This is a genomic window from Paenibacillus sp. J2R1T-4, assembly GCF_059692235.1.
In genome coordinates, this window is record NZ_JCAUBA010000002.1 from 346,028 (window position 1) to 576,713 (window position 230,686).

Below are 230,686 nucleotides of genomic sequence, written 5' to 3' on the forward strand. Positions count from 1 at the left end.
AAAGAGGGTACAGGAAGTTCATCCCCATCCCCATCCGCAGCACCTAGCTCTTCCGCAACGGCAGCACCGGAGAAACCGATTGAGATTTCATGGATTGCCGCCTACATCCCGGGCACCGATACACTGGCTCAGAAGTATGTGGAGAAGAGATTTAATATGAAGATCAAGCCCATTGGGATTGACCGTTCCAACTGGGAGCAGCAAATTAACATTAAGCTTGCCGCTAACGAGAAGCCGGACTTCTTCGGGAACCTGGATTCAAGAATGGACAATTTCCACAATTGGGTTAAACAAGGAATAGTCGGCGAAATCCCGGTTGAAACGATCCGCAAGTTTGCACCCAAGTACTCCAAAATGATTGACGATGCAGATAAAACGAATTGGGATGTACCCGTAGTAGATGGTAAAAACTATGGAATTCCTAAAATCTATGCGGAGGGTGATTCTCCGTTTATACCGGCCTATAACGAAGCATGGCTCAAAAAGATTGGCTACAGCGCTCCTCCGAAGACAATTGCTGAACTCGAGGACGTGCTAACCAAGTTCCGCAACGATGATCCCGACGGCAATGGCAAGAAAGACACTTATGGGATCACTGCTCGCGGAAAAGACACATTAGGCAGCAACCAGATTTTTAATACCGTGTTCGCTTCACATGGGATTACACCTTCCGGTTGGGTATTGCAAGCCAACGGCAAGGTTCAATACGGTCTTGTTACGGAACAAGCTCGTGCTGCACTTAAGCTGTTGAACAAATGGTATAAAGCAGGCATCATCGATCCGGAATTCGTTACGGATGACTGGAACGCTTATCGTGCTAAGTTTGTAGGCGGCAAGGTAGGGATGCTGGACCAAGCCCTCTGGTATCATGACCACAGCAGCGGCCAAGTTGGACAAGATGCAATAAAAGCTAACATGAAATTTGTTGTCGGCAAACCGGTCGTAGGTCCGGCTGGCAAAATGATGGGAATAGCTCAAGGCTTCAAGCAAGTGCCATTCGCCATAGGTGCTGATGCTTCGAAAGATCCAAAGAAAGTCGAAGCTATCTTGAAAATGTTGGAAACTCTAGCGACCGATGAAGAAGCCTATATGTTGACTTCTTACGGGGAAAAGGGCGTTCACTATGATATTTCCGACGGCGGTATTGTACCAAAGCCTGATTTTACCGATCCTATTAAAGCGACTTCCGCATTGGGTATCAATTTCTTCAGCCCGACTAAGAGTAACAATCTGTTGATGCTGAAGAATGAATATCCAGCTGAAAAGGTAGCCTTCCGTACCCAAGTCAATGATAAAGGCATCACTGCCATTTCTGATGCTTTGCAGACGAAAATTTTACCTAGCTGGGATGCCAACAAAGATGCATTGCTCAAAATGGCGAAGGAATACGAGCTTAAATTTATTCTTGGCGAAGTAGATACAGATAAAGGATTTGATAACTTCGTTGCAGAAATGAACAAAGTAGGTTTGGAGAAAGCAACAGCAGAGGCAAACGAAATCTACGCTAAAATCAAGAAATAAGCATATGTAATAATATCCCGGCCCTGTTAGATGACGATTGGTGAATATGCCAATCGTCAGAAGACACGGCTGTCCATCAAGCGGCTAACGTCGACTGATGGACAGCTTTTTGCTTTTCCAGTAATGATTGGCATGATGTGGGATGTTCCAAATCTAGGAGAAGAGAGGAACTGGATCATGAAGAACACACCGTTTAATATGGCCGAATCGATATTCGAGCTGTTCACGGATCCTAAGCTGAGCGGGCTTCCGCAATGGCGGATCGAACCCGGGACAGCCCATGGGCTCAAAGTACATCAAAGGTGGGTGCTTGTGCAGTTCGAATGGACCTCCAAACCACAGCAAGGACCCGCATTGCGGATGACACGGGATTTCCAAGTCGATTGCTCCGCATATGACCATCTCATGATTTCACTTGTCGCTCCGGAAGGAGCGCTTCTGCGGATGGAAATCATGACGGATAAGGGAATGGTGGGGTATGAATCGGAACCGTTCGGTTCACTGAAGCGGGAATGCTACGTACCGCTCGAAGGTGCTGCTGAGGTACGTTCGGTTACGTTGGAAGTTTGGCCCCAAGGTGAGGGGCTTGGCGTGGGATGGTTCAATTGGATAGGTCTTCATGAGTCAGGGACGATCGACCGATATCAAGCACAGTGGAAGCGATTCGACGATCGATGGGAGGAATATTTGCAGCCTGAAAGCTTCGAACCTACTTTCGAACCGGCTTATGGGTTAGTTGTGAACAGCGGGGAATTGGAGCAATTGCGGAATAAGCATACAGCATGGATTAAGGAACATGACACAAGTCCGTTTCTCCAGCTTGCGGAAGATGCGCGCAAGCTTATTCCAGAGCAGATGATCGGGGAGTTCGTGAATTTCTGGAACGATACACGTTATTGCCGGGATCGCGACTATGGCAAATTGCTGCTCACACATGGACCGAATGCGGCCGCAGCTGCACTTCTGATGAAGGACAAGAACCTGCTCCGATTGGCTGCACGTTATGCCATTTCGATTACGATGTGCGATCATTGGGATAGCGGCTTCATCTGTTTTTTTCCGGGAAGCTCGTTTGAGCATCGCTCCTTTGTACAGTCCCTGTGTATGTTGGAGACGGCGGCGATTCTCGATATGGCAGGTGAAATGTTCACGGAATATGGTAAGGAAGTCATCCTGCGCAAAATCTCAGAGCATGGACAAGGCAACGCCAATTACATTACATGGAAGCATGAATATATATTTCATTGCAATCAGATGGCTTGGTTCAGCCCGGGACGATTGCTAGGCTATTCAGTGCTGGAACAGAGCATGCCACGGGTAAAGCCGTATACAGAGCTTGCTATGAAAGACTTGATTGAGAGTATGGAGCATACGATCCTGCCGGATGGCGGTTTTCTTGAAGGGCCTATGTATTTCACCTGGACCGCACGTCAATGTGCGCTCTCTCTGTATTATTATGGTCGTCAGCGGGGAATCGACTATGCTTCAGTTTTGCCTGAATCTTTGCAAAGAACGGCATCATTTGTGGAAGCACTTGTATCCACTTCGGATGATATGTTAATGATTCTGATCTGTGATGCCATATACATCAACCAGGAGTCGATTGCATACCTCGCTGCAATGATGCCGGATAGTCAATGGGTAAGTGTATTCCGCAAATCGCTAAAGCTGGCTGGTGGAATCCCGGACACACTGCCTGCATACTTGCTCGAATCATCTATTCCGCAACATGGACCAGAGCTGCTTCCTTTTCTTTCACTTCCGAATATGGGACTCCTGTCTTCCGTCAGGCGGCATGAGGGAGAGTTGGTCAAAATCCTCATCATGGGCAATCAGGCTGGTGCTGACCATACGCATGAAGACAAGGGCCATTTCGTGCTGGAATTTGCCGGAGAAACAGTGGCGATGGAGATTGGAAGTTGTGACTACAGCCATCCCATGGCGGAAGTACTCAAACACAGTCAACGACACAATATGCTTGTTCCTGTCGGGATGAAGGAGCGTCCACGGCCAACCAATCCGATCATGGTCGATGTCAAACCGCACGGGAGTGGCGACGAAACATCATTTCACGCGGAGATCGATGTAAGCCCGGGATGGGAGCTCTACTACCGTTCTTGGCTGCGCAAATGGGATTCACCGGCTCCGGATGAGATAACGATCACAGACAACTATGAGTTAATACAAGGAACGGGTGTTGAATTCTACTGGACGACCCCGCTGCCAGTTGAACTGGAAGGGGATTCTGTAGTGTTACTCGGCAAACGCGGGATTACCCGGATTACTGTACCGCCGAACTGTACTGTGCGGATAGATTCACTGCCCTTGCTAGGTGATGACTATAAGACCTTCCTTGAGCAACGCAAGGAAATGCTTTGCGGCAATACGCCGTTTAGCAACACGCAGACAAGAATTGCCTTTTGTCACGAGGGTATGCAGGGGACGCTGAGTGTCCGTATAAAGCTGGAATGCAAGTAAGCTGATATCCAAAGCAGCATTGTCGATTCAGCAACATGATGCCTTATTGAAGGCTTATCCTAGGAGGAAGAGCATGACTAACCATATTTACTATGTAGCAGAGTACGGAAGGGATACGAATGACGGTTTGCAGCCGGAACGACCGTGGCAGACGATCGGACATGCTGCAGCAGCGATGCTTGCTGGTGATCGCTGCATAGTAAGCGGTGGTACATACCGCGAGACAGTGGTTCCTGCAGCTTCAGGACGTGAAGGTGCGCCCATTCGCTTCGAGGCGAAAGCTGGAGAGCGGGTTGTCATCAGCGGTTGTGATCCAGTTGTAGGCTGGACACAACGGGAAAAGGGCATCTATGAGGCGCCTATGGATTGGAGTTTACACGGGGATTGCGGCAATATCGTGTTCATTGACGGCGCACTCAGTCATGAGGCAATGTGGCCTCGAATAACGGACCGTCTTGACCGTTCCCAATATGCAGTGGTCGACTCCTGCACCAATGAAATGCCCACATACACGATTTATGATGCTGATTTGCTTGCCTTTCCGGATGGACATTGGACCGGAGCTGTGGTTGCCTGTGTGAATGGCGCGGGTTATTTTATTTCGACTGCGCGAGTGACCGACTTCCGCAAGGGTACACTTTATTTCGACGGTTGGGTCAGCTCGGCTCCTCATTACTGGACGGCACCAGGGGATATTTATTTCATAACCCGTTCACCGCAAGCGGTTGCTATTAATGAGGGTTGGTATGTCGATGCGGTTAAGGGTCGAATGACAGTACGACTACCGGGCGGTGCCGACCCATCCGGCAGCGAGATTGAAGCCAAGCGGCGCGATTATGCTTTTGATCTGCGCGGCTGCTCCTACATCGAGATTGTCGGTTTCGAAATCCGTGCAAGCTCGATCACTACAGAGAATGCTTCCTTCTGCAGCATAGATGGTGTGCGAATACATGGCATAGACCGTTATTTTGGTGATCGTCAATCGATATATGGAAGAACTAAGGGTGTCGAGATTGCGGGAAGCGATAATAAGATTGCAAACAGTGAGATCGGATACTTTGAAGGCATCGGCGTGAATTTATCAGGGGAACGGAATCGAGTCGTCAATTGCCATATTCACGACGGCAATATGGAGGCATCCTACGCCAGTCTTGTATGGGCGAATGGTTCTCAGCATTTGATCAGCCGTTGTACGATTACCAGGGCAGCACGTACTTGTGTCTCTGGGGTGTTCGCTCGCTCAGTTATCGAGTATTGCGATGTTTCTCATGCTAATTGTTTGACTAAGGATTCAGGCATCATTTATTTGTTCAATCATGATTTTGATAATACCGATATTCATCACAATTGGCTGCACGATAACGAGTCGCCGCATCTTAGCTTCGGCTTTTATATGGACGCCTGGACAAGCGGAGTGAACCTGTTCCGCAATGTCGTCTGGAATATCCCGCATCATGGGCTCCATCTGAACCGGCCACTCCAGCGAACCCTTATTTACAACAATACTTTTCTTCGCAGCGGTGATGCGGATTCGGCAGTATTTCTATTGGATGATATGTATGGAACCCATATGATCAACAATATTTTCTCCGAAGGAACACTTGTGAAATGGGGGGAAGACTGCGTTGTGTCTCACAATCTCTTCGGGATAGATGGCGGGTTTGTTGATGCCGATAATCGAGATTTCCGACTGCGCGAAGATTCGCAAGCTTTCTCGGCCGGGAGGAGAATTGCAGGTGTTACAGCTTCTGATGGCAAGACACCTGATCTTGGTGCTTACGAGACTGATGAACCTTATTGGATTCCTGGGCATGATTTCAGCCAAACAAGACATACAGAACTTGTCTATTCAACGCTGAGCAGTAAGAGCGCAATTGGTAATGGCGGGTTTGAGTCCAATCAATGGGAGCCTTGGCAGGTCGCAGCAGGTACACCTAAGATCGCTTATGAATGCGCATGGGATTTCAGTCGGGATGGCTATCCTTCAGTGATTCGCAGTAATAAATACGCGGCGATGCTAGCTCCAGGTGAACGGATCGAGCAAAAGGTTACGGGTATTGTGCCGAACGCTGCCTATGAATTATGGGGCGGTATCAAGTTAGATGGGGAGTACCGCAGCGCAGAACAATTCGATGATATTCATACGGCTGGAGTTCTGGATACTTCACCGGATGGCAGTTATGCGATCTATCGTGATTTACGTTATGTAGGCCAGCTTGTGAACGGTGATTGGTTGAAATTCGCGGAAGTCGATTTCGGAAGTCCAGGCAAATATGATCATATTACACTTGGAATGACCAAAATATTCGGTTCCATCTCAGTGGAAGTGTTTCTGGACAGCCTGGAAGGAGAAAGGATAGCCGTTATCAGTCAGCAGATGGATTACGACTCTGTGTGGCGATACTTTTCTTCACCGATTCGAGTTGTGTCAGGAGTACACGACCTTTACTTCAAGGTTACGGGACCGGGTCGTTTGTTATTAAGCGGTTTCAAATTGTATCATACGAATTTCTTTGGTAAGGGCGCTAAAGTGGAAGTCCACGGTGCAAACGGGTTGATCACCGATCGTTCTGTATTCCGACTCAATTGGGAAGCGAAGATGGTCAAACTTCCATTCATCACCGGACCAGATGAAACGGAGCTAGTTGTAACATTTGAAAATGTAAGTCGATACTACATTTATCTCGACGATATCGGGTTATGGCAGCCTGAGCCTGGACAATAAAAATTAATATAACGAAGTGGAGAATAATGAAATAGATTTCCATATCGATCTCGCTTACTCTGAAGGTAGAACTAGTAAATGAAGAGAGGGTGATTGTAATGGCACAAATCAAAGGCATGGTTCACAGCTTTACAGACGAACACATGCTAGTCCTAGCAGACAATAACCAGTGGTACAATTTTCCTATTCCCGAAGTTAGACCAGCAATTAGTAAACGGGTAATTGTACAACCTCAAGATGGAGCACAGCCAACGTATGCTTATGATGTAAAGTCGGTTGATTCTGTATCCGATATCGCCCATTCGATGTATAGGTATGATCACATCGCTACGGATCGTTTGGCGACTGCACAAGATTTGAACGATTATCGGATCAAGCAATTTTGGGAGCAAGGGTACCTGGTTGTAGATCAAATATTGTCCGAAGCAGAAGTTGCAGCCGCCAATGAAGCCGTAACCGATATTATTCAGGGACGAATTGTAGGTCCTCGCTTGCAGTTTATGAAGAAGGAAACGGAATTGCATACACCTGAAGACAGGGATCGAGCGATGCGCAAGCTGCATAGATTCGTCGATCATGCGCCTGCGCTTTATCATGCTTGCTTTCATGATAATGTGCAAAGTATACTCGAACGGATTTTCGGGGAAAAAGCACAGTTCTTGGAAGATCAAGCGATACTAAAACCCCCTTCCACAGAAGCAGGCGGCGAAAAGCCATGGCATCAAGATATGGCCTACGGAAACCTTTCTCAAACGAAAATGGTGTGCGGAGTCTGGATCGCCTTGGATGAAGCAGGGCTAGACAATGGTTGTATGCATGTTATTCCTCGCTCTCATATGGATGGGCCCGTTCCGCACTATGCGATTCGGGATTGGCAGCTGTGTGATACCAACGTAGATGTGGAACGGGATGTAGCCGTTACGCTGAAGCCGGGAGGCGCGCTCTTTTTTGCAGGTCTGCTGCATCATGGGACGCCGCCCAATTTTTCCAGTAAACGTCGAAGAGCGCTCCAGTTTCACTATTCACCCGAGTCGTCCAGAAAGATGACTCCACAGGAGTTCAAAATGATGTTTACCAACGAAATGACCAATGCAGAATGCTGAGGATGGAGTGAGTGGGCAATGGGAGCTTTGAAAGTAGGCATTATAGGACAAGGAAGAAGCGGACACGACATTCACGCCAAAACACTGAAGGGCTTGCCTGAGCTATTCCAAATTGTTGCCGTCTCCGATCATGAGGAGTCCTATCGCAAGCGTGCTGAAGAGGAGTTTGGCTGTGATGCATATGAGGATTACAAACATCTGTTTCACCGAAAAGAACTGGATCTGATCGTGAATGCATCACCGAGTCACTTGCATGTCCCCTTAACGCTGGAATGTCTGGAAAATGGGTTTCATGTGTTATGCGAGAAGCCGTTAGCCCGCACAGCTGAAGAAGTGGACACTTTAATAGCAGCGTCTGTAAAAGCCGGCAAGCGATTGACTATATTTCAACAATCCCGTTACTCGCCAGCATTTCAAAAAATTATGGAGGTCATTGACTCCGGTGTGCTTGGGCGCATTGTTCAGGCGAGCATTTCGTTTAACGGTTTTGCACGGCGATGGGATTGGCAAACCCTCCAAGCTAACAATGGCGGCAATCTGCTGAATACAGGACCGCATCCGCTCGATCAAGCGCTTCAGCTTTTTGGGACGGAAACGATGCCGAATATTACCTGCTTCATGGACCGTGTGAATACTTTCGGGGATGCGGAGGATTATGTGAAACTGATTATGCACAAGAAGGATCACCCCTTGCTTGATCTGGAAATCACTTCTTGTGACGCTTATCCTACCGCTACGTATCGCATTCAAGCGCAATATGGAGGGATCAGCGGCAACGGAAACAAATTGAATTGGAAATATTTCCAACCAGAGCAAGCACCAGAACAACAATTAATCCGCACCCCCTTGAAACACGCCGATGGATCTCCTGCATACGGCTCAGAAACTTTGCCCTGGATAGAAGATCAATGGGAGCTGCCAGAAACCCAGAAAGACACACTCTCCTATGTATGCAATACGTTCTACGGGAAATTATATGCAGCAATCGTAAATGGAGAGCCGCTTGATATTACGCCGCAACATGTAAAACAACAAATTGCAGTCATTGAAGAATGCCATAGACAAAATCCATTATCAAGGTTGTAAAGAACTCCAAACACGAGGAGCTTTCCTAATGAACGAAATAAAGCTTGGTTTGATCAGCTTGGATACTTCGCATGTCATTGCTTTTTCACAATTATTAAATCAGAAGGATCATCCCTATCACGTTCCCGGCGCTAAGGTAGTCGTGGGTTATCCCGGGGGCTCTTCCGATATGCACTCGAGCTACTCCCGTGTGGAAGGATATACGAATGATTTGCGTGATCGTTTTGGCGTGACCATCGTAGATTCACCTGAGGCGGTAGCCGAGCAATGCGACGCGATTCTGCTGGAGTCGGTAGATGGGCGCGCGCATCTGGAGCTGTTCCGAGCAATTGCCCCTTACGGCAAGCCAGTATTTGTCGACAAGCCCTTCGCGACGACTTTGGCGGACGCTCAAGCGATTGTTCAGTTGGCCCAGCAGAATAATGTGCCCTTGATGAGCAGTTCTTCCTTAAGGTATGCAGCAGGATTAACAGAGGTATTGGGTAGTGCGAGAGAAGAAGATGGCGCGATTATAGGTGTGGATTGTTTCGGTCCGACTCCGCTTGAGGTAGTTATGCCGGGGTTGTTCACTTACGGCATTCATTCAGTCGAGATGCTCTATACCGTAATGGGACCGGGATGCGTTGAAGTAAGCACGCGTTCGAATGCAGATTACGATCTGGTTGTCGGTATATGGCAGGATGGTCGAATAGGGACTGTACGCGGTAATCGTAAAGGAAACTTCCGTTTCGGCGCCTTGATTCATCGTGAGAAAATCACTCAATTCGCGGATGTGAGCGCACATCCCAAGCCGTTCTATGCAGGCTTGTTGGAACAAGTGATGACGATGTTTCAGACTGGTATCGCGCCGATTGATATAGAAGAGTCTTTGGAGCTGATCCGATTCATCGAAGCGTCAAACGAAAGCGCACGGACTGGGCAATCCGTAAAATTATAGACATGATCCTCTCTTACAGAATTGAAGATTTATGATAGTATAACCTCACTCGCTAGCGAATGGGGTTATATGTGTTTATCGAAAAAGGCTTTTTCTAAAACAAGAGAACGCATGTCCCTTATCATGCCAAGGGAAGGAAATAGGCTGAGTTAAGGGGATCCCAGCTACCTTATTTCTTCAGAAAACTCGGAATCAGACTAATTTTTATCAATAAGGGCTCTTGATTCCCTTATTATTGATCAAATGAGAATGTGATCGAGAATAAGGGAAATTTGTTCCCTTATGGGTTGGGATTCTAAGTATCTGTACGAAATTGAAGAACGTTATTCAAATGAATTCCAGAAGAATGGTTTGAAAAATGTAACTCTATTGAAGGTATTAAAATGATATATTGAAAAGAATGCAACAATTTATAAATCAAGCATACACATCAATTGAGGTGGTGTAGCTATGTTTGATTTCCAGAAATGGAGCAAAGAATTATCGGTATCTGAGGATACCAAAGAGTTACTAAAAGAGCTAATTAATCGTAGAGAAAAAGAGCAACAACTGAAATTTAGACTTATTTTATTGTCGATCATCAATGCAGTCATTATTATAGTTATTCTTTTTTGGATGTTTCGAATGAATGCGGCTGCTAATTTTAACGTTTTTAACATCATTGAGTATATAGGCTCCAGCCGAGCATCCCTGGTCTTTATACTATTAGCCGTTAGCTTATTTATCTTTTCAAGTTCAGTCTCCAAAGAGCACAAGAAACATAAAGACAAATATGACAGTCTCAGGGAGGAAGCAGCGCGAAGACTTTCCGCATCTTGGAAGATTAATGAGGATTCTAAACTTAAGGATGCTATATCGGAAAAGCTTAAGACTGAGAAAGATATTAATATCAGGTATAATAAATAATTTGCAGCTGCAATGGACACGAATACTTCGTTTCCATTTTTTGTTTTTTATAGTACATTTGTGATATTAAGATATCCAGGACGGAGGACGGAAGGAATTGATTTCACAAGCTTTGATTATACAAGACGGGAAAGTATTAATGGTAAGACAATATGTGCAACGAGGGGATCTTGTTTGGAATTTCCCAGGTGGCGGGATTGAGAGCAATGAAACTCCAGAACAAGCCTGTGTCAGAGAGATCAAAGAAGAGACGGGTTATGACATTCGGATCGATAAGCTTTTATATAGTCACGGTAACAAATATACATTCATTGCTCAGATTATTGGCGGAGAATTGTTTCTGGATAAGACCCAGGAATACAACGAGGATCTTATTGAGGTAGCTTGGGTTGAGCTTAATGATGAGACTAGATTCGATACATATACCAAACCTATTATCAACATGCACTTGAAGGAAAGCTCAAATAGGTCTTGAGAATAGGATTTGGATCAAATCGATGGGGTGGAGGTTATAGGAGTGAAAATCCATGAAACTCAAGGTGAACGTTCCCATACAAGTGATGAACGAGAGACAATTGTACCAGAGATAGAGCAGATTCAACGAATTGAAGGCGGCGGACCACCCCGTAAAGTGATCATGAATCATTTGCCTCTTCCCATAAGGATCTTTGCCTATTTCGTAATTTCTTCCGTTGTTGTTATGGCTGTCTTCGGGATCATTATGAGTATTGTGGATTGATTCTATTAATAAGGAGCCCAATATGTACGAACTCGATCGTGAACAATTCTCAATTGTGTTACCGTTGCTTGAGCCAATCCATAATAAAGCCGTCTATGCGCTATCGGTAATGGATCACATCCAAAGAGGCCGTATATATGTAAATAATATATCAGAACCAACAGCTGCGTTTATTACAAGCTCTGGAGGATTCTATTGTTTGACTGGAACGGTACAGGATCGAAAGTTTAATGATTTTATTATTGACTATATGAATATGCCATCCAACCAAAATCATTTTTATGCACTCGGAATCTTTTCGGATGAGTGGGAGAAGGTAATAGATAATCGTCCGATTAAGAATGCAAACAAGATATTGCGCTCCTATTTTCGTTTTAATCAAGACCGATTTCTCAGTGAACACAGCCATACATCTATAGGCCTGGATCCCCAGTTCAAACAACAAAGCTTGAATTCGACCCTTTCAAAGCTCTATAGAGAGGATTTCTACCCCTATTATCAAATGGTTTGGGACTCAGACGCTCATTTTTGCACACATGGCATTGGACATTTCATTACAAGAGAAGAAGGTATTCTAAGCGTTTGTACCTCGCCCTATATTAGCAAGAAATATGCTGAGATTGACATCATCACAATAGAGAACTACAAACGTATGGGCCTTGCTACGGCAGCAGGTGTTGAGTAAGCAGCTTACACCAAACTGGTGTTGTCACTCCGATAATATGGAATCTAATCAATTAGCCAGCAAGTTGGGGTTTGATAAAGTGAATGAACACCCGATGTACTGGTATCATGATTGAAATTATTCTTACAGTGGTCTGTCAACAACAACCAAACGGAGGCTTTGTATGTTTTTTCTTCAAATGTCGGGTTATCCCGGTGCAGGAAAGTCGACTCTAGCCAGAGCAATCGGCAATCGAACAGGTGCGATTGTGATTGATCATGACATTGTGAAAACAGCTTTGTTAGAATCTATGGAGTCGAACTTAGACCCCAAAGCAACTGGCAAAATTTCATATCATATCGAATGGTCCTTAATTGATTTTCTACTCTCCCAAGGGCACTCCGTAATATTTGATAGTCCATGTTTCTATACGGAAATGGTTGAAAAGGGAACGAATCTGGCTCAAAAGTATAAAGTCCAGTATAAATACGTGGAATGTTACGTCAAGGATATGGAGGAGATAAATAAGAGATTGAAACAGCGCAACAGGATGATAAGTCAGATCCAACAGGTACATTCCGAGGAAGCTTTCAAATTTCAAATCGAGAATAACAAACGACCCACACATGTTAAGACACTTATTGTTGATTCTTCACAACCCATGGAAAGTTACATTACAAAAGTTATGGATTATATGATGACCGTCGATTAATAGGAGGTTTGTTATGTTCGAGATCATATTCGTCGCCCTAATAACAATTGGAATTATTAGAATTGATACTCATTTGATAAGAATGAGAGAAAATGATGAGAGAATCATATCCAGATTGGATACTATTATTAAAAAATCAGATCAAGTGAACAACGATAGCCGACAATCTTAGCGCGGGAAGCGACATAGAGAATAGCACATTATAAATTTGAGGTCCTTTACCAATCGGTATTGGACTTTTTAGTGTATGCTTTACCCATTGACCTTGACGTAAGGTTAAGGTGTATTTTGAATGAAACCAACTAGGAGGCGATCGATACATGTCCAATCATGATCAGATTTATAAGAATCAAGCAGAGAAATATGAGCAACTTATCAGCAAGCAGCCTGACTTGTCAGAGGTAATAAGAGGGATAAGACCTTTTCGAGGTCTGGATGTAGCGGATCTTGGAGCTGGATCTGGGAGACTGGCAGCAAAGTTCGTGAAGGAAGTCAATTCTTTGATTTGTACAGACCGTTCTGAGGCTATGCTTCATGTTCTTGGGCAGAAGCTACAGCAGGAGCATCCACAACTACATAATTGGTCCACGGCCGTATGTGATCACAGGGACTTGCATCCGATAGCAGATCATTCCATAGACCTGGTTGTGTCAGGCTGGAGTATATGTTATTTGACTAATACTGACGTGTCCGATTGGCAAGACAACCTTGCTGTTATCCTTTCGGAAGTTAAACGGATAGTAAGAGATGACGGCACAATTATTATTATCGAGACACTAGGGACAGGCACAACAGAGCCGAATCCGCCCACTTACCTGACTCCATATTATCGGGCACTTGAAGAAGTGTATGGCTTCTCTCACCAATGGATGCGTACAGACTATACCTTCCAAAGCATAGAGGAAGCGCAAGAGTTAACCCGATTCTTTTTCGGAGAGCAGATGGCTCGACAGGTTATGACAAATAAATGGACTAAGCTGCCGGAATGTGCAGGAATTTGGTGGAAGCAAATGTAATAATATAAGGGGGCTATATTTACATTTGTAGAAGAGGGGATTTGGATGGCAGAAGAGATTGTTATTAATGATTATAATGAAAGATGGCCATCTGATTTTCTGAATGAGCTGCGCAGCATGATGGAACTATTGGATATGAGCAAAGTTGTAGACATTCAACACTTTGGGAGCACCTCGATACCTGGTCTTGCAGCCAAACCGATTCTTGATATTCTTGTAGGGTTCCGGACGTTTGCAGAAGCACATCAGAGCTTATCGGTATTAGATCTACTGAACTATTCCTACATCGAATCTTTAAGCGTACCGGGAGGGCGGTTATTTCATCAAAAAAACCCTAGAACCCATCATGTTCATTTTGTGGAATATGGGACGGAGCATTGGAATAATCCAATCCTGTTTCGCAACTATATGAGGCTGCATCCGAAAGATCAACAGGCATATATAGCTTTGAAGAAGAAGAACTCCGAGCAATTCAGGAATGACCGCAACGGGTACACGCAAGCGAAGACTGATTTTGTAACAGGTATTGTCCAAAAAGCCAGGGATGCGGATATGCGAGGGTAACCAATTTTGTTCTCTACTGCGATTCTACTGGTCCTGTTGTCTGGACTCCTTCATTCGATCTGGAACCTGTTCACCAAGAACAGTATCCATAAGAGCGTATTTCTGTGGTACTGCCAATGGGCAGCCATCATCATATTCTTTCCGTTCACACTCGTTGAGATCAACACAATGGATTCGGTACCTGCTATCGGATGGATGTGGTTGTTGGCGAGTATGATCTTACATGGTGTGTATGTATGGCTGCTTGCAAAGGCATATACGATTGGCGATCTGTCGCAAGTGTACCCGATTATGCGAGGAACGAGTCCATTGCTTGTACCCGTCTTCGCAGTCGTTTTCTTGAACGAGCAGCTGCAGATGTTAGGATGGATCGGGGTTCTATGTATTGTAACGGGTATTTTGTTGGTAGGGAATTTCACGGCTAAGAGGCAATGGAATTTGCAGAATCAAGCGGTCATTGTTGCTTCCTTAGTTGGTCTTATGATAACAGGCTACACAGTAGTCGATAAAGTAGCTTTGGAGTATTTTCCGCCTGTAACGCTGAATGAAGCAACCAATATCGGTAACTTAATGGCATTAACTTATATTGCGATCAAGTCTAAGGCTATTCGTCAGGAGTGGCGTGTGAATTGGCCAACGATTATTCTCGGGGGCATTCTCGCACCAGGGGGCTATATCATTTTTCTAAAAGCTCTGGAGCTGATGCCCGTCTCCCATATCGCCCCAATGCGTGAGATCGGTACTGTATTCGGTACACTTTTTGGGGTATTCATCCTTCGAGAGCCCCAAGCGCGAAGCCGGATTGTTGCATCAATCTTGATTACGCTGGGTATTCTTACGCTTGCATGGGGAGGTTAATCGTGGATAAGCTACAGGATACACTAGAGGAGATCAATACGAGGTTGAAGAAGAATTCGGATTAGGAAGCTATCTAACAGGAGTGAGAATTATAATGGCAGCAGTCGATGTTACCTACAAAATATATACGATGTGCATGATCCAGGACGGGACGAAGGTGCTCTTAATCAATCGGCCGGACAAACGAGGCTTTCCAGGATATATTGCACCTGGCGGGAAGGTGGATTTCCCGGAAAGCATTGTCGCCGGAGCGATACGTGAAGTAAGTGAAGAGACGGGGTTAATCGTGAAGGATATCGTCTACAAAGGAATGGAAGAATTTTGCGAGCCGAATACTGGCGTCAGGCAGATGGTCTTCAATTACTTGGCTACTTCCTTTGAAGGTGATCTGCTCCGGGAGCCTCCGGAAGGTGAGTTACTCTGGGTGGATAGAGAGGAGGCTCTTGCACTGCCGATGCAGGATTGGTTCAGACGGCGATTCCCCAAGTTCTTCGAACCGGGAACCTTCGAATGGAGCTATGTTTGGGACGAGAAAAAGAACGAGACCTTGCATAAGACGATTATGAATTACGCTTTATAATTTGAGGCCTGGCAACCATCCTCCTTAGCCGCCTTCTTTGTTCCGGATCGTTCGAATGATTTTCTCCAGACCTTCCACATACTGTTCGAGCATTTTCGTCCCAAGCTGCGTTGAGCTGCATATGGTTTTGGGCCGTTTCCCTGCAAAAGTTTTGGTGACTTGGATGTAACCGGCTTCCTCGAGCACTCGAATATGATTGCCGAGGTTTCCTTCGGTCAACTGAAGTTCACTGCGCAGAAAACCAAAGTCACATTCTCCATGTACCGTCAGCAAACTCATTATCCCTAGCCGGGCTTTCGCATGTATGGTTTCATCAATGGCATCCAGAATATTATCACCCATATTTTCTCCTGCGCAGCTGCAGTAACACACCTGTAAGGATAACACTGCCTCCACCTAACAGACCTAGCAAGAGGAATTGATAGTCAAGAAAGAACAATCGAGTCCCGATAGCCAATACAATAAACCATATTCCAAGAATGACCGGTCCCTTACCAACTAACGCCCCCAAAGATACATAAGCAATCCCAATCAGAGCACACCAGAACACAGAAAGGTACTCTTCTCTGACAATGTCTGCAGCCATCATAAAGCCCCCCGACAACAAGGTTACGGCAAAAGGAAGCCAGAACATCCAACCGTATGAGCCTCCTTCTTGTGAGGAAGGCTGCTTGGGTAACCTGGCACCAACAATGGAAGTGAGTATGCTTGCAACGATCGTCCCGCATGACCAGAACCAGATCGGCCACAACGTTGTATTGAACTGCATACCGATGTAACCCAGGGTCATATAGGTTCCCCAAATGTATAAGAAAGGGGGAGAATGATCCAATTTTTGTTGATTCCGGGCGATTAACTGTTTGATAAAAGCAATATCCTGTAAAGCTTGTTGAGGTTCCTTGTTCAACTAGTCCACTCCTATAATTGAATTAGTGCTCCCAGCGGAAGAATCGAATAGCCAATATGTTGAAAATAAGGGCGCAACCAGCCAAGAACGCGAATTCAAAGCCTAATTCAGAAAGCGGTACCCCTTGCCACACACTCTGAGCAATATGGACAAAATGGGTCATCGGCAACCAGTCGCTAATAACCTGCATGAACCTTGGCATGATCTCAAGAGGCATGGCAATACCAGAAAGAAATATCGTTGGAAAGAACACGACCATAGCCAATCCGGAAGCGGCACCTGCTGTTTTGGTCAGACCGGATAAGGCAAAGCCGAGACCAAAGAACACGAGACAACCGAACAATATACATCCAAGCAAAGTAAGCAGGGAGATGGCAGAGATCGAAATATCCCATACTATTTTGGCTAATACAATGATTTCGAGCGCTCCCATGAGAACTAACACGACTCCTTGCACGGAATGTGAAGCAAGCACGGCGGATGCGCGAAGCGGGGTGACTCGGAATCTTCGCAATATCCCATTCTCTCTCAATGTGAGCATATTGATATTCAATGTAAATACAGATACAGATATGACGTTAAGAACACAAAGAGCAGGCACATAAGATTCAATATATCGAGTTCCTTCAATCACGCCAGGTTGATTACCGAACATAGAACCGAATATGAGCAGCATCAGGAGTGGATAAATAAGAACCCAGAACAAGGTCAGCCAATCACGCAAATACAAGCGCAAATCAAAAACCATTAACTTCAGAAAAGCTTTCATGATTGAGGCAACCTCCCTTGCATAGTCAGCTGGTTGAATACATCCGTCATAGATGCATCTTCCAACCTAAGCTCGCTTACGATCCAATCGTCCTTGGCAGCAAGCTGGAATAAATCTCGGAGAGTCAGATCCGTATTAGAGGAATATAGCTTGGTCCAATCACCATCCATCTCAATATCCTCCATATGAGATAGATTAGCTAAAGCTTCTTTGGTTGCCTGCACATTTGTCTTGAACCAGATGCGTTTCTTGCTGCCTAATTGAGATATAAGCTTGCGAGGTGTATCAAGGGCAACGAGTCGTCCTTTGTCGATAATAGCTACTCGATCGCACAACGTCTCAGCTTCCTCCATATAGTGGGTCGTTACGATGATCGTTCGCCCTTCATTCCTTAACTTGAGAATCAGTTCCCACATTTCTTTGCGCGCATTAGGGTCAAGGCCCATACTTGGTTCATCTAGAAAAAGGATATCAGGATCGTTGATTAAGGCAAGTGCCAGAGAGACCCGCTGCTTCCAACCGCCTGACAACGATTTGAAGGTTACATTTAACTTGTCATCTAGCCCTAGCAGTCGGGATGTAAGGTTCATATCAATGGTGCGGTCATAAAAGGATGCAAATAAGTCTAATATTTCTTTTACTTTGGCTTTTCCCGGGATGGAAGTCGATTGAAGCAGAACACCGATACGTTGTTTGATTGCTTCCTTGTGCTTGCGGATGTCCATACCTAGCAGCAATGCTTCTCCGCTGTCTGCAGTTCTCAAGCCTTCGATAATCTCAATTAATGTAGTTTTACCTGCTCCATTAGGTCCAACGATTCCGAATATTTCCCCTTTTTTCACCTGCAAGGAAATGTCGTCAAGCGCCAATAGGGGACCGTAAAGTTTGCGGACTTTATCAAGCTGAATAGCAGTCATTTCTTTATCAACCTCCAAGATAAGAGAGGAGTTCATTTTACTCACTCTGTTTTACAGAGTAATCTGCAATAGAGAATAAGTCAAGATATTTTATGGAAAATGTTAGTGTAGATCCCGGCAGACAAATCATTCCCCGCCTTTCAAAGACTTCAGAATAAAAAAATGGTTGAGCAGCGTGCTATGCCTGCTGAACCATTTTTTTAGGTGGATCAGTTATATGTCTGATTGGGGAATTCGTGTACGAGCTTCCGGAATTGTTCTGGCGTCGTGCCGACTTGTTTCTTGAATACGCGGCTAAAATGCGAAGGATGCTTAAACCCAACTTGATAGCATACATCGGTTACGGAGTTCCGGTTACCGCGATAAAACATCATTTTGGCTTGATCGACCCGTCTTTTGTACAAGTATTCGAATAGGGTCAGTCCCGTTACTTCCCGAAAAACTTTCATTAAATGAAATCGACTCATGTGCAGATCCGAAGCCATCTGATCCAATCCTAGGTCCTCCATATACTTTTCTTCGATATAATCAATGACCCCCTGAACATACTGTTCCCAACCGAACAAGGAATTGTGAGTCGATGCCATTGCCCCGCGGCACTGTTCAGAAATAAGCAGCAACAAATCGTAAAATGCCGAAAGCAGTCGGTAGTGATGTAAAGGATCATCGGAATAGTAGTACCGGTTGATCCGCTCTAAGATACATTCGCACTCCGCCTTTGTCGCCTGATCCAATCGAATGTGATGGTTTCGCAACGTTTCGAACGGCTTCAGAGGGTTGCAGGCCAGGAGGTTGTGTCCGAACACTTGTACCAAGTAAGGGTCAAACGAAAACATCGTTCGCACATACCTCGATGATCGGTCTACCTTCGGACAATGCGGGGTCAAGCCGTTCATAATAATCAAATCCCCCGGTTGCAAAGGAATCGTTCGATCCCCAAGCATATAATCGCAATGCCCGCTATTAAAATAATAGATTTCATACTGTGAATGGGAATGAACGAGAACATTGCCTGCAAGCAATTTGTCCCATTTGTAGTAAAAATGGTCGAACAATCGATTTGAATGCGATTTCATGCTTCGATCCCACCCTGCCTGAACGTTTTGGAAAGCACTTCTCTTATTATACAATAGAATTTTTACACAAGAGCGGGTTACTTCCGTTCGCAAAACACTCACAGTCATTTCAATTGCATAAAGCCCCACCAAGAGTCATGCTCCCGCAAAGAGCCAGTGCTATAATTTAATCGATGTTGATATTTAAATAGGAGGGGAACATCTTGAACAGTAAAGGGTGGATTGGAGCTTTAGTCATTGCTATTATGTTAACGTTTTCAGGTTGCGGAGGTGGGGGAGGAGAAGTTGTAAATAATGAAGGAACAGGCAATGGGGAAGTGAAAAGCAGTCCGGTTGATCTGGCTAAACAAGCGGCCGAGGAAAAGGTCAATCTTGTGATTGGTTCAACCAGTGGGGCTACGATTGAGCAATTTATGAAGAGCTTCGGTAACAAAATCAACGAAAAGTTTCCGAATTACACAATAACCTACGAGCCAGGATCCTTCAAGTCATACATCGAGTCGGGCCAGTCCTACGATATTTTTATCAGTTCGGTCGGATTGACCCCTGCTTCCATACTCACCTACAACATGCAAAGCGACATAAGCGATTTAATTAAAAAATACAATTACAACCTATCCCGCCTTGAGCCTTCTACAATCGAGATTCAAAAGCAGTTGGCGAATGGCGGTATTTACGGACTTCCGGTCTATACCACGTCTGCAGCTTTATTCTACAACAAGGATCTGTTCGATCGCTTCGGGGTCGCTTATCCGAAGGAAGGTCTGACTTGGGACGAACTATACGATTTGGCGAAAAAAATGACACGCACCGACAGCGGTCAGTCCTATCGGGGCTTAACGATGGCATTCCAACACTTGATGTTCCTAAACCAACTATCGGCGCCCCATCTTGATCCGAAAACAAATAAGGCGATGTTCCTGGAAAACAACTTTGTTACAGCATTCGAAAACATGGCTCGGTTTTATCGTATCCCCGGGAACGGGCTGCCTGGAAATAAATTTCTCTTGGCTACTCAGCAAGATCCGTTCTACAAGGAAAAGAATGTGGCGATGCTGCTTTCCTTAAGCGCTGTGGGCGCAAACTTCGGGGATATGAACTGGGATATGGTCCAATTTCCACACTTCAAGGACAAACCAGATAGCGGCCCGCAATCTTATCCCAACTACTTCTACATTACGAACACAAGCAAGCATCGGGATGCGGCGTTCCAGGTACTAACCTATATGACATCCGATGAATTTCAGGAATGGCAAGGAAAAACAGGAACCCCGTCAATATTAAAGGATCAAAGCAAGATCAGTTCCAGTTTCGGGAGCGAAGAGCCATTGTATAAAGGGAAAAATATCAAGTCGATGCTTCCTGCGAAATTCGCTGACCCGACGATGAAGACGTTATATCAAGCAATAGCAGATCAGGAACTAACAGTCGCCATCGGAGCTTATAGCACCGGTCAGGATATGAATACGATTTTACGCGAAGCTGCCGATCGTACCGACAAAGCGATTGCGGCCAGGCAAGGGAAGTAAAAACGAATCCACATGCAGGAGGGACAAAGATGGAATCGGAACATAAGGATGGTTTGCTTTCGAGAAGACAGATGCTGGTTGCACTAGGGGTTACCGGGGCTGCGGCAGCCTCGACCGGACTTTTGGGATTTGGGCCGACGACCACGGTTGCGAAGAGCGTGTATGGGCTATCTGACAATAACGATAATCAAGGGAAGGGCATCCGCCATCAGGTGGATGCTATGTCGGAAAGTGCCGTTCAATCCATCTCGATTGCGGAATTGAGGATCGTGACTGGTTCGACGCACGCCTCAGCATATGTAATCATCGATCCAGGGCAGGAGGGACTGTTCTGCTTCGATCCGACCGATACCGGATCATTGGATAATACGGGAACGATCCTTGTTACCGCCTCCGGTTCCAGATTCAAGCGTGCGTTCGAAGGGGCTGTGAATCCAGCATGGTTCGGAGCAAAAGGCGACGGGGTAAGTGACGACACGGCAGCGTTACAAGCAGCTATCGACGCTGCAGCTGTCATGCGAGGCGCGGTGTTTATACCTGCGGGTACATACAACATGAACACCCGGAACACGTTCGCTGCTCCCGGGAGCATGACCTTCGGCTATGCACTGCGGGTTCCCGGCAATGTGACGATCACCGGAACAACCGGTACCCTGCTCACCCAGGCCATCACATATGACAACCGCCGGGTGTTGTTTTACATCGCGGGTTCCAATATCACCATCCGTAATCTGACGATCGAGAACACCTACGCAATTGCTCCAGGGGGGAATCTGTCCAGCATTGAATTCGGTGCGGGAGACGGATTCGACGCTGCTCTGTCGGAACCAATCGAAGATGTATTAATCGAGGATATTACCGTCCATCGCTCCTGGCATCCGGTGAAATTCCATTTCACTGACGCGACCGGAGCAACCGCGCGCAATATTCTGGTTCGGGGAATCCGTTCGTATCACGATCCGATTTCCAAGAGCAGCGGCGGCATCAACTTTCGCTCCACCCCCAACGGTCGTATAACCAGGGTGACAATCGATGCCTGTCAGATCCACAATCCGATAACTTCGGCGGGCATCGGACTTTACGGTGTACACGAGGCAACCGTAACAGGCTGCCTGTCCACCGGCTCGGGTCCGAACGCTGCGGGCATACAACTGGAAAACGGTGCCAGATCGATTGCAATTGCAGGCAACACGTGCACAAACAACAGTAACGGCATATGGGTGGACGATTCCGTCGATGTCACGATTTCCGGCAACATCGTGGTCGGCACGGGCAATGTCAAAGGGATTCGCGTTACTAATCAAGGTTACGCCGATGAGCCGGACAAGATCACAACTGGAATCGTAATCTCGGGAAATAGCTTGCGCAACTGCAGGATCGTCGCCGAGCCGTTCGGCGCCTCGCCAGCAGGAGGCTTCGGCAGCTTGTCCGTAACAGGCAACGTCATTACCGCAGATGGCTCAATCATAACGACTGCCATCCATACATTCAAAGTGCCTCGGTTGAACGTTGTCGGCAACACCGTCATTGGCGCCGGATCCTATTCGCTCTACTTCTCCACAAACCCGGACGACATGCTGATCGTGTCGATGAACATGACAGCCAAGGCGATGAATGAAAACTCGGTCGGGATCAAAATCACCGGCACGGCATCCAAGATCAACCTGGTCGGAAATACATTCTCGAACGGTATCGACACATTAGGCGGGTATGGCGGTGCATGGGTTGCGAATACCGGCATATCCGGCCCGATCCACTGGCATCTCGGCGGCACCCGGATGATTACGGGTACGGGCTCGCCCGAATCGGTCCAAAACGCGCCCCCAGGGTCGATTTACCTTCGAACTGACGGCAGCGGAGCCTCCGCATTCTTCGTCAAGGAGAGTGGTACGGGTTCGACCGGTTGGGTCGGGAAATAGATTTGTAGGTTGTACGGGGAGAATCCCGGCGACGCTGCCCCAACCCTCCAAGCGGTTGGGGTTTTTGTTTGTATGGGCGTGCCGGGATGTGCAATATCTATGATGGTGTGTGTTAATGTGGATTTCAGGAAAGGGGGTCGCATGGGCAACCAAACTTATTTTCATTTTGATCATCTTTACATGCCGCATCCACGTATATTTGATTCCATCATGCTCTACCAAATTGGCGATTTGAGCTGCAGACCCGGACACATGGTAAGAGAGCATCAGCAGTGTTGCTATGAGATCAGCTATATCGTCTCCGGTAAAGGTCGCTATATTATCAATCGGGAGAGCTACAATGTACAAGAAGGGGACATCATCCTCAATGCCCCCGGCGAGTTACATGCATGCGTTGCGGATGAGATCCATCCATTCCGTTATTTTTATGTGGGGTTTGACTTGGTAGATCACGGCTTGGAGGAGAGCCCGCTCACCATAATCCGCAATCTGTTCAATCATTCCCTTAAACCGGTTCTGCCGGATAAGGTTGGAATCGAAACTCCTTTTATTCGAATCTTTAGTGAAATTATCCATTTGAATGACTTTTCTACTTTTATGATTGAAACTTATCTTCGCCAACTTCTTGTTCTTGCTTATCGCAATTATTACGAGAGTTGGGAGGACAGCTACGCTCCATCTGCAGGGATCGATGCCACCAAGCAACTCGTATATGAGATGATTAACTATATGGATACCAATCTTTCTCAAATTAATGAGCTTACCTGCATAGCCGATCAATTTCATTACAGCTATTCCTACTTGTCTCATGTGTTCTCGAAGGCAATGGGGATTACGATTAAGGAGTACTACAACAACAAACGATTTGAACACGCAATTGACATGCTAAAGCAAGGTAAGGTTACTGTAACGCAGATAGCGGAAGAGCTCAAATATCAGTCGATTCATACATTCAGCAGAGCCTTCCGTAAAAGATTCGGTTTGTCGCCTACCGAGTATCAGCAGATCACAATGATCGCAAAAAATGCACAAGCAGATAACAAAAATGGTTAAATCTCCAGACCCGAAGCACTGGTATGCTAGATCTCGAAATAGGACTTCGGGAGGTTGAGATTCATTGAGAAAAATTAAGGTTGCAGTAATCGGATGTGGGCAAATAGCCAGTTCGCAGCATATTAAGGCTTACGTGGCCCATCCATGGGCAGAAATCAAATATCTGGTAGATATCCGAAAAGAACGCGCAGACGAATTAGCCGACCGATATGGAGTGGCGCATACGGAAACGGATTTCAGAAACATACTTGAAGACGAGGAAGTGGAAGCCGTATCGATTTGCACGCCAAATCACACACATGCACCGATTTCTATAGCTTGTTTGAACGCGGGCAAACATGTTCTATGCGAAAAGCCGGCAGCACTAAATATGGATGAGGCTATACAGATGAAGGAGGCAGCAGACCGCAATGGAAAAATACTGAATATAGGGGTCGTGAATCGCTACAATACGGCAGTCAACAAAATCAAGGAAATGATCGATCATGGTGAGCTTGGCAGATTGTATCATATTTATTGCTCTTTTCGATCCCACCGTTCGATCCCCGGATTGGGCGGACCGTTTACAACTAAATCGAAATCGGGGGGCGGTGTTTTAATCGATTGGGGGGTGCACTTACTCGATCTCATCCTGTATTGCTTAGGGGATCCCAAGATACTTACCGTGTCTGGCGCTACACATGGCGAGATGGCCAAAGAAATGAAGGAGTACGCTTACATAAATATGTGGGCAGGTCCGCCTGTTTATGAGGGAATATATGATGTGGAAGATTTCGTGACGGGGTTGATACGCACATCAGGCCCGACAATCAGCTTTAATGGGGCATGGGCGCAAAATATCGGAGAGTCTGCCATGTATATAGAATTTCTCGGGGACAAGGCTGGAGTTAAGCTGCAATATGGCGGAGAATTTAAAATTTATTCTGCTCAAAACGGGACATTATTTGAAACCCAACCTTCCTTTTCAAAAGAAGATATGTTTAGCAGCGAAGTGGATGCTTTTCTCCAATCTGCCGTGCATCACGTCCATAATAGAAGCAATATTGACCAGGTGCTGAATACGTCCTTGCTATTAGACGCGATCTATAAGTCTGCCGAATCGGGGGTCGAGGTAGTGCTATGAAAAAAATCGGGTTCATTGATCTATACCTGGATGAGTGGCACGCCAACAATTACCCGGACTGGATCAGAAGCAATGCGATGAAGCATGGTCGTGACTGCGAATTGGCCTATGCATGGGCTGAGACAAATCGCGATGGAGGGATGGATACGTCTGCCTGGTGCGATCGGTATCAGGTCCAGAAGTTGGCTTCCATTGAGGAGCTTGTCGAGAAATCCGACTATCTTGTAATACTGGCTCCGGATCACCCGGAGCATCATGAACGGTTGGCGCGCATTCCGCTTATGTCAGGAAAGCCGGTTTATGTGGACAAAACATTTTCGTCGGACCTTTCTTCGGGGATTCGAATGTTTGAGTTAGCCAAGAGGCATAACACTCCCATGTTTTCCAGCTCAGCTCTGAGGTTCGCCCAAGAACTGGCAGGTTTTCTGGATAATCCAGAGAAAAAAGACGAAATCGAGTTCGTTGCCACAACCGGTTCAGGATCTTTCGATCATTATTCGGTACATCAATTTGAAATGATCGTATCCATCATGGGTCCAAGAGTGCAGAAAGTTAAGAGTTTGTCCTCTACTCACGGCCGGCTGCTTGTACTGGAATATGCAGATGGCAGGCAAGCCTCGATGCTGCAGCTGCAAAAGTTGCCCTTTCAAGTCTCTTTGCAGCATATAGACGGACAAAATGTGTTTATCCCTACATGCACCGATATTTTCCCGCGCCTAATAGAAAATATTTTGGATTTTTTTGAAAGCGGTCGGCCGATGGTCCCCCAAGAAGAAACATTGGGGATCTTGGCAATCATTGAAGCAGGCCGCCAAGCCATAAGTCAGCGTGACACATGGATAAAGGTGGATCGAGACTGAAGTGAGGCTAGGGGATCATTTCCCCTAGCCTCACTTTAGTTTTCTGCGTATTTTCTTTTGATCTACAATGGTTTTTGGTGTCTAACCTACCCCTAAGGTGAATTAAGGTATCTTTTGTATTGTAATAAGGAAATCAACGTGATAGAATATGTTGAATTATAAGCATGATATCATACCATATACTTACTGACTAGTCAATATAACTATTGGAGCGAAACAATATGGAGAGCCTGCCATGCAAGGGGTGCAGAGGATTATGCTGTGGTCCTGTCCCAGTTACGGAGAAAGAACTGAAAGACATCAAAAAGAAAGTAAAATCGATGCCGCAAAAATATCGCATGACGTTGGAAAGCCAACCGAGATTTGCAGGAACCTGCATTTTCTTTGATCAAGATAATGACAAGTGCGGGATACATAACGCTAGGCCGGCAGTCTGTCGGGCATTCGGACATTTCAGCAATCTAGTCTGCTTCCGCCAACCAGAGGCAGCAGTATCGGGCGAATGGCAAACTAAGGAGAAACCCGTGGGAATCTTGTCTGTGAACTATACGTGGAGAGACTTCCGATGAGCTTCGTGAAATGGATTTTACTTGGAAGTGTTGTAGGTATTGTATCCGGTTCCGCATCTGCATTTTTCCTGGTTAGCCTAGACTATGTGACCCACATGAGATTAGAAAACCCTTGGTTGTTGTTTTTGTTGCCAGTAGGAGGATCGGTCGTTAGCTATCTTTACTGGAAGTTCGGTCTGAACAGCTCCAAAGGGAATAATCTAATCCTCGAGCAAATCAATGGAGGTCAAGAGAGAATCCCGCTTCGAATGGCACCGCTTGTGTTGCTAGGAACCTTGGTAACTCACTTATTCGGAGGGTCTGCTGGCAGAGAAGGAACAGCCGTCCAAATGGGAGGCAGCTTATCTGAATGGCTAGGCAGATTGGTTCGTTTGCATACGCTGGATCGACGGATTTTACTTATATGCGGTATAAGCGGTGGTTTCGGTTCGGTGTTCGGGACACCGCTTGCAGGTGCTGTGTTCGGTCTTGAGGTGTTATCCCGTGGGCGAATTCGTCATGAAGCGTTGTTACCTGCCTTTGTATCCAGCCTAACAGGTCATCTCATAGTTACTTCATTCTGGGGCGTTTCTCATTTGCAGTATCAGATCGGGTTGGTTCCTGCAATCACTTGGCTGGTTGTATTGAAAGTGGTATTGGCTGCTATCCTATTTGGTTGGACAAGTGTTCTCTTTAGTTTATTCACTCACCAACTCAAAGAGGTATATAACCGACTGTTTGGTAATCCCATGGTAAGAAGTGCCGTTGGAGGAGTGATCATCATCAGTCTAGTCTACTTACTCGGTACTCGGGAATATCTTGGACTCGGGATTAATCTGATTCAAGATGCGTTTAACGAAGTGATGTCACCACTCGCATTCTTGTGGAAAATAGTGTTCACCTCGCTTACATTAGGTGCTGGATTCCAAGGCGGGGAAGTAACTCCGCTTTTTGCAATCGGAGCTGCATTAGGGAGCGCATTAGCTGGTTATTTGCATCTCCATGCAGCTTTTCTGGCAGCGTTAGGTCTAATTGGGGTGTTCTGCGGGGCGACCAAAACCCCTATTGCTTGTTTTCTGCTTGGTATAGAGTTATTCGGTTCGGAAGCCGCCATCTATATGTTTATGGTCTGCGTAATTAGTTATCTGGTTTCCGGTCAGAGAGGGATCTATACTTCACAACGATTGGAGCGAGCAAATGAATAACTGTGAATATGGCTCATAGAAGTGAAGGTCATGCGAAAGGCTGCCAAAGATAATTATCTTCTGGCAGCCTTTATCACTTACCCTTTTCTCAGATACTCAACCCACTGGTCATACAATTGTTTCTCTGAGCGATTGAAGCATTTGCGATAATCAGAGGGGCTCCTGACCAATAGATTCAATGTATCCCAACTATATTCATTTACTACAAATTCAACGAATAAGTAGGAGAATTGGAACCCTTGCCGGGATACATAATCCCAATCATCGTTATCTAATTGTTTCAAGGTAGGCACTTCGATATGGCCATCGGAATCACAACTAATGCTCTTGATGTATTCCATTGGCATTTGTCTCGATAGGAACGCTCCAATGCCTTGCTGTAACCATTGCGGAGTCAATGGATTCATATCACGCACTGACCACATGGCGAACAAATGAACCGTTGATTTGAGAATCGATTGGTACGTATGCTCTGGTCCAGGATTAAGAGGAGATACGATCTGAATACGGTTCCCTTCGAAAGTACCCATGAACCAATCGGGAGCATCCGCCTCTCCTACGGCTTGATGAAAAGTTGTAAGATCGGGATATATTTCTATAATTATTTTGTGCGTTGGATGGTGGTTTAACTTGGAGGCTATTCGCTCAACGTTACTTTCTAGTTCTTGGATCAAGTCCTTAAACGCAATATCGATCCCGTCTGTATGATCATCTGAACTGCTTTTATTCTCGAGAGAGAATCGGTCGTAAATTGTCATAATAGTAATGTCACCCCATTCTTTAAGTTCTTTTCTGAGTTTTTCTAGTGCCCGATACAATCTGTTCTTGACCGTGCTTTCACGCATGCCGATAACGTTGGACACTTCAAGAAAGGTACAATCCGCGTAAAAGCGTAAGGTTATAATTTGCTGATCTAACTCGCTAAGCTTCTTTAAGGCTTCTCCGATATCAAGTCGAATCTCAATGGAATTGGCATAATCCAAAGAAACAAACTGCGATTTCAACTCTGAAACATCGCATAGAGCTTCTTTGCTGCGAGATATTCTACGGTATTCATTTTTGACCGTATTTTGAGCGATTCGGAAAATCCAAGTAAAGAAGCTCGATTGCCCCTTGAATGTGTGAAGGTTTTCTAGCGCTTTTAGAAAAATTTGTTGGGTTACATCATCCGCGGTCGAAGGATTTCCTTTTAGCGAGACGTACCTGTGGATTCTTGGACGATATTGATCGTAGGTAACTGCAAAACGTTGATGGGTATCCCGTTTATCCGGATAAACGGGAATTGTTTTGTCGTGAGCTCGTGACACGGTAAGAACCTCCTTTTGTTACAAATAATTAGACACCGCATCGATGTAAAAAGCCACAACAAATAAACAATAGATATAAAAATATTCCACCTACTTTTTGGGATAAAGTTGAATTATATTTAGCCAGGATAAATCCACATTTTTAAGTGAGGGAAAATAGATGTTACATACCAAATTGATACTGATTGATGGGATTCCGGGCTCCGGGAAATCCACCACTGGTAAGATGTTAGCAGATAAGTTAGACAGTCTCCGTATTCCTAATCGATTCTACCATGAGCTGGAAGAGAACCATCCGTTACGGATCTACGATAAGCAGTTTACTTCTTTTACTATTGAAGAAGAGGCAGAGTGGTTCGCAGCGAAGGTAAAAATGTTGTTTGGAAATTTAGTGCAAGACCTCTTGGAGAAAGAGGAAATCACGATCATGGAAAGCTATGTCTTTCAAGATACACTGGGATTTGCTTATTTTTTGGGTATGCCTCATGAAAGGATCCTGGAATTATCAGAGTCGATCCAAACCATTCTACATCCATTAAACCCTGTTCTTATTTATTATTATCAGCTTGATGTAGAACAGAATTGGAGACATATCTGTGAGATACGAGGGCCGAAGTTTGCCCATGATCGATGCGGGTTGTTCACGGATGAGGATTTTGTAAAGGCAGGTCAAGACTGGACTGCGAATCAAGACTTTATGATGAGAATGATTCAGAGCTGGGACATCCGGAAGCTAATCATCAGGAACAAGGATTATTGCTGGGATGAATATAATCAAACCATATTGAATTTCTTGCAAATTGAAGGCTGAGCGTTATTACAAAAGACAGTAAAAGATTGGAAAGTGTGAGTTTCGTCGTGGATATCATGCAGCGATAGAATAATCCAATTGGAATGAGTGGCTTAAGAAGGGATATTATGGGATTTGTTGAAATATAAAGAGTAGATAATGGTTACAAAGAAAAACTTATTCCACCGAGGTGTTTCCATGAGAGCTGTCACGATTCTATCCAGGCTGGGAGAAACAAAAGGGTACCGAAACGAAGAGCTCGCCTATTTCGATTTATTCGATCCTGGAGCGGAGAGAGAAGTTAGACATTTCATTCTATTACAATGCAATATTAAGCTCATTTACGAACCATGGGGGAAGCTAGTCAACGAGTGGTATGCGGATCTGATTGCGATCGAATATGTAGATGAAGACACGATCAAGTTAACCGATTTATATCTGGATCTGATCATCGAGGGGAACGGACCGACCTATAGAACACTCGATTTTGATGATCTTGCAGAGGCTTTGATTAAGCAGGAGGTTACTGCTGCAGAGATCGAACAACCGTTGAAGAACCTGCAAAAGTTCCTTGATAACCATTTGCACAAAGGAAAGGACTTTCCTCCATCCGTGATGAGGGAGTATTTGTGAGTGAATTGCAGAACCGCCATTAAGTCCGATATTATTCTAATACAAGACCTTCTAAAGAGGTCTTTTTGTTTGTCGAACGCACGAATGGATGAAGAAAAAGTACTGGACTCAGGTCTAGGATATGGATAATCCCGAAGCAGGAGGACTATAACTTGGCGCATATGTTATTATTAGGCCAAGAGTAATAATCAGGAAATATTAAAAGGAGATGTGTTATGAAGATTAGAATGATTTTTGGAGCAGTCCTCATGTTTCTTGGGGTCTACCTGTTCTTGAACCAAGGAGATACTTTTGAACCGGGTTCTATATTCGCTTATTTTTGGCCAAGCTTGTTCGTCATCCCTATGGGGTTGTTCTTTCACTGGTTGTACTTTTATATGCTTGGCCGAAAGGGAGTTGGGGTGTTAATTCCTGGAGGTATTCTCTTCATCTCTGGTGTCGTATGCCAAATCGCTATGCTCTTCGGAAGTTGGAATTACATGTGGCCTGGATTCATTATGGCGGTTGCAGTCGGACTGTTTGAATTTTATTGGTTCGGTGGTCGCAACAAATGGTTACTAATCCCGATTAACATCTTGGTCGTACTTTCCATTTTGTTCTTCCTGGTGTTCTCCACAGGAGCATTGCTTAACCAGATGACCGGTCAACCTATTCTTGCAATCGCGATTCTATTGGCAGGGGCATTCATGCTGCTTGGGCCGAAGAGGAGAGTATGAATGGTATTGAGCTAGAGTAGTACAGCATCAGATAATAGCACAAACAAAAGGGCTGCCGGAAGCGGCAGTTGACAAAGTGAGGCTAGGGGATCATTTCCCCTAGCCTCACTTCGTATTATCCGGAAAAAAATCAATTCACAATTAACCATAATTTTAATGAATAAAACATGTACCATCCCCTGAGGACTGTCAATAATAGAGAGAAATCAGGGAGGTGGTGTTCGGTGAGTATCTTTAATCGCATTCTCCTGCTGCTTTTTGCATTGCTCGTTCCGGTGCTGCTAATGAACAGCTACTCCAACCAGGTGAGTGAGAGTGTGTTGGATGAGCAAATTCAATCGACGAACTACAATCAATTGTCCTATTTTTTAAGCTTGATCGATTCCTCCGTAAACCGGCTTAAATTAAATTCGATCGTGCTCAGCAATGATCCTAGCGTGAAAGAATTCGCGTCGATCCCTTTTTTCCGTGAACCGTTGGAAAACCAAAAAATACGATCCCTGCTCCAGGATAAAATCAACTTGCAGGCGCTCTCTTACGATTGGACAAATCATATTTCGATCTACTCCGTTACCACAAAGGAAGCCGTCTCGACTGATCCGCAGCGGACGTACGACGAGTCCTATTTGCGCGGGAATGTTTCTGCTAATTGGGTATACAAGCATGGCTCCCCTTACAAATCGGGGTTCTATTCCTATGTGACCGGCCCCTTCACGACTGACGCCGTACTGGAGAATGCCAATTTAATTGTAGAAGTGAGCTTATCGGAAGAAAAAATTAAAAATATGCTGGATGAGTTTAAGTCTAGCGGCAGGGGAGATCCGTTCCTGTATTCGGACAACGATGGTTTCATCGGTAATCAAAGTGCGAACAAACCCCTCATCCTTGAGGTGATCCGTTCGATTCAAGAGCGGGCGCCCCATTCCCCGCCCACGTTTACACTAAATATGGGAGGGAAGGGATACTTGGTAAACACGATCCAATCAAAAACGATAGGCTGGTATTTAATCGACTATGTTTCCCTGCAGGACGTGCTTGCCCCAATCAATAAGAGCCGCAACCTGTTTCATGCAGGCTTGGCCATCCTGTTAATCATGGGCTTCATTACTTCTTACGGGCTTTATCGTCAAGTGCAAAAACCAATTCGCTCTTTAATATCCGCTGTCAAACGGCTAAAGGCAGGGGATTATTCTTTTCGCTTGAAAACGCTGCCGAAAAATGAGTTCGCTTTTTTGTTTATCCAATTCAATGAGATGGCGGCGACGACCCAAGAGTTGATGGAAAAAGTGGTTGTGGAAAAACTGCACACCCGCGAGGCGGTTCTGAAACAGCTGCAGTCGCAGATCGATCCGCATTTCCTGTACAACTGTCTCGGCTTTATTGCTAATATGACGAAGCTCCACAACGAGGAAGCGGTTTTGGCGATGGCCTACAACCTATCGGATTATTACCGGTATACAACCCGGCTTGAGAAGAAAGTCACCACACTCAGGGAAGAAATCAAGCTGGTCACGCATTATTTGGAAATCCAGAACCTGCGTATGAACCTCATTCGGTACGAAATTCGTATCCCTGATGCAATGCTGGACATGCAGGTGCCGCTGCTTATTTTACAGCCGATTGTTGAAAACTCGATTATCCATGGCATTCAAAAGAAAATCGGTGCGGGAACCGTCCGGATTACCGGAAAATACGAAGAGCATAACACCGTAATAATGGTGGATGACGACGGCCCGGGTACGGACGAGAATCAGCGGCAGCGGCTCAGGCATAAAATTCGGGAAGCGCTTGACGATGAGGTAGGGTGCGGGATGTGGAACGTTCATAAACGGTTGACTTATTTTTGCTCGGAGGGTGCCGGCCTAGCATTTGAGCCTTCTCCGCTTGGCGGTCTGAAAACCGTCCTTAGTTTCGGGGATTATTCCCTGCAAATGGAGCGTGATGACAATGAACGTGCTATTGGTTGATGATGAAGTCCATTGGCTGGAAGGATTATCGGAAACGATTCCATGGGAAAGCATTGGGATCGAACATGTTTATAAGGCGCAAAACGGAATTGAAGCATTGAGCCTGCTAGGGCTTTATCCGATCGACATCGTGTTGACGGATGTGCTGATGCCGGAAATGACGGGCATTCAGCTGATCGAGCAGATCCGTAAAACTTGGGGACGGATAAAGTGCATCATCCTATCTGGATACGCGGAGTTTGATTACGCGCAAAAGGCTTTAGCCCACAACGTTACGGACTATTTGCTCAAGCCGGTGCGGGATGAAGCGTTGATGGAAGCGGTCACAAGGGCCGTAATGCAGTTGAAGGAAGAGTGGGAGCAGATCGCTTCGACGGAAAAGGCATTTGCAGCCTTGCGTGAAAATTTGCCATTCCTGAAAGGAAATCTCCTGGAAGGACTGCTAACCGGACGACCGATGTTGAAGCCCGAATGGGAGCGGAAAAACGAGAGCTATGACCTCTCCATCGATTTTGGATCGGTCTTTTGCATGATGATGGTTCGACTGGAGGGGAGTTTTATCCAATTGGACGAAACCGGTCTAAGCCTCTCAGAATATGCCCTTTTTAATATCGCGGATGAAATTTTCGCCCGGCATTTTACCCTATGGTATTGCCGTGACAAATATGGATTCCTTGTGTTTGTAGCAGCGCCCCGCTCTACAGAATCACGGTCGAGCCAGGGCAGGCAGCTGCTCGAGCAGTGTGCCGTGCGGCTACAGCGTATGATTAACGTTTTTCTGAAGGGTACGGTTTCCATCTTGCTCTCGGATTGGGGTACGTTTCCCGATCATCTGGCCTCGCATTATCACGCCGTGCTGAATTCGTTCCGGCAGCGAGTCGGGAAAGATCAGGAGGCGTTTCTAGGGGTTGCGAACGATACGGTTTTATCTAAGGTTAAAAGGATGGTGCGTTTGTATGAGCCGCCGCGACTTGTACATTTACTGGAGGCCGGACGTTGGACGGAATTGCAGGAAAAGCTGGAAACTATGTTCGATGAATTGAACGAGTCCTTTTCGGATTCACAGGAGCATGTTCAGGAGGCCGGCTATGAAATTGTCGGGGCATTTTACTATTTGGCCCACAAAAACGGGCTGCGATTGTCGGAATGGATTGGGAACGATTACGAAAAGCTGACGAACGGGACTTTATTTCGATCCATTAGAGAGCTTCAACAGTGGACAAACCAAGTAATCGACAAAATGAAGGGCGAGATCGAACAAGAAATGATGCACACCCGATCCGATATCATACAAAAACTGCACCGTTATATCGAGGCTCATCTGGCCGATGATCTATCGCTGCAAGCAATGGCCGACCATGTCTTTTTGCATCCGACACATTTGTCTAAACTGTACAAGTCCGAGACTGGAGAAATGTTGAGCAGCTATCTATACCGATACCGGATGGAGAAAGCGGCTCATATGTTGAGCGGAACTGATGAGAAAATATACCGGATCGGGGGAAGTATCGGCTATCCGGGGGCTGCTTATTTCATTAAAGTGTTCAAAAAATATTTCGGGCTGACGCCTCAAGAGTATCGGGACGCAAAGACACTAACAAAGTGACATGAAGCCAACACTTTTCTATATCTACCTGAATTCCGGTCGTTTATAGTAAGGGACGAATCCATCTATCAAACTTGTATTGGGAGGGGTAAAGACATGAAAAAAACGTTTTGGAAACCGCTTTCCGTCGTTGTGGCTTCCTTGTTGACGGTCTCGGTGGCCGCATGCAGCTCGGATAAACCGCAACCGTCTCCGTCCGGATCAAATGCACCTGTTGCGACCGACAGCATGGGGGAAGTGTTCAAAAAGGGGAAATACGATCCGCCGATCACGATGACGACGATCAAAGAGGTGTGCAGCTGCTGGAAATTCAAAGAGGGCGAGACGATCGAAGACAACGTACATACACGAATGATTAAGGAGAAGCTTGGCATCGATATCAAATTTGCCTGGACGACGCCGAACACGAACAACGCTTTCAACAACAAGCTTCGGCTTTCTTTGTCCGCAAACGAGGAATTGCCCGATGTCGTTATCCTGCGGGACACCGCAGTGGCTAATTTACTGATCGACACCGGGAAATTCATGCCTGTTGACGAGCTGTTCGACAAATATGCGACCAAAGTGTATAAGGATGCGGTGAACGCCGATCAAGCCGTTTGGTACCCTTATATGCGCGACGGCAAGAAGTATGGGCTTCCAATCTATGATTATTCGTTGAATACGGAGAATGTTCTTTGGATCCGCCAAGACTGGATGGACAAATTCAACCTTCAGGCGCCCAAAACGATTGAGGAATTGGAAAACATTATGCGAGTGTTCAAAACCAAAGATCCGGACGGAAACGGCAAAGACGACACGATCCCGCTCTCGCTCGGACTTAAGCAAAATTTCAACTCTGCAGCGTTCGCATTCGGCTGGTATGGCTCCATTATTAACCAATGGAATAAAAACTCGGGAAATGCGCTTGAATACGGTTCGATCCACCCTGGCGCCAAGCAGGGTTTGGCTAAGCTGAAGGATTGGATGAGCAAAGGCTATATCTCGAACGAGGTCGGTACGCTGGATGAGACCAAGGCTGCGGAAATGTTCATCGCCGGAAAAGCGGGCATCGTCGTCGGTCCTCACTATTATCCGGACTATCCGTTGCGCGACATTTACAAAAATGTGAAGGACGCGAAATTCAAAGCGTACCAGTTCCCTAAAGGTCCTGACGGCAAGATCGGAATTCGGGGCGTTCAGAAAATCGACAACGGCGTTATTCTGATCAATAAAAACAACAAACATCCTGAGTCCATTCTTTTATACTACAACTACTTTTTCGACAACTACGCCGATCCGAAACCAGGCAGCGAGTATGAATATGGACTTGCCAAAGGATACGACTGGGATGTGTTCGACGGAAAGCCGAAGTCGCATGGAACCGCGCAAGGCGGAACCAACGTCTGGCCCTACACGATCACCTATACCGGCGCCCGCATACCGAACCTGATGACCAATGCGTTGATCAAGCTTTCCAAGGGCGAGACGCCTTCTACACCGTACGAAAAAACCACATTAGAAACGCGCACTAAGGAAGAAATGGACGCAACTGTCATCGTCAAAGAAAGCAAGGATAAGGGCTATATTCACGATCAAGCCTTTACAGGTGCTCCGACCAAAACGATGGAGTCCAAGTGGGATCTGTTGTCCCAGATGGAGCTCGAAACATATAACAAAATTGTGCTCGACAAACTGCCGCTCGATGCGTTCGATAATTATGTCCAGCAGTGGAAATCGTCAGGCGGAGATAAAATTACCGAGGAAGTCAATCAGTGGTATAAAGCGCTGAAAAAGTAGGCAGCAGCCAAATGCGGGTATGGAACAGCTTGAAGAACGAGCGTTCCATATCCGGCATTATCTTCGGAGGAGTGAGCGCATGCATTATCAGACAGAGACCGCCGAGCCGGCATTAATGAAGCGTAAGGCTTTTAAATTGGCGAAAAGCTGGCCGCTGCATCTCATGCTGTTGCCTGCTGTCATCCTGACGTTCGTATTTCATTACGTGCCGATGGCTGGTCTCATTATTGCCTTTCAGGATTTTAAGCCGTATTTGGGGTTTTCGAAGTCTCCATGGGTAGGACTGGAACATTTCCGGTTTATGTTCGAGTATCCCGATTCGAAGCGCGTCATCTGGAATACGTTTTTCATCTCCTCTCTAAAAATCGTCTTTCACCTTGTGGTGCCGTTTTTGTTCGCGCTTTTGTTGAACGAAATTCGTAAGTCGGCTTTCAAGAGATTTGTACAAACGTTTGTCTATTTGCCCCATTTTCTTTCCTGGGTTGTCCTTGGAGGCATTTTGCTCGATATGCTGTCACCGCAGGGCGGACTTATTAACCGGGTCTTGACTCTGGTAGGGCTGAATCCGGTGTTCTTTTTGGGAGATGAGAACTGGTTTCTATTCACCGTGATAACAAGCGATATATGGAAGGAATTCGGTTTTTCCACCATCGTCTTTCTCGCCTCCCTGGCGGGAATCAACCCCTCGCTGTACGAAGCGGCGGAAGTGGATGGGGCAAACCGCTGGCAGCAAACTATGAATGTAACGATACCGGCACTTTTACCAATCACCATTGTGGTCGGCACACTGTCGCTCGGCAATATCCTCAATGCGGGATTCGATCAAATTTTCAACCTGTATAACCCGCTCGTGTATAACAAGGGAGACATCATTGATACGTTTGTGTACCGAATGGGGATCATCAGCGGTAAAATGAGCTTTGCAACCGTTATCGGCCTGTTCAAATCCGTAATTGGATTCGGCCTGATCGTATTGGCCTATCGGCTTGCTTACAAATTTGCCAATTATCGAATCTTTTAGCTTGGGGGGTGGTAACTTTGTATTATAAATCAGCTTCTTACAGGGTATTTGCCCTGATCAATCATATTTTGTTGGCACTTTTGTCTATTCTTTGTGTGACGCCGCTCGTCCATATTCTGGCCGTTTCGCTTAGCGGTAAAGCGGCAGCCAGCGCTAATCTGGTCGGCCTTTGGCCCGTCGATTTCACTCTGGAAGCGTACGGTAAATCGCTAACAAATCCTTTTTTTCTAGATTCGTTGTGGATTGCCGTTAAGAGAACGGCGCTCGGTACCGTGATCGGAATGGCGGTTGTCATGCTTGCTGCTTACCCGCTCTCCAAGAACGAAACTCACTTAAAAAGCGGCAGCATTTACAAGTGGTATTTTGTTTTTACAATGCTTTTCAACGGCGGAATGATTGCCAATTATATATTAATCCTGAAACTGGGATTGATGAACTCGCTTTGGGCGCTCATTTTACCGGGAGCTGTTTCAGTATGGAACATGATCCTGCTGCTTAATTTCTTTCGTACCGTCCCGAAGGAATTGGAGGAGGCTTGTTTAATTGATGGAGGGGGGCATTTCAGGACGCTGATTTACATCTATTTACCCATTTCATTGCCAGCTGTTGCGACATTGTCTTTATTCACGATGGTGAGCCATTGGAACGCCTGGTTTGACGGTCTGTTATACATGACCAAATTTGAAAACTATCCGTTAGCCACATTTCTTCAGACCGTTATCGTCCAACAGGATTTCGACAAGATGAATGTCAACAAGGAGGATCTGGAGAACATTTCGCAAAGAACGGTGAAAGCCGCCCAAATATTTATAGGCGCTGTTCCGATTCTGCTCGTCTATCCGTTTTTGCAAAAGTTTTTTATCAAGGGGATCGTGCTGGGCGCTGTGAAAGAATAGGGTAATGAGGGGGAGCCAATGGGGATAAAAGTCAGACTTGGCATCGTCGGTTGCGGGATGATCGCCCAGCACCATATGAAGCACGCGATGGAATCCAGGCACATTCAAGTATGTGCGGTTGCTGACATCCGGGAAGAAGCGGCACGTTCAACCGCGGAAAAATTCGGTGTTCAAAAGGTATACACAGATCCTAATGACCTCTTCGCAGATCCCGAAATCGAAGGAGTCGTTCTTGCCCTTCAAACGAAGTACCGAACAGAGCTGGCTTTGAAGGCGTTCGCTCAAGGGAAACATGTTCTATTGGAAAAACCGGCAGGCATGAATGCGGACGAGGTGCTCCGTATGATCGAGGCTAGAGGCGAATTGATTGCCGGCTGCTGCTCTTCCCGATTCCGGTTTTTTCAATCGGCTCAAGCCGCCGCTCATTTTGTCAGCACCGGCGCACTCGGGGACATTCGGGTGATCCGCAGCCGCAACATCGCTCCGGCTGCTCCGCCGAAGTCTCCACCGCTTGCTTGGCAGTATAGCAAAATGGTGAATGGCGGCGGTGTACTGGCAGATTGGGGTGTGTATGATTTGGATTATATTCTAGGGATCACGGGATGGTTGCTTAAGCCGGAATCGGTGTTCGGCCGTACATGGAACGTCACCCCGCAGTTTGAATCATACATTGCGCCTGAATCCGATGCCGAAACTCACGTAGTTGCTATGATCGGATGTGCCGGCGGCACGGTCATCAACTTCGAACGGGGAGCCTTTATTCCGGGGAACCGTGAACACGCGTGGCAAATTGTTGGTACGAAAGGAACCCTTGATTTGTATTTGCTTCCCTCGGATCAAAAAGAAATCATTTTCCACGAAGCTTCTTCTGAGAAAGGTGTCGTTCGACATACGATATGGAAGGGCGCCGATACCTGGTCTGCCGTTCATGCCGGCCCCATATCGGATTTCGCCGATTCGATTCGGAATCATCGGGAGCCAAGCACGAATCTCGAAAATTCCTTGACGATCCAGATGATCATCGACTCTATATACAAGTCGTCTGAGACGGGCACAATGTCCTTAATTAGTTGAGAAACGGAGGCAGAAACAATGAACATCGTCGGATATAGCTCGAATCTGTATGTATGGGAGCAACGGTATAAGGCTGACGGCCGGGAGTCATCAATTGAAACGATTATTCGGGATTGTGCCGAGGCTGGACTTGATGCAGTGGAAGTCGCACCGAGACCCGAAACTGTCGCCTTAATTCGGGAGAACGGTTTATACATATCCGGTACTTATTTGGGGCTTGCTCTGCATGAACCGTACGAAGCTCTTCCGATAGAGGGAACCGTCTTATCCGCAGCAAATGGATTAGCCGCAAACGGAGGTTCCGACTTGATCCTAAACGCGAACCCTAAGGGAGAGTGGACTAAACCCCGGCAGAAGACGGAAGAGGAACTCAAACGGCAGGGAGACAATTTGTCACGGATTGCCCGACTCGTACAGCCGCTCGGTTTAAAAGTTTCTATGCATAATCATGCCGCCGCTTCTTTATTGGCAGAGGGGGACCTGCGCTCTGTCGTAGACTATGCCGATCCGTCAGTAGGGCTTTGTGTTGATACGGGTTGGGCGCATACGGCCGGGCACGATCCCATTGATTGGGTGCTTAGATACCCGGAACGAATAACCGCCCTTCATCTAAGAAATCAGATCGGTTCTACGCCTACTGAGGATTTGCTCGAAGGTGAAATTGACATCAACAAACTGATTCGTATTTTGAATGATATCCAATACTGTGGTTGGATGGGCTTGGAGTTATGGCATCCGCAACAGACGAACCCGCAGCGATCAATGATTGAAGACGTAAAGCGGTCGATCCAGTATTTGAAAAGCCTCGTTCAATGAAATAATCCATACTTAGAATCAAAAAAGACTACAGTCACCCCTAACCAAATAACTGCAAATAAAGGTGGATGGATAACATCCATTTTTTTTGTGATTTTATTACAGAAAAAGGAAATCAGAACTTATCGGAGAATACATTACCAAACTCTAAGTAAGGAGATAACCGAATGCAAACAATTACGATCCTGATGGATGAGTGCGGCCAAGAAGAGAAGGACCTGCATAATGAATTTGCTCGACTACACCCTCAAGTGAATATACATTTCGAATATGTGAATGAAGTGCGTAAAAACATGATCTTAATGGACAAATATAAATCTGGAATACTGCCGGATATTATTCAACTAGGGAGCTCCAACATTCCATATTTGACTGATAAGGGACTTTTACTGGATTTGACGCCTTGGCTTAAAAGAGAAAATGAGCTGCAAAAATGCAAATTCGATAAGGTCAGTTTGGAGCTATTCAAGTGGAACGGTATTCAGACAGGAATTCCTGCTTCAACAACAACAAAAGGTATTTTTTATAACAAAAGCTGGTTTGACAAAGCCAATATACCATACCCGAACAATGATTGGACTTGGGAAGATTTTTTACAGAGCGCGATTCACATCCATCATAGCAATGTAGTAGGTGAGGATATGTATGGAGCCAACCTCTCCTTTCACTATGAATATCTGGAACCGCTGCTCGTGAATAATGGGGCAAGATTATTCTCTCCTGACGGAACAAAAGCGAGCGGTTACATCAACAGCGAAGAAGCGATTGAAGCTATACAAGGGGGTGTCGATCTCGTTCGGGTTCATAAAGTATCACGGCCAACCCTTAGTTATTTTGACACAAGGCCATTCTCACGAAGAAAGACAGGGATGACTTTGGAGTTTTATCTTACCTTGTTCGAGCTTGAACCCCTTTTGCAAGATGAACTTGGAGTAGTAGGTCTCCCTAGTTTCGGTTCCAAACCTAAGGTGGCTTGTCCTTTTGTCAATGGATTCGGAATATCTTCCACTTGTGGAAATCCAGAAACGGCCTGGGAGCTTATATGGTCGCTCTGCAGTAATGATAATGCATATACAAGAATGGTTCCTTTAGGGGGAACTCCTTCTCTTATTGCGTTGCTTGAAGATAAGAAATATTACGTGGAACCTAATAGGAAAGCGATCCTTCGAGAGCTGCAGTATGCCAAACAGATTCATTATCCAAATGATCCTGTTGGTAACCAGATAACTTGGGTACAACCTATTATTAATCCTGCTATTGAAAAAATACTAGTTCATGGTGCTGACACGAGAGAAACTTTGAATTGTCTAGCCATTGAGTTAGATTTAGCGTTGGAGGAAAGATGGGAAAAGTTTCGTTGAAGTTGGATGGAAGGATATCAATAATCTAATCTAATCTAATTAAAAGGAATGATTTTTATTGAAGTTCTCAAATTTCCAGTTTCTTAAGCTTTCTTACCCAAATCTGTATAAATTAGCTTTTCGTGCTGAGGATTTGATTCTAGATGATCCGTTTGCTGCTATGGTGAATATGAAGCAAGTAACGAGTGAGTTGATCCGGATCCTAACCGATCGCAATGGACTTGTCATCTATCACCAACACAATGATGGCCTATTACATTCCTTGTGGCAGAACAAAATGATAGACGAAGATATGTATAAAGTATTAAGGGAGATCGAGCTGTTTGATACACGGGAAAGTGAGCTTATTATGGATCTTGTCAGAATTAAAACTTTATTTCATAGATTCCATGATTTCACGGTCTGGTTCTACCAGACCTACGTGGATAGCAACTTTATTCCATCTCCTTTTGTTATTCATAGAGCAGGGCGGGATGAGAGCCTGCTGCCTCTAGATTATGTTATCAAGAATTATGAGGGCGAGAGATATGAAGGTCAGATTATGCGTGGTCTGAAGCACGGACAAGGGATCTATACATGGCGGGACGGAACCTTATATGAGGGACAGTGGCATCAAGATCAAGAGCACGGATATGGCAAGAAGTGCTTTGCGAATGGGGATCGCTATGAAGGTTATTGGGATCATGGAGTATTTTGCGGTCATGGAACTTACACTTGGTTAGACGGAGCCCATTATGTGGGGCAATGGCAGGACAGCTTTGAGCACGGATATGGAACGAAGATCTCGTCAGACGGCACAGAACGGAAAGGTTTGTGGAGTTACGGGGAGTTTGTATACACCACGGAGCTACTCCAGTAGGGTCAGTCCTCAGTCGTGGGAGTGAGTTGCCAAAAAAATGGAAGGGCCTGGTCATCACACCTCCAGTCCTTCCATCCAATTACCTTATGAACCAACATCCGTGAAACCAAGCTCCTTCGAGATATTCAGCGCCGTATTCTTAACTTCCTCACCAATCTTCATGAACTTGACAGCAGGCATATCCTTGCTTAATGCGGTAATACTCATGGATGCGACAATATTCCCCGAACTATCTCGAATAGGAGCGCCAATACAGCGTACACCTTCTTCGAACTCTTCATCCTCTAGCGAGAACCCATGCTCACGCACAAACTTGATATCCTCGAGAAACTGCTCGGGCGTACGGATACTCTTCAATGTCGGGCTGTTCATATGATCTGGTTCTAAGCTCAGGATCTCCTCATCGGTCATATCCGCAGCAAGGGCTTTGCCTACGCTGGACTGGTACAAAGGCTGGGCCTGGCCAACTGATGTAGCGAATCGGACGAATCCCGCACCTTCCACTTTGTCGCAGTAGACAGGCCGATTATTGATCAATACGGCCAAATGAGCCGTATAGGGTGAGTCTGCAACAAGCAGTTGCAGATGAGGTTTTGCGACCTGAACCAAGTCCATGGAATTCAGGTACCGATTGCCCCAACGCAATACACCAGAACCTAGTCTGTACTTGCCATCCGGAGATTTGGAGATGATCTGATATTGCTCGAGTGTATTCAGAATGACGAATGTTGTGGTCTTAGGAAGCTTCAGACGTGCGTGCAAATCACCGATTGTCAGATCCTCTTCCGACAGGGCATTCAGGATGAGAATCGATTTCTCTAATGCCGGAACGGAGTAATCTTTGGTTCCTTGGGCCATTACAGCTCACCTGCATTTGCAAGATGACCGCCATCTACAACTAGGGTTGTCCCTGTAATATAAGAGGCTTCATCTGATGCCAAGAATAAGAATGCATTTGCCGTTTCCTCAATTGTTCCTAACCGGCGCATAGGTGTTCGGCTCGTGAGATCAATCGGTTTATCTTCTTTTTGCTTCAATTCTCTATCCAGCGGCGTGTCAATGAAGCCTGGAGCAACCGCGTTCACACGGATCCCATATTGAGCCAGATCGACGGCCATCGATTGCGTTAATAGCACGACTCCACCTTTGGAAGCATTATAGTGGGCTAACATAGAGCTGCCGGAGAGACCGTTTTTTGATGCCATATTCACAATGGAGCCTTGAATGTTATTCTGAATCATTTGCTTGCTAGTCCACTGACTGAGCAGGAACATTGCGTTCAGATTGACGTTCATAATGTCCAACCAGCGCTGATAGGGGATGTCAACGAATGTCTCGCGAACAGCAATGCCGGCATTGTTAATAAGGATATCCAATCCTCCAAGGGTGTCCCATGCTAATTTCGCTGTACGCAGCACTTGATCGGAATCAGCCAGATCGCATACAGCAGCATGAACTTGAACCGAGTGTCCAGCAGGAAGCGACTGAGCAATACTCTCCAGCTGTTCTACCGTTGCCGTTAATTGCTCTTCACGCAGATCGATCAGGAAAACACTTGCTCCTTCTCGAAGGAAACGAGCAGCGATTCCAAGACCTATTCCTCTGGCGCCTCCAGTTATCAACACTCTCTTGTTGTGCAACCTCATTATGGGTTCCTCCCTTGGCGGTTCTTCGTAAAATCAGGAAATGAAACAGGCTTGCCGTTAGCTGCTACAGATTGCATAGATAAAGGGAAGATAGAGCTCCAAGCCACAGCATCATAGACATCGATGGCGGGAGAGCGTTGTTCCTGAATGGAACGGACGAATTCATCAATGACGAAGAAGTCTCCGCCGCCATGACCAGCTTGCTCCGCCTCAGTCATCCAACGTCTCCACAGAGGATGCTCATATTCCTCCTTGTATGTCCATAAGGATTCCCATTCTGCTTTCTTTTCACCTGGTAAGTCGGTTGAGAAGCCGGGTGAGCGACCTTCTATCCAGATCATTGGATCTTCATGTTCGTGACGGGCCGCGATATAAGCTCCTCTAGTTCCTTGTAATCCATACTGCGTCATATTATGAGGACGGCTAGATACCCAATCTACACGCAGAGAGATGACAATTCCATTCTTCGTGCGAATCGTAGTGATAGAGGAATCGCCTTGCTGCCAATAATTCGAGCTAGCACCTGGGTGGGTGTCGCCGAAATGGTCTCTATAATATTTAGGCATACTCCCAGTGCGGGTCGTATAAGTGCTCATGTAATCCAGCTCATCACCTCGATTAAGACCAACCCATTGCGCAATAGGACCGAGAGAATGTGTAGGATAGTTCATTCCATTTCCTTCGAGCTGAAGCTTCCCGCGCCATGTCAATTCACCATTCTCGTAATGGGTCAACTTCCGACAATCGTGCAAATAGGCGCCTTCGGCATAAGTAAGCTCACCAAAAACACCATGCTGCACCATATTCTCAATCATTTTATTAGGCCGCATATAACAATAATTTTCTGCCAACATATACGTCAAACCAGTCTGCTCTACAGCCTCAACCAATTCCCAAGCATCCTCTAAAGTATGAGCGGCGATAACCTCGCTTAGCACGTGTTTCCCGGCACGAAGTGCTTGTATGGCTTGTCTTGCATGTATCATAAGAGGTGTTGCCAACAAGACAGCATCAATATCAGGATCCGCCAACAATGCTTGATAATCGGTAAAAGTTCTAACTTCTGGATAAGCTTCTTTCCAATTGTTCAACATAACCTCGTTTAATTCGCAGACTGCAACTAATGTGATGGATCCGGATAGAGCGGATAAGGCGTGCTTGAAAGCGGCACCGCGTCTTCCTCCAACTACAGCTAACCTTATCGATTTCTGTGAAGTCGTCATCTCAACTCTCCTCACTAACGTTTCAATATATGGAATACCATTTATAAAAATACTTTACAATCCATCGTGTGATGATGTCAAACAGTTTTTGAGCTTGATCTGTGTTTTCTCTTTAATAAATTAAATGTGTAATAAACGAACCATTTTGTATAAAAATAAACTGTTGACGGATAAAAAATGCATTCATATAATTATAGTATAAATATTGTGAATTGAATTCAACATATTGAACTCGATAATCCCAATTCAGGAGGAACAACAACTATGTCAAGAAATCTAGAGCTTCACGAAGAATCCAAGAAATACACACCAGGCGGTGTGCATACATCGATCCGTAACATTGATCCATTCCCGGTCTTTACCAAAGGTGAAGGTGCATACGTATATGATGCTGACGGTAAGAAATATATTGACTATCAAGCTGCATTTGGTCCGTTCATTCTAGGTCATAATCATGCTTATGTGAATGGAAAAGTAATTGAAGCCCTCAGCCGTACAGACCTATACGGTGTTGGTTGTACGGATCTGGAAGTTGAATGTGCAAGGAAGATCGTTACTCACGTGCCTTCAGCGGATCAAGTGTTATTCTGTAACTCAGGTTCGGAAGCAACCTATCACGCCATCAGACTTTCCCGCGCCGTAACAGGACGGACGAAGCTGATCAAGTTCCAAGGCTGCTATCATGGCTGGCATGACTACGTAGCACGCAACATGTTAAGCGCTTGGGATATGATTGGTAAGCGTGACCCTGGATCAGCAGGTATGATGGATGAAGCGATTGACAGTACATTAGTATGTACGTTTAATGATCTGGATAATGTGGAGCAAACATTAAAGGAGAACAGTGGGCAGGTTGCGGCATTAATAGTCGAGCCGATTCCTCACAATATTGGCTGTATCATGCCACAGCCAGGTTTCTTGCAAGGGCTTCGCGATCTTTGTGATGCTAATGGCGTTATTCTTATCTTTGACGAAGTTATTACAGGATTCCGCCATGATATCGGTGGATACCAGAAGGTCGCAGGTGTTACACCAGATTTGACTACGATGGGAAAAGCAATGGCCAACGGCTTCCCGATTGCAGCTATTGCCGGTAAACGTGAATATATGCAGCGGTTCAATACCCAACCAGGCGGAGATGTTTGGTTCGCTGGAACTTATAATGGGCATGCTGTTGGAACAGCCGCATCGATTGCAACATTGGAAATGATGGAGAATGAGCCGGTTCATGAGCATGTATTCCGTTTAGGGGAGAAAATGCGTACAGGAATCCGCGAAATCCATGATCGTCTGGGTATAGACGCGATTGTTGCTGGGTTCGGTTCCGTGTGGACGACTTATTTCATGAATTTTGAGCCTAAGAACTATACAGACCTTCAACATAATAATGCGGAGCTATATGTGAAATATCGCAAAAAGCTGATTGAAAAAGGGATCTTCAAGATGCCGATGAACATCAAGCGGAACCATATCAGCTACAGCCATACGGATGTTGAGATCGATACAACCTTGGACATTATTGAAACCGTCTTGAAGGAACTTGCATAATCTGGATAGATAATAGCCAAACAGCCTGACTCGTCGTGCGCGCGAGCAGGCTGTTTTGTATTTATGCGACATGCGACTTCACAATGGAATATGAGGTCTATCACAAGACTCTAAATATGGATTATAATGGATACACGAAGATTCGATATTAGTTAAAGTAGAAGGAGTTCATGTTATGGAGAAACCAAAAGATTTACGTACAGCAGTAACCACTGGGTCAACGCGTAAAGATAAACCTTATGTACAAGAGCAATACAAGACTTCCAATAATCTCGATATCCGAATTCAACTGCATGAGCTATACAGCACGAACCCTAAAGATTGGCACCATTGGGTATTTGAACAGATGGATTTCCAAACCCATGATCGGATCCTGGAGTTGGGCTGTGGGAACGGTACACTCTGGAAGAAGAACACAATTGGACCCGATTGGACAATCATCTTAACTGATTTATCCGAAGGTATGCTCGAGAGCGCTAAGTCCAATCTTGCGAATCATCCTAATATTCAGTTTGAGATTCAAGACATTCAAGCTCTATCCTTTGCGAACGACTCGTTTGATAAAGTAGTTGCAAATCATATGTTATATCATGTTCCGGATCGAGAGAGAGCGTTTCAAGAGATTAAGAGGATTTTGAAGCCAGACGGCGTTCTATATGCAGCAACCAATGGAAAGAAACATATGCGGGAGATGTATGAGTGGGTTGAGGAATTCGATGCAACCATCCCGTTCCGCAATAAAACGCGTCTATTCGAGTTTAGACTTGATGGAGGGCATGAGCAATTAGAGCCTCATTTCACTTCTATAGATACAATCTACTTTGAAAGTAATTTGCGAATATCCAATCCGCAACATTTACTAGAGTATATTTGTTCAGTGGAGCCCGCAGTGGCAACATTTTTCACGGAATCTAGAAAAAATGCCTTTATTGCTTTTCTAGAATCCAAAAAAGACAAAGAAGGCTATCTCCCGGTCACCAAAGAGACAGGACTATTTATTTGCAGAAAGTAGGTATGGACCATGATCTTCGTGAATGCAAGAGCTATCGTAGAACGGACAGTAGATGGACGAACGGAAATCGTAATCCAAATAAGGAATAAACCCGATGAGCCTCTTAAGATTGAGCTTCCCGGTGGGAAAATTGAACCGTTCGAACCTTTACATACTGCATTAGCAAGAGAAGTAATGGAAGAAACAGGACTTTGCGTAACGGAGATTGAAGGTGCGAATACACGGATCGATACTGTGGGGATAAACCCGGATTTTGAAGTGGAATGTATTCGTCCGTATGCAGCCTATCAGACCATCCATGGACCCATTGATTCCGTAGGCTACTACTTCCGATGCAAGGCGGAGGGCGAGTTATTAGCGAAAGGTGATGAGACCGAAGCTATCAGATGGGTGGGTCTAGAGGAGTTAAGGGCTATGTTCACAAGTGTTCCCCTGCAGTTCTCTAACGTGGATCGTGCAGGTATTAAGTTTTATTTGTCGGAGAGGTGATATTCAGTGAGGATGAGTGCATTAGAAGCGGCTCAGAGGTTCGTAGATACCGAGTTTCCTGGGTGTGAGGTTGCTTTCTTGGCAGGAAGCGCATCAAGAGGAACCGATACACCTACATCTGACTTGGATATTGTCATCATAGATACTAACATCGCAATCCAATACCGTGAGAGCTTCGAACAATTCGGATGGAGGATAGAGACCCTCATTCATAACGATGAATCTTATATCGAACAATTCGAGAAAGATCGTCAGAGGGGGAGGCCGACTCTAGCAACGATGATCCAAGAGGGATTGCTTCTGAGGGACAATGGAACATCAGATGAATACAGAAAAGCTGCACAACAATGTATATTGCATGGCCCACCGTCTTTGACCAGTGAATATATTAGAGCATCCAGGTATTTCATCTTTGACGCGTTGGATGACTTCATGGACAGCTGCAATGATCACGAATCATTAATGACATTAAATGAATGTTCGGTAAGGGTGGCAGATTTCATCCTCAGGTTGAACGGTCAATGGTCTGGAGCTGGAAAAACACTAACCCGAGCCCTTTATAACTATGATCATGCGATTGCCCAACGATTCTTCGAAGCTATGGAAGCTTACTATACGGCTCGGCACAAGAAGCCCTTTATTCAGTTCGTTCATGATGTTTATGCTCCATTAGGCGGCCAGTTATTCGCTGGTTTCTCCATGGGTAAGCCACAATCCGAGTCACAGATCAGTTAATATATATTAATGGAGGAAGCGCAGTGGACAACCCGCTTACACTAACTGGATTACAGGACTACATCCGGAATTTCGATCATAGGCCTGCTAACAAGCATACGTATTTTTTGAAGTTAGTTGAGGAAATGGGGGAACTGTCGGAAACGATTCGCAAAGACGCCCGATTGAAGGATACAGGGCAAATCAAAGGAACGATCGAAGAAGAACTGGTAGATGTTCTGTACTATGTGATTACATTAGCCAACGTGTATGAAATCAATCTCGAGGAGAGCTTCAAGCTGAAGGATGATTTGAATAAAATAAAGTGGGGAAGATAAACCAATGACTTGGCATAGGCATCTTGGCGTGTATGGGATTTTGTATAAAGATAAGAAGCTCCTGGTTGTGAATAAGACATCGGGCCCATATAGGAATCGGTATGATCTACCGGGCGGGGGTATAGAACCTCAAGAAACGATCGTCCATGCTTTGCACCGGGAATTCGAGGAAGAAGTTGGAATAGCCATACAAGTGATTCAACTTGCCGGAGTTGGCGAATATGTTGTACCTTCCCCGGTTAGAGAGCACTCCCATACGCAGCATATTGCTCTGATCCATGAAGTAAGCAGCACCTTAGTGAGTTCAATAAGTAGAATCAAGCGAGCTAGCGATGATGCATCTGGAGCGGAATGGGTAAGCCTGGCAGAGCTTAACGAGGGGAACTCATCCCCGCTTGCGATGTCTGCCAAGCAATACCTCCTGAATGACCCTGCCTCTTTTGATTCTAAGATTCTTAACGATTGGGTAGTTAAGCTTTAATCCAGATAACGTGTGAGCGTCGCTTGGTAAGCAGCCTTAGGACGCAGGCCGACCAATTTCTCAACGGGCTGTCCATCCTTAAATACAATGACCGTGGGAACACCCATAATGCCGAACTCGGATGCAATTCCTGGATAATCATCGACGTTCACTTTCAGGATACCCAAGTCTCGGGATGAGAACTCTTCATCGAGTTGCGCCAGAATCGGTAGCAGACCTTTGCAAGGAGCGCAGTAGGGACTAGTAAAGTCTACCAGTGTCACCGCACTTGCTTCCACCTTGGAAGCAAATTGTTGTTCTGTAATAGATTCAATTGCCATTATTCATACCTCCATTGATCGTTTGTTTTCAGCTTGAATGAACTGTATACGTTCTTCCAGATTGGACTTAATCATTTGCAGTTGTTGGAGTTGCTTGTCGATCTCGGCAAGCTTACTCTTATAGACAGGAAGCACCTGCTGACAAAATTGTTCTTTGTTCACGAGTACACAATGAAGAAATCCAGCAATCTCTTCAGATGATAATCCAAGACGAATGTAGAATTGTATCGTGTTCACTTGTTCAACGGCAAGAGCGGAGTATGTTCTGTATCCGTTCGGCTGCCGAATGGAGCTCAACAGTCCTTGCTGCTCATAATAACGCAAAGAACGGACACTGACTCCGGTCTGCTCTGCAAGCTCACCAATTCGCATGGATAAGCTTTCGCCTCCTTCTAACGGGTAATAATAGTATTGTAAACCATGACACTAATGTCAGGGTCAAGTTTTAAATTATTCATGATTTTTTAGGCCTGCGGGACGTATGCTCCCTCAGGTTTTTTTCTGTATAAGTAACTTGTAACCGCTACCATCATTTTTATCACTCCTTCATCATTTTTATGGTTTTCGTTAAAACGGTGAAGCTCTTAGAATTACGGCGATTTTCAACCCCATATAGATTCGATATTGTTAGGGCATAAGGGAGTGGGAGCTCACACATATGAACAATTTCAAACAACCAAGATTTCGATTAAACCAGGGTCCTTTTGAGATCGAGCAAGATGAAGGTTGGGCAACAATAGCTGTAACTACCCCTACTGATAAACAAATTAGAAATGTTGGAGTAGGCATGATCGGCTACACTTGGGAGGAAAATGGTCCTTCCGTAAGAGCAAGAAAATCAGAGGAGACGCTTGAGCAGCATGTAGAAAAATTAGCTTCTCTACCGTTTGCAGATCTCCTGTACATTCGCTGTGATTGGAGAGATGTACAGAGCAGTCCAGGTAAGCTGGACCTTCATCCGATCTGGAAGCTCACTTTAGATGCAGCGAAGCAATATGGTCTGCGAGTTGCTTTCAGGGTGCAACTGTCGAATGAATCGTTCCAACCTAACCAGGTGGCATTGCCTGATTATTTGCAACAATCTATCCCGCTCATCACGATTGGTAAGACAACAACAGGAAGAGTAATGCGGGAACCGATGTATCACCATCCAGCCTTCATGAAAGCGTTTCAAGAGTTGAATGTGCTGCTTGCAGAGCAATTCAATAATGAGCACACCGAATTTATGGACCTCATGATGTATGGTTACTGGGGTGAAGGTCACACCGGAAGTCTGCCTCACCCATTTCCAAGCAGTTATGAAGCAGAACGAGTGTTTACAGAAATGGCACACATCCAGATGGATATATGGAATCGTGTTCCTCTTGCTGTCAACACACAGCCGGACATTAGCAAAGTGGGCAATAAGGTTGTACAACGATTGTGCTTGGATCAAGGCTGTTGGTTACGTACAGATAGCATCATAGTTGAGGAACCGATCCAGATCGAAATGCTGAACAATCGACCTCCGAGCGCGGCGGCGATCATAGAAGATGGGTATTATCGCCACTATGATGTATCACACATACCTGTAGATGAGGCTGGAATCAATGCAATGGAAAGCGCTATGCTGCATGCATTAGATGTTGGCGCTAATTATTGGTCCCTGTGGACGGAAGCAGATCACCTCGCTCATTATAACGAGAAATATCCAGAAGGAATTCGCACTTTGCAGCGTCGGATGGGATATCGATTAAGACCAGCTTGGGTCTGGCAACGGAAGCGCTATGGGACAGATGAGCTAATTATTGGACTTGCCAACGACGGTGTAGCAGCGGTACCTGGTACAATCTGGATTCATCTGGAAAGTATTGACGGATCCTTTCATACAAGCGGTTACTTGGATGAGGGACAACCATACGGAGGAAAAGTCAGACAAGCTGCATTCGTGCTTCCTCTCGGGTTTGATAGTCAGAGTCTCAACCTTCGGGCAGAAATAGAGACTAAACCTGGAGTGAGACATCCGCTCAACTGGGCATGTGCACAATATGTAAATGCTGACCGTTCTATTACGATCCAACTGAAAAATCATTCGGACAATGGTTGGAGAAAAGGAGTGTAATAGCCAACATGGATCAATCAAATGGAACTTCAACAACGCTAGCATCATCTCCTATCCCGCATGTCCCGCGTAAAACCAAGAAGCTGAAGGACAGACTGTGGAAGGAACGCTATTTATTTCTTCTTCTTTTTCCAGGCTTGCTTTACTTTATCGTTTACCGTTACGTGCCCATGCTGGGAAATATTATCGCCTTCCAGAATTACAGCCCATTTCTAGGATTCTTTGATAGTGAATGGATTGGGTTTAAGCATTTCAAGACCATTTTCAGCGACCAGGAAGTTATACGGGTGTTATGGAATACGATCTATTTATCCTTCTTACAGATCGTGTTTGCCTTTCCCATCCCAATCGTTCTGGCTATCATGCTGAACGAAGTCAGGAATGAGCGTTACAAGCGTATTGTTCAATCTATTTTGTATTTACCTCATTTCTTGTCTTGGGTTGTAGTTATTGGAATTGTCACCATCTTCCTTAAAACAGAGGGGATTGTTAACAAGATTTTTTCGCCTCTTTTTGGAATGGAGCCTATCTCATTCCTTCAGGAGCCCGGATGGTTCATGCCGCTGATCGTTCTGGAGGTCATCTGGAAAGAGGCTGGATGGGGGACGATTATTTTCCTGGCAGCTCTATCAGGCATCAGTCCAAGCTTGTATGAAGCGGCTGTAGTGGACGGAGCGAATCGTTGGCGCCAGATCTGGCACATTACGCTTCCGGCATTACGCAGTACCATTGTCATACTATTCATTCTCCGTCTAGGCAGCGTGCTGGATTCCGGCTTCGAACAAATTTTCCTGATGCTGAATCCATTTACGATGAAAGTGGGGAATGTATTGGACACTTTTGTGTATTTCAAGGGCATCCAGCAAGCAGATTTCAGCTTCGGAACAGCAGTTGGGTTGTTCAAAAGTGTAGTCGGTCTGGTACTTATCCTGGCTGCTAATAAGATGGCTAAGAAATTCGGAGAAGATGGCGTTTTCTAATCAAAAGGCAGGTGACAAACTATGTATAATCAGAAATCATTATCCGAGCGATTGGCAGAGTTCGTAAACATTGTAATTCTTGGTCTATTAGCTCTAATCATGCTCTTTCCTTTCTACTACATTTTCGCTGTATCCTTTACCTCTTATGAAGAATACGCAATGAAAGAATTGATTCTTTGGCCCGAGAGATGGGTATCGGATGCATACTCTTACATTCTGGCATCCAAAGAATTTATCCATTCAATAGGGGTAACCATCTATATAACGGTAGTAGGGAGCCTGGTCAATTTAGTTTTGACTGCAACGATGGCCTATGCTATAACTCGTAACATATGGGGACAAAAAGTGTATTTGTTCCTTGTCCTTTTCACCTTCATTTTCAGTGCTGGAATGATCCCGACTTATTTGATCGTCAAAGCGACAGGTTTAATCAACAGCTATTGGGCACTTATTATTCCTGGTGCGATCAACTCTTTTAACTTAATTGTAATCCGGCAGTTCTTCTTGAACATTCCAAGTGAACTGAACGAGGCAGCCTTAATTGACGGCGCGAATGATCTACAAACGTTTACACGAATTGTCGTGCCATTATCCAAGCCAGCATTCGCAGCCTTCGGATTGTTCTATGCAGTAGGGCACTGGAATACTTACTTCGCAGCCATTTTATATTTAAACGACCCGTCTAAATGGACGGTGCAGGTTATTCTGCGACAAATTGTTATTCTCAACGACACGACGAATTCACTTGCATCTGCAGCACGAGATGCTGCAAGACAAGCGCATATGCCCCCTGGTGAGACGATCGGAATGGCGGCAATCCTGTTAGCTACCTTGCCAATCCTAATCGTATATCCATTTCTGCAAAAGCATTTTGCGAAAGGGGTGATGCTGGGTTCCGTAAAAGGGTGATCGTGTCAGCATAAATTAAGACAATCAACTAGTAAGGGTGTCAATGAGCAAGTGAACAACCACTTTAGGGAGGGTTCATACAAATGAAAAAGGTATTGGCAGTAGGCCTGGTTGTCAGTTTGGCTACAAGCTTAGCCGCATGTTCTTCGGGTACTAAAACTCCGGAACCAGGAAGTTCCAGCAGCTCACCAGCACCAGCACCAACAAACAGCTTGGCCAAGAAAATTACGATCACCGGTATGGAGGGAACTTGGCGTTCTCCAGTTCCGGCAGCTGATGGGGAAGGTCTTAAGAAGATTAACGAGAAGTTCAACATTGAGTATAAGCCGCAGTTCGTACCTTACGATGAGTACGCAACGAAATTGCCTGTAGTTATGGCTGCTGGAGACTTGACGGATGTGATCGGCATGGAATCTGCAGATGCTAATTTCGTCAAGTGGGCGAAGCAAGGCGCCTTCCTCCCGCTGAATGATTATATTAACAAGTATCCAACTTTGAAGGCGGTTCCCAAGAGTGTGTGGGATGCTGTAACCATTGACGGAAAAATATATGCAATTCCACAATTTTTCCCTGCCAAATACGGCAAAAAGCCTTTGATCCGTAAAGATTGGCTCGACAATCTCGGTCTGAAAATGCCAACCAATTACGATGAGCTCAAAAATGTAGCTATCGCCTTCACAAAGAACGATCCAGACAAGAACGGCAAAGCCGATACTTATGGAATCGGGCTGGCTAAGCAAATCGTATACGGAACCCATATGGGCGCAGGTTGGGATTCAGCTTGGTATAATAAGAACGAGCAAGGACAATTGATCCCGGGTGTAATTTCCGAAGGATTCAAGCAGCAAACCCAGCTGTTGGCGGATCTTTATAAAGAGGGAGCTATTCATAAGGACTGGGCAGTATCGAAGACAGCAGATATCCGCAAAGATTTCTTCGCTGGCAAATACGGTATCTGGTATGAGCAGCCTTACGACATCTCGGAAACACGCTTCAAGACGATGAAAGAATCAATGCCTGGTGCGGAAATCGCCATTATCCCGCCCTTCAAGCAATCTGATGGCCAACAAGGCTTCATGGCACTCTCAGGCTTCTATACGATTACTGCCATCAATGCTAAAACAAAGGGTGACGAGGATAAAATTAATCGCATCCTGCAAATGCAAGACTACTTCCGCACCTTCATCCCTGTGAATCAACGCAATCCGCAAAATAAGGAATTTGATTGGCAAAATGGTGGAGATGGCAAAGGCTACAGTATGGTTAACGGAATTGCTGTTCAAAGCACAGAAATTCCTGATAGCCGCCCTAATAGTTATATGTACGCTCCATACTGGGCTCCGAATGATGAAGCAACAGAACCGGGCAATGTATTGGCCAATCCGTTCGCCAAAAGCTTCGGTACCAACGCAGTAGAGATGTTGAAGAATACGAAGTTTTATATTGATCCTGTCAATCGGATTCATTCTGAAGTTCTATCTGCAAAAGGCTCTGAGTTGAACCTGCTTGCTCAAGAATGGCAAACGAAGATGATCGTTGGTCAGGAGCCGATATCTAACTGGAATAAGATGGTTGATGAGTACATGAAAAAAGGCGGCAAAGAAATGATCGACGATGTAAACAAAATATTACAATCGACGGGCATTAAAGGTGAATGGAAGTAATTGCTTGAAATTGATGAAGGGGGAGCCTGCTCCTCCTTCTTTATTTCCATAACGGAGGGAGAATGACAAATGAACTTGAAATGTTCGGAATTTGAGAGAAGGGCGCATGCCGGAAGAGAATTGGGTTATATTGAGGATTATCCGGAGCGAATGGATTACCGCAGCAATCCTTTCCTCCAGTATTTGGATCAAAGAAGCGATGAACATCTTGTAGCGAGGAAGAGAGCGGTAAAAGCCGTTGTTTCATCCGATGAAGCGCTAGCATATCGAAATCGAGTGAAGGATGCTTTCAAACATTGTGTCGGTCCGCTTCCGGAATGCCCGGCCGGTGTGATGGAAGTGACAGGGACGCTCGATAAAGGGGACTACTTGATCGATATTGTTCGTATCGAGTGTTTGCCTGGAGTGTTTATTTCGGCGAATTTCTATTATCCCAAAGATATAAAGGCACCGGGACCTGCCGTCTTGTTCCCATGCGGACATGCGGCAGAAGGTAAAGCAAGCCCAATGTATGTTTCATTTGGCGTAGAGGCAGCTAAGAATGGGTTCTGTGTATTGATCTATGATCCAATTGGTCAAGGGGAACGCAAGGTTCGCAGCACTAGCGGAGAATGGCTGGATGCCGTGTCAGCGCATTGCCAGGTCGACCGCCAGTTGAGTGTTATCGGGGAGCACCTTGCTTCTTATATGATTGCGGAAAGCTGCCGTGCAGTTGATTATCTCATAAGCCGAGAAGAAGTGGATTCTGCTCGCATCGCAGTATCTGGGAATTCGGGCGGTGGGATGATGGCTGCTTATATGGGAGCTTATGATGATCGAATTAATGCTGTAGCTCCATCCTGCTATATTACAGAGCTACGTGCACTTTTACAGCGAATTCTAGCTCAAGATGCAGAGCAATGTACCCCTGGTTTCATGGCGGAAGGACTAGACCTTAGTGACTTGATAACGGCGGCTGCACCAAAACCATATATGGTCGGCGGCGCATTGTTCGATTTCTTTCCCATCGAAGGATTACGCAATTCAATGGTCGAAGCCAAGCGCCTTTATCGTCTTCTTGGTTCGGGAGATCAAATTCATACGTATATTGCTCCCAAAGGACATGGGATGTGGGTAGATACCCGTATGGAAGTGTTGCAATTCTTAGGCCGCGCTTTTAATGTACCCTTTACTGGCAATGATTCTGTCGATTATGAAGATTTACCGACCGAGAAGGAGTTAAGTGGAACGGGGATGCTGGGAGATATACAGCTCTATATTGCATCGCGAATGAATACAGTACATGGTTCCACAGCTAGAGATATTCCGGACGGAACAGAAGCTGTTGTGCGAGAGCGGTTGATTGAGGTATTGAAGATAAAATTAAAAAATAATGAGGACTTCCCAAAATTGATCGATAAGCGATTCTTGGACTGCCAGCACCAAGACTATGAAACGACTGCACTTGTTATTGAAACAGAGCCTGGTATGAAGATTGACTGCCGTCTGATTGATAAGAAGGATGCCGATTCTTCAACCTTATGCATTGTAGTAGGTTCGATTGATGACATTCACTCCTCCTCATATCTTGCAGATGCAACGTATTCCTCGTTATTATTCGTTCAGCCGAGAGGGATCGGAGGAGGCGCGATGCATCCGCGGAGCACGTTTGGGATATTTGACGCAGAGACCTCCTCCGTTTATTATGCAAGACTGCTAGGGGAATCCTTGCAAGGGATGAGAGTGTTGGATGTGGTAGCCGTAATCCAACTATTTCAGCTGCAAACCAAATATAAGTCGGTGCAGATCACGCTTGCCGGCAAGGAAGAGCATGCGTTGACAGCGTTGTATTCTGCTATCGTGGCACGTATTCACGATATTGATTTGGAAGGGGTGTTGGACACTTTCCGTAAGTTTCCACAGGAATCCAGTGACAGCTGGGGTCACGGAATATTTGCGACCGGATTAGGTTTCCATTTGGATGTAGATGATCTTCTTGCCCATTTCTTACCTGAGCGTTCCAAGATCCGCAGTGTACTAGATTTACATAAGAAGGAAATGAAAGTGAATGGGGTGCTTCAGAATGGTTAATTATCACACAACTATTCTTGAGGGGGTCCATGAGACAATTGGACATACACCTATGGTTAGATTAAGCCGATTAACCAAAGATCTGGATGGTGAAATATTTGCAAAGCTGGAATTCCTCAATCCAGGCTTCAGTAAGAAGGATCGCATCGCCCTTCAGATCGTAGAAGAAGGGGAACTTGACGGAACGCTTGCGCCTGGTCAGACTGTAATTGAGCTGACGAGCGGCAATACAGGTACTGGTCTAGCGATCGTATGCGCAGTGAAAGGTTATCCGTTCATCGCAGTAATGTCCAAAGGCAACTCCATGGAACGTGCAAGAATGATGCGGGCATTAGGGGCGGAGGTAGTATTGGTTGAGCAAGCACCGGGTTCGATTCCGGGGCAAGTGTCTGGAGACGATTTGGCGTTAGTTGAGCGGGAGACAGATCGTCTGGTTCTTGAACGAAATGCATTTCGCGCTAATCAATTCCATCATCTAGGGAACCTACATGCGCACTTCCATACCGCTGAGGAAATCTGGGAGCAGACGAGTGGCAACTTCGATGTGTTTCTTGATTTTGCAGGAAGCGGAGGGACCTTCGCCGGGTGTGCCAAACTATTGAAGGAATTGAATCCTTCCATTCGCTGTTACTTGGTCGAACCGGAGGGGGCCTCCATAATGGGCAGTGGACGTGTAACACAGCCTAATCATCGTTTGCAAGGGGGCGGATACAGTATGGAGCTGCCTCTGGTCGATAGAGAACGTATAACCGACTTTTTGACTGTTACCGATGAAGAGGCGATCATAGCTTGCCGCAGACTCGCCCGAGAAGAGGGGATATTCTCAGGATTTTCGTCCGGAGCGAATGTAGCTACCGCGCTTCGATTGCTGCAAGATCGAGAGAAGGGTGCCCGTATTGTATTGACGATTAATGATTCGGGACTGAAGTATCTTAGTACGGATCTTTATGAATAACGCTTGATTATGAATGGACAAGAAGCCTTCCCGCTTATGCAGCTCGTGGGAAGGCTTCTTGAGTTAAAGCAGTTCATTTTTACGGAACTCACTCGGTGTGAAACCTGTGAATTTTTTGAACATTCGATTGAAGGAGTTAATATTCTGATACCCAACGTATTGAGCTGCATCCTGAATCCGGATATTAGGCTGCAGCAGCAGTTTCTTGGCTTTGTTGATTCGTACCGAATTGACATAATCCACGAAGTAATTGCCTGTCTTCTCTTTGAAATAGGTAGATAGATAACTTCGTGAGATATTCAGCTTATCAGCGACAGCATCAAGCGTTATATCTTTATCATAATGCTCCTCCAAGTACTCGTAGACGAAATGGATAATATGATCCCGTTTGTCCTTGTTCTCCCGGACCATCTGTGCAGAGGTTTGAATCATGGAAGCAAGAAGAGTATCCAATTGCTCGAAGGTATGGCATTTCTGTAGTGCATTCAAAGTATCACGAATAAAGTTATGATCCATATTTCGCTGTTGCAGGTTCTTCATGGTTCTATGTGTAATTGATTCGGCGAACTTCAGGACACTGACGGCTCGTTCATTCCGCTTCTTCATCCGCCCAAGCACCCGTCTCACTAATTGCAGGACGACCGTATCATTGCCGCTGTACAAGTTCGCGTCCAATTCTTCTTCTTGCGCTTGTGACAAGCGAATTTCTTCATCCTGCTGTTCGCCCTCCGCGATGATCTGAGTTTCCTCATCGAACTTCCTGAGCTTAAGACGTTCCAGTCCAAGCTGATAAGCTTCGTTCCAATCCTCGGTACCGCCTGCAGCCGTTATGGTCAGGAAGCAATAATCTTTCTCGGCCTCAAGCACGTGATGGATCTGCTCCAAGGTGTTCCAGATATTCGGGTCGATCATGTCAGTGAAAACAATCGATAAGATCTGATCATTCTCCATCTGGAAGGTCAAGGAGTCCAAGTACGTCTCGCTCACAATGCGATTCACATATTCGCGAATAAAGGAGGTCGCTCGTTCCTCCTGAACCTCCAATCGATGAAGCATCGTTTTGTAGTTAACTTGGAAAAGAAGAAGAACAAAGGGACGATCGGACGGAATCCAGCTCGTGTTATCTCCATTCTGATGTCTTATTTTTTTGAGCACATTCGAATAGGCGTAATATCGCAGCAATGACTCTTTTTCTGACATGTCTTGATGGATATCCCGGCTAGTTTTCAAGATATCGCTTATCTTCGCATGAATGATGTTGAATTCTTTAATCCCGCTCTCCCAAGGCAGTGGCGTGTTCCATTTCTGGATCGCATCAATAATGCGCTTAACAGGTGTGTTCAATCGGACACTAAGCAGCAAGGAAGCAATGATACTTATCGCTATCGTTAGAATAAGCAGTAACAGGAATGAGAAGTTCCACTTCACTTGGCTTGAGATTGTAGTATCAGGAACCATGTTGATATAAGTGAAGCCGCTTGGGCCTTTCATATAGAAGTAATAGACACTATCTTGGAACACATATCCCGACTTCTCCTCGAATCTGGGTAAAGAGACTTGCTTGGACTGGGAAGAAGTATACATCTGCTGATTGCGTTCATTCAAAATATAGAAATTGTCAGTAATCGAGTGGTGCATCTCTTTATAGATCAGGTCAGCATTTGCCAAAGCGATTAAATAAAAATTCGGCAGCTGTTCGTTCTTGACGACAATCGGAATCAAAGTCCGCTCACCCGTTCGCCCTTTCGCATCCTGCTCAGCGAAGGAGGAGGCCGGAAGCACTCGGAATTTGTAAGGTTCGGTGTATTGGTCTTCCCAGAAGGAGGCGGTGTATTCATGACTGCTGTAATAGCGGTTGAACATAGTATGGACGTCAGCCCCGCGGCTCCTTTCGAGAGCAAATCCGTTGTCCTTGTACATGAGCATTAAATTTTCCAAATATAATAATCGGTTCGATAGGAACAGCTGAAGCTTCTGCATAGTTGAAACCGCATTCACATAGTCAATCGATGCCCCCTGCACCTTCTGTAATTCTGGTTCCAGTGAAAAAGTGAGAACCGAACCCTGAATCATAGCAATCAGGTTCTCGTAGTTATCTGTTGTATTTTGTAGATTTAGTGTGTTGTATTTAATGATCTCTTCTTTGATACTCCCCCTATAGAACACTACGGAAAATAAAATGAATGAAACCAATAGAGCAATGATGATCAGAAAACTGACTAATAGTCTTATGAATAGAGAAGATGTCTTTTCTTTTATACCGAATCTGGACAACATTCTCGGCGGGGACTTCTCTTCCGTCATTTTCTCACCTGCCCTAGGGAATTTACCGATAAGGCTACATTATATCATACAAACTATTCCTGAATAATCCCATTAAGTTATGATCAATGCAGACAATTTCTTTCTGAAATGATCCCAGTCGCTGCCTTTGGGTGACCATGTAATCGAGTGGGTGCGATCTGTTTCATGGAGCGCTCGAGGCACAGCAGCATTCACAAGTTGATCAACCTGTTCACGATTCCCTCTAGAGGAAGCTAACCACATATACTCATAATCTTGTATGCCTCTGCGTAAGTTCTTCATGCGAATTGAGCTGATCGGAGCCTGGATGCCTCGGTCTTGTTCCCTGTAGTAAGGATCATGGCCTGGATAAAAGAGAATGCCGTCACCGTTCCCCCAATGAACACCGGATTCTCCATAAAACTCATCTTCCGGATTGTTATTTACATACATGAATGTTACAGGATAACTGAACACATTCTGGTTCGTCCGTCCGCGAGGACCCTGATGATTATGACGCCAATGTGTCCCATGCCAGACAAAGTATAAGTCCAGCTTGTGTTTCCACTTCACCCAGCTATTCACTCTTAGATCTACCGCTTCTCCTTCAAGAATAACAGAGCCATGAGAAGGTCTGTATCCGTTGTAGAACCAGATAGGCTGCCCATTCTGATCTGCCGCTAACTTCTCTGCAGGTTGAAGATGAGAGGTGCACCATATGTCTATACAATGCTCAATTTCCTTTGCATAGGTGCGTGTTGTCATAATGGGCAGCTTGCATCCAGGGCCTGCCGAGCTTTTGATCGCGGTACTCTTCTCCTTGATCCAATCGAATTTGTCAGGACGGGGTTCATCAATCAAGTAGAGGAAGTAGCTGCCTTTCCAACCCGACTGCTCTTGGAGCTGTTGGAACCATGATACCCACTTATCGGCTTCAACTTGCATAGAAGAAGGGGACTCTCTCAGAACAGGAGATCCATACATTCCAATGGGAAATATTTGCTCGCCCACACCTTGTCCAGGCCCTTCATAACCGTTCTCCGGCAGGAAGAAGGAGCCGTTCAGATAAGGTTTGTAGCCGTCTAAGGCTTCTTGATCATAAGCTTGATTGTGGACATCAGCGCCGACAAGATCGAAGCGATGTCTATGAGCCATCTTGCGCAAAGCATCATTGGAATTGTCTAATGCAGGAAAGTAGAGGCTGATGTCACTTGCATATACCATCGTTTGGGTATGATTCTCATGGGGTAATGCAAAGTCGAATAAATCCAATTCCACTGGAATAACACGCTCTTCAACTCCTCCATCCCAGCGTACCGTAATAGCACCGGAATAGGTCCCTGAGCTAAGAGTGCTATCATCAGGGATATAAATGTCGATCCAGAAGCCTTGATTCCTGTTCGACAACACTTGAACGGGCTGCCCCCCGAATCCTTGTTTGGCATTATGCGGGATCAATGCATCAGGAATCCATCCAGATCGCTCCAGGGGAGGAGCACTTGCTGCATAGAACCATTGCGGCGGAGTGCTGAGCTCCGGCGGGACATATAAGTAGTGCTCCGTGAATACTTCGATCCGACGCCCTACATAATCATTCGGATCTCCAGGATGATCTTGTTGATTACGTATGTATGCGCCTTCATTATTAACATGCGTTAAAGCCGACATCTCGACAGTTAAATCCTGGATATCTTGACTGCCTGTTTGTACAATGAGTTGAAAGGCGACAATTTCGTTCCGCGCTCCGAAAAGCTTGACACAACAACCGTCCCACACACTATTCGAGTTGCGATTCGGGTTGGTTAGATCATCTCGTTGAACTTTCTCCCCGTCGTTTACTGCCCATATTTGAACGGAATCGTTAATCATGAATATCTCCTTTAATTCAATAGTCTCTTTCATTAAACCATTATTGCGTAAAAGCGGATATCATCATATTTTTAACTGTTTCACTCATTGTTAGATTTCCATAAATCCCGCTATAACCGTAAAAACCGATTCTTTTCGCGGACGCTGCCATTTAATATAGTAATGTATATTGGGGTCAATTGCTGTTTAGAGAGGAGAAATCATATGATACGTCAACTAAAAGAGGACGAAATCAACCAATTTATGGACATGACTCAGGTTGCTTTTGCAGTGACCTTTACGGAAGAGGACATACAATTACGCAGCAGCCGGGTAATCCCTGAGCAAGTCTGGGGTTACTATATGGATGATCAATTGTCAGCCAGAGTGGAGATTATCCCATTCGAAATTGCACTTCAGGGTGTGATATATAAGATGGGTGGGATCGCCAGTGTTGCCACTTACCCGGAGCTTCGCCGGAATGGGATGGTGGGCAAGCTGATGGATCACAGTCTGGCGGTCATGAAGCAGAATGGACAGACGGTATCCATGCTTAATCCTTTTGCCTTTGGGTTCTACCGCAAATATGGATGGGAGTGGTTCTGCGATCTGACTAGTTACTCCATAGATAAAGCCAATCTTCCAAGAATTTATGATACAGTGGGCAAAGTCCGGCGTGGAGGAGCTCAAGATTATGCTGCGGTTAGAGAGCTGTATGCCATATTCGCCAAACGATACAACGGTATGATCCTGAGGACAGAGGAATGGTGGCAGTCTTCAGTATTTAAGCGCAAGCTAGGTCAATTAGCTGTTTATAGGAATGACGCAGGGGAGCCGCGCGGGTATATTTTGTATCAGATTAGGAACAAACGGTTCCATATCCAAGAATGGATTGCACTGGACGCCGAGAGCCGCAAAGGATTATGGCAATATATCGTGAACCATGATTCTATCGTGGATGGGGTTGATTTCAGCGGCCCTATGAATGATGCATTTGCTTTATGGATTGCTGAGCCGGGTAAAGTTAAGAGAGAATTGTATCCCTGGTTCATGTTTCGTATCGTAGATATTAAGCCTTTCTTAGAGCAATATGCTTTTTTATATAGGCCACTAGGCACTTCACTGACTTTGAATATTAAGGATGAGCATGCACCTTGGAATGAAGGCATATGGAGGCTTCAATGGCTGGATGAAGGCAAGGCGGCAGTGGAAAAGTTAGATCTGGAGCTGACTTCACAGCTGAACATCTCCACAGTGTCATGTGAATGTGATATCCAGACCTTGTCAGCGCTAATGTGCGGCTTCAAACGTCCACAAGCTATGTACGACCTCGGTAGACTTCATGGGGATCTGGAAGCGGTCCATTTATTGGAACAGATTATTCCTAGCCGAGACACTTATTTACTGGATATGTTCTAACATTTACTATTCAACCTGCCATCCTTCTTGGTAAAATAGCTGTATTCGTAAAACAAATAGGGGGATGGGTATGTCAGACAACACGGTACGGATGGCTATTATCGGCATAAATGGATTTGGAGCTAATCATCTCAAGCAAGCACTAGCCTTGGAGGATGCGGGTTATGTGAAGTTGGAAGCGGTAACAGATCTTCGGATTAGCGAAGAGACTGCCGCGACATTGAGCAGTAGAGGTACTCGGATGTATGACGATTATAATGCGATGTTAGCGGCTGAGAAGCAAGCGCAGTTAGTGATCGTATGCACCCCGATTCATCTGCATGCATCGATGGGGGTTGCAGTGATGGAAGCCGGCTTCGACCTTCTTTTGGAGAAACCAACCGCCTCCGTTATCGAAGATGCAGATTGGCTAATCAAGACGATGGAGCGTACCGGCAAACGATGCACCGTCAACTTCAACACATTGTCCGTACGCAGCCGAGATGTTCTCACAGATTGGATCGTTGAAGGGAAGATCGGAGAGATAACAGCGGTAAAAGGAATCGGGCTGTGGAAACGCACAGACGGTTATTACAACCGGACACCTTGGGCAGGCAAGCTGACCATGAATGGTAACCTCGTTCTTGATGGGACGATTATGAATCCGTTCTCGCATCTGCTTAACATGTTAATGTGCACAGCTGCATTGCCGGGCATATCCAAGTCGAATGGTAACATCCCGATCCGAGTTCGAGGTGAGCTTTATAGCGCCAACGAGATCGAGGGTGAAGATACCTCCTGTATTTGCATTGAGATGAGCGACGGACCACCTGTGTTCTTCTATGCAACCTTATGCGCGAGTCAACCAATGGAGCGCCCAAAAATGGTTATCCAGGGGACGAAAGGTTCCATTGAGTGTGACTATACATATGGCATGACTCTGAAGTCAGGGAGTGAGGAGCTTCATTTCGAGGACAATGAGACATGGCCTTTCAAAGGCCATCTGATGGACTTCATTCGTGTCTTGAACGGGGAGCAGGAAGAGCTGCTAGGTTATTTGCCTACCACGCGGCCTTTCCTGATGGCTGCTAACGGGGCATTCGCATCGGCCGGACGAGTAGTCTCCGTTCCGGTTGACTATACAGTTAAAGAACATCTTGAGGATGGCCAAATCTCGACCTGCATACCGAATATTGCTGAAATTCTCACTGCAGCGTTTAACAGCGGTAAGCTGTTATCGGAGAGCGGCATCCCGTGGGCTCAACCAACGAAAGAGGTTGAAATGAACGGATTCGACTCCTTCGAAGCAACTGCTGTACAATGGGGACTACTTACCAACAAAAAGGGTTAGAAAAACATGTCATAAAGTTGACATGTTGAACAGGCAGACCTCCATAAGTATAACTATCCCGGCGTGCAAACGTTTCAATGCGAGGTAGGTGGAGGAGCTTGGATCAGCGCCCTTGGTTGCTTAGTTATCCCAAGGAAGTGAAACATCAGCAAGAGATACCGATTATCCCCATTACACATTATTTGAAAGAAGCGGCGGACCGATATCCTTATCATTCAGCAATCTCATTCTTTGGCGGAACGATTCGTTATAAGGAGCTGCTGGAATTAGCGTCTCGGTTCGCGCATTCCCTTCAACGGCTTGGTGTTAGGAAAGGGGATCGGGTAGCACTCATGCTGCCGAATATTCCCCAGTATGTAATCTGCTACTATGGCGCGCAATTTCTGGGCGCAGTAGTCGTACAGACGAATCCCTTGTATGTAGAGCGTGAATTAATTAATCACCTTAACGATTCACAAGCAGACACGATTGTTTGTTTGGACCTGCTGTATCCGCGCATTCGTTCCATTCGTGAGAAAGTGAATCTGAAACGAATTGTGGTCACTGGAATTCCGGATTATTTGCCCTATCCTAAGAAATGGTTGTACCCCATTGCCCAGAAACGCAAGGGGATTAATCCCGTTCAGATTGATGAACACAAAGAACAAATCTTTGTGCTCAAGAAATTGTTAAGTAAAGCTCCATCAGACCCCTTGGAAGAACTGGGGGTGAACCCAGTTGAGGATGTAGCTGTTCTTCAATATACCGGTGGAACCACAGGAACAGCTAAAGGCGTTATGTTGACCCATCACAATTTGGTGGCTAACATTGAGCAGTGCCGATCCTGGATGTACCGCGCGACCCCCGGTCAAGAAACGATGCTTGCGGTTGTTCCTTTGTTCCATGTATACGGGATGACGGTCTGTATGAATTTCTGTATGGCGTTAGGCGGCAAGATGGTCCTTATTCCTCGATTCGACATTCTGACTTTACTCAAAACTATTCATTCCGAGAAACCTACCTTATTCCCAGGCGCTCCCACAATGTATATTGCACTCAACAACCACCCTCTGACTTCTACCAAATACAGTTTATCTTCCATTCGTTGTTGTATAAGCGGCTCTGCTCCCTTGCCCTCAGAAGTTCAGAATAAATTCGAAGCCCTATCAGGAGGCCGACTAGTTGAAGGATATGGATTGTCGGAATGTTCTCCAGTAGCACATGTTAACCCTATTTGGGAGAAAGGAAAATCAGGCAGTATAGGGCTTCCGTGGCCTAACACGGACTGCCGAATTATAGACACCGACACGGGAGACGAGATGCCTGTTGGAGAAGTGGGAGAGCTTGAGATCAGCGGTCCACAAGTGATGAAAGGGTACTGGAACCGACCCGAAGAGACAGCGAAAGTCTTGAACAACGGATGGTTGCGTACTGGGGACATGGGGTATATGGATGCTGACGGATACTTCTATATCGTGGATCGGAAGAAAGATATGATAATTGCAGGAGGCTATAAAATATTCCCCCGTGAGGTAGAGGATGTTCTGTTCGAGCATCCCTCTGTGTTAGAGGCTTCCGTGATCGGGATACCGGATGATTACCGCGGGGAATCCGTAAAGGCCTATATTATCCTTAAAGATGGGCAAAGCGTGTCGGAGCAGGAATTGGATCAGTATTGCCGCAGTAAGCTAGCCTCTTACAAGGTTCCGCGGGTGTACGAGTTCAGAACGGAGCTTCCAAAAAGTATGATCGGGAAAGTCATACGTCGTGTTCTGAAGGAGGAGCATATTAGCAACAACAACAAGTGAAGCAAGTATCTGTTGGCGTAGTCACCCGCCTTTTCTTCGATAAAAGGTAGGGGCTACGCCTTCTATTCGCCGAAAAGCACGGCTGAACGCATGAATGCTGTCAAATCCAAGCTCTTCTGCAATTTGTGTAATGGGAGCGGAGGTGAATTGGATCAGCTCCTTTGCTTTTTCAATACGAAGTAGCAAATGATATTTCACTGGGGTGACACCGAATGCTGTTCGAAAAAACCGGGTCAGCGACGAAGCACTCATCCGGCTGCTGAGCGCCATTTCATCTAGTGACACTGTTCTGTTCAAGTGTCTAGTTAAATATAGCTTAAGCAGTATGAATGTTTCCCAATTCGTTACCCAATCGGGATTTTGCTGTCGGTACCATTCTCTGAGCAAGAGAGTCCACAAGGAGAGAAAGGTGCTCTTGACTTTGATTTCATAGAAGGGGAGCTTATGTTGCATCTCATGAATGAGCTCGAATAATATCGTCTCCATAGGGAGCGGATTGCGGAAGCGGAAATGATTAGGCAACTTGAATGGCGGCTCCGAGCACAGATCGGGACGAAACCAACCTTGTTCAGCATCCGTTATATCTTTCATTGGATTGAAGGATATTTTCACTTCATGACTGTTCTCTTGCTCAATCAGATCAAAGTGAACATGCGGCTGACGTAGAGGGACAGCGCCAAAGGACCGAATGGAATGAGATTGCCCAGGCTTGAATAGAAAAAAGTCACCCGCAATTCCGTGATACCGCTGCGATTCCGTTTTAACGATGATTTCTCCGCATTTTACATACAACAGCTCGTAATCGAAAATGACCCGCTCCTGGAGCTCCCAGTTCGGCTCCGCTTGATGGTCTATGGCCCTGCGTATAAAAGGAGAGAGTTGTGAAATATTCATCCAGCATCCCTTTTCAAAATGAAGTTACTATCATTGTAAATGGAAATTTCGGTTAAATATACATCTGTTATTGCTAAATCCATGGATAAGACTCCTTGTTACAATACTAGCATAATTGATGGTGAAGGAGAGAATCGTATGCATAGTATGCTAGGCGGGATTTATAAGTTGAAGAATGGGATCCGGACGAAACGAATATCCAGTTACTGTAAACAAGGCAGCAATAATGACCGCATCAAGATCGATGCAGGTGAAACTGCAGACATTGGAGTCATTAGCGGGGCAGGGATTATTAAACATATTTGGTTCACTTTCGATTCTTCAGATTCATTCATTCGTCGAAATGCCGTAATTCGTATGTACTGGGACGGTGAAGATGAGCCTAGTGTGGAAAGTCCTCTTGGTGATTTTTTCGGACAAGGGTGGGGGGAAGCCTATAACTTTGCTGCACTGCCGCTAGCCTCTGCTCCCAAGGAAGGAAGGTCGCTGAATTGTTACTTTCCTATGCCGTTCGGGGATGGGGCCAGAATCACGATTGAGAATCAATCTGTGGAATCAATAGGATCCTTTTATTTCTATATCGATTACGAGGAACATGACTCCATCGCGGCCGATGCGGGAAGATTCCATGCTTGGTGGAATCGGGAGCTCACGGATGTTCATCCGGAAGAAGGTGAGACGGAGTGGGGGTTAGTAGCCGCGTCAGGTAATAACCGCTCTACCAGCAACAATTATCTAATAGCAGACATAGTTGGCAAAGGTCAATTCGTCGGACTCAACTATTACGTTGATAGCCCAGGACCGATGTGGTACGGGGAAGGCGACGACATGTGGTTGATCGATGGGGAATCGTGGCCAGGTTCGCTTCATGGAACCGGAACCGAAGATCTGTTCAATAGCTCATGGAGTCCAAATGAAATTTACCAGCATCCATACTTTGGTTATGCTCGAATTCCAGACAAGCTGGGATTTATGGGCAGAACTCACTGTTATCGCTATTTCTTAGAGGATCCAATCTACTTCAACACCTCTCTCCAAACTAGTATTGAGCACGGACACAACAATAATTTGACACTGGATCTGTCAACGGTTGCCTACTGGTACCAGTCGGAGCCGCACAAGCCATTCCCTAAGCTTCCGGCGGCTGATGAGAGAAAGAACATGCCCGAGATCGGCATGAATGATGTGCATATATGGCGTCACGAATACCGAAAGTCGCTTGGTGGCTCAAGCAAAATTTGGGGGCATGAGTGGAGACAGAAGTAAGATGAACGGGCAAATCGATCAGGGACGTGAGGAAAAAAGCGGAGCGAAATCCGCTTTTTTTCGATTTAATAAAAAATGTAAGATTAATGTATCTGAGCGTATCGAAAGGATGATAAGATAGGAAATGTAAGCCATTTAACACCGCGATAACAAAGGCGAAGTACAATGGAAGCAATGCTTGTTATGGAAGTATATTTGACCACGAACATTAGGAGGATTGCCTATGAATGACCGTAAGAAGATCCGAGCTTGGCTCATGTATGACTGGGCGAACTCCGCTTTCGCTACCACCATGATGGCGGCTGTACTACCGATATTTTATAGTGATGTAGCGGCCTCGACCTTGAATGATCCTCAGCTTGCAACCTCCTATTGGGGGTTTACCCAGACGATCGCGATGTTAATTGTTGCTTTATTAGCGCCGATTCTGGGTGCTATTGCAGATGAGTCTGGCTCCAAAATGATATTTTTGCGAATCTCAACTTATACGGGAGTGTTGGCTTCAGCCGCATTCGTGTTGGTCGGCAACGGGGATTATATACTGGCCTCTATATTCTTCATACTCGGATCGATTGGGTTCTCTGGTGGAAACGCTTTCTATGATTCCCTGTTGCCCGATCTGGTTGAGTCTAAGCGTAGAGACCATATTTCCTCAAAGGGGTACATGTTCGGTTACATTGGCGGCGGAGTACTTCTGGTGTTGAATCTGGTCATGATCGAGAAACATCAGATGTTTGGTATCGAAAAGATAACCGGGACTTATTTATCGTTTGTATCTGTAGCGATATGGTGGTTCATTTTCTCACTGCCGATCTTCCGCAATATTAAGAATCAAGGAAGCTTGAAAGGAAACAGCATAGGCTACTATACTACGATAGGCTTTCGGCGAGTGGCTAACACGTTCAAGAAGATTCTTATGTATCCAGAGCTTGTAAAGTTCCTGATTGCTTTCTGGCTGTTCAATGACGGGATAAGCACGATCATCACAATGGCAACGGTATATGGCAAAGAAATCGGAATAGATACCGCAGCGCTCATAACAGCATTAGTCATAACTCAGTTCGTTGGAATTCCGTGTACATTCCTCTTCGGCAAAATTGCCGATCGATTAGGTTCCAAAGCGTCCTTATACATCTCGCTTAGTATTTATGTGGTTATTGTTGCACTTGGTTATTTCATGACAACGGCCGCTCATTTCTACGCTTTGGCGATCATGGTAGGTTTAGTGCAAGGGGGGAGTCAATCGATTGCGCGATCGATATTCAGCAGATTGATTCCAGCTGGAAGGTCAGCGGAGTTCTTCGGGTTCTTGACAGTATCCAGTAAATTTTCTTCCATCTTGGGCCCGTTTGTATTCTCAGTAGTTGGACTCGCAATGGGATCCAGCCGATTCGGGATCTTATCCTTGATCTTATTCTTCCTCGGAGGAATCTATATGCTGACAAGAGTCAACTTGAACAAAGGGGAAACAGAGGCGAAGCAACTGCAGATCTAACGCCGCCTACTCCTATCATAGATTACAAATAACAACAGCCGCCCGGGAGGACGGCTGCTTTTTATATCTGATTAATCGTAAACCGACCGAACATAGTGAATTTCTAGCCCGCTGTCGCAGGGCTTCCCTGTTTCATAAGAGATATTGCCTATCGCAAGCACGAGTTCTTTCCGCGCTTGATCACGCGCAACCTCATCGATAGCGGTAATATAGCCCACAGCGGCTTGCATTGCGGGTCGACCATCTTCCAACGCCAGGTCCCACATATCCCAAATGCTCTCCGTATAGGTTTCTTCCGGGACTGCCGGATGATGCCATACATTGCGATCCTCGTTCAGAATATCGAAGTTTGGCACGTTTCTTTCAGAGACTAGCTTGCGAATATAACCCCCTGTCAACAGCCGCTTCCATCCAAATGGGTCGTGGAACAGCTTCTGAGCACGGAGCATATCTCGGTAAGCATCCTGCCAATCTTGCTCCGTTATGCCTGCCGTCAGCTCCGGGTAATAGGTACCCGTTACTTGGACAAGCAGCTTCGCTACCGAATCTGGTAGCTTTTGACCAGCATCGAGTTGTTTCCATACTGGAGTTTTCCAAGTTTCCAGCCCGAGCTTGCGTCTTACTACAACGGTATCCAACCCAATCTCGAAACGTTGATGATCCCATTTCCGGAAGCCGGATTTGAAGAACACATAAGGGTGCATGTTGCGATCGAGAATATGATGCGTAAGAAACCCAAGCACATACAGAACAGCTGGATCCGTCAGAGGCTTCCCGCTTACTAGGCGAATGAAATCGAGCAGTACCGGACCGCACTGTCTACTGTGCATGGCACTCCCAATTGCAGGCATGCCTCGGCTGGATTGCCAAGGAAGGAAGTGATGATAGAACAACAAATCCGGTCCTTGACATCCCATACGGAACAAATTCCTAAGAATTGTGTTATCCGCAATTTTCTTCGAACTTGGTATTACCGTGTCCAGCAATTGTTCGCCAAATAGATAATGAGTCCATATATTAGGCATTTGTATCGGAGAGTGGTACGAGCTTTAATGCATTTCCGGAATAGATCTTGGACAATACATCTTCAGGCAGGCTGAGACTATTCAGTACTTCTTGATGAACATTATCAAAATAATCACGAGCATACAGAATACGGTCCTGGAATTCCAGGATGAAATCCTTGGCATGCTCAGGATCCCGCTTGAACGCGTTAGCCCCTGAACCTGCGGAAATATCGCAATATAAATTCGGGTATTTGCGAAGCATCTCGGTAACTTTACCACCTGGCTCAACTTTTCCAGTAGGGTAGGCGACTTTATCGAATTGATCATCACCGGAAATATGTGCCCAGAAGCCTGGGGCATGGCCTAAAAAGATGGTCTCGGGACATGCGGCAACGGCACGTTCGAATGCGCCTATTCCACCGCCGTACCACCAATTCGGTCTAGGATAGCGGCTTGGATTCTCGAATTCATAATCAATATGGACAATAACCGGAAGTCCTTTCTCTCCGCAGAATCGGAATAGTCGAATAGCATCCGGATTGTCATACATCATACGCAGCTTGATTTCACCATAAATCCTGACACCATAAAGATCAATGGCGTGCGATAATTTATCGATGGCGTCAGGACGTCTAGGGTCCGGAGCATAACCAAGGATGAACTTATCCGGATATTTCAAGGCATAAGCAACGCAACGCTCGAAAGAAATGGGTCCGTTTGGACCGTGGTCTGGGACACTTTTGTTATACACCGGGTTGTACTCATCTTTAGGGCATTCCCAGCTAATTAACCATGTTTTGTCAATATTGTACTTGGCCATGTTCTCAAGAAAGCGCTCTGCGTTATAACCATACCAATCCGGGTGGTTGTGCGCGTCGATAATCAAAGTGATCCTCTCCCATCATTCATCTATATCGATCTAATTGTACAAGTTGAATACAGGTTAGGGCAACAACTTCTTTTTGAAAAAACAATAGAAATTCCGCAAGACTAATGGCACAATAGTACCGTTAGACTATTAATAGATCGATAGAAGAAAGGGTTGTATCCTAACATGGCCTTATTACATTGTCACTTTCATTCCGCTGCGCTTGGTGTAATGGCATCTATGAATGTGATTCTCCCCGATCCAATAGCGGGTCAAGCTCCGAATCGGGCAATCCCGACCTTAACGCTTTTGCATGGCCTATCTGACGATCATTCCGCATGGGTTAGAAGAACATCCATTGAACGTTACGTTTCAGGGATGAACATGGCTGTTATTATGCCTGCAGTTAATCGCAGCTTTTATTCCAATATGAAATATGGCGGGGATTATTGGACGTTCATAAGTGAAGAATTGCCGGCAGCAGCACGATCCTACTTTCATCTGTCTGATCGACGTGAAGATAACTTCGTGGCCGGTCTTTCTATGGGCGGCTATGGAGCCTTCAAGCTGGTGCTTCGCCATCCGGATCGGTATGCGGCAGCAGCCAGCTTGTCTGGGGCGCTGAATCTAGTTGCGAGACAGAGTCATTTTGAGAAGGATTTCAATAATATTTTTGGGGAAAATGCGGATTTGAATGACAGTGAACATGATCTGTTCCACTTGGCAAATGAGTTAGCTGCTTCCAATAGACCCCAACCGTTGTTCTATCAAGCATGCGGTACAGAGGATTACTTATATGAGGACAATCAACATTTTCTTGGACATGCACGTAAGCTTGGGTTGGACTTGGTGTATGAAGAAGAGAGCGGGACTCATAATTGGAGCTATTGGGATCACAAAATTCAGCGTGTTCTACAGTGGCTGCCGATTGCCCAAAAATAAGTGGGTATAAATGTAATCTACAATGAAAAACTAGGAATGCATAGTAGAAACCTGCTCTGTTAGGATCTAACGAGGCAGGTTTCTTCATTTGCTAGCTACTGTATCCCGTCTTCATCTGCTTCGTCTAGATCGTCTTTTTGATTGGAGTAAGACGCTTCACCTAAAGATTGTTGCATTTCAGCTGAGAACTCGCTTCTGAACTGGTTAATAGGGGAAAGCTGCTCACTCGTTATTCCATCGTTATCAGGTTTGTTATATTTACCGTTCATTCTTATTCACCTCCTTGATTCTTATATCGTTTACCAATAACTTGATGAAACATACACTGCTCTTGTCCGTATATCTGTTATGAACTGTTCAATTCTTAGGAAAGAGTGAAATATGCAATGGCCATCCAGATTATCACCGACAGCAGCTGCGATCTCAGAAAGGATCTTTTACAAGAATGGAACATCAAGGTCGTGCCACTTGCCGTTCATTTTGATGAAGTGCCTATGAGTCCAGACACCACACCACAACAATTTTATGAGCGAATGCGCTCCAATCGATCCTTACCCAAAACAGCTAGTCCATCACCGCATGATTTCTATCGAGCTGTTATGGAGTCGGATCCAGGATCAGATATTTTAATCATCACCCTTTCCACACCATTAAGCAGCACATATAATCATGCAGTAGCGGGCCGTCAGATGCTGATCGAAGAGGGCTTTTCCAGAAATATAGCTGTGATTGACTCCAAGACAGCCTCGATGGGGTTAGGCTTGATTGTTTATAAAGCAGCACTTGCGGCTCGGAACGGAATGGACTTTGAGATGCTTGAAGCTTCAGTTCGAACATGGGCGCAAGAGACGCAAACTTACTTCTTCCTGGATACGCTTGAGAATGTGATCAAGGGGGGACGGCTCGATCGGGTTAGAGGAGCGGTAGCTTCATTGCTCAATATCAAGTTATTGATGAAGGCTAATGAAGAGGGAGGCCTTGAGATTCTTGAGAAGGTGAGGGGCTCCAAAGCTGCAATCCAGCGCATTTTCGAAAAAGTGGTAGAAGAAGCCAAGGATAGCAAAGGGCGAATTCTGGCAATTGCACATAGTAATTGTGAGCAAAAAGCATCTGAACTGGTCGAACGCATACGTCAAGCCGCTTCCTTCGACGATTACATAATGTCGGATATGGGGCCGGTTATCGGCACTTATGCAGGTGAAGGCGGAATTATGGTCGCATTCTGAACATGAAGGAGATTATGTCTATGTCAACCCCTCTACAGCCTGAGCTGAATCGTGAATATATGCTTCATTTATTGGAACGTCTCCTACAAACACCTAGTCCGAGCGGATATTGTATGGACATAATGAACCTAGTTGAAGCGGAGGCGCTTCAGCTAGGTCTTCAAATCGAACGCACACCAAAGGGGAATGGTATTATTACCTTAATCGGCAATCAGCCTGCGCATTATTCCGGCTCCATTGGGATATCTGCACATGTGGATACGCTTGGGGCGATGGTTCGTTCAATCAAGTCGAACGGTATGATTCGATTCACCCCCATCGGGGGTTATGCGATGCATACCGTGGAAGGGGAATACTGTCTGATCCACACTCGCCAAGGTGGTAAGTTCGAAGGAACCGTATTATCGACCAAACCTTCTGTTCATGTGTATCCAGACGCCCGAGATTGGAAGCGGGAAGAAGCGAATATGGAGATCCGCATTGATGAGTCTGTAACATCCAAAGCGGACGTTGAGAAGTTAGGGATCAGCGTGGGTGATTTCATATCTTGGGACCCGCGTACACGCCTTCTTCCGAATGGATGGATCAAATCACGGCATCTCGATGATAAGGCAAGCGTAGCTGCGCTATTCGGATTGTTGGAGTGGATGAAACGAGAGGGGAAAAGTCCTCAGCGTACGGTGAAGCTTATATTCTCAACCTACGAAGAGGTAGGTCACGGCTCGTCCTATATTCCCCCTGATATCACGGAGATGATTGCGGTTGATATGGGAGCGCTGGGCGATGATTTATCCGCGACGGAGAAGGATGTATCAATCTGCGCCAAGGATTCCTCCGGACCGTATGATTATACGATGACAAGCAGACTCATCGAGTTAGCTAAACGGGAGAGCATCCCATTTGCGATTGATATTTACCCGCAATATAGCTCAGATGCTACAGCTGCCTTAAGGGGAGGGAGCAACATTTGTGCTGCATTAATTGGCCCGGGTGTACATGCCTCTCACGGGATGGAACGGACCCACGCCGACGCAGTTGTGAACACAGCAGCACTGCTCGCTGCTTATATTATGGAACAATGAACACTTATAAGAGCGAGTGTTAAATTTTCGAGGTGGGAGGAAGTGTTCCACCTCGTTTGTGTTTGTAATGTATTAAGTCGAAGGATGGGAAATCTGTTATCTGCAAAACAGGCTTCGCACATTTGCTCTAGAGCGGAAAATCCGCGCTACAGCACTCAAAACGCTGCTTGGTGTTGCTCTAAAGCGGAAAATCCGCGCTACAGCACACAAAACGCTGCTTGGCGTTGCTCTAAAGCGGAAAATCCGCTCTAATTTCAAGCGTTCGATTTCAAATATTACTTAACGAGTTTTCGAATCTCGTCCAATAGTAAATCAACCGTTTCTGGCAATGTCTCTGGGGAAAATCCTTTGTCCAATTATTTTTGGTTCCGTCTACTAAACTGCATCGATTACCTACGCCTGAATTTACCTTTTAGTCTATTTTCGTACCCATTTGTCCTATTCACGGATCAAATTTCATCTCGTATATATATTGGATCCATAGTATAATGAAATTGTATTATGAAACATGGTTTCATCTTGTGAAACTTATTGGTGATAATACAACTCTTATTAAGGAGAGTGGATCACAATGGAAAGTAAAGAAAGGTTCACGAACAGAGTCGATACATATGTGAAGTACCGGCCCAGCTACCCAGTTGAGGCGATTAATTATTTGTACGAAACGATCGGGTTTGATGCTAACTCAGAAATTGCTGACATTGGTGCGGGTACTGGTATTTTCTCAAGATTGTTACTGGAGAGAGGAAGTCAGGTCATTGCAGTTGAACCGAATCAAGCTATGCGCGAGGCAGCGCAGAAAGCGCTAGGAGACCTGCATAATTTCCGCATCGTAACAGGATCCGCTGAGTCGACTGGATTGTCTGATCATTCTGTTGATTTTATCGTCTGTGCGCAAGCCTTTCATTGGTTCCAGCGTGATGAAGCACAGGCAGAATTTCGAAGAATACTGAAACAGCAAGGGAAATGCGCGTTAATATGGAATTCGCGGTTAACGGAAGGCAGCCCATTCCTAGTTGGATATGAACAATTGTTGCATACATATGGAATCGATTATACAGCGGTGAATCACCGGAATATTTCCGAAGAGTCGCTTGTTCCATTCTTCAAAGACGGCGGACTGCGTGCAGCGAGATTCACGAACCGGCAGGAGTTTGATTTTGAAGGTTTAAGCGGACGGATGTTATCCTCCTCCTATTGCCCAATGCCAGGACATCCGAACTACGAGCCCATGATGACTGCACTGAGGGAACTTTTTGACCGCAATGAGAAGGATGGGACGATCTACATCGACTATGAAACAGAAGTGTTCTGGGGAGAAGTTTAGTTGGCTATAAGTGGAATGGTAATTGAATAATCCGAAAATGTCGGGACAGTTACTCCAAAGGGTGCTGTCCCTTATTGTATAATTCCAAGGAAGACGATTCTTCAAATAAATTGGACACAAAGTGTGACAGGATGCAGGGATATTATGGGATTTATTGAACTTATAGAAAGGGTGCTAAATGGTTGATATATACTCGAATTTCCTCAACAAGAGAAAGTAAAAACCCACCCGAAGATTGGAAGCCGAAGGTGGGTTTTTGATTCCTGAATGACTTTGAAGGGAATTTACCATCCAAGCCAATTGTATGGACCGAGTGTTAGCGCACTTGGTCTTTATTGATAATATGATAACATACTATGATAGTTGCTTCAAATGATTAAATCGATAACCATTTATAGCCAGGAGAACAATAAATGAAAAGAATAATGATAATTGGGTCTGGGGGTTCTGGGAAATCAACTTTCTCAAGTAAACTCTCTGAGGGCATAGGATTGCCTCTGTACCATTTGGATGCGTATTATTGGAAGCCTGGATGGACTGCAACTCCTAATCACGAATGGGATGAATTTCAAAGAGTGCTCATTCAAAAGGATGAATGGATTATTGATGGAAATTATAGTAGAACATTAGATATTAGAATCTCGAGAGCGGATACCATTATTTTCTTTGATTTACCTCCTTGGATTACTACTTTTAGAGTCATCAAACGAAGAATTAAATACCATGGAAGAACAAGGCCTGATTTGAACGAAGGATGTCCCGAGCAATTAGATTGGGAATTCATTAAATGGGTATGGAATTTCAGAAAACATAAAAGACCAGGAATATTAGCAAAACTAGAAAAGTATGAAAAAGAAAAGAACATAATCATCCTTAAAACACCAAGGGAAGTAACAAAACTATTAGATAAATTAGTAAAATCAAGAAGTCAATAACTCATAATAACTATAAAACTAAAAGGATGGATATCTAATGGAAACTAATGAGAAAAATAAAGTACAACTTAGGAATTTTTCTTCAATCTTGTTTGTGTCAGACCGGAAGAAATCTATAGATTACTATAAAGACCTAGGGTTTTGGTGTGATTTTGGAATGGGGTTTGTTGAACGTCAAGGTTTAACGATGATTTTACATGAAACAAATAATAAAGATAAAATCACACCCAATTATCCAGCCCATGGGGAAAGTGCCCTTGATATTTTTGTAATGGTTAGTGGAGTCGAAGAACTGTATCAGGAATTCATTATTAAAAATGCAAAAATACATTATGAACTAAGAACAAACAGTTATAACATGAGAGAATTCGCCATTATGGATCTCGATGGATATACCATTGGGTTTGGAGAATCCCTTTTATAATCTGCTTCAGGAGAATTGATTTCTCGATCAGAATAAAGGGAGAGACACAAATCCGACTAAGAAAATGTCATAAAAAAGCTCTCTACCTGATAAAAAGATAGAGAGCTGGGCGCAATTAAAATCTAGCAACAAATACTTCAAGATCCGCAGGGACGCTTTTTGTAGTTAACAAGTCTCCATCTGCATTCCTTATCCTTAATACATAAGATACTGTTGTTAACGTATTAATAGTAGGGAATCGGGCTACTCCGAAATCGTCGAAATTTGCTGTTGTAGTAACGCCGCCTCTTGTTAGGTTGGCAGTCCACCCAGTTGTGTCGCGAGGTATGTTGTTTAAATTCGTCGCGATTACATGAAATCTTTCAAGTGTCTGTCTGATTCTTATTCTCTTTCTCTTTTTTAAGGCAGATGCCCTCAACTTTCTAAGCAGTAGGGCTCTTTTAATCATGAGAGCTTTCTTATTTGTAATTCTCAATTGCTTTCACCACTTTCTTATAGGATACATTAGTAGATGTATTATGCGCGTTGCCTGAAACCAACTACTACCTATTCTCTTAGAAAATGAGGTAAATATCCTAGATTTATAGATTCGTACCCACTTAGTCAGCGGCGCATACCACGTAATGGAGAGTGATCTGTAAGCAGAATACTTAAGTCCCTGTCCTGTCACAAGGTGGGGGCTATTTTTACGATGACTTGAACTCGATACGGTAGTTTTCTTGATTCGAGTTCTCTTCCCTTTCGTGATTCCCCGTTTTCTCCGCACGAAGAAAGATCCATACTCCCATCAATAAGAGAACAGCTGCACCGATCTGCACAGGACTCACTTTCTCACTTAGCAATAATGCAGCCAATAGGCTTGCACCAACAGGTTCCCCTAAAACAGACATCGAAATGGTAGAAGCCTTCATATACCGAAGCAGCCAATTAAATAACATATGTCCGAACACGGTTGGAACTATCGCGAGCAATAGGAAGAGCTGCCAATCACTTTTAGAATACCCAATGAACGAATAACCAAGGATCAAATTATAGATAGCTAAAACGATAGCAGCAGAGGCAAATACGGAGAAGCTATATACAAATGAAGAGATGCGTGATCGCAAACGCTGCCCTAGCAGCATATGTACAGCAACCGCAAGTGCACTAAGAATCGATAAGGCATCTCCTTGCAGAGCTTCGGAAGATAGTGAGAAATCCCCCCAGCTGATTAATAGTGTTCCAAGCATGGCCAGTGAAATTCCAATAAAACCGCCACGGCTTAATTTTTCATTATAGATGAGGAAGGCTCCAACCAGAACAAAGATTGGCTCTAACGTTAATAGTACAGTTGAACTAGCGACAGTCGTATATAGCAAGGAACCCATCCACATCAGGAAATGAAGGCCAAGAAAGAAGCCGGAAGCTGCTAACAGCCACCAATCCTTTAACTTGATTCGGCGGATTTCCGGCAAGTAGCGGAAGAGAAACGGGAGCATAAGTAAGTTTGTCAGCAATAGGCGATACATGGCTGAGATCGCGACCGGAGCATCGACCCATTTCACAAAAATAGCAGAGAACGAAATCGAAATCATTCCGATTATCAGAAGACCGACGGTTAGGGTTCGGGGAAGTGTAGTTGTATGATGCTGAATTAACATTGCTAGAGAACCTCAACTTTTCCTTTTCTAGGTGCGTGTTCTAATGTCTGCTAAGAGCAAACCTATTTCATTATACGGATCAATGGATGGAATGAATAGTTGAAAAAAATACCGCAATCCCGATTAAGCAATCAGTTTGCGGTAGCGTATGGATAGTTTAGGTGTTTATTGGAGCTTATTGAGCGGTTGCTTGCTGGAATTCTTCCCGTATTCTCGTAATGGTTGCTGGATTGGATGCAGCTTCTAACGCAGTTGTTGCTAATGTCTTGGCGCCCAGAATCATTCCTTGCATGGCTCGGTTTTCCATGGCCAAGTCACGGAACTGCTTAGTATGCAGCAAATGCCTTTCATCGATAATCTGCACATAAGGGTGGATGGCTGGGCATCGACGGGAAACGTTCCCCAGATCAAGTGACCCATTATCAACACCAGTATGAATATCCTCAGGTGCGACTCCAAGCTCCATCAAGTTGTTAGTAAAAATAGCAGAAAGGGTCTCATTCGTAATTAATTCATCATAAGAATATTCATAATTCGAGGTTTGCAGCGTACAGCCTGTAGCTAACGCAGCACCTTCCGCGCATCGCAACACTTTCTGCACAACCTCATTGGTGTGAGATCGATTGGCAGAACGGATATAGAAGTCAGCGGAAGTGTAGTCCGGAATAATATTTGGGGCCTTGCCGCCTTCTTTAATTACCCCATGTATCCGTACATGCTTGGCAAGCTGCTGTCTCAATGCATTAATACTGTTGAAGAGCTGCAGCATTGCATCCAGGGCATTGACGCCTTCATGCGGACTTGCAGCGGCATGAGCGGGCTTGCCAAAATATTCAAATCGAATGGCGTCCATCGCCAAAGAATTACCTGACTTTTCGTGACGGTAGTAGGGATGGGCCATTAGAGCAAAATCCACGTCGTCGAATAATCCGGCATTCGCCATTGGGACTTTGGCGCCTTTGGTTTCTTCTGCTGGGGTGCCGTATACACGGATCTCACCGCCAAGCTCATCAATGACAGCTTTTAATCCAACGGCTGCAAGCATGCTCATGGTGCAGATCAGATGATGCCCGCAAGCGTGACCGAGTTCTGGAAGCGCATCATATTCCAAAGAAAAGCAATAGTTGGACCTGGTTTGACAGAGGTGTAGGTACCAATAAAGGAAGTTGGGATATCCAGGATGCCTGTTTGAACATTAAACCCCTGTATACGAAGCTCATCTGTCAGTCTCGCGAATGCTAGAAATTCTTCATGACCTAATTCAGGATTAGCACCAATATATTGTGAGATCGCTACAAATTGATCGGCTTGATTGTTAATGTGGTTAATAATTAATTGTTTTTTGTCGATTATGGACATGGAATGCACTCCTCGCCTTTAGGGTATACGATTCTGCTCCTTCATTGTATACCATATAAGCACGATGAGCTACTTGTCCTTATGACAGATGAATTAATATTGAAAACTATAATGCCAATTAACGGCTTCGTGAATAAACTATAGAAGGTCTTCCAAAAGGAGGTTGTAACATATGAAAAAACAAGAGTTACTATATGTAGCAATCGGAGATTCGTTGACTGCGGGTCACGGGGCTCCTTTTGAATACAGCTTCGTTAGTAGGTATCGGGCACTCGCCGAGCAAACCCTGGGTAAGAAGGTTACCTTACATCATTCAGGTAAAAGCGGAGCCACCGCAGGTGACACTCTAATAACGGTTAGGCAGGATGAAACTTTGCGTACCTTACTACAGAAAGCAGATTTGATTACGATTACAGCAGGCGGCAATGATCTGATTCAAGCTGCCAAATCGTACTATTTTGAACGGGATTCGAATATTCTCAAGTCGGCATTGGTACAGTATGGGACTCATATGCGTCAACTCGTAGACGAGATTCGAAGGCTGAAGCTGAACAAACGCCGACTCTATGCGATCCGAATGATTGGAATCTACAATCCGATGCCAGAATTCCATGAAGCTGTGTTCTGGGTCAAACGATTCAATGCACATCTCGAACGCCTGGAAAAAGGTGCCTTCCGTACGGTGAGCATTTATGATGTGTTCGATGGACACGAACAAGAGCTTCTAGCGGATGATCATTTTCATCCGAACTCAGAAGGTTATCGACTGATTGCGGAGCAGACACATAAGTTAGGTTATGGCACGCTTCAACAATGACGTCTCAATAGTCACAACTTTTGTTATTTTTTAACTAGCAAGCCAGTTAACTTAGGCACTACCTCAAATAAATCCCCGACAATCCCGTAGTCCGCCACTTGGAATATAGGAGCTTCCCGATCTTTATTAATAGCGATGATCATTTTGGACGAACTCATACCTGCCAGATGTTGTATAGCACCGCTTATTCCGCATGCAATGTAGACATCGGGAGTAACGACTTTACCGGTTTGACCTATTTGTAGAGCATAATCACAATAACCGGCATCGCATGCCCCTCTAGAAGCTCCAACTGCTCCATTTAGTGCAGCAGCCAACTCCTCAAGCGGAATGAACCCGTCAACACTCTTCACACCGCGACCGCCCGAGACGATGACAGCAGCCTCGGATAAGTCTGTATTTCCAATCTTTTTCTGTGCAACATGAACGACTCGGCTCCGAGGAGAAGCTGCCGGGACATAAGGGACAAGCTCCGCTTGAAGAGCAGGCGGCTGTTCAAGAGGCTGCTCGGCAGGCAAATTGTTCGGTCGAATGGTCACCACTCCGCGGCTGGTTGCAAAGGCTCTCCATTCAAATGCTTTCCCAGCATAAATAGGACGGAGAAATTGAGGTTCTCCCTCACTCTTATCAATTGCCACAATATCAGAGATTTGACCGGCTTGAAGATGTTCAGCAATAACAGGAGCAACTTCTCGGCCAAGCGAGGTATGACCGAACCAGACATAATCGGGCAGGCATAAGTCTACAACGGATATCAATGCATGTGCAAAGCTCTCGGCCGTTGGATGCTTTAACTCTTCATGCACCATAACCATAACACGGTGTGCACCATATTCCATTAGCTGTGTGACTGCCCGATCGATCTCCTTTTGGGAATCATTGGAGCCTGTAAGGATTGCAATGACTTCTGAAGAACACTGATTGGCGGCACTTAACGCCTCAAGAGTAATTTTACGTAATAATCCGTCTCTGAGCTCAGCTACAACCAATGAACGTTTTCCCATGTTTGCACCTCATTCCAATAGTTATTCGAATTTGACCTGCTTCTTAATAACAGCGGCCAGCTGCTGAATCTGACCATCGAGATCTCCCTGCAGGATCACTCCGTCTTTTCTTGCCGGCGGAAGGGTTATTTCTTTAACAAGTGTTGCAGCAGTCTGCTGCGTGGAATCGATGCCTAGATCATCTGCTGTGTACAGATGGAAGGGCTTTTTTTTCGCTTTCATAATACCTGGCAAGGATGGGTAACGCGGCTCGTTTAACCCTTGTTGAGCGGTGAATAGAGCAGGGAGCTGCACCTCTACGGTTTCCGTTGTGCCTTCTACGTCCCGTTCTGCTCTTGCGGTTCCAGTAACATCCGAGCTAACCGTTAGCTTCGTAATTGCTGAAATATGAGGGATTCCTAGTCTCGCAGCTACTCGAATCGCAACTTGGCCAGAGCCCTGATCTACGGAGAAGAGTCCTCCTAGAATAAGATCTGGCGATAGTCGGAGCAGGTAAGCGCTTATGAGACGGCTTATTACAGCTTCGTCATATATGCCAGAAGGCGGTTCAATTCGCACCGCTTCGTCAGCCCCCATCGCAAGAGCTGTTCGTAATGCTTCTGCACAACGTTCAGAACCGACTGAGACAACAGTGATTTTTCCTCCGTGTATGTCGCGTAGTCGTATAGCTTCTTCAACCGCATACTCGTCATACGGATTCACAATGAACTTGACACCATCAACTTCAATTTCACCTTGCACAAGCTTGATTTTCTCCTCTGTATCGAATGTTTGCTTTATCAGAACAGCAATATTCATCCTGATTCTCCTTTCAGATAGGTCTCACTTGGGCTTAATATTAATGGCATTAACTTTCGATTCCTCTGAGAAAAAAAAGCACAGTACCTTCAACTTGCGAGGTCAGTGAGTAAGAACGGTCTGACACTAACCAAGTAGTAACAACCTCATCAAGCGCTCCGAAAAGAAGATGCCGGGTAAGCTTGATGTCCAGGTCTGCTCGGAATTGCTTCTGCTCAACACCTTGTTGCAGTACATGTTCAATCAATCGGATGTAAGGCTTCACGGCATGACCAATTGCTTTGCGCAGCTCAAGATTGCTTTGACGCAATTCAATTTGTGTAACCTTGGCAAGATCACGATCCCGCTCAAGCTCCGAGAAATGAAGTTGGCAAATCGTGCGGATCGCATCTCGAGGGTGGTCGGACTGCATGACATTCAACCTGAATTTATCGACCAGCTCTCCAAGCTTCCATTGGAACAAGCCGACCAATATGTCCTCTTTGCTTTTAAAATACAAATAAATCGTGCCGTCAGCTACACCCGCTGCCTTGGCAATGCGTGACACTTGGGCACGGTGGAATCCGAACTCGGCGAATACTTTGAGAGCGGCTTCCAGAATGAGCTCGGATTTGTCCTTGATTTTTCCTGTCATGGGACCACCCTTACGCTTCATAAATTTGAACTAACTGAATGAATCCTCATTCAGCAGAGGATGTTTTATTTGTATGAACCGAATTACGGGAATAGATCAGTTGACAGGCTGGTCGTTCCTAAAAGAGAAAAGCAGGCTTGGATTATCGTTGCTACGAACGAAAGGAGAAAGGAGGTCGATCCATGTATGGGCAGTGGCTGAACGGTCTATTGTTTCTTGTTGTGACAGCTGCTGGATTAACCTTGTTCTATAAGGCTGTGTATCATCGGATCGTATACATGAAGCTGGGACGCACAGAAGCAGCTATCGGGATGAATCGAGAGGAGGGGCAGAAGGAAGGGCCTGGAGCCGCAAAAACGAAGTGGTCTTGGCGATCGGGAGACAATCGTGCATGGATCAGCCAAGTATTTGGCCATCGCAAGCTGCTTCATGATCTGCGCAGCGGCCTTATGCATTTGCTAATCTTTTATGGATTTATTCTTTTACAAGTAGGCGCTGTAGATGTGATCTGGAAAGGATTATCCGGATCGGCTCTGCCTCTTCCTCTTCCTTGGTACCCCTGGTTCCTGCTCAGTCAAGAAATAACAGTCGTCACCGTATTATTAGCAGTTGTTTATGCGGCCTACAGGCGTTATATAGAAAAGCTGAAGCGGCTGAAAAGAGATTGGAAACCGAGTCTTGTTCTTTACTTCATAGGCGGATTGATGCTCTCGGTCATACTCACATCTGGCTTCGATCGACTGTTGCACAATGAAGCGTGGAGTGCAAATGCCCCAGTTGCATCAAGCATAGCCTCGTTATTCGGAGGATTACCCGAGTTATGGGTTTCTGTCTTGTACTATTCGTGTTGGTGGCTGCATTTGGTAATTCTGCTTGGTTTTCTCGTGTACATCCCGCAATCGAAGCATTTTCATCTGCTTACAGCACCTGTGAACTTATGGTTAAAGCGGGATGTAAAGGGTGGACAGCTTCATGCTATCGATCTTGAGGCTGAAGATGCGGAATCATTCGGCGTAGGGCGAGTCGAGGATTTCTCGCGGGGACAATTGCTTGACTTATACGCTTGCGTGGAGTGCGGAAGATGCACGAACGTGTGCCCTGCAGCATCAACAGGCAAGTTATTATCTCCCATGCACTTGATTGTGAAGCTGCGCGATCACTTGACAGAGAAAGGGACTGCTATCACATCCAGATCCCCTTGGATGCCGAGCTTTGCTTTTGCTGGAGCTAATAACAAAGGAATTCCTGCAAATCATCGGTTTACGAATGTTGAGACAGAAAGCCATACAATAGGTTTTCATTCCTTAGATATCGGCCCTACAATGCTCCGCCAACAAATAGGCTGGAAGCAGCAAGCTGATTCCGATGTACTCGAAGCTAATCTGGTCGGGGATGTCATCTCGGAAGAGGAGCTATGGGCTTGCACAACTTGCCGCAGCTGTGAAGAGCATTGTCCCGTTGGGAACTTCCATGTGGATAAAATCGTAGATATGCGCCGCCATCTAGTCTTAATGGAAGGAAACATGCCGGCAGACGGTCAAAGAGCTATGCAGAATATTGAGCGGCAAGGTAATCCATGGGGGTTGAACCGACAGGATCGTTCCAAATGGCATGAGGCTCTGAATGAGGAGGAGCGGCTGCCTACTGTTCGTGAGAATCCGAATTTTGACTATTTGCTGTTTGTAGGCTCTATGGGCTCCTACGATCGGCGCACTCAGAAAGTAATGCGGTCGTTGGTACGTTTGATGAAACAAGCAGGGGTCAACGCCGCAATTCTAGGCAATGAAGAGAAAAATTCCGGAGATACGCCTAGACGGATGGGGAATGAAATGCTGTTCCAACAATTGTGCGCAGAGAATATTGCAACCTTTCATAAGTACCATGTAAAACGAATCGTTACCGCATGCCCCCATACCTATAACATTATGAAGAACGAGTATCCGGACTTCGGGTTCTCTGCTGAGATTATCCATCATACCGAACTGCTGGAGCAACTTCTTCAACAGGGTCGATTAGTCCCGAAATTTTCAGTTTCTGAACGGGTTACGTATCACGATTCCTGTTATCTAGGCAGATACAATGGGACTTACAACGCACCAAGAGCTATATTACAAGCTATTCCAGGCATGGAAACAGCAGAAATGGCATTATCACGTGAGCATGGCTTGTGCTGCGGGGCAGGAGGTGGCCAAATGTGGATGGAGAGTGACACAGGATCAAGAGTGAATGTCGCTCGCACACAACAAGCTTTGGCAGTTAATCCGACTGTGATTAGCAGTGCATGCCCCTATTGTCTAACGATGATGGAGGACGGTACTAAGCAATTGGATGCCGATGAACGGGTGAAGACGAAGGACGTGGCGGAACTATTGGCAGATTCCGTATTTGGAATTCAATAAACACTTAGAGGCACGTCAGACACATAACATACAGGTTACTTCGGATCGAAAGAGGTGCTCCATGAACAACATCAACAAAGTGGCGGTCATCGGTTCTGGTGTTATGGGTGCCGGGATTGCGGCCCATATGGCCAATGCAGGCTTGACTTGTCTCCTGCTCGACATACCGCCTAGTCAGCTTACGGCCAAGGAAGAAGCCTCCCAGCTTACGCTTGCACATCCGGCAGTTCGCAATCGGTTGGCCATGGATTCGATAGCCAGGATGAGAAAAACGAACCCCGCTCCCCTATATGAGGAACGATTCGCTGAACGGATTACGGCTGGTAATCTGGAAGATGATCTGGCGAAGCTCTCAGAGGTCGATTGGATTATTGAAGCGGTTGTGGAGCGATTGAACGTGAAGCAGAGCCTGATGGCCCGTATTGAGAGTGTGTGGAAGCCCGGCATTATTGTTAGTACCAATACGTCAGGTATTTCTATTGAAGCGATTGCGGAGAATTGCAGTGAATCGTTCCGTCAGCATTTCATGGGAACTCATTTCTTCAACCCGCCTCGTTATATGCCGCTCTTAGAGGTGATCCCAGGAAGTATAACTTCTGCCGACTTGTTGACGGGTATGATGCTTTTTGCAGAACGGATCTTGGGAAAAGGGGTAGTGGTTGCCAAGGATACGCCAAATTTCATTGCTAATCGAATAGGGACTTACGGGCTGTTGGTGACGGTGGATGAGATGGAGAGAGGCGGTTACTCGGTTGAAGAAGTGGATGCAGTAACAGGTCCGGCACTGGGCAGGCCGAAGAGTGCAACGTTCCGAACTCTAGATCTGGTCGGGTTGGATACATTCCTTCACGTAGCTGACAATGTGTTCCAAAGGACCAATTCAGAAGCAGAAAAAGCAGCGTTCCGTACTCCCGCCTTATTGAGCGAGATGGTGACACGGGGCTGGCTTGGAGAAAAGGCAGGACTAGGATTTTATCGGAAAACAGTCGGACCAAAAGGTAAACAAATTGTATCATTAAATCCTGCGACCATGGAGTATAATGACTCTCCTGCTGTCAAAATTACTTCGGCAACACTTGAAGCAGCTAAGTCGGCCAAGGGTGCCGCTGCCAAAACCAGGGCCTTATTAAACGGAAAGGATCGCTATTCGCTACTTGCCTGGAACATCATGAAACACGTCTGGATATATGGGGCTGAGAAGCTTGGGGAAATTGCGGATACCATACCGGATATCGATAACGCTATGAAATGGGGTTTTAACTGGGATCTGGGACCGTTTGAAGCATGGGATGCGGCAGGCCTGCCAGCGACAATCGTCAGAATGGAGCAAGAGGGATTGACAGTTCCCGCGTGGGTCAAAGAGTGGGTAAAAGCAGGGAATACGAGCTTTTATAAGAAGACGGAAGGGAGCATCATGCATGCGCATCCTTTGAACATTGCGGATGAACCTCCTAATTATAAAGAGCTTCCTTTAGATCCAGTTCGGATTTCATTGCGAACGTTAAAAGAGCTTAACCGTGTGGTGCTGACGAATCCTGGAGCTAGCCTGCTTGATCTGGGAGACGGTGTAGCTTGCCTTGAATTCCACTCCCCTAATCAGGCGATTGGTGCTGATATTCTGAATATGATCGTACTGAGCGCAGAAGAAGTTGCGCGCAACTACCGGGGATTGGTCATTGCCAATGAGGGTCGCAACTTTTGTGTAGGCGCTAATCTGATGCTGCTTCTTATGGAAGCGCAGGATGAAGCCTGGGATGAAGTGGATCGTATCATCAGAATGTTCCAGAACGCCATGATGAAGCTTAAGCGATTGGATAGGCCGGTTGTGGCCGCTCCTCATCGCATGACTCTAGGCGGCGGAGTCGAAGCTTGCTTGCCTGCAGATCGTGTATGCGCCTCGGCTGAAACTTATTACGGACTCGTTGAAGTAGGGGTAGGATTGATTCCAGCAGGAGGCGGCTGCAAAGAATTGGCGCTAAGGGCAAGTGAAGCATGGTACGCTTGGAATGCGCCAGAGTTGGATATTCAACCGCTAGTGAATAAAGCGTTCGAGACTATTGGGATGGCCAAAGTTTCCGGCAGCGCGTACGAGGCTATACGACTTGGGCTTATGAGGCCAACAGATCAGATAGTGATGCAACCCGCTCGGCAAATCCATGAAGCCAAACAAACCGTGCTTCGTATGGACGCGGAAGGTTACAGGAAGTCAGCCATCGAGCCAATGATTCGTGTCGCGGGTGCAGCTGGCAAAGCGGTCATGCAGCTTGGAGCATATTCCCTCCGTCAAAGTCGATTCATCAGTGAGCATGATTACAAAATAGCGAGCAAGCTTGCCCATGTGCTTGCAGGCGGGAATGTACCGGCAGGTACTTTAGTAAGTGAGCAATACATGTTGGATCTTGAACGGGAAGCATTCTTAAGCTTGTGCGGCGAGCAGAAAACTCAGCAAAGAATGCAGCATATGTTGTCAACCGGTAAGCCGCTTCGTAATTAACACACTGGCCAATGGAATCAGTAGCAAGTTGAAGGTGAGGTGGATGGGATTGACTACTCATGCCAATGAAGCTGTTATCGTATCGGTAGCCAGAACAGCGGTGGGCCGAGGGAGGAAAGGAGCTCTTGCCGAAACACGCGCAGAGGATCTTGGACGTACAGTCCTGCAGGCTGTTATTGAACGTGCTAAAGGCTTCTCTGCAGCAGAGTTAGATGATGTAGTAATTGGTTGTGCGATGCCAGAGGGCGAGCAAGGGCTGAACTTCGCCCGCATTATGTCCTTGTATGCGGGATATCCAGTTACGGTTCCCGCGTTAACGGTGAATCGGTTCTGCTCGTCGGGGCTGCAAGCCATTGCTCAGGCTGCGGAAAGAATTATGCTAGGCTTTGCATCGTCCATAGTTGCAGGCGGCGTAGAAAGCATGAGCCATGTTCCGATGACTGGCTTCAAGCTATCCCCGCATCCAGCGATAGTCGAGGAGATGCCAACAATATATATCGGGATGGGACATACCGCGGAACATGTGGCCAAACGCTATGGGATCAGCAGGGAGGATCAGGATCGTTTCGCTCTGGCTTCACACCGAAAAGCGGCTGTTGCTATCCGCGAGGGTCGATTCCTGGAGGAGATTGTACCGGTAAAGACCAGCCAAATCCATATCCGCTCTGATGGCAGTCTTGAGCAGAGGCATTCTGTTTTTCAGGTGGATGAGTGTGTTCGGGAAGACACGTCGATGGAAGCATTGGGGAGGCTGACACCCTCATTCATGGAGAACGGCACGGTTACCGCCGGCAACTCATCTCCAGTAAGTGATGGGGCGGCTGCTGTGTTAGTGATGAGTCGGGCGGAAGCCGAGCGTCGCGAGCTTAAGCCTCTGGCGGCGTTTCGCACGTTTGCGTTAGCGGGAGTGGAACCAGAGGTCATGGGCATCGGACCGATCGAAGCGATTCCGCGTGCGATCAAGATGGCTGGCTTGAAGATGGAAGATATCGATCTATTCGAGATTAATGAAGCGTTTGCCTCACAATGTGCAGCCATTATTAAAGAGCTTGGCCTTCCAGAGGATCGCGTAAATGTGAATGGTGGAGCGATTGCTCTTGGTCATCCTCTTGGATGCACAGGAACTAAGCTCAGTATCTCGCTTATCCAGGAATTGCGCCGCAGAGGCGGAGGTTATGGAGTAGTTTCTATGTGTATTGGCGGAGGAATGGGGGCTGCCGGCGTATTTGAAGTGTATCCATAGAAGTGAAATGGATGGCATACATTGGACGATGAAGAGCAACAAGAAGGAGGGGCAACAGGCATGTCTGGACACATCGTTGGAGGAAGCTTTGTCATCATGGATGCTGCTGTGAATTCCATTATGACTCCTGAGGATTTGACCGAAGAACAGAGAATGATCGGAGAGACGACAGCCGAGTTCGTGGACGGTGAGGTTCTGCCTCATGACGAGCAGCTGGAAAAGCTTGATTATGAGCTCACGGTTAAGCTATTGAGAAAAGCAGGGGAACTAGGGCTTCTGGGTGCCGATGTGCCAGAAGCTTTTGGAGGGCTTGGTCTCGATAAGGTGAGCTCGACTGTCATCACGGAGAAGCTGTCCAAAGCCTCATCCTTCTCGCTCTCTGTCGGCGCCCATGTAGGGATTGGCACATTGCCGATCGTATTCTTCGGGACACGCGGCCAGAAGGAAAAGTATTTGCCGGATTTGGCTGCTGGGGCCAAGATTGCAGCCTATTGTCTGACCGAGCCTTCATCAGGCTCTGATGCATTGGGAGCGAAGACAACCGCGCGTCTTTCAACTGACGGGGCTCACTATATTCTGAATGGAGCCAAACAGTATATTACAAACGCAGGATTTGCAGATATATTCATTATCTATGCCAAGATAGACGGCAAGCACTTCAGCGCATTCATTGTGGAACGTACGCTTGCGGGAGTAAGCTTTGGACCAGAAGAGAAAAAAATGGGGATCAAGGGCTCATCCACAAGACCTGTAATACTGGATAACGTCCATGTCCCTGTTGATCAATTGCTTGGTGAAGCCGGAAAAGGACATATCATCGCATTTAACATCCTGAACATTGGTCGATTTAAGCTTGGCGCGGGGTGTCTGGGGGGAGCTAAAGAAGCGCTTGCCCTCAGTGTTCAATATGCGAACCAACGTACACAATTCGGTCAGCCGATCTCATCCTTCCCGTTGATCGCCAAGAAAATTGCAGACATAAATATCGTTACTTATGTATTGGAAAGCATGGTGTATCGGACATCAGGCTTAATAGATACCATTTTGCAGCATATAGACCATTCAAGTGATCAAGCTGGTGCGGAATCAGCCAAAGGAATTGCGGAGTATGCGCTGGAATGCTCGATCATCAAAGTATTCGGAACAGAGGCGCTGGATTTCGCAGCTGACGAAGGCGTTCAGATCCATGGAGGTTACGGATACATCCAGGAATACAAAATCGAAAGGATTTACCGGGACTCACGCATCAATCGAATATTTGAAGGGACGAATGAGATTAACCGGCTGCTCATACCTGGCACTTTGCTTAAGAAAGCGTTGAAGGGGGAACTGCCATTGATGGAGCATGCAGAGGCACTTCAAGGGCAATTGATCTCTTTTGTGCCTAAGCAAGACTTCGAAGGCGAGCTGGAAAAGGAAGCCTATTTGATCGATAACGCGAAAAAGATTTTCCTTATGATAGGCGGGGCAGCCGTGCAGAAATACGGTACTCATCTGGAGAAAGAGCAGGAGATTCTCGCTTTGCTAGCTGATATGATGATTCAGATTTATGCTATGGAAAGTGTGTGGTTGCGTACCAAAAAAGGGCTGGCAAGCCGAGGTGCGAGTAAATCGGAGTTGGGCGTCCAGATGACTCGTGTATTCGTTCAAGAAGCTTTTGCACACATTGCAGGATGGGCAGAAACTGCGATTGCTACTATGCAAACCGGCGATCTACAGCGAATTCAGTTATCCATCTTGAAGAAACTGACCCGCAGCACGCCAGATAATACGATCCACTTGAAGCGAGGTATCGCATCCCGTGTAATCACAACAGAGAGTTATACCGTTGTATGAGCTATTCTGAGGAGCAACTTCATACAGCGCTTCCAACCGGATACATGGAAAAATTACTCGAATCGGCTAAAGGGACATTCTGGGAGCTGCTTGGCTGTAAGCTGGAAAGGGTGGAGAAAGGACGAATCACGGTTACAATGGAGGCTCAAGATCAACATTTGAATATAATAGGCATCTTACATGGAGGTGTACACGCTTCACTTCTTGATAATACAATGGGGCTTGCTGCTATGTTCACTAGGCCGAACGAGAAGATGGTGACCACCAATCTGAACATGCATTACTTATCCCCGCTCGAGAAAGGAATAATTACAGTTACAGGTATTGTGGTCCATCAATCACGAAGAATTATTACGACACAAGGAGAAATTCACGATTCAGCAGGCCGGCTTGGTTCGTGGAGCAGCGCATCGTATAGGTTTTTGTAACAATATTCACCCATACAGTCTTGCATAAGATAGCGATTACCCTTTTGGACCAGGGGGTTATCGCTATTTTTTCATTGAAGGGATAGGATAGGAGTGGTAAAATGGAGTTGCATTATATAGAACGTAGTTTCATCAGATGAAATTAACGCAAAAGGAGGATTTGTATGACATTTACATTCTCTGGGATCGATCATGTTCAATTGGCCGCACCTGAAGGCTGCGAAACGGAAGCGAGAATTTTTTTTGGCGGGATACTCGGCTGGAGTGAGATTGAGAAGCCAGAAAGCCTTAAGAAGCGCGGAGGTTGTTGGTTTCAATGCGGAATTCATCAGTTACATATTGGCGTGCAGAACGATTTCGTGCCTGCAACCAAAGCACACCCTGCATTTCACGTAGCCAATATTGGCGCTTTGCGAGCCCATTTGTTACAGAACAGTGTACAAATCTTGGATGATGATGCGAGGAGAGATGAGGGAGTAGAGCGATTTTACTTAAATGATCCATTCGGTAATCGATTAGAGTTCCTAGAATGGGACGTGGAATAATAGAAGTCCCCGAATAACTATACGAACCCAAATCAAAACTACTCTTAGGGGAGAGTAGTTTTTTGACGTTCAACTATACCTCGATGTGTAAAGAAATACAAGTAGTCATTTTTGATTTATTGAGCATTTTTGATTGTTTAACTTATGATTTCCTTGACTCGTCCGACTTGCCCGTCCGTAAGACGCACCTTGATCCCATGAGGATGGGTCGCTGAGTTAGTGAGCAGGTCCTTTACAATGCCGCGTGTTAACTTTCCTGTGCGCTGGTCCTGCTTCAAAACAATATTCACTTGTGTGCCAGGGACGATCTGACTTCGAGTTTGTCCATTCATGCTGTTCTCTCCCTAGTTTGTCGAATTTTAGCAGTTAATATCCCATTGAACATTTTGATCGATTATAGGTTTGAAGTCAACCAATATCAAAAATAAGGATAGCAATTCGTGAATTGCTGTTATATAATAATAACATAAAAAATTAACTGTATTAATACAATGTCATGTATTTCCTTATCCCCGCAATTACCGAAGGAGGACGTTTATGTTAATTCCTGCAAAAGAGTTCTTCGAGAATCTCCCTACCAAGCAATGCACCAAATGCGGTTCTGCTATGGAGGAACAGACGGAATGCTATGAAACACTTTGTTCAGACTGTCAGGATAATACTTTATATCAAGTGTTTACCTTTCACCCGAGTGCTCCCTAAGGAGCACTTTTTTTCGTTGCAACGTTTCCGATGGTTATGTTAGGATTTATATAAATACATGTAAGCATACAGGTACTTGTTTTGAGGTAGGGATTTTTATACGGAAGGGAGAAGACAGAGAAGGCAGACAAACAACAAGGCTCCCGTTACAAGGAATATAGAGACCATTTAAAGACAACTTGAGAGCTATTGTATTACTTGTATTAGTCTAGGTTTTTGAATTATGATGTTAATAGTGTTTTTTATGAAAACGCTTTAGCTGTCTTTTTCATTCCATCAACAAAAACGTATAGTACGTGAGATATGAAAGCGTTTTTTGGAGGAAATCTATCAAGGCAGAAACATTCTACAATTGGAGGAGTGCAACAGATGCTTAACACTGTCGCCGCAGAGACAACAACCAAATCGAAGACTCCCCCGCGCAGAGACAAGGTTTCGTTATGGAAACAATTTTTGCGTTACAGGTGGTTGTACTTGATGATGGTGCCGGGAGTACTGTATTACATCGTATTCCATTACGTCCCTATGGGCGGGCTCATGATCGCGTTCAAAAAGTACAACTTGGTAAAAGGGATATGGGGAAGTGACTGGGCAGGATTCGACAATTTCCGCACCGTCTTCTCATCACCTGACTTTCCAAAGTTAATTCGGAACACATTAGTTATTAGTGTGTACAGAATCTTGTTCAATATGTTGCCTGACGTACTACTGGCACTTATTCTGAACGAAATTCGTGTCAAATGGTTTAAGAAAGCAGTACAAACAGTTACTTATGGTCCTTATTTCTTATCTTGGATTATCGTTTACGGTCTAACGTTCTCCTTCTTGGCACCGGATGCTGGTTTGATCAGCACATGGTGGCGCGACGCAACAGGCGAGACTTTGAACCTGTTGACCGACAAGGATTGGTTCAGACCCATAATTATCTTGACTGATATATGGAAGAGTACAGGGTTCGGAGCTATTATTTATTTGGCTGCGCTGGCTACCATTAATCAGGAGTTGTACGAGGCGGCCGTCGTGGACGGGGCCGGCAGATGGCGACAAATATGGCATATTACACTTCCGGGAATCCGAGAAGTATTCGTCCTTCTGATTATCCTGCGTATCGGACACATTCTTGATGCCGGATTCGATCAGATCTATATCTTCTTAAATGCGCGTGTATACGAGGTCGGGGATATTATCGACACCTGGGTATTCCGACGAGGAATCGAGCAGTTAGACTTCAGTGTCGCTGCAGCGGTTGGATTCTTCAAGTCAGTCATTGGCTTCATACTCGTTATATCTGCAAACAAGATAGCCAAAAAACTCGGTGGCTCCGGAATATGGTAGGGAGGTAAACCATGTCATTCTTACTGCAAAAGACTAAATCAGACCGCATCGTCGACTTTTTTCTATATGCATCAATGGTGTTATTCGGTCTAGCGACATTGTTCCCGCTATATTACGTAGTGATCATGTCCATAACACCAATCACAGAAGTATTAAGAAACGGCGGCTTCGTAATTCTTCCAGAAACAATTACAATGGAAGCGTATAAGTTTATTTTCTCAAGTGATCGTGTACCGCAAGCATTGTGGATTACAATTCAAGTTACGGTTTACGGAACATTCCTGAACCTACTTGTTACCATGTTACTTGCTTATCCGCTCTCGAAGAAAGCTTTGCCTGGCCGTAACATCGTATTAATGGGTATCGTATTTACGATGTTGTTCTCTGGCGGACTTATCCCGTTATACTTGGTTGTAAGATCGGTTGGATTATTGAACTCGATCTGGGCGCTTATTATTCCAGGACTTGTGTCTTCATTTAATATGCTTATTATGAAAACTTATTTCGAGAACTTGCCTGCTGAGATTGAGGAAGCTGCTAAGGTTGATGGTTGCAGCGATCTACAGACACTCTATAAGATCGTATTGCCTCTTTCCTTGCCTATGGTAGCAACACTTGGTTTGTTCTACGGTGTTGGTCACTGGAACGCATACTTCGGAGGGATTATGTATTTGACAGACAAATCCATGATGCCGATTCAAGTTGTTCTGCGGAACATGATCGTATCACCGAGTGTCAGTCAGGAACTAGGAGTTACTTCACAGGAACTACAGCAATTACCACCGGAAACAGTTAAGATGGCGACCGTTGTTGTAGCGATCTTGCCAATCTTGGCCGTGTATCCGTTCCTGCAAAAGTATTTCGTAAAAGGAATGCTGATCGGTTCTGTAAAAGGTTAATTGCTTATATGAGGTCAATAAGGAGGAGCAAATGCTCCTCCTTTCATTGTATTAATAGAGAGAAGAGCGCTTGTCGCTCTTCTCTCTTTCTATTTGTAAAAATATTTTCTTGATAGAAAACAAAATCGATGTTACGATCACTTTAGAAATGATGCGAATGATGTCACATAGGCTTCTGCTTATGAGGTTTTTCATCAACACTAATACTTGAGGAGGCATTGTAATGACAACGATTGAGCAACTGGACACACCGTCCGTATTGATCGACTTGGACATCTTGGATCGTAATTTGCGAACGACTGCTGAGCTGGCGAGGCAAGCAGGCGTAAAGCTTCGTCCCCATACGAAGACACATAAATCCATATGGATTGCGAAGGAGCAGCTGCGTTATGGTGCATGCGGCATAACCGTTGCCAAGCTTGGCGAGGCCGAAGTAATGGCGGACGGAGGGATCGAAGATATTCTGATCGCCTATCCAATCGTGGGGCAGGCGAAGCTTGACCGACTACAGCGCGTAATGGACAAAGCAAGGATAACGGTTAGTACAGATAATGTGGATGTCGCCCGCGGATTATCGCAGTTCGGGACCCAAATCGGCCAACGTGTATCCATCTATATCGATGTTAACACAGGCTTGAAACGTTGCGGTAAAGAGCCTGGTGCTGAGACCGTAGAGCTCGTCAAACGTATGGCCGACTTGCCTGGCATTCATCTTAAGGGTTTAATGACTCATTCTGGTCACGCTTACGGAAAGACGAGCAGAACGGAACTCCTTCAGGTTGCTCGCCATGAGGCAGAAAGTCTTGCTATGACAAAACAACTGTTAGAGCAAGAGGGAATTCTTATTGATGAGATCAGTGTAGGTTCAACACCTACCTCGAAGTTTATTGGCGAGTTAGGTGGAATTGGCATTACTGAGATGCGTCCAGGCGCTTATGTGTACGGTGATATAAGCCAATATGTGATTGGGTTAATTGACGAGTCTGATTTTGCTATGCAGATCAAAACTACGGTTGTAAGTAAGCCGAGAGAAGGCACTATTATCGTAGATGCAGGCTCCAAGACCCTTACTACAGATGTTAATCCGCTGCGTAAAGGGTACGGTCTGTTACGCGGGATGGAATCTGCAGTCATTGACCGTTTAAGTGAAGAACATGGATCGATAGCTGTACCTGAGGGCACAGAGGTTGAGATTGGGCAAGCCTTATATATCGTACCGAATCACTGCTGTACGGTGTCCAACTTGCATGACCAGTTAGTAGGAGTTCGAGGCGGCGTGGTCGAGAAGTACATACAGGTAGACGCACGCGGTAAAGTGCAATAATTGAATAGGACTAAGGATCGATGAAGAAACACTAAACCAAGAAAGGTTGTTGTACTCATGTCAACTCGAATTCACAGCACAGAAGCCCCACAATTCCCATTACCCTTCTCTCAAGGAATCCGAGCTGGAGATTTCGTCTACATATCCGGCCAAGTGGGAGTAGACCCCGTAACAAGAGAAGTAGTAGGTGATACGGTGGAAGAACAAACGATCCAATGCTTGCGCAATATTGAGACGATCCTTGCAGCAGATGGTCTGACATTGGATCACGTAATCAAGATTACATCCTTTGTTACGAATCTGAGTGATTTTCCGGCTTACAACAAAGCATACGAAACCGTGTTCACAGCACCTTATCCTACTCGCTCGAGTGTCCAAGTTGGGATTGGCAGTTACTTAATCGAAATCGAAGCTATTGCCTATGTAAAATCCAAACGGGGCGAAGCCTAATTTGCGGAGGTTCAAATGACTAGTAACTCTTTATCAGCACGTATTCGAGAATGGACGGACAAGAATGAGCAAGCAGCCATCCAATTAGCCCAGCAGCTTGTTCAGATTCCTAGTGAAAACAATCCACCTACAGGGAACGAAGCTCATGTGCAAGCTTTTTATGCGGCTTACCTAGCTGATATGGGAGCAGAGATTACTTCCTATGATCTCAATGATGTGGAAGGTCTCACGGAGCACGAAGCTTATATGAGCGGGCGTAACTATGAAGGCAGACCAAATGTATATGGTAACTTCGTCGGACAAGGAGGAGGTCGTTCCATCGTATTCTCTGGTCATGCGGATACTGTGTACAAAGGTACGGATCCGTGGACATACGCACCTTTTTCAGGAGAAGTTGTGGATGGTAAGCTGTATGGACGCGGTTCCTATGACATGAAAGGCGGAATGGCTGCTGCCATCATCGCTGTCCGTTGTTTGCAAGAGATAGGTGTAACGCTTAATGGAAATGTTTTTATTGAAAGTGTAGTAGATGAAGAACACGGTGGAGCGAACGGAACGCTTGCTGGCCGACTTCATGGACCGCATGCGGATATGGCGATTATTCCAGAGCCGACTAACCTGAACATCAATCCTGCTCATGTTGGCGGTGGATTGTTCAAAGCGAAGTTTAAAGGTAAGGGCGGCATCGCATTTAATGGGGAAAAGCTAGTAAGCGCTCTTGAGGCTATGGTTGCCTTCGCTAACCTGCTTCGCAAATTCAAAGTGTATTATAACGAGAAATTCCCGAACACCAAATGGTGGAGTATATCGGGCAGACCTTTAGAAGTATTGCTGCAGACTATGTTGGCTGGAGATACAAATAGACTGTATCAAGAGAAGGTGCCTTCAACCGGCGAGATGAATTTCTGGATCGAAGGCTACCCGGGTATGACTGGTGAGCAGATCTTATCGATCTTATGGGCGTTTATCGATGAGAACCTGGACGAATATCCAGAATTGGCGATTTGTCGTCCTGAGATCATTCCTACTATTCGTTATTTACTTGGCAGTGAGATGGGAGAAAGTGATTCCGTCAAGGAATTCCTTAACGTCGTTAATGAAACAGGACATTCCGCCCTCGGGCGTGATCCAGGTCCGCAGCAAGGTACTCCTTTTGCGTGTGACGGCTTTATGTTCAATGTCTATAGTTCGACTCCAGCCCTTGTCCTCGGACCTGCAGGAGAAAATGCACATGCTGCCGATGAGTATATAGATCTTGCCAGCTACTTCGAGCTCATTCGATGGTACTCGGAAATTATCGCTAACTGGTGCGGAATTGCAGAAGATCGAGGAGCAGCGGGAGGGAGCGTCTAGATGAGCAGTAGACTTAAGTCTAATGACAAGTCCCTGACAATAGCGGTAGCCGGATGTATTCATGAAACGAATACCTTTGCCCCGGGTAAGACCGGGCTCCAACCCTTCTCCTACGAATGGATTCAGGGTGAACGAGCATATCTGGACCGGTATACAGGTACTCGAACTTCAATGGGCGGTGTGATTGATGGCGCTCGAGAAGCAGGTCTTCAGTTAATACCTGGATTCTACACGCAGGCTACTCCAAGCGGGACAGTGACAGATGATGCATTCGAGACAATAGCTGCGGGAATTGCGAATTCCATTGATCTGAACGCAGATGGAGCGGTGATCATTCTTCATGGCGCGATGGTCAGTGAATCGGAATGGGATGCTGAAGGGGCCATCGTACGCCGTGTGCGCGAGCGTGTGGGCGACAAGATGCCGATTGCGGTTACGCTTGATCTGCATGCCAACGTAACGCAAGAGTTCGTCGATCTCTCGGATATCATAGTCGGTTATGATACCTATCCGCATGTAGACGTGTATGATCGCGCTGTGGAAGCTGTTCACCTGTTGCATCGAGTGATTACCCGGCAGGTGAAGCCTGTTCGTGTGTTCCTCCACACGGGTTTGTTAGTGGCACCGCAGGGGATGCTGACAGATTCGGGTCCATTCAAACGCGTAATGGACCTTGCTTTTGAATGGGAGGAGAACCCGACCATTCTGAACGTAACGGTCATCGGAGGCTTCCCGTTCAGTGACGTCCCGGACGCCGGGATGTCGTTCATCGTCACCGCAGACGATGACCTTGCTCTTGCTGAACGATGCGCGCATGAGCTCGCGTCGTTCGCTTGGTCTATTCGCGACGAATTCGCGGTGCAACTAGTTGCACCGGCGGATGCCGTCGCGCTCGCGGTGCGGCAGCAGGAAGGGCCCGTCATCCTGGTGGAAGGCTCCGACAACGTCGGAGGCGGCTCACCCGCGGATGGCACGCACATGCTGCCTCACTTGCTCGAGGCGAGCAAGTCGAGCCTCATCGTGCTCTGCGACGCCGAGGCCGTTCGGCAGGCGGCCACCGCCGGCATCGGCGGCACACTGCGCTGCGCCGTCGGCGGCAAAGCGGATAACTGGCACGGTAATCCCGTGCCCATCGAAGGCCGCGTCCGCACTTTGTTCGACGGCGATTATACGCACGTGGGCCGCTACATGACCGGCCAACGCGCGAAGATGGGCTTGACCGCCGTCGTGGAGGCCGGTCCCGTAACGATCGTGCTCACCGAGAAAAGGGTCGCACCATGGGACCCCGGTCATGTGCTGTCGGTCGGCCTCCAGCCGCAAGCGTTCCACATGATCGTGGTCAAGTCCGCGATCGCTTGGAAGACCGCATTTGGCGATATCGCGAAGCTCGCCATCGATGTTGATACACCTGGCTGCTGCGGCGCTAATCTGCACTTATTTCCTTACCAACACCTGAAACGTCCTCTGTATCCGTTGGATCCGAAGGACGCCATTCATCTTCCACATACCCAGGAGGGATAACACATGAGAACTTATACAGGCTCCAAAGAAAGATTGCAAAAGTCCAAACAAGTATTAGCAGGCGGAGTAGCGAGCACGCTGCGCGGCTCCATGAAGCCTACACCGTTATACGCAGAATCCGCATCAGGAGTTATGGTTCGTGACGTGGACGGCAATGAATATATTGATTATATGCTTGCCTATGGTCCATCTCTGCTGGGCCATGCCAACCCTGAGCTTACGGAGCGTATTCACAGCGCCCTGCAACGCGGGTACACATACGGACTTCAGCACGATGGCGAAATCGAGTTAGCAACAAAGCTCGTTTCCGTACTTCCTTGCGCAGATAAAGTAGTGCTTAGCGGTTCCGGTACGGAAGCTGTCATGCTGGCGCTTCGCTTGTCCCGAGCTTACACAGGTATGAGCAAGGTCGTTCGTTTTCACGGCCATTATCACGGTTGGTCGGATTCGATTTTCACTTCATTCCCTAGCCCGGACATGATGCAAAAAGCTACGGATAGCGGGAACAGCTTAACACCTCCTGGAACTAAAGGGATGAGCGAGAACAGCTTGTCTGATGTGATTCTGCTGCCTTGGAACGATTTCGAAGCCTTGCAAACTACGTTAGAGAAGCACGGGAACGATATTGCCGCCGTCATCTCTGAGCCAGTAATGTGCAATTCAGGGTGTATCATGCCGCTTCCAGGTTATCTGGAAACCATGCGGGAGTTAACAGAAAAACATAACATCGTCCTTATACTGGATGAAGTCATCACGGGATTCCGCCTGGGAATAAGCGGTGCTCACGGACGTTTCGGGATTAAACCTGATCTTGTAACGGTCGGGAAAGCATTGGGCGGCGGAATTGCTATTAGCGGTGTTGCCGGTCGTAAAGAAATACTGGCCTTGATCGATACCGAACAAGTAAGTCACCTGGGTACATTGAACGGGAATACTGTGTCCACTGCTGCAGCGCTTGCGATCATTGAAATCTTGCAACGCAACAATGGGGCGGTATATGCTAAAATGGAAGGACAAGCCGAAGCACTAGCTTCTTCCATACGAGAGCTGTTCACCAAACACGGATTCCGTGGTGTAGTGAATCAGATCGGTCCAGTATTCCATATGATGTTCATCGATCGGGATGAAGTGTCCCACTTCGACGAGTTCCAAGAACGCAACGCAGGTTTATATGCCAAGTTCGCCGAGCTTATGTTAGATGAAGGTGTCCTCGTCCGTCCGAACGGATTGTGGTACTTGTCTACTGTCCATGAACAGAATCATATCGATGCGACGATTACGGCAATCGATCATGTGTTCTCCAAGCTTAAGGAGGCTTAATCATGAGACTGCAGGGTAAAGTTGCTCTTATTACTGGCGGTTCACACGGAATCGGTCAAGGTGTCGCCATTCAATATGCTCGAGAAGGGGCAAAGGTTGCGATATGCGGACGCGGTCAAGCCGCACTGGACGAAACCGTTCAGCTGTTAACAGCTCAAGGCGGCACAGCTAAGGCCTACACGGTTGATGTATGCAACAAACAACAAGTGGATGGTATGGTAGCGAGTCTGCTTGAGGAGTGGGGTTCGATCGATATCCTGGTCAACAATGCTGGTATTTGTGATCCAGCACCTTTCCTGGAGATTACGGAGGAGTCATGGGATCGTCATATGGAGATTAACCTGAAGGGGACGTTCCTTGTTAGTCAGGGTGTTGTTCGCTCCATGGTAGACCAAGGTATTCAAGGTTCGATTATCCATATGTCCAGTGTGAATGGGATGGCGGCTGAGGCGGATCAAGTGCACTACAATTCTACCAAGGGTGCCATGATCAGCATGGGCATGTCGATGGCATTGGAGCTTGCTCCGCTTGGCATTCGAGTGAATGCATTATGTCCTGGCTTCATCGAGACTCGTCTGACCAAACCTATGATTCAGAATGCTCCGGTTATCTCGCAGTATCTGAAGACCATTCCGATGAACCGCGTCGGTCAACCGGAAGAAATTGCTACCGCTGCTGTATTCCTGGCATCTGATGATTCCAAATACATGACAGGGCAGACGTTAGTAGTGGATGGCGGGCAATTAATTAAGCTCTCCTGACCAAAGCAAGTCCGAAAGTTCGTTTACACAGAAGGGATCAGGTTAATGATGAAAGATGATTTTGAGGATCAAGCAACGGACCGTCCGAGTGCTACGGTGAAATCGGCCGACCGTGTCCTGGATATATTCGAGCTGTTCGCCGAAGAACAAGACACCCTTAGTCTGATGGATATCTCCCGCAAACTTGGCATGCCGACCTCCAGTGCATATAAGCTGCTTCAGAACTTGCTGAATCGAGGCTACTTGGAAACTGACAAGCACGGAAAGACCTTCCGCTTAGGTTACAAGCTGTTCGAGATCGGCAGTAAAGTATCGTTAAACCGAGACTATGCCACTGAATTTCAGCATGTTGCCCAAAGAATCATTAATGACATTAATGAATCTGTTTTTCTTTCTATTCGCAATGGTGACAAAGTGCTTTATATTGCCGAGAAACAGAGCACGCATCCCGTTCGTTTCGTGTCCCATCTCGGGATGCAGCTGCCGCTGCATGCTACGGCAATGGGGAAAGTATTATTAAGCGGGATGAGTGATGAGGAAGTAATCCATCTGTATCCCGATGGTGAGCTAGGCAGGCTTACAGAGCAAACCTTATCCCATCTGGATGAATTGTTGCAGCAGTTGAGCGAGATTCGACTGAACGGGATTGCTTTCAGCAGCGGCGAATCGGTGCAAGGGATCCAATGTGTTGCCGCTCCAATATCAAATGCTTCTGGTGATATCGTAGCATCGATGAGTGTATCGATTCCTTTATCAAGAGTCGATGAGGACTCCTGGCAGCGAGTTGTGGAGGCGGTAAGACAAGGAGCGCGCGAGCTTAGCGTGCAACGATTTTTCCAAAAACAATAAATGCTAACGCCAATCCTGAGAGTACTAAGTACTCTCAGGATTTCGCGCTGAATTAACGCACAATTGGGAGGGTACAGAATGATTATTGATATGCACACACATATATGGGGCGATCGTTATGATCAACACTCCTATGACTTACTTAAGAACTGTGAACGTTATGGAATCGATAAAGTATTCGTCTCCGGTATTGCTGCTCAGTACTCTTCTGAAGAAGCAGTGAAGGGACATAATGCTGATATTGCGCGATTCATGAAAGAGAATCCTGATGTGGCAGAGGGGTATGTCTACATCAATCCTCTTCACGCCAATGCAGTAGATGTATTAAGCCATGGGGTGGAAACATACGGGATGATCGGCATGAAGTTATGGATTGCTACCTATTGCAACCATCCGTCCGTGTTTCCGCTAGTTGAGAAATGTATCGAATATGATATCCCGATCTTGCTGCATGCTTTTCACAAAGCGGTGGGTCAATATCCGGATGAATCGATTGGCACCCATGTCGCCGACCTGGCAAGACGTTATCCGCAAGCCAAGCTCATCATGGCGCATCTCGGCGGCAATAACTACCATGGAATCAAGGCTATTCGTGATTGTCCGAATGTGTGGACTGACATTTCCGGTTCGTTATACCGTCGGGATGAAGTCGATTATGCCGTAAGACAGCTAGGTGCACACCGGGTGTTATTCGGTTCAGACATGCCGGGCTGCTCCTATATTACCAACTACGCTCAAGTACTGGAAGCGAATCTGACACCGATTGAACGCAATCAGATTCTAGCCCAGAACACGATCGATTTGTTCCGATTGAAGGTCTCAGCTTAATTACTGCAGTCTATTTTGTATGTAATATTGCTCTGTCACTAGACAGAGCTTTTTCTTCGCCTTATAATGAAAATGATTATCAATATCGGTCTGATAATGAATAACATTATATTAAGGGTGAACCGAGCATGAATGCAGGAAGTGTTGATCTCCATATACTCGAGCATAAGTTCAATGTGGTCTTAACGAAACGCGAGCAGCCTGTATTCTCTGTTCGAGGTGAAGATCTTTTACACTCTGAGACCATACTCGAGCTGCTGCAAACTTATAAACCTTTGATCAAGGCCGATGAAACGACAGCACCGGCAGCTTATTTCTGCGGTTTTTTAAGTATGTTAGGGCTGGCTTTGCAATATTCTGTTTCGATTTGGAACAGAAGCTTCGATGTCACGTTATCTAACCTTACAATCCAGTTGTACACGGACAGGAAGACCGGCTATTCTCGCTTTGCTTTTGTGATCCACCCATGGTCGGAAGAGGCTGCTCCATCGGATTGTGCAGCAAGAGATGAATGGCGCGAACGGATACTATCTTCCTACTATGAGAAGACGGCTCGCCCTATCATAGAGTGCGCTTCGCAGGTCTCTGGGCTTGATGCAGGACAACTATGGGGTCAATTCCCAACCCGAATGAATTATTTCTTGGAGGTATTTCACCAAGAAATCGAGGAATCTATAGCTGGTTCACCGGAAAGCTCTGCTGCTATCTCGGTCGGGAAGAATAGGTTATTCGATGATTATGACTGCTTGTGCAGTCTGAGTGGATTGATCTTCGGCCGGACTAAAAACCCGCTTGATGTAAAGATTCGTTACATAGAGGATTCCCGCAACCCAGACAAACAAGTGAAGATGAAGAATGCCTGCTGCCTATACTATAAGACGGGGGAAGGGCAATATTGTTACACTTGTCCCCGATTGAATGAATCTGATCGTGAGGCAATAAGAGCCAAATATCGAGCACTTGATCCCGTTTAGACTTATTCTTTTTGCAACTTGCATTGACGGTTTTGTGCTGGAAGAGTATGATGATACAGTTGTAATGCAATAATTTCATATTGTGGAAATAGGTGTTCTAGCTTATGGCTAGAGCTTAAAAGGGAAGTTCGGTGAAATACCGATGCGGTCCCGCCACTGTAACAGAGTAGTCTCAGCCACCATGCCACTGATCGATTCGATTGGGAAGGCAAGCTGACGATGATGATTCTGGAGCCAGGAGACCTGCCTATTTGAACAACACTGCTTTACCTACGGGAGATAGGGAGGTGTTAGATGACCGGTGCTTATTTGAGTTGTCTCAAAACATGACGGACGTCTTTACCTTGTATTTGTTACGAGGTGGAGATGTCTTTTTTTGTTGGTTTCTTATCAGAAAATTGGAACTGGGAGGAAAATGATCATGAAAAGCAGCAATATGGGTTACCCGAGAATCGGCGCAAACCGGGAATGGAAGAAGTCGCTTGAGTTGTTCTGGCAAGGGAAGCTGACGGAGGCGGAGTTCTCGCAACAAATGGAGACCATCCGTCTTCGTAATTTGCAGGTACAGGTGAGCAAAGGAATCGAGATCATACCTGTGAATGATTTCAGTTTGTACGATCATATGCTGGATATGTCCACTATGTTCGGTCTAGTCCCCAAACGCTTCTCGTATGAGGGCGGAGTAGTTCCAGTCTCCACCTATTATGAAATGGCGAGGGGGAATCAACAGGCAACCGCCTGCGAAATGACCAAATGGTTCAATACGAATTATCACTATATCGTACCTGAGCTTCAAGATGCAGTGCCTGTTCTGGTTGAGAATCGTCCCTTGACTGCTTACCGCGAGGCGAAGGAGAAGCTGAATATCGAAGGTAAGCCGGTGTTCGTCGGACCCTACACATTCGTTAAGCTTTCCAAAGGCTACCCTGCAAGCCAACTCGCCTCTATACTTGAGACTTTCGTCCCTCTTTACATTCAGATTGTACAGGAGCTACAGCAGGAAGGGGTGCAATGGGTTCAAATCGACGAGCCGAGCTTAGTGACGGATGTCTCGGATTCTGACATGAGGCTGGTTGCCTCGATCTATGAACAATTGAAGCAAGCTGCACCAAAGCTGAAGATATGGGTTCAAACTTATTTCGAGTCTGTTGAACATTATGTACAACTAGTGGCATTTCCTGTAGATGCGATCGGACTGGATTTCGTTCATGGACAGGGAGCTAATCTTAGCAGCTTGGAGGCTTATGGCTTTCCAACAAATAAAGTGTTGGCAGTCGGATTGGTCGATGGGCGTAATATTTGGAGCTCTGATTACGATGCCAAACTTACGATTCTAGAGCGGATTTGCCAAGTCGTTCCGCATGAGCGGCTTGTGCTCCAGCCTTCCTGCAGCTTGCTGCATGCTCCTGTCAGCGCGGAAGGGGAGAGTAAACTGGATCCGGTATTGCGCCAAGCACTCTCATTTGCCAATGAGAAGCTCGATGAAGTGAGAGATTTGACTCAAGCAATCAACGAGGATTATGGAGCTATCGAAAGGCAAATGAAACGCAATAGAACAGCCATTCTGGACCTTAACCAATCTTCATCACGTAATGTGGCAGCTGTGCAACAAGCAATCAAGCAGCTGCAAGCTGAGAAAGAGTTGCATTCCGGCCGTAACTGTGTTTTTGCAGAGCGCCGTCTTGTCCAAGAGAAGAAGTGGCAGCTTCCATTCCTGCCCACGACAACGATTGGCAGCTTTCCGCAGTCCGCTGAGGTTAGACAAGCACGGCTGAAGTTCCGAAAAGGAGATTCATCGAAGGTGCAGTATGATGCTTTTGTACGGGAGCAGATCAAGACCTGGATTGAGCTGCAAGAGCAAATCGGGTTGGATGTTCTGGTGCATGGCGAGTTCGAACGGACCGATATGGTTGAGTTTTTCGGTGAGAAGCTGCCCGGATTTGCTTTTACCCAGAATGGTTGGGTACAGTCCTATGGCTCCCGCTGTGTGAAGCCTCCCGTCATCTATGGGGATATACATTTTGATGAACCGATGACCGTAGAGGAAACCGTCTATGCACAATCGTTGACTTCCAAGCCTGTAAAAGGAATGCTGACGGGTCCGATTACGATTCTGAACTGGTCCTTCGTTCGGGATGATATTACTCGTGAACAAGTTGCTTTTCAGATCGCCCTGGCTTTGCGCAAGGAGGTAGAAGCTCTGGAATGCGCAGGTATTGAGATGATTCAAGTGGATGAGCCCGCCCTGCGCGAAGGGTTGCCGCTTAGAAGAGACGATTGGGCTGCTTACTTGGAATGGTCTGTTCTTGCTTTCAGGATCTCGACAGCGTCCGTAAAGGATACGACCCAAATTCACACCCATATGTGCTATTGTGAGTTTCATGACATTATTGATTCTATCCAAGCTTTGGATGCCGATGTCATTTCTATTGAAACGTCCCGCAGCCACGGCGAGTTGATTCACAGCTTCGAAGACCATACTTACACGAAAGGCATCGGGCTTGGCGTTTATGATATTCATAGCCCGAGGGTTCCTTCAGTGGATGAGATGGTGAATATGATAGAGCGGGCACTGAAGGTGCTCGATCCTTCGTTATTCTGGATTAATCCGGATTGCGGATTGAAGACACGTGGGATTGCCGAAACCGTGGAATCCTTGACTCAAATGGTGAAGGCCACGCAGAAAGTAAGAGAATTGCGGAAGGTAGATTAATTATCTTATATAATTATGATTGCTATTTCTAGTGAAAAGAGCACCCCTAAAGGTGCTTTTTTTCATTCTTGTACATATATATGATAGCAAAATAGGTGCATTTGGAAAGGAGAAACGGTGCATGATCGTCGTGTTTCTCGTACTCATGTTGATTATGCTTGCTTGTTTTGGCCTGATCATGTGGCTGCTCTTTCTAGGAATTCAAAAGGATACGATTGATCTGGATTTTCAGACCATCTGGCAAGACGTGAAGGTAACTCGAAAAGACATGGAATTCGAATAGGTCTAGTACGGGGAAAGATCGCTAAGGAGGAGTAAATGCCATGCTGCATATTGTTGTGTGTGTCAAGCAAGTGCCAGATAGCCGGGAGATTCGGATTGATCCTAAGAATAACACGTTGATCCGGCAAGGTGTACCTAGCATCGTGAACTTCTATGACATGCATGGGTTGGAGGAAGCGCTTCGCATCAAGGACGAGCAGGATGCACGTGTTACTGTGGTAACGATGGGGCCGCCGCCCGCAGAAAAAGGCTTGAAGGAATGTATCTCGCTTGGTGCTGATGAGGCTGTACTTGTTACGGATCGCGGGTTCGCAGGAGCCGATACGCTTGCAACCTCTTATGTTGTGGCGGAAACCATTCGTAAGGTAGAGGAACGTTGGGGACCCGTCGACATGGTGTTCTGCGGCAAGCAGACTTTGGATGGAGATACCGGCCAGGTAGGCCCAGGTGTTGCCTGCAGACTGGATCTGGAGCAGCTTACATATGTGAATAAAGTGGTGACTGTCAATGAGGATACGAGGCGGGTAACTGTGCAACGTCATTTGGAGGATGGACTAGAAGTTGTAGAAACCTCGATGCCCGTATTAATCACTGCGTTGAAAGAATTGAACAAAGTGCGAAGAGCTTCCTTGCCAGGTATGATTCGCGCTGCCCGATATAAGCCTATCGTCTGGACAACAGCGGATTTCCCGCATCTGGATAAAGCTAAGATTGGCTTGAAGGGCTCACCTACGATTGTAGCCAAAACATGGGTTCCCGAAGTTAAATCGGTTAAGTCAATAAGCATTGAAGGGGAGACGGTCCAAGAGAAAGCGGAGAAGCTGATCAGTCAGCTGTGGGGAACACCTCTTGCGGAGAGGTTAGGATGGAATTCGAATGCGTCTGCTGCTACTGTGTCCAATGTGTCCAATCAGAATGTTCAATGAAGCTGGGAGTGAATAAAAATGTCTACAGAACGTACAGATGATCAGATGCCGGATTGGTCCGCTTATCGCGGAGTGTTGATTGTTGTTGAGCAACGGGATGGACAAGCAAAGTCGGTATCATGGCAGCTGCTTGGCGAAGGCCGCAAGCTGGCCAATAAGTTGGAGGTACCTCTATTAGCTCTTGTAATGGGCAGCGAAGTTGAGCATCTGGCACGGGAAGCTGCCTATTATGGCGCGGACAAGGTGTTCCTATGTGATGATCCTGTGTTAAAGATTTACCGCACGCGTCCGTATAGCCGAGTCGTGCTTAAGTTAATTGACGAGGAAAAGCCTGAGATCGTGCTTTTCGGCGCTACAGCAACAGGAAGGGACCTGGCTGGAGCGATCGGCACCCATCTTCCTACCGGGCTTACAGCTGACACAACGGAACTGGATGTTGAACCCCATCCATCCCGATTGCTGCTAGCCAGTCGTCCTGCCTTCTCTGAAAAGATGATGGCCACAATTCTATGTAAGCAATATCGGCCGCAGATGGCTACTGCACGAGCTGGAGTATTCGAATCCCTGCCTCGTGATGTGACGCGTGAAGCGAATATTGTACCGCTAGAATGCGAGCTCCAGGAAGCAGATATCGCGGCACAAGTACTGGATTTTATCGAGGAGACGGGCCGCGTCAATCTGGAGGAAGCAGAAGTGATCGTTGCAGGGGGGCGAGGGCTCGGAGGTCCAGAACCCTTCGCCATGCTGAAGGCGTTAGCTGATGCGCTAGGCGGTTCGGTAGGAGCTTCACGTGCAGCTGTAGATGCGGGTTGGATCAAGCATGAGCATCAAGTAGGTCAGACCGGTTCTACAGTCAGACCCAAGTTATATTTCGCAATCGGGATATCTGGGGCCGTCCAGCATACAGTAGGTATGAGTAACTCTGACATTGTAGTTGCAATTAATCGGGACGCAGAAGCACCGATCTTCCAGTTTGCACATTACGGAATTGTTGGTGATTTGTTTCAGATTGTTCCAGCCATAACAGAAGAAGTACGCAAACGCAGAGGTGTGTTCGGGCCTGTTAGTGAATCGATGCCTTCCAAAACCGGATAGAAGGGAGTGAAACCGAGAATGAATGAGAAATTCGATTGCATTGTTGTAGGCGCCGGACCTGCGGGAGCTGCTGCTGCTCTTACAATGGCGAGGGCAGGCCTTTCTGTTGTGCTGTTGGAGCGAGGAGAATTTCCCGGTGCCAAAAACTTGTTCGGCGGCGTATTATATCGCAAGCAGATCGAGGAGCTGGTGCCAGAGTTTTGGAAGGAGCGCAATGCGCCGGTAGAGCGGCATATTGTGGAACAACGTCTGTGGATGATGGGCAAGGAATCGATGGTTACAGTTGGTCATCGCAACGAAGCCTTTAAGGAACCCTATAACTGCTTCACAGGTCTGCGAGTGAAATTCGACCCGTGGTTCGCTGACAAAGCCGTACAGGCCGGTGCTCTGCCGATCTATGAGACAGTAGCAACGGAAGTTCTCCGCGAAGGGGATCGTGTTGTCGGTGTGCGAACCGATCGGGAGCACGGCGACCTGTATGCTGATGTCGTGCTAATTGCTGACGGAGTGAACTCTTTGCTCGGCAAGGCGATGGGCATACACCGGGAGTGGAAGCCGGATGAAGTGTCACTCGCCGTGAAGGAGATTATCTCGCTGCCCAAGGAAAAGATCGAAGATCGTTTCGGTCTCGAGGGGGACGAAGGCGTGACGATTGAATTCATGGGAGAGACTTCACTTGGAATGGCGGGCATGGGCTTCCTGTATACGAACAAGGATACGATCTCGCTCGGTGTTGGTGTCATGGTCAATCATCTGCGAGATAAGAGAGTGAAGCCGTATGCTTTGCTGGACGCTGTGAAGCAGCATCCCATGATCCGTAAGCTGATCCAGGGCGGCGAGATGAAGGAATACTCTGGTCATCTGATTCCTGAGGGCGGCTACAACTCCATTCCTCCATTGTCCGGCAACGGGTGGTGTGTAGCAGGCGATGCGGCGCAGCTGGTCAACTTCGTGCACCGGGAAGGGACGAACCTGGCCATGACATCAGGTCGGTTAGCGGGTGAAGCGATTGTCGAAGCCAAGCAAGCCGGGGAAGATTGCTCTGCCGCATCACTGAGGCGGTATGATAATAAGATCCGGGCATCGTTTGTGCATAAAGATCTGCAGAAATACAAGGGCATGCATGAACTTCTGAAGCATGAAGATCCCGAATTGTTGTTCGACAAACTCCCTCGGGCACTGAATGCAGCGGCTTTTCAGTTCCTTTCCGTCGATGGAATATCCAAGGCTGAGAAGCAGCGCACAGGAATGCGTATGATCAAAGATGCAGCAGGGGGAACCATGAATCTGCTGAAGCTCGGATATAAAGGATGGAGGGCGATGAACGGATGAGCCAGTGCGGTGTTTCCGACAGGCTGTTTACGATCCGCTACAAATGTGACGACAAGTCCCATCTTATTATTAAGGAAGCGGACACTTGCGTGAAATGTACAACGAAGGATTGCAACTACTTTTGCCCGTCTGATGTGTACGAATGGGAAAAGAAGCAGAAGATTACTACGGTTGCTTTTGAGAACTGTATCGAATGCGGGACTTGCCGAATCGCATGCCCTTCGGACAATATCGATTGGGTGTATCCAAAAGGCGGATACGGGATTACGTATAAATATGGTTAATCGAGAAGGAGCCCGGCGTCCATGACGCTGGGCTTTCTTTTCATAGCAACACCAACCCGATAGTGCAAAAACTTCGACCATAAGGGTAAATCCTTTTGCTGAACATTCTACTAAGATAAAGGTAGAAACAAATTAGCAATTAGAGGGAGAAGGAGAACAGTTAATGGACAAAATTCGCATGGGGATTATCGGTTGCGGAGGTATGGCAGGGTCGCATTTCAAAGGATATGAGGCATTGATGGAGCAGATGGAAGTGACGGCTGTATGTGATATCGTCCCTGAACGGGCGCAAAGCGCAGCAGAGCAGCTCGGTATTACTAAAGCGGTAACGGATTATCGTGACCTGTTGGATGATGTAGATGCTGTATTAATCGTGCTTCCGCATGACTTGCATTTTGAAGTGGGGATGGCTTGTCTCAAAGCGGGTAAACATGTCTTGATGGAAAAGCCGCTGGCTAACTCAGAACAAGAAGTAATCGAATTGATCAAGACTTCCGAAGAGGTTGGCAAAATATTGATGACGGCTTACCCGGTCCGCTTCTGGCCGCTCGTCTTGAAGATGAAAGAACTGATCGATACCCAAGAATACGGTGAAATCTTCCAGTTATCGATATGGACGGAACAGCTCACCAAGTATCAAGAAGGACATTGGGGCTTATCTGCGAAGAGTTTGGGAGGCGGTCAATTCTTCAGCCATGGCTGTCACTACATTGATATCATGATGTGGATTCTGGGCCGTCCGGTATGGGGCACCCATATGGGAACGAACCGCGGTACGCCTTGGATGGAAAAGGAAGGGACAAGCAACGTCTCTCTGGAATTCGAGAACGGCGCTCTCGGTTATCACTTCGGAACATGGGGTGCGCGCGGAACACGTCTAGGCTATAGCATCCACGCGCATTGTACCAAAGGAATGCTGGAAGCTCATATCAGTTCAGGGAAGCTCTACGCGCATACGGAAATGGTTCCGGAGAAGTCCAACTTGGATACGCGTTCGACGACTGAAGTGTTGATGGAAGTTCCTCTTGACGGGAAGAACACGCATTATGAAATCCAGCATTTCCTGGATTGCATTCGAACCGGTTCTGTTCCGCTAACAGATGGCCCTTCGAGTTTGCAAGGTCTTAGAGTGATCTGGCGTTTGTACGAAGCAGAGAAAAACCGGGTGGTTGCAGATCTGAGTGGTCTGGGCCTCGAGGATGATTGGAAAGCCGTCATTCCTGGAATTAGTTAATGGTATTAATGAAAAGCCCGACGTCATCAGGACGTTGGGCTTTTGTCTTGCAGGGCCTCCGCCTCCGAAGCCCACTGTTTAAGCTTTTGATCTGAGGGCAGCAATATGGCTAACAGTCCAACGAGTGGCAGAAAAGCAACTGATTTCATGACAAACTCGAGGCTGGTTGAATCTGCCAACGCTCCAAGAGCTGCAGCGCCAAGGCCGCCCGCCCCAAACGCAAGCCCGTAGAAGAGACCGGACACGGTTCCAATATTGCCTGGCAGCAGTTCTTGCGCATAAACCACATTAACCGATCCGCTAGACATAATCGTGAACCCGATTATGACGCTGAAGACGATGCTGGTAGAGAGATTTACATAAGGCAGCAGGAAGGCGAATGGCATTGCGCCTAGAATCGAGAACCAGATTACATTCCGACGTCCCCATCGATCCGCAAGAGGCCCGCCGAAAAATGTTCCAACCGCTCCCGCAGCAAGAAAAGCAAACACACATAATTGCGCTGACTGTACAGACAATTGAAATCGTTCGATCAGATAAAAGTGAAAGAAACTGCTAATCCCAGCCAGATAGGCCATTTTGGACGTAAGAATCAGCATAAGTATGGAGATCGCCGTTGCAACCTTACCGCGATTCGCAACAGGCATGCTTCCTGCGTTTTTCTTTTTTATTTTGATCGTGCGAGACGGAAGGATTCCGCTATACCAACGAGCCGTGTATATTTGGATCGCGATGGCTGCCACTGCTAAGATGGAGAACCATAATATACCATCCTGTCCGAACGGCACGAATATAAGTGCGGTCATGACGGGTGCAAGTGCTTGCCCCGCATTTCCCCCTACCTGGAAGATTCCTTGCGCAAGACCTCTTCTGGTACCTGCAGCCAAATAAGCTACTTTGGCTGATTCTGGATGAAAGACTGAAGATCCAATCCCAATCAACACTACTGAGATCAGCATGGTCCAGAACCCTGTTGCAAAGGCGAGTCCAAGCACACCGAAAAGAGTAGCTACGACACCGAGTGGAAGCAGGTAAGGCTGCGGCCTTCTATCACTGTACACCCCGATAGCGGGCTGCAGCACAGATGCCGTCACATTCAGGGCAAGCGCAATCAAGCCAAGCTGTGTATAGGATAATGATAATGAATCTTTAATAATCGGGAAGATGGCCGTTACGACTGACTGAATCGTATCATTCAACAAATGAACAATACTGACTGCGAACAAAATACTGAAAACGGTACTATTCTGCTTAAGTGCGGAGGAAGGGCTTGGGGTTTCCGTGTTTTTCATACTCATTCAGACTTTCCTCCTAAGATTTCACCTGAAGCGACAAATACTAGTCTTTCTTCTATTAAAGGTGTAAATTGCAGCTCATCATATTTCGGGTAAGCTGATGATACTATGATTCTAATGAAATGGAAAGGGTAATGATTAGCTGGTGCTGATCGTGCTGTTCGCGATGGGCTATAACCGATTATTCAGACAGTTAACTTGAAGCTTTTTTTGGGTTGACTTCCTCCTCGGGTCGGTGGTATGCTTGTAAAAATTTACCCGTGATACTGAAGCAAATGCACACTGGAACGCATTTGCTTCACAAATGATGGAGGAGGAAATGAAGTGGCTTATTATTATTTGGAACCATCCCGAACGTTCAGTGAGTTTCTGCTGTTGCCGAACTTGACGACAAAGGAATGTAATCCAGCCAATGTGAGTTTGAAAACTCCGATTACGAAGTTCAAGAAAGGTGAGCAAGCTGACATTTCACTCAATATTCCTTTCTCTTCGGCCGTTATGCAATCGGTCTCGGATGATAATATGGCTGTTGCGCTTGCCCGCTGCGGAGGGATATCGTTTATTTTTGGTTCACAATCGGTAACGGATCAAGCTGCAATGGTACGTAAGGTAAAAGGATACAAGGCAGGCTTCGTTGTGAGCCGCTCTAATCTTACTCCACAGCATACGCTTAAGGATGTATTGGAGTTAAAGGAAAGAACGGGACATGCTACTGTAGCGATCACGGACGATGGAACTCCAAAGGGTAAGCTGCTCGGAATCGTAACTAGCCGTGATTACAGAATCAGCAGAGATTCAATGGACAAGCAAGTGAAGGATTTCATGACTCCATTCTCCGCGCTCAAATATGGGAAGTCAGGCATCACGCTATCGGAAGCTAATGATCTGATCTGGGAGCATAAGCTGAATTGTTTACCGATTGTAGATAACAATTATAACCTGGATTACCTCGTGTTCCGGAAAGACTATGATGCCCACAAAGAGAATCCGCTAGAGCTGCTCGACAGTAATAAAAGCTATATCGTTGGAGCAGGCATTAATACTAAGGATTACAAAGAGAGAGTAGCCGCTCTGGTAGCTGCCGGTGTAGATATTCTAGTCATTGATTCATCTGACGGTTATACCGAATGGCAGCGTGAAACGGTTCAATATGTAAAAGAAAATTTCGACGTCAAGATCGGGGCAGGAAACGTAGTTGACCGTGAAGGCTTCCTCTATCTCGTGGAATCTGGTGCTGATTTCGTTAAAGTCGGGATCGGTGGAGGTTCAATTTGCATTACCCGGGAACAGAAAGGGATCGGTCGCGGACAAGCTTCTGCTGTAATCGAAGTGGCTGCAGCGAGAGATGAATACTATCAGAAGACAGGCGTCTATATCCCGATTTGCTCGGATGGCGGGATTGTGCATGATTACCATATGACCCTTGCCCTTGCTATGGGTGCTGATTTCATCATGCTAGGCCGATATTTCGCACGCTTCGATGAAAGCCCTACTAAGAAGTTGAAAGTCGGGAACAATTTCGTGAAGGAATATTGGGGAGAAGGCTCTAACCGCGCGCGCAACTGGGAGCGTTATGACACAGGCGGCAAGCATGGTCTTGTATTTGAAGAAGGGGTAGATTCCTATGTTCCTTATGCAGGCAGCCTTCGAGAAAATATGGATAAAACCATTATCAAGATCAAATCCACACTCTGTAATTGCGGGGCGACTACAATAGAAGAGCTGCAGTCCAAAGCAAGAATAACCCTTGTATCGGCAACCAGTCTTGTTGAAGGCGGCGCGCATGACGTAATTCTTAAAGAAAGCAGTTTATCCGAGGGTTAAAATGGCCAAAGCAGATAATATGCTTTCCGTGTTATGGCTGCTTAAGTCAGGCAAGCGGAAGACAGCCAAGGAGCTAGCCGAAGCTCTGGAGATGAACATAAGAACGGTTTATCGGTACGTGGATGCCTTATGTGCGAGCGGGGTTCCCATAATATCGGATTCCGGCCATAACGGCGGCTACAGCTTGCTCAATACGTTCAAAGAAGCTCCATTAATCTTCGATGCAGGCGAGCAGAAGGCGCTCATTCATGCTGCTCTATTCGCTCAAGAAGCAGGGTACCCCTTCGGAGAAGATCTGGACCGCGCCGTTTCCAAGCTTAAGATGTACACGAACGAAGATCAATTGGATGCTATTAATCGCCACACTAGAGGCTTCGATGTTATTCATGTCCCGGCAGACGATCATATGGTTGCCTTATTGCAAGAGTTGGAGCAATCCGTAGCAGAAGGGCATACTCTCTCTATGGACTATCAGAAGGGGTATGAGACCAAATCGCAAGTCAGGGACATTGATCCCTACGGACTCGTGTACTGGAAGGGTAAATGGTATATAGTAGCCTACTGTCATCTTCGCACAGAGATTCGCAGTTTTCGGGTGGATCGCATCCATCGTCTAACCCGGAAGGAAGCTAACTTCCAACATCCAGAAGAGTTCTCGGCACGTGACTTTTTCCTCAAATTCCTGCTCCCGGATATTAGCGATAAGGAGCAGTTAATATCGGTTAGAATCAGAGGCAAGCTTCATGCCATTCAAGATTTGTGCAATCACTGGTTTTTTGCTCATGTCTTAGTGGAGCGCACGGATGAAGAAGTTCATCTGAATTTGGATCGACATGCTTTTGAGACCGTCATTCCTCATTTTCTACTCTCATATGGCAGGTCTATTCAGATACTAGAGCCGTTGTCATTAAAGGAACGAGTGGCCGCAATAGCCTCTGACATCATGAAGCACCATGAAGCATAAGAAAACCAAAAGGTACTCCCGCCTGATTATAGTGGGAGTACCTTCTTTTTATTGTGTGACAAATAAAGTTAGGCCAAGCTGTGAGTTGGAAGCAAGTAGAACAAAACCGCTATGAAGTGTGACGCCGTTCCGCCCAATACAAAGGTATGCCAAATCGCATGATGATAGGGAATGCGGCGCCATATATAGAACACAGTGCCGACCGTATACAACATGCCCCCAAAGACAAGCCAGAACAGGCCGCCGGAAGGTAAAATTAAGTATAATGGTTTGATCGCTATCACAATCAGCCAACCCATGGCAATGTAGAATAAGGTGGATAGGACGATGAATCGATCGACGAAGAAGGCCTTGAAGGCGATTCCGAATACAGCCAAACCCCAGACGATTCCGAATAGAGTCCATCCTAATGGACCACGGAGTGTCACCAGAAGGAATGGAGTATATGTGCCGGCAATAAGCAAATAAATCGCGGAGTGGTCCAAAATCTCAAATATCTTCTTAGCCCTCCAATGCTGTGGGAAGCTGTGCAGAAGAGTGGAAAATGTATATAGGAGCACCATCGTGATGCCGAACACCGTAAAGCTGACAATGTGCCATACATCTCCGAATAGGCTGGAATAGACGATTAGAAGCACCAGGGCTGCAATGCTTAGCACAGCGCCGATGCCATGGCTGATGGCGTTCGCGATTTCTTCGCGCAAGGAGTAGGTCATAAATTGTGTGCCTCCATTCAAGCTTTTTTTGAAGCGGACAAGTGTTGAAGTATATCCACATACTACCGCATTTGGCTGCGGTTCGCCACTATCCAACACCTATTTACTGTGATACAGTAAATGAACTTGTCTCTTTAAGCAGAAGAATGAAATACGGATAACAATGGATGGTTAGACAGAAAGCAGGGATTGCACGTGTGGAATAACCGAAATATATGGATCATTATGTCAGGTGAATTTATTGCGGGTTTAGGATTATGGTTAGGAATCATTGGAAACCTGGAGTTTCTCCAGACACATGTTGAGTCGGACTTTATGAAATCGGTGATTCTATTCACTGGTCTGTTCGTCGGAGTAATACTCGGGCCTTATGCGGGCAAATTAGTCGATCAGTCGTGCAAAAAGAAAGTATTGAACATATCAGGATTAGTTCGAATGGTCGGAGTATGCTTCATGTTTATAGCTTTGTGGACCGACTCTGTGATGTGGATGATAGGATATAGTATTGTGATAGTGGGTGCTTCGGCTTTTTATTTCCCTGCTCTTAATTCACTGCTGCCTACACTCGTGGAAGACAAACATCTCATGCAAGCTAACGGGATTCATATGAACATACAGACGATTTCCCGGATTATCGGGACAGCATTAGGCGGATTGATGTTAGTGTACACGTCGCTTAGTGTAATGTACGAGGCATCGATGATTGCATATTTCATCTTGTTCTTATTCACCTTGCAGCTAAAAGTGGAAAAGAGAACCGTCGAGGGAAATCAGAAGTCAGCAGACCATAAGAAGAAATCTTCAAGCTTCAAAGAAGTGATTCCAGTCATTCAGCAATCTCCCGCTGTTGTGATGGCTTTGTTTCTAACATTAGTGCCTACATTTTTTATCGGCAGCTTTAATTTAATGGTGTTAAAGATCAGTGAGCTTCAAGATGATACCGCGATCAAAGGGTTGTTGTATACTGCGGAGGGTGTGAGCTTTATGCTCGGAGCATTTCTGATTAAGCGAATCTCTCGTGGGAGAAACTTGATTACCTTGCTATTAGTGTTCGCATCAGCTGCTGCTGCAGCTCAGATGGCCTTATATTTCGCAGATTACAAGATTGCTTCCATATTGACGTTCGCTTTGTTCGGATGGGCAGCCGGTTCGTTCTACCCAATGACCGCTACCCTGTTCCAGAAAAGTATTCCGGCATCGTTTCATGGGCGCTTCTTCTCGTTCCGCGGGATGATGGATCGTATTCTATTCCAGATTGTGCTTCTGGGAACCGGCTTTATGCTTGATATGATCGGGTTCAAATGGATGGTGCTGAGCTTCGGGGTATTATCGATCGGGCTTGTTATGTTTTTTGTTATGAAGCAAATCAAGAGCCCGTTATCATTCAGTGATGCAGAGGGCAGGGGATAACTCCGTCCTCTGCTGGTTCAAAAGCAGGCAGGAAGGTTAATGGGTAACGTATCCTAAACCTACTCCAAGGAGGAATTACCATGTCAGAACACAATCACGTAATTGATAAAGACGGCGATGTTGCAACGAATAAGGTGGATCAAGCAATTTCTAATATGGATTCCGGAAAGAGAGACCAAATCCTGCGGGATTTTGAAGCATTTAAGGGTTATTTGGGAAAACGCATTGAGCTTGCAGAGAATCTTGGATTGAATGAAGAGCAGCTAGCTGTCATAGCGGAGAGGGTAGCCGGTTACCTGGCGTCCCACGAAGATCCTCGCAACCGTGAAGAGATGCTCCTACAGGAGCTTTGGAAGGTTGGGGACAAGGAGCAGCAGCACATGCTTGCACATATGCTCGTTCGTCTGGCGCAATCGGCACATTAATAATTAAATGATTTGACTATTGATCCGCGCTTGGCGCGGATTTTTTGCGTTCCTCGCCGATCCTTAGGCAAAAAGAACCATATTTCTTTGTCGAAGGTAAACAGGAGCGGATTAGCCTCTCTGAACATGGGAATAGGCCAGGCAACATTTAGGTGGGTGATAAACGAACAACAACAGGGTGCCATCAGGCACCCTGTTGTTGTTAATAGCGGTCATTCAGCCAAGAACCAACCGATCGTCGGACAGTTTATTTCCGCTGATTTTCTCAAATTCTCCGAGAAGCTGCACTACAGTTAAATCTTTCTTCCGCTCTTGTTCGACATCGATCAGGACTCGGCCTTTATCCATCATGAGCAGACGGGTGCCCAGCCGGATGGCTTGCTCCATGTTATGGGTGACCATCAGCGTCGTCAGCTTCATTTCGCGGACAAGCTGTTCCGTCAAACTGGTGATCAGCTCAGCTCGTGCAGGGTCCAAAGCGGCGGTATGCTCGTCAAGAAGCAGGATATCCGGTTTGGTGAAAGTGGCCATCAACAAGCTGAGCGCTTGCCTTTCACCGCCGGAAAGGAGGCCTACCTTGGCCCCAAGCCGATCCTCGAGTCCCAAGCCGAGACGCTTGATCTGTTCGCGGAACATGGAACGTTTGCCGGACGTAACCCCAAACCGAAGACCGCGTGATTTGCCGCGCATATAGGCCATTGCCAGATTCTCCTCAATGGACATATGGGGAGCCGTGCCGGCCATCGGATCTTGGAAGACGCGTCCGATCCAACGGCTGCGCTTGTACTCAGGGAGATGATGGATAACGTTACCTTCAATGCGAACCTCGCCATAATCCGGTTTGGTGACGCCGGAAATTATATTCATCAGCGTGGATTTGCCTGCACCATTACTTCCGATCACCGTGACGAAATCGCCGGCTTTCAGCTTCAAGTTAATCCCGTTCAGAGCGACTTTCTCGTCGGGAGTGCCCGGATTGAACAACTTCGATATTTTTGAAAGTTCAAGCATTATCGGTCACCCCCGGTAGTGTTATCGTTCTGCGTGCCGGCAAAGTGAGTGGAACGTTTTTTCGCCAAGTTTTTTTGCCTCCATGTGCGTTGAACGGAAGGAAGCACAAGAGCGATAATTACGATAATAGCGGTGATCAGCTTTAAGTCGGAAGCATCCAACCACTCGACCTGCAGCGCGATTGCGATCACGATACGGTAGATGATGGAGCCGAGAAGAACAGCTAACGTCGCACGGAAGACGGTAGCGGCTCCGAATATTGCTTCACCTATGATGACGGAAGCCAAGCCAATTACGATCATCCCGATCCCCATTGAGATATCCGCGAAGCCAGACTGTTGAGTGATCAAGGCTCCGGATAATGCTACCAGGCCGTTAGACAAGCTGAGCCCCAAAATCGTCGTATTGTCTGTATTCGCGCCCAGACTGCGGATCATTCGGGAATTGTCGCCGGTCGCTCGGAGCGCCATACCCATGTCGGTATGCAGAAAACCATCAATCAGCAGCTTGACAACGATCACCAGAATGGGCATAAGAACGAGCGGATGGACGACAGTGAACATCGTATCCATACCGAGCAAGGAGACATTCGGTTTGCCCATAATCCTCATATTGACGGAATAAAGGGCGATCATCATCAATATTCCGGACAGCAATCCGTTGATTTTTCCTTTGGTATGCAAGAGCCCCGTGCATACTCCCGCGATTAGACCGCCGCCTAAAGCAGCCAAGCAAGCAAGCCAAGGGGACGCCCCATTGGAAATGAGAATCGCGGCGATCGCTCCACCAGTCGCAAAGCTGCCGTCCACAGTCAAATCCGGGAAATCCAAAATCCGAAAAGTGATGTACACGCCCAGAGCCATTAAAGCATAGAGCAATCCTAGCTCAATCGATCCGGGTAACGAGTCAATCAATGACTCCATCATGAGATGTGCCTCCTTCTTAATGTAAAAGGGGTGGACATTAGGCTTTTGTCCACCGCTTAAAATGGCATCTATTGAATAATGTTATTGTTCTGGTCCTTGACTGCACTCTTCATTGCGTCGGTAACTTCGATTCCCTGAGCTTTGGCCGCTTTCAAATTCAAGATAACATCGAGCTTATCAGGCACGGTTACTTTCATATCGGCTGGTTTCTTGCCGTTTTTCAGAATGTCCGCTGCCATTTGTCCGACTTGGTATCCGTGGTCGTAATATTTGAATCCAACAGTGGCAAACGCGCCTTTTTCGACGGTATCGCGGTCGCTTGCGAAGAAAGGAATCTTCTTGTCGTTCGCGACTTTCAAGATCGTATCCACGCCGCTAACGACTGTATTGTCCAACGTAATGTATATCGCATCAACACGGCCGGCGAGCGATTCGGCTGCCTGCTTGACCTCGGACGTATTAGTAACAGGCGCTTTGATTAGCTCGATGCCATGTTTGGTAAGTGCCTTTTTAGCATGATCAGTCATTACGACAGCGTTGGATTCTCCTTCATTAATGACGACACCGACTTTTTTAACCTTCGGGAAATTTTTGGCTACAAAGTCCATCAGACTGATGATGGCTTCTGGGTTCGTATCGGATGCCCCGGTGACGTTGCCGCCCGGTTTGTCCATATTGCTAACGATTTTGGCGCCCAGCGGATCTGTAACGGCTGCGAACAAGACCGGCGTATTCTTAACCTGTTGAACGACTGCCTGAGCGGAAGGGGTGGCGATTCCGATGACCAAGTCGTTTTTCCCTGAGGCGATTTTCTGGGCAATGGACAGGTTATTGGCAGAATCAGCTTGAGCGTTATTGTAATCTACTTTTAAGTTGCCGCCTTCGGTTAGGCCTGCATCTTTGAGCGCAGCCAAAATGCCGTTACGGGTCGCATCCAAAGAAGGATGTTCCACGTATTGGGATATCGCGAGTTGATACGTCTTTTTGTCAGTATTCCCGCCTCCGGATGTAGCATCCTTCGGTTTCTCGCCACAACCTGAAGCTGTAGCTAAAAGTGCAGCAGTAAGAACAAAGAGCCCTAATTTCTTTTTCATAGTCAAAAATCCCTCCAGTAGATTGATAGCAGTGACTGGTGCTTTTATGTATGAAAGCGGTAAAGTAAAAGCACACAGACGAATAAGACATGTCAGTACAGACATTATTCTATACTATATGGCAACTTTCAACCCGTCAAAGGTAATGATTTCTATAAAATATCGTAGCCGATGGGATTTAGTTATTATGGTATGATCAATAAAAGGGAACTTGAATCCAATCAACAATCAGAGTTGGGGTGCGCTCGGTGGGTTATGTATTGCTATTGTTAGCTACGCTTTCCTGGAGTTTTGTCGGTATTTTGGTCAAAGCAGCATCGACGATGCTCGACAGCACTACCATTACTTTTGCCCGATTTTCAATCGGCGTAGTTTTTCTGGGACTTTTTTTGATTGCTAAAGGAAAAGGGATTAAGCTGCAGTTCCGCATGAAATGGATTTGGCTGGGAGCGCTCGGGAAAGCCTTGAATTACTTTTTCGAAAATATGGGATTGTCCATCGGCTATTCTTACGGGTATATCCTGGTAACTCCAGTTTCAACCGTTGCGCTGCTGCTCGTTTCTGTTTTTCTATTCAAAGAGAAGATAACGACCCGTGGAAGGATCGCAGCGGTGATGTGTGTGATCGGGGTGTTTGTTATTAGTTGGAACGGGATGCCGATCAAGCAAATTTTTGGAGGGAATTCTTTAACGACATTGCTCTTCGTCATTTCCGGGATCGGGGCTACTTTTCACGTGCTGAGCCAAAAAATCCTTGTCAAGGATATGGACGCAGGGAATATGAATTTTTCGGTCTTTTTCTGGGCCTCCTTAGTGATGCTGCTGCCGCTACCATGGCAATTCGATTTCAAGGGAAGCGTCAGTGTGACGGCCGTAGGTGCATTAGTTCTGCTAGGACTCATTACGGGGATCAGCTTTTATTGGTTCTCGCAAGCTTTAGCCAAAGTGCCGTTCCCAGTGGCCGTTATTGTCAGCAATACGTCTGTGCTGTTCGCCATTTTATGGAGCTTTTTGTTCTATCGGGATCCAATTACCTTGTATATCATTTGTGGAGCCGCTCTGTTTACTGCCGGACTGGTAGTTTTGAACCTCCCTGTGAGACAATCGAAACGGAAGGACGAGAAATTGAACCCGCTGAAGGGATAAAGATCACGGGAATTCCAGTTCATTTAAAGAAATATCCCGGAGCCGTCTTTCTTGGCTCCGGGATATTTTTTATACCTTAAAGCTTATAATTCGCCCGCCAATGTGACGATTTCTTCATCACTTGTCTCTACGAGCGGGGATATGGGTCCCTCATAGTGGATCCACAGCTCATGCAGCGCGCGTGTGCAGCCCACGTACAGCAGCTTGCCGTCCTGCGCATTCGCGCCATAACGGGTCTCATCGACATCGGTGAGAATCACCGCGTCGAACTCGAGACCCTTGGCGAGATACACAGGCAGGACGGACACGCCGCCGGCATAGCGGCGCTGCGAGGCGTCGATCAGCGTCGCCTCAACGCCGGCGCGGCCGAGCTCGCGATGCAGCGCCGCGCATTCACGCTCGGTGCGGCCGATGACTGCAACCGTGCTCGCGCCTCCGGCGCGGCTCTTCGCGATCGCGGCGGCGATGGCCTCGACGCGCCGCGCTGCAACCGCTGGCAGCAGCTTGACCTTGTCGCCGCTGCGGAACACCGGGATGGCCGGCACGGCCGAGGGGACGCTGCGCGTCAGCACTACATTCGCGAAGCGGATGATCTCCATGGTCGATCGGTAGCTTCGCTCCAGCTGATGGAAGGCGGTCGAGCCTTCCGGAAACAAACCCAACATCTCGCTCCAGTCGAGAATGCCCTGGTAGGCATGAATCCCTTGGGACAGGTCGCCCAAGATGGTGAAGGACCCACTCTTCACGTGGCGATTCAATAACGCCACCTGAAAAGGAGAGAAGTCTTGCGCCTCATCGATCACGATATGGTCGAACATTCGCTCACTATCGATGCCGAAGAAGCGGTCATGGATATGCAGGAGCGGTGCCAAGTCCTCTGGCTGTACTTCCCGTTTAGCTAAACCGCGTAACGATGGGGCTGCAACAGCAGGCGGAAGGGGTGACGGCATAGCTCCTTCGGATGTGCCTCTTACGCCAAGCTTGCCTGATAACCACTCCGCATAAAAGGCGAATGGAGTATGGCTCGGCCAGCTCTTCATATAAGTGCGCAGCTTCGCGGAAGCTTTGCTCTTGTAATCCTTCCTGCGCCCAGGATCGCGAACCAGATCGAGCTCCATCTCGACCCACCGTTTGATCCGTGCATGTACACGTTCCTTGCGCTTATACACGGGATAATGCTTGTATTCGTCGCGGTACCAACTTTCGATCGTCTTTGCACTTAACTTAGCCATCTCCCACGGATGGAAATCTTCGTTAGGAAAAAAGGTCGACTCGTATCGATCCAGTGCTTCATCGAGGATGCTCATGAATCCGATCCAGCCCTTCCAACGTCCAGGAGCATATTCATCAATCTCGGGACGATCCGCTCCTGATGCGAACCAGTGATTGTAGCGATCTGCTGGATTCGCCAGCTTCAGCTTTTCATCCAGCACATCGAATGTCCAATCTGCGAAAGTAGTCTGTTGAATACTGCCGACTCCAAGCTCTGGCAGCACGGAAGAGATGTAGTCAAGGAACATCTGGTTGGGGGCGAAGATGATCATTCGTTCCGCTTTGACTGTATCTCGATACTGGTACAGCAAGTAGGCTAGTCGATGCAAGGCGACTGTAGTTTTGCCGCTTCCCGCTACTCCTTGGATGACCATGGCGGTATTTCTCGCTGATCGAATAATCCGATCCTGTTCAGCTTGAATGGTGGATACGATGTCCCGCAGCTTATTGTCTTTGTTCTCGCCCAACCGGTACAGTAAAAATTCATCGTTCACAGACAGTTGATCACTGCCGCGCATATAAGTATCGACTACCCGCTGCAAGATCTGTTTGCGAACAACCAGATTTCGTTTGAGATAGACGAGCCCGTCAATTAATCCGTCAGGTGAATCATAGGCAGCCTTTTCTTCACCGCCATTGAAGGAATAGAACAAGCTGGCTACAGGAGCACGCCAATCGATAATAAGCGGTTGACTCGTATCCGTGTTCTCTACACCGAACTTGCCGATGTACAAGGGTGCGCTGGAAGCGGTTCCGCTCTCTTGAAAGTCCAGTCGGCCGAAATACGGCTCGGCTGTTGCCTGACTCATTTGCCTTCGTGCTTGCTCCCGTATGGAATCCAGCGCTTGTTCGGTGTAATCCTGTCCGTAGTAACGCGGAATGCTCTGCAATTCCTTTAATTTTGCGTCGATCCATCCAGAGGTGTGTTCCAGCTTCTTCAACTCTTCTTCAAAAGCGTTCTGCAGCTCGGTTTCCACGTTCCCATTCACCATCCATTCTGATTAACAATCCGCATTGAAAAGAGTATAATTATACCACTTACATATATTTCTATCAAGTGTTAGTGCCTAGATTTTTATCGTTGTTTTTGACTTGTATTTTTGCCTAAGGTAAGCTTTTCCTAATAACATACGGATGCTATACTATTGGAATAACGAATGGAGGGATATGAGCTATGAGTTCCTTATACGAGATTAACGTAAATGCTGCAAATGGAGAAACTATGACATTAGCGCCTTACAAGGGTGAAGTTTTACTTATTGTAAATGTTGCATCCAAGTGTGGATTGACACCGCAGTACGCTGGTCTTGAAGAACTTTACCAAAAGTACAAAGACCGCGGACTCCGCATCCTTGGCTTCCCATCCAATGATTTTGCCGGTCAGGAGCCAGGAACAATGGAAGAAATTCAACAATTTTGTTCGGTGAACTACGGGGTAACGTTCGATTTGTTTCAGAAGCTTCATGCGATTGGCGATGAGCGTCATCCGCTTTACACGTGGCTTACTACTAAGTCGGATCAGCCAGACACAGAAGTGACCTGGAATTTCGAGAAATTCCTTATTGATCGTGATGGCAATTTGATTGAGCGATTCAGTCCAAAGATCGTTCCGGATGATGAAGCATTAGTTGGCGCTATTGAACAAGCACTATAACACTTTATAAACGTAAGGGGAAATGAAGACAATGAAACTGGGAGTTAGTTCGTACAGCCTTGTTGGCGCGATGAGAAATAAAGAAATGGACATTCTTGGCGCGATTGAGTGGATTGCCGAGCATGGCGGAGAGCATATCGAGATTGTTCCATTCGAGTTCTCCTTAATCGATAATCCGGAGTTAATTCCAGCTATTCGTGAAAAAGCCGCTTCTGTGGGTATTGAGATCAGTAATTATGCAATTGGAGCGAACTTCATTACAGATACGCGTGAGCAATTCGAAGCTGAGCTAGCAAGAGTGAAGAAACACGTGGATATAGCCAACGAGCTTGGTGCCAAAAGAATGCGCCATGACATCGCCTTCCGTCCGATACCGGAAACCACTACCTCTTACTTCGAGCAGGACTTCCCGATCATGGTAGAAGCGTGCGGGCTGATTGCAGACTATGCAGCCCAATATGGGATTATTACGAGCATTGAGAATCATGGTTTTTATGTGCAAGCAAGCGAGAGAGTCCTTCGCCTCATCCATGCGGTGGACAGAGCTAACTTCCGAACTACTATGGATGTAGGTAATTTCTTGTGTGTGGATGAGGATTCCGTATCAGCGGTTAAGAAAAGTATTGCCCAAGCTTCTTTGGTTCATTTCAAAGATTTCTATATCCGCCCGTCCTATCGTAATCCTGGGGAAGGTTGGTTCCAGTCCTCCGGGGGAAATTATTTGCGCGGAGCAGTTGTAGGTCAAGGCGATATCGATGTGCCGGAAGTGATCCGAATTGTAAAAGCGTCCGGTTATGATGGTTATTTGTCTCTTGAGTTCGAAGGGAAAGAAGAATGCAAATGGGCGGTTCAAGCTGGCCTGAGCAACATCAAGCGCTTGTGGGCTGAAGCGTGACAGCATCAACAAGGAACACGGATATGAACCATACTTTATTATCGATTGCGAGCTTACTGCCTTCCTTCACCAAATCCGAGAGAAGAGTAGCTGATGTTGTCCTGCAGGACGCTGAAGCTGCTGTATATTCCTCGATTACGGATCTGGCGGAGAAGGCGAATGTAGGAGAAACATCAGTTATAAGATTTTGCCGGAAGCTCGGGTTCCAGGGCTACCAGGAATTCAAGCTATCAGTAGCACAGCAATTATCCAGTCCTGCGGAACAAATGGTCGGGGAGATCGAAGAGAGTGACAGTCTCTCGGCGATTATGCACAAAAGGACGGCACAGAATGCCCAAACGATCCAGAATAGCAGTTCTCTGCTAAGTGAGCATTCCCTTCAAGCAGCGATCAATTTGTTCCTGCAAGCCAGAACGATCACTTTTCTAGGAGTGGGGTCATCTGGATTAACCGCCTTAGATGCCAAGTACCGGTTTTTCCGATTGGGGCTTCAAGTCAATGCGGAGACAGATACCCACACGATGCGAATGATTGCTTCCCTTGCCGGGACAGGCGACGTGTTTATGGGTATTTCCACATCCGGCAGCACTAAGGATCTGGTAGATGCTTTCCGAATTGCTAAGGGGAATGGCGCGAGTACGATCTGTCTAACCGGACATGCTCGTTCACCAATTACGCAGTTCTCTGACACGGTCCTGCTGACAGCATCCAAGGAAACACCGTTACAAGGCGGTTCATTCGCGGCCAAGCTGGCACAAATTCATGCTCTGGATCTCATCACCACGATTCTGGCGCTTCAGTCCAAGGATGTTGCTTACGATGCCCTTGAAAAGACAGCCAAATCAGTGTTGGACAAGCTTTATTAGGTACGATGGCGGCGCCAGTATCTCGAATCTTCCTAGCCGGAATAAGGACTGCACGCAGCTGCTAGCAGTCGCCTTGTCCGGCTATTAGTCTTCGTGATTTTGTGCTGCAATATGGTATAATGGCACAAGGACAGGCAAAGGGGATATGGATGGATGATCATTGTAAGGAATTTAACCAAACAATTGGTTGACGGTACAGAAATATTGTCCAGAGTCAGCTTTCAAGCAGATAAAGGAGAACTGATTGCGCTTGTTGGAGGCAGCGGAAGCGGTAAGACGACACTCCTGAAGTGCATAGCGCTGCGCGACAAATGGACAGAAGGACAACTTATATATGACGGCAAAGACCTAACAACCCCGAAGTGGACAGACAGTATCAGATTACGCAAGGAATGGGTATATCTGGACGAGAAACCCACAATGAATAAGAATTTAACGGCATTAAGAGTTGTTCTCGGCGGAAGATTTTTTCATACCCCGATCTGGCGTAAGCTTACGGCAACCGTGTCAACTGATGAGCATATTCTAGGGATGGATTACCTGGAGAAGGTAGGCTTGCTGGACAAAGCGCATGAGAAGGTCGGCAAGTTAAGCGGCGGTGAGGTGCAGCGAGTAGCCATTGCCAGGGCTTTGGTTCAGGGGGCAAAGGTCATAATGGCAGATGAACCGATCAAAGGGTTAGACCCCAAATCGGCAGACCGTGTAATGGAGGATTTCAAGGCCTTATGTAAGAAAACCGAGCTTGTCGCCATTTGCAGTATGCAAAATTTGGACTTAGCGGAACGTTATGCAACCCGAATTTGGGGGCTCTCGAATGGCAGAATAGTGCTCGACATTCCCGCCAGACGATTAACGCAATACGAGAAGAACCTTATTTTTTCATCCTAAACACAGGAAGGAACTAAGCTCTCATGAATTTACTACTTGAGAATAAATCCGTGCTCGTGACCGCTTCCAGCAAAGGCTTGGGTCTTGCTACGGCATTAGAATATGCGAGAGAAGGCGCGCGAGTAACGATTGCCAGCAGAAGTCTTGAGCATCTGGAAGAAGCCTATGAGGCGATCAAGCAAGAGACAGGACAAAATGCGAATCGTGTCCAGTTAGATTTATCAAGCCCTTCGGATATTGCAGCCGCTGTTCGATCAGCTGCAGAAGCTGGTGGAGGATTAGATGTTCTGGTAACGAATGCAGGAGGACCTCCTGGAGGCTCCTTTACAGATTTTGACGACGCTGCATGGACGGCTGCCTTTCAGAGCAATCTAATGAGTGTCATTCGCTTAACCCGTGAAGCGCTTCCTTACTTCAAAGCCAGACATGGCGGTAGAATCGTGAATTTGACATCGATCTCGATCAAGCAACCCATCCAGGATCTCATCTTATCCAACGTATTTCGTGCTGGGGTTTATGCGCTAACCAAGAGCCTTGCAACTGAATTCGGCAAAGATCACATTCTCGTGAATACAGTAGCGCCAGGCCGCATCTTCACAGATCGCATTCGTCAATTGGATGAAAGAGCAGCCCAAGTCAGACAGATCAGCCCAGAAGAAGTGGAGAGCGGGTTCATCTCTCAGATTCCATTAGGACGTTATGGTACTCCTGAAGAATTCGCCAAAGCGGTTGTTTTCTTAGGCTCTTTTGCAAATACATATGTTACAGGACAAGCTGTTCTTGTTGATGGTGGCATGATTAAGTCTTTGTAGAAAATACCTCATCTCTGCAGTTGCAATAGGATTCGATCCGCAGTATAATGACGTATGTGAATGACTGATATTCGAAATTGGTCAATCGGTCAGTTGATTGATCGGATATTTTGTCAGGCAGATCGTCGTTATCACAGCGGATTAAAGGAGGTGAGTCATATGGCTGTGGATCGTAAAGCATGTATCGTAGAGGCGGCGGAGAAGTCGTTTACTTTGTTCGGGTACAAAGCAACTACGATGGATCAGGTCGCCAAGATTGCTAATGTGGGCAAAGGAACCATTTATACTTTTTTCACGAATAAAGAAGAACTCTTCGATGAAATCATGCGTAAGCTTATTGCTGAGATGAAGCTGCTTGCTGAACGGGTGTTACAGCCAGAGCAGCCGTTCTTCGAGAATTTGCAGGCGGCACTATATGCGCTGCTCGATTTCCGTCGGACCCATGAGCTTACTATTAAGCTCACCCATGAGGTTCGAGATATGGGGACCCCGCAAGCTCAAGAAGGAATTCAGCAGATTGAGTCAGCCGTACTTGCTTTCATTACCCGAAAGGTGCAAGAAGCAGTCGACAAAGGTGAGATACGATCATGTGACCCGGAGATTACCGGTTTCGTCATGCTGAAGCTGTATGTGGCCTTTATATATGAATGGGAGAAGAACCATCAACCACTGAGCAAAGAAGAGATTGCTAAGCTGTTTCGATTATATTTACTCGATGGGCTTTCAGTAAAATCATGATTGGGCCCTTTTTTTTGCAACAGTATGACCGAATGAACATTATAGTCAATATGTACTGGAGGTACACAACAGATGAATTCTAAACGTAAAAGTTCTTTAAGGAATGAATGGAGCTCATTATTTCGCAATCGTAAGCTGCTGATCTCGGTATCAGCGGTGGCTCTTATCCCTTTGTTATACAGCTCTTTGTTTCTATGGGCATTCTGGGATCCGTATGATAAACTCGACACTTTGCCGGTAGCGATTGTTAACCTCGACCAAGGAGCGACAATGGAGGGCAAAGAGTTTCATGTAGGGGACGAGTTCGTCCAGAAGATTAAAGAGACAGATGGATTTGACTGGCGATTCGTCGATCAACAAGAAGCTATGGACGGATTGCGTAACAATCGTTATTACATCGGTCTAGAAATTCCAGAAGATTTCTCACAGAAAGCAACTGATGTTCTTAATGAACAGCCTGTTGCTGCGATGTTTCACTTTTATCCCAATGAAAGCTATAACTTTCTATCGTCCCAGATTGGTAAGACGGCCGTAGATCGTATGAAAGTCGAAATTTCTCAACAATTAACAAAAACTTATACCCAAACGATATTCACTACATTCAATAAGCTTTCGGATGGTTTAGTCCAGGCAGCAGATGGAGCTAAGAAATTATCTGAGGGCAGCATAACGGTTAATGATGGGTTAGTCCAAGTAAATTCGAATTTAGGTAAGCTCATGGAGGGCACACTCCCGATTCGGAATGGCATTATTGATCTGAATCATGGAGCTCAACAGCTCAACAATGGATTGAACCAACTGCAGATTTCAAGTGGACAATTGGCAGGGGGGTTAACTGAGCTTAGTTCCGCATACAAACAGCTAATACAGGGCTCTTCACAAGCCGACGCTAGTATTACTCAGCTGAATACTGGGCTAACCGCTGCTGAAAAGGCAACGAATGAGTTAAAACAGGGAGCAGACGGATTATCAGTTGGATTGGAGAAATGGGCAGCCGCTCATCCAGACTTGGCGAAAGACGAATCGTTACAGCAATTAATTGGAGCAAGTAAGCAGGTGGCCAGCGGGACAGATTTACTTGCTGCCAGCAGTAAACAGCTTGCAGATGGTTCATCTCAATTATCTGTTGGAAGCAAGACGCTAGCTCAGGGGATGACGACATTTGGCGAGAAGTTGGATCAAGCTCAAGCAGGCGGCACTGCCCTTGCTGCAGGAACCCAATCAGCAGTAAGCGGAGGAGCCGGGTTACTGAACGGGCTTTCTCAGTTGTCAGGAGGAGCGGACCAGCTAGCTGAGGGAACGAAACAGTTGAAGGATGGAACAGACCGGCTCACTGCAGGCTCCTCCCAGATTGTTAATGGCACTAATGAACTGTCGAGCAAGCTGCAGGAAGCTTCAACACAGACCAGTGAAGTTCACACAACCGACGCAACTTACAATAAAATTGCTAATCCTGTACAAGTTGAGGAAGATGTAATCTCTCCAGTTCCTAACTATGGTACTGGCTTTGCACCTTATTTCATCTCATTAGGACTATTCGTGGGGTCCTTATTACTAACGATTGTGTTACCATTGAAGGAAACTTCTTTAATGCCTAGATCCGGTTTCAGCTGGTTTATGGGTAAATGGGGAATGATGTTATCCATTGGTGTCATACAGGCTGTTATTGTGGATATTGTTCTGTTATTCGGTCTTGGCATTGAAGTACAGAGCATCCCATACTTCATGTTGTTCAGTGTGTTGGTTAGTTGGACCTTCATGACACTTGTGCAGTTCTTGGTTACAGCATTCGGAGACCCAGGTCGATTCATTGCCATCATTATCTTGATCCTGCAATTGACAACATCGGCTGGAACATTCCCGTTGGAATTAATCCCTGCACCGCTGCAAGTATTCAATGCATGGCTGCCGATGTCCTACACGGTATCAGGATACAAAGCCGTTATTTCTAGCGGAGACTTCTCTTATCTTGGCCAAAACGCACTTATCCTAGGTGCTTTTACAGTAGGAGCAAGCCTATTGACTTTAACGTACTTTATTGTGAATTTCCGCAAAAAGGATCATTCTGAACAGAACGATCCAACACCAGCAGTAACAATCTAATAACTCCGACAAAAGGCAGCCATTTCTCTGTTACGAGGAAGGTTGCCTTTGTTGATATTGACACAGCCCATGATACAAAAGTACAATCACTACGTATGCAACCCATTCCTTGGGAATCTTTCAAATAGAGAGGATGTTTGTTAGAAATGAAATTAACTAATAAAATAGGTGTTATCGTAGATAGCTTTGGTATAGGAGTTAGAGCCGGGCTGTTGAAAGCGAAAGAAGTAGGAGCAGAAGGTGTACAGATCTATGCGGTAAGCGGAGAGATGGACCCAGCAAACTTATCACCCGCTCAGCGTCGTGAATTGAAATCCTACATAGACTCCCTTGGTCTTGAAATCTCTGCTTTATGCGGTGACTTAGGTGGACATGGCTTCCAAGATGTCGGAGCAAATCCTGCGAAGATTGAGAAATCCAAGCGTATACTGGATCTGGCCAAGGAGTTAGGAACGAATATTGTTACTACACATATCGGGATTGTGCCGGATGATAAGAATGGCGCCACATACGCAGCTATGCAGCAATCCTGCGAAGAGCTTAGCCAATATGCCAGCAGCATGGGCGGATTTTTTGCAATCGAGACAGGTCCTGAGACGGCTGATCATCTTAAAGGATTCCTCGATACACTTAGCAGCAAAGGCGTTTCCGTTAACTTCGACCCAGCCAACATGGTAATGGTAACAGGCGATGATCCGGTACGCGGACTTCATATATTGAAAGATTACATTGTACACACCCACGTGAAGGATGGCATCCGTTATAAAGAAGTAGATCCTCGCGAGGTGTATGGTTCTTTGGGCTATGAGCCGATGGATCATGGTAAAATTGCGAAGATGGTCAGCTCTGGAGAGATCTTCCGTGAAGTTCCCCTTGGCGAAGGTAAAGTAGATTTCAAAGCTTATTTTCAAGCAATCCAAGACATCGGCTACACAGGTTATTTGACGATCGAACGTGAAGTTGGCGATCAACCTGAAGTTGATATTCGTAAAGCCGTAGATTTCATCAAGATGTATCGATAATACCGAAAATTCCACTTTCCTGTTCAGTTGCCATAAATTGCGGCATGAATTATTGAATAGATGCATGCTACAATGAACAGGCACCAAACAAACTAGGCCGAAGCTAATAAGCACGGGGGAACCAACTTTGGGGTGAAGCCGCATCAAAGCGGCCGGGTTAACTCTTTGATCCGAATCCGACAGCTAACCTCGCAGGCCGAAAGGGAGAGTGGATCGTTTTGAAGAAAATGAACAAACAGATTCTAGCAGGAGTACTTGCACTTAGCGTAATCGGAGGCACATTCGGAGCAGGTGCAGCGTCAGCAGCGCCACTAACCGAATTGCCTAACAATAGCAACAACGTTAAGGTTTACTACAGCGTGCAACAAGGTAACTTGGCGGATTTACTGAATGGTAAATTTGACTTTTCGAAGCTGCAACAATGCTTCCCAGGCTTACAGCTGCAATTGCCAACTGGAACGCCTGAGCCGAAACCTGTAGCTCCAACGCCTGTAACACCAGCGCCAGTAACTCCAACGCCGACACCAGCACCGGTAGCTCCAACTCCGGCGCCAGTTAAGCCAACGCCTGTAACACCAACTCCTACACCGGTAAAACCTGCACCAGTTAAGCCAGCACCTGTTCAACCTACACAGCCTGACCAATCAACTGGAACAGAGAGCTCCTATGCCAATCAAGTGATTTCACTTGTGAATCAAGAGCGTGCCAAAGCAGGACTGAAGCCAGTAACCAGTGATGCTGAATTGACTCGGATGGCGTTAGACAAAGCCAAAGATATGTACAACAATAACTATTTTGATCATACTTCACCAACTTTTGGTTCACCGTTTGATATGATGAAATCTTATAATATCTCTTACCGTTATGCTGGTGAGAACATTGCTAAAGGTCAACGCAACCCTCAAGAAGTAATGACAGCCTGGATGAACAGCCCCGGACATCGTCAAAATATTTTGAGCCCGAACTTCACGAAGATCGGTGTTGCTTACTACAACGGCGAATGGGTACAAGAATTTACAGGATAGGATAATCCATTTTAGTTAGAACCGCTGACTTTTGTCTGCGGTTTTTTTTTATAGAATTTATTAGTTTTTGGGATTAATGAAACGTTGAACAGAAAAGAGCAGGAAGATGGAGCGGAAAAGCGTTAGCGGTCGCCTTTGCACTTGAATTCTCACCACTTAAAATAATTCATCAGAATTCAAATGCAACAGCGATTGGAGCCCATCTTCCTGCTCTCCTACGCGCAAAACTGAATTCAGCCGCAAAGGAGCACTATAATTGTCAACAAAAAACACCGCCTATCCATTCGGATAAGCGGTGTTCCTTTAACTTTCCATTATACAATCGCATTCTCGCCCGTTAATTGAAATACTTGTTGGGCACAATATTCGATAATGTCGCTGCGGCGAACGATACCGATAAAGCGGTCCATGTCATCAACAACAGGAACGAAATTCTGCAGCTTGGCTTTGGAGATCAAATCACTCATGTTCGCATTAATGTGAACCGGCATATTATGGACTCGCATTGGAATTTCAGATAGTTGTACACGATGAGCGTTGTCGAATGACACGTCTTCGTTATTCTTTAGGAACCAAAGTAAATCTCCTTCAGTAATCGTGCCTACATACTTGCCTTCTTCACTAAGAATGGGAACGGCTGTGTAACGGTGATATTCCATCCGCTCCAAAGCCTGACGAAGTGTTGATTGAGTAGTTAAACAAATCACTTCAAGTTTGGGGACTAGAAAAAAAGCAATATTCATGTAACAATCTCCTTCTCCATGATTCTTTCTCTATATGACAAACTCCATATCCATAAAGACCACACATCTCTTACCCATTATACCGTGTTTTGAAGCATTGCGTTAATTTTTTATATGGAAAATCAGTGAATATGGAACAATATGGATCTGAAAACAACACATTGCATCAACAACACAAGGGAACAATACAAATGAGGTGAATATTATGTCGCGAAGACGAAACCGTTCGAATCGACTGGATGCTTTCAAAGTTGAGGTTATGAAAGAGCAAGGATATGCGGTTGATCCTAATCATCCTGATCAGGTTAAATATGAGGTAGCCAAGTCACTTGGTGTACCGCTTACCCAGGGTGATAACGGTCATCTTACAACAGAATCTGTTGGGAAAGTCGGAGGGCAAATTGGCGGTGCTATGGTCAGAGAAATGGTGCGCATGGCGCAAGAACAGTTAGCCAAAAACCCAAAGCAGAAGTAAGCATCTCGCAGCTTTGAGCGTTTCTATCAAGAAACGCTCAAAGCAGTTGGATGGCGAAAGTGTTATATTTTGGCCGATCTCATAGCTAAAATGTCATACATCCCCTCTTAAAATATACTAAGATGAAGTTGTAAATGGCAGCAGCCATAACTTTATCAGACTGTAAAGGGTCGAGAGGAGAATTGTATGAACAAGCTTGCTATTCATGGCGGGGCACCCGTTCGGACTACTGGATATGCGGATTGGCCGATATATGATGAGCTGGAGCTTAACTTGCTTAAGGAAGTTCTGGAATCAGGCAAATGGGGAGGAGCCGGGGGAAGTGCCAAACCTAATTATCAACCTAAGCTACCTTTGATGGAGAAGCAATTCGCCGCTCTGCAGAACACACAATATGCCGTTAGTGTTGTGAATGGAACTGTTGCGATAACGGTTGCGCTTCAGGCAGCAGGGGTGAAATCCGGTGATGAAGTTATTATCCCGCCCTATACATTTATAGCCACTGCTACAGCATGTCTAGCCTATGGAGTCATTCCAGTGTTTGCCGATATTGAGGAAGATACTTTATTAATTGACCCGGAGAAAGTAGAAGCTCTGATAACGCCTAAGACAAAAGCAATCATCGCTGTCCATATTGCAGGGGCACCTGCTAACATGACACGCTTGACTGAAATAGCCACAAAGCACGGCATCGCATTGATTGAGGATGCTGCGCAAGCGGTAGGTGCCAGTTGGGAAGGTAAAGGGGTTGGCGGGATTGGGGATATCGGGACATTCAGCCTTCAATCCAGCAAAAACCTGAACTCAGGCGAAGGCGGTATCATTACAACGAACAAGCAACAATTGTGGGAAAATGCATGGTCCATCTGCAATGTTGGCCGTATTCCGAATGGCGGCTGGTATCAGCATGAGAAGATGGGGCAAAACTACCGCATGTCAGAATTCCAAGCAGCCATCGTAATTGCTCAGATGACACGTCTCGAGGAGCAGATGAAGAAGCGCGAGAACAATGCTGCTCGTCTGAATGAGCTTCTTGGCCAAATCGAAGGAATCAAATTAATCAAGCAAGATCCGCGCATTACACGTCATGCCTATCATTTATATATGTTTAAGCTCGATACCGAAGTTACGTCTCGCATTAATAAGGATGAATTCATCAAACGTATTCAAGCCGAGGGTGTACCTGTTGCATCTGGCTATGTGCCGCTCAATAAGAATGTAGCTGTATTAGATGCGACTGAAGCATGGACTGGTACACGGACAACATATGATTGTCCGGTTTGTGAGCGGTTATGTGAGAAGGAAGCACTGTGGTTGACGCAAAATGTATTATTATCAGACGATCAAGCTATGGTTGATATTGCAGCAGCTGTTCAAAAAGTAATTCGTTCATTCTAAAAAATAGGGGTAACTTATAAAGGATTCCATCCTTTTCGGCTAAAGCCGGGAGGATGGAATCCTTTTTGGTATCGAATTGACTTACAACTCTAACACTTGCTGCCAGATGCCGGAATCAACTGGGATGCCATGCTTCAAATTATAGTTGCGGGTACTAAGAGCAGATTCACCAGGATAGCGGATGCTGCCATTCTCGTCCGTAGGAACACTGTTATGCAGGTCATCCAGAATTTCTTCCAATCGTTGAGCTAGTACCCCTTGCTCCGGTAGTCGCCCATAATCAAAAGCGATGAATATTTGAGAAAGGGCATATTCCCCATCCAGCTTCCCGACGTCATAAGTGGACGAGCCTCCTGATAGAAGGACGGCAACCAGATCGAGCATCAAGGAAAGTCCGGAGCCTTTCCAATACCCAATCGGGAGTGGACGGCGGGACTTTGTGATTGCGGCCGGATCTCTAGACAATCGGCCTTCTTCATCGTACCCGCCGTCGAATGGAAGCTGCTCTCCATTCAATGAATATGTATTCAATTTGCCATAAGAATACTGGGACATCGCTATATCAAGTACGATCGGTCCTTGCTCTCTTGGAACAGCGAGGACGAGGGGATTGTTGCCAATCTTACTGTCCTTTGCCCCCCACGCAGGCATATTAGGCATTGTATTCGTCCAGCAGATCCCGATACAACCCGCTTCTGCTGCTTGCCATCCATACGAACCAGCGCGCAGCCAATGATTCGTATTGCGCAGAGCGACAACGCCAACTCCATGCTGCTTGGCTAATGAAATGGCGCGGTCCATGGAGAAGGCTGCATTGAGATTGCCGGGTCCCAATCTGCCATCCCAGCGTTCAATGGCTCCTAATTCGTCCGTTCGAACAGGCTCTGCATGAATATCAATTATCCCTTTATTGACATTGCTAATAAATGCAGGAAAGCGGTTCAAGCCATGAGAATACACTCCGTCACAGCTCGTCTGGGTGAATAATTGGGAGCAGAGCTCCGCACGTGCTTCTGTGAAGCCATGATTAAGGAGGATCCGTTTTAACTGGGCTTTCATTTCATCAAAAGGAATTCTGAGCATGGAACGATTCACTCCTTCTATAGTTATGTCAGTTATTCAGCCACTTGGTCTCTAAATAGTATAACGGAATTTTATGCGCTAAGTAAGAGTTGCAGAAGGGTTGCAACTAGCAATCTTCCCTTTTTGCTAGGGAGGTGATACAATACAAGAACCTTTTTGACTATATTATATAAATATTGAAAGCGTTTGCTAGCAAAGACGGAAAGGAACGATTGGATTGAGACGATTAAGAGCTGGGGTTGCAGTGGCTGTAGTTACAGCATGCTCGATGGGATTGCTTACCGCTTGTTCATTCTCTTCAATATGGACAAAGGATCAGCAGAAACCGAATGCTTCCAAAGATCATGTTACGTTTGTGATCAATAGTCTTGGGATTGGGTTCCCAGATGGGCTTGATGAGAATAACAATCCCTATCTCCAATATATGGAATCCAACACCAATACAGATATTAATATCATTCTTCCGCCGTCTGATGGATATAGAGAGAAGTTGAACGTGATTATGTCCTCAGGCAACAAGCCGGATATGATTAGTGTATTCGACGATGTCTGGATAGCGAATTACGTGAACCAGAATGCATTAATGCCGCTTGATGACATCATTGACAAGTTCGGACCCGATCTGAAAGCTAGAATTCCGAAGGAAGCTTGGGACAAAGTTACATTCAACGGCAAAATATATGCTATCCCCAGCCTCAATGAGGTGAAGGGTATCGAGCTCATGTATGCGCGCAAGGATTGGTTAGATCGACTCGGCTTGAAACCGCCGAAGACATTGGATGAGTATTATAAGGTCATAAAAGCATTCAAAGAACAAGACCCGGACGGGAATGGTAAGAATGATACGATCGGACTCCTCATGACGGAATACTTGGGTAGATCCGCTCCATTCTTCGGAGCGTTCGGTGTGCAATTGAACCAATGGACGACAAGAGACGGGCAAATGGTTAACTCGAACATCCTGCCTGAGACGAAGGAGGCGCTCGGCTTTCTATCCAGGCTTTATAAGGAAGGCCTGTTGGATCAGGAATTTCCGCTTAACAAGATCCGCAATCTGGACGAGAAAGTATCAACCGGGAAGGTAGGATTATTTTCTGCAGCTTGGTATGATACCCGAGGTCCCATCGAGACGAACAAAAAGCTGGATCCTAAAGCAGAGTGGATCCCTCTAGAATATCCGGTAGGGCCAAGAGGCGAAAAAGGAGTTTATAATACAGATCTTGTCCGTCATTATGAGGTAATTCCGATAGAAAGCAAGAACGCGGAAGCCGTGATTCGAGTGTTGAATTTCATCGCTGGTGACGGCTACAGTAATCTGAAGCTAGGCTTCGAGAATCAAATATGGTCGCGTCAGAACGGAAAAATGGTGACCAATTTTGCGGAGCATAACAAGCATTTGTATAGAGGAATTTACTTATCACTGGTTGATGTCGGTCAACCGGATCTTGTCAAGGCCAGACTAGACTCGCTAGGTGAGCATTTTCATCTATATGACAATTTACAGTTAATAGAAAATAATTTAATTAAGAACGAGTTTTATGGGATGCCTACCCCGGCGATGGAGAGGTACAAGTCGAAGCTATCGTTACTTCAGGAAGTTTTCACAAAAATTATTATCGGGGTCTCTAAATTGGACGAATTCGATACCTACGCAGAGAGGTGGAAGCAAGAGGGCGGTGACGAAATCACAAAAGAAGTAAATGCTTGGTACCGTAACAGTAAATAAAAGTATGCTTAGAAGACGTATTACAGCTAAGAATAAATTTCTGAAATTACTAATCATTCGCGATTGTGTAAGGAAGTGAGTTATGATGACGCGTTTAATCCAGTGGACGTACCGGCAGTATACGCAAAAGATTCAGTTGAGACTTACTTTGTACTTTCTATTCATACTGCTGCCACTTGTGGCAATCAGTCTTTTCTCCAATGTCAAGTCAAGAGAAGTATTGCTGGAGCAAACCGCTGATCGAACAAAAGCCGCGCTCAATTCATCCATGGATTATATGGATCTGACCCTTCAGAATGTGGAAGAAATATCAACCTTAGTTGCAACGGATACGAACGTCCTACGGCTGTCGGATCAGATCGGCCCTACACTGACACCGCAAGCGGTTGTCAACTTCATGGATATATTGAAGCATTTCACAAACGTTACATCTATCAATCACATGGTCTCCCAAATATCGATTTATCATTCCCGGACGCAGATGATTGTATCTTCAGTAAATGGCACGAAACATGTTCAAGATCCACAACAACAGCAGTGGTTGCGTCAAGTTGCTCAGAAAAGCGGAACCGGAATCAGTTACATGCTGCCTGAGGATACGACGGGTCTGGATAAGCTGACGGTTGGCAATATTCTTGGGACGGACAGCATTTCTTTGGTGCGTACATTGGATCTCAACAATATCGATCGGCAGCCTGATCTGTTGATCGTAACGATCGATAAGAACAAGCTGCTTAATCTGATCCGTTCGTTGTTACCTTCTCCGCAAGCTCAAATCTACTTGTACACGAACAATCAGAAGCTGGTTACAGGAACCGGCAGCGGGGATCCGAATCCGCTAAATGTACATGAGAACGATCCCGATGTATTCTCAGTCAAGAGCGATTCCCGCTATTACAAATGGTCACTCGTCATGCTCCAGCCTATGAAGGAGTTGTATGAAGGGACCGATCCGCTCAGGCTATATACGTATTTAATTATCGGAATTAGCGTATTGTTGGCTTTCTGGATATCATGGGCTGTATATAGCGGGATCGCGTCGCCAGTGCAAAAGCTATATCACGGGATGCGAGGGGTCGGCAGCGGTAAGTTCAATATTCAACTCGAGAACGAACGGAAGGATGAATTCGGCTATTTGACCAAAGCATTTAACCAGATGGTTCAGAATCAGAAGGACTTGATCGAGAATTTCTATGAGCAGCGGCTTCGTCTGACGGATACAGAGCTCAAGTTTCTTCAGTCTCAGATCAACCCGCATTTCTTGTATAACACACTCGATTCGATATATTGGGCTGCCAAAAATTATGAAGCAGATGAAATCAGTGAAATGGTGCTTCATTTGTCGAAGTTTTTCCGGCTTAGCCTGAATAAAGGCAGAGATACATTCACAGTTCAGGAAACTGTAGAGCACTTGCACTATTATATACGAGTACAGCAGCTTCGGTTTCTGGACAAGTTCTCTGTCCTATACGAGGTGCAGGAGGAAAGTAAATCGGTTCCTATCTTGAAGTTATTGTTACAACCCCTTGTTGAGAATGCCATTCTGCATGGACTGGAGCATAAGCCTAAGGGTGGAGTACTGAAAGTATCCAGCAGGATTGAGGGCGAATATTTATTGCTTACGGTCGAGGATAACGGAGAAGGTATTCCGACTGAGCGTCTTGCTTATATTCAAGAGCAGTTAAGTAAAATATCCGAGGATGAGGAGCTGGAACTCTCATTCGCAAGCGAGTCGGTACAAGATTTGTACGCACTTCGCAATGTATTGTCGCGTATCAAGATGCTGTACGGGCCTCAAGCGAGTCTAACCGTAATCAGCAAGGAAGGAAGCGGCACCGTATCGATGGTATCATTGCCTCTGGAGCGTTGCCAAGCACAGCTTAACTTGTACAACAAGAAATGGCCTGTATTACAATTCGGAGAGGAGACTTGAGCATGAATCTGCTTATCGTAGAGGACGAGCTTCGCTTATGTAACAGTTTGGTTAACAATTTTGCTTGGGAATCATACGGGATTGAAGTAATTGGAATGGCCCATAACGGGCTTCAGGCGATCGAGCTTATAGAACGTCGTAAGCCAGATATAGTGATTCTCGACATTCAGATGCCGGGTATGGATGGACTGACCTTAGCTCGTCATATTCAGGGATTGAACACGCTGACTAAGATGATCATTCTGAGCGGTCATGATAATTTCAGTTACGCCCAGACTGCTATGGAGCTCGGAGTTGTGAAATATTTACTGAAACCTGCGGGAGATGAAGAGATTCTAGAATCGGTCCTAGAAGCTGCCAAGCAGCTCCGGGAGGAACTCGAGCGTAGACACAATCAAGCAGAGCTGCAGCAGAAGTGGATGCAACATCTTCCTCACTTGCAGAACAATTTCTTCTTGAACTGGGTATCCGGCAAATACGAGACATGGGAAGTGTTAGAACGCAGTCTGGACGTTCAGATCAGCCTGAATGCGGATACCCGGTTCGCTCTAGCCGTTGTGGACATGGACCCTCTTCCCGAGCAGGAAAAGAGATTTACTTCTCAGGATGCTTCTCTTTTGCAATTCTCCTTGAATAGTATTTCACGTGAGATGCTGCTCGATTGTTGGATCTGCTCCGACCCGATCGGACATACGATAGTACTGTTTCCCATGCAGTCGGATAAGAATGCAAATGAGCATCTATTGGTCGTGAATACGGAGATTGCTCGATTATTATCCAATGTCAAAGCTTGTCTGAAGCTAACAGCCAGTGCCGGGATCGGCGGAGGCTGTGGAAGTATAGACGATGTTCCGCTTCTATACTCGCAAGCTTGCAGTGCACTGCAAAGCCGTATTCTCTACGGTAGAGATATTGCTATTCCTTATCGTGAAACCCCTGGGCGGACACCGGTACTAGCCGTCGAGCCGAACTTGGAGAAGTCGCTGGAGATTGCCCTTCAAACCGGTGACGAACCAAAAGCATTGGAAACTGTTGAGCTGCTCTGGAAGCATGGGATGAGTAGGGCAGAATCCATCGAAGATGTTCATGAGAATGTCCTGTATTGGAGCAGCCTGCTCATTCGTACGATCCAGAAGCAAGGATGGATCATCAAAGAGTTGGTCGGTGATGACTACACCTACTTACAGAATCACAAGCTGCTTACCGGCAAAGAGCAAATCTATGACTGGCTGCTTCGTATTGTTCGCAGTGTAATTGCTTATGTGCACAAACAACGCAGTACAACAAGCCACCAGATGGTGAAGTCGATTCTTAGTATTGTGGAGAATGAGATGGATCAGGAAATTACCCTTCATACGGTCGCGGATCGTCTATATCTGAATTCCTCTTACCTTAGCCGGCTATTCAAGCAAGAAACAGGCAAATCATTCTCGAATTATGTATTGGAGCGGAAGATGGAGCGTGCCAAGGCGGCGCTTGTTGACGGCGCCAAAATCAGTGAAGCCGCCAGCATGGTCGGCTATCATGACGGGAGTTATTTCACTCGTGTATTCCGCAAGTTCTGGGGAGTGACTCCAGGGGAGATTCGTTCGACCGTGTAGGGACGTTTGGATAATGGCATGAGTACAGTTCAATCATCTAGGACCTCTGGAATAATCACTTCCAGAGGTTTTTTCTATGCCTGAAAAGGGTGTTAATCAAGAGACCCTATGAAACAGTATTCAAAGTACCAAAACTGGTCATCAATGTCCGATACAAATTAATCTTCTATTTGCTACACTTGTTCCATTGAATCTCCTTCCGGTACGAAGACAGCGCTTCCAGCAATTTTCAATCGGAATAGATGATTATACAGATGAGGGGGAGAGTTGTATGAAGCCAGACGTATCTCATCCGACGACAGCATCCAGACGTTCATCGTCTAAGCGGCTGTGGGTGGATATTCGCAAAGATTGGGATTTATATTTGGCTTTGGTGCCCGGCATTGCGTTTTTGCTTTTATTCAAATATACGCCAATGTATGGGATCATTATTGCGTTTAAGGACTTCAACATTTTTGATGGGATGGCAGCTAGCGAGTGGGTGGGGTTGAAGCATTTTGAGAAACTGTTCTCATCGGAAAGCTTCTTGAATGTGTTTCAGAATACTTTAATTATCTCGTTGTACAAAATTGTATTTCTATTCCCGCTTCCTATTATCGTAGCCATCTTACTGAATGAATTGAAAAACATGGCATTCAAGAAGGGCATCCAGACGGTCATTTATTTACCGCATTTCCTGTCCTGGGTTATCGTAAGCGGATTGTTCATTGACATGCTGTCCATTAATGGAGGAATCGTCAACCGAATCCTCATAGGTCTTGGCGGTGAACCGATACGCTTTTTCCTTGACAGTGACATTTTCCGCTCCGTCTTGATTTTTACAGCGGGTTGGAAAGAGGTAGGCTGGAGCACAATCGTATATTTGGCGGCTCTCACGAGCATTGATCCTCAACTATACGAAGCAGCCAAAATCGATGGTGCGAATCGCTGGAAGCAAACTTTACACATAACGCTTCCGGGACTTATTCCCATCATCCTGCTCATGTTTATTCTCCGGCTCGGTAATATTCTGGAAGCTGGTACTGAGCAAATTCTCGTTATGTACAATCCTGGCGTCTATAACGTTGCCGATGTTATTGGAACGTACGTTTACCGGATTGGGCTGGGTAACCAGGATTACAGCTTCTCTACTGCAGTCGGATTGTTCGATTCCGTCATCGCGTTCTTCCTGATTCTTTCGGGTAACGCCTTAAGCCGGAAATATCTGCAACGGGGAATATGGTGACATACAAGAGAGGGGGACTCCGCGAATGAAAATTGCTGATGCTGCTGCGGTCCGAAGAGGATCTTCCAACACCATTAAAATATCTTTAGGTGAAAAATTGTTCTCTGTTTTCAATTATGTGTTTTTTATTTTGCTCGGTCTAACGACTATATTCCCGTTTTTGAATTTGATCGCGAAATCGCTTAGCGGCGAGGAGGCCGTCGTATCAGGGAAAGTGACACTGCTTCCAGTAGATCTTCAGTTCGGAACATATCGTTATGTAATCGAAAATTCGATGTTTTTGAACGCATTCAAAGTTTCTGTAACCGTTACGATTGTGGGCACGGCACTTGCGTTGCTCATGACAACATTAGCTGCTTACCCGCTCTCCAAGCCAAGACTTCGTGGACGTAAATGGTTTATTCTGATGTACATTTTCACCATGCTGTTCAGCGGAGGGTTGATTCCGACTTACTTGCTTATGCAGAATCTTCATTTGCTCAACACACTGCCTGTTCTTTTCCTGCCGGCTATGGTGAGTGTGTACAACATGCTGATCATAAAGAGCTATTTTGAAAGCTTACCTGATGAGTTAGAGGAGTCGGCCAAACTTGACGGTGCGAGCAACCTCACGATACTGTGGCGGATTATTCTGCCGCTATCGATGCCGGTATTAGCTACGATCGCATTATTCTTCGCGGTTCATTTCTGGAACGATTATGTGACATCGCTGATTTATATTAACTCAGCCGATCTAAAGCCTTTGCAGTTGTATTTGAAGGAGCTGTTCGTCTCTTCGAGCGACGTCTTCCTTCGCACGGGTCAAGAAGTTAACGTCGATGCAGCGATGAATGTATCACCGCAAGCGATTCAAGCGGCATCCATCATTCTGGCTACTCTGCCGATCCTGCTCATTTATCCGTTTCTGCAAAAGTATTTCGTGAAGGGCGTTCTAGTCGGCTCTGTAAAAGGATGATTTGATACCAAGATCTGAAGGGAGGTGATGGACAGTCCCCGGATTCACACCAGAAGCATTGGATTTAAGTTGTAACCGATAATGAGTGTCACATTTAAAGGGAGGTTCATCCATGTTCAAAAAGACATTAACCGTGCTATCGATAGCTACATTGGCTACTACGCTTGCTGCTTGCGGCGGCGGAACTGATACCAAAACGAGCGGTTCAACAACGAGCCCAAGTCCTACAGCTACAGCAACAGCAAATAAGCCGAAGCCTGAATTTAAAGCTCTAATTCAATACGGTCGATTTGATCCGAACGCAGAAGTAGTAGCCAAATATTTGAACGAAAAAACAGGATACAAAGTTACTTATGAGATGCTGCCTGTTGAAAATCCGGACGACAAATTAAACCTGCTGATGGCCAGCAAAGAGAAATATGACTTCATGATTCTCGGCTCAGGACAGTATGCCAAACTAGCTGCATCTGGAGCATTGGAACCCATTGATGAGCTTGTAAGTAAGTATGGTACTAATTTGAAAAGTGTGATTAGCCAGACTACCTGGAACGGAGCAAAACTGGGCGGAAAAACTTATGGGATTCCACAATCAGGAACAGGTCTAATCGTTAATACAGCACTTATTACTCGCCAAGATTGGATAGACGAGCTTGGTCTGAAAGCACCTACGACCCGCGATGAGCTGTATACGTTCCTGAAGACGATCAAAGAAAAGAAGAACGTCATTCCACTTACTGGCGGCAAAAGCCCGATGGTGTCTGAAATCGCTTCAACATTCGGCATTACAACCGGTTGGCAGGAAGCAAACGGAAAGATCACGCATTATGTAGAAAATCCGGCGATGAAGCAATACCTGGCATTTATGAAGAAATTGTACGACGAGAAGTTGATCGATGCGGAGTGGGCCATTAACCAAGGAAACAAACTGATCGAGAATTTCACAAGCGGAAAAGCGGCCATGATGGTGAATGGTTACTACAATGCTCCGACTGTACAGAACGCCCTGGTGAAAAACTTCCCAACTGCAAAAATAGCACAGCTGCCATACCTGAAAGGGGATAACGGCAAAACGCAAGTGGTAGGTGCGGGAAGTATCGCTTATTATGTCGCAATTCCTAAGTGGGCGGAAAATAAAGATGAAGTCATGAAGTACCTGGATCTGAAGTTGGATAAAGAAATTCACAAAGTAGCTTCAATTGGTCAGGAAGGCGTACACCATAAAGTGGAGAACGGCAATTATTTCCCGATTTTGCCGAAATTTAATGATGAGTACAACAATGCAAGTGCATTCTTGACCGGTACTGATGAGAAGAACTACCCAATCTACTGGCAGGCTCGCGTTAGAAAAGATCCTATTCTGACAGAAGCTTTCACTAAAAACCAAGATAACGCTAAAGGCAGCGTGGTTTCTGATCCGCTTTCATTTGCACCGCCGCTTGATGCGATCGCCAAAAACGGACAAAAGCTTAACAAATTAATGGAAGATACTTTCATTAAGTATATAACTGGCGGAGATTCACTTGATAACTATGACAAGTTCCTTGCACAATGGAAATCAGAAGGCGGAGACGAAATGATTAAAGCCGCCAATGAATGGATCGCAACAACCAAGAAGTAATGAATTCGTAATGAAGAGGAACCCGCTGGCAGATGCCCAGTGGGTTCTTCCTATTATAGATGCAGTAGCTCTTATAGCATAAAAAGACCCACGTTTCTCGTAAGAGAAGAGTGGGTCTTGATAATTTATGCCATTAATTAAAATTGAATTTCTTTTCCTTGTGCAGCTGATTCGTAGATTCCGCATAGGATCTTCATCATTTCCACACCGTCTTCAACTGGGCTAAGTGTCTCTTTGCGACCTAGGCATACGTCGACAAAGTGATTGATCTCGTCTTGGAAACCAGCTACGAAATCGAAAGTCAGGTTGTTGATTTGAGGAGTAACGTTCAGGATTGTATCGTACTTCTCCGTAACAATGGCTAATTCCGGCTCCAACTCAACGCCGCCTTTGTCCCCGTACAGCTTAACCGTCAATTCGTCTTTCTTAGCATGTAACGTGAAGCTTACATCAACCAGGATGGAAGCACCGTTCTCAAAACGGATTACGGCATTAGCCATATCTTCTACCGTATTGATTTCAGCATTGTAATCCGCTGCTTTGTAAAAGTTCAAGTTCTTGACGTTAGAGCGGTTACCAAGCTTATTGTAAGTATTACCGCTTACTGATTTCACTTTAGGACGGCCCATCAAGTACCAGCAAAGGTCGATAACGTGAACACCCACATCGATCAGAGGACCGCCACCGGAACGCTCTACATCAGAGAACCAGCCGCCTGGATTACCTAACTTACGGATACATGAAGCTTTGGCATAGTAGATCTCGCCTAGATCGCCATTATTAAGGAATTCCTTAACGATCCGTGTGTTGGAAGCGTAACGGCGTACAAAACCAACTTGAAGCAGCTTGCCGCTTTTACGGACGGCTTGCTCCACTTCATAAGCTTCAGCAACTGTCTTACACAGAGGTTTCTCACAAAGTACGTTCTTGCCAGCCTCAAGCGCAGCAATGCTGATAGGGGCGTGGGAATTATTCCATGTACAAATGCTGATTGCATCGACATCCGGATTCGCGAGAAGAGCGTGATAATCCGTGTATACATTCGGAATTCCATATTTTTCTGCTTTTTCTTTGGCGCGTTCTTCGTTTAAATCACATATTGCAATTAGTTGGACTTCTGGGTTGTTTTTGTAAGCATTCAGATGACTCTGAGAAATGGAACCGGCACCTACTACGCCAATACGGACTACTTTGCTCATGGAATACACCTCATACAATAAATTTGGTTTACTGGGAATGAATCTTAATCATTATACAGCATGAATAGCGGGCCAAGCTAGTTCAATTCCTTCACTTACAAGCATTTGTTGGAACTGCTTCAATTGGTCTGGTGAGTTACGCACTTCACGAGGCTTTAACCCGTGTTCGAGGCAGTAGGCAGCCAAATAACCGGCAGCTTCACCAATGTTCCATTCTACTGGATGCAGTCTGTAACAACCGTTCGTAATGTGAGTAACTCCCAAGTTCTTACAAGCTGGCAATAAGTTGTTCACTCGAATTGGAATTAAACTGCCGAGCGGAATCTGGAAAGGCAGAGAAGAGATGTCGATATAATGACGATCTGCTGTACTCGGGTGCAAATCAATACGGTAACAGCCAACACCGACTGAGTCGAAGAATGTCTCGGCTTTGCCGTCAGGTCTGCAGTCTGTTGCAACGTGTTGCTCCACTACAGTGAACTCAGCTTTGATTCTGCGGGATTCACGAATATAGGGATACTTTGCCAAACCATCTTCAGTACCTACGATGTCTTTGCGCAAGCGCAAGCCTGGGTAGCCTTGTCCGCCATCAGGACGCGGCGCTTCTGTTTGCAGCCAGTATAGAAGGGAGAAGCTGAGCTGTCTTGCATCCTCAAGATGCTTTTGACGGTCTTCCTCGCTAACGTCAATTACAGATTCAAGCCAGTAATCGTTCTGCGGCCAATTGACCAACGTCACATTGCTATCGAACGTGCCTGCCAGGAAGTTGTTCTTATCGACAATTTGTCTGTAATAGAATAGAGAGAAGCGCTCTGTTCCTGGGAACAGTTCGTATGTTACCGTCTCTAATGTATGCGGACGAACGCCGCTCCAGCTAAGAAGCTTGTCCGGCCAAAAGCTAGCTTTGTATTCCCGCCAGAAATCGTAATTGGCCGGTCTCTCGATGGTGTGATCTTCGCCTTCTCTGTAATCCATCGCAAAGCAATAAGTAATGCCTTGCATATCCATCGGATCGGCATCACCATCAAGAGCATGAGGCTCGCCGGTCTGAGCTTTTGATTCTGCACCAGTTACATATTCGACACCAGCTAACGGCAATACATCACCGCACTCGGTAGCATCGATGAAGTATGGAGCCTGAAGCTCGATATGTGCACCTGTGTTAAGGTTACGAACAGTAGCGGATACAACGTCGTCACCATCCGTTTGGGCTTGTTCAACCACATGGTTTGTGAGCAGGAGCAGATTCCCGCTATGAATGAAAGGCGCAAGCATTTGCTGGATTACAGCAAGAGCCGTGCGAGGTTCATGACACAATCGGCTAACATTCCCGTTGCCGGGGTTTAGCCTAGCATTTGCTCTAGCTTCTGGCGTTAGCGGGAAATGATCGCGATAATAATCGCGCACACCCTCGCGGAACTGTCTGTAGCTGCGAGTAGAACCGAATTGCTCAATCCAGGGATGCTCATCAGGCGGGACGGCTTGACTTGTTAATTGTCCCCCGATCCAATCCGTTTCTTCTGTCATGATGACGGATTGTCCTCGTTTGGCGGCAGCTAGTGCTGCTGCACAACCGCCTGTTCCGCCGCCGATGATGACAATATCGGCCTGCAATACTCTATTCATGAGAATGTCCTCCACCTTCTTAGGATTGGGTTTGCTATGCCTGCGGCATAGATAGTACCATTGTAGTTGCTGTAACTTGGTTAGAATAGAGACAATGATGACTTCTTTTGGTAATCTAATGCTTCATTAAAAGTACGTTGTGTATCTAAGTCAGCTAGCTCTAATTGTATAATGGAGTTAATATCCGAATATGTCAATCATTTTGGAGGTAATTTCTATAATGGTTCACAATTATCCTTGCAGGCAGCTAATTATTGTGGAATCACAAGCGTTTTCTTCAACTCATGCCTCACTAAAAATGCTCGAATATTCCCAACAACAAAGCACCTGGAATAAGATTGAAGAAATTCAGACGGTTATAGGAAAGAATGGATTAACTAAAGACAAATGTGAAGGGGATAGGAAGACGCCGATAGGATTGTTCACAATCGGAACTGGCTTCGGTACACATGCTGCTCCTGATTCCTGTCACTGGCCATATCGTTTGACCAGTCAGAATGATTTTTGGGTGGACGATCCTGACTCGGCAGATTATAATCAATGGGTACGTTATGAAGGAGATCCGCATAAGCGGTGGAAATCATTCGAGCGGCTTGCCATACCTGCATATGCATATGCTGCGGTTATTGAGTATAACGTGCGTCCTATTATCCCTGGTAAAGGCAGTGCGATCTTCATGCACGTATGGCAGGGTCCGGAATCTCCTACAGCGGGTTGTGTAGCGATGTCTGAAGAGGACATGAAGAGGCTGCTTCAGTGGTTATCACCGGAACATAACCCTCATATCGCAATAGGTACACAGCATGAACTGACGCAAATCATTCCATTTCTACAAACCAACCATACCACTAGGGGGAACTGAACTATGCCAGATATGTTAGTCAAGCTGTATGAATTGCCGCAGGCTGCTCCTGTTATGAGCAAATTAGCTGAGAGCGGGATAGAGATTAGACGACCGATTGCTCCGGAAAAGCATGTGGTTGTACAATGGGTGCGCGAGCATTTCAATGAAGGATGGGCCAGCGAGACCGAGGTAGCTTTCACGAATCAACCTGTATCCTGCTTCATTGCGATTGAGAATGGAACCATTATCGGATTCGCTTGCTACGAGGCGACTTGTAAAAATTACTTCGGACCTACCGGGGTTTCGTTACAAGCGCGAGGCAGGGGTGTCGGAACAGGATTACTCATTGCTTCCATGCACGCCTTGCATGAACTAGGATACGGGTATGCTGTTATTGGCGGAGCAGGTCCAGTAGAGTATTATAGTAAGACAGTTGGAGCGATCCCTATCGAAAACTCCGTTCCGGGAATTTATCGAGGCATGTTGAAATTGTAATCTCATCTCAAGCAAGCATTAACAGCGTCCTGGAACTATTCCAGAGACGCTGTTATTATTTGAGAACAAATATGGACTTCGTGAACAGCTGGAACTCAGTGAGCGCTTCTTGATTTTGGACTAGGTTTCCACGTGCATAGACTTGTGGCCATGGCGCCAACCGAAATATTCATTATGGATAAGAGAAAGGTTTCCGCTGAGAAAATCAGTCCGCCTAAACTTACGATAAATGCATCCAACCCGAAGATAATGATGCCTACATTTATGGAAGAGGATCTTGCAAGATAGTGAGCCAGCAGATCCATTCCGCCCGTACTTAGATCGTAGCGCAGCATAATGCCGAACCCGCAACCAATGAACAGACCGCCGATCATAGAACTAACAGGTGGAGACAGCTCGACCATATAAAGAAAGTGATATTGGAACGGCTGGATCAAATCGATCAGGATCGAAGAGACCAATAAGCCTTGAAGACTGCTGAAGAATAGATTGCGATGATGAAACCATGACAATAGAAAAATGGGAACACTGCATATTACGCTGGCTACACCTACCTTCAGATCCGTCAAATAACTGAGCATCAGTGCAATTCCAATAATCCCCCCGTCCAATACTTCAAAGGGCACCAGGAAAAAGTCGATCCCAACCGCTAATAATAAGCTTCCTGTTAGGATGGCCGCTATTTTTTGTAACAACTGCAACTCGATCAGCTCCTGCCCGTAGGACATGTCTTAGATGAATATGATAGGTGAGCCCCATTTATTCCCTCTTGAACTCGTGATGTGAACTGGTAAGATGGCAACAGGAAACAGTTGTCGACTAATGGAGGATAGAGAATGGAGAAAGTAGTAGAAGTTGGAGAAGCAGTAGTAAGTCCGGAGGGTATCCGGTATTTGGGAAGACTGTATACGCTCAGGTTGGCTTTACAGCAGCAATGGTTCGCCAAAGCTAGCATAGAAGGCAGCTGGAAAATTCCAATGTATTATGACGCAGGGCAATCACGGTTCTTCATTCAAATCGATGGACAGTTCATGGAGTGCACACTCATTCAACATAGGGAATTGGATCAGGAACGCATACATATGGAAGTTGGATTATTCAGACAGCTTAAGGATCGTTGGATGGATCAAAAAGCGGGAAATATTGAATCAAGATAAATTGAATATTTCCCAGGTAAGCGCAGTAATCGCTAAGAACCGTCAAAATTCAGTAGTTTTCATAGATTATTGCGGTTGTGATTTCGTATCCTGCCAACTGCTGTCGAAACAGCTAGTCTTGGGGGTCATTCGTACGACTAGATGACTCCGATGCACTTGAGTATAAAGCCTCAATGCGTCGGATAGATGACAATACTTGCTCACGCAGCTCATAGGGCTTTAAGACTTTGATGCGGGGACCTTGACTTAATACGAATTCAGTTGCGGAATGCAGGTTGTGAAAATCAACTGACAGAGGAATCCAACCTTGTTCCGGATCATGTGAGCCTATATGATTCACTTGTACATACAGAGCTTGTCGAATAACTCTCTCGATTGAAGGATCGATAAGAACCTCTGCCGGATAACGCGGCAATTGCTGCTTCAGGTCACTCTTGGACTGCTCCCAATAGCGGGCAAGATCGAAGCCTTCAGGACGGTTCGCCTTCTGTTCTAATAGATTAGCGCTGCGGATTCGGGAAACCCGATAGGTCCGGATAACGCCGTCTTCAGTAGAAGCAGCGAGGTACCATGCAGTTCCTTTGGCAATCAGGCCAAGTGGATTCACTATTCGTTGGGGTAACGGAAGCGTACTCTCTGCATCGCTCAGCTTCTGATATGTAAATTGCAGCATACGCTCCTCCCATACCGCTGTGAGTAGAAGCTGCAGAAATGGCGATGCTTCCTCACGGCGAGACCAACCAGCTTCATCAATAAGAAGACGTTGCTTGGCATATTCAGCCTGCTGACGAAGTCCCGGGGCGAGAGCTGCAGACAGCTTCATAAAAGCGGCTTCCGACGATTGCTCCAGTCCAAGATCGGAGAGAAGACGGGCTGGGCTGCCAAGAAACAAGCTGCGGGTTTCTGCATCGTTAAGAGCATTGAGCCGGAAGTGATAGCCTTCCTGAATCGACCATCCTCCTCCGCTGCCGCGTTCGGCATAGACCGGTATACCTGCAGCGCTTAAGGTTTCCATATCGCGTTGAATCGTTCTTTCGGATACTTCCAGTCGTTCCGCCATCTCTTGAGCGGTCATCTTCCGATGCACTTCCAGTAACAACATCAGAGAGAGTAATCGATCTGCACGCATATTTCCAACAGCTCCGTTCCTGGCTTTATCAATTATTTTGATTGTATCACAGTAATAAGACAGTAGTTGTCTTATTAGAAGGATATGATGAATAAGTAAGCAAGAATGACATTTCAAGATCGGGAGGCTGGATTCATATGGGGAAATTATCGGGACAAGTTGCTGTAGTGGCAGGAGCCACGAGAGGTGCTGGAAGAGCAATTGCGATGATGCTGGGGGCTGAAGGGGCAACCGTATATGTAACGGGACGCAGCGTTCGCGGTAAACCAGCTACAGAAGGCAGGAAGGAGACGATTGAAGAGACAGCGGAACTCGTTAATCAGATGGGCGGCGTCGGAATCGCTGTACGTGTAGACCATACCGTGGAGTCTGAAGTTCGTTCTTTGTTCGAACGTATTCGAGAGGAGCAGAACGGGCAATTGGATGTGTTGGTGAACGATGTGTGGGGCGGAGACGAGCTTACGAAATGGGAGGTTCCTTTCTGGCAGCATTCTCTTCATAATGGTTTATTGATGCAGGAGCGAGCCGTACATTCGCACATTATGACCAGTTATTACGGAGTCCCGTTAATGGTAGAACGCGGACATGGTCTAGTTATCGAGATTACCGATGGGATCGATTATAAATACCGAGGAAACTTGTATTATAGTTTGGTCAAAATAAGCAATATCCACTTGGCGGAAGCGATGGCTGCTGATCTGAAACAGCACAATGTTACTGCGTTGGCGGTGACTCCAGGATTTCTTCGCTCCGAAGCGATGCTTGATTTGTTCGGCGTAACCGAGAGCAACTGGAAGGACGGAGCTGCCAAGGAACCGCATTTCATTGCATCGGAGACCCCATTCTTTGTGGGCAAGGCTGTAGCGTGTCTCGCGGCTGATCCGAACGTTAGGGAGAAGAGCGGACAAACTTTAAGCTCATGGGGGTTGTCCGATGAATATGGCTTCACGGATCAGGATGGTTCCAGGCCTCACTGGGGCAATTACTACAAGAAACATATTTTACAAGAGGAGTAATTACATGAATTGAAGGAATGATTAGGGCTTTCCAGTTAAATGGATAGTCCTTTTTATTATGCAAAACAACGTGATGAAGAATGTTACAATAAGAACGAGATGTCTATTTTTTGGGAGGTCACTAATGGAATATCAAACCTATTTTCGAAATCGAATGGAGCAGCATATAAACGAACTGAACGAATGGTTGTCCATTCCCAGCATATCTGCGCTGTCGGAACACAAAGCAGACGTAATCCGAGCTTCAAATTGGCTTGCGGATGCATTAACACGTGCTGGTCTTGAGAATGTTAAGATTCATCAAACGGACGGCCACCCCATAGTTTACGCTGATCATTTGCATGCCGAGGGAAAACCAACTGTCTTGGTGTATGGGCATTATGATGTTCAGCCGGTTGATCCTCTTCATTTGTGGGAAGCGCCGCCCTTTCAACCCGAAGTTCGCGATGGGAAGCTCTATGCAAGAGGTGCGACGGACGACAAAGGACAGCTCTTCCTGCACATTAAAGCTATAGAGTCAATTCTTCAACAAGAGGGATCATTGCCAGTCAACATCAAATTTTGTATTGAAGGTGAGGAAGAGATCAGCAGTCCCCATCTGCCGTCTTTTTTGGATAGCCATCGGGAGAATTTAGCAGCTGATTTAGTACTAATTTCTGATACTGCGTTGCTAGAAAAAGGAAAACCGGCAATCTGCACCGGACTTCGCGGACTTTGTTCGCTTGATGTTAGTGTAAAGACTGCCAATACGGATCTCCATTCCGGGTCGTTCGGAGGAGGCGTTCCCAATGCGCTGCATTCCCTTGTCTCGCTTTTGAGTTCGTTACATGATGAGCGTGGCCTTGTAACGATCCCCGGTTTTTATGATGATGTACCGCCGCTTTCGGACTTGATGAAAGATGAGTTTGCGAGACTTAAATTCGATGAAGAGAAGCTGAAGGAAGAGCTTGGCTTAACCGAATTATTCGGAGAAGAGGGATACACGTTCGTAGAACGAATCGGAGCCCGACCTACACTCGAGATAAACGGCATTTACGGTGGTTTTCAAGGAGAAGGGACGAAGACCGTTATTCCCTGTGAGGCCCATGCCAAGATTACATGCAGGCTGGTAGGAAACCAAAACCCTGAGGATATTCTTGATAAAATCGAGCATCATCTTGTAAAGGGAACTCCGGTAGGCGCAAAATTAACTGTGACCAAACGTGAGAGAGGGAATCCGTTTACGATTGATCCATCGATTCCCATGCTGCAAAAAGCCGCTGATGCTTACGAGCGTGTATACGGGATACGGCCAGTGTTTACCAAAGGCGGGGGGTCGATTCCAATTGTCGAGACTTTCTCACGTGTATTATCCGCTCCTGTAGTCTTAATGGGATTTGGTCTTCCCGATGAGAACCTGCACGCTCCAAATGAACATTTTCATTTGGACAACTTTCACAAAGGGCTTCTAACCATAGTTGAGTTCTTAAAAATCATATAAATTTAAACGTTTGATAAGGGAGTGCATATACGAAAACTTTCTTTTGGGGTAAACTGAAGTATTGGATGAAATTAGTTATTATTAGGAGAGCAGCGGAAATGACGATTACTTTTACACAATTAGGAATACGGGATGAATTAGTTGACACTTTAAGTGAAGGCGGATTGGTGACCCCCACTCCTGTTCAGGAGCGGGCGATTCCAGTCGTTCTCAAAGGGCGCGATGTGATTGTCCAGGCACAAACAGGGACAGGGAAAACTCTCGCTTTCGTGCTTCCCATTCTTCAGACGATTAATCCCCAAGAGGATCGAGTGCAAGCCCTTATCGTAACACCGACGAGGGAGCTGGCCATTCAGATTACGTCTGAAGTCAAGAAGCTTAAGGAAGCCGTAGGTGCAAGAGTGTTAGCAGCTTACGGAGGACAAGATGTCACAGCTCAAATCCATAAATTAAGAGAAACCCCTTCTATCATTATTGCAACTCCAGGAAGGCTTCTGGATCATATAAGACGAGGCACGGTACAGTTGAATCAGCTCTCCATGCTTATATTGGATGAAGCGGACCAAATGCTGCATATGGGTTTTCTAAAAGAAGTGGAAGAGATTATTGCAGAGACCCCATCCGATCGGCAGACGATGCTTTTCTCTGCAACGATGCCCGATAACGTGAAGCGGCTAGCGGCTAACTATATGCGGGATCCGCACGACATTCATGTACAAGGCAAGCGGATCACACTTGAAGGCATCGATCAAGTTATTATCGAAACGACTGACCGGGCTAAGCAAGAAACATTAATCTCCATGTTGGAGCATTATCAGCCTTATTTGGCAGTTGTTTTCTGCAGGACGAAGATTCGGGCCAAGAAGTTGACTGAAGCCTTATCAGCACATGGATTCAATGTCGATGAACTGCATGGCGATCTTACTCAATCGAAGCGCGAGCAAGTGATGAAGCGGTTCCGCGATGCCAGATTGCAAATCTTAGTGGCAACTGATGTTGCAGCACGCGGATTAGATGTGGAAGGTGTCACTCACGTGTTCAACTATGACATTCCGCAGGATGCGGAGAGTTACATTCATCGCATTGGACGGACAGGTCGAGCTGGGCACACGGGTTCAGCCTTTACATTCGCGGCTCCTCGCGATGAAGAGTATGTGGAACAAATCCAACGCGAGATCGGGATGACGCTGGAGCGCCGCGAGATGGATAGAGGCAGTAACGAGAGAGAGCCGAGGGAAAGACAAGGCGAGGCTGCTGCGAAATCGAGCAGTGGACGAAGCAGCGGGCGCAGTTCACGCGACAGTGCACGCACGCGCGGAGCAGGTGCTCGAGGCAGTGAGCGCGGCACATCGCGCGGAGCAGGTGCCCGAGGCAGTGAACGCGGTTCATCGCGCGATTCTGTTCGAGGAGCAGGACGGTCAGCTAGATCAGATGGCCGCAATGCGGAGCGTCCATCGGAGACAAAGCCAGTGAGCGGTTATGGATTGTCGCGTGGCAACGAGCAGCGCAGTGCGCGTGGTGAAAGCAGCTTCCGAGGAACAGTGCTTGCATCAGCGAGATTGTCCAAGGATAATGGTGCAGGTCAAGCAGCCCCTAGAGTAAATGAACCAAAGGCAGATCGTTCATCTGAAAAACCGGTTAGCGGTTATGCACTGGCGGCGAAAAACAACAAGCGAGGCGGTCGTGGAGACATTGGCTCGAGGGGAGCAGGTTCATCTACGGCGAAACCGGTAAGCGGCAATGCGCAATCGCGAGACAGTGACTCACGTAGCGGAAGAGCGGGCAGCGGCTCACGAGGAGCTGCTCGCGGAGTGTTAACCGCAGGTGGGAACGATCGTTCACGCGATAGTGATGAATGGTCGAATAATAAGCGCAACAGCGGCAAGCAGGGCCGTGGAGCAGCAGTCTCATCCAAGCGGAGTTCTCAGCCAACCAGTGTAAGTTCTCGAGGACGTACTAATCAATCTACTCGAAGAGGAAAGTAATAACCTACTATATGATAAGCTGTATACCAAGTTGTAAGGCTAACTGGTACACAGCTTATTGCTGTTTCGTGATCTACCCGAAATAAAACCCCGCAGCATCATTCGCTGCGGAGTCGTTTTGGTTCCTAATAAAGATTAATGAACACTTACATCCATGGGCTCCGTCTCATAGGCGCGGAGAAGAGGGAGGAGCTCGTCTTTATCTGTTATTCGGTTATCTAACCAACGGCTGATTGCGGGCTCATCCAGAATAACAGGCATCCGCTCGTAATAATTGGACACCACTCGATTTGAAGCGGTAGTCAGAATGGTGCATGTGCGATACTCCGACCCGTCCGGGAAATCCCAAACATCATAAAGACCTGCGATGCCGAATACTTTTTGATCGGGAAATTTGAATTCGACGCTCTTCGTTATTTTACCTTCCTGCAGAACACCGTAGAATGCATCGGTAGGGATCACACATCTGCATTTGGAGAAATTACGCTTGTAGCCTCTTTTCTCGTGGATCGTCTCGCTTGGCGCATTAATCGAATCTTTGGCCCAGAACGGAAACATCCCCCAAGTATACATATCAAGACACACTTCATTCTGATATGAATACATGACCGGTATTGGTTGACTTGGGTGTAAATCGCCTTTGGCATAACCAATCAGCACTTTATCAATGGAGAAACGTTCGGCAAGTTCAGTAGTGTCCGCGGATAGAGAGAATCGAGTGAACATGAGGGACAAGCACCACCTTTTTTCTCACAGTATCTTCTGTTTTGGCCATAATATGCATACCGCGTCAAACATCTAATTGAAGGTGTCGGCCATTGAGAAGAGTTGCAACTTGAATACAAACATAGGGTGAGGTATGATCAAGCTTGATAACACAGGTTAGACAGGAGTGCATGACATATGATTACACGTACCGTTACTCATTCGGAGGGCGGCAAGCGACTGCATCGATACTTACGATCTTTACTGCCTAACATCCCTTTGGGACAAATCTATAAAATGATTGATCAAGGTCAAGTCAGAGTAAACGGGAAAAGAAAAAAGCAGAATTACGAAATGGTCTCAGGCGACGAACTCACTCTGTTCATGGAGGAGGAGGCTTACAAGAAAGCTGGCGATGGTCCTGACAAGAAACAGAAATTCTCCGGGGTTAGCTCACAGCTCGATGTGATCTTTGAAGATACAGAGCTATTGGTAGTGAACAAACCAGTCGGAATGCTCACCCATCCTGATCAGATTGAACAAAAGGATACGCTCATCTCGCGGGTTCATGCTTATTTGTACAGAAAAGGCGAGCTTGACAGCCAACTATTCCAACCGGCATCCGCCAATCGTTTAGATAGGAATACGAGCGGACTAGTTCTGATAGGTAAAACGGCTGGGATGCTGCATCAGCTCAACCAGTGGATTCAGAAGCGTGAGATGGAGAAGTACTATGTGACAATCGTGGAAGGAAAACTAACAGGGAGTTCCTCAATATCTGGTACTCTTGTCCGCGATGAGAGCAGTAACCGTACTCGTGTTATTAATCCGGCCTCTTCTAAAACGACATCAAATGGACCTGTAAAAGAAATGGAAGCGACAACGAATTATCGAGTGCTGCAGACGGGGAACGAGTATACGCTGGTTGAGGTTGAGCTGATTAGCGGACGCACCCACCAGATTCGTACTCACTTTCAGAGCATCGGCCATTCTTTGTTAGGAGACATCAAGTATGGCGGCAAGGCTGTTGCTGAAGTCAACTATCAGCTTCTTCATGCCTGGAAGACCGTAATGCCGGATGGACGTAGGTTCACAGCTCCATTACCTGACCTGTTCAGTCAAATGTTGCGGCTGAAGGGAATCACATACACCTTGCAATGAGCACACAAGTCTATTTATTATCTGGTGTAGCTACAAGTGCAGACTTCATGCATCCTCTAAGCGCTGCTCTTGGGGAACGTTATTTGAAGGCCGGAAGCGAAGCGTTCTTTCACTTTCTTCACCCTTATGGCACATGGGAGCGCAGATTAATAGATCAGTTAAATGAAGCGAGACAAGACATTTCCAGAAAGTCAATCCAAGCAATCGCATCTAGCCGAGGCAAACTTCTTAGCGAGTCTATCATGCAGAGTGGAAGAGACCATGATATTGTTCTGATCGGGCATAGTGCAGGTGGGATTGCTGCCATCCATGCTGCTTCAATTCTGAACAATAATGGTATCCGCATTTCCAGTATCGTGCAGATTGGTTGCCCCAAACATGCGGTTCCAGTTTCCTTTCGAGATCGCACTCTGTATACGTATGGAGTAAAAGCCGGCAATAAGAAAGGCTCAGATCCGATCGTGCGAATTGGTACATGGGGAGGATGGGAGAAAGGAACTAATGGCTGGCCGCTTTGGAATTCCAAGCTGTATGCACCTTGTAAGATCAGCACATACCCATTAGTAGGCGGACATACTGATTATTTTCGTTCCAGTCATCCTTATCACAATGACCATGGGATATCCAATCTAGAACTTACTACAGACGTTATATGGAATTTTATTAACCCCATTAAATAATTATCATTAAAGGAGATAACCAGGCATGCAGATTAAAATCCTAGAGGCAACAATGAGCCATTCGAAGGAAGACGGGTATGTAGGGCGTGTTCTTTTTGAGGTGGAGTCCCACAGTAATGCTTATGAAATTACGCTGCAAAGCAAAAGCAAGAAGGATTGGAGCTATGCGCTCAACTTCTCTCAGGATTCTGGTAAAGAGGAAGAAATATTAGCGGTAGAGGATGCTTTGGAAGAAGATGATGAGCTCTTCGACCTGTTAGTGGACACTGCATTAAATAGTTTATGACGTTAATTACCCGCGGAATGCTATTCAATCTTGGCTCCATAGGAACGGCTGAACGCGCCTGCTTGTGCGATATCGATACGAACGCCGCCAATATCGAAAGATTTGAAATCTATACCGTCCACGACCGCTCCTCTTAGATCTGCGCCCTTTAATTTAGCATTGCCAAGACGAGCGCGGGTCAGATCAGTCTCGCGTAAGTCAGCTTTCTCCAGATTGCAATGTGATAAATCAGTTTCGACGAATCGAACGCCGCGTAAGGATTGCTTCGGGAGATTGGCATTACGTAAGTTGGCATAAGACCAGTCTCCCCGCTCTATTGTGATCCCATCCAGACTAGCCTCCGCAAAATCGGATCCAATCATCTTACATTCCGAGAATTTGGCAACAAATAGATTAGCTGCCGTGAAGGAACAATTCGTAAAGGCAGAGCTGGTATGTGCCGATCCGTTGAATTCAGCGCCGGAGAAGTCACAATCGATGAATTGGCAGGCAAGTGTAATCACTTCACTGAGGCGGCAATTGCGAAATCGACATTGAATAAAAACGCTATGCTGCATCATTTTCTCCGAGAAGTCTTGATTGCTGAAATCTACACCCTCGTAATGCTGGCTATTAAAAGTATACATATTCGCCCCCGCTTAACTTACTTAGTAAAGTCTAGTATAAACGACTAGCGAGCAATTGCCATTTTTTTGTTATAATTGGAGCAACTATGACTCTTTTTAAGGCGGTGTGAGTACATTGGATAAAAGGACCCAAACCCTTTCCGCGGATATTTGTGAGGATCCCTGCGCTGGGACAGATGCCGATCTTCAATTGATGAAAGAACGGATGATCAGTGATTCTACCGCGTCAGAAATGGCGGATGTCTTCAAAACATTGGGGGATCCAACCAGAATCAAGCTCATATATGCGCTTCTGGCCAAAGAACTATGTGTTCATGATCTTTCTGTCCTTCTAGGTATGGGGCAATCTGCTGTCTCTCATCAGCTTCGATACTTGCGCAACATGCGTATTGTGAAACGGCGCAAAGCGGGAAAGACGGTTTTTTACTCCTTGGACGACGAACATATCGAACAGCTGTTCGGTCAAACCTTGCAGCATCTTACTCATCACTAATTTCAAGTGTTTGTAGTTGGTTCTGTGTTAGGTTTCATTCCGTAAGAGATCACAGGAGGTAAGAGTTGTGGGTAAAATTATTATCTTTGTTCTGCTCTGGCGGTTATTAGGGAATCCAATTCTCGCCATTCTCGTGTTGCTTGCCATTCTATACCTCATTGATCGACGATTTTTCGGCTTCACACCCAGCTTCGTCAAGCCATTCAAGCGAAGCAGACGCCTCAGTCAGCTGCGTCAAGAATTAGTGGCCAATCCGCATCACACGAGAAATAAGCTGGAAGCGGCGAGGCTATTAATAGAGAAGAAGCAATATACAGCGGCGTTGGAATACTTGGATCAGGTACGTCCCATTATGGAAGACTCACCTGAGGTGCTTTATGAGATTGGATATTGTTACTTGAAGCTTGGGCGAGTGGAGGAAGGGGAGAAGCTGATTCTCCAGAGTCTGGAGATGAATCCAAGGCTCAAGTTCGGAGAACCTTATCTGCGTCTAGGAGAAGCTGTGGCTGCTGTTTATCCGGAGAAAGCAATCCGTTACTTGGAGCAGTTCCGCAGTGAGCATTCGTCATCCTGTGAAGCCTATTATCGGCTAGGGAAACTATATGCTCAGCTTGGCCGCACACAAGAGGCGGCGACAGCATTTAAGGCAACTGTACAGATGTATCGTTCCTTGCCGAAATACAAGCGGCGCACGGAACGCCGATGGGCTATTCTTGCTGGATTACAGAAGAAATAAGATGCACAAAAAGCCTTCAGTTCCACTGTTACAGTGACTCTGAAGGCTTTTGAACGTCTAAATGTAAGAGATCGACTTCAACGCAGCTCTCCATTCGTTGAACTTACCAAGCGCATAGCCTTGTTCAATCGCGTGGCGGGCCATATATATTCCTTCCTCGATCGATCCGCTTTTGCCGCATACCCACAGGCGAACCGCGCTATTCAGCAGAACAGAGTTAAGGAATGGGAGCTCAGCTTCGTTCTCGAGAACTTCAACGGCAGTCCTTGCCTGCAAGGCAGGGCTCCATTCCAGATCCGGTTGCTCCACCATGAGTTCAAGGGTCTCTGGGTCAACAATGAAAAGCTCACTGCTGCCATCACGAATGATATAGGTTCTTGTTCGTTTATCAACCGCCAGATCCTCTGAACCTTCCACGCCTTGAGCGACAATTCCGTGAGTGACGCCAAGCCTCAGCATGAGGTTCGTTATTTTCTCGAATACTGTACCGTGGAAAACACCGACTGCCATATAGGATGATTCTGCGAAACGCAATAATTTCTCGGCTGTATTATACACTGTGCGAAGACCTAATTGCCGGCGGGTTTCTCGAAGCATCCCAAGAGGAGGACACCATACTTCAGTTGGGACGAACAGGAACCCGCTTCGCCGAGCGGCGTCTATTAAGGCGCTCCTGGGAGCTTGAGCTGCCTCAATATCGAGTTCTTTCAGCACATCCAATAAAGTAACTCCCCATTTGGGCGGTAAGCTCGAGCTGCCATGCAAGACAGTAGGCAACCCGCATGCGGCTAGGACGAAGGCGGTAGGGAGTGTGGCATAAAAGGATCGAGTACGTCCGTCATAGGGACCCGCACAATCCAGGCTGCCAGGTATAGGATGAGTTAGCCGATGTTCACGGAGTGAATCAATAAAGGCAAGCAGCTCTTCCGGGGATTCCATCTTAATACGCTCTGCAACGAGGAAAGCCCCGATCTGAACTGGAGTTGCATTCCCGTCAAGTATCGATTCGGCTGCTAGACGCGCCTCCTCGTATGTGAGGTCGCGCGCGCCGCGTTTACCGCGTCCCACTTCTTTGAGTAACGAAATCATCGTCTCCGGCCTCCTTTGTTCTCTTTGTTCTCCTGCAGCAGTTGATACACCGACACGATGGAGGTGGCAACATCCGCTATTCTTTTGCGGTCATTCATCGCCTGCTTGCGAAGCAATTCATAAGCCTCCGCTTCCGAAATATGTTTCATTTCACTCAGAATACGTTTGGCTTGATCGATCCACTTGCGTTCCTCCAGACGGGAAAGTAACTGCTCGCGCTCTTGGTGCCATGCGGTCCTCTGGAAATAATGATTCACGCTTAACAGCAAGGAACAATGGATTTCTAAGCTGTTCATGCCGGGACCGATCATGCCGTCAATACCAGGGGCCAATTGACATTCGTGACTAGGAAAAGTGATTGGATCACACCACCATAGAACAGGCATACCCTTGATGGATGTGACACGCTTTCTCCAACATTCCACTTCGGCCGGTTCCACACATAATAATGCTGCATCTGCCTTAATCATGCTTACAAAGAGTTGTTCTTCTGTACTCGCCGCATAAACGCGAAACCCCATATCTGATAGAAGCGTTTCAGGCAGCAGGGGAGGTTTATTTGGAGCGGAATTACGAATGAGGACAAAAGATTGGAGCATCATTCAACCCCCTTGTTGGCAAGTTACAAAACATGTCAGTTAATATACCGTATAATATAGCATAATCCATTAATTATTGTCGATAACCTAAATTTGTTTATTATTTCAGAAATATTATGTTAGGTTTATTGACGCAACGTTAAATGCGTTCTATAATAAGCCTATCGGCACAATGAGGTGCCAACGAATTCTTACCATTCTTCACAGTTGTTCCTATCCGCTACACTGACGTATCTGGATAGTCGTTTTAAGCATTAAATGAATCCATAAATCGAAGCCGTCACAACATCTGTGACTGCTGCCGGCAATGAGGCCGATCGACGTTCTGCACCCGTGCAGGCAACGTCTGTCGGCCTTTTCTATGTTCGATTCTAATATTCATTAGGGGGAGATTCGTATGGCAAGTGGAAAAGGATTTATGCACAGCGGTCACAAGGGGTCTTTATTCAGCTCCTTTCTTTACTTCGACATGAGTTTTATGGTGTGGGTGTTACTCGGACCGTTAGCGGTCATTATTGCTGGAGATTTTGAATTGGATGCGGGTCAAAAGGCGACTTTGGTGGCACTTCCTACTTTAGGAGGTTCTATTCTGAGATTGGTGTTAGGTTATCTGACAGATCGAATCGGTCCTAAGCTGACCGGGCAGCTTGGTCTTGCTCTAACGCTCATTCCACTCTTTTGGGGGTGGCAATTCGCCAATTCCATGACCGAGATGTACATGATCGCATTGCTGTTAGGAATCGCTGGCGCCAGCTTCGCAGCCGCATTACCGCTCGCAAGCCAATGGTATCCGCCGCAATATCAAGGACTTGCAATGGGAATCGCAGGAGCAGGCAACAGCGGTACAATCTTCGCTACTTTATTCGCTAATCGGCTCGCTCAGCATTATGGAGATTGGCACATTGTTTTCGGTTTGGCAATGATACCCATTGCTCTAACCTTTCTGGTTTTTACCTTTCTTGCCAAGAACAGCCCGAATCGTCCTGCACCCAAGAAGCTGAGCGATTATAGAAATGTGCTGAAGCAAAAGGACGTTTGGATGTTCTCTGTTTTTTATAGTGTAACATTCGGCGGCTTTGTAGGGTTGGCTACTTATCTCACGATCTTCTTCAATACCCAATACGGGTTATCGCCTGTAAAAGCGGCAGATTTCACTACGATCTGTGTCATTGGAGGCAGCTTCTTCCGACCTGTTGGAGGTTGGTTGGCAGACAAAGTTGGCGGAATTCGGATGCTGATGGGGCTCTACGGAGTAATTGCTATTATGATGGCTGGAATATCCGCACTCCCCGGAATCGCACTTACTACCTCGATGCTATTCATAGCCATGATGTGTATGGGAATGGGCAATGGCTCGGTGTTCCAACTAGTACCGCAGAGGTTCCGTCAGGAGATCGGAATTGTTACGGGAATCGTGGGGGCAGCTGGGGGGCTAGGAGGTTATTTTCTGCCTAAGATATTGGGTAATTTGAAGTTTTCATCAGGGTCTTTCACACCCGGTTTTCTGATTCTAAGCGCGATTGCTCTAAGCTGCATCCTTTTGCTAGCCATCGTTCAGATCCAGTGGAAGCGCACATGGATTGGAGAGGGCGGTAAAGTTTCAAGTAATACGAATGAGAAGCTACCCAATAACACTGCGGTGGATGCAATCTAACCAACTAGAAGGAGTTGAAGCCGCCATGGCTGACAAGGAACAGCTAGTCCTCATCGGGAATGGGATGGCAGGAGTTAATACAATCGAGCATTTGCTCAAGCTGGCACCAGATAAATATGAAATTACGATCTTCGGTAAAGAGCCTCATCCCAACTATAACCGCATCTTATTGTCCTATGTCCTATCGGGTGAATCGAGTGTGAATGACATCGTGACTCACCCCTTGGACTGGTATGAAATGAACGGTATTCATTTATTTACGAACGAGAGTATAACAGCAATTGATCATGGTGCCCGTACGGTTGCCAGTAACAAGGGAAGAGTGGTTCGATATGACAAGCTCATAATCGCAACCGGGTCCAATCCTTTCATGCTGCCACTACCTGGAGCTGATAAGGAAGGCGTAATGGCATACCGAACGATTCAGGATTGCGAGAAAATGATCGAAGCAGCCAAGATTTACAAAAAAGCGGTTGTTATTGGCGGAGGGCTGCTTGGACTAGAAGCAGCGAGAGGTTTTCTAAATCTGGGTATGCAAGTAGATGTGGTTCATATCGTGGATACGATTATGGAACGTCAACTGGACCGAACCGCATCTAAACTGCTTCAGGAATCATTAGAAGCGCAAGGAATGAACTTCTTATTAGGCAAGCAATCCGCAGAGATACTCGGAGGAAGACGAGTAAACGGTCTGAAATTCAAAGATGGCACGGTTGCGGATGCTGACTTGATCGTGATGGCCGTAGGGATATGTCCTAATGTGGATATAGCCAAATTAGCAGGTGTTGAGTTGAATCCCGGTATCGTCGTGAATGACTATCTGGAAACAAGTGTTACAGGCATATATGCGGTCGGGGAGTGTGCCATGCATCGAGGAGTAGCCTATGGTCTGGTTGCTCCACTCTTCGAACAGGGGGCTGTTCTCGCGAAACATCTGGCGGGTGTTCAGACGGCTCCCTATGAAGGGTCAGTCGTGAATACCAAATTGAAGGTTTCTGGCGTGGACGTATTCTCCGGCGGTCAATTCATGGAGGCCGAGGGGATTAAGGCGATACGGGTTCAGGATGATTTCTCCGGCATCTATAAGAAGGTCGTAATAAAGGATAACCGGATTGTGGGAGCCGTCCTGTTCGGTGATATTTCCGATGGGACTCGCTTGATGAACATGATTCGAACAGGTGAAGACATTAGCGCAATGGAGAAAACCTCGATCCTTCGGGACGGATCAGATGGTAAATCCGGCAGCACATCTGGAGTTGCGGAGATGACTGACGATTCGATCATATGCGGCTGTAACGGGGTAAGCAAAGGAACGATATGCGCTGCTATACGGGAACAGGACTTGACGACCGTGGAGGGTGTGAAGAATTCCACAACGGCATCCCGATCTTGCGGCGGTTGTAAACCGCTGGTTAGCGAGCTGTTGGCTTGTACGTTAGGCGCTTCTTACGACAAGACGGCTGTAAAAGAAACTATGTGCGGCTGTACCAGCTTGTCCCGTGAAGAGATAGTGGAAGCTATTCGGGATAAAAACTTAAGCCATGTTCGGGAAGTAATGAATGTAATGGGTTGGAATAACGAAGAGGGCTGTTCGAAATGCCGTCCGGCCATCAATTATTACTTGGCGATGGTCCATCCGGAATCGTATCAGGATGATCGGACTTCACGCTTCGTTAATGAACGGATGCATGCCAATATCCAGAAGGATGGAACTTACTCCGTCGTTCCCAGGATGTACGGTGGAGTCACGAATCCCAAAGAATTGAAACGAATTGCCGAGGTAGCAGAGAAATATAACGTCCCTACGGTAAAGATGACCGGAGGGCAACGTATTGATCTGCTTGGAGTGAGAAAGGAAGATCTGGTAAGTATCTGGGAAGAGCTTGATATGCCATCCGGATACGCATATGGCAAAGCGCTGCGCACGGTGAAAACTTGTGTGGGCTCGGATTACTGCCGCTTCGGAACTGCAGACGCCATGGGAATGGGGATACGTCTGGAGAAAAGGTTCGAACGATTGAATACGCCTGCCAAAGTCAAGATGGCCGTATCGGGATGTCCGCGTAATTGTGCGGAATCCGTGATCAAGGATCTTGGGGTAGTAGCAATAGATGGGGGTTGGGAGCTGTACGCTGGCGGGAATGGCGGAGTAAAGGTTCGCGCTGGGGATCTATTCGTCACAGTTAAGACTGAGGATGAAGTGATGGAGTACGCAGAAGCCTATCTTCAATATTACCGGGAGTCAGGTATATATGGGGAACGTACAAGTGAATGGGTTAAACGGTTAGGTATTAACCATATTCGGGAAGTTGTTCAACATGAAGAGAAACGCAATGAGCTATGTAAACGGATGGACATTACCCTCTCCGTAACGAAGGATCCTTGGCGTGAAGCGATTGACAACAAGAAAATCCAACAGGATTTATACGAGGTTGTAGAAGTGAAGTAACTTGCTGACTGGGGAGAGTGACGAGCGATGAATGTTACAGAAGGATTATTGAATTGGGTTCATGCCGCAGCCTATGAAGAGCTGCCGAGCCATACAGGCAGAACCGTTCGTTATAAAGGGGAAGAAGTAGCCTTATTCAAGCTAAGCAGCGGGAAAATTCAAGCCGTACAAAATCGTTGTCCTCATAAGGAGGGAGTTCTTGCAGAAGGGATTGTCTGTGACGATCATGTATTCTGCCCGCTGCATGATCGCAAGATTCATTTGCCCTCAGGCTTAGTTCAAGCTCCGGATACGGGCTTTGTTCGGACCTACCAGACGAAAGTAGAGGATGGAAACGTCTGGATCGGGTTTCCATCAACGGAGAGCGGGGAATAACGATGTTAGAAAGTCCAGCAACAACAGCAAATGTACCGGTGCTTGCAACTGCGAATAACAAGTCGAATGCTTCCCATTGCTGCTTTTGCAGCATGCAGTGCGGTCTCGAGCTCGTTCCCGATGCTGGACGGAGTATTGGTTATGCAATTAAGCCAAGACATGACTTTCCAGTGGCGACAGGAAGGTTGTGTCAGAAAGGCTTGAACGTATTAGATCATGTTGTGCATCCGGAACGACTCACGGAACCTCATAAGAAATCAAGTGAAGGTTGGGTTCGCTCTTCATGGGATCACGCACTTGGTGAGATTGCAAATCAGATTAAGCAGATTCAAGCTGATTATGGGAAAGATGCAGTAGCCGTATACGGCGGTGGATCCTTAACGAATGAAGTATGTTATTTGCTTGGCAAATTCACACGGATAGCGCTAGGATCAAAGTATATCGATTACAACGGAAGGTATTGCATGTCCTCCTCCGCCGCTGCCAGCAACCAGGCGTTCGGTCTTGATCGCGGGATGACTATGCCGCTGTCGGAAATTCCAAATGCGAAATATATCATTCTTGCTGGTACGAACATTGCAGAATGTCAGCCCACAATGGTGCCTTATTTACTTGAAGCGAAGAAGAATGGTGCAGTTATCGTGACGATTGATCCGCGTAATACGATGACCTCCAAGCTGGCGGACATCCATGTTCGTCTTCAACCTGGATTCGATTCCGTATTCGTCAATGGTCTTTTGCATGTGATCGTCCAAGAAAGGCTATATGCCGAGTCGTTCATCGAGGAGAGGACAGTCGGTTTGGAACAGCTTGTTGAAGCTGTGAAACCATTCACCCCTGCTAGAGTAGAGGAGTTGACAGGTATTCTGGAAGCGGTCGTCCGTACAATAGCAAGGGGCTACGCCAGGGCTGAGACAGGAATCGTGCTGACCGCACGAGGTCTTGAGCAGCAGGTCAATGGTGTAGAGAATACTCTTAACTACATTAACCTTTCTCTCATTACGGGGAAAATAGGGCGAAAAGGATGCGGTTACGGAGCCGTGACAGGTCAGGCTAATGGTCAAGGCGGTCGTGAGCATGGGCAAAAAGCAGATCAATTGCCAGGCTACCGCCTGATCGAAAATCCCCATGATCGCGATTATGTAGCGCGGATATGGGGAATCGATCCTGATGAACTTCCGGGTAAGGGCGTCTCAGCTTACGAAATGCTTCAGAAGGCAGACGAGGGAGAGATTAAGGCGATGATCGTTCTTGGCTCTAACCCGCTTGTATCCAGCCCGAATTCACGAGTCGTCGAGCGGGCTTTGCAGAAGTTGGAGCTGCTCGTAGTAGTAGATCTGTTCGAGACGGAAACAGCTCGTCTAGCGCACTGGTTATTACCCGGATCGTCATTCATGGAGGGAGAAGGGACACTAACGAATCTTGAAGGACGCGTGTTCCACCGAGGTCAAGTGCTTGAATTACCAGGTGACAGCAAACTTGATTATCGGATTTTGTGTGAGCTTGCTGAGTTACTCGGGCGAGGGGACTATTTCCAATATGCTTCTATTGAAGAAGTATTCACAGAACTAGCTTTGACAACAGCAGGGGCAAAAGCAGATTACAACGGAATTACGTATGATCGGTTGCGGGAGGAAAAAGGTATATTCTGGCCTTGTCCTACGGCGGACCATCCGGGTACTCCGATGCTTTTCAAGGAGAAGTTCCATCATCCCGACGGGAGGGCGCGCCTGAACGGGATCACACCCAAAATGCCAGCAGAACCAATAGATTCGGATTATCCTTACATCTTAACTACTGGCAGACTTGCCAACCATTACTTAAGCGGTGCTCAGACGCGCAGGACCGAACCGCTGAACAAAAAAGCACCACTACCCGTTGCCGAGATTCATCCCTGGTTAGCTGCCAGAGCAGGGCTTGGAGCATGCAATCGAATTCGCATAACTAGCAGGCGCGGGAGTCTGGAATTTCAAGTAAAAGTGACGGAGAGCATTCAACCGCGAACGGTATTTGTCCCATTTCATTGGGGAGAGCAGCTTTCGATCAATCGTATTACGAATGATGCGTTAGATCCTACAAGCAAAATGCCTGAGTTCAAGATATGTGCGGTCCGAATCGAGCGTGCAGATTAGCTATTCACGTTTATCAATTGCCTCAGCCATTGTTTTATCCGTGAGATGCGCATAGATTTGTGTTGTTTCCGGTGAGGCGTGTCCAAGCTGCTCTTGAGTTTTGTACAGATCATTACGCAAATAGTAATCTGTTGCGAAGGAATGCCTTAGTTTATGCACTGACAGATAAGGTTTCCCGAATGACTTGGCATACTTGATTACCATTTCCTGAATCGCTCGTTTGGTCATACGTTTGCCTTCTTTCGAACCGTTCGCAACGGCCAGGAATAAGGCTTTTTCTCTTTTGTCCGGATTGTAACGCAGCTGCCTGATTTCTATGTAAGCCAAAAGCTCCTCCACCGCATCTTGACGGAAATACACGGGAGTCTTGAAAGTCTCGTCGTTCTTTCCTTTTCTGTATACATATAGAAGCCGCTTCTTATGATCCAGATCATCTACGTTCATATTCACGACTTCCGATACCCGCAGACCTGAGTTCAAGATTAAGCTGATCAAGCAAATATCTCGAATGCGATTCAATTCATAGGAATAGAGGGCCTGTTTATTCCGAGCAACGCTTAGCGGGTACCCAGTCTTCACGTAATCGATAAACTCCAGAATCTCAAATTCCTGCAAAAGCTTTCCTTCCAGCTTCGCAGCTGAGTCCTTCGGTTTATGGGTACGCTTTATCTCTACTTTGGCCATCACATTACGCTTAAGGAGCGGATAAAAGTCATCATCCTCCGCAATTTGACTCAAATAGTGAAATAGAGAACGCAGGGAGGATAGCTTGCGAGAGATTGTAGTCTTCGTATTCGCATTCACTTTCTTTGTGGCCAGGAACATTTTATAATGATCCACATTGTCCATCTTCAGTTTTTCTAGAACCTCGATTGGAATCTCTTTTGCGCTGGCAGCCTCGGTAATTCCTTCCGCTAGTAACCAGTTGAAGAACGTCTCGTAATCACGAATGTATTCCAGCAGGGAGGAGGGGGAGAGATCAGGGAGCTTGTAATTAATAAATTTTTCTATATACCACGGCATGGACGGTACTTTTTTATCTAATTCGTAACGGTCTTTTTGTTTAATGACATTAACCATTCCGCACACCACCAGTCGGGAATTTGTATTAGTTAACATAACTATAGTTATGTTAAATGAGTAGCAGTCAGTTGAGATCATGCAGGAACAAAGTAGCATTAAGGAAACGTTGCGCAATGGAATGCAAGTAGGCTGCTTGCACAGAAACCATGGCAATCACAAGAACGTGGCTTACCGCGTCTTGCTGTTCTTTATTCAGGTGTGTCAAGCTCTGAGCATATTGCTCCGACTTTCGCTTAATTAATCCTTCTAACATATGGTCTTGATTTATTTTGCCTGCATCATGGCCTTGAACGTCCAGCAGTTGATCATTGTTCTGGTCAAGGTCCTCGAAAAGGGATGAGTAAGCAGCGTACAAGGCAGTAGGGGAGAGAAGATCATCAGCATCATCATTAGGATTATGAAAGATGAGATCCAACAATTGTCGTATCGCTTCAAAATCCAATGTAGTCTTAAGATCATCTACAAAGAACAAGAGGGCCGCTTGATCGATTGAATACTTTTTTCCAAGCCGCGGGCCCCCGAGCCTTTCCTTAATGTCCCGCTTAACCCAATTTTGTATGGAAGTAACTGAAAAATTCGTGTATTCGATTTGATTACCTAAGGACACAATATCTGTTAGAGAAAATCCAACATCTCGCCAATTGGATCGAATCATCTTCTCGAAGATTGGGGGAAGCGATGTGGAGATAAACGCAGCGAACGACTTTCCATGTTCAATATCACTCTTGTGTGACTTTATCCATGCTTCCTGAAGCGTTGCCAGAGGTGACTTACTCGTCTTTCCTTGAAGTGAGAGCAGTAAGGATGCCATCTCTTTGCGCGTTAAATAAAAGGTTTCCATGTAATCTCCACCTTACAAGTTCATATGAACTAATCATAAGAGTTATTTAAAAGCGTGTCAAAGCGAAATAGTAGTTGTTTTAAGTGTTTTTCTGCTCCTTACGCTTCAAATAGAATGAATTTGGCTAAGTATGCTATATACACGGGTTTGATGTAACGAGATGTAACCATGTATAATGGTTCATATGAACTACTCAAATAAACGTTCATAATGATCTTAATAGGAGTGAAACTATGATTGCTTTTAATTTGTTTCTTGTAGCTTTACTTATTTTGGCGACTGCTTTTTTCGTTGCAACTGAATTTGCCATAATAAGAATCCGCCCTTCTCGTGTAGATCAAATGGTCATTGAAGGGAAGAAAAATGCGGTAGCAGTAAGTAAAGTAACTTCCAATCTCGACGGCTACTTATCTGCTTGTCAATTGGGAATTACCGTTACTGCCCTCGGACTTGGATGGTTGGGTGAGCCTACCTTTGAGAAAATGCTGCATCCGTTGTTCGAACGGTTCTCCTTTCCTGATCAAGTCATAAGTATCGTTTCATTCCTTATTGCTTTCTTAGTTATTACTTTCCTGCATGTTGTATTAGGGGAGTTGGCTCCTAAGACACTCGCGATTCAAAAGGCGGAAGCCATTTCAGTATTCACTGCTCCACTTATTATTATTTTCTATAAAATCATGTACCCTTTTATCTGGTTATTGAATGGGTCAGCAAATCGATTCATTCGCCTTTTTGGAATGAAATCCGCTAAAGAACATGAAGATGCGCACACGGAAGAAGAACTGAGGATTATTCTGTCCGAAAGCTTCGAGAGTGGTCATATTAACCAGGCTGAGCTTGGTTATGTGAATCGAATATTTGCTTTTGATGAGCTATTAGCCCGTGAAATAATGGTTCCTCGAACCGATATGATCTGTCTGTCTTCAGAAAATACTTATCAAGAGAATTTGGAGATTATTAAAGAGGAGCAGTACACCCGCTTCCCAATCATTCAAGACAGCAACAAAGATAATGTCATCGGAATGATCAATACGAAGGAGTTTTTCCTTCGCACCCACGATAACCCGGATTTTGATGTTAAGACACTTGTTCATCCTATCCTGTCTGTTCCAGAATCCATGCAGGTAAATAAGTTGTTGAAGCTCATGCAGCAGAAGGAAGTTCATATTGCTATCCTGGTCGATGAATACGGCGGGACGTCAGGGATGATCACGATTGAAGATATTCTAGAGGAAATTGTAGGGGAAATCCGAGATGAATTCGACCATGAAGAACGGGTAGAGATCGAAGTGATCGGGGATGGACATATTATAGTTGACGGTGTGGCTACTTTACATTATATAGATGAGCTGCTTCACACGGACCTTGCTAGCGAGCATCATGATACAATCGGAGGATGGCTCTACAGCCGCAACCCTGAGATTACAAAAGGAATGATTGTGAAGTATCAGGATATGTCGTTCAAAGTGCTTGAGAAAGAGAAACATCGGATCCGCAAAGTGGAAATCTTGCGCAATGAGGGGACGGTAGAAGAAAGCTATGAATAGCTTATGGCGACTTATCAAGAAAGGCAATACTTCTTCAGCTGTAGCCGCTCTTGGAAATACAGCGTTAGCGATTCTCAAAGGGATTGCAGCGGTCATTAGCGGCAGCGGTGCCATGTTCGCTTCAGCTATGCACTCTATTGCAGATGCTATTAACCAAGGATTTGTCTTTGCAGGCAGTGTAATTGCAGAACGCACGCCTACCCGCCGTTTTCCCACAGGCTTCGGTCGGATCATTAATATATTTTGTATGATAGCGGTTCTTGTTGTTACGATTATGGCGTATGAAACCGTGCTTAAAGGGTTCAAAATGTTCGCTCATCCCGAGGAAGCCAGTAATTTCACCCTTAACTTTATAGTGCTTGCCGTTGCTATTGTAATAGATGGTCTGATCTTGTTCAAAGCCATGAAGGAAATTATCAAGGAAGCGCGACTTAAAGTGTCTGGCTTGGCTATTGTTGGGGCGGCTTTTCGCAATGTAGGTCGAGCAGCGCCTCCCACAAGGCTTGTATTCTATGAGGATATTGTGGCTACATCCGGAGCTGTTCTTGCTTTAGTAGCTGTTGTTGTATCTCGCTTCTCTGATTTCAATCAATTAGATGGAATTGCTGCCATTCTTATCGGAATATTAATGTTCGGAGTAGCATTCAAGGTGGGATATGACAATATGGTTGGTTTAATAGGCGTTTCCGCACCTGTGGATGTGGAGAATCGGATTGCAAACCTTCTTCTTGCAGATCCGGAGGTAGTCGATATCAATCAAATGCGAATTCTTCAAGAAGGACGGACTTATCATGTTGAAGCCATTATTGAATTGCGTAAAGGAATGACTTTGGCTGATGCAGATGATGTGAAATTCCGTAATCGCGATATCTTATTGAATGATCCTGATATATCCGATGTAGCCTTGGCGATTATCGAGGATAATAATGTTAAGAACTGGATACAATCTCAAAAGAAATCCACATAACTACATAATGCCCCCACTTAACAGGTGGGGGTGGATTATCTTCAAACTATTCAATCTCAACTTGAGAACGGTTTGATACGAATTAAATATTATACGATATGATTACCGTGGATTATTATGGTATCAACAAAGGTAATCACTTACGAATAATCGGAGGTAAGCAGCATGACAGCAGGATCTGATATGGACCGTTCACCCTGGAATCAGTATCACGGCCCCAATCTGGGGTACATCCAAGATATGTATGATCGATATATAAGCAATCCGGACGATGTAGAGCCGTCTTATAGAGAACTATTTGCTCGTTGGGGTCCTCCCACTGCATCAAGCATAAGTGCTGGAGCTCAAGTGTCTGCTCAAGATGGCAGCCGTGCTCTGGGTGTTCTGGATCCCACATTTCTCAAAAAAGTGGTGGATGCAGGTAAGTTGGTCCGCAACATTCGGACTTATGGTCATTTAGCGGCTGCAATTGATCCGCTTGAGCTTGGTGTGGAAGTAGACACACGTCTGCTGGAGCTAGAAACGTTCCATCTAAGAAAAGAGGATTTGACTGCCATACCTGCTTCACTTATATGGGAAGAAGCTCCGGCATCTGTGCAGACTGGCTGGCAAGCCATTCAACGCTTGAAGGAAACGTATACGGGTTCCTGCGGGTTTGAATTCGGCCACATCCATGCGGAGAATGAGCGGATCTGGTTGAATCGCCAAGCGGAGACAGGGATGTCTGGGAAGCTGCTTGGTACAAACGAGAGAGTAGCATTGCTTAATCGCTTGTATGAGGTAGAACAGTTCGAGACTTTCCTTCAACGCGCCTTCGTAGGCCAAAAGCGGTTCTCCATTGAAGGAACCGATATGCTGGTACCCATGCTGGACGAGATCGTACGCGAGCTTGCCCACGATGGAGCGAGAGACATTGTAATGGGAATGGCACATCGCGGACGTCTTAACGTGTTGGCGCATGTGCTTGGCAAGCCTTACAGTGCTATATTCTCTGAGTTTCACCATGCTCCTAATAAGGACTTGTTCCCCTCTGAAGGTTCAATCGGCATTAATATCGGATGGACAGGGGATGTGAAATATCATCTTGGAGCTCACCGTTCAGTCAAAGCGGGAGAGACGGTTGAAACTCGTCTGACATTAGCGAATAACCCAAGCCATTTGGAATATGTGAATCCAGTAGTTGAGGGCTTTACACGTGCTGCTCAAGATGATCGTTCCTCTCGCGGATATCCGAAGGCTGATTTCGGTAAGGCCGGTTGTGTGCTTATGCACGGTGACGCTGCCTTTGCCGGTGAAGGAATCGTAGCAGAGACTCTTAACTTCAAGAAGCTAACCGGCTATGAGAATGGCGGTACGATCCATATTATCGTGAATAACCGAATCGGATTTACAACAGAGAGCAATGATTCCCGTTCCACTCATTATGCAAGCGATCTGGCCAAAGGATACGAAATTCCGATCGTCCATGTTAGCGCGGATGATCCGGAGGCATGTATTGCTGCTGTGCGCATGGCCTGTGATTATAGACATCGTTTCCACAAAGACTTCCTGATTGATCTGATCGGATACCGCAGATATGGTCACAACGAGACGGATGATCCAGGTACAACGCAACCCTTGCTATATGATAAATTAGGCAAACATCCTAGAGTAGCTGAGCTTTACTCAAGGGTTCTAAAAGATAAAGGCCTTATAAGCGAAGAGAAGCTGGAGAAGGTGAAGCAAGAAGGTCTTGTCCGCCTTCAAGCTGCATTGGATCAAGTGAAGGATAATCCGTTCAATGATCAGCTGAAGGGTATAGAAGAGAGAGGCTCCAAGCGTCGCCAGACCGAGGTGATTACTGCTTATCCGTTGGATAAACTGCGTACAATCAACGCCGAATTGTTGAAATGGCCGGAAGGCTTCACGGTTCATAACAAGCTCGAGCGTGTACTCATGCGGCGTGCCGATTCTTTGAATGATGGCGGTAAGGTGGACTGGGGATTGGCCGAAACATTAGCATTCGCCACTATCTTAGCCGATGGCAAGCCTATTCGACTTAGCGGTCAAGACACAGAGCGTGCGACATTTGCACACCGGAATCTGGTGCTTCACGACCCCCATACAGGCGATTCTTACTCGCCGTTGCATCGTTTACCGCAGGCTCAAGCTTCGTTCGCCATTTACAACAGTCCGCTTGCTGAGGCTTCTGTACTTGGCTTTGACTATGGCTATAATGTATTTGCTCCTGAAACACTTGTTATCTGGGAGGCGCAATACGGAGATTTCGCTAACTCGGCCCAAGTCATTATTGACCAATTCATAGCAGCAGGCCGTGGAAAATGGTCGCAGAACTCCAGCCTGGTGATGTTATTGCCGCACGGTTATGAAGGACAAGGACCGGAGCATTCGAGCGCGCGTCTCGAACGCTTCCTGTTGCTTGCAGCAGAGGATAACATGACTATCGTCAACTTATCTTCTGCAGCGCAGTACTTCCATTTGCTGCGAAGACAGGCAGCCAGCACGAATAGCGATGAGGCACGTCCTCTAGTCGTAATGTCACCAAAAAGCTTAATTCGGAATTCTCTTGTTGCTTCCGATCCGCTGGATTTCAGCGAAGGCTCATTCCGATCCGTTCTGGAGCAACCAGGCCTTGGTGGGGAACCGGATAAAGTGGAAAGACTGGTTCTATGTACAGGTAAGATGGCTATCGACTTGGCAACCGCTCTCGAACAGGACAATCCTAAGGAGGGGACGGAGTCGAAATCCAAGGATTGGAGCTGGCTCCATATTGCTCGGCTTGAACAGCTGTATCCATTCCCGAAAGGGGATGTTGAACGCATTATCGAACGATTCCCTAATTTGAAAGAAATTGTATGGGTCCAGGAAGAGCCGCAGAACATGGGGGCGTGGAATTATATTGAGCCAAGATTACGTGCGCGTGCTTCGGACAACATGAGCGTACGCTATATCGGGCGTCCAAAGCGCTCTAGCCCGGCAAGCGGCTTCCAACATATCCATAATATAGAGCAGAATCGGATTATCTCGGTTACCTTGAAACGCACTGCAGCAACTACGAATGTTAAGGGGGATATCAGCAATGAGTGATGTAAAAGTACCGGAGATGGGTGAATCCATTGTAGAAGGAACGATTATTAAATGGCATGTCAAACAAGGGGATACCGTAACAGACGGTCAATTGCTTGCTGAGTTAGAGACCGATAAGGTCAATATCGAGATAGCTGCCGAGCAGGCAGGTGTGATCAGCTCGATCCTTCATCAAGAAGGTGATACGGTTAGTGTGGGGGAAGCGATTGCCCAGATTGGCGACAGCGGTAGCGTGAACGGTAATGTTGAAGCGAAGGAAGTGAACCGCTCTGAACAAGAGCCTGTTACACCTGCAGCACCAATCGCCTCGTCGGAAGCAACAGCGCCATCTGCTCCACAAGCGGAGACGGCTCAACAACAGCGCCAAACTGCTGTAAATGACCAAGCATCATCGCCTATAGCATCTCCGGCCGCTCGCAAGCTGGCTCGAGACCGAGGCATTGATTTGACTCAAATCACTCCCAATGATCCTATCGGGAGAATAAGTGAGCAGGAAGTTCGAGCACATAGCGAGAAACCGCAACAAGAGCCTGTGAAACCTGCATCAACCGCAAATAGTGCAAGTGCAAGGCCGTCAGCTCCTGCTGTTGGCGCGATTGCTAATGCTACTGGAGCTACGCAATCAGGTTCGGACAACAAGCCAGTTGAACGCCGCAAAATGTCACGAAGACGCATTACGATAGCTAATCGCTTGGTTGAAGCGCAAAGAACGGCAGCTATGCTGACTACTTTCAATGAAGTGGACATGACAGCGATTCTGGATATTCGCAAACGCAGGAAGCAAGCCTTCCAAGAGAAGCATGAAGTAGGGCTTGGCTTCATGTCCTTCTTCACCAAAGCGGTTATTGGCGCATTGAAAGCTTTCCCGCTGCTTAATGCCGAGATTCAAGGCGATGAGATCGTAGTCAAGAACTATTACGATATCGGGATAGCAGTTTCTGCCAAGGAAGGTCTAGTCGTCCCGGTCGTTCGAGATGCGGATCGACTCAGCTTCGCTGGAATTGAGAAGCAAATCGGTCAATTGGCTGAGAAGGCAAGATCGAACACCTTAGCCTTATCAGATCTGCAAGGAGGCACCTTCACTATTACTAATGGCGGTGTGTTCGGCTCCTTATTATCGACTCCAATCTTGAATGCGCCACAAGTGGGTATCCTGGGAATGCACAAGATTCAACTAAGGCCAGTAGCAATTGATGAGCATACGACTGTGAACCGTCAAATGATGTATATTGCTCTATCCTACGATCACCGTATTGTAGACGGAGCAGAAGCGGTCCGATTCCTCGTTACACTAAAACAACTGTTGGAGGATCCAGAGTCCCTGTTACTGGAGGGATAAGCTGCATGCTCAAGCACTTGAATTCACATAAAGCCCATATTTGCTCCCCCTATATCAGCTTGTATGGCCATGTCAGGCTTGTTATCATACACTATAATGACCACAGCTTATGGATGCAGGGGGAATGCGGGTATGAACCTTCGCAAATTACGGTTACACGACAAAGGTAGTATTCACTCCAGTGAGCAAAGGGAGGAGTACGACAAAGATTATGCTCGGCTCATCCAATCACCAGCTCTTCGAAGGATGCAAGGGAAGTCGCAGGTATTCGGTGCAGGTTCTGGCGACTATTATCGAACTCGTCTGACCCACTCGCTGGAAGTGTCACAGATTGCGCGAGAGGTAGCCAAACGATTAGGGAGAATGTATTCGTTCCTGTCGGGCAATGAACATCCTGGATTGATGCTGGAACCAGAAGTGGTGGAGTGCGCTTCCTTGGCGCATGATTTTGGCCATCCGCCATTTGGCCATAAAGGGGAAGAAGTACTTAATCGGCTGTTGACAGAGGAATTCGGACTCTCTTATGAAGGTAATGCGCAAAATTATCGAATCTTGATGTTTCTAGAGAAACGAGCAGGGAGCGACAGCGGTCTGGACCTAACGGCAGCTGTACTTCTTGCCATCAATAAATACCCTTTCTGTATCGATGAGCCTGGCCGACATAAGGGTGTATATAGTATGGAATGGGACAGTATCAAGCAGCTAAGAGAGTCATGGGGAATGCCGGAAGGGTTGGCCACACTTGAAGCACAATTAATGGATTTGTGTGACGATATTGCCTATTCTACCCATGATATTGAAGACGGGATTCGGGCCGGCAAAATTCAGATGAACCGCAATTTGTTCGAGGATGATCGGTTGGTCGAGCATGTCATTCAAGAAATCATCAATGATCCAGGGAATTCTGCGATGAAATGGGAGCAAATTGATCGCCGAGTAATGGTCAAGCAAGTGCTGCTGCATTATCTTCAGGAATGGGAACGCATTTATGTTGAGTGCGGACGTGAGCCATCCCGAACAAGACGGGAGATGAAAGCCCGTTGGGTCCATAAATTTGCCAATCAGGTAGGGATCATAGACGATCCACAATCTGGTTGGAAAAAAGTAACCTTAATTCGTGACGGACAGCAGGACCTTGAGCTGTTACGAACGATGGAAATCCTTAAGAAGCTTGCCTGGGTAACCTTGATCAAGGATTTCCGTGTGCAGCGGCTGCACAAACGCAGTGAAGTTATGATCCAACGGTTATGGGACAGCTTCAAGGTGGAGGAGACCGGAAGTCTCATTATTCCTCCAGATTGGTTGGAGAGCTATGAACATCATAAGGACAAATGGTCATGGGAGCGAATGGTGGCCGACTATATCTCCGGGATGACTGATGCGTATGCCGAAAAGGTGTATGCTGAGTTTTTTGCCAGCCGCTCTGGATCGATCTATGAGATGGACTGAGAAGGTAGTCGAAATGCAGGAATAGCTCCTTTATGGAGGAAATATGATAAGTGCCGTTCTACTTAAGGACGGCGCTTTTTGGCGTCTAATCAGAATTGTATATTTCTTATGGGAAGGGAGTTAAGTTAATCATGATTGCAGTTGCGATACATACAATTTAATTATGAAATCCTAACAGCCAGAGGGAAAAAAAGAGTGTTGGACGACATAAAAGAAAGCGATTACAATGTAAGGAAAGTAGAATAAATTCACAGTTTAGCGGGGAGGTAGAAAAAGGGAATTAAATTGTTGTTGACAGACTATCAGACCCGGAGTATCTTAATACTTAGAATTCCGATTGTATTAATCGGAGATAAAGGGAGATGTGGGTATGAAAAACAATTTATTATCGGCTATTGAGACAAACTGGGTCAGCTTGCTTGTTTCTGTTATAGTCATTGGCGCATTATTCTTTTTAGCGAAGAAGCGAGTAGGATTTGGTTGGCGGGTATTGATCGCACTCGGTCTTGGACTGCTGGCCGGTATTATTTTCAACACAAGCAAACTGGATTACAAAAGTGTCAGTACCATCGGAACGATCTATGTAAACTTGATCAAAATGTTAGTTATGCCGCTTGTTGTAGTATTGGTGATCAACAGTATCGCATCTTTATCTAGTCTTGGTCAGCTTCGAAAGATTGGGGTTAAGACGATATCCTGGTTCTTGGCTACAACGGCAGTCGCTGCGATCATCGGATTGATTGTAGCACTTGCTGTAAATCCAGGAGCAGGTATCTCACAATCGGTAGCCAAAGATTTCAAAGCCAGAGAAGTCCCAACCTTCTCCCAAGTCATTCTGGACTTGGTTCCATCCAATCCGATCAGTGATATGGCTGGCGGTAAGGTAGTACCGGTGCTGATCTTCGCAATCTTCGTAGCCGTAGCGATTATTCATGTCGGTTCGAAGAAGCCTGATGCGGTGCAGCCTGTGAAGACTTTGCTGAAATCATTGGCCGATGTGCTTCATCAAGTCGTTAAATATGTCATTCGTCTTACTCCATATGGTGTATATGCACTGGTAGCCGCAATGGCAGCCCGATACGGACTAGAGACCTTATCACCTCTTGCCAAAATCATTCTTGCCTCTTATGTCGCACTTATCCTGCATTTTGTACTCGTATTCGGCGGTCTGGTTACTTTCGTGGCCAAGGTGAATCCAATCAAGTTCTTCAAGAAAGCTTACCCGACAGTAGCGGTTGCCTTCACGACTCGAAGCAGCTATGCAACATTGCCTATTAACTTGGAAGTAATCACCAAGCGTCTGCGAGTATCTCCGAGAATAGCGAGCTTCGTTGCTCCACTCGGTGCCACGATGAACTTCAACGGATGCGGCGGGGTCTGGCCGGCAATCGTAGCCGTGTTCGTTGCTAAGGTATACAATATTGATCTTAGCATTACGGATTATTTCGTTCTTGTGCTTGTAGCTGTCATCTCCTCCATCGGGGTTGCGGGAGTTCCTGGACCTGCCACAATCTCAACAACGGTTGTATTAACTGCACTTGGATTGCCGCTCGAAGGAATGGGACTTGTAATTGCAGTAGAAGCCTTCATTGATATGGGACGTACAGCCGTCAATGCAACAGGTACAACGGTTACTTCGTTGCTTGTCGCTAACTCCGAGGGTGAATTCGATCGCGCTGCATTTGATCGTGATGAAGAAGATCCACTCGATACAGTTGTAGCTTAAACTTAATTGAATTGAGGCGGAGCAGGAATTTTATCCTGCTCCGTTTTTGTCGTTCAAATACTGCTCAATAAACACTTTTGTGGCAGAGGAGAGCCGCTTATCTCTCAAATATGCGATTCCAATTTTACGAGGCGGGATATGCTCGGTCAGCTTAATCTGGGCAAGCCTGCCGCTATCTAACTCCGCTTGTACGAATTGTCTAGTCACGAATGAAATACCGAGACCTGCCTTGGCAAATTCAATAAGCAGATCCACACTCGCGAGCTCTATCTCAGGTTCAATAGGAACACCATGTACGCGTCCTAGCTCTTGGATAAACTGACGGGAGCTGCTTGTCCGGGTGAATAAGATAAGCGGATTATCTACTAATTGCTGCAGCGAGATTGGGAATAGACTCAGTTCCGAATATCTGGGACCAACCACAAAACAATCTTGAACGGTGATCGTTTCGATAATAGTTAAAGAATCCTCTTCTAAAGGCAATCGAACGATGCCGAAGTCAATCCGGCCTTCCTTGATGTTACGAATGATTTCGGGAGTGGTGCCGTGAACCAAGTCCAGACGAATCTTGGGGTAATCTTTACAGAAACGCCCGAGAGAGGGTAGTAAGTAATGTTTACACAATGAATCGCTGCTTCCTAACCGAAGCTCACCGCGCGTCAGATTATTCGTTTCGGCAATCTGACGTTCTCCCGCCTCGAGAAAGTTAAAGGCTTGTTTTACTTGGTTATAGAGCAGCTGGCCTTCCTCCGATAGACGCACACCTTTGGCAACACGATGAAATAACGGTACCGCGAGTTCGTTCTCCAGTTTTTTAATGGCGTGGCTTACACTTGGCTGCGTAATGTAGAGACGTTCTGCTGCTCTTGAAAGATTCAGTTCACGGGCTGTCCAATAAAACACTCTATACAACTCTAAGTTTGCGATCATCTATTACCTCCATCTATATCTGATATGTGTATTATCAATTTCATAAATATAATTATCTCTATTATAATCACTTTGAGTTCCTAATGGAGGTGCTATTTTATTTATGAAAATGCTAAGAAGAAGCTAGATCAATTATCGATTAACACGATACGTACATTGGCAATTGATGCAATCGATAAAGCCAACTCCGGTCATCCAGGTATGCCTATGGGTGCCGCTCCAATGGCTTACGAACTGTGGACAAGGTTCATGTCGCACAATCCGAGTAATCCTTCCTGGATGAATCGTGATCGATTTGTGCTATCGGCAGGTCATGGATCGATGCTGCTTTACAGCCTCTTGCATCTGTGCGGGTACAACTTATCTCTTGAAGAACTGCAACGATTCCGACAATCTGGCAGTCTGACGCCTGGTCATCCAGAATTCGGTCATACGCCAGGAGTAGATGCAACTACAGGTCCGCTTGGACAGGGATTGGGTATGGCAGTGGGCATGGCTCTGGCTGAAGCTCATCTTGCGGCGAACTATAATCGGGAAGGCTTCGAAATCATCAATCATTTCACTTACGTGATCTGCGGGGATGGCGATATGATGGAAGGTCTGTCCAGTGAAGCTGCTTCATTGGCCGGACATCTCGAGCTTGGGAAGCTGATCGTGTTATACGATTCTAACGATATTTCTTTGGATGGGGACTTGAGTTTGTCTTTCTCAGAAAATGTGTTAGATCGATTTCAGGCTTATAACTGGCATGTGCAATTCGTAAAGGACGGCAATGATCTGGAAAAAATTAATGCAGCTATCTCACAAGCCCAAGCCGATCCTAGACCCTCGATCATAGAGGTTAAAACGACCATAGGCTATGGCAGCCCGAACAAGAGCGGCAAAGCGGGAGAGCACGGATCTCATGGAGTAGCGCTTGGAAAAGCAGAAACGTTGCTTACGAAGGATTTCTACGGATGGCCTAGTGAACCAACATTTTTTGTTCCTGATGAGGTGAAGAAGCACTTTGAAGAGATACGACGGAAAGGAGAGATCCAGGAAGCGGCTTGGAATGAGTTGGTTCAACAATATCGAATGGCCTATCCGAATCTCTTCGCGCAATATCATGATGCTGTAAATGGAGTTCTTCCAAGCGGTTGGGGTGATTACTTGCCCTTATACGATTCTGCAGCGGATGTTTCAATAGCTACACGTGGTGCCTCAGAAAAAGCGCTAAATGCTATTGCAGACAATGTCCCCTTCATAATTGGCGGTTCGGCAGATCTCGAAACATCGACGAAGACGAGAATTAGAACAGCTGCTCGACTAACTAAAGACAGTTATGAGGGGCGTAATATTTCATTCGGGGTAAGGGAATTTGCTATGGGAGCAGCTGTGAATGGAATGGTATTGCACGGAGGAGTGAGAGCTTATGCATCTACTTTTCTTGTATTCTCTGACTATCTTCGTCCAGCGATCCGGCTAGCCGCTATTATGGAATTGCCCGTCATCTATTTATTTACTCACGACAGCATAGCTGTAGGGGAGGATGGTCCTACTCACGAGCCGATAGAACAATTAGCTTCACTGCGAGCAATGCCAGGTATTAACGTCTTTCGCCCTGCGGATGCCAATGAGACGAGCCAGGTCTGGAAATATGTGATGGAGAATAAGACGGGTCCTTGCGCACTCCTGCTGTCACGCCAACCTTTGCCGATCCTGCCTGGAACCGACAGATTAGCGCCTCTCGGAGTAAGATTTGGAGCCTATGTATTATCCGATGCGAGAAGTGGAAGCCCACAAAGCCTGCAGGCCCAAATTATTGCCACAGGATCAGAAGTACAACTCGCAATAGGTGCACAGCGAATATTAGAGGAGCAAGGTATGCGAGTTAGAGTAATCAGCATGCCGTGCTGGGAATTATTCGATATGCAATCGCAATCATACAGAGATTCAGTAATTGATCCGAAAATCAAGGTTACTCTAGCAGTGGAGATGGGGGCATCCCAGGGATGGCATAAGTATGTGGGTCGCAGTGGGGATGTAATGGGCATTGATCGATATGGAGTTTCTGCACCATCTGAGGAGATCATAGGTGAGTATGGTTTTACCGTAGGCCATGTGGTTGCCAGAATTAATGCCATGTTGGAATGATTAATGTCATTAATTAAATGCTGGTGTATTCGTTAAGTTAACATAAATAAAATTATGTAAACTACTCTTATTCGGGGAAAGCATAATGGAAGCAGAAAAAGAAGCTGATTGTTCTTGAAACATGAACAATTAGCTTCTTTTTTTGTTATACCCGATCCTTTGCAGCCCTACAAAAAGCTTCTAAAGCTTCTTCCACAATCGAACGGGGACAAGCTAAATTGATACGAAGCCAGCCTTCTCCTTCGGTCCCGAATACGGAGCCCTCGGTAAAGGCGACTTTAGCTTTACGGAACATCAACTCCTTCAAGCCATTCACGTCTAATCCCAAGCCCCGACAGTCGATCCAAAGCAGATAGGTGCCCTCAGGGCGAAGCGGCTTTACTTCTGGCAGATGCTCGTCCAAATAACGAATCGCGTAATCCATATTACCGGCGATATACTTAATCATTTCATCCAACCACGATTCACCATGATTATAAGCGGCTTCCACGGCGTCTTGAGCAAAGTGGGGGGCCATATGTAAACTAAGTGCTTTGATCCGATGTTCAATGATGCGTCTCATGGATGGATTAGAGATCACTGTGAAAGAAGTAAGCAAGCCAGGCAAGTTAAACGTCTTCGTGGCAGCGAGACACGAGATCGTAATGTCAGCAAGCTCAGGTGATAGAGAAGCGAATGGGATATGTTTATATCCTGGCAGCACTAAGTCACAGTGAATTTCATCAGATACTACCTTGACTCCATATTTCAAACAAAGCTCACCGAGTCGGAGCAGCTCTTCGCGTTCCCATACTCTGCCGCCTGGGTTGTGAGGGCTGCAGAGAAGAATAAGCTTGGCCCCGCCTTGAAATAACGATTCCAAGTGCTCGTAATTCATCTCATATCGACCATTACGGATAACTAATGGGTTGATGGCAATCTCCCGGTCATTATTGCGAATGACATCGTAGAAAGGATAGTACACAGGAGATTGAACGACTACTTGCGCACCCGGTTCACTGAACTGTTCGACAGCAAGACTCAGGGAAGTAACAACGCTAGGCAAGTCAGAGATCCATTGCTTCTCAATCGACCAGCCGTGTCTTCTAGCGAACCAGCTCTGGATGGCATCCAGATAACTCTCGCCTCGAAAAGCGTAACCGTACATTCCGATCGAATTACGCTTCTCCAAAGCCTCACGAACAGCAGGAGGACTTGCAAAATCCATATCGGCTACCCACAAGGGTAATATGTCTTTATCCCCGAATAATCTATCACTTTGATCCCATTTGTATGAACGGGTATTGCGACGGTCAATTCTTTGGTCGAAATTGTTGCTCAATAGGGGAGCCTCCTTAGTAAACAGTTATGTTCCATTGTAACATGAACTCTTAACTTGCTCAAAACTGCCAGTTAGGATTACACTTCCTATAAGTGAACTAGCACATATTATAAGATAGGAGAGTAGATTAGTGGACGACAATCCCATTGACATTGATAAGAACACACCGCGAAGCGGAGGCAGGGCACTTCTAGAGGTGCTATTGGTATCTACCAAGCTAGGGTTGACTTCATTCGGGGGACCGATCGCCCACCTGGGGTACTTCCATAACGAGTATATTCGCAGGCGTAAATGGATGGATGAGCGCAGTTATGCCGATCTGGTAGCCCTATGTCAGTTCCTTCCCGGTCCCGCTAGCAGTCAAGTCGGCATAGGTATCGGTATCGTTCGTGCTGGTATATTAGGCGGGATCATTTCGTGGATCGGCTTTACTTTGCCATCTGTCCTGATATTAGTGCTATTCGCCTATCTATTGCAGGGGATGAATGTGGCAGAGGCAGGCTGGATACGTGGGCTTCATTTAGTAGCAGTAGCTATTGTCGCTCAGGCCGTTCTCGGTATGAGCCAGAAGCTGACTCCGGATCGCAACCGAATCACGATTGCCATTGCAGCTGCTTCCATAACATTATTGTGGCAATCCGCGCTTATTCAGATTCTTCTCTTGGCAGCTGCAGGTCTCTTAGGCCTATGGATGTATCGTAGAATAGAGCTGCCAGCTACTGCGAATTTACATATTCCGATCAGTAGAACAATGGGGTTCCTGTGTTTGACAATGTTTTTCGGACTTCTATTCCTGTTGCCCCTCATTCGTGAACTAAATGGTTCCAGCTTAGGTTTCATATCTTTATTTGACAGCTTCTACCGTTCAGGTTCTCTGGTTTTCGGCGGAGGGCACGTGGTGCTTCCATTGTTGGAAAAGGAGCTTGTTCCAACAGGCTGGATCAGCCAAGACAGCTTTATGGCCGGATATGGAGCCGCACAAGCGATACCGGGACCCTTATTTACGTTTGCGGCCTATTTGGGGGCGGTTATTGGTGGAATCCCTGGTGCGTTAGTTGCAACAGCAGCCATCTTTTTACCTGCTTTTCTGCTTGTCGTCGGTGCGCTGCCGTTCTGGAATTCAATGCGCAGGAGTCATCGGATTCAAGGTGCATTCATGGGAATAAACGCTGCTGTTGTTGGTATTCTGCTTGCTGCGCTATACAACCCGTTATGGACTACGGCCGTTGACAAATCAGAAGATTTCGTACTTGTTTCAATTTTATTCGTCATGTTAATGTTCTGGAAGCTGCCGCCCTGGGTTGTGGTGATTGCTGGGGTAATGGGCGGAATAATAATCGGGTAGATGCAACCTTTTGGCAACAATCCCGTCTGATTGGAAGAAGATAAACGCTTTCAATGGAGGGCATATGAGAAGAATTGTGATAATAGTAGGGATGTTAATTCAGTGTTGGTTACTCACTTCATGCGCTGAAAAGGAAATGGGAATTACGGCGACTTCTGTTAGCCCGACTCCGGTTGCATCTGTGGCACCCTCTGATATTGTTAAATCGACACCTTCGAGTACCTTACATACGTATAAAAACATGATCTCGGATAACCGGACAGCAATTGAGAAAACACATTCTATCCTCATTCAGATGCTTGGTGTCGGCAAAGATCACATCTTGATGCAAGTTAGAAGTAAAATTGATGTCGAACATTTGATTACAGAAGCAGATTTGGCAGAAATCAAAAAGTCTATATATGCGCTTGCGGGGACCGAATTTCCTGTCCAGCTATCTGTATGGGCATGCTGTACGGGCCCAGCGCACGTAACAGGTAAAATTACATCATTCAGCGATGATCCATATAAGCAAATCTTGATCATGAACGAAGAGAAGAAGAATGGGAATACGAATGACCCGGAAGCTACATATATTGAGCTCACATCTGATGGAATTCTGATCCTAGAAGGAAAGAGAGTAACTACGGGATTTAACAAATCGCTCGTTGGACGTGAAGTTAAGGTATGGACAACAGGCATGGTTAACCAATCATACCCGGCTCAAGCTGCTGGTTTGAAGGTCGTTGTGGAATAGTGTTAAAGGAACATTTTCCCTATAGTTTGTTAATTCCTTGAATCGGGGTGTCCAATGAAAATAATCTCAGCCATTCTGCTTCTGCTTGGATGTCTGCTCATGGTATCTGGTTGCGGGAATGCTAAGATCGGAGAAAGCGGGGGCGATCAAGGGGTGTCCATACGCGGCAAGATTGTGACCTTGGATGCGCTGCAAGGTATTGAAGGGAAACGAATATTGGTGGAAGGCCTCAAGGAAAATGATACCGATTACGATAAAGCAAGCATAAAGGTAACCAATAGCACTAAGATGATTAGACTCGAGGAGGGTAAAACAGTTAAAGTGTCGATGGATGAGTTGAAATTAGGACAGCAGGTGGAGGTTGTATTTGTTGGCCCTGTTGCAGAGTCATACCCAGTGCAGGCCACTGCGGGGCAAATCGTTATTTTGGAGTATAATTAGCGATATTTGAAGTCAGTGATAATATCACACGTCTTAGATTTCGCCTTGTCGTCCGTGACATTAAAAAGGTGACTCAAGGAGGGAAAACGATCCTAGATCTGGTTCGAGAGATCGAAAAAGGCAACGCTTATGCTAATGTGCATACCATAGAGCATCCGAACGGCGAGATCCGGGGACAAATCCGCAGATAATAGATTCGATGAAGACACTATCTCAAAAGGTAGTGTCTTTATACATATTTAACCCTATAAAGACATATAAAAATCCCACTTCGGTGCATTAATATTTATGTAGTTCTGTAACTCAATCTAGTCTTTGTGAGGTGATGACATGCAGTTTACGATGGCGACGAAAGTATGGAAGATTCAGCCTATTCAATGGTCAGCTGTCCAAGAAGGTGAAATGTCCAGACAATATCTTCAGATTCTTCAACGATGGGTGAAACATGCCGACAGTACGTACGAAGAATGGAATGGCAGAACGGATTGCGGGCATTTTTTTGGGGGATGTCATGGATATGGAACCGATACCTCTTTCCCTGCTGCGATCTATGCGATCTTATGCAAAATCGGTGAGTATGACGTCGGAGCTACAGGAATCTCGCGCGAGAAATTGAAAGAGCGCGCGATCAAAGCGATTCGTTATTTGGGGTTTACGCATGGTACCGGACCCGAGGACTGCGTACGGCCATTGAGTGCGAATCCAGCCAACAGCGGGCGAAAATGGGGGCATCCGGACGAAGACTTCTTCCGAGCGACGCAAACGGGACGAAGCATAGCAGGACTTTGTCTGGCTTCCCGGTTCCTGTGGGATGACCTGGATGATGAGACCAAAATCATGGTTCAGAACATCACTGCCTCTTACGCCGATCGATGGTGTGAAGAAAAGCCCAGAACAGGTACATATAACGACACCCAGGAAGAGGAGAATGCATGGACGGCCAATGGGCTTAGCGCGGCGCTGAACACGTTTCCGGAACATCCTCACCACGAAGAATGGAAAAAAGGATTTGTCAAGTGGTCCATTAATTCCATCGTTACTTATAAGGACTGTTATTTGGAAGAAACCATACTTCCAGCCCATACTCCTCGTACGACCGCAACCGAGATCCCGCCGATTCGCAACGTAACGATTCATGCTGATTTGACAACGGAGAATCATGGTTTTGTCCATCCAGATTATTTGAAGTCCGGCATCAACCTCAGGGCTATACAACTGCTTGCTGCATGGGTCGGGGGTGTAGATGCATTATCCAGCACCCTTCATAACAATGAGTTGATTTACAAGGATCTTGTATTGAAATGCATTCAAAAGGACGGCCAAGGTATTCCCGTGCAAGGACAGGACTGGTACTATGTCAAGCAACATGAATCACTGTTCACTCATGCGATCATGAATGTGGTTCATGAGAATGCGGATGCGGCCCGAATAGAGAGGGAATTGCTTCTACAGATGGACCGCTTGCAGCGTAGCCACACAACTGGATGTTTGGTCGAAGAGAATGCAGAGCAATACTGGCTTACTATATATCAAAGCTTGAAACACTTGGAGCCACTCAATGCTTGGAGCTTATTGGAGTGTTATCTACTTCATGTATTCGGCGGTAATGGTGTTCAACCAAGTGATAACGAGGAGCTTCAGCGTAGATTGGAAGGTGTGCATTATTATCCGATTGGCAGTGTAATCATTCACCGGACGAAAGGTATCTTCAATGCTTTCAATTGGCGAAGCAATGTAATGGCGGTTGTAATGCCGGAAAAGGGTATCTGGAGTATGACTCCGATGTTCACCAATTATACGGGTATCGTGGAGTTCGCTGATAAGAATGGTGTAAAAGGGTTATCGAACGAAACCCGTGTCCGATATGTAGATCGCTACAACGTTCACCCTGAGGAGAACGGCTTTGGGGCTTGTGTCTCCATCACAAGGGGGGACCGGGAAATCCAACAGGATGTCGCTTTCGTATCGCTTCCAGACGGCAGGTCGGTATATGCGGAACAGTTTCGAGCCTTGAAGCATTGTCGGATCAAACAGCTTAGAACCGGTATGATCGGGGTACGCAACGAATATTACAAAGAGTTGTCTGATGTAGCCAAAGGACACCGAACCTTGTATTTTCCCGAAGGATCATCTGTCAGCTTTAAAGGATTTTTTGGAAAAGAATTAGACGAGCTCAAGAGCTTCTCGCCGGTTCCTTACCTGAATCTCGATCATGAAATGGGGTATCATGTAATCGGATCCAACGGTATGTACTACTTGAACCGGCATGAATTTCCCAAATATACAGGTGTCGAGAACCAGTTGGTGTTGAATCATATGGAGCATTTTGAATTGCCTGAAGGCGAAACGCTGCCGCCCCTGATCGTCATCACTATGCCTAATCGAAACTTGGAAGAAACAAGAGCAGGAGTGGTGCAGACCGCAAAGCTTAAGTGCAACAAAGATGAGGCGACCATCCTTGAAACTCAAGGATATTTAGTCTATTGGCATCTTAGCGTTAGAGGACAGACCGTTACCGCTGAAAAGTCGATCGATTACAGCAGCATGATGATTCCTGTTTACGCTGGTAATAATCGGATTACGCGCTCTCACTATGAGTGGAGCGGCAGACTGGAAGCCTATCGCAGCGGATACCTTGAAGCAGACTGTGAGGTTGAGTTATTAGATCCGACCGATGATGTCTCCCTGGACGTTGCTGTGTTAATCGATCGTGTAATTATTACAAACCATTCGGAGCAGTCAGTGAGACTGAGACTCTATGAATCGACTGATCAAGACGGCCGCGTAATGGAGCTTGGACCAAGTGCTTTTGCAGTGATTGTCAAAACAGAGACCCTATAAATGGTCTGCAAATAGAAATAGACTCATAGTCTAACCAAACCTGTGACTGCATCTAATAGTGCAGTTTCTTTTTTTTGGTCTATACTTGCATGATGCAACTATATCACGCGACATATACTTGCATCATGCAACAATATAAACTGGAACAGTAAGACCCAGTGTGCAATTAAGTGAACATAACTATAAATATGTAAACAATATGCAATGACTGGTCGGAATTATGGTAGCATATGTGTAGTAGACTAGAAGATTATTCGCGGGAGCTAGTCAACAAATAGGAGGATTAGTCGATGGAACATTTAGATAAGAAGAAAGCAGCACTAACGGGTATTGACGCTGTTTATTTACCTGTAACCGATAAAGAAAAGGCTTCCGCCTGGTACGTTGAACACTTCGGACTCGTGATAGAAGGCGACCACTTACTTGCTGGAAAGCAGGAGATCTTCCTTCTCGAGTCGCGAGAGCATCGACCGCTTCGCTTCGAGACAAACGTCTGGATCAAAGAGGAGGAGCGATTCGAGATGCCTGTCATTTGTTTCCGTTCTTCTGATATCGCGCAGCATTATGAGTATGCGGTAGAGAAGCGGATCCATGTCGAGGAACTGTACGATCGGGGCTGGTTCTGGGAATTTGATTTCTATGATTGCGACGGCAATAAACTTAAAGTCTGGCAGCCGAAGGGATAGGGAACATATTGAAGGTCCCGGCCAAAGTTATACCCATAGGCAGATCATTGATAAATATGGACTACGAGCAAGGGGAGAACAGTATGTCTCCCCCTGAATGTCTGTTCGATCGAGACTACAAAGATGATCAGTTAATGCGAATCGCTTTGGACGTTTGATATGAATTCAGATGATTTATCAAGAACCCTTCTCAATACTATTGTTGCAGGCCTGCTGCTCTTTTTAAACTTCAATTTTCTTCTTATGATTCCCAAGGAATTTTGATGTTTTTCAAGGTTAGTGGGTTGAAAGAAGAATTTAGCAGAGATGCGCAGTGTTCTTTTTAGCAATAGGGCTGTTGATCGGGATGACTTGAACCTAAGCCCTTTGCGCAATACCCGTATGATATGTTTGTAAGCTTCAACATCTTCCCATGCTGGAATTAGGGCGAATAAATTCAATTCAGGATCACGGAATCCGTATAATTCGTACATGACCTTCAAATTTTCAGTATTAGAGCTAACCCCTCTAGTGTAAGCAGGATGTTCCTGATGATAGCCAACAACCTGTTTGATGCTGTGAAAAGGGATCTTCAATCGATGCAGCCGATAGCCAAGATCCCAGTCTTCGAGACCATGGTTGATAAAACGATCGTTAAACCCTCCAATACGGGTCAAATCCTTGTGTCGGATCGATACGCAGCGCGTAATAAGCAAGATCCAGGGAGCGACATCTGTTCTTCCAAATTGCTGAAGTACATTAGGAGGAATATTCGAGGGAAGTACAACTTTTGACAGTTGACCCGTTGAATGGAGTAAATCGTCTGGTGTAATGACTGGAAGGACTTGATCGGCCGTTTCATATTCCTCTTTCCATAAGTTAGACTGCGATAGCACGGAACGGAACTGTTCTTTTTCTTCTGGCGAGAAATCAGGGTGATAATGCGTATACACGTTACTCCACGAATGGGGGATGCCTGAGAGAACCGCTCTGGGGTATCGACGGTGATAACGATCTAATATATAAATAAACTCGGGCAGCACCACAAAATCAGCATCGCAAAAAATAATGTACAGTCCTTTAGCTTCACGAAGTCCCAGATTTCTAGTGAACGATCGACCGCGTTGCTCTGGATTGAATAAATAAGTAAGCGTGTAAGATGCTCCATATCCTTCAACCACTTCACGGGTGCTATCTGTAGAGCCATCATCTACTACGATGACTTCAAAAAGATGCTTTGGAAAAGATTGTGTTTCAAATGAAACCAGCGTAAGTAAAAGTTGTTGGGCCCGATTATGGCTTGGAATGATAACACTATAGCGGACAGCCACTACAATCTCCCCTTTCTTCCTCAGATGTGGATCCTCACTGTTTAGGCGTTATGCCATTGTATTCGATAGATCAAAGCTTGTTTAGTTAAATACCCAAACGAAGAAAATTAATTTTTAATTTCATTTCAGTTAATCCCGGACCTATTTCTGCAGGTTTTTTCGAAGCCAGAACTTTCTGAAATACAGGAGTTCTTTTGGCTTCTTTTTATTTGCTTTTTATGAAAAAGGAATTTCCATAATCTATAGCTTGCCAATATAACATGTACCTGCTACTATTGGTTTAAGGTTCGAACATTATACCATTAATAAATTGTTGAAAATGAATTTGGAGGCAAGGCAGATGGTATCTTCTTATTTCGCTCGCTTCAAGCAGGTAACACCCAAACGTGTGAGTGATTTTATCTTGGAACAACTCGAAGAAGCGATCATCCTTAAAGAGGTGTTGCCGGAAGAGCAATTACCGCCCGAAAGGGAATTGGCAACCTTATTTAAAGCCAGTCGTCTTGCTGTCAGGGAAGCGATTGCAGAACTCGAACAAAAGGGACTAATTGAAAGACGTCTTGGAGCGAAAGGCGGAACCTTTGTTTTACCGCTTACGGCCAAAATCCATCAGCGTACAAAACAGCAAATTGCTGAGAATTGGACGCAAACGAAAGAAATGCTGGAGTATCGTTCAATTGTTGAACCGGAAGCGGCTAGATTGGCTGCAGCACGGATCACACCGGAGCATCTTGCTTATATCAGCGAACTTGTTGAAAAAAGCAGCGGGGAAAATTGCACCAGGGAAATGTTTCGCTCGCTAGACGTGAAGTTCCACCTGGAAATTGCCCAAGCGTCTGGTAATTCTTATTTTGAAAGCGCTGTTAGACTCGTTCGCACAAAAATCAATCCCGGTCTCGATTTGATGCCTTACAATCGAGAAACTCAGCTGGCAAGCTGCGAACTGCATCAAAAGCTGCTTGAAGCTCTTGCTGTACGTGATGGAGACAAAGCAAGCAATACAATGAGAATGCACGTCAATAAAACTTTGGCGGCACTCAGTCAGTTCGTGGAATAAATGAAGCAAGTAGGAGGTGACAACATGAAAACAGCAGAGCGACTACCCCAAATAGGCGTGGTAGGGTACTACATTTCGGAGGAGGAAGCGGTTGGCGGGCATATTCGCGGCATTCCAAGACAAGCCTTTTCATTGTTTAGCTATGATATGATTCAAGCGGTTTTTCAATCTGGAGCAACTCCAATCCCGCTCCCTGTAGTAGATAAGGATAAAATAAGTCAGCAGTTGGATACTATAGACGGACTTGTTTTTTCTGGCGGCGAAGATGTGGATCCACGGTTGTACGGGGAAGCGTTGCAGCCAAGCTCGCACCGAATTGATCCCGTCCGCGACAAATACGAAATGGAATTGATGGAAATAGCACTCGAAAGAAATATTCCAATTCTCTGCATTTGTCGGGGTATGCAGCTTCTGAATGTATTTTGCGGGGGAACGTTACATGCCGATATCGGTGAAATAGCGGACGATATGTTGAATCATTGGGAGACTAAAGAACCTTGGAGATCGGTTCACCCAGTACAAATGAAAGCTGACCATTTTGCAAGCGCTGTCTTGGGAGGAACTCATATTGAGGTCAACAGCATTCATCATCAATCTGTTAAACAATTAGGGGATGGACTGGAAGTAGTAGGTCAATCCACCGATCATATTGTTGAAGTTATCGCCATGAAAGGCAGGAGCAATGTACTTGCTTTGCAGTGGCATCCAGAAATGATTGCAAAGCAAGACGATTCAGGACTGCGTCCGTTTAAGTGGCTCAATCAATTGGCCATTACGACAAAGAAAGAGCAGAAAGAAGCAGCAGTAAGGGAAAATTAAAAGATTAGCTGTTCAAACTTAAGGAGGGGTCTACATGTTGGCTAAAAAATCATGGATCAAAATCTCCGCTGCTACAATTCTTTCCGGTATGCTGGTAATCTCCGGCTGCGGCGAAGCAACGACAAAAGCACCCGATACAAAGGCTGCTGATAACAAAGCTGCTGAAGCGCCAAAAAAATTGATTGTAACCTCATTCGGCGGGGATTATGAGACCGCTCAGAAGGAATACTTAATTAAGCCATTCGAAAAAGAATTCAATGCTAAAGTAGAAGTCGTCACTTTATATTCTGCTGATGCTTTAGTTCGTATGCGTGCAGAGAAAAATGCGCCTACATTGGATGTCGTGCAATTCTCCGGCGGTCAGGAAGTACAAGCTGCCAAAGAAGGGTTGATCCTGCCAGTTGATGAGAAAATCCTCACGAATTCAAAGGATCTTTATAAAACCGCATTAAACAAAAGCGGCTATGGACCGAGCATTGCCTTTGACGCTTTAGGAATTATCTATAATGAGAAAAAAATTACGACAGCACCAACATCGTGGAATGACTTGTGGAAACCGGAATACAAAGGACATGTCGGACTTGTCGATCTCACAAATACGTTCGGCCTGCAATTCGCCGTTATGAACGCGAAACTGGCCGGCAGTAACGAAAGTAACATGGATCCGGGATTTGAGAAAATCAAAACGCTTCTGCCAAACGTAGCTGCAATTGTAGCCTCAACTCCAGATGTAGGGAATCTATTTGCCCAGGAAGAAGCTTGGATTGCCGCCTATGATTCCGGGTACGCTTTTAACTTCCGTAAAAAAGGGCAGCCGATAAAATTCGTAGTCCCTAAAGAAGGAGCTATGGCTACCTTTATTAACGCACAGGTTGTAAAAGGAAGCAAAAACGCAGACTTGGCTCAACAATTCATAAACTACGCTTTAAGACCGGAAGTTCAAAAAGCGTTTGCAGAGCAAACCGGATTTGCCCCATCGAATAAAAACGTTAAGCTTTCCGACGAATTAGCAGCTGTTATGCCTTATGGCGAAGCTGCCGTGAACAGCTTAGTGCCGCTTGACTGGGAAGTTGTCGGCGCGAACCGTAACGCTTGGACAGCGCAATGGAACAAATTGATCAGCAAATAATCCGGTTGAACCAAAAGAGGTAACGGTAATTATGCCAATACTCGTTATCTCTTTTTCTAAAACTAGGGAAAGGACGTATCCTTTATGTTACGACGTTTGTCTCCACAGTGGATATTAATGGCGCCCGGCTTGCTGATACTAATCTTTTTCTTTTTGCTGCCAGTGGGACAACTGCTGCTATTCAGCTTTTTTCATACCACTGCCGACGGGATGATGGAGAAGACCTTCGTTTTAGAACAATACTTTGCCTTTTTTAAGGATCCTCATTATTTGCTAATTCTTTGGCGTACATTAGTTATGGGCTTCTTCGTCAGTGTCATATGCTTGATTCTCGGTTATTGTCTTGCTTATGGAGTAGCTCGTTCCGATCCCAAACACAAATATTTGCTCCTGCTTCTTATCGCATTGCCCTTATTGACAAGCGCTGTCATACGAAATTTTGGATGGATCGTCATTTTAGGCCGAAAAGGACTAATAAACCAATTGTTAATGAACATTGGTTTGATTGATAAACCGATTGAGTTGCTATACACCTCTACTGGTGTCGTTATTGCGATGGTTCACGTGCTGCTGCCGTTCATGGTATTGGTGCTGTACAGCGTATTGGAAGGCATGGATCGGAATTTGGAATCTGCAGCGGCTAACATAGGAGCGTCTCCATTCAAGGTATTCTGGTTCATAACATTGCCGCTTTCTTTACCAGGTATTGTCGCAGGTACGCTTCTAGTATTCTCGATTTCCATCAGCTTCTATATAACACCTGCTTTGATTGGTGGACCCAGGGTGCAAGTCATGGCGACCGAGATCTACAATCAAACAATGCATTTGATGAATTGGCCGTATGCTTCCGCACTTGCCGTTATCCTCCTTGTTACCGTGTTCCTGATAACTAGCTTGTATAACCGGGTGCTCAGCCGCAGTTCTACGCAGGGAGCTGGTATATGATGAAGAAACGTTTTTCCTTTCTAAGCATAGTCAACTTGTTGATCTATCTGTTTATTGTGGCTCCTCTCGTTGTCGTGGTGATTACCTCTTTTGGCGAGAGCGCCTATCTGGTGTTTCCTCCAAAAGGATTTACATTTCACTGGTACATTGAAGTTCTGACCAGTGGCCGGTATGCCAAGCCTTTCTGGAACAGTATATGGATAGCCGTTACAACAACCGCTGTTGCATTGCCAATCGGAACGTTCATCGCTTTGGCTTTTAAGAAATACGAGTTCCGTTCCAAAGAATTGATGCGTTCGTTATTTTTGTCTCCATTGCTTGTACCGACACTGTTGTTTGGGATCGGGTTGTTGATTTTTTACAGTAATTTGGGAATCAGTAGTTATTTCTTCCGCTTGGTAATGGCACATATTATTCTTACGATTCCTTATGTTGTAAGGACAATGAGTGCGGGATTTGCCCGTCTGGATCGATCGGTGGAAGAAGCTTCCTTAATTCTGGGGGCAACCCCATGGCAGACGCTTCGGCTCGTTACGATTCCACTCGTACGCCCTGCATTGATGGCAAGCGCTTTCTTCGCCTTCATCATGTCGTTCGATGAGTTGGTTATGGCTCTGTTCCTAACTGGGCCAGGAATGATTACCTTGCCGATGCTCATTTACTCGGACATTCAGTTTAACATGACTCCGGCTATTGCTGCCGTATCTTCTATCATCATTCTCGGTACAGTAATCATTGGTCTGATAGGGATGAGCATGCTTAAACGAAATAAGATTTTATAGTGGGGAGGTCCCTTTATGAGCGAATTGCGTTTACGCGAACTTAGAAAGCAATATGGCAGCAATGTCATTGTAGAAAATTTGGATTTGACTGTACAGAGCGGGGAGATGGTGTCCCTCTTAGGTCCAAGCGGATGCGGAAAAACGACCACTCTTCGGATGATTGCCGGACTTCTGGAGCCGACTAGCGGTACGATTCATTTGGCGGATAGAGAATTGACGCGAGTAGCGCCTTACAAACGTAATGTAGGCTTGGTGTTTCAGAACTATGCTTTATTCCCGCACATGACCTTATTTGACAATGTTGCGTTCGGACTGCGCCGTCACGGTACTCCGAAGCATGAAATAAAGGAACGTGTGCTGCAAGCTCTGCAATCGGTACAATTGGGAGGCTTGGAGCAGCGGATGCCTGCCCAACTTTCGGGTGGCCAGCAGCAGCGGGTTGCACTTGCCCGTACGCTTGTACTGCGTCCACCGCTTGTACTATTCGACGAGCCGCTTAGTAATCTGGATGCGAAATTGCGTCAAATGCTCCGGATCGAAATTCGCCAACTGCAAAAACAGATCGGATTTACTGCTATATTTGTCACCCATGATCAAGAGGAAGCAATGGTATTATCCGATAGAATCGCTGTCATGAATAAAGGACATATCGTACAGCTGGATACTCCTGAGAGGGTGTACAGCCGTCCGAATGATTCCTTTGTGGCTGACTTTGTTGGTGACTCCAATTTGCTCCCGGTGAAAGAACTCAAGGCGGAGAACGGTCGTGCTGCTATTACGTTAGCGGGAGGGCAGAGCATAAAAGCCGCCTATGTTGTAAGTACAACTGAGAACGTGACGGCGATGATTCGTCCGGAGGCGGTACGGCTATTCGCATCCCATGATACGGCAAATGTCCAAATCGATCGGGACAACCAAAATCAAATAGCTGGCACCGTGCTTTATGTCCACTATACGGGTTCTTCCTATTTGATCGGATTGCAGGTGGAAGGGTTTGAAAAACCTTTCCTTGTAAAAACGCCTATGCACGGAGAAGCGAATATTTCCGTACGCGAAGGCGACAGTGTTCACGCTGTGTGGCAGATCAGTAACACGTTAGTTTTTTAGTCCCTACTTACAATGCAAGTTTTGTTCTACAAAACTTTTAGGAGGAAACAGAAAATGACTGATCATAAAGCAATGGTTATCGCACAAGGAACGGATGCTTCTACAATGGATCCTTATGCGCATTCGGAAACAACAACAGCCAATATATTACTGCAAGTATATGACGGTCTTGTCCGACGCAGTCCTTCAATGGAGATCGAGCCATGGTTAGCGGAAAGCTGGGAAGTCATAGCCGATACGATTATTGAATTCCGTTTGCGTCCGGGCGTTGCGTTCCATAATGGAGAACTATTTAATGCGGATACGGTAAAATTCTCACTTGAACGTATGGTCGATCCTCGTAGGGAGCCCAAATTCCCTCCGTATGGACGCTTTAATTCCATCGATCACGTCGATATTATCGACGATTTGACGGTACGTGTGGTGACGAACCGTCCGGATCCTAACTTGCTCGCGCAGCTTACCGGGTTGATGATGATCCCGCCGCAATATATAGCCGAGCGAGGGGAAGAGCATTTCAGCCGCGTTCCGAATGGAACAGGTCCTTTCAAGTTCGTCAGCTGGGACAAGCCCAATGGGATCGTGGAACTAACCGCAAACAACGATTATTGGCACGGAAGTCCCTCCGTGCAGAAGTTGACCTTTAGAGCCGTACCTGAAGGGAACGACCGAGTACAAGGCTTACATGACGGCACGATTCATTTGGCCGCCAACTTCCCTCCGCTAAAGCGTGCCCAGGTAGAGGCCGATCCGGGGTTATCGGTTGTCGGAACTCCAAGTGTAGGCGTTATTTATATGGGGATCAATACCCATCACCCGATTCTTAGCAATAAGCTGTTGAGACAGGCTATGGCTCATGCCATCAATGTTCGCGAGTTGATTCAAAAAGAACTCAGCGGCTGTGGCGCTCCTCTTGCTGGTCCTGTATATCCGCAAGCTTTTGGGGTAGATCCCAGTATCTCGCCTATCCCATATGATTTGGAACTAGCCAAGCAATTAATGATAGAAGCTGGCTATCCGGATGGGGTAGACGTGAAGTTGGAAGTTCCAGACGGCAGGTTCACGCAAGACAAGGAAATCGGTCTGCTTATTGGGCAGCAATTAGCTAAAATCGGTATTCGATTGCACGTGGATATTCAAGCTTGGCCGCAATTCATCAGTCGGTTCCGCAATCATCAATACGATCAAATGTATTATGTAGGGTGGGGCAATTCGACCTTTGATCCGGATGAAGTATACCGTAACGCATATATCGCTCCGAACCCATGGAATCCGACGGACTTCCATCATGACGATATGGCAAGCATGGTTATCGAAGCAAGTAATATTCTGGATAGTCAACGCCGGAAAGAATTGTACCGTATGGCGTGTCTCATCTTCCGCGACGAACTGCCTTGGATTCCGTTATTCCAGCAATTCGATTTATACGGTCTAAGCAAAAAGTGGAACTGGCAAGCTCGAATGGACGAATACATTTACGTCTGCGACGTTACAGCAGCAGAATAATCCGTTGGAGGGAAACATAATGGCAGCAGCAATTCAGGATGTCGGAAAGATGTACATTGGCGGAGAATGGGTAGAAGCCGCATCGGGCAAAACGCGGGAGATTGTGAACCCGGCTACGGGTGAAGGGATTGCCGTCGTTACCGAAGGCGGGTTGGAAGATGTACAACGCGCGATTCAAGTGGCTCGTCATACGTTTGATGAAACAGGTTGGAGAGATACATCGTCCCGAGAAAGAGCAAGACTGTTATTTGCCTTAGCCGATCGAATTGAAGAGCATGCGGATGAACTTGCTAGAATAGAGACACTGAATAACGGAAAGCCCCTTGCCGAAGCGGAATCCGACGTATCCAGTGCAGTCAGCTGCTTTCGCTATTACGCCGGATTGATTACAAAACCTCACGGACAAACCTATGAGGTTCCTTACCCCATCCAAGCAATGGTGGTAAGAGAACCGGTCGGGGTGTGCGGTCAAATTGTACCGTGGAATTTCCCGCTTATGATGGCGGCCTGGAAATTGGCACCTTGCCTCGGAGCCGGGAACGTAACGGTATTCAAACCTTCCGAACTGACACCGTTAACCGCTATTCGTTTGTTTCAGCTTATAGAGGGGGTCGGTTTTCCCAAAGGAGTTGCCAACCTTGTGCTCGGCGACGGGAAAACGGTCGGCGCGGAACTTGCAGCCAGCCATTTGGTGGACAAGATTGCCTTTACTGGCGGTACGGATACCGGGCGCAGTGTGATGAGGGCTGCAGCAGGCAACATCAAGAAGGTATCTTTGGAGCTTGGCGGCAAATCGCCGAATATTGTGTTTGCTGATGCGGACCCTTCCATTGTAGCCGAATATGTCATGTATGGTATCTATATAGGCTCGGGGCAAGTTTGTTCATCAGGTTCCCGCTTATTAATCCAAGACGAAATCTATGAAGCATTTATGAAAGAATTGGTGGAAAGAACGAACCTGATTCGGGTAGGCAACGGGATGGAGAGCGGTACAGAAATGGGCCCGCTTGTGTCGCGGACGCATATGGAAAAGGTATTATCGTATATCGAAATCGGCCGTCAGGAAGGGGCAACTATTGCAGCCGGAGGCAGACGGATGATGGATGGGGATTATGCAAAAGGCAACTTTGTGGAACCAACGATCCTTACCGATACTAAACCCGACATGCGTGTCGTGCAAGAGGAAATTTTCGGACCTGTGCTTGTCGTACAGCGGTTTAAAGATGAGGAAGAAGCGATTCGTTTAGCCAACGGCACGGTATTCGGATTGGCGGGGGCGGTGTTTACCAATGATGCCAGCCGCTCGTTGCGGGTTGCTAGAAAAGTGCGTTCTGGTATTCTTTGGGTCAATACGTATCATCCTACGTATAATGAGGCGCCATGGGGTGGCTTTAAACAGAGCGGACTCGGCCGGGAACTAGGTACATTCGGCTTGGACGAATACACGGAAGTCAAGCAAATCAACGTCAATATGGAGCTTAAGCCCTTGGGATTCTACAAAGGTAAAGGGGAATAGGAGAAATGGACAACCAGACTAAATCAAGATTCGTTTCCATACAAACTTCCGTTCCAGGTCCGAAATCGGCCGTATTGCTGGAAAGAAGGACTAAGGTCGTTCCGAAAGGAGTCGGCAACAACACTCCGATTTTTGTGGAAAAAGCGGAAGGCGCGCTGCTGTACGATGTTGATGGTAATGTGTTTTTGGATTTTGCCGGGGCGATCGGTACGATTAATGCTGGTCATTGCCCTCCGGAAGTGGTACGAGCGATTCAAAAACAAGCCGAGCAGTATATTCATACTTGCTTTCATGTAGCGATGTATGAGCCTTATGTGGAATTAGCAGAGAAACTGGCACAGCTAACACCGGGGCAATTCCCCAAAAAAGCGATGTTCCTTAACAGCGGTGCAGAAGCGGTGGAGAATGCAGTCAAGATCGCCCGGAAATTTACGGGCAGATCCGGAATCGTTTCTTTCTCGCGCGGGTTTCATGGACGTACGCTCCTTGGGATGTCCTTGACCAGTAAAGTGAAACCTTATAAATTTGAAATGGGCCCATTTGCTCCTGCCACATATAAAGCACAATTTCCTTACCCTCTGCATCGTCCGGAAGGGATGACAGAAACTGACTATGCGTTGTTTTGCGTGCGCCAGTTCGAGGACTTTCTATACACCGAGGTGGCACCGGAAGAAATTGCTGCAGTCATTATGGAGCCAGTTCAAGGCGAAGGGGGATTTATCGTTCCTCCAAAACTTTTTGTTGATGGTATTTTTAACATATGTAAAAAACATGGCATCTTGTTTATTGCCGATGAAATTCAGACCGGGTTCGGCCGAACGGGCGAGATGTTCGCATCCACTCATTTCGGGATCGAACCGGATTTGATCACGATGTCCAAATCAATTGCAGCCGGGTTGCCGATCAGCGCAGTCGTCGGAAGAGCAGACGTTATGGATGCCCCGAGCCCAGGTGAAATTGGCGGAACATATGGCGGAAGCCCTCTTGGATGCGCGGCGGCGCTCGCAGTCATCGAGCTGATGGAACGGGATAACTTGGTGGAACGTTCTCGCGTGATCGGAGAAAAGATCAAGACTTTCTTTCATTCCTTACAACAAGAAGTTCAACTGATTGCAGACGTCCGCGGACTCGGGGCCATGTGCGCAGTGGAATTTATTCATCCCGATACTAAACTGCCAGCTAAAGAATTTGTTGCCCAATTAACGAGAGCCTGTTACCAATCCGGCGTCATTGTGTTATCTGCCGGGGTTCACGGCAATATTCTTCGTTTCCTGACTCCGCTTGTCATTACGGATGAACAGTTGCAAGAAGGGCTCGCCATTATCGGCAATGTAACCAAATCGATGGCTTCGGCTAAATAAAGAACGGGGGAGACCTGTGAAAAAACATTTGTACATCAACGGTCAATGGAAAGAGACAGCTTCTTATATGAAGTTGTTTTCTCCGTTTACGGGTGAAATGATTGCTGAGGTCGCGCAAGCAGATGAATCCGATACGGATGAAGCCATTCAGGCTGCAAAGGCAGCTGCAGCTGTGATGGCGGCCATGCCGGCTCATCAACGTTCCGCTATTCTTGATAAAGTCTCTTCTCTGATGGAAGATCGTGCAGAGGAAATGGCGCATATTCTGGCACTGGAAGCGGCCAAGCCGATTAAAACCGCTAGGGGTGAAATCGCCCGGACGATCCAAACCTATAAATTTGCAGCTATGGAAGCGTGCCGAATTCATGGAGAAACAGTACCCTTGGATGCGGCACCCGGCGGGGAAGGGCGAATCGCTTTTACTTTGCGTAAGCCAGTCGGTGTAGTTGGAGCGATAACTCCGTTTAACTTTCCTTTTAATTTGGTGGCTCACAAGGTCGGTCCGGCGATAGCGGCGGGAAATACAATTGTGTTGAAGCCAGCCAGCCAAACGCCGCTTTCCGCTATCGCTCTTGCGGATCTATTCGCGGAAGCGGGACTACCCGCAGGAGCACTCAATATCATTCCCGGAAAAGGCTCTATTGTAGGAGAGAAACTCGTCAGGGACCCCCGTGTTGCTGCGGTTACTTTCACAGGCAGCCCGGAAGTCGGAATTGCTATGAAAAACAAAGCCGGTTTAAAACGCGTTACCCTTGAACTTGGCTCCAACTCTGGCTTGATTATCGATGAAACGGTGGAAGTTACGCAAGAATTGATTGACCGCTGTGTTCAGGGCGCTTTCTCTTTCAGCGGTCAAGTATGTATTTCGATCCAACGTATTCTCGTTCACGCGAGTAAATATAAAGAATTTTCCGAGCGCTTCAAGGGAGCCACGGAGAAGCTCGTGGTCGGTAATCCGCTATCGGAACAAACCGATCTGTCTGCGATGATATCTAACAAGGAAGCCGAGCGGATGCAGGAATGGGTTAACAGCGCCGTTACCCAGGGGGCTGTTGTACTCACAGGAGGGACAACCATTTCGCCAGGTGTGTTTCCACCGACCATATTAACGAACGTGCCATCACAAGAACCGGTATCCTGTCAGGAAGTGTTCGGTCCGCTTGTTACCCTATCCAGTTTTGATACTTTGGACGAGGCCATTAATGCCGTTAATGATTCCCGCTACGGCTTGCAGGCAGGTATTTACACCAATAATATCAAAGCCGCGATGCGTGCTGCGGAGCAACTCGAGGTCGGCGGAGTGATAATCAACGATTTTCCAACCTTCAGAGTCGATAACATGCCTTACGGAGGTATAAAGGAGAGCGGCTTCGGCCGAGAAGGCATCAAATATGCTGTAGAAGAAATGACGGAGTTAAAACTGATCGTCATCAAATTGTAGAGACTATTCTGGTATCAATTGAAAGGATGAGCGATTTGGCCTCAAATACAAGTATTGTTATTCGACTCGAGCTGGCCAAAACGCCAAGTTCTTTTGCAGAAATTGCTGGTGTAATCGGCCAAGCCGGCGGCGATATTATTGCGGTTGATATGATTCACGCCGGTAAAGAATCCACGACAAGGGACATTACAGTGAATCTGATGGGTGTTCCGGCAGAGGACATAACCGTTGCGATCCGGAATTTGCCCGGTGTAACGTTGGTCAACGTTTCCGACCCTACATTCCTAGCCCATCTCGGCGGAAAAATTGAGATGCAGCCCAAAATGCCGATCAAAACACGTGAAGATCTGTCCAAAGTATATACACCTGGTGTAGCGAGAGTCTGTATGGCGATCCATGACAATCCAGCAAGTGCATTCTCGCTAACTATCAAGCGAAATACAGTAGCCGTGGTCTCCGACGGTACGGCCGTTCTGGGCCTTGGAGATATCGGTCCCGAGGCGGCCATGCCGGTTATGGAAGGAAAGGCGATGCTCTTCAAACAGCTTGCCGGAGTCGATGCATTCCCGCTATGCCTGGCCTCCAAGGATACGGAGGAAATCATACGAACGGTCAAACTGCTTTCTCCGGCCTTCGGAGGCATCAATCTTGAGGATATTTCTTCACCACGATGTTTCGAGATTGAGGAGAGACTGAAGAGGGAGCTCGATATCCCTGTATTCCACGATGATCAGCATGGTACCGCCGTCGTACTTCTGGCGGGTCTACTTAACGCGTTGAAGATCGTTGGCAAATCAACCTCGCAAATCCGCGTTGTTGTTACGGGTATTGGTGCCGCAGGTGTATCCATTGTCAAAATGCTGCTTGCTGCAGGTGTAAAGGATCTGATCGCAGTGGACCGCGAAGGTGCCTTATGCCGTACCAACAATTATTCGAATTCGATGTGGTCCTGGATAGCGGAGAGAACCAACCCGGAATTAAAACAAGGACAACTGTCTGATGTGATCTCAGGTGCTGACGTATTCATCGGTGTTTCCCGTAAAGGGGTGTTGAAGATCCAGGATATTAAGCGGATGGCCAACGACCCGATTGTATTCGCTATGGCTAACCCTGAGCCGGAGATTGAGCCAGAGCTGGCTGAACCTCATGTAAGGGTACTTGCCACAGGACGCAGTGATTATCCGAACCAGATCAATAATGTGCTCTGCTTCCCAGGTATATTTCGCGGGGCATTGGATTGCAGAGCCACCACAATTAATGAGGAAATGAAACTGAAAGCAGCTTGGGCGATCGCATCAGTAGTCAGCGACAATGAATTAACAGATCAGTATATAATTCCGAGTATATTCAACGATAAGGTCGTTCCATCTGTTCGTAAAGCTGTTATTCAAGCTGCAATAGATACGAATGTAGCTCGGAGAATACCTCCTGAGTTTCGTAAAGAGAACTAGAACTTATATGCTTTACATTCTAATCCGCGCCTAGCGCGGTTTTTTCATTTTGCGCGCCTATTATTGTCGGGAGACAAGAACCTTACCCTATTCGTTATCGATCACATAAGCTAAAATGGGTTAGTACTCAAATAAATTGTGATGGGGGATCCAACACATCAAAAGCAAAGGAGCATAATGATGAATAAACACGCATCGGGATTTCAACACACTGCAGCATTTGCTGAGAAGAAAGTTACCTGGTTAGAACTATTTTATGATCTACTTTTTGTAGCGGCTGTTTCAAAGGCGAGTCATGTCTTGTTACATGTCGAAGATGGCTCAATTCCAGTAGAATACTTAACGAAATTCGTCCTGATATTTGTTCCGATCTGGTGGGCTTGGGTAGGGCAATCGCTCTTTGTTAATCGGTTTGGACAAGATATCATTTCTCACCGAATATTTCTGATTCTACAATTATTTTTTGTATTAATAATGACGGCAAGCCTATCCGTTGATTTTGATCAATACTATATTCCATTCTTAGTAGGCTATGTCGGTTTAAGAGCTATGACTGCCATTCAATATATTACAGTATATAAGATAGAAGAAGAAGCAAGTAGAAAGATCACTGCCCGTTATTTGGGGAGTCGCTTTTGGATTGGTTTGGTGATATCTTCTTCATCATTATTCTTTGACTCGTGGATTCGTTATGTAGTTTTGTATGCGGGAATTACTGTAGACATATTGCTTCCATTAATTGGTCGGAAATACTTGGTGAAAACCCCAATAAATACTCACCATTTATTAGAACGCTTCTCACTGTTTACACTTATTCTTCTTGGCGAAGCAGTTATCAGTATACTAACAGTATTACAGTCCAGCTACTGGACGTGGCAATCTATTATATTTGCGTCAATAACTTTTTTATTAATTATTGCTATGTGGTGGCAATATTTTGATAATGTCGAAAAGAAAGTGAACAAAACAATAGAGACTGCAGGGCAAACTATAATTTATGGTCATTTATTCATTTATTTATCCATGTGTATGATCGCAGCTTCGATTCAATTGTTATTTTTGGAACAATTAAATTACTTATTTATGTTAAGCTTTATTTTTGGATCTGTATTGCTTTACTTTTTTTCAACATCGTTGGTCTTCCATAAATATAGACATCTACATCTAAGATTGGGGATATCTCATTTAGCGTTATTATTAGGCTTACTTGGAGTTTTTTTTACAGTGGATTTGTTTTTCTTAATACCAAATTACATAATTATTGGAGAAGTGATGGTGTTCTTTGTTGTATATGCTAAATTAACGAGTTGAGAAAATAAACGTGTAGGTTATTACGTAATCGTTGTAAGTAAACATCGCCAACTTTTAGGCGGTGTTTTTTTATATTCGATATGTTAGCAACAATGAGTTAACATAACTAAATATATGTAAACATTATTGAATAATTTGTATAAATCTGCTGTCAAGTTGTGTATCAACTCCTCCAAAAGTAACAGGAAAAATTTGCATCTTCAGTCGCTAATGCTGGATAGAATACTTGGCGTGCTTTAGGTACCCGGATGCAATTTGTGCAAGGAAGACCTATTTATACCATGTTCGGGAAGGAGTGGAATAAGATTAGGAGAATATTGTTTTCTCATCAGCTGTGTCAGAAAGAAAGGAGGTGAACTAGATCACTACAATACTGGAAGAAATCATTTATGAAGGCGGTTATGAAATCGTCAATGCATTCGTTACGACTGATCAATGGGTCAGACCAGGAAAGCGTATTATTCCCCTAGGCGGGGTCATTCATTGGACCGGCAATATCGGGAATGGGGCAAATGCATGGGCTAATCGCAATTATTTTGAATCATTGAAAGATACATACGCTTCGGCGCACACAATTGGCGACTGCCAAACGATTGTTGCTGCGCTTCCGTTCCAGCTTGATGAAGCTGAGATGGCTTATCACGTTGGTGCTAAGTCTTACCGCACATCGCACTTTGGAACATATCCGAACAACTGTACACTCGGCCATGAGATGTGTGTGAATGCGGATGGCAATTTCCGCGAATCGTACAAACGGGCTGTGTGGGTGATGGCCTATTGGTGCTATTTGTATGGATGGGATGCCACATGTAACGTAATGCGCCATTATGATGTGACAGGTAAGCCTTGCCCGCTCCCGTTTGTAGATCAGGTCTTTGATGACCAGCTATGTGCTGGTATCGGTTTTACAGGGGCGCAGACGGCATGGATCCGGGAAAATCTGCACATCGACGGTTTACAAGGCGAGCCATTATGGGTTGCGTACTTATCGGATATCGCCGATTTGACTGAGATATTAAGAGAAGGAGGGCTGCCGATGCTTCAACAGCTCGCTCAAAGAATGGATGAGCTACATACCAAAAATTGTGAATTGGAGAACCGTGTTCAACAATTGGAGATGGGTCTTCGTTTAGCTCAAATACCCGAGTGGGCGGCAGAAGGCGTTCAATGTGCCCTTAATAAAGGGTTGATCGATACCCCAGACGGGGGCTCACACGACTTCTATCGGACACTAACGATCATGTACAGAAGCGGAATGCTTACTAAAGAGTAATTTGTGCTTCTCATAAGGAGGTAGACAATCAAGTTTATGGCTCACTTACAACGGAGTGGGAGCAACGCGGATTTACTGGATGCGCCTTATGCGAGCAATTCGGACTATCTGCAGGACGAACTGAGACGTCTTGACCTTATCCTCCACATCCAAGTTCTTCGCTGTTCGGGACAATTCCCGGAGCATCCGTTGGATCCGTTTAGAGGAATTGTGCTTTCTGAGGAAGCTGTCCTAAACTTGTTCGCAGAGCCTGATAACTCCTCTTCGGGACCGTTCGAAGTAAGCACGCGTGAAAGGCGTATTAGAGATTTAACCGAACAATTGGAACTACTTCAACCCATTATCCAACAGAGAAGGGCAATCAGTTTGCTTCATAGTACTTCTCTTGCGCTTCCCCAACTATCAGAACGATTTCAGCTAACCGACTTGGAAGAGCAAATCGTACTCCTTTGCCTGGCTCCTGAGATGAACTCCAAGTATGAAAAAATTTATGCCTACTTGCAGGACGACGTGACGAGGCACAAACCGAGCGTGGGTTTAATTATGAACCTGCTCAAGTCCTCCATTTCCGATCCTATGCTTGTGCGTAAAGCTTTTCATCCTCAGTCAGGACTGATCACACACCAAGTATTGCGATTCACCGAATCGGAATCCTCCTTGAACTTACTCACGCGCCCTCTCCATTTGGACTCGCAAATCATTCATTTCTTGTTAGGACATCAGCAATTGGACCCGAGACTGAACCGCGCAGCACACATTATCTTCCCACCGGCCGATTTCATATCGAGTGCTGATGAAGAACAGACAAACCGTGTAAGAAGCTTGATCAAAATCCAGATGAACACAACCGGGAGGTTGAAGCAAAAGCTTGTATTTGGTTTGACCGGTCCTGAAGGAGCCGGTAAGCAAAGCTTGGCCGAATCGGTATGCAGGGATCTCGGGATTCCTTTGATCATAGGGGATATCGCTAAGATCCTTCACCACCCCCTTACTTTCCCGGAAGCTTTAATTCTGTTGTGCAGGGAGGCGCGACTTCATTCTGCGGCGTTATGTTTGAAGCATATAGATTCCTTGTTTGCCCAGGAAGACAAATACAGGATCGAAATCGACTGCTTCCAAGAGCGGAGTCGCAGCTTTCCGCCGCTTTCCTTTATGCTCGGCGAGGAATCGCAGATTCCTCTGGACGTTGCTAAGCAAAGCTTTTATATCCCAGTGCCATTTAGTCATACTGATTCATTGAGCCGTCATCATGCATGGGAACGGTTATCCGAACCGTACTGCTTCGAGGAGTCGATTGATTTGGTGTCGTTGGCGGAGAAATTCCGTTTCACGCCCGGCCGTATTCAGAATGCGCTTCATATGGCCCAATCGTATGCTCTCTGGCGTAACCCGGAAGAGGGGAGAATTGGAAGAGAAGATATTCAACGAGCCTGTTATGCTCAAACGAACCACAAATTGCGGTTACTGGCCAACAAGCTGGAGCCCGATAGCACATGGAACGATCTTATTCTACCCAAGGACCAAAAAAAGCAGTTGAAGGAATTGATCGATCAGGTTAAATTACGGCGCACGGTCTTTGGGGATTGGGGATTTGAGCGAAAGCTGCCCCGAGGCAAGGGGTTAAACATCTTGCTGCATGGTCCGCCCGGTACCGGCAAAACAACTGCAGCTGAAGTGATTGCAAAGGAACTAGAGCTGGAGATTTATCGGATCGATCTATCGCAAGTAGTAAGCAAGTACATCGGGGAGACGGAAAAAAACCTGCATAAAGTTTTTCGCGAGGCCCAGGACAGCTACGCTATATTGTTCTTTGATGAAGCTGACGCATTGTTCGGGAAACGCACCGAGGTGAAGGATGCTCATGACCGTCATGCCAATACGGAGATAGCTTACTTGCTCCATAAAATGGAAGAGTATAACGGTGTTACAATCCTGGCGACCAATCTGTATAACAACCTGGATGAAGCTTTTATTCGGCGGATGCAGTTCAGCATTGAGCTCGCTTTACCGGATGAAGAGCACCGCTATGAGATCTGGCGCTCCATGTTCCCTGCGGAGGCTCCGCTTGCTGACAACATCGATTGGCATTTTTTGGCCCGAAGCTTCAAATTGTCCGGAGGACATATCAAAAATGCCGTGGTATCAGCTGCTTTTCTTGCCGCGGAACAGTCGGAAGCGATCGGCATGAAGCATTTGATTCGCGCAGTCGCGAGAGAAATGGACAAAATTGGTAAAATTAGCTCGAAAGATCAATTTGGGCCTTATTTCGAATTATTGTCCTAACGCAATAGAAAGGAGGTTTGGGAATTGGCAGGAGATACGGTTATTGCTGACGCAGGCTCAACACTGCTCAAGCTGTTGCAAGAGCAAATGGTGGACATGATCAACCCAAGCTCCATCGGGCTTCAGTCGCCGGCGGAACTGACCGGACCGAATACCAGACTTACATTATTTTTGTACAGTATTATGGAGAATCCGTTTATGAGCAACCAGGAATCGCGTTCTTGGGGTACTGGGCAGCTGCAAGCTCCACCGCTCGTCCTGGATCTTTACTTTATGCTCACTGCTCATTCTTCGGTGCTGGACTTGACCGAGCGCACCTTGGAAGAGCATCGGATTCTGGGCAGGGCGATGAAGGTGATGTACGATCATTCCATCATCGAGGGTCCGGATTTGCAAGGAGGATTGACAGCAGGTGATGAGAAGCTGCGGATTAAGTTGAATTCCTTGTCATTATCGGAGTTGTCCGAGATTTGGAGCTCGTTCTCTGATCATAATCTCAAGCCTTCTGTGTGTTACGTAGTATCCCCGGTATCAATCGAATCAGAGCGTATTTCGGATGCCAATCGGGTAACACAACGAATACTGACTTTAGACCCGATCAAGCCAGGATCATAACAGTGAGGCAATTAAGGATGGAATATCAACATACATAAGGGAGGAACTAAAATGCCGGAATACTTATCGCCCGGAGTTTATGTCGAGGAAATCGAGATCGGTGGAAAACCTGTCGAGGGTGTATCAACGAGCACAGTTGGCTTCTTGGGCCAAACCGAACGAGGGCCTTCGACGCCAAGACTTGTAACAAGCTGGCTCGATTACCAAAGGGTGTTTGGCGGTTACTTTGGCACAGGTCAACATTTGCCCTATGCTGTGCAAGGCTTCTTCGATAATGGAGGACAACGGTGCTATATTGGCAGCATTGTAAAGGCAAGCGCAACTAAAGCTGAACTGAAGCTAGCGCATGATGATGATGATGATGCTCTCACCTTGGAAGCGATAGGCGAGGGTGCTTGGGGGAACCGGATTGCTGCAAAGGTTTCATTGGGATCGCTTAGCGGATTTAAAATTAGTCTTTTCTACTGGAAACAGACGGTTACTACTCTTTTTGATCCTGAGTCAAACACCAAAACGCAACCTCGTCCTGCAGTTACAGAATCCTTCGATAATCTTTCTTTAGATGCAGGATCTCCGGATTTCTATGCAAAAAGAATGAACGGAATTTCCCATCTTGTTACGATTTCTCAAAAAACGGGGGATACAGGAACTCTGCCGAAGGTTAGCGCTGTAGCGTCATTAACGGGAGGGAAGGATTCCGGAGACGCTGCTACTACGCTAGTACTTAACGATTACACTAGGACGGATTCGGATGTTCCCGGAAGTCGGAAGAGCTTAACCGGATTTGCCGAAATTGATGAAATCTCAATCGTATATGCCCCGAACTCCAATGCTGTTGATGGGTTGACAGGAGCGCTAATCACACATTGCGAGAACTTAAAGGATCGGTTCGCCATTATAGATTCACCACCAAATACCGCAAGCCTTGATTCCCTTAAGCCTCGCGATTCCAATGAAACCAAATACGCTGCGTTCTATTATCCATGGATCAAGGTGGTCGATCCGGAAAGCGGTATGCTTCGTACGGTCCCTCCGGGAGGCCATATGGCCGGCATCTACGCACGGACAGACGTGGAGCGCGGGGTTCACAAAGCACCTGCCAACGAGGTTGTTCGCGGTGCGGTTGATCTGGAATTCCAGATTATGAAACGTGAACAGGATCTGCTTAATCCGCGAGGAGTTAATGTTATCCGGGCGTTTCCTGGACGTGGGATTCGCGTATGGGGTGCGCGCACCTTATCGAGCGATGCTTCCTGGAAATATATCAATGTCCGCCGACTGTTTATTTTCCTGGAAGAGTCAATTGATGAAGGCACGCAGTGGGTCGTCTTTGAACCGAACGATGAGAAGCTGTGGGCAAGAGTGAAACGTACGATCAATGAATTTTTGACCCGGGTATGGCGGGATGGTGCTCTTATGGGGACCAAGCCGGAAGAGGCATTCTTTGTAAAGGTAGATCGTACTACTATGACCCAGGACGACATTGATAATGGACGGCTGATTGTATTGATTGGCGTCGCTCCAGTGAAGCCAGCTGAATTCGTCGTCTTCCGTATTGCGCAGGTAGCGGGCGGTTCGGATGGAAGCGGAGCTTAATTAATCATTCATAAGGAGGCCTATACTATGGCAACAGGACAGCGGAAAGACCCTTTTCGGAATTTTCGGTTTAGAGTGGAGATCGATGGAATCCAACAGGCTGGGTTCAGCGATGTTTCAGGCTTTGATTCTACGATCGATGTAATTGAATACAGGGAGGGCAATGAACCCACTCATGCACGCAAGCTCCCCGGTTTAACCAAATACGGCAACATTAGCTTGAAATGGGGTATCACGGACTCCATGGAAATTTATAATTGGCATAAAGAAGTGGCTGGCGGCAATGTACTCCGTAAAAATATATCGATTGTGGTCGTGGATGAGGCCGGCAATGATAAAGCCCGTTGGGATTTTGTCAATGCATGGCCTAGCAAATACGATGCTCCCGATCTCAGTGCGAAGGGCAACGATATTGCAGTCGAATCGCTGGAAATCGTCCATGAGGGCATGGCACGCGTAAGCTGACAACTAAGACAACACTTCCTTTTGGGTGTCTAACTAATGATTGCTGGAGGATGAAGGAATGAGTTTTGTAACCGAATACGAATTTACACTGCCAAAAGGTTATGTTGACAAGCATGGGAGTCTGCATCGTGAAGGTGTAATGCGTCTGGCAACTGCAGCTGATGAGATTTTACCGCTGAAAGACCCTAGGGTGCAGCAAAATCCTGCCTACTTAACGATCATCCTGTTGTCCCGAGTCATTACGAAGCTGGGGGATTTGCAGACGATAAATCCTGGAGTTGTGGAGGGGCTATTCTCAGGAGACTTGGCCTTTCTGCAGCTGTTTTACCGGCAAATCAATGAAACCGGGTTGCCAAGCGTGGATGCGGAATGTCCGCGATGTGATCATAAATTTGCCGTAGAGGTGAGCGGATTGGGGGAAGTCTAAGCGGTTACCCCCTTGACAAGCTTTATGAGGAGGTAGCCTTCATTGCTTATTACTTTCACTGGCCGCATCAAGAAATTATGTCGTTGGAGCATCGGGAAAGGGCTAGATGGTGCGAGGAAATCTCGTCCATCAACCGCAAGGTTAACAAGGAGCCGGATAATGTGTTCAAGCTCTAGGGAGGAGACCCCATGGCAGCGCTATTAAGGATTGATCCGCTCACCAACTACAAATTTTTAGTTGAAATCGATGGTTTGGTCGTTGGCGGATTTACCGAAATTACCGGCCTACAAGCAGAGATGGACATTGAGGAGTATCAAGAAGGCGGCATGAACGGTTATGCGCACAAGCTGCCCAAAGCTTCGAAATTTCCCAATTTGATTCTTAAACGGGGTCTTACGTATTCGGACACCTTATGGAAATGGTATCAGGATGCGGCTAGCGGGCAGGTCAAGCGCAAAAGCGGGTCCGTGCTGCTGTTAGATTACTCCGGGTCTGAAAGCTGGAGGTGGAATTTCTATCAGGCGTATCCGGTTAAATGGAAGGGTCCCGAGCTGCATGCAGACAATGGTGGTGTCGCCTTTGAGACGATCGAATTAGCCCATAATGGGTTTAGTAAGGAAGGATGAAGTTGATCACTGACGATAATCCAACTCCGTCCATCCCTCATACGGATTTTGCCAACCTTATTCGGAAGAAATACGGTCTCGTAGGGAGGAATAGACTGGCGCCCCCTTTCCTTGTCTTCCTGGAACAAAAGCAAGGCGGCTGGATGACCTTGATTAGGGAGCGAGTTACGGAAAGGCATGTAGTTCATTCAGCACCAAGAATAGTGTACTTTCTATCTTCGATCTTGAATCGAAGCTTGTATTCATTATCCAGTCGAAACCTATGGAATCAGCCGATTCGGAAATGGACGGATCCAACCTCCAGATCGTACAAGAAGAATGCTTTAACGAGCATGCAATATACATCCAGCAGGGATGATTCCCGGGTCAACAGCACTAATCTAACAAAGTTGACACGTTTTCGGGAGCTTTCTTATTCGCACTCGAATGATGTTTTTGCTCAGCCGCAGCTTTCGGAAATCCGAACATCACTTACCACAGCAGAAGGCTTGGGAAATCAAACGATTCAATCGAATATCACTTTTCTGGCTGTTAAGGAGATTCAACGGTTTCAAACGAATCTGGCAAAGCAAGTGACGCATGTGAATCATAGAAACCAAGCGAATCAATCCAAGCTTATGAATCAAACCATAATGCTGATTAAAGAAGTTCAAGCTCGCGATTCACTTCAATCGATTCAATCGACTCAAACGCTTCATTCAAGAAGCACGCTGCACTCAAAGGCTTTCTTGTCATCGATCGGTCGGACAGATTGGAGGATAGTACCCGCTGTATGGTTATCTTCCTCCGTTCCGACGGGCCGTACTTACTTATCAGAAAAGATGCGACATTCTATAACGACTCGGCTTGAGTCAACGCGAACAGACAATCCGGTTCATACTGATTTGTCACAATTATCAAGGGATGTTCCAGTGTCGCATCTAAGCTCAACTAATCTGGTTAACCGGATTCCTTTGCCAAGTCTGAGACATCCAGAACCGGGAACGCCAACGATCGTCAAAGAAGGAACCGAAGAGGCAGGAAGCCTGACTCAAGAGGCAGTACCTAAACCTTCGCCGCGTGAAACCATTCAAGCTCCGATCATCGATATTCAGACCTTGTCGGAGGAAGTGTATCAAGTTCTGGAACGGAAATTAATCATTGAAAGACAAAGAAAAGGCCTGTGATCATTCGTATTTAGGAGTTTTAATTCTTCAGAGGAGTTCACGCCTTCTCGAATCGGTTTGGAGTGGAGGTGATCAAATGGCGTTGGAAAAAGCGTGGATTCAACGGTTAAACGAGAAGGGAAACGCAAGCGGGGACCCGGTGAAGGTACTGTTCAATCCTACGGAATACTCAATCGAGAAGAGCAATCAATTTCATACTGTTGCACTCCCTGGGAAATCTACACCGGCTACACAATTCATAAGCGGGAATGCGGACCTGCTGACGATGGAGCTGTTCTTTGATTCTTACGAGGAAGGCGAAGACGTCAGAAAGTACACAGGAAAGGTTACCGCTCTGCTTCAAGTAGACAGCGACCTTCATGCTCCTCCGATATGCAAGTTTATATGGGGAAAGCTCGAATTTAAAGCCGTACTGGAAAAGGTGTCGCAGCGCTTCACGATGTTTCTTAGTACAGGAATCCCGGTTCGCGCCTCCCTCCAGGTCGTTTTCAAAGAATATAAGACGATAACGGAACAAGCTGATTCAAGCTCAGGATTGTCGGACAAAACAAAACAAATCACGATCAAGTCCGGCATGACATTGTCGGCGATCGCGGAGAGTCAATATGGGGAAGCAAGCAAGTGGCGTATGATCGCCACCGCTAATGGGATTTCCAATCCCCGGAAGCTGCAGCCTGGCATGCAAATAAAGGTTCCTCCTTTGGAGTGATGAGATGGACTTCAATCTGTTGGAAAAGAAATATGGGAATTTTTACGCTCCCGGATTCGAGATCGAGGTTGCAGGCAAAAACCTCGTTCGGGAAGGAATGGAAATTACAAGTGTGAGCATCGACCACATGCTTAACGAGGCTGATCATTTCACATTCACAATTAATAGTGCATTTGATTTAGCCGCTCAAGATTTGAAATGGATCGATTACTTCCTTCCTGCAGGCAAGAAAGTGACGATACGTATGGGTTACGCAAACACGAAACCGATTATGCTGATTGGCATCATCACTTCCCTCACGACCCGTTTTCCGTCCAATAGTACTCCCCAGTTGGTGATCAGCGGATTCGATCTTTCTCATTTGCTGATGAGAGGAATGAAGCCTCGATCATGGGATGACATCAAGCATAGTGATGTTACATCCAGACTGGCGCTTCAGGACTATGGCCTTAAGAGCGATGTGGAGGATACCAAGGTTACGCACCCGAAAGTGATGAAAGCATCAGGACAAAGCGATTTTCAATTTCTTCAAAGCTTGGCTCAGCGTAATTTCTACGAATGCTACGTTTTTGGAGAAACACTTTATTTCCGCTCCCCGGCTGTAGATAGCGAGCCTGTCGTCACACTCAGATGGAATCATAGTTTGATTTCCTTCCAACCTGAGATCAATCTGGCTGGTCAAGTCGGCGAGGTAGAGGTTAGGGGCTGGAATCCGAAAGCAAAAAGAGAGATCGTCGGTACCGCCAGTATCGGTGATGAGCTAGGAAGAAGCTCTGGTCAAAGCGGCGGTGAGCTCATTCAGGGACTGACCCGTGAAACGATCCGAGAGCACGTCCGATTTCCGGTGTTTTCTCAACAGGAAGCAGATCTTCTCGCGAAATCAATTCTGAACAAGCACGCCGAAGGTCTCGTGAAGGGGAGAGGGGAAACTATCGGGATTCCTGATATTTTGCCTGGTAAGAGGATCCGTCTTGAGGGGCTCGGCAAACGATTCAGCAAAACGTACTATATCGAACGAAGCGTTCACAGCATAAGCGCATCGGGCTATCAAACCACTTTTCATATCAAGGAGAACGCCATATGAGCTTGTACGATTTGTTGCAATCCAGAGATTCGAGAGGGGATCAGGTGCAGGGGGTTTCGGTCGGCATCGTAACGAATATTCAAGATCCGGAGAATATGGGACGCGTGAAGGTGAAATTCCCATGGCGCGATAGCGACGACGAGAGCTATTGGGCTAGAATCGCGACCCTGATGGCGGGTAATGAGCGCGGCAGCTTTTTTCTGCCTGAGGTGGGCGATGAAGTGCTTATTGCTTTTGAAATGGGGGATCTGCACCACCCGTATGTAATAGGCTCCTTATGGAACGGAGAAGATAAACCTCCTGCATCGCATGAGGATGGCAAGAACAACATCCGCCAAATCAAGTCCAGAAGCGGACATGAGCTGATCTTCAATGACGAAAGCGGTAAGGAGAAGGTCATCATTCAAACCAAAGCGGGCCATAAAATTGTACTTGATGACACCTCAGGCTCAGAAAAAATTGAGATTACGGATAAATCGGGCTCCAACAAGATCGTATTCGATTCCAGTCAAAATGAAATCGCTATGGAAAGTGCCATGAAGCTCAAGCTGAAATCACAAACCGTTGAGATCGAGGCTGGTTCCATGATGACGATTAAAGCCGGGGCCACTCTTACCATTCAAGGCGCACTGGTCAAAATTAATTAGAACAGGAGTGACGGGTAATGCCCCCTGCTGCAAGAATGGGAGATTTAACGAGTCATGGAACCCCTTTAAGTCCGGGTCCAGGCAGTGCCAATGTTCTGATCGGCGGCAAACCGGCCTGGAGAGCGATGTCAGATATGCATACCTGTCCGGCAGCTACACCGAATCCCCATGTGGGAGGCGTGGTGGCCATGGGCAGTACAACAGTTCTGATTAATTCGCTTCCTGCGGTCCGTCTGGGGGACAGTATTACGGAAACAGGACCCCCGAACACCATTTTGCTTGGAGAACCTACCGTGCTTATCGGATAAGGAGGCAACAATGGCCAATGAGTTTTTAGGTACAGGATGGTCCTTTCCCGTCCGAATTGATGGCATGACTGGAAGAACAGAGTTGTCCTCGAACGATCAGGATATCGAAGAATCGATCCGGATTATCCTGTTTACGGCAAAAGGGGAAAGGATTATGAGGCCAGAGTTCGGATGCGGCATCCATGATTTCGTCTTCTCCTCCATGAACACGACTACCCTTGGGTTAGCAGAGTCAAGTATTCGGGAAGCGTTAATCCGGTGGGAGCCCAGAATCGAAGTTATAGACGTATCTGCCGTTCAGGACAACGACTATCCGGGAAGGCTTATGATTCGGATTCAATATCAGATTCGAGCCACGAACCAGTCTTACAATCTTGTATATCCGTTTTATTTGAGGGAAGGGTAACTGACCCATATTGGTGGTGAAATAATGAAAGCTCCATGGATTGATAAGAGGGACATAAACGACCTGTTGAGACAAATGCAGGAATTGGTGCCTTACTACGTTCCCGAATGGAAAGCGAAGGACGACAAGGATCCAGGTGTGGCTGTGATGAAGCTGTTCGCCCAAATGTACATGGGGATTATTCATCGTCTTAACCAGGTACCGGATAAAAACTTTATCGCCTTCCTGAACATGCTCGGCGTACAGCTGCAGCCTGCCAGACCGTCACGAGGACCGGTGACCTTTTATTTAAGCGAAGGTGCTTCCGAGCCAGTATTGATTTCAGCAGCGACACAGCTGGCTGCCCCGGCAGCAGACGGCAGCAAGCCCATCATTTTTGAAACAGAGAAATCGATATTGGCTACACCAGCCAAGCTAGTGGAGGCGTTCTGTTTCAATCCGAAGGTTGATGGAATCTACCAAGCTCCCCCATCTTTTCTGCAGCCAGCTCGAACCAAGGCTCTTTCCGCGGAACTCACAGACTTTGAGCTGTTCGGAGGGAACAACAAGCAAGCGCACATCCTTTATTTGGGTCATCGCGAGCTGTTCAATGTAGAATCCGAGGTGAGCATTGCTCTTCAGCTTGCTGGTGCAGGATTAACGGTTAATCATTTGGAGCTGTTAGCCGCTTCGGTTGAATGGCAATATTGGTCCGAAGAAAACGATTGGACGAATTTAACAATTGAGAAGTTAAACATGCAACAAGATTCAGGTACGCTTACTTTGAAGAAAATGCAGCGCCTGAAGGTTGATGAGACTGAAATAAATGCCGTTCGCAGCAGATGGATTCGAGGCATTGCTTCTACATCATCCATTCGATTGCTTCAAGATTTTCATCTCCATTCCTTGAAGGTAATCGTGATGAATGATAAGCAGCCTCCTGCGCCCGATCTTGTTTTTTACAATGATATTCAGCAGGATGCTGAGAGCACCTTTTATCCATTTGGCAAAGCCCCGCGACTATTCGATACGATGTTCGTGGCGAGTCAAGAGGCGTTTTCCAAAAAAGGGGCCAACGTTGAACTCCGGTTTACACTCGAACATGATAATCCCAACAATTTGCCAGATCAAACAATCACTGCCGAGCTTACCTGGGAGTATTGGAATGGAAAGGGCTGGAGGAAGCTGACTGGAGTTTCTGACAACCTTTCTATTATGAAAACCAGTGCCGGTACGCTTAAAACGGATCGTACACTTGCTTTTACCAACCCTGTAGACAGCTCAGAAATAATGATTCAAGGGCAGTTGAATTATTGGATCCGGGTGAGGATTGTCGGCGGCGGTTACGGGGGGGAGAGCATGGTTCTGAGTGAAAAGGAGTATAAGCTGACCCCTAAATACATTGTGCCGAAGATCAGCGGTTTGCAAGTCCATTATACGCAGCCTGTATCTGGATCGCCTACAAACCTGCAGCACATCGTCACAAGCAACAATATAGATTTCATGGATCAAACCTCAGTAGTAGGGGCTGGTCGGACGATCAGGCCCTTTTATACACTGATGGACAATCATCAATCACTGTATCTTGGCTTTGACAGGCCGCCGTTGAAGGGTCCAATCAGCCTGTATTTCTCAGTTCGTGAACAGGAATACACGGAAGACAACCGTCCCCGAATGGAGTGGGAGTATTATCGGCTGCTGGACGGACAAGGAAGCTGGGCAAAGCTTGATGTTCTGGATGATACCAGGCATCTTACCCAGAACGGGTGTGTGGAGTTCATCGGTCCGATTGATTTCATGGAGCTTGGTTTATTCGGGAAAAGACAGTACTGGATTCGGGCCGTAGATTCAGAGGACAAATATGTACCAGCAGGTGATCATGAATTCCCCCCAGCTCCAAAGCTGAAAGGCATTTACCCGAACACAGCTATGGTGACGCATTCTGAAAGTATTCCAGAGGAAATGCTTGGCTCGAGTCAGGGTACAGCATTCATGGTTTTCAGCTTGTCCAGACATCCGGTTCTTTCAGAACAAATCTATGTGAATGAAATCCATGCTCTTTCAGAAGGGGAACGTAAAGCTTTGATTCAGAGCGGTGACAGGGTTGTGATAGAAGGCAAAGACGGGGCAGGCCAAACAACCGATTTCTGGGTGAGGTGGTCACCAGTGGACAAACTCAACGACTCGCAGGCTTCAGACCGGCATTATGAGATTGATCAGACGTTCGGGACGATCCGATTCGGCGACGGGATTCACGGTATGGTTCCTCCAATAGGGACCGATAATGTCAAAGCTGTGTATCGAACGGGAGGCGGTGCAATAGGGAACGTTGGACCGTCGGAAATCAATATGCTGAGAACGTCAATTGCATTTGTCGATCGTGTCGCAAATCCGGAGGGAGCCGAAGGCGGATTTGATACTGAGCTGCTGGAGCAAGCACTGGAACGGGGTCCTTACTGGATTAAGCACCGGAATCGAGCCGTAACCGCCGAGGATTATGAGCAGCTTGCACTCCATGCCGCCAAAGGCATTGCTAGAGTCAAATGCTTACCAGGCTTGAACGATAGAGGCCAGCGTGAAACGGGGTGGGTAACCGTGATGATTGTTCCACAGACTAGCGACCATCAGCCAAACCCAACACCACAGCTTCGACGCCAGGTGCAAAGCTATTTGGAGGCCAGGGCTGCGAATGTGGCCGTCTTTCCGAAGCAATTGAAGGTGATCGGGCCCGTTTATGTAGAGATCACCATCGCCACAGTATTGGTGGCGCGCTCGTTCGACATGGTTCCTACCGCCCAACAAGAAGCGATGCGGAAGCTTAAAGCTTTTCTCCACCCACTTACAGGAGGCTCTGATGGAAGGGGCTGGGAATTCGGAAAGCTGCCTTGCTTGAGTGATTTCTATTCCTTGTTGGAGGCTGACCGCAATGTGGATCATGTTGATAAGCTCAGCATGACGATCCGAGATCCGTTAAGCGGGACCTACGAGGTAACACAGGACCTTCCAATCGCAATTACCCCGCATCCCTACCTGTTAATTTTCAGCGGGGAGCATAATACAACGGTTAAAGCATCGTCATCAATCTCGTATTAGAGAGGTGTAAAACGGAACAAAGGAGGTGAATACAGTGTTGCCTTTACCGAAATTAGATGATAAGACCTTCGATCAGCTGGTGGATGACGCCAAAAAATGGATTCCCCGTTATGCACCTGAATGGACCGATCATAATGTGCACGATCCCGGTGTTACCTTCATTGAAATGTTTGCCTGGTTGACCGAGCTTCAGCATTATTATCTGGATCAGATCCGAGAAGAGAATGAACTCAAATTTCTCAAATTGCTTGGTGTAAAACCGCAAGAAACGACCCCTGCCCGAACGGACGTCACTTTCTCATTAATAAGTACAGATGGGGAGAGCGTGATTGTTCCTAAAGGGACGAAGCTTGCAGCTGGAGATGTCACATTCGAAACCGAAGAACAAATCGTAGTTCATTCTACTCGGCTCCAAAAAATCGTAAGCTTTCACTCATCAGGCGTGACGGATCATACGGATTCGAATCTGCGCGGAGGGCTCACCTACTTCCCATTCGGTCCAAAAGCGGATGCAGGCAGCCGGTTTTATCTTGGATTTGAACCAACATTCCCAGATGGTGAAAAAATCCCGGTCACGTTTCGTGTGTATGAATCGTATGCGGTTCCTCTGGGGACCGGGTTGCTTGATGTAACCCCCTCAGCTGAACTGGCTTGGGAGTATTACTCAGGCAAGGACGCCGGGTCCTGGTTACCGCTGACCGTTGAACAAGACGAAACTCAGATGCTGTCTCGCAGCGGAAGGCTAACCTTTCTAGCTCCCAACGACGCACAGAAACATAGGGTGTACCCGTTCGATGAAAGCATGTATTGGATAAGGGCCACAGTTCGACAAGGGAGCTATGAGCTTCCTCCTAGACTGGAAGGGGTGACGCTGCATACCATCTCAGCCGTACAAACAATCACCTCGAGTGAACAGATCGGTCGCTCCAATGGTCTCCCGGGCCAAACGTTCTCTTTGACTCACTTTCCAGTCGTTTCTGGAAGCTTGACACTTCGTGTGGAGGAGTTTACCAATGGGGTCACTCAATGGACGGAGTGGCAGCAGGTCGACAGCTTTGACGCTTCTGGCCCAACTGATCCGCATTATGTGCTTGAGGCACATGCTGGTCGGATTCATTTCGGAGACGGTCTGAATGGAGCGATTCCGTCAGTATTGACCCATTCCGTGCTACCTAACATTCGTGCCACCATCTATCAATCCACATTAGGAGAAGGAGGCAATATTGGGGCCTTCACGATCAATAAGGTGGTAGATGCAGATGAGAGATTACAGAGGCTTGCAGTAGAAAATCGGCTCCCTGCTAGCGGTGGAGCATCTCGAGAAACATTGGGCGAAGCTAAAAGTAGAGCGAGAGATGAAATTACAGCCTGTACCCGGGCTGTAACATCCGAGGATTTCGAAACGATTGCAATAGCGACTCCTGGTTTGCGTGTATCTCGTGCAAAGGCTTTGCCCTTACTTGGCAAGGATAATGCCTTGGAAAAAGGAGTTGTTACAGTAGTAGTCGTGCCATTCAGTGAATTTCCTAATCCGCTGCCGAGTGAAGGCTTTCTCGCTACGGTATGGCGGAATCTGAAACGGCATCGGCTCATTACAACACAGATTCGAGTCGTTCCGCCTGACTATGTGAAAATTACGATAGAAGGAATTGTCCAGGTAAAAGCCGGGTTCAATCCGTCCGCAACGCTTGAGAAAATTCACGCTTCCCTTCTGAACTTCCTTCACCCTCTTGAAGGAGGTCCGGATGGAACAGGCTGGCCGTTCGGTCGGCCGGTATACGTCTCTGAGATTTATGAAGCGATTGAACGGGTTCCCGGTACAGATTGTGCTCAGGGCATTCGAATCACGGCTTCAGGCACAGGAGTAAAGCGGGATGGGATGGGAAACGTAATGATTTCACCGTTCAGTCTTGTTTATTCCGAGGGACATCAGATCGAAGTCACAACTACGGAAGCAGGCTGCGAAACGGAGGGAGGTTGTCATGGCAGCAAACGCTCTAGATGAATATCAATTTCTCACTATTAATCATAAGGACGCCTGGGAGCAGGGACTGCAGTACAACCTTCAAGTGGATCCTGAAGGAATCTCGATCCGGAAGACGGTTCAATATGCACCAGCTCGAACGATCATGATATCGGAACTGCCCTATGGAAGTGAGATAACCGATATCACAGCAGGGCCCTGTCAAGTTCTGTATATGTTGGATGCTGCTGCACGTTCTATATACGTCTACGATGTTACAGAAGCCCGCTTCGATGCTGTTGACAGCCTGCAGTCCTTGTTTGTGAAGCCATCGGCTATTGCATATTCTCCTGGTTGGGTGATTGCAGCCGACCTGGAAGCCGAGCACCGAATGCTTCATTTTGCCAGTGTGAATTGGCAGCTGACTTGGCGAGCGGGTGAGGGAGAGGACGGTGTCCGCAACAAGCTGGATATCGATGCCCCTTTGCAGCCAACCTGTTTGGCGGCCGATAAGAGTGGGAATGTGTTCGCATTGGATGCGGAACAAGACTGTATAGTGAAATTCGCTCCCAGTGGAAAAGCGGTTTCCGTATTCGGCCATTCCGTATTAAACGGATATGAGCCTACCGCTATTGCCATTTCCGCAACGGAGGAAGACACCTTGTACGTGCTGGAGCGTCGCGAGAAAAAGGTGCATGTATTCACGAATGGAGTACAAATATCTGCATTTACAATCCCTCTTGAGGCTCCTTCAGGACTTGCTGTTGATTCTAAGGGTTTCCTGTATATCGGAGAAAACCGCCCTATTCGAGGTGAAGAGGAAGACCGGTTTATACATAAATTCGATCGGAATGGCCAACCCGTAGAAATTTTATCGGCTTATCGCGGTCCAGCAGACAAGATCGTATTCGATGAATGCGACCATTTGTACATCCTGGATCGCATGGCCAGTCGAATATCCGTCCTGCACTTGGAAAACACACTGAATAAGGAGCTTTCTGATCCGCTGGCAGTCGGCGTCTATTTCTCCAAAGCACTTGACAGCACCGCTTCTGCTGCGAGATGGCATAAGTTGGTGTTGGACGGCATCATCCCAGTTAATTCTCAGGTTGAGGTCTCCTATATGACAGCAGATCATACAACCTTCCGACTACTGGGCGCTGAACAAGACATGGACACTTTTATACATAATCCTGAGCTCACCCCTCAAATCAAGCTGGACGCATTGAACCAACTGGGCGATTCAAATCCGGTAGACTGGTCGGAACCGCTCTTGAATCCGCAAGAGCTCTTGATTCGAGGACGATCAGGCAGGTACCTATGGCTCCGATTAAAGCTGATAGGCAGCGAGAAGCAGTCACCTCTCGTAAAAAGCTTGCATGCGGTATTTCCAAGAAATTCATATCTTCGTTATTTGCCTTCTGTTTATCAGGAGGACGAAGGCAGCAGAGACTTTCTTGAGCGTTTTTTATCACTTTTTGAAACTTTTTTATCGAATTCAGAACGGGAGATTGATCGGATTGCCCGATGGTTCGATGCGGATGCCGTATCAGGCGAATATTTACGTTGGCTCGCTTCATGGCTAGCCGTTGCCTATGATGAGAACTGGACAGAGACAGCCCTGCGTAAGCTGGTTAAGAACATTCCGGCGCTGTATCGGAAACGGGGCACGCGCGAAGGCATCGAAGAGATGGTTGAGCTGTTTACCGGCATTCGCCCATTTATCGTAGAGCAATTTCAGCTGCAAAGCGCTACTGACACGGATGTCAAGGCTATACTGGCTAAGCTTTTTGGAACCGATCCTTACAGCTTCTGCGTGCTGTTGAAAACCGATCAAATCCTGTCTGACGATGCATACAGAACTGTTAAACGAATTCTCGATGCAGAGAAACCAGCCCATACAAGTGCAGGCTTAACCGTTCTCCAGCCCTGGGTATACCTGGATATGCACACGTATTTGGGTGTCAATTCCTATCTCACACCTCCATCTTCCACCATCGGGACGGGGATCATCCAGCGAGATACGGTATTGAGAGATCCGATAGCGATCGGGCAAATCGAGAACAGGTCCAAGATGACTAATGAGACGGTACTTGTCTAAGGAGGAACCGATTTTATGAGCACCGGTACATTTAATGCTTTTGAAAGGAACCGGTATTATCACGGCAAATTAATGACGGTTCGGGATTTTCAGACGGAACAAAATTATTTCAATGGAAAGCGGCACTTATTAAACCGTCTGATCCATGGGACCGGGATTGTGTTCGGGCTGGAAGTAAAGCCGGAGAGAGAACAGACCAATCGAGGGATTGTGGTACAACCCGGAGCTGCTCTCGATTGTTGCGGTCGAGAAATTGTCGTGAGCCGGGAATACAAGAAGATGGATATCCGCGAGCTTCCGGGATATCCGCTTGAGGCAAGCGGAGATAAGAAAATCTATGTGTTGCTTCACTATGATGAATCACCGAGAGACAGAGTCCGGGCGACTACTAATGGTTC

At 46.4% G+C, this 230,686-nt stretch carries 206 protein-coding genes, 3 pseudogenes and 2 riboswitches (2 of these 211 cut by a window edge); of the genes and pseudogenes, 164 read left to right on the forward strand and 45 right to left on the reverse strand.

Features of this window, described 5'->3' with window-relative positions; all coding sequences use genetic code 11:
* The 16 genes and pseudogenes from AC58QD_RS05210 to AC58QD_RS05285 all read left to right on the forward strand — a co-directional run.
* Positions 1-1,521, forward strand: the 3' portion of a protein-coding gene (locus AC58QD_RS05210) for a type 2 periplasmic-binding domain-containing protein (RefSeq protein WP_497330736.1). Its footprint begins 72 nt before the window's first position; 1,521 of the gene's 1,593 nt are visible here — the last part of the coding sequence; its start codon lies beyond the left edge, outside the window; the stop codon is at positions 1,519-1,521.
* 30 nt (positions 1,522-1,551) lie between these two features.
* The gene (locus AC58QD_RS05215) at positions 1,552-3,999 is read left to right on the forward strand and encodes a hypothetical protein (RefSeq protein ID WP_497330738.1); all 2,448 of its coding nucleotides are present in this window, start codon (positions 1,552-1,554) and stop codon (positions 3,997-3,999) included.
* Positions 4,000-4,072: 73 nt separating this feature from the next.
* The gene (locus tag AC58QD_RS05220) at positions 4,073-6,724 is read left to right on the forward strand and encodes a right-handed parallel beta-helix repeat-containing protein (protein ID WP_497330740.1); all 2,652 of its coding nucleotides are present in this window, start codon (positions 4,073-4,075) and stop codon (positions 6,722-6,724) included.
* A 98-nt stretch (positions 6,725-6,822) separates the two neighbouring features.
* On the forward strand, positions 6,823-7,827 hold the full coding sequence (locus tag AC58QD_RS05225; protein WP_497330742.1) for a phytanoyl-CoA dioxygenase family protein: 1,005 nt from the start codon (positions 6,823-6,825) through the stop codon (positions 7,825-7,827).
* An 18-nt stretch (positions 7,828-7,845) separates the two neighbouring features.
* Positions 7,846-8,913 (forward strand): Gfo/Idh/MocA family protein, encoded by a 1,068-nt coding sequence (locus AC58QD_RS05230; RefSeq protein ID WP_497330744.1) that lies wholly within the window; start codon positions 7,846-7,848, stop codon positions 8,911-8,913.
* 28 nt (positions 8,914-8,941) lie between these two features.
* Positions 8,942-9,850, forward strand: a complete 909-nt coding sequence (locus tag AC58QD_RS05235; RefSeq protein ID WP_497330746.1) for a Gfo/Idh/MocA family protein — start codon at positions 8,942-8,944, stop codon at positions 9,848-9,850.
* A gap of 450 nt (positions 9,851-10,300) precedes the next feature.
* The gene (locus AC58QD_RS05240; protein ID WP_497330748.1) at positions 10,301-10,756 is read left to right on the forward strand and encodes a DUF2663 family protein; all 456 of its coding nucleotides are present in this window, start codon (positions 10,301-10,303) and stop codon (positions 10,754-10,756) included.
* Positions 10,757-10,853: 97 nt separating this feature from the next.
* Entirely contained in the window at positions 10,854-11,231 is a 378-nt protein-coding gene (locus AC58QD_RS05245; RefSeq protein WP_497330750.1) for an NUDIX hydrolase, read from the forward strand.
* 42 nt (positions 11,232-11,273) lie between these two features.
* On the forward strand, positions 11,274-11,495 hold the full coding sequence (locus AC58QD_RS05250; RefSeq protein ID WP_497330752.1) for a hypothetical protein: 222 nt from the start codon (positions 11,274-11,276) through the stop codon (positions 11,493-11,495).
* Positions 11,496-11,604: 109 nt separating this feature from the next.
* Positions 11,605-12,295, forward strand: a pseudogene (locus tag AC58QD_RS05255) (GNAT family N-acetyltransferase).
* Between the two features lie 48 nt (positions 12,296-12,343).
* Positions 12,344-12,871: a P-loop nucleotide/nucleoside kinase family protein gene (locus AC58QD_RS05260; RefSeq protein WP_497330754.1), complete on the forward strand. Its 528-nt coding sequence runs from the start codon at positions 12,344-12,346 to the stop codon at positions 12,869-12,871.
* Positions 12,872-12,884: 13 nt separating this feature from the next.
* A complete protein-coding gene (locus AC58QD_RS05265) occupies positions 12,885-13,043 on the forward strand; it encodes a hypothetical protein (protein WP_497330756.1) in 159 nt (52 codons plus the stop codon).
* A gap of 148 nt (positions 13,044-13,191) precedes the next feature.
* Positions 13,192-13,887, forward strand: a complete 696-nt coding sequence (locus AC58QD_RS05270) for a class I SAM-dependent methyltransferase (protein WP_497330758.1) — start codon at positions 13,192-13,194, stop codon at positions 13,885-13,887.
* Positions 13,888-13,932: 45 nt separating this feature from the next.
* The gene (locus tag AC58QD_RS05275) at positions 13,933-14,451 is read left to right on the forward strand and encodes a GrpB family protein (protein ID WP_497330760.1); all 519 of its coding nucleotides are present in this window, start codon (positions 13,933-13,935) and stop codon (positions 14,449-14,451) included.
* A gap of 6 nt (positions 14,452-14,457) precedes the next feature.
* Positions 14,458-15,309 carry a DMT family transporter gene (locus tag AC58QD_RS05280; RefSeq protein WP_497330762.1) on the forward strand — a complete coding sequence of 284 codons (852 nt, stop codon included), beginning with the start codon at positions 14,458-14,460 and terminating at the stop codon, positions 15,307-15,309.
* A gap of 94 nt (positions 15,310-15,403) precedes the next feature.
* A complete protein-coding gene (locus AC58QD_RS05285; RefSeq protein ID WP_497330764.1) occupies positions 15,404-15,889 on the forward strand; it encodes an 8-oxo-dGTP diphosphatase in 486 nt (161 codons plus the stop codon).
* A gap of 24 nt (positions 15,890-15,913) precedes the next feature.
* Here AC58QD_RS05285 and AC58QD_RS05290 read toward each other — a convergent pair whose 3' ends face one another.
* The 5 genes from AC58QD_RS05290 to AC58QD_RS05310 all read right to left on the reverse strand — a co-directional run bounded on the left by AC58QD_RS05290 (position 15,914) and on the right by AC58QD_RS05310 (position 19,558).
* Positions 15,914-16,231 (reverse strand): transcriptional regulator, encoded by a 318-nt coding sequence (locus tag AC58QD_RS05290; protein ID WP_497330766.1) that lies wholly within the window; start codon positions 16,229-16,231, stop codon positions 15,914-15,916.
* A complete protein-coding gene (locus AC58QD_RS05295; RefSeq protein WP_497330767.1) occupies positions 16,224-16,796 on the reverse strand; it encodes a hypothetical protein in 573 nt (190 codons plus the stop codon). Before AC58QD_RS05295 ends, AC58QD_RS05290 begins: the two co-directional genes overlap by 8 nt.
* Before the next feature lie 22 nt (positions 16,797-16,818).
* A complete protein-coding gene (locus AC58QD_RS05300; RefSeq protein WP_497330769.1) occupies positions 16,819-17,565 on the reverse strand; it encodes an ABC transporter permease in 747 nt (248 codons plus the stop codon).
* Positions 17,562-18,482, reverse strand: a complete 921-nt coding sequence (locus AC58QD_RS05305; protein WP_497330771.1) for an ABC transporter ATP-binding protein — start codon at positions 18,480-18,482, stop codon at positions 17,562-17,564. The genes AC58QD_RS05300 and AC58QD_RS05305 overlap by 4 nt, the downstream gene beginning before the upstream one ends.
* 209 nt (positions 18,483-18,691) lie before the next feature.
* The gene (locus AC58QD_RS05310; RefSeq protein WP_497330773.1) at positions 18,692-19,558 is read right to left on the reverse strand and encodes a helix-turn-helix transcriptional regulator; all 867 of its coding nucleotides are present in this window, start codon (positions 19,556-19,558) and stop codon (positions 18,692-18,694) included.
* A 203-nt stretch (positions 19,559-19,761) separates the two neighbouring features.
* Between AC58QD_RS05310 and AC58QD_RS05315 the strand changes: the two genes are divergently transcribed.
* From AC58QD_RS05315 to AC58QD_RS05345, 7 genes are all read left to right on the forward strand, one after another.
* Entirely contained in the window at positions 19,762-21,087 is a 1,326-nt protein-coding gene (locus AC58QD_RS05315; RefSeq protein ID WP_497330775.1) for an ABC transporter substrate-binding protein, read from the forward strand.
* Positions 21,088-21,116: 29 nt separating this feature from the next.
* A complete protein-coding gene (locus AC58QD_RS05320; RefSeq protein ID WP_497330777.1) occupies positions 21,117-23,006 on the forward strand; it encodes a right-handed parallel beta-helix repeat-containing protein in 1,890 nt (629 codons plus the stop codon).
* 141 nt (positions 23,007-23,147) lie between these two features.
* Entirely contained in the window at positions 23,148-24,059 is a 912-nt protein-coding gene (locus AC58QD_RS05325) for an AraC family transcriptional regulator (protein WP_497330779.1), read from the forward strand.
* A 64-nt stretch (positions 24,060-24,123) separates the two neighbouring features.
* Entirely contained in the window at positions 24,124-25,182 is a 1,059-nt protein-coding gene (locus AC58QD_RS05330; RefSeq protein WP_497330781.1) for a Gfo/Idh/MocA family protein, read from the forward strand.
* Positions 25,179-26,042, forward strand: a complete 864-nt coding sequence (locus AC58QD_RS05335; protein ID WP_497330782.1) for a Gfo/Idh/MocA family oxidoreductase — start codon at positions 25,179-25,181, stop codon at positions 26,040-26,042. Before AC58QD_RS05330 ends, AC58QD_RS05335 begins: the two co-directional genes overlap by 4 nt.
* Positions 26,043-26,263: 221 nt before the next feature.
* Positions 26,264-26,611: a YkgJ family cysteine cluster protein gene (locus AC58QD_RS05340; RefSeq protein ID WP_497330784.1), complete on the forward strand. Its 348-nt coding sequence runs from the start codon at positions 26,264-26,266 to the stop codon at positions 26,609-26,611.
* Entirely contained in the window at positions 26,608-27,795 is a 1,188-nt protein-coding gene (locus AC58QD_RS05345) for a voltage-gated chloride channel family protein (protein ID WP_497330786.1), read from the forward strand. Before AC58QD_RS05340 ends, AC58QD_RS05345 begins: the two co-directional genes overlap by 4 nt.
* 77 nt (positions 27,796-27,872) lie before the next feature.
* Here AC58QD_RS05345 and AC58QD_RS05350 read toward each other — a convergent pair whose 3' ends face one another.
* Positions 27,873-29,102, reverse strand: coding sequence for an RNA polymerase sigma factor (locus AC58QD_RS05350; protein WP_497330788.1), 1,230 nt, complete (start codon positions 29,100-29,102; stop codon positions 27,873-27,875).
* A 160-nt stretch (positions 29,103-29,262) separates the two neighbouring features.
* On the opposite strand from AC58QD_RS05350, the gene AC58QD_RS05355 reads away from it, so the two are divergent.
* From AC58QD_RS05355 to AC58QD_RS05410, 12 genes are all read left to right on the forward strand, one after another.
* Positions 29,263-29,913 carry a P-loop NTPase family protein gene (locus tag AC58QD_RS05355; RefSeq protein ID WP_497330790.1) on the forward strand — a complete coding sequence of 217 codons (651 nt, stop codon included), beginning with the start codon at positions 29,263-29,265 and terminating at the stop codon, positions 29,911-29,913.
* Between the two features lie 177 nt (positions 29,914-30,090).
* Positions 30,091-30,525, forward strand: coding sequence for a DUF402 domain-containing protein (locus AC58QD_RS05360; protein ID WP_497330792.1), 435 nt, complete (start codon positions 30,091-30,093; stop codon positions 30,523-30,525).
* Positions 30,526-30,740: 215 nt separating this feature from the next.
* Complete coding sequence (locus tag AC58QD_RS05365; RefSeq protein WP_497330794.1) at positions 30,741-31,241, forward strand: hypothetical protein; 501 nt, start codon at positions 30,741-30,743, stop codon at positions 31,239-31,241.
* Positions 31,242-31,465: 224 nt separating this feature from the next.
* The gene (locus AC58QD_RS05370; RefSeq protein WP_497330796.1) at positions 31,466-33,208 is read left to right on the forward strand and encodes a sensor histidine kinase; all 1,743 of its coding nucleotides are present in this window, start codon (positions 31,466-31,468) and stop codon (positions 33,206-33,208) included.
* Positions 33,189-34,814, forward strand: coding sequence for a response regulator transcription factor (locus AC58QD_RS05375; protein WP_497330798.1), 1,626 nt, complete (start codon positions 33,189-33,191; stop codon positions 34,812-34,814). The genes AC58QD_RS05370 and AC58QD_RS05375 overlap by 20 nt, the downstream gene beginning before the upstream one ends.
* 96 nt (positions 34,815-34,910) lie before the next feature.
* On the forward strand, positions 34,911-36,593 hold the full coding sequence (locus AC58QD_RS05380) for an extracellular solute-binding protein (RefSeq protein ID WP_497330800.1): 1,683 nt from the start codon (positions 34,911-34,913) through the stop codon (positions 36,591-36,593).
* Between the two features lie 79 nt (positions 36,594-36,672).
* Positions 36,673-37,614 (forward strand): ABC transporter permease, encoded by a 942-nt coding sequence (locus tag AC58QD_RS05385; protein ID WP_497330802.1) that lies wholly within the window; start codon positions 36,673-36,675, stop codon positions 37,612-37,614.
* Between the two features lie 17 nt (positions 37,615-37,631).
* A complete protein-coding gene (locus AC58QD_RS05390; protein ID WP_497330804.1) occupies positions 37,632-38,510 on the forward strand; it encodes a carbohydrate ABC transporter permease in 879 nt (292 codons plus the stop codon).
* Between the two features lie 18 nt (positions 38,511-38,528).
* Positions 38,529-39,584, forward strand: coding sequence for a Gfo/Idh/MocA family protein (locus tag AC58QD_RS05395; protein WP_497330806.1), 1,056 nt, complete (start codon positions 38,529-38,531; stop codon positions 39,582-39,584).
* 18 nt (positions 39,585-39,602) lie between these two features.
* Positions 39,603-40,400 carry a sugar phosphate isomerase/epimerase family protein gene (locus AC58QD_RS05400; protein ID WP_497330808.1) on the forward strand — a complete coding sequence of 266 codons (798 nt, stop codon included), beginning with the start codon at positions 39,603-39,605 and terminating at the stop codon, positions 40,398-40,400.
* A 167-nt stretch (positions 40,401-40,567) separates the two neighbouring features.
* Entirely contained in the window at positions 40,568-41,761 is a 1,194-nt protein-coding gene (locus tag AC58QD_RS05405) for an extracellular solute-binding protein (protein ID WP_497330809.1), read from the forward strand.
* Positions 41,762-41,819: 58 nt separating this feature from the next.
* A complete protein-coding gene (locus tag AC58QD_RS05410; RefSeq protein WP_497330811.1) occupies positions 41,820-42,620 on the forward strand; it encodes an MORN repeat-containing protein in 801 nt (266 codons plus the stop codon).
* A gap of 84 nt (positions 42,621-42,704) precedes the next feature.
* On the opposite strand, the gene AC58QD_RS05415 is transcribed toward AC58QD_RS05410, so the two are convergent.
* The 3 genes from AC58QD_RS05415 to AC58QD_RS05425 are packed head-to-tail and all read right to left on the reverse strand — an operon-like array spanning position 42,705 to position 45,489.
* Positions 42,705-43,478: an IclR family transcriptional regulator gene (locus AC58QD_RS05415; RefSeq protein ID WP_497330813.1), complete on the reverse strand. Its 774-nt coding sequence runs from the start codon at positions 43,476-43,478 to the stop codon at positions 42,705-42,707.
* Positions 43,478-44,266 (reverse strand): SDR family NAD(P)-dependent oxidoreductase, encoded by a 789-nt coding sequence (locus tag AC58QD_RS05420; protein WP_497330815.1) that lies wholly within the window; start codon positions 44,264-44,266, stop codon positions 43,478-43,480. The genes AC58QD_RS05415 and AC58QD_RS05420 overlap by 1 nt, the downstream gene beginning before the upstream one ends.
* Positions 44,266-45,489: a Gfo/Idh/MocA family oxidoreductase gene (locus tag AC58QD_RS05425; protein ID WP_497330817.1), complete on the reverse strand. Its 1,224-nt coding sequence runs from the start codon at positions 45,487-45,489 to the stop codon at positions 44,266-44,268. Before AC58QD_RS05425 ends, AC58QD_RS05420 begins: the two co-directional genes overlap by 1 nt.
* Positions 45,490-45,753: 264 nt before the next feature.
* On the opposite strand from AC58QD_RS05425, the gene AC58QD_RS05430 reads away from it, so the two are divergent.
* From AC58QD_RS05430 to AC58QD_RS05455, 6 genes are all read left to right on the forward strand, one after another.
* A complete protein-coding gene (locus tag AC58QD_RS05430) occupies positions 45,754-47,037 on the forward strand; it encodes an aspartate aminotransferase family protein (RefSeq protein WP_497330819.1) in 1,284 nt (427 codons plus the stop codon).
* A 175-nt stretch (positions 47,038-47,212) separates the two neighbouring features.
* The gene (locus tag AC58QD_RS05435) at positions 47,213-48,049 is read left to right on the forward strand and encodes a class I SAM-dependent methyltransferase (protein WP_497330821.1); all 837 of its coding nucleotides are present in this window, start codon (positions 47,213-47,215) and stop codon (positions 48,047-48,049) included.
* A gap of 9 nt (positions 48,050-48,058) precedes the next feature.
* The gene (locus AC58QD_RS05440; RefSeq protein WP_497330823.1) at positions 48,059-48,538 is read left to right on the forward strand and encodes an NUDIX hydrolase; all 480 of its coding nucleotides are present in this window, start codon (positions 48,059-48,061) and stop codon (positions 48,536-48,538) included.
* A 12-nt stretch (positions 48,539-48,550) separates the two neighbouring features.
* Positions 48,551-49,273: a nucleotidyltransferase domain-containing protein gene (locus AC58QD_RS05445; protein WP_497330825.1), complete on the forward strand. Its 723-nt coding sequence runs from the start codon at positions 48,551-48,553 to the stop codon at positions 49,271-49,273.
* 23 nt (positions 49,274-49,296) lie between these two features.
* Complete coding sequence (locus AC58QD_RS05450; RefSeq protein ID WP_497330827.1) at positions 49,297-49,590, forward strand: MazG nucleotide pyrophosphohydrolase domain-containing protein; 294 nt, start codon at positions 49,297-49,299, stop codon at positions 49,588-49,590.
* 4 nt (positions 49,591-49,594) lie between these two features.
* Positions 49,595-50,071: an NUDIX domain-containing protein gene (locus AC58QD_RS05455; protein ID WP_497330828.1), complete on the forward strand. Its 477-nt coding sequence runs from the start codon at positions 49,595-49,597 to the stop codon at positions 50,069-50,071.
* Here the strand turns inward: AC58QD_RS05455 and AC58QD_RS05460 are convergent.
* Complete coding sequence (locus tag AC58QD_RS05460; protein WP_497330830.1) at positions 50,068-50,391, reverse strand: thioredoxin family protein; 324 nt, start codon at positions 50,389-50,391, stop codon at positions 50,068-50,070. The two genes, AC58QD_RS05455 and AC58QD_RS05460, sit on opposite strands and share 4 nt — an antisense overlap.
* A gap of 3 nt (positions 50,392-50,394) precedes the next feature.
* A complete protein-coding gene (locus AC58QD_RS05465) occupies positions 50,395-50,763 on the reverse strand; it encodes a MerR family transcriptional regulator (protein ID WP_497330832.1) in 369 nt (122 codons plus the stop codon).
* 286 nt (positions 50,764-51,049) lie between these two features.
* On the opposite strand from AC58QD_RS05465, the gene AC58QD_RS05470 reads away from it, so the two are divergent.
* The 6 genes from AC58QD_RS05470 to AC58QD_RS05495 all read left to right on the forward strand — a co-directional run bounded on the left by AC58QD_RS05470 (position 51,050) and on the right by AC58QD_RS05495 (position 59,070).
* On the forward strand, positions 51,050-52,492 hold the full coding sequence (locus AC58QD_RS05470) for a hypothetical protein (protein WP_497330834.1): 1,443 nt from the start codon (positions 51,050-51,052) through the stop codon (positions 52,490-52,492).
* A gap of 8 nt (positions 52,493-52,500) precedes the next feature.
* Positions 52,501-53,472, forward strand: a complete 972-nt coding sequence (locus AC58QD_RS05475; protein WP_497330836.1) for an ABC transporter permease — start codon at positions 52,501-52,503, stop codon at positions 53,470-53,472.
* A gap of 21 nt (positions 53,473-53,493) precedes the next feature.
* Complete coding sequence (locus AC58QD_RS05480) at positions 53,494-54,381, forward strand: carbohydrate ABC transporter permease (RefSeq protein WP_497330838.1); 888 nt, start codon at positions 53,494-53,496, stop codon at positions 54,379-54,381.
* Between the two features lie 83 nt (positions 54,382-54,464).
* Positions 54,465-56,045 carry an extracellular solute-binding protein gene (locus AC58QD_RS05485; protein WP_497330840.1) on the forward strand — a complete coding sequence of 527 codons (1,581 nt, stop codon included), beginning with the start codon at positions 54,465-54,467 and terminating at the stop codon, positions 56,043-56,045.
* Between the two features lie 69 nt (positions 56,046-56,114).
* On the forward strand, positions 56,115-58,115 hold the full coding sequence (locus tag AC58QD_RS05490) for an alpha/beta hydrolase family protein (protein WP_497330842.1): 2,001 nt from the start codon (positions 56,115-56,117) through the stop codon (positions 58,113-58,115).
* Positions 58,108-59,070, forward strand: coding sequence for a PLP-dependent cysteine synthase family protein (locus AC58QD_RS05495; protein WP_497330844.1), 963 nt, complete (start codon positions 58,108-58,110; stop codon positions 59,068-59,070). The genes AC58QD_RS05490 and AC58QD_RS05495 overlap by 8 nt, the downstream gene beginning before the upstream one ends.
* Before the next feature lie 63 nt (positions 59,071-59,133).
* On the opposite strand, the gene AC58QD_RS05500 is transcribed toward AC58QD_RS05495, so the two are convergent.
* Both AC58QD_RS05500 and AC58QD_RS05505 read right to left on the reverse strand, forming a co-directional pair.
* Positions 59,134-61,374: a helix-turn-helix transcriptional regulator gene (locus AC58QD_RS05500; protein WP_497330846.1), complete on the reverse strand. Its 2,241-nt coding sequence runs from the start codon at positions 61,372-61,374 to the stop codon at positions 59,134-59,136.
* Positions 61,375-61,446: 72 nt separating this feature from the next.
* Positions 61,447-63,222, reverse strand: coding sequence for a DUF4091 domain-containing protein (locus AC58QD_RS05505; protein WP_497330847.1), 1,776 nt, complete (start codon positions 63,220-63,222; stop codon positions 61,447-61,449).
* A gap of 204 nt (positions 63,223-63,426) precedes the next feature.
* Between AC58QD_RS05505 and AC58QD_RS05510 the strand changes: the two genes are divergently transcribed.
* The 3 genes from AC58QD_RS05510 (at position 63,427) to AC58QD_RS05520 (ending at position 67,737) form a co-directional block, all read left to right on the forward strand.
* Positions 63,427-64,620, forward strand: a complete 1,194-nt coding sequence (locus AC58QD_RS05510) for a GNAT family N-acetyltransferase (protein ID WP_497330849.1) — start codon at positions 63,427-63,429, stop codon at positions 64,618-64,620.
* 70 nt (positions 64,621-64,690) lie between these two features.
* Positions 64,691-65,950, forward strand: a complete 1,260-nt coding sequence (locus AC58QD_RS05515) for a Gfo/Idh/MocA family protein (protein ID WP_497330851.1) — start codon at positions 64,691-64,693, stop codon at positions 65,948-65,950.
* 77 nt (positions 65,951-66,027) lie between these two features.
* Positions 66,028-67,737, forward strand: coding sequence for a long-chain-fatty-acid--CoA ligase (locus tag AC58QD_RS05520; protein WP_497330853.1), 1,710 nt, complete (start codon positions 66,028-66,030; stop codon positions 67,735-67,737).
* Between the two features lie 21 nt (positions 67,738-67,758).
* Here AC58QD_RS05520 and AC58QD_RS05525 read toward each other — a convergent pair whose 3' ends face one another.
* Positions 67,759-68,631 carry a helix-turn-helix domain-containing protein gene (locus AC58QD_RS05525; RefSeq protein WP_497330855.1) on the reverse strand — a complete coding sequence of 291 codons (873 nt, stop codon included), beginning with the start codon at positions 68,629-68,631 and terminating at the stop codon, positions 67,759-67,761.
* A gap of 138 nt (positions 68,632-68,769) precedes the next feature.
* On the opposite strand from AC58QD_RS05525, the gene AC58QD_RS05530 reads away from it, so the two are divergent.
* Together AC58QD_RS05530 and AC58QD_RS05535 are read left to right on the forward strand one after the other, a co-directional pair.
* Positions 68,770-69,897: a glycoside hydrolase family 172 protein gene (locus AC58QD_RS05530; protein ID WP_497330857.1), complete on the forward strand. Its 1,128-nt coding sequence runs from the start codon at positions 68,770-68,772 to the stop codon at positions 69,895-69,897.
* A gap of 223 nt (positions 69,898-70,120) precedes the next feature.
* The gene (locus tag AC58QD_RS05535) at positions 70,121-71,392 is read left to right on the forward strand and encodes an MFS transporter (RefSeq protein WP_497330859.1); all 1,272 of its coding nucleotides are present in this window, start codon (positions 70,121-70,123) and stop codon (positions 71,390-71,392) included.
* Positions 71,393-71,463: 71 nt separating this feature from the next.
* Here the strand turns inward: AC58QD_RS05535 and AC58QD_RS05540 are convergent, their stop codons facing one another.
* Together AC58QD_RS05540 and AC58QD_RS05545 are read right to left on the reverse strand one after the other, a co-directional pair.
* Entirely contained in the window at positions 71,464-72,417 is a 954-nt protein-coding gene (locus AC58QD_RS05540; RefSeq protein ID WP_497330861.1) for a zinc dependent phospholipase C family protein, read from the reverse strand.
* Positions 72,410-73,285: an amidohydrolase family protein gene (locus AC58QD_RS05545; protein ID WP_497330863.1), complete on the reverse strand. Its 876-nt coding sequence runs from the start codon at positions 73,283-73,285 to the stop codon at positions 72,410-72,412. The genes AC58QD_RS05540 and AC58QD_RS05545 overlap by 8 nt, the downstream gene beginning before the upstream one ends.
* Before the next feature lie 168 nt (positions 73,286-73,453).
* Between AC58QD_RS05545 and AC58QD_RS05550 the strand changes: the two genes are divergently transcribed.
* Positions 73,454-74,209, forward strand: coding sequence for an alpha/beta hydrolase (locus AC58QD_RS05550; protein WP_497330865.1), 756 nt, complete (start codon positions 73,454-73,456; stop codon positions 74,207-74,209).
* A 95-nt stretch (positions 74,210-74,304) separates the two neighbouring features.
* Here AC58QD_RS05550 and AC58QD_RS05555 read toward each other — a convergent pair whose 3' ends face one another.
* Positions 74,305-74,478, reverse strand: a complete 174-nt coding sequence (locus AC58QD_RS05555; protein WP_497330867.1) for a hypothetical protein — start codon at positions 74,476-74,478, stop codon at positions 74,305-74,307.
* A 117-nt stretch (positions 74,479-74,595) separates the two neighbouring features.
* Between AC58QD_RS05555 and AC58QD_RS05560 the strand changes: the two genes are divergently transcribed.
* From AC58QD_RS05560 to AC58QD_RS05580, 5 genes are all read left to right on the forward strand, one after another.
* The gene (locus AC58QD_RS05560) at positions 74,596-75,435 is read left to right on the forward strand and encodes a DegV family protein (RefSeq protein WP_497330869.1); all 840 of its coding nucleotides are present in this window, start codon (positions 74,596-74,598) and stop codon (positions 75,433-75,435) included.
* A 20-nt stretch (positions 75,436-75,455) separates the two neighbouring features.
* Positions 75,456-76,517 (forward strand): M42 family metallopeptidase, encoded by a 1,062-nt coding sequence (locus AC58QD_RS05565; protein ID WP_497330871.1) that lies wholly within the window; start codon positions 75,456-75,458, stop codon positions 76,515-76,517.
* 571 nt (positions 76,518-77,088) lie between these two features.
* A complete protein-coding gene (locus AC58QD_RS05570) occupies positions 77,089-77,844 on the forward strand; it encodes a class I SAM-dependent methyltransferase (protein WP_497330873.1) in 756 nt (251 codons plus the stop codon).
* 413 nt (positions 77,845-78,257) lie between these two features.
* A complete protein-coding gene (locus tag AC58QD_RS05575; RefSeq protein ID WP_497330875.1) occupies positions 78,258-78,779 on the forward strand; it encodes a DNA topology modulation protein in 522 nt (173 codons plus the stop codon).
* Between the two features lie 37 nt (positions 78,780-78,816).
* Complete coding sequence (locus tag AC58QD_RS05580) at positions 78,817-79,203, forward strand: VOC family protein (protein WP_497330877.1); 387 nt, start codon at positions 78,817-78,819, stop codon at positions 79,201-79,203.
* Between the two features lie 115 nt (positions 79,204-79,318).
* On the opposite strand, the gene AC58QD_RS05585 is transcribed toward AC58QD_RS05580, so the two are convergent.
* The 3 genes and pseudogenes from AC58QD_RS05585 to AC58QD_RS05595 all read right to left on the reverse strand — a co-directional run bounded on the left by AC58QD_RS05585 (position 79,319) and on the right by AC58QD_RS05595 (position 82,202).
* Positions 79,319-79,678: a hypothetical protein gene (locus AC58QD_RS05585; RefSeq protein ID WP_497330879.1), complete on the reverse strand. Its 360-nt coding sequence runs from the start codon at positions 79,676-79,678 to the stop codon at positions 79,319-79,321.
* 211 nt (positions 79,679-79,889) lie between these two features.
* A complete protein-coding gene (locus AC58QD_RS05590; protein ID WP_497330881.1) occupies positions 79,890-80,843 on the reverse strand; it encodes a DMT family transporter in 954 nt (317 codons plus the stop codon).
* A gap of 175 nt (positions 80,844-81,018) precedes the next feature.
* A pseudogene (locus tag AC58QD_RS05595) lies at positions 81,019-82,202 on the reverse strand (M20 family metallopeptidase).
* Positions 82,203-82,374: 172 nt separating this feature from the next.
* On the opposite strand from AC58QD_RS05595, the gene AC58QD_RS05600 reads away from it, so the two are divergent.
* Complete coding sequence (locus tag AC58QD_RS05600; protein WP_497330883.1) at positions 82,375-83,019, forward strand: GDSL-type esterase/lipase family protein; 645 nt, start codon at positions 82,375-82,377, stop codon at positions 83,017-83,019.
* 23 nt (positions 83,020-83,042) lie between these two features.
* Here the strand turns inward: AC58QD_RS05600 and AC58QD_RS05605 are convergent, their stop codons facing one another.
* Genes AC58QD_RS05605 through fadR form a run of 3 tightly spaced genes read right to left on the reverse strand, consistent with a single transcriptional unit; the run spans position 83,043 to position 85,455 of the window.
* Positions 83,043-84,023 carry an electron transfer flavoprotein subunit alpha/FixB family protein gene (locus AC58QD_RS05605; protein ID WP_497330885.1) on the reverse strand — a complete coding sequence of 327 codons (981 nt, stop codon included), beginning with the start codon at positions 84,021-84,023 and terminating at the stop codon, positions 83,043-83,045.
* Between the two features lie 21 nt (positions 84,024-84,044).
* Positions 84,045-84,821 carry an electron transfer flavoprotein subunit beta/FixA family protein gene (locus AC58QD_RS05610; RefSeq protein WP_497330887.1) on the reverse strand — a complete coding sequence of 259 codons (777 nt, stop codon included), beginning with the start codon at positions 84,819-84,821 and terminating at the stop codon, positions 84,045-84,047.
* 49 nt (positions 84,822-84,870) lie between these two features.
* Positions 84,871-85,455: a fatty acid metabolism transcriptional regulator FadR gene (fadR, locus tag AC58QD_RS05615; protein ID WP_497330889.1), complete on the reverse strand. Its 585-nt coding sequence runs from the start codon at positions 85,453-85,455 to the stop codon at positions 84,871-84,873.
* 182 nt (positions 85,456-85,637) lie between these two features.
* Here fadR and AC58QD_RS05620 point away from each other — a divergent pair, with 182 nt between their 5' ends.
* The 6 genes from AC58QD_RS05620 to AC58QD_RS05645 all read left to right on the forward strand — a co-directional run bounded on the left by AC58QD_RS05620 (position 85,638) and on the right by AC58QD_RS05645 (position 94,400).
* Positions 85,638-87,854 (forward strand): (Fe-S)-binding protein, encoded by a 2,217-nt coding sequence (locus AC58QD_RS05620; RefSeq protein ID WP_497330891.1) that lies wholly within the window; start codon positions 85,638-85,640, stop codon positions 87,852-87,854.
* Between the two features lie 61 nt (positions 87,855-87,915).
* A complete protein-coding gene (locus AC58QD_RS05625; protein WP_497330893.1) occupies positions 87,916-90,348 on the forward strand; it encodes a 3-hydroxyacyl-CoA dehydrogenase/enoyl-CoA hydratase family protein in 2,433 nt (810 codons plus the stop codon).
* A 43-nt stretch (positions 90,349-90,391) separates the two neighbouring features.
* Positions 90,392-91,591 carry an acetyl-CoA C-acyltransferase gene (locus AC58QD_RS05630; RefSeq protein ID WP_497330895.1) on the forward strand — a complete coding sequence of 400 codons (1,200 nt, stop codon included), beginning with the start codon at positions 90,392-90,394 and terminating at the stop codon, positions 91,589-91,591.
* A gap of 60 nt (positions 91,592-91,651) precedes the next feature.
* On the forward strand, positions 91,652-93,427 hold the full coding sequence (locus AC58QD_RS05635) for an acyl-CoA dehydrogenase FadE (RefSeq protein ID WP_497330897.1): 1,776 nt from the start codon (positions 91,652-91,654) through the stop codon (positions 93,425-93,427).
* On the forward strand, positions 93,424-93,855 hold the full coding sequence (locus tag AC58QD_RS05640; protein ID WP_497330899.1) for a PaaI family thioesterase: 432 nt from the start codon (positions 93,424-93,426) through the stop codon (positions 93,853-93,855). Before AC58QD_RS05635 ends, AC58QD_RS05640 begins: the two co-directional genes overlap by 4 nt.
* A 164-nt stretch (positions 93,856-94,019) precedes the next feature.
* Positions 94,020-94,400: a VOC family protein gene (locus tag AC58QD_RS05645; RefSeq protein WP_497330901.1), complete on the forward strand. Its 381-nt coding sequence runs from the start codon at positions 94,020-94,022 to the stop codon at positions 94,398-94,400.
* Positions 94,401-94,537: 137 nt separating this feature from the next.
* On the opposite strand, the gene AC58QD_RS05650 is transcribed toward AC58QD_RS05645, so the two are convergent.
* Positions 94,538-94,732 (reverse strand): YwbE family protein, encoded by a 195-nt coding sequence (locus AC58QD_RS05650; RefSeq protein ID WP_497330903.1) that lies wholly within the window; start codon positions 94,730-94,732, stop codon positions 94,538-94,540.
* A gap of 205 nt (positions 94,733-94,937) precedes the next feature.
* On the opposite strand from AC58QD_RS05650, the gene yhfH reads away from it, so the two are divergent.
* The 19 genes from yhfH to AC58QD_RS05745 all read left to right on the forward strand — a co-directional run bounded on the left by yhfH (position 94,938) and on the right by AC58QD_RS05745 (position 114,582).
* The gene (gene yhfH / locus AC58QD_RS05655; RefSeq protein WP_497330905.1) at positions 94,938-95,102 is read left to right on the forward strand and encodes a protein YhfH; all 165 of its coding nucleotides are present in this window, start codon (positions 94,938-94,940) and stop codon (positions 95,100-95,102) included.
* Between the two features lie 369 nt (positions 95,103-95,471).
* Positions 95,472-96,437, forward strand: a complete 966-nt coding sequence (locus tag AC58QD_RS05660; protein WP_497330907.1) for an ABC transporter permease — start codon at positions 95,472-95,474, stop codon at positions 96,435-96,437.
* An 11-nt stretch (positions 96,438-96,448) separates the two neighbouring features.
* Positions 96,449-97,336, forward strand: a complete 888-nt coding sequence (locus tag AC58QD_RS05665; RefSeq protein ID WP_497330909.1) for a carbohydrate ABC transporter permease — start codon at positions 96,449-96,451, stop codon at positions 97,334-97,336.
* A 223-nt stretch (positions 97,337-97,559) separates the two neighbouring features.
* Complete coding sequence (locus AC58QD_RS05670; RefSeq protein WP_497330911.1) at positions 97,560-98,660, forward strand: alanine racemase; 1,101 nt, start codon at positions 97,560-97,562, stop codon at positions 98,658-98,660.
* A 57-nt stretch (positions 98,661-98,717) separates the two neighbouring features.
* Positions 98,718-99,110: a RidA family protein gene (locus tag AC58QD_RS05675; RefSeq protein ID WP_497330913.1), complete on the forward strand. Its 393-nt coding sequence runs from the start codon at positions 98,718-98,720 to the stop codon at positions 99,108-99,110.
* 15 nt (positions 99,111-99,125) lie between these two features.
* Positions 99,126-100,463: a M20 family metallopeptidase gene (locus tag AC58QD_RS05680; protein WP_497330915.1), complete on the forward strand. Its 1,338-nt coding sequence runs from the start codon at positions 99,126-99,128 to the stop codon at positions 100,461-100,463.
* Positions 100,464-101,984 (forward strand): M81 family metallopeptidase, encoded by a 1,521-nt coding sequence (locus tag AC58QD_RS05685; protein WP_497330917.1) that lies wholly within the window; start codon positions 100,464-100,466, stop codon positions 101,982-101,984.
* Between the two features lie 3 nt (positions 101,985-101,987).
* Entirely contained in the window at positions 101,988-103,304 is a 1,317-nt protein-coding gene (locus AC58QD_RS05690) for an aspartate aminotransferase family protein (RefSeq protein ID WP_497330918.1), read from the forward strand.
* A gap of 2 nt (positions 103,305-103,306) precedes the next feature.
* On the forward strand, positions 103,307-104,065 hold the full coding sequence (locus AC58QD_RS05695; protein WP_497330920.1) for an SDR family NAD(P)-dependent oxidoreductase: 759 nt from the start codon (positions 103,307-103,309) through the stop codon (positions 104,063-104,065).
* Between the two features lie 45 nt (positions 104,066-104,110).
* Positions 104,111-104,914, forward strand: coding sequence for an IclR family transcriptional regulator (locus tag AC58QD_RS05700; protein ID WP_497330922.1), 804 nt, complete (start codon positions 104,111-104,113; stop codon positions 104,912-104,914).
* 78 nt (positions 104,915-104,992) lie between these two features.
* On the forward strand, positions 104,993-105,742 hold the full coding sequence (locus AC58QD_RS05705) for an amidohydrolase family protein (RefSeq protein ID WP_497330924.1): 750 nt from the start codon (positions 104,993-104,995) through the stop codon (positions 105,740-105,742).
* Positions 105,743-105,870: 128 nt separating this feature from the next.
* Entirely contained in the window at positions 105,871-106,716 is an 846-nt protein-coding gene (locus AC58QD_RS05710; protein WP_497330926.1) for a hypothetical protein, read from the forward strand.
* Between the two features lie 73 nt (positions 106,717-106,789).
* A riboswitch (cobalamin riboswitch) is annotated at positions 106,790-106,981 on the forward strand.
* A 150-nt stretch (positions 106,982-107,131) separates the two neighbouring features.
* Complete coding sequence (metE, locus tag AC58QD_RS05715) at positions 107,132-109,429, forward strand: 5-methyltetrahydropteroyltriglutamate--homocysteine S-methyltransferase (protein ID WP_497330928.1); 2,298 nt, start codon at positions 107,132-107,134, stop codon at positions 109,427-109,429.
* Positions 109,430-109,550: 121 nt separating this feature from the next.
* Complete coding sequence (locus AC58QD_RS05720; RefSeq protein WP_497330930.1) at positions 109,551-109,712, forward strand: hypothetical protein; 162 nt, start codon at positions 109,551-109,553, stop codon at positions 109,710-109,712.
* A 40-nt stretch (positions 109,713-109,752) separates the two neighbouring features.
* Positions 109,753-110,637 (forward strand): electron transfer flavoprotein subunit beta/FixA family protein, encoded by an 885-nt coding sequence (locus AC58QD_RS05725; RefSeq protein ID WP_497330932.1) that lies wholly within the window; start codon positions 109,753-109,755, stop codon positions 110,635-110,637.
* An 18-nt stretch (positions 110,638-110,655) separates the two neighbouring features.
* On the forward strand, positions 110,656-111,732 hold the full coding sequence (locus AC58QD_RS05730; protein WP_497330934.1) for an electron transfer flavoprotein subunit alpha/FixB family protein: 1,077 nt from the start codon (positions 110,656-110,658) through the stop codon (positions 111,730-111,732).
* Positions 111,733-111,750: 18 nt separating this feature from the next.
* Positions 111,751-113,064, forward strand: a complete 1,314-nt coding sequence (locus AC58QD_RS05735) for an FAD-dependent oxidoreductase (RefSeq protein ID WP_497330936.1) — start codon at positions 111,751-111,753, stop codon at positions 113,062-113,064.
* Positions 113,061-113,348, forward strand: a complete 288-nt coding sequence (locus AC58QD_RS05740; protein WP_497330938.1) for a ferredoxin family protein — start codon at positions 113,061-113,063, stop codon at positions 113,346-113,348. Before AC58QD_RS05735 ends, AC58QD_RS05740 begins: the two co-directional genes overlap by 4 nt.
* Before the next feature lie 163 nt (positions 113,349-113,511).
* The gene (locus AC58QD_RS05745; RefSeq protein WP_497330940.1) at positions 113,512-114,582 is read left to right on the forward strand and encodes a Gfo/Idh/MocA family protein; all 1,071 of its coding nucleotides are present in this window, start codon (positions 113,512-113,514) and stop codon (positions 114,580-114,582) included.
* A gap of 26 nt (positions 114,583-114,608) precedes the next feature.
* On the opposite strand, the gene AC58QD_RS05750 is transcribed toward AC58QD_RS05745, so the two are convergent.
* Entirely contained in the window at positions 114,609-115,880 is a 1,272-nt protein-coding gene (locus AC58QD_RS05750; protein WP_497330942.1) for an MFS transporter, read from the reverse strand.
* Between the two features lie 321 nt (positions 115,881-116,201).
* On the opposite strand from AC58QD_RS05750, the gene AC58QD_RS05755 reads away from it, so the two are divergent.
* Both AC58QD_RS05755 and AC58QD_RS05760 read left to right on the forward strand, forming a co-directional pair.
* Positions 116,202-117,701, forward strand: a complete 1,500-nt coding sequence (locus tag AC58QD_RS05755; RefSeq protein WP_497330944.1) for an IMP dehydrogenase — start codon at positions 116,202-116,204, stop codon at positions 117,699-117,701.
* A gap of 1 nt (position 117,702) precedes the next feature.
* Positions 117,703-118,665 carry a helix-turn-helix transcriptional regulator gene (locus AC58QD_RS05760; protein ID WP_497330946.1) on the forward strand — a complete coding sequence of 321 codons (963 nt, stop codon included), beginning with the start codon at positions 117,703-117,705 and terminating at the stop codon, positions 118,663-118,665.
* A gap of 68 nt (positions 118,666-118,733) precedes the next feature.
* Here the strand turns inward: AC58QD_RS05760 and trhA are convergent, their stop codons facing one another.
* The gene (trhA, locus tag AC58QD_RS05765; protein ID WP_497330948.1) at positions 118,734-119,381 is read right to left on the reverse strand and encodes a PAQR family membrane homeostasis protein TrhA; all 648 of its coding nucleotides are present in this window, start codon (positions 119,379-119,381) and stop codon (positions 118,734-118,736) included.
* 195 nt (positions 119,382-119,576) lie between these two features.
* Here trhA and AC58QD_RS05770 point away from each other — a divergent pair, with 195 nt between their 5' ends.
* Both AC58QD_RS05770 and AC58QD_RS05775 read left to right on the forward strand, forming a co-directional pair.
* Complete coding sequence (locus AC58QD_RS05770; protein WP_497330950.1) at positions 119,577-120,791, forward strand: MFS transporter; 1,215 nt, start codon at positions 119,577-119,579, stop codon at positions 120,789-120,791.
* An 80-nt stretch (positions 120,792-120,871) separates the two neighbouring features.
* The gene (locus AC58QD_RS05775; RefSeq protein WP_497330951.1) at positions 120,872-121,216 is read left to right on the forward strand and encodes a DUF3243 domain-containing protein; all 345 of its coding nucleotides are present in this window, start codon (positions 120,872-120,874) and stop codon (positions 121,214-121,216) included.
* Between the two features lie 216 nt (positions 121,217-121,432).
* Here the strand turns inward: AC58QD_RS05775 and AC58QD_RS05780 are convergent, their stop codons facing one another.
* From AC58QD_RS05780 to AC58QD_RS05790, 3 genes are all read right to left on the reverse strand, one after another.
* Positions 121,433-122,227 (reverse strand): ABC transporter ATP-binding protein, encoded by a 795-nt coding sequence (locus tag AC58QD_RS05780; RefSeq protein WP_497330953.1) that lies wholly within the window; start codon positions 122,225-122,227, stop codon positions 121,433-121,435.
* A complete protein-coding gene (locus AC58QD_RS05785; RefSeq protein WP_497331399.1) occupies positions 122,227-123,150 on the reverse strand; it encodes an ABC transporter permease in 924 nt (307 codons plus the stop codon). The genes AC58QD_RS05780 and AC58QD_RS05785 overlap by 1 nt, the downstream gene beginning before the upstream one ends.
* Positions 123,151-123,221: 71 nt before the next feature.
* Complete coding sequence (locus tag AC58QD_RS05790) at positions 123,222-124,247, reverse strand: ABC transporter substrate-binding protein (protein ID WP_497330955.1); 1,026 nt, start codon at positions 124,245-124,247, stop codon at positions 123,222-123,224.
* Positions 124,248-124,495: 248 nt separating this feature from the next.
* Between AC58QD_RS05790 and AC58QD_RS05795 the strand changes: the two genes are divergently transcribed.
* Complete coding sequence (locus AC58QD_RS05795) at positions 124,496-125,392, forward strand: DMT family transporter (protein ID WP_497330957.1); 897 nt, start codon at positions 124,496-124,498, stop codon at positions 125,390-125,392.
* 83 nt (positions 125,393-125,475) lie between these two features.
* On the opposite strand, the gene AC58QD_RS05800 is transcribed toward AC58QD_RS05795, so the two are convergent.
* Positions 125,476-127,641, reverse strand: coding sequence for a HelD family protein (locus tag AC58QD_RS05800; RefSeq protein WP_497330959.1), 2,166 nt, complete (start codon positions 127,639-127,641; stop codon positions 125,476-125,478).
* Between the two features lie 197 nt (positions 127,642-127,838).
* Here AC58QD_RS05800 and AC58QD_RS05805 point away from each other — a divergent pair, with 197 nt between their 5' ends.
* From AC58QD_RS05805 to AC58QD_RS05845, 9 genes are all read left to right on the forward strand, one after another.
* Positions 127,839-128,318, forward strand: coding sequence for a glutathione peroxidase (locus AC58QD_RS05805; RefSeq protein WP_497330961.1), 480 nt, complete (start codon positions 127,839-127,841; stop codon positions 128,316-128,318).
* 31 nt (positions 128,319-128,349) lie between these two features.
* Positions 128,350-129,213 (forward strand): sugar phosphate isomerase/epimerase family protein, encoded by an 864-nt coding sequence (locus tag AC58QD_RS05810; protein ID WP_497330963.1) that lies wholly within the window; start codon positions 128,350-128,352, stop codon positions 129,211-129,213.
* Between the two features lie 23 nt (positions 129,214-129,236).
* Positions 129,237-130,079, forward strand: coding sequence for a MurR/RpiR family transcriptional regulator (locus tag AC58QD_RS05815; protein WP_497330965.1), 843 nt, complete (start codon positions 129,237-129,239; stop codon positions 130,077-130,079).
* Between the two features lie 153 nt (positions 130,080-130,232).
* On the forward strand, positions 130,233-130,967 hold the full coding sequence (locus AC58QD_RS05820) for a phosphonate ABC transporter ATP-binding protein (protein WP_497330967.1): 735 nt from the start codon (positions 130,233-130,235) through the stop codon (positions 130,965-130,967).
* 23 nt (positions 130,968-130,990) lie between these two features.
* A complete protein-coding gene (locus tag AC58QD_RS05825; RefSeq protein WP_497330969.1) occupies positions 130,991-131,779 on the forward strand; it encodes an SDR family oxidoreductase in 789 nt (262 codons plus the stop codon).
* Positions 131,780-131,938: 159 nt separating this feature from the next.
* A complete protein-coding gene (locus AC58QD_RS05830; RefSeq protein WP_497330971.1) occupies positions 131,939-132,517 on the forward strand; it encodes a TetR/AcrR family transcriptional regulator in 579 nt (192 codons plus the stop codon).
* Positions 132,518-132,589: 72 nt separating this feature from the next.
* Positions 132,590-134,620, forward strand: a complete 2,031-nt coding sequence (locus AC58QD_RS05835; protein WP_497330973.1) for a YhgE/Pip family protein — start codon at positions 132,590-132,592, stop codon at positions 134,618-134,620.
* A 146-nt stretch (positions 134,621-134,766) separates the two neighbouring features.
* Positions 134,767-135,642 (forward strand): sugar phosphate isomerase/epimerase family protein, encoded by an 876-nt coding sequence (locus AC58QD_RS05840; protein ID WP_497330975.1) that lies wholly within the window; start codon positions 134,767-134,769, stop codon positions 135,640-135,642.
* A gap of 85 nt (positions 135,643-135,727) precedes the next feature.
* Positions 135,728-135,854: riboswitch (cyclic di-AMP (ydaO/yuaA leader) on the forward strand.
* 6 nt (positions 135,855-135,860) lie between these two features.
* The gene (locus tag AC58QD_RS05845) at positions 135,861-136,667 is read left to right on the forward strand and encodes a CAP domain-containing protein (protein WP_497330977.1); all 807 of its coding nucleotides are present in this window, start codon (positions 135,861-135,863) and stop codon (positions 136,665-136,667) included.
* A gap of 314 nt (positions 136,668-136,981) precedes the next feature.
* Here the strand turns inward: AC58QD_RS05845 and AC58QD_RS05850 are convergent, their stop codons facing one another.
* A complete protein-coding gene (locus AC58QD_RS05850; RefSeq protein ID WP_497330979.1) occupies positions 136,982-137,410 on the reverse strand; it encodes a CBS domain-containing protein in 429 nt (142 codons plus the stop codon).
* 205 nt (positions 137,411-137,615) lie between these two features.
* Between AC58QD_RS05850 and AC58QD_RS05855 the strand changes: the two genes are divergently transcribed.
* Together AC58QD_RS05855 and AC58QD_RS05860 are read left to right on the forward strand one after the other, a co-directional pair.
* Positions 137,616-137,885 carry an alpha/beta-type small acid-soluble spore protein gene (locus tag AC58QD_RS05855; RefSeq protein WP_497330981.1) on the forward strand — a complete coding sequence of 90 codons (270 nt, stop codon included), beginning with the start codon at positions 137,616-137,618 and terminating at the stop codon, positions 137,883-137,885.
* Between the two features lie 186 nt (positions 137,886-138,071).
* Entirely contained in the window at positions 138,072-139,283 is a 1,212-nt protein-coding gene (locus tag AC58QD_RS05860; protein ID WP_497330983.1) for a DegT/DnrJ/EryC1/StrS family aminotransferase, read from the forward strand.
* Between the two features lie 81 nt (positions 139,284-139,364).
* On the opposite strand, the gene yiaK is transcribed toward AC58QD_RS05860, so the two are convergent.
* Entirely contained in the window at positions 139,365-140,366 is a 1,002-nt protein-coding gene (gene yiaK / locus AC58QD_RS05865) for a 3-dehydro-L-gulonate 2-dehydrogenase (protein WP_497330985.1), read from the reverse strand.
* Between the two features lie 268 nt (positions 140,367-140,634).
* Here yiaK and AC58QD_RS05870 point away from each other — a divergent pair, with 268 nt between their 5' ends.
* From AC58QD_RS05870 to AC58QD_RS05895, 6 genes are all read left to right on the forward strand, one after another.
* The gene (locus AC58QD_RS05870; protein ID WP_497331401.1) at positions 140,635-142,092 is read left to right on the forward strand and encodes an extracellular solute-binding protein; all 1,458 of its coding nucleotides are present in this window, start codon (positions 140,635-140,637) and stop codon (positions 142,090-142,092) included.
* 82 nt (positions 142,093-142,174) lie between these two features.
* Entirely contained in the window at positions 142,175-144,025 is a 1,851-nt protein-coding gene (locus tag AC58QD_RS05875; protein WP_497330987.1) for a sensor histidine kinase, read from the forward strand.
* A 2-nt stretch (positions 144,026-144,027) separates the two neighbouring features.
* A complete protein-coding gene (locus tag AC58QD_RS05880) occupies positions 144,028-145,626 on the forward strand; it encodes a response regulator transcription factor (protein WP_497330989.1) in 1,599 nt (532 codons plus the stop codon).
* A 271-nt stretch (positions 145,627-145,897) separates the two neighbouring features.
* On the forward strand, positions 145,898-146,851 hold the full coding sequence (locus AC58QD_RS05885; RefSeq protein ID WP_497330991.1) for an ABC transporter permease: 954 nt from the start codon (positions 145,898-145,900) through the stop codon (positions 146,849-146,851).
* Positions 146,852-146,876: 25 nt separating this feature from the next.
* Complete coding sequence (locus AC58QD_RS05890; RefSeq protein WP_497330993.1) at positions 146,877-147,806, forward strand: carbohydrate ABC transporter permease; 930 nt, start codon at positions 146,877-146,879, stop codon at positions 147,804-147,806.
* Between the two features lie 112 nt (positions 147,807-147,918).
* A complete protein-coding gene (locus AC58QD_RS05895; RefSeq protein WP_497330995.1) occupies positions 147,919-149,424 on the forward strand; it encodes an extracellular solute-binding protein in 1,506 nt (501 codons plus the stop codon).
* Positions 149,425-149,561: 137 nt separating this feature from the next.
* Here AC58QD_RS05895 and AC58QD_RS05900 read toward each other — a convergent pair whose 3' ends face one another.
* Together AC58QD_RS05900 and AC58QD_RS05905 are read right to left on the reverse strand one after the other, a co-directional pair.
* Positions 149,562-150,623: a Gfo/Idh/MocA family protein gene (locus AC58QD_RS05900; protein ID WP_497330997.1), complete on the reverse strand. Its 1,062-nt coding sequence runs from the start codon at positions 150,621-150,623 to the stop codon at positions 149,562-149,564.
* A 51-nt stretch (positions 150,624-150,674) separates the two neighbouring features.
* Positions 150,675-152,249, reverse strand: coding sequence for an FAD-dependent oxidoreductase (locus AC58QD_RS05905; RefSeq protein WP_497330999.1), 1,575 nt, complete (start codon positions 152,247-152,249; stop codon positions 150,675-150,677).
* A gap of 220 nt (positions 152,250-152,469) precedes the next feature.
* Here AC58QD_RS05905 and AC58QD_RS05910 point away from each other — a divergent pair, with 220 nt between their 5' ends.
* Both AC58QD_RS05910 and AC58QD_RS05915 read left to right on the forward strand, forming a co-directional pair.
* Entirely contained in the window at positions 152,470-153,111 is a 642-nt protein-coding gene (locus AC58QD_RS05910) for a L,D-transpeptidase family protein (RefSeq protein WP_497331001.1), read from the forward strand.
* A gap of 3 nt (positions 153,112-153,114) precedes the next feature.
* On the forward strand, positions 153,115-153,588 hold the full coding sequence (locus AC58QD_RS05915; protein ID WP_497331003.1) for a GNAT family N-acetyltransferase: 474 nt from the start codon (positions 153,115-153,117) through the stop codon (positions 153,586-153,588).
* Between the two features lie 95 nt (positions 153,589-153,683).
* Here AC58QD_RS05915 and AC58QD_RS05920 read toward each other — a convergent pair whose 3' ends face one another.
* Entirely contained in the window at positions 153,684-154,289 is a 606-nt protein-coding gene (locus tag AC58QD_RS05920; protein WP_497331005.1) for a YitT family protein, read from the reverse strand.
* A 135-nt stretch (positions 154,290-154,424) separates the two neighbouring features.
* Here AC58QD_RS05920 and AC58QD_RS05925 point away from each other — a divergent pair, with 135 nt between their 5' ends.
* Entirely contained in the window at positions 154,425-154,745 is a 321-nt protein-coding gene (locus AC58QD_RS05925) for a hypothetical protein (RefSeq protein ID WP_497331007.1), read from the forward strand.
* A 112-nt stretch (positions 154,746-154,857) separates the two neighbouring features.
* Here AC58QD_RS05925 and AC58QD_RS05930 read toward each other — a convergent pair whose 3' ends face one another.
* Positions 154,858-155,874 carry a helix-turn-helix transcriptional regulator gene (locus tag AC58QD_RS05930; protein ID WP_497331009.1) on the reverse strand — a complete coding sequence of 339 codons (1,017 nt, stop codon included), beginning with the start codon at positions 155,872-155,874 and terminating at the stop codon, positions 154,858-154,860.
* Positions 155,875-156,011: 137 nt separating this feature from the next.
* On the opposite strand from AC58QD_RS05930, the gene AC58QD_RS05935 reads away from it, so the two are divergent.
* The 3 genes from AC58QD_RS05935 (at position 156,012) to AC58QD_RS05945 (ending at position 160,355) form a co-directional block, all read left to right on the forward strand.
* Complete coding sequence (locus AC58QD_RS05935) at positions 156,012-156,890, forward strand: SDR family oxidoreductase (protein ID WP_497331011.1); 879 nt, start codon at positions 156,012-156,014, stop codon at positions 156,888-156,890.
* A 124-nt stretch (positions 156,891-157,014) separates the two neighbouring features.
* On the forward strand, positions 157,015-158,370 hold the full coding sequence (locus tag AC58QD_RS05940) for a dipeptidase (RefSeq protein WP_497331013.1): 1,356 nt from the start codon (positions 157,015-157,017) through the stop codon (positions 158,368-158,370).
* A 98-nt stretch (positions 158,371-158,468) separates the two neighbouring features.
* Positions 158,469-160,355, forward strand: a complete 1,887-nt coding sequence (locus tag AC58QD_RS05945) for a DEAD/DEAH box helicase (RefSeq protein ID WP_497331015.1) — start codon at positions 158,469-158,471, stop codon at positions 160,353-160,355.
* A gap of 135 nt (positions 160,356-160,490) precedes the next feature.
* On the opposite strand, the gene AC58QD_RS05950 is transcribed toward AC58QD_RS05945, so the two are convergent.
* Complete coding sequence (locus AC58QD_RS05950; protein WP_497331017.1) at positions 160,491-161,081, reverse strand: SOS response-associated peptidase; 591 nt, start codon at positions 161,079-161,081, stop codon at positions 160,491-160,493.
* 177 nt (positions 161,082-161,258) lie between these two features.
* On the opposite strand from AC58QD_RS05950, the gene AC58QD_RS05955 reads away from it, so the two are divergent.
* Genes AC58QD_RS05955 through AC58QD_RS05965 form a run of 3 tightly spaced genes read left to right on the forward strand, consistent with a single transcriptional unit; the run spans position 161,259 to position 163,187 of the window.
* Positions 161,259-162,221, forward strand: coding sequence for an RluA family pseudouridine synthase (locus AC58QD_RS05955; protein ID WP_497331019.1), 963 nt, complete (start codon positions 161,259-161,261; stop codon positions 162,219-162,221).
* Complete coding sequence (locus AC58QD_RS05960) at positions 162,218-162,901, forward strand: PGAP1-like alpha/beta domain-containing protein (RefSeq protein WP_497331021.1); 684 nt, start codon at positions 162,218-162,220, stop codon at positions 162,899-162,901. Before AC58QD_RS05955 ends, AC58QD_RS05960 begins: the two co-directional genes overlap by 4 nt.
* A gap of 25 nt (positions 162,902-162,926) precedes the next feature.
* On the forward strand, positions 162,927-163,187 hold the full coding sequence (locus tag AC58QD_RS05965) for a hypothetical protein (RefSeq protein WP_497331023.1): 261 nt from the start codon (positions 162,927-162,929) through the stop codon (positions 163,185-163,187).
* A 20-nt stretch (positions 163,188-163,207) separates the two neighbouring features.
* Here AC58QD_RS05965 and AC58QD_RS05970 read toward each other — a convergent pair whose 3' ends face one another.
* Positions 163,208-163,813: a pentapeptide repeat-containing protein gene (locus AC58QD_RS05970; RefSeq protein WP_497331025.1), complete on the reverse strand. Its 606-nt coding sequence runs from the start codon at positions 163,811-163,813 to the stop codon at positions 163,208-163,210.
* A gap of 115 nt (positions 163,814-163,928) precedes the next feature.
* Here AC58QD_RS05970 and AC58QD_RS05975 point away from each other — a divergent pair, with 115 nt between their 5' ends.
* A complete protein-coding gene (locus AC58QD_RS05975; RefSeq protein WP_497331027.1) occupies positions 163,929-164,306 on the forward strand; it encodes an ArsR/SmtB family transcription factor in 378 nt (125 codons plus the stop codon).
* 67 nt (positions 164,307-164,373) lie between these two features.
* The gene (locus AC58QD_RS05980) at positions 164,374-165,042 is read left to right on the forward strand and encodes a tetratricopeptide repeat protein (protein ID WP_497331029.1); all 669 of its coding nucleotides are present in this window, start codon (positions 164,374-164,376) and stop codon (positions 165,040-165,042) included.
* A 57-nt stretch (positions 165,043-165,099) separates the two neighbouring features.
* Here AC58QD_RS05980 and AC58QD_RS05985 read toward each other — a convergent pair whose 3' ends face one another.
* Positions 165,100-166,131 carry an anthranilate phosphoribosyltransferase gene (locus AC58QD_RS05985; protein WP_497331031.1) on the reverse strand — a complete coding sequence of 344 codons (1,032 nt, stop codon included), beginning with the start codon at positions 166,129-166,131 and terminating at the stop codon, positions 165,100-165,102.
* Positions 166,128-166,733 carry an ANTAR domain-containing response regulator gene (locus AC58QD_RS05990; RefSeq protein ID WP_497331033.1) on the reverse strand — a complete coding sequence of 202 codons (606 nt, stop codon included), beginning with the start codon at positions 166,731-166,733 and terminating at the stop codon, positions 166,128-166,130. Before AC58QD_RS05990 ends, AC58QD_RS05985 begins: the two co-directional genes overlap by 4 nt.
* A 394-nt stretch (positions 166,734-167,127) precedes the next feature.
* Here AC58QD_RS05990 and AC58QD_RS05995 point away from each other — a divergent pair, with 394 nt between their 5' ends.
* From AC58QD_RS05995 to AC58QD_RS06010, 4 genes are read left to right on the forward strand one after another with little or no spacing between them, the layout of a single operon-like run.
* Positions 167,128-168,384, forward strand: coding sequence for a nitrate/nitrite transporter (locus AC58QD_RS05995; protein ID WP_497331035.1), 1,257 nt, complete (start codon positions 167,128-167,130; stop codon positions 168,382-168,384).
* Positions 168,385-168,409: 25 nt separating this feature from the next.
* Positions 168,410-170,833 (forward strand): nitrite reductase large subunit NirB, encoded by a 2,424-nt coding sequence (gene nirB / locus AC58QD_RS06000; protein ID WP_497331037.1) that lies wholly within the window; start codon positions 168,410-168,412, stop codon positions 170,831-170,833.
* A gap of 27 nt (positions 170,834-170,860) precedes the next feature.
* Positions 170,861-171,208: a nitrite reductase small subunit NirD gene (nirD, locus tag AC58QD_RS06005; protein ID WP_497331039.1), complete on the forward strand. Its 348-nt coding sequence runs from the start codon at positions 170,861-170,863 to the stop codon at positions 171,206-171,208.
* 2 nt (positions 171,209-171,210) lie between these two features.
* Entirely contained in the window at positions 171,211-173,340 is a 2,130-nt protein-coding gene (locus tag AC58QD_RS06010; RefSeq protein ID WP_497331041.1) for a molybdopterin oxidoreductase family protein, read from the forward strand.
* Here AC58QD_RS06010 and xerS read toward each other — a convergent pair whose 3' ends face one another.
* Both xerS and AC58QD_RS06020 read right to left on the reverse strand, forming a co-directional pair.
* Positions 173,341-174,420 (reverse strand): tyrosine recombinase XerS, encoded by a 1,080-nt coding sequence (gene xerS, locus AC58QD_RS06015; RefSeq protein ID WP_497331043.1) that lies wholly within the window; start codon positions 174,418-174,420, stop codon positions 173,341-173,343.
* A gap of 67 nt (positions 174,421-174,487) precedes the next feature.
* Entirely contained in the window at positions 174,488-175,264 is a 777-nt protein-coding gene (locus AC58QD_RS06020; RefSeq protein ID WP_497331045.1) for a DUF1836 domain-containing protein, read from the reverse strand.
* 233 nt (positions 175,265-175,497) lie between these two features.
* Here AC58QD_RS06020 and AC58QD_RS06025 point away from each other — a divergent pair, with 233 nt between their 5' ends.
* The 6 genes from AC58QD_RS06025 (at position 175,498) to AC58QD_RS06050 (ending at position 185,379) form a co-directional block, all read left to right on the forward strand.
* Positions 175,498-176,811: a hemolysin family protein gene (locus AC58QD_RS06025; RefSeq protein ID WP_497331047.1), complete on the forward strand. Its 1,314-nt coding sequence runs from the start codon at positions 175,498-175,500 to the stop codon at positions 176,809-176,811.
* Complete coding sequence (locus AC58QD_RS06030; RefSeq protein WP_497331049.1) at positions 176,804-177,778, forward strand: cation diffusion facilitator family transporter; 975 nt, start codon at positions 176,804-176,806, stop codon at positions 177,776-177,778. The genes AC58QD_RS06025 and AC58QD_RS06030 overlap by 8 nt, the downstream gene beginning before the upstream one ends.
* A 165-nt stretch (positions 177,779-177,943) precedes the next feature.
* A complete protein-coding gene (locus AC58QD_RS06035) occupies positions 177,944-180,865 on the forward strand; it encodes a 2-oxoglutarate dehydrogenase E1 component (protein WP_497331051.1) in 2,922 nt (973 codons plus the stop codon).
* Positions 180,858-182,204 (forward strand): 2-oxoglutarate dehydrogenase complex dihydrolipoyllysine-residue succinyltransferase, encoded by a 1,347-nt coding sequence (gene odhB, locus AC58QD_RS06040; protein WP_497331053.1) that lies wholly within the window; start codon positions 180,858-180,860, stop codon positions 182,202-182,204. Before AC58QD_RS06035 ends, odhB begins: the two co-directional genes overlap by 8 nt.
* A gap of 132 nt (positions 182,205-182,336) precedes the next feature.
* Positions 182,337-183,653 (forward strand): deoxyguanosinetriphosphate triphosphohydrolase family protein, encoded by a 1,317-nt coding sequence (locus tag AC58QD_RS06045; RefSeq protein ID WP_497331055.1) that lies wholly within the window; start codon positions 182,337-182,339, stop codon positions 183,651-183,653.
* A 370-nt stretch (positions 183,654-184,023) separates the two neighbouring features.
* Positions 184,024-185,379, forward strand: coding sequence for a dicarboxylate/amino acid:cation symporter (locus AC58QD_RS06050; RefSeq protein WP_497331057.1), 1,356 nt, complete (start codon positions 184,024-184,026; stop codon positions 185,377-185,379).
* Between the two features lie 30 nt (positions 185,380-185,409).
* On the opposite strand, the gene AC58QD_RS06055 is transcribed toward AC58QD_RS06050, so the two are convergent.
* Complete coding sequence (locus tag AC58QD_RS06055) at positions 185,410-186,309, reverse strand: LysR family transcriptional regulator (protein ID WP_497331059.1); 900 nt, start codon at positions 186,307-186,309, stop codon at positions 185,410-185,412.
* A 99-nt stretch (positions 186,310-186,408) separates the two neighbouring features.
* Here AC58QD_RS06055 and tkt point away from each other — a divergent pair, with 99 nt between their 5' ends.
* A complete protein-coding gene (tkt, locus tag AC58QD_RS06060; RefSeq protein ID WP_497331403.1) occupies positions 186,409-188,442 on the forward strand; it encodes a transketolase in 2,034 nt (677 codons plus the stop codon).
* A 145-nt stretch (positions 188,443-188,587) separates the two neighbouring features.
* Here tkt and AC58QD_RS06065 read toward each other — a convergent pair whose 3' ends face one another.
* Positions 188,588-189,763: a MalY/PatB family protein gene (locus AC58QD_RS06065; protein WP_497331061.1), complete on the reverse strand. Its 1,176-nt coding sequence runs from the start codon at positions 189,761-189,763 to the stop codon at positions 188,588-188,590.
* A 130-nt stretch (positions 189,764-189,893) separates the two neighbouring features.
* Between AC58QD_RS06065 and AC58QD_RS06070 the strand changes: the two genes are divergently transcribed.
* From AC58QD_RS06070 to AC58QD_RS06095, 6 genes and pseudogenes are all read left to right on the forward strand, one after another.
* The gene (locus tag AC58QD_RS06070; protein ID WP_497331063.1) at positions 189,894-191,108 is read left to right on the forward strand and encodes a chromate transporter; all 1,215 of its coding nucleotides are present in this window, start codon (positions 189,894-189,896) and stop codon (positions 191,106-191,108) included.
* 64 nt (positions 191,109-191,172) lie between these two features.
* Positions 191,173-191,844, forward strand: coding sequence for a DUF3221 domain-containing protein (locus tag AC58QD_RS06075; RefSeq protein ID WP_497331065.1), 672 nt, complete (start codon positions 191,173-191,175; stop codon positions 191,842-191,844).
* Between the two features lie 54 nt (positions 191,845-191,898).
* Positions 191,899-192,285 (forward strand): DUF3221 domain-containing protein, encoded by a 387-nt coding sequence (locus AC58QD_RS06080; RefSeq protein ID WP_497331067.1) that lies wholly within the window; start codon positions 191,899-191,901, stop codon positions 192,283-192,285.
* 80 nt (positions 192,286-192,365) lie between these two features.
* Positions 192,366-192,476 (forward strand): annotated as a pseudogene (locus AC58QD_RS06085) (CHRD domain-containing protein); the annotation flags it as partial.
* Positions 192,477-192,615: 139 nt separating this feature from the next.
* Positions 192,616-195,126 carry a hypothetical protein gene (locus AC58QD_RS06090; RefSeq protein WP_497331069.1) on the forward strand — a complete coding sequence of 837 codons (2,511 nt, stop codon included), beginning with the start codon at positions 192,616-192,618 and terminating at the stop codon, positions 195,124-195,126.
* Positions 195,127-195,416: 290 nt separating this feature from the next.
* Positions 195,417-195,812, forward strand: a complete 396-nt coding sequence (locus tag AC58QD_RS06095) for a VOC family protein (protein WP_497331071.1) — start codon at positions 195,417-195,419, stop codon at positions 195,810-195,812.
* Between the two features lie 131 nt (positions 195,813-195,943).
* Here the strand turns inward: AC58QD_RS06095 and AC58QD_RS06100 are convergent, their stop codons facing one another.
* Positions 195,944-197,122: a glycosyltransferase gene (locus AC58QD_RS06100; RefSeq protein ID WP_497331073.1), complete on the reverse strand. Its 1,179-nt coding sequence runs from the start codon at positions 197,120-197,122 to the stop codon at positions 195,944-195,946.
* A 340-nt stretch (positions 197,123-197,462) separates the two neighbouring features.
* Between AC58QD_RS06100 and AC58QD_RS06105 the strand changes: the two genes are divergently transcribed.
* The 30 genes from AC58QD_RS06105 to AC58QD_RS06250 form a co-directional block, all read left to right on the forward strand.
* Positions 197,463-198,179 (forward strand): FadR/GntR family transcriptional regulator, encoded by a 717-nt coding sequence (locus AC58QD_RS06105; RefSeq protein ID WP_497331075.1) that lies wholly within the window; start codon positions 197,463-197,465, stop codon positions 198,177-198,179.
* A gap of 24 nt (positions 198,180-198,203) precedes the next feature.
* Complete coding sequence (locus AC58QD_RS06110; protein WP_497331077.1) at positions 198,204-198,998, forward strand: gamma-glutamyl-gamma-aminobutyrate hydrolase family protein; 795 nt, start codon at positions 198,204-198,206, stop codon at positions 198,996-198,998.
* Positions 198,999-199,032: 34 nt separating this feature from the next.
* Positions 199,033-200,127 (forward strand): ABC transporter substrate-binding protein, encoded by a 1,095-nt coding sequence (locus AC58QD_RS06115; protein ID WP_497331079.1) that lies wholly within the window; start codon positions 199,033-199,035, stop codon positions 200,125-200,127.
* 84 nt (positions 200,128-200,211) lie between these two features.
* The gene (locus tag AC58QD_RS06120; RefSeq protein WP_497331081.1) at positions 200,212-201,072 is read left to right on the forward strand and encodes an ABC transporter permease; all 861 of its coding nucleotides are present in this window, start codon (positions 200,212-200,214) and stop codon (positions 201,070-201,072) included.
* Positions 201,069-201,854, forward strand: a complete 786-nt coding sequence (locus AC58QD_RS06125; RefSeq protein ID WP_497331083.1) for an ABC transporter permease — start codon at positions 201,069-201,071, stop codon at positions 201,852-201,854. The genes AC58QD_RS06120 and AC58QD_RS06125 overlap by 4 nt, the downstream gene beginning before the upstream one ends.
* A 15-nt stretch (positions 201,855-201,869) precedes the next feature.
* Positions 201,870-202,961 carry an ABC transporter ATP-binding protein gene (locus tag AC58QD_RS06130; protein WP_497331085.1) on the forward strand — a complete coding sequence of 364 codons (1,092 nt, stop codon included), beginning with the start codon at positions 201,870-201,872 and terminating at the stop codon, positions 202,959-202,961.
* A 54-nt stretch (positions 202,962-203,015) separates the two neighbouring features.
* Positions 203,016-204,467 (forward strand): ABC transporter substrate-binding protein, encoded by a 1,452-nt coding sequence (locus AC58QD_RS06135; protein ID WP_497331087.1) that lies wholly within the window; start codon positions 203,016-203,018, stop codon positions 204,465-204,467.
* A gap of 19 nt (positions 204,468-204,486) precedes the next feature.
* Positions 204,487-205,983: an aldehyde dehydrogenase family protein gene (locus tag AC58QD_RS06140; RefSeq protein WP_497331089.1), complete on the forward strand. Its 1,497-nt coding sequence runs from the start codon at positions 204,487-204,489 to the stop codon at positions 205,981-205,983.
* 5 nt (positions 205,984-205,988) lie between these two features.
* Positions 205,989-207,344 carry a 4-aminobutyrate--2-oxoglutarate transaminase gene (gene gabT, locus AC58QD_RS06145; RefSeq protein ID WP_497331091.1) on the forward strand — a complete coding sequence of 452 codons (1,356 nt, stop codon included), beginning with the start codon at positions 205,989-205,991 and terminating at the stop codon, positions 207,342-207,344.
* 16 nt (positions 207,345-207,360) lie between these two features.
* Positions 207,361-208,785 carry an aldehyde dehydrogenase family protein gene (locus AC58QD_RS06150; protein ID WP_497331093.1) on the forward strand — a complete coding sequence of 475 codons (1,425 nt, stop codon included), beginning with the start codon at positions 207,361-207,363 and terminating at the stop codon, positions 208,783-208,785.
* A 26-nt stretch (positions 208,786-208,811) separates the two neighbouring features.
* Positions 208,812-210,236: an NAD-dependent malic enzyme gene (locus AC58QD_RS06155; RefSeq protein WP_497331095.1), complete on the forward strand. Its 1,425-nt coding sequence runs from the start codon at positions 208,812-208,814 to the stop codon at positions 210,234-210,236.
* Between the two features lie 180 nt (positions 210,237-210,416).
* Entirely contained in the window at positions 210,417-211,547 is a 1,131-nt protein-coding gene (locus AC58QD_RS06160; protein ID WP_497331097.1) for a low temperature requirement protein A, read from the forward strand.
* A 478-nt stretch (positions 211,548-212,025) separates the two neighbouring features.
* Positions 212,026-212,820, forward strand: coding sequence for a peptidoglycan recognition protein family protein (locus AC58QD_RS06165; RefSeq protein ID WP_497331405.1), 795 nt, complete (start codon positions 212,026-212,028; stop codon positions 212,818-212,820).
* 36 nt (positions 212,821-212,856) lie between these two features.
* Positions 212,857-215,103, forward strand: coding sequence for an ATP-binding protein (locus tag AC58QD_RS06170; RefSeq protein ID WP_497331099.1), 2,247 nt, complete (start codon positions 212,857-212,859; stop codon positions 215,101-215,103).
* Positions 215,104-215,127: 24 nt separating this feature from the next.
* Complete coding sequence (locus AC58QD_RS06175; RefSeq protein WP_497331101.1) at positions 215,128-215,718, forward strand: Pvc16 family protein; 591 nt, start codon at positions 215,128-215,130, stop codon at positions 215,716-215,718.
* Between the two features lie 51 nt (positions 215,719-215,769).
* Complete coding sequence (locus AC58QD_RS06180) at positions 215,770-217,314, forward strand: phage tail sheath family protein (RefSeq protein ID WP_497331103.1); 1,545 nt, start codon at positions 215,770-215,772, stop codon at positions 217,312-217,314.
* A 27-nt stretch (positions 217,315-217,341) separates the two neighbouring features.
* A complete protein-coding gene (locus AC58QD_RS06185; RefSeq protein ID WP_497331105.1) occupies positions 217,342-217,779 on the forward strand; it encodes a phage tail protein in 438 nt (145 codons plus the stop codon).
* 58 nt (positions 217,780-217,837) lie between these two features.
* A complete protein-coding gene (locus tag AC58QD_RS06190; RefSeq protein ID WP_497331107.1) occupies positions 217,838-218,206 on the forward strand; it encodes a phage tail assembly protein in 369 nt (122 codons plus the stop codon).
* Complete coding sequence (locus AC58QD_RS06195) at positions 218,191-218,382, forward strand: DUF6760 family protein (RefSeq protein WP_497331407.1); 192 nt, start codon at positions 218,191-218,193, stop codon at positions 218,380-218,382. Before AC58QD_RS06190 ends, AC58QD_RS06195 begins: the two co-directional genes overlap by 16 nt.
* A 12-nt stretch (positions 218,383-218,394) precedes the next feature.
* Positions 218,395-218,832: a phage tail protein gene (locus AC58QD_RS06200; protein WP_497331109.1), complete on the forward strand. Its 438-nt coding sequence runs from the start codon at positions 218,395-218,397 to the stop codon at positions 218,830-218,832.
* A gap of 2 nt (positions 218,833-218,834) precedes the next feature.
* Complete coding sequence (locus AC58QD_RS06205) at positions 218,835-219,998, forward strand: hypothetical protein (RefSeq protein WP_497331111.1); 1,164 nt, start codon at positions 218,835-218,837, stop codon at positions 219,996-219,998.
* Between the two features lie 76 nt (positions 219,999-220,074).
* A complete protein-coding gene (locus AC58QD_RS06210; RefSeq protein ID WP_497331113.1) occupies positions 220,075-220,707 on the forward strand; it encodes a CIS tube protein in 633 nt (210 codons plus the stop codon).
* A gap of 4 nt (positions 220,708-220,711) precedes the next feature.
* Positions 220,712-221,791, forward strand: coding sequence for a phage late control D family protein (locus AC58QD_RS06215; RefSeq protein WP_497331115.1), 1,080 nt, complete (start codon positions 220,712-220,714; stop codon positions 221,789-221,791).
* The gene (locus tag AC58QD_RS06220) at positions 221,788-222,438 is read left to right on the forward strand and encodes a phage baseplate assembly protein V (RefSeq protein ID WP_497331117.1); all 651 of its coding nucleotides are present in this window, start codon (positions 221,788-221,790) and stop codon (positions 222,436-222,438) included. Before AC58QD_RS06215 ends, AC58QD_RS06220 begins: the two co-directional genes overlap by 4 nt.
* Positions 222,439-222,455: 17 nt before the next feature.
* Complete coding sequence (locus tag AC58QD_RS06225) at positions 222,456-222,746, forward strand: PAAR domain-containing protein (protein WP_497331119.1); 291 nt, start codon at positions 222,456-222,458, stop codon at positions 222,744-222,746.
* Positions 222,747-222,756: 10 nt separating this feature from the next.
* Entirely contained in the window at positions 222,757-223,152 is a 396-nt protein-coding gene (locus AC58QD_RS06230; RefSeq protein WP_497331121.1) for a GPW/gp25 family protein, read from the forward strand.
* Positions 223,153-223,176: 24 nt separating this feature from the next.
* Positions 223,177-226,224 carry a putative baseplate assembly protein gene (locus AC58QD_RS06235; RefSeq protein WP_497331123.1) on the forward strand — a complete coding sequence of 1,016 codons (3,048 nt, stop codon included), beginning with the start codon at positions 223,177-223,179 and terminating at the stop codon, positions 226,222-226,224.
* A gap of 34 nt (positions 226,225-226,258) precedes the next feature.
* On the forward strand, positions 226,259-228,229 hold the full coding sequence (locus tag AC58QD_RS06240; RefSeq protein ID WP_497331125.1) for a putative baseplate assembly protein: 1,971 nt from the start codon (positions 226,259-226,261) through the stop codon (positions 228,227-228,229).
* Entirely contained in the window at positions 228,207-230,288 is a 2,082-nt protein-coding gene (locus tag AC58QD_RS06245; protein WP_497331127.1) for a phage tail protein, read from the forward strand. The genes AC58QD_RS06240 and AC58QD_RS06245 overlap by 23 nt, the downstream gene beginning before the upstream one ends.
* A gap of 15 nt (positions 230,289-230,303) precedes the next feature.
* Positions 230,304-230,686: the beginning of a hypothetical protein gene (locus tag AC58QD_RS06250; RefSeq protein WP_497331129.1), read on the forward strand. Its footprint extends 1,666 nt past the window's final position; the window shows 383 of its 2,049 coding nt (coding positions 1-383); it begins with the start codon at positions 230,304-230,306; its stop codon lies beyond the right edge, outside the window.

Excerpts from the sequence above, each read along its gene's own strand:
- AC58QD_RS05570 (WP_497330873.1), top strand. The coding sequence starts at position 77,089 with ATGGAAAGTAAAGAAAGGTTCACGAACAGAGTCGATACATATGTGAAG.
- AC58QD_RS05910 (WP_497331001.1), top strand. The coding sequence starts at position 152,470 with ATGGTTCACAATTATCCTTGCAGGCAGCTAATTATTGTGGAATCACAA.
- AC58QD_RS06225 (WP_497331119.1), top strand. The coding sequence starts at position 222,456 with ATGCCCCCTGCTGCAAGAATGGGAGATTTAACGAGTCATGGAACCCCT.
- nirB (WP_497331037.1), top strand. The coding sequence starts at position 168,410 with ATGGCTGACAAGGAACAGCTAGTCCTCATCGGGAATGGGATGGCAGGA.
- AC58QD_RS05960 (WP_497331021.1), top strand. The coding sequence starts at position 162,218 with ATGAGCACACAAGTCTATTTATTATCTGGTGTAGCTACAAGTGCAGAC.
- AC58QD_RS05445 (WP_497330825.1), top strand. The coding sequence starts at position 48,551 with ATGAGTGCATTAGAAGCGGCTCAGAGGTTCGTAGATACCGAGTTTCCT.
- AC58QD_RS05740 (WP_497330938.1), top strand. The coding sequence starts at position 113,061 with ATGAGCCAGTGCGGTGTTTCCGACAGGCTGTTTACGATCCGCTACAAA.
- AC58QD_RS05640 (WP_497330899.1), top strand. The coding sequence starts at position 93,424 with ATGAGCTATTCTGAGGAGCAACTTCATACAGCGCTTCCAACCGGATAC.
- AC58QD_RS05955 (WP_497331019.1), top strand. The coding sequence starts at position 161,259 with ATGATTACACGTACCGTTACTCATTCGGAGGGCGGCAAGCGACTGCAT.
- AC58QD_RS05260 (WP_497330754.1), top strand. The coding sequence starts at position 12,344 with ATGTTTTTTCTTCAAATGTCGGGTTATCCCGGTGCAGGAAAGTCGACT.
- AC58QD_RS06185 (WP_497331105.1), top strand. The coding sequence starts at position 217,342 with ATGGCAACAGGACAGCGGAAAGACCCTTTTCGGAATTTTCGGTTTAGA.
- AC58QD_RS06215 (WP_497331115.1), top strand. The coding sequence starts at position 220,712 with ATGGACTTCAATCTGTTGGAAAAGAAATATGGGAATTTTTACGCTCCC.
- AC58QD_RS05855 (WP_497330981.1), top strand. The coding sequence starts at position 137,616 with ATGTCGCGAAGACGAAACCGTTCGAATCGACTGGATGCTTTCAAAGTT.
- AC58QD_RS05745 (WP_497330940.1), top strand. The coding sequence starts at position 113,512 with ATGGACAAAATTCGCATGGGGATTATCGGTTGCGGAGGTATGGCAGGG.
- AC58QD_RS05605 (WP_497330885.1), bottom strand. The coding sequence starts at position 84,023 with ATGGGAAAACGTTCATTGGTTGTAGCTGAGCTCAGAGACGGATTATTA.
- AC58QD_RS05785 (WP_497331399.1), bottom strand. The coding sequence starts at position 123,150 with ATGGAGTCATTGATTGACTCGTTACCCGGATCGATTGAGCTAGGATTG.
- AC58QD_RS05500 (WP_497330846.1), bottom strand. The coding sequence starts at position 61,374 with ATGACGGAAGAGAAGTCCCCGCCGAGAATGTTGTCCAGATTCGGTATA.
- AC58QD_RS05735 (WP_497330936.1), top strand. The coding sequence starts at position 111,751 with ATGAATGAGAAATTCGATTGCATTGTTGTAGGCGCCGGACCTGCGGGA.
- AC58QD_RS05240 (WP_497330748.1), top strand. The coding sequence starts at position 10,301 with ATGTTTGATTTCCAGAAATGGAGCAAAGAATTATCGGTATCTGAGGAT.
- AC58QD_RS06095 (WP_497331071.1), top strand. The coding sequence starts at position 195,417 with ATGGAACATTTAGATAAGAAGAAAGCAGCACTAACGGGTATTGACGCT.
- AC58QD_RS06160 (WP_497331097.1), top strand. The coding sequence starts at position 210,417 with ATGAATAAACACGCATCGGGATTTCAACACACTGCAGCATTTGCTGAG.
- AC58QD_RS06155 (WP_497331095.1), top strand. The coding sequence starts at position 208,812 with ATGAGCGATTTGGCCTCAAATACAAGTATTGTTATTCGACTCGAGCTG.
- AC58QD_RS05610 (WP_497330887.1), bottom strand. The coding sequence starts at position 84,821 with ATGAATATTGCTGTTCTGATAAAGCAAACATTCGATACAGAGGAGAAA.
- AC58QD_RS05490 (WP_497330842.1), top strand. The coding sequence starts at position 56,115 with ATGAACTTGAAATGTTCGGAATTTGAGAGAAGGGCGCATGCCGGAAGA.
- AC58QD_RS05620 (WP_497330891.1), top strand. The coding sequence starts at position 85,638 with ATGTATGGGCAGTGGCTGAACGGTCTATTGTTTCTTGTTGTGACAGCT.
- AC58QD_RS05495 (WP_497330844.1), top strand. The coding sequence starts at position 58,108 with ATGGTTAATTATCACACAACTATTCTTGAGGGGGTCCATGAGACAATT.
- AC58QD_RS06010 (WP_497331041.1), top strand. The coding sequence starts at position 171,211 with ATGTTAGAAAGTCCAGCAACAACAGCAAATGTACCGGTGCTTGCAACT.
- AC58QD_RS06075 (WP_497331065.1), top strand. The coding sequence starts at position 191,173 with ATGAGAAGAATTGTGATAATAGTAGGGATGTTAATTCAGTGTTGGTTA.
- AC58QD_RS05340 (WP_497330784.1), top strand. The coding sequence starts at position 26,264 with ATGGAGAGCCTGCCATGCAAGGGGTGCAGAGGATTATGCTGTGGTCCT.
- AC58QD_RS05420 (WP_497330815.1), bottom strand. The coding sequence starts at position 44,266 with ATGAGGTTGCACAACAAGAGAGTGTTGATAACTGGAGGCGCCAGAGGA.
- AC58QD_RS05540 (WP_497330861.1), bottom strand. The coding sequence starts at position 72,417 with ATGCCTAATATATGGACTCATTATCTATTTGGCGAACAATTGCTGGAC.
- AC58QD_RS05645 (WP_497330901.1), top strand. The coding sequence starts at position 94,020 with ATGACATTTACATTCTCTGGGATCGATCATGTTCAATTGGCCGCACCT.
- AC58QD_RS05395 (WP_497330806.1), top strand. The coding sequence starts at position 38,529 with ATGGGGATAAAAGTCAGACTTGGCATCGTCGGTTGCGGGATGATCGCC.
- AC58QD_RS05555 (WP_497330867.1), bottom strand. The coding sequence starts at position 74,478 with ATGAACGGTAAATATAACAAACCTGATAACGATGGAATAACGAGTGAG.
- AC58QD_RS05525 (WP_497330855.1), bottom strand. The coding sequence starts at position 68,631 with ATGAATATTTCACAACTCTCTCCTTTTATACGCAGGGCCATAGACCAT.
- AC58QD_RS05935 (WP_497331011.1), top strand. The coding sequence starts at position 156,012 with ATGGGGAAATTATCGGGACAAGTTGCTGTAGTGGCAGGAGCCACGAGA.
- AC58QD_RS05985 (WP_497331031.1), bottom strand. The coding sequence starts at position 166,131 with ATGATTTCGTTACTCAAAGAAGTGGGACGCGGTAAACGCGGCGCGCGC.
- AC58QD_RS05435 (WP_497330821.1), top strand. The coding sequence starts at position 47,213 with ATGGAGAAACCAAAAGATTTACGTACAGCAGTAACCACTGGGTCAACG.
- AC58QD_RS05860 (WP_497330983.1), top strand. The coding sequence starts at position 138,072 with ATGAACAAGCTTGCTATTCATGGCGGGGCACCCGTTCGGACTACTGGA.
- AC58QD_RS05710 (WP_497330926.1), top strand. The coding sequence starts at position 105,871 with ATGAATGCAGGAAGTGTTGATCTCCATATACTCGAGCATAAGTTCAAT.
- AC58QD_RS06045 (WP_497331055.1), top strand. The coding sequence starts at position 182,337 with ATGAACCTTCGCAAATTACGGTTACACGACAAAGGTAGTATTCACTCC.
- AC58QD_RS05995 (WP_497331035.1), top strand. The coding sequence starts at position 167,128 with ATGGCAAGTGGAAAAGGATTTATGCACAGCGGTCACAAGGGGTCTTTA.
- AC58QD_RS05670 (WP_497330911.1), top strand. The coding sequence starts at position 97,560 with ATGACAACGATTGAGCAACTGGACACACCGTCCGTATTGATCGACTTG.
- AC58QD_RS05375 (WP_497330798.1), top strand. The coding sequence starts at position 33,189 with ATGAACGTGCTATTGGTTGATGATGAAGTCCATTGGCTGGAAGGATTA.
- AC58QD_RS05915 (WP_497331003.1), top strand. The coding sequence starts at position 153,115 with ATGCCAGATATGTTAGTCAAGCTGTATGAATTGCCGCAGGCTGCTCCT.
- AC58QD_RS06035 (WP_497331051.1), top strand. The coding sequence starts at position 177,944 with ATGACAGCAGGATCTGATATGGACCGTTCACCCTGGAATCAGTATCAC.
- AC58QD_RS05630 (WP_497330895.1), top strand. The coding sequence starts at position 90,392 with ATGGGATTGACTACTCATGCCAATGAAGCTGTTATCGTATCGGTAGCC.
- AC58QD_RS06230 (WP_497331121.1), top strand. The coding sequence starts at position 222,757 with ATGGCCAATGAGTTTTTAGGTACAGGATGGTCCTTTCCCGTCCGAATT.
- odhB (WP_497331053.1), top strand. The coding sequence starts at position 180,858 with ATGAGTGATGTAAAAGTACCGGAGATGGGTGAATCCATTGTAGAAGGA.
- AC58QD_RS05890 (WP_497330993.1), top strand. The coding sequence starts at position 146,877 with ATGAAAATTGCTGATGCTGCTGCGGTCCGAAGAGGATCTTCCAACACC.
- AC58QD_RS05405 (WP_497330809.1), top strand. The coding sequence starts at position 40,568 with ATGCAAACAATTACGATCCTGATGGATGAGTGCGGCCAAGAAGAGAAG.
- AC58QD_RS05705 (WP_497330924.1), top strand. The coding sequence starts at position 104,993 with ATGATTATTGATATGCACACACATATATGGGGCGATCGTTATGATCAA.
- AC58QD_RS05780 (WP_497330953.1), bottom strand. The coding sequence starts at position 122,227 with ATGCTTGAACTTTCAAAAATATCGAAGTTGTTCAATCCGGGCACTCCC.
- AC58QD_RS05325 (WP_497330779.1), top strand. The coding sequence starts at position 23,148 with ATGGGCAACCAAACTTATTTTCATTTTGATCATCTTTACATGCCGCAT.
- AC58QD_RS06130 (WP_497331085.1), top strand. The coding sequence starts at position 201,870 with ATGAGCGAATTGCGTTTACGCGAACTTAGAAAGCAATATGGCAGCAAT.
- AC58QD_RS05945 (WP_497331015.1), top strand. The coding sequence starts at position 158,469 with ATGACGATTACTTTTACACAATTAGGAATACGGGATGAATTAGTTGAC.
- AC58QD_RS05425 (WP_497330817.1), bottom strand. The coding sequence starts at position 45,489 with ATGACGACTTCACAGAAATCGATAAGGTTAGCTGTAGTTGGAGGAAGA.
- AC58QD_RS05870 (WP_497331401.1), top strand. The coding sequence starts at position 140,635 with ATGGGATTGCTTACCGCTTGTTCATTCTCTTCAATATGGACAAAGGAT.
- AC58QD_RS06190 (WP_497331107.1), top strand. The coding sequence starts at position 217,838 with ATGAGTTTTGTAACCGAATACGAATTTACACTGCCAAAAGGTTATGTT.
- AC58QD_RS06050 (WP_497331057.1), top strand. The coding sequence starts at position 184,024 with ATGAAAAACAATTTATTATCGGCTATTGAGACAAACTGGGTCAGCTTG.
- AC58QD_RS05690 (WP_497330918.1), top strand. The coding sequence starts at position 101,988 with ATGAGAACTTATACAGGCTCCAAAGAAAGATTGCAAAAGTCCAAACAA.
- AC58QD_RS05925 (WP_497331007.1), top strand. The coding sequence starts at position 154,425 with ATGGAGAAAGTAGTAGAAGTTGGAGAAGCAGTAGTAAGTCCGGAGGGT.
- AC58QD_RS05600 (WP_497330883.1), top strand. The coding sequence starts at position 82,375 with ATGAAAAAACAAGAGTTACTATATGTAGCAATCGGAGATTCGTTGACT.
- AC58QD_RS05470 (WP_497330834.1), top strand. The coding sequence starts at position 51,050 with ATGAACAATTTCAAACAACCAAGATTTCGATTAAACCAGGGTCCTTTT.
- AC58QD_RS05520 (WP_497330853.1), top strand. The coding sequence starts at position 66,028 with ATGCGAGGTAGGTGGAGGAGCTTGGATCAGCGCCCTTGGTTGCTTAGT.
- nirD (WP_497331039.1), top strand. The coding sequence starts at position 170,861 with ATGAATGTTACAGAAGGATTATTGAATTGGGTTCATGCCGCAGCCTAT.
- yiaK (WP_497330985.1), bottom strand. The coding sequence starts at position 140,366 with ATGCTCAGAATTCCTTTTGATGAAATGAAAGCCCAGTTAAAACGGATC.
- AC58QD_RS05695 (WP_497330920.1), top strand. The coding sequence starts at position 103,307 with ATGAGACTGCAGGGTAAAGTTGCTCTTATTACTGGCGGTTCACACGGA.
- AC58QD_RS05905 (WP_497330999.1), bottom strand. The coding sequence starts at position 152,249 with ATGAATAGAGTATTGCAGGCCGATATTGTCATCATCGGCGGCGGAACA.
- xerS (WP_497331043.1), bottom strand. The coding sequence starts at position 174,420 with ATGGTTAATGTCATTAAACAAAAAGACCGTTACGAATTAGATAAAAAA.
- AC58QD_RS05590 (WP_497330881.1), bottom strand. The coding sequence starts at position 80,843 with ATGTTAATTCAGCATCATACAACTACACTTCCCCGAACCCTAACCGTC.
- AC58QD_RS05365 (WP_497330794.1), top strand. The coding sequence starts at position 30,741 with ATGAAGATTAGAATGATTTTTGGAGCAGTCCTCATGTTTCTTGGGGTC.
- AC58QD_RS06180 (WP_497331103.1), top strand. The coding sequence starts at position 215,770 with ATGCCGGAATACTTATCGCCCGGAGTTTATGTCGAGGAAATCGAGATC.
- AC58QD_RS05310 (WP_497330773.1), bottom strand. The coding sequence starts at position 19,558 with ATGAAATCGCATTCAAATCGATTGTTCGACCATTTTTACTACAAATGG.
- AC58QD_RS05825 (WP_497330969.1), top strand. The coding sequence starts at position 130,991 with ATGAATTTACTACTTGAGAATAAATCCGTGCTCGTGACCGCTTCCAGC.
- AC58QD_RS05875 (WP_497330987.1), top strand. The coding sequence starts at position 142,175 with ATGATGACGCGTTTAATCCAGTGGACGTACCGGCAGTATACGCAAAAG.
- AC58QD_RS05790 (WP_497330955.1), bottom strand. The coding sequence starts at position 124,247 with ATGAAAAAGAAATTAGGGCTCTTTGTTCTTACTGCTGCACTTTTAGCT.
- AC58QD_RS05535 (WP_497330859.1), top strand. The coding sequence starts at position 70,121 with ATGAATGACCGTAAGAAGATCCGAGCTTGGCTCATGTATGACTGGGCG.
- AC58QD_RS05335 (WP_497330782.1), top strand. The coding sequence starts at position 25,179 with ATGAAAAAAATCGGGTTCATTGATCTATACCTGGATGAGTGGCACGCC.
- AC58QD_RS05530 (WP_497330857.1), top strand. The coding sequence starts at position 68,770 with ATGCATAGTATGCTAGGCGGGATTTATAAGTTGAAGAATGGGATCCGG.
- AC58QD_RS05320 (WP_497330777.1), top strand. The coding sequence starts at position 21,117 with ATGGAATCGGAACATAAGGATGGTTTGCTTTCGAGAAGACAGATGCTG.
- AC58QD_RS05675 (WP_497330913.1), top strand. The coding sequence starts at position 98,718 with ATGTCAACTCGAATTCACAGCACAGAAGCCCCACAATTCCCATTACCC.
- fadR (WP_497330889.1), bottom strand. The coding sequence starts at position 85,455 with ATGACAGGAAAAATCAAGGACAAATCCGAGCTCATTCTGGAAGCCGCT.
- AC58QD_RS05635 (WP_497330897.1), top strand. The coding sequence starts at position 91,652 with ATGTCTGGACACATCGTTGGAGGAAGCTTTGTCATCATGGATGCTGCT.
- AC58QD_RS05345 (WP_497330786.1), top strand. The coding sequence starts at position 26,608 with ATGAGCTTCGTGAAATGGATTTTACTTGGAAGTGTTGTAGGTATTGTA.
- AC58QD_RS06030 (WP_497331049.1), top strand. The coding sequence starts at position 176,804 with ATGAATAGCTTATGGCGACTTATCAAGAAAGGCAATACTTCTTCAGCT.
- AC58QD_RS06140 (WP_497331089.1), top strand. The coding sequence starts at position 204,487 with ATGGCAGCAGCAATTCAGGATGTCGGAAAGATGTACATTGGCGGAGAA.
- AC58QD_RS05475 (WP_497330836.1), top strand. The coding sequence starts at position 52,501 with ATGGATCAATCAAATGGAACTTCAACAACGCTAGCATCATCTCCTATC.
- AC58QD_RS05480 (WP_497330838.1), top strand. The coding sequence starts at position 53,494 with ATGTATAATCAGAAATCATTATCCGAGCGATTGGCAGAGTTCGTAAAC.
- AC58QD_RS05510 (WP_497330849.1), top strand. The coding sequence starts at position 63,427 with ATGATACGTCAACTAAAAGAGGACGAAATCAACCAATTTATGGACATG.
- AC58QD_RS05990 (WP_497331033.1), bottom strand. The coding sequence starts at position 166,733 with ATGATGCTCCAATCTTTTGTCCTCATTCGTAATTCCGCTCCAAATAAA.
- AC58QD_RS05880 (WP_497330989.1), top strand. The coding sequence starts at position 144,028 with ATGAATCTGCTTATCGTAGAGGACGAGCTTCGCTTATGTAACAGTTTG.
- AC58QD_RS05700 (WP_497330922.1), top strand. The coding sequence starts at position 104,111 with ATGATGAAAGATGATTTTGAGGATCAAGCAACGGACCGTCCGAGTGCT.
- AC58QD_RS05830 (WP_497330971.1), top strand. The coding sequence starts at position 131,939 with ATGGCTGTGGATCGTAAAGCATGTATCGTAGAGGCGGCGGAGAAGTCG.
- AC58QD_RS05380 (WP_497330800.1), top strand. The coding sequence starts at position 34,911 with ATGAAAAAAACGTTTTGGAAACCGCTTTCCGTCGTTGTGGCTTCCTTG.
- AC58QD_RS05750 (WP_497330942.1), bottom strand. The coding sequence starts at position 115,880 with ATGAGTATGAAAAACACGGAAACCCCAAGCCCTTCCTCCGCACTTAAG.
- AC58QD_RS05300 (WP_497330769.1), bottom strand. The coding sequence starts at position 17,565 with ATGAAAGCTTTTCTGAAGTTAATGGTTTTTGATTTGCGCTTGTATTTG.
- AC58QD_RS05385 (WP_497330802.1), top strand. The coding sequence starts at position 36,673 with ATGCATTATCAGACAGAGACCGCCGAGCCGGCATTAATGAAGCGTAAG.
- AC58QD_RS05505 (WP_497330847.1), bottom strand. The coding sequence starts at position 63,222 with ATGATTAACGATTCCGTTCAAATATGGGCAGTAAACGACGGGGAGAAA.
- AC58QD_RS06245 (WP_497331127.1), top strand. The coding sequence starts at position 228,207 with ATGGCAGCAAACGCTCTAGATGAATATCAATTTCTCACTATTAATCAT.
- AC58QD_RS06120 (WP_497331081.1), top strand. The coding sequence starts at position 200,212 with ATGTTACGACGTTTGTCTCCACAGTGGATATTAATGGCGCCCGGCTTG.
- AC58QD_RS06125 (WP_497331083.1), top strand. The coding sequence starts at position 201,069 with ATGATGAAGAAACGTTTTTCCTTTCTAAGCATAGTCAACTTGTTGATC.
- AC58QD_RS05215 (WP_497330738.1), top strand. The coding sequence starts at position 1,552 with ATGACGATTGGTGAATATGCCAATCGTCAGAAGACACGGCTGTCCATC.
- AC58QD_RS06090 (WP_497331069.1), top strand. The coding sequence starts at position 192,616 with ATGCAGTTTACGATGGCGACGAAAGTATGGAAGATTCAGCCTATTCAA.
- AC58QD_RS05815 (WP_497330965.1), top strand. The coding sequence starts at position 129,237 with ATGAACCATACTTTATTATCGATTGCGAGCTTACTGCCTTCCTTCACC.
- AC58QD_RS05950 (WP_497331017.1), bottom strand. The coding sequence starts at position 161,081 with ATGTTCACTCGATTCTCTCTATCCGCGGACACTACTGAACTTGCCGAA.
- AC58QD_RS05885 (WP_497330991.1), top strand. The coding sequence starts at position 145,898 with ATGAAGCCAGACGTATCTCATCCGACGACAGCATCCAGACGTTCATCG.
- AC58QD_RS06210 (WP_497331113.1), top strand. The coding sequence starts at position 220,075 with ATGGCGTTGGAAAAAGCGTGGATTCAACGGTTAAACGAGAAGGGAAAC.
- AC58QD_RS05625 (WP_497330893.1), top strand. The coding sequence starts at position 87,916 with ATGAACAACATCAACAAAGTGGCGGTCATCGGTTCTGGTGTTATGGGT.
- AC58QD_RS05515 (WP_497330851.1), top strand. The coding sequence starts at position 64,691 with ATGTCAGACAACACGGTACGGATGGCTATTATCGGCATAAATGGATTT.
- AC58QD_RS05460 (WP_497330830.1), bottom strand. The coding sequence starts at position 50,391 with ATGGCAATTGAATCTATTACAGAACAACAATTTGCTTCCAAGGTGGAA.
- AC58QD_RS05265 (WP_497330756.1), top strand. The coding sequence starts at position 12,885 with ATGTTCGAGATCATATTCGTCGCCCTAATAACAATTGGAATTATTAGA.
- AC58QD_RS06115 (WP_497331079.1), top strand. The coding sequence starts at position 199,033 with ATGTTGGCTAAAAAATCATGGATCAAAATCTCCGCTGCTACAATTCTT.
- AC58QD_RS05580 (WP_497330877.1), top strand. The coding sequence starts at position 78,817 with ATGGAAACTAATGAGAAAAATAAAGTACAACTTAGGAATTTTTCTTCA.
- AC58QD_RS05465 (WP_497330832.1), bottom strand. The coding sequence starts at position 50,763 with ATGCGAATTGGTGAGCTTGCAGAGCAGACCGGAGTCAGTGTCCGTTCT.
- AC58QD_RS06135 (WP_497331087.1), top strand. The coding sequence starts at position 203,016 with ATGACTGATCATAAAGCAATGGTTATCGCACAAGGAACGGATGCTTCT.
- AC58QD_RS05965 (WP_497331023.1), top strand. The coding sequence starts at position 162,927 with ATGCAGATTAAAATCCTAGAGGCAACAATGAGCCATTCGAAGGAAGAC.
- AC58QD_RS05810 (WP_497330963.1), top strand. The coding sequence starts at position 128,350 with ATGAAACTGGGAGTTAGTTCGTACAGCCTTGTTGGCGCGATGAGAAAT.
- AC58QD_RS05725 (WP_497330932.1), top strand. The coding sequence starts at position 109,753 with ATGCTGCATATTGTTGTGTGTGTCAAGCAAGTGCCAGATAGCCGGGAG.
- AC58QD_RS05360 (WP_497330792.1), top strand. The coding sequence starts at position 30,091 with ATGAGAGCTGTCACGATTCTATCCAGGCTGGGAGAAACAAAAGGGTAC.
- AC58QD_RS05650 (WP_497330903.1), bottom strand. The coding sequence starts at position 94,732 with ATGAATGGACAAACTCGAAGTCAGATCGTCCCTGGCACACAAGTGAAT.
- AC58QD_RS05455 (WP_497330828.1), top strand. The coding sequence starts at position 49,595 with ATGACTTGGCATAGGCATCTTGGCGTGTATGGGATTTTGTATAAAGAT.
- AC58QD_RS05940 (WP_497331013.1), top strand. The coding sequence starts at position 157,015 with ATGGAATATCAAACCTATTTTCGAAATCGAATGGAGCAGCATATAAAC.
- AC58QD_RS05275 (WP_497330760.1), top strand. The coding sequence starts at position 13,933 with ATGGCAGAAGAGATTGTTATTAATGATTATAATGAAAGATGGCCATCT.
- AC58QD_RS05305 (WP_497330771.1), bottom strand. The coding sequence starts at position 18,482 with ATGACTGCTATTCAGCTTGATAAAGTCCGCAAACTTTACGGTCCCCTA.
- AC58QD_RS05400 (WP_497330808.1), top strand. The coding sequence starts at position 39,603 with ATGAACATCGTCGGATATAGCTCGAATCTGTATGTATGGGAGCAACGG.
- trhA (WP_497330948.1), bottom strand. The coding sequence starts at position 119,381 with ATGACCTACTCCTTGCGCGAAGAAATCGCGAACGCCATCAGCCATGGC.
- AC58QD_RS05775 (WP_497330951.1), top strand. The coding sequence starts at position 120,872 with ATGTCAGAACACAATCACGTAATTGATAAAGACGGCGATGTTGCAACG.
- AC58QD_RS05900 (WP_497330997.1), bottom strand. The coding sequence starts at position 150,623 with ATGAGCAAAGTAGTCCGTATTGGCGTAGTAGGTGCCGGTTCCATTTCT.
- AC58QD_RS05850 (WP_497330979.1), bottom strand. The coding sequence starts at position 137,410 with ATGAATATTGCTTTTTTTCTAGTCCCCAAACTTGAAGTGATTTGTTTA.
- AC58QD_RS05270 (WP_497330758.1), top strand. The coding sequence starts at position 13,192 with ATGTCCAATCATGATCAGATTTATAAGAATCAAGCAGAGAAATATGAG.
- AC58QD_RS05355 (WP_497330790.1), top strand. The coding sequence starts at position 29,263 with ATGTTACATACCAAATTGATACTGATTGATGGGATTCCGGGCTCCGGG.
- AC58QD_RS05895 (WP_497330995.1), top strand. The coding sequence starts at position 147,919 with ATGTTCAAAAAGACATTAACCGTGCTATCGATAGCTACATTGGCTACT.
- AC58QD_RS05840 (WP_497330975.1), top strand. The coding sequence starts at position 134,767 with ATGAAATTAACTAATAAAATAGGTGTTATCGTAGATAGCTTTGGTATA.
- AC58QD_RS05660 (WP_497330907.1), top strand. The coding sequence starts at position 95,472 with ATGCTTAACACTGTCGCCGCAGAGACAACAACCAAATCGAAGACTCCC.
- AC58QD_RS05685 (WP_497330917.1), top strand. The coding sequence starts at position 100,464 with ATGAGCAGTAGACTTAAGTCTAATGACAAGTCCCTGACAATAGCGGTA.
- AC58QD_RS05575 (WP_497330875.1), top strand. The coding sequence starts at position 78,258 with ATGAAAAGAATAATGATAATTGGGTCTGGGGGTTCTGGGAAATCAACT.
- AC58QD_RS06235 (WP_497331123.1), top strand. The coding sequence starts at position 223,177 with ATGAAAGCTCCATGGATTGATAAGAGGGACATAAACGACCTGTTGAGA.
- AC58QD_RS05730 (WP_497330934.1), top strand. The coding sequence starts at position 110,656 with ATGTCTACAGAACGTACAGATGATCAGATGCCGGATTGGTCCGCTTAT.
- AC58QD_RS05415 (WP_497330813.1), bottom strand. The coding sequence starts at position 43,478 with ATGGCCCAAGGAACCAAAGATTACTCCGTTCCGGCATTAGAGAAATCG.
- AC58QD_RS05290 (WP_497330766.1), bottom strand. The coding sequence starts at position 16,231 with ATGGGTGATAATATTCTGGATGCCATTGATGAAACCATACATGCGAAA.
- AC58QD_RS05550 (WP_497330865.1), top strand. The coding sequence starts at position 73,454 with ATGGCCTTATTACATTGTCACTTTCATTCCGCTGCGCTTGGTGTAATG.
- AC58QD_RS06055 (WP_497331059.1), bottom strand. The coding sequence starts at position 186,309 with ATGATCGCAAACTTAGAGTTGTATAGAGTGTTTTATTGGACAGCCCGT.
- AC58QD_RS05930 (WP_497331009.1), bottom strand. The coding sequence starts at position 155,874 with ATGCGTGCAGATCGATTACTCTCTCTGATGTTGTTACTGGAAGTGCAT.
- AC58QD_RS06200 (WP_497331109.1), top strand. The coding sequence starts at position 218,395 with ATGGCAGCGCTATTAAGGATTGATCCGCTCACCAACTACAAATTTTTA.
- AC58QD_RS06170 (WP_497331099.1), top strand. The coding sequence starts at position 212,857 with ATGGCTCACTTACAACGGAGTGGGAGCAACGCGGATTTACTGGATGCG.
- AC58QD_RS05665 (WP_497330909.1), top strand. The coding sequence starts at position 96,449 with ATGTCATTCTTACTGCAAAAGACTAAATCAGACCGCATCGTCGACTTT.
- AC58QD_RS06020 (WP_497331045.1), bottom strand. The coding sequence starts at position 175,264 with ATGGAAACCTTTTATTTAACGCGCAAAGAGATGGCATCCTTACTGCTC.
- AC58QD_RS05970 (WP_497331025.1), bottom strand. The coding sequence starts at position 163,813 with ATGTATACTTTTAATAGCCAGCATTACGAGGGTGTAGATTTCAGCAAT.
- AC58QD_RS05805 (WP_497330961.1), top strand. The coding sequence starts at position 127,839 with ATGAGTTCCTTATACGAGATTAACGTAAATGCTGCAAATGGAGAAACT.
- AC58QD_RS05485 (WP_497330840.1), top strand. The coding sequence starts at position 54,465 with ATGAAAAAGGTATTGGCAGTAGGCCTGGTTGTCAGTTTGGCTACAAGC.
- AC58QD_RS05820 (WP_497330967.1), top strand. The coding sequence starts at position 130,233 with ATGATCATTGTAAGGAATTTAACCAAACAATTGGTTGACGGTACAGAA.
- AC58QD_RS05835 (WP_497330973.1), top strand. The coding sequence starts at position 132,590 with ATGAATTCTAAACGTAAAAGTTCTTTAAGGAATGAATGGAGCTCATTA.
- yhfH (WP_497330905.1), top strand. The coding sequence starts at position 94,938 with ATGTTAATTCCTGCAAAAGAGTTCTTCGAGAATCTCCCTACCAAGCAA.
- AC58QD_RS06110 (WP_497331077.1), top strand. The coding sequence starts at position 198,204 with ATGAAAACAGCAGAGCGACTACCCCAAATAGGCGTGGTAGGGTACTAC.
- AC58QD_RS06105 (WP_497331075.1), top strand. The coding sequence starts at position 197,463 with ATGGTATCTTCTTATTTCGCTCGCTTCAAGCAGGTAACACCCAAACGT.
- AC58QD_RS05285 (WP_497330764.1), top strand. The coding sequence starts at position 15,404 with ATGGCAGCAGTCGATGTTACCTACAAAATATATACGATGTGCATGATC.
- AC58QD_RS05565 (WP_497330871.1), top strand. The coding sequence starts at position 75,456 with ATGTCAACCCCTCTACAGCCTGAGCTGAATCGTGAATATATGCTTCAT.
- AC58QD_RS05225 (WP_497330742.1), top strand. The coding sequence starts at position 6,823 with ATGGCACAAATCAAAGGCATGGTTCACAGCTTTACAGACGAACACATG.
- AC58QD_RS06080 (WP_497331067.1), top strand. The coding sequence starts at position 191,899 with ATGAAAATAATCTCAGCCATTCTGCTTCTGCTTGGATGTCTGCTCATG.
- AC58QD_RS06025 (WP_497331047.1), top strand. The coding sequence starts at position 175,498 with ATGATTGCTTTTAATTTGTTTCTTGTAGCTTTACTTATTTTGGCGACT.
- AC58QD_RS05760 (WP_497330946.1), top strand. The coding sequence starts at position 117,703 with ATGGCCAAAGCAGATAATATGCTTTCCGTGTTATGGCTGCTTAAGTCA.
- AC58QD_RS05220 (WP_497330740.1), top strand. The coding sequence starts at position 4,073 with ATGACTAACCATATTTACTATGTAGCAGAGTACGGAAGGGATACGAAT.
- AC58QD_RS05235 (WP_497330746.1), top strand. The coding sequence starts at position 8,942 with ATGAACGAAATAAAGCTTGGTTTGATCAGCTTGGATACTTCGCATGTC.
- metE (WP_497330928.1), top strand. The coding sequence starts at position 107,132 with ATGATCATGAAAAGCAGCAATATGGGTTACCCGAGAATCGGCGCAAAC.
- AC58QD_RS05440 (WP_497330823.1), top strand. The coding sequence starts at position 48,059 with ATGATCTTCGTGAATGCAAGAGCTATCGTAGAACGGACAGTAGATGGA.
- AC58QD_RS05430 (WP_497330819.1), top strand. The coding sequence starts at position 45,754 with ATGTCAAGAAATCTAGAGCTTCACGAAGAATCCAAGAAATACACACCA.
- AC58QD_RS05680 (WP_497330915.1), top strand. The coding sequence starts at position 99,126 with ATGACTAGTAACTCTTTATCAGCACGTATTCGAGAATGGACGGACAAG.
- AC58QD_RS05720 (WP_497330930.1), top strand. The coding sequence starts at position 109,551 with ATGATCGTCGTGTTTCTCGTACTCATGTTGATTATGCTTGCTTGTTTT.
- AC58QD_RS06220 (WP_497331117.1), top strand. The coding sequence starts at position 221,788 with ATGAGCTTGTACGATTTGTTGCAATCCAGAGATTCGAGAGGGGATCAG.
- gabT (WP_497331091.1), top strand. The coding sequence starts at position 205,989 with ATGGACAACCAGACTAAATCAAGATTCGTTTCCATACAAACTTCCGTT.
- AC58QD_RS05560 (WP_497330869.1), top strand. The coding sequence starts at position 74,596 with ATGGCCATCCAGATTATCACCGACAGCAGCTGCGATCTCAGAAAGGAT.
- AC58QD_RS05230 (WP_497330744.1), top strand. The coding sequence starts at position 7,846 with ATGGGAGCTTTGAAAGTAGGCATTATAGGACAAGGAAGAAGCGGACAC.